Here is a 228,257-nt window from a genome sequence, read left to right as displayed (position 1 = left end):
GCCGACCCGGTCGTGATGGGCAGGCGGACCCTGCGCGAGTGGGTGAGCGTGCCGCGCGAGTCTCTCGACACCGCGGCGCTGGAGCGCTGGCGGCCGCTCGTCGTCGCCGCACTCGGCTACGCGCGGGCCGCCCTCGCGGAGTCGGTGTCGGGACCGGAGGAGGCAGGGCCGTCGGACGTGGGGCCGGAGAGCACGTAGCGCCGCAGATCCTCGGCCGTCTGGGCGATGTGGTCGGCCATCGCCACGCGGGAGGCATCGGCGTCAGCAGCGCGGATCGCCTCGAGCACCGCGCGGTGCTTGACCAGGGCGTTCCGCTGGATCTGCACCAGCGCGGAGGTCTGCTCGCGCTTCGCCCGCATGACCTTCGCGAGCGGCGCGAAGACGGCGGCGACGAAGACGTTGCCCGTCGCGGCGAGGATCACGTCGTGGAAGGCGATGTCGGCGGCGACGAAGGCGGCCAGGTCGCCGGCCTCGTGAGCGGCGGTCATCCGCGCCAGCTCCTCCTCCAGCCGCGCGAGGTCGGCGTCGGAGCGGCGGACCGCGGCCAGCGCCGAGGCGCCCGTCTCGATCATCTCGCGCACCTCGATCAGGTGCAGCGACGCCTCGGCGGAGTCCACGCCCGAGGCGGTCGCCCGCAGGATCGGCTCCAGGTCGCTCCAGCGCGCGACCGGGTTCACCGTGCCGCGCTTGCCCCGGCGCGCGTCGATGACGTTGAGGCCCTGGAGGCGGCCGAGCGCCTCGCGCATGGTCGCCCGGCTGACGTCGTGCGCGAGGGCCAGCTCGCCCTCGCTCGGCAGCTCGGAGCCGATCGGGATGCGGCCGGCGACGATCTCGTCGAGCAGCGCGTCGGCGACGGTCGCGACGAGGGACGGACGCGGCACGGGCCCCTCCTCGTCTCGGGCACCGGCCGGGCGGCGGGCACCGGTTCAGGCTACCCGCGGTCGGGGCGGCGGCGCCGGAGGGCCAGAATGGATCTGCTCCGGCCGCCGATGCCCGCCGCACCCCTCCCCCTTCGAGCATCGGAGTCCCGTGACCGCACCCACCGTCCCCGTCTTCCTCGACTGCGACACCGGCATCGACGACTCACTCGCCCTGGCCTACCTGCTGCGCTCGCCGCTCGCCGAGCTCGTCGGCATCAGCACCGTCAGCGGCAACACCGACGCCCACCAGGCCGCCGTGAACAGCCTCGGCCTGCTCGCCCTCGCCGGCCGGACCGACGTCCCGGTCGCGATCGGCGCGCACGACTTCCTCGAGGAGCCCTACTCCGGCGGGTCCCCGCACGTGCACGGCGAGAACGGCATCGGCGGCGTGCTGCTGCCCGTCGGCGCGGAGCCGGTCGACGAGGACCCCGCGGACCTGCTGCTCCGCCTCGCCCGCGAGCACGGCGGCGAGCTGCGGCTGGTCGCGATCGGGCCGCTGACGAACCTGGCGCTCGCACTGCGCAAGCACCCGGAGCTGCCGTCGCTGCTGCACTCGGTCACCGTGATGGGCGGCGCCGGCCTCGCGCCGGGCAATGTGACCGCGGTGGCGGAGGCGAACATCTGGCACGACCCGGCCGCGGCCGCCGAGGTCGTCGCCGCGGACTGGGACCTCACGCTCGTCCCGCTGGACGTGACGATGAAGCACCTGCTCGACGAGGAGCAGCGCGACGTCCTGATCCGCTCCGCCGACCCGCTGGCGTCCGCGATCGGGCACGCGCTCGACTACTACTTCGACTTCTACGTCGGCCACTTCGGCGACCGGACCGCCGCGCTGCACGACCCGATGGCCGCGGCCATCGCCGTCGGCGCCCTGGAGCTCACCTCGGCCCCGCGCGTCCCCGTCGAGGTCGACACCTCCTTCGGTCCCGGCCGCGGCCAGACCCTCCCGGACCTCCGCGGCCTCTACCGCGACGTGCACCCCGAGGGCGCCCGCACCCGCTTCGTCCTCTCCCTCGCGGAGCCGTTCGCCCCCCACCTGATCGACGTGATCACGGGCGCCTGACCGCCTCCGCACCCCATGCTGATCGAGTAGCGCGCACCGCGCGCGTCTCGAGATCCACCACTGCCAGGACGCGAGTCTGCAGACCCAGCCTCCTGGCAACAGCGGGTCTCGATATGCCCCTGCGGGGCTACTCGACCAGCATGAATGCGCCGACCGTTCTGCGAACGGCGCTGCCGTCCCCAGGAGGAGCTCGTCGCGGAGCGACGGCCCTGCCGCGGAGGCTCGTCGCGCAGCGACGGCCGTGCTCACGAGGCTCGTCGCGCAGCGACGGCTGTACTCCCGAGTGCTCGTCGCGCAGCGACGGCCGTACTCCCGAGTGCTCGTCGCGCAGCGACGGCCCTGCCGCGGAGGCTCGTCGCGCAGCGACGGCCGTGCTCATGAGGCTCGTCGCGCAGCGACGGCCCCGCCCCCGTCAGCACCGATCTGCGGGTGCTGGTGGGTGTGATCGCAAGGCGGAGGAGTGGTGCGTGGCGGCGCCACGGACCGCGACGACAACGCCGCGAGCGCGCCCACCAGCGCCCGCAGATCACATGCCGGTGTCGAGGCCGGAGTAGGCGTGAAGCCCCTTGAAGAAGACGTTGACGACGCCGAAGTTGAACATGACGGCGGAGAAGCCGATGATCGCGAGCCAGGCGGAGGGGGTGCCGCGCCAGCCGCGGGTGGCGCGGGCGTGGATGTAGCCGGCGTAGATGGTCCAGATGATGAAGGTCCAGACCTCCTTGGTGTCCCAGCCCCAGTAGCGACCCCACGCCTTCTCGGCCCAGACGGCGCCGGCGATGAGGGTGAAGGTCCAGAGGATGAAGCCGATGATCGTGACGCGGTAGGCGAGGTTCTCGAGCGTCAGCGAGCTGGGCAGGGTGCGCAGGAAGCGGAGGACGGAGGGGGCGCTCTCGCCGCTGGTCTCCCTCCGCGACTGGAGCAGCTGGGTGACGGAGAGCGCGAAGCCGAGCGCGAAGAAGGCGGTGCCGAGGATCGCGACGAGCACGTGGATGACGAGCCAGTAGGACTGCAGTGCCGGCGGCAGCGGGACGACGTCGACGTAGTAGTTGACGGTCGCGACGCCGAGGAGGACCAGCACGAGGCCGGTGATGAACGCGCCGAGGAAGCGGAGGTCCCAGCGCAGCTGGACGGCGAGGAAGACGCCGATGATGAGGACGGTTCCGGTGATCGAGAACTCGTACATGTTGGCCCACGGCACCCGGCCGGCGGCGATGCCGCGGAGCACGGTGGCGCCGAGTTGCAGGACGAAGGCGAGGAGCGTGAGCGAGAAGCCGATCCGCATGGCCTTCGAGCGGGACGGCGCGTTGTACACCTCGTCCTCGACGCGGCTGCCGAGGCGGGAGAGCGTCGCGGTGCGCCCGTTGCCGCCGGCGGAGGCCGCTCCGGAGGCGACGGTGGCCTTGCCGCTCGCCGCGCGGTCGGCGGCGGCGCTGGAGGCGACCCGCTCGGCCTCGCGGACGACCTCGATCGAGTCGCCGTCGGCGACCGACGAGCGCCGGGCCAGGTCGATGGCGAAGAAGATGAAGGCCAGGGCGTAGATGCCCATGGCGGAGTAGAGGCACAGCACGGAGTACTGCGAGAGGGTCTCGATCACCCCTCCAGGGTAAGCGACGGCGCCGTGAGGCGCCCCTGCACACATGCACAGGTTGGATCACTTGACCGCGGCCCCCGCGGAGTCCGGTCCCGACCGCGTCAGGGCCGGCCGGAGTCAGGGCCGGCCGGCGTCGGAGCAGATCGACGTCGGCCCGGCCGTCGTCAGGGCTGGTCGAGCGGCGCGTGCCGGTCCGCGATCGTCCGGACCGCTCGCGTCAGCTGCGGGTCCTCGCCGCGGGCGAGCCCGGCGTACTCGAGCGTCAGCCCGCCGTCGGCCCCGCTCGTCGCCTTCACCCACACCCGGCGCCGCGGCACGAACAGCGAGGTGAGCAGCCCCGCGAGCACGAGGATCGCGAAGAGCAGCACCCAGCCCTGGGTCGCGTCGTGGTGGATGTCGAACGAGGCGAAGCGCTTGACGCTGTCCGTCCCGACGACGGAGGTGTCGGCTCCGACGTTATCGAAGGTGACCGTGCCGAGGCCGTTGGGCAGCTCGGCGGAGTCGCCCGGCTTGAGCGTGATCGACGGCACCCCGGTCTGCCCGCCGGTGAGGCGGGTGAGCGAGTCGGTGTTCAGCACGTAGACCGAGGTCGGGACGCCGCCGTCGAGGCCGAGGTCGCCCTCGAACACGTTGAGCGAGAGCACCGGGTACTGCAGGTCCGGGAAGATCGAGGTCGATGCTCCCGAGGGCAGCTCGTCCTGCGTCGGGTAGAAGAAGCCGGTGAGCCCCACCTGCTCGGCGAGGCCGTCGGTCACCTTGACGACGCCCACCGAAGTGAGGTTCGCGTCCTGCGGCAGGAACGGCACGGAGTCGGTGAAGATCGCCGTCCCCGAGGGGTCGCGCACCGTGATCGTCGGCGCGTAGCCGTTGCCGAGCAGGTAGACGTTGGTGCCGCCGATCGCGAGCGGGTCGTTGACCTTGATCGTCTCGTCGGAGGAGTCGCCGCCGCGCTGGGTGGTCGTCACGTGCGCGGTGAAGTCGACCGGCTGCCCGAGGGCCTTCTGGTTCCGCTCCTCGTACTGCACGTCGAGCGAGTCGAGGGTCAGCTGGTACGGATCGAGCTGGCCGCTGTCGAAGAAGCGCCCCGGGTTGAACGAGTCGTAGCCGGCCAGGTTGTTCGCGAAGCCCTGCGAGCCCTCGACCAGCACGCGCTGGCCGCTGTAGCCGAAGCCGCCGCCGATGCCCACGGCGACGAGGATGCCGACCAGGGCGGAGTGGAAGACGAGGTTGCCGGTCTCGCGGAGGTAGCCGCGCTCGGCGGAGACACTCGACCAGCGGCCGCGCGGGTCGTCGTGGCGCTCGGTGCGGTAGCCCGCCCGGCGCAGGACGGCCTGCGCGGAGGCGATCGCCTCCTCCTCGCTCGCTCCCTCGACCTCGCGGACGGTGTAGCCGGCCAGACGCTGCAGGCGGGCCGGCGTCTTCGGCGGGCGGGAGCGCATCGCCTCGAAGTGGTGCTTCGTCCGCGGGATGATGCAGCCGATCAGCGAGACGAACAGCAGCAGGTAGATGCTCGAGAACCACGCCGAGGTGTAGGTGTCGAAGGCCTGGACCTTGTCGAGCAGCGGCGCGAGGTCCGGGTTGTCGACGAAGTACTGGGTGACACCGTTGGGGTCGGAGGAGCGCTGCGGCACGAGCGAGCCCGGCACCGCCGCGATCGCGAGCAGCAGCAGCAGGAACAGCGCGGTGCGCATGCTGGTGAGCTGGCGCCACATCCAGCGGACCCAGCCGGTGAAGCCGAGGGTCGGCTGCGTGATCGAGCCGTCGGAGTCGAAGTGGTCGGCGGGGCGGAAGGACGCGTCCGCCTTCTGCTGGGTCGCGTCGGCGCCTACCGAGGCGTCGGTGCTCGAGTCGGACTCGGTGCTCGAGTCGGACTCAGAGCGCGGGCTGGAAGCCATTGATCACCTCGAAGAGTGCTCCGTAGACGAGGGTGCTCCACAGGCCCGTGACCATCAGGACTCCGATCAGGACGAGGGCGACGCCGCCGGCGATGTTGATGACGCGGATGTGACGCTTCACGAACGCGAGGGTGGTGGTCACCCAGCTGAAGCCGAACGCCACCAGGAGGAAGGGGATGCCGAGGCCGAGGCAGTAGACGACCGTCAGCAGCGCACCGCGCCAGGGCGAGCCGGCGCCGTAGCTCAGGGCGAGGATCGAGGTCAGCGTCGGGCCGAGGCAGGGGGTCCAGCCGACGCCGAAGACGATGCCGAGCAGCGGGGCCCCGATCAGCCCGGTCGCCGGGCGGAAGCCGGGCCGGACGGTGCGCTGCAGGAAGGAGAGCTGGCCGATGAAGACCAGCCCCATCGCAATGACGAAGACGCCGAGCACGCGGGTGATGACGTCGGCATAGGCGCGCAGCCAGAAGCCGATCGAGCCGGCGGCGACGCCGAAGAGCACGAAGACCAGTGAGAAGCCGAGCACGAACAGCAGCACGCCGAGCACGACCCGGCGGCGGCCCCGGGCGGCGCGCTCGCCGGCGTCGGTGAAGCCGCCGACGTAGGCGAGGTACCCCGGCACGAGCGGGAGCACGCAGGGCGACGCGAACGAGACCAGCCCGGCCAGCAGCGCGATCGGCACCGCGAGGAGGAGCTGGCCGCTGATGACGACCTCGCTCACCGCGCTACTCCGACTCCGCGAGCGTGTCGCCCACGAGCGTCGAGAGGATCGACGCCTCCTGCAGCTGGCCGAGGATGCGCGAGGCGACCCGGCCCTCCTTGTCGAGGACGATCGTGGTGGGCACCGCGTTCGGCGGCACCTCGCCGGTGAAGGCGAGCTGCACCGAGGAGTCGGTGTCGACGATCGAGGGGTAGGTGAGTCCGTAGTTCGCGGAGAACGCGGCAGCCGTCGGCGCCTGGTCGCGCACGTTCACGCCGACGAACGAGACGTCCTGGTCGGCGAACTCGGTGTTGACCGTCTCGAGATCGGCCGCCTCGGCACGGCAGGGAGCGCAGCTGGCGTACCAGAAGTTGACCACCACGACGCGGCCGGCGAGATCCGCGGAGTCGATGGTCGCGCCGTCCTCGTCGGTCCCGGTGAACACGATCGCCTCGCCCCGCTGGTCGACGGGGACCTCCTTGATCGTGCCGTCGCCCGAGATGAAGCCGTTGTTCGTGCCTTGCCGGTAGTCCTCGGCGAGCTTGTCGCGGGTGCAGCCGCTCAGCGCGAGGGCGCCGACGAGCACGAGCACGCCGAGCGCGCGGGTCCGGCGCATCAGACGGCTCCGACGTCGGTCGCGAGACCCTGGAGGCCGGCCGCCGGGTCGGAGTAGCCGACCTCGACGAAGCGATCGCCCCGGCGCTCGAAGGTGGTGATGCTCGACAGCGCGCAGCGGCGCTTGCGCGGATCGTGGAAGAGCTTCTCCCCCGCGATCGCGCGGTGGGTGGTCCAGATCGGCAGCTGGTGGCTGACGAGCGCGGCGTCGCCGGAGGCCGTGCCCTGCCAGGCGGACTCGAGCGCCGCGTACATCCGCGCCGAGATGGAGAGGTAGGGCTCGCCCCAGCTGGGCTCGAAGGGGTTGCGGAGCAGCGGCCAGCTGCGCGGGTCCTTGAGCGCCGAGTTGCGGGCGGCGACGCGCTTGCCCTCGAAGCGGTTGGTCGGCTCGATCAGGCGCTCGTCGGTGACGATCTCGAGCTCGAAGGTCTGCGAGATCGGCTGAGCCGACTCCTGCGTGCGCTGCAGCGGCGAGGCGAACAGCGCCGTGACGGGGCGGCGGCGCTCGAGCAGGTCGTCGGCGGCGGAGCGCGCCATCCGGTTGCCCAGGTCCGAGAGCCGGAAGTGCGGGAGTCGCCCGTAGAGGACCCGGTCGGGGTTGAAGACCTCGCCGTGCCGCACGAGATGGATCTGATCGGCAACCACGAGCGTCAAGTGTACGGAACGCCGCGTGGAGGAACGCCGGGAATAGGGACGGCCGATCCGCACCTGTGCCGTGCCCGGCTGCGGCGGGCGGTCAACGCCGCGCGCTCACCGCCGCGGAGAGCCGGCGGACCAGGGAGCCGGGCAGGTGGCGCACCACGCTGATCGGCACGCCGAACCTCCAGGAGGGGATCGAGACGACCGAGCCGCGCGCCACGTCGCGCAGGAACTCCTCGACCACCGCGTCCGCGTCGAGCCAGAGGAAGGAGGGGATCGAGGCGGTGTCCATCGCCGCGCGCTCGTGGAACTCGGTGCGCACCCAGCCCGGGCAGAGCGCCGCGGCCCGCACGCCCGTACCGCGCAGCTCGACCGCCAGCGACTGGGTGAAGGCCGTCGCCCAGGCCTTGATCGCCGAGTACGGCCCGAGGTTCACGAAGCCGGCGACGCTCGACACGGTGAGGATCGCCCCGCGCCTGCGGCCGACCATCGCCTGCGCCGCGGCGCCGGAGAGCACTGACACGGAGCGGACCATCACCTCGAACGCCTCGTCCTGCGCCGCGACGTCGGGCTCGGCGAAGCTGCCGTCGATCCCGAAGCCGGCGTTGTTGACCAGCACCCGGACGGGCCGCTCGGGGTCGACGAGCCGGACGCGCACCCGCTCGACGTCGTCGCGGTCGGAGAGGTCGGCGGGCAGCACCTCGACGCGCGGGGCGCCGAGCGCGCGGAAGGCGGCGGCCGCCTCCTCGAGCCGGCCCCGGTCGCGCGCGACGAGGACGAGGTCGAAGCCCCGGCGGGCGAAGGCGCGCGCGAACGCGGCGCCGATGCCCGTGGACGCTCCGGTGATCAGTGCGGTGCTCATGCGGGCGACGCTACCGCGCCGCGGACCGCCGACCGGCCGGCACCGCGGCGCCCACTCTCCCAGGGCGGCCGCCCGGCATCGAGCGGGGAGTGCGTCATCGGACCGCAAGGCCGTTACCTGTACTCCGACCCTGCATTTCCACTTCTGGAGCTTCATCACCACACCGCTCACCTCTCGGCTTCTCCGACGATAGGGAAAAGCACCGACCACGAGTGACGTCGCGTTCGAAGAACCGATCCGAACGATGAGGAGAACCGCACGGATATCACCGCGAAAGGCATTCTGCGCCCGCATCATCGATGGCGCAGAACATCGCCTCTTTCCGCCCTCTCCCCCTTATCAGCCTTCATCGGGATCACCACTTCGCTCGTCAGTGCTCGCGCAGAGCTGCCCACGGCCAGATCTGTCCGACGAGACGGTGGACGAGACAGTAGGCGCCGGCGATGACGAGCACCGTTCCGGTGAGGAGGCCCACCTCGGCGACCAGGTATCCCGGAGAGCTGACCGTCGAATCGATCAGCAGCGCCAGGCTCCCACTCCCCGACAACGCCGCGAAGGGCGCCCATCGTCGCCTGCCTGACCGGTGGTCGAGGAGGCCGGACGCGCCGCCGGCGAGTGTTCTGAGACGCCGCCGGACGAGGCGGTGCGCCACACCCCAGGACGCGAGAGATCCGACGGACGTCGCAGCAGCGATCGCAGGGATCACGAGCGCGGGCTCGAGCAACGATCCACCGAGGCCGGCCGCGAGGGCGACGCAACCCGATGAGACGCACTGGGTGACGAGCGAGTCCCGAGCTCGTCCGAGAGCGAACATCGCTCGATTCAGGACGTAGGTGAGGCTGAAGCCGATCAGTCCGACGGCGAGGATCTGCAGTACCTCACCGATGAGCGGCGTTCCCCAGAGCACGTCCGTCAGGAGCGGCGCGGCACCGAGATACAGAACCGTCGAGAGAGACGTGAGCAGAAGAACGACGTCCTCCGTCCGCCGAAGATTCCCGACAGCGGAAGAAAGGTCGCCGTCGCGGACAGCCGTGCTGAGCGGAGTGAACATCGCGGTAGCCACCGACGCGACCACGATGCCGTGCGGCAGCAGGAAGAGCAGCAGAGCGCTCGAGTAGGAGTTGAGGCTGGCGCCGTCGACTCCCCGCTCGTTCAGGGACTCCCCGGCCGCAGTCGCGACGTTCGAGACGACGATGTAGGCGGCTTCAGCCGCCAGGACTCCTCCGAAGACCCACGACGCGTCTCGGGAGACGGACGCGAGCCCACCGAACCCCAGACGCAGCCGGAACGTGTATCCCGTCGAGCGGAGGAACAGGACAGTGATCAGCCCCTGCACCGCGATCGACGCGGTAGCCGTGCCGCAGAGGAGGGCGACCATGCCGGACGTCCATTCGGCGACCGGCTTCTCCGCAGCCTCCGGGTAAGCCACCATGAAAGCCGCGATACCGAGAATGGAGACGAGATTCGCAGCTCCCGGCGCCCAGGCGGCGGGACCGTACTTCTCGGAAGCATTGAGCAACTGGGCCCCCACCGCGAAGACGACGTAGAAGAACACCTGCGGCAGACACCAGTACGCCATCTGAGTGGCGAGTCCGGACCAGCTCTCCGACCAGCGACTCGCATAGAGCGAGACGACGAGGGGCGCCGCGAAGGTGAGGGCGACGGTCACCACCGCGGCGCCCAGCAGGCAGACCGTGAGCATGCGCTCGAGAAGAGCGACTCCCTCCGATCCACTCATTCGCGCATGCACGATCCTCGGAATCAACACGGCACCGAGGACTCCGCCGGCGATGAGTCCGTACAGATAAGTGGGCGCCGAGTTCGCGACTTCGAAGACCTGACCGCCGACGGCACTGCTGGTCCCCCCGACGGCGGAGATGAGAAGGGAGAGTCGCACGAAACCGAGTATTCGCGAGCAGAGAGAGGCGAGCGCTATCCTCCCACTCGGGGATCGCGACAGGCCCAGTGTGATCATCGGCCGATTTTACGGGACCTTTCGGACATCCTTTCTCGCCCGCCTTCTCACTCACGTCATTCGTGAATTCGTGAAAGGCGAAGAATCTCAGCGGAAAGCGGCAGATGCTGCTCGCCTTCGCGCCGGACAGGACGGTCGATCTCCGGCGGCTGCGGATAAGGAGCTGGACCCCTTGCGCGTCGTCTCGACGAGTGGCCGTGCTACCGCGCCGCGGACCGCCGCCCTTCCGGCACCGCGGCGCACGGCTCGCCCGCCGACAACCGCCCGTCCCGCATCGTCGCGACGCGGTCGAGTCGCGGGAGGTGTGCCTCCTCGTGCGTCACCAGGAGCGTCGCCGTGCCGCGCTCGCGGGTGAGGCGGACGATCAGGTCGACGATCGCCGCGCCGCGCTCGGTGTCCAGGGCGCTCGTCGGCTCGTCGACCAGCAGGACCGACGGCGCGTTCATCAGCGCGCGGGCGATGTTCACCCGCTGCCGCTGACCGCCGGAGAGCTGCGCCGGGCGGGCGTGGGCGCGGTCCGCGAGACCGACCTCCGCGAGCAGCTCGTCCGCCCGCGCCGACGCCGAGCTCCGCCGCCGGTCGCCGAGCCGGTCCATCGCCAGCAGCTGCTCGCGGGCGGTCAGCGCGGGCAGCAGGTTCGCCTGCTGGAAGACGATGCCGATCCGAGAGCGGCGCAGCCGGGCCGCCCCCGCGCGGGACAGGCGCGACACGTCGTCGCCGTCGATCAGCACGCGGCCGGAGTCCGGGCGGATCAGCGTCGCCGCCAGGGCGAGCAGGCTGGACTTGCCGGAGCCGCTCGGGCCGGTCAGCCCGGTCACGGTCCCCGGCCGGCACTCGAGGTCGGCCCGGTCGACGGCGGTGAGGCGCGAGCCGCCGTCGTCGAAGGTGAGGGTGGCGTCGTGCAGTTCGATCATCGTGCGCTCCCGAGTGCGGTGAGGGGGTCGGTGGAGACGACGGCGCGCAGGGCCGCGGCGGCGCCGAGCAGCCCCAGCGCGATCATCAGCGCGGCCGGGGCCAGCGTGGTCACGGGACTGAGCAGGAAGGGCAGGGCGGAGCCGGCCAGGCTCCCGAGCCCGACCACGGCGAGCAGCCCCGCCCCCGTCCCGGCGATCAGCACGACGAGGGCCTGGCCGAGGGAGTCCCGGAGCAGCGAGCGCGTCGATGCGCCGAGGGCCTTCAGCACGGCGATGTCGCCGGAGCGCTGCATCGTCCAGACCGTGAAGAACGCGCCGACGACCAGCGCGGCGATCCCGAAGAGCATCGCGACCATCAGCAGCAGCGAGCCGATCTCGGACCGGAACGACCCGATCGCGGTGAGCGCGGCGAGCGGAGCGCGCGAGACCATGCTGGTCGCCGCCTCCCCCGCCGCCCAGTCCGGCGAGCCGCGCACCGCGAGGACGGTCGCGTCGGCCGGTGTGCCGAGCGAGGCCGCGAGCGCCTGCCAGGCGGCGAGCGGGAGGCGGACGACGGGGGTGTGGCTGTACCAGTCGTCGCCGCCGATCGAGGAGACCACGGCGGTGGTGCCCGCGATGCTCACGGTGTCGCCGACTCCGACGCCGAGCGCTTCCGCCGCCGGGGCCGAGAGCGCGATGCCGCCCGGGTCGGCCGGCGCCCCGAGCGCCGCGTCGACCCCGAGGACGGCGACCGCGACGCGCGCTCCGCCCGCCTCCGCCCGAGCCTGCAGCACGCCGAGCGGCTCGACGGACGCGACGCCCGGCAGCGCCGCCCACTCCGCCTCCTGCTGCGCGGTGACCGAGGAGTCGGCGAACGAGGGTGCGTCGTCGCCGGCCGAGAAGACGAGGCGGTCGGCGGGGACGCCGAGCACCGCCGAGACGTTCTGCAGGGCCAGGCCGCCGGTCAGGCCGGAGAGGAACCCCACCAGGAGGGTGAGCAGCGCGACCACCGCGCCGATGAGCAGGAATCGGCCGCGTGCGGAACGCAGCTCGCGCCAGGCGACGAACACGGGGACCTCCAGGGAGTCGATGCCGCGGGGATCGGCGGCCCCTCCAGCCTGGAAGCGGCGCGGTTCCGGCGCATCGTGCGGTCGACCGGGGCCGCCGCCCGCTCTTCGAGGGACGGCCGCCTCCTCCTTTCGCACGATGACAGGCAGCCCCGCGGTGCGTAGCGTTCCCCCGTGCCGCACACTCCGCTCGCCCCCGTCCTGACGGGACTGCGCGCCGGACTGCACCTCCTGGTCGGCGGCCTGCTCGTCCTGGTCGCCGTGCGCACGCTCGTCGAGCCCGGCCCGCGCACCCCCGCGGTGCTCCTGCTCTGCCTCCTCCTGCTCGGCGCGTACCTCGCCGGCCCGCGCTGGACGGCCCGCTCGCGCCGCCGCGGGATGCTGTGGCTCGCGGGAGTGACCCTCGCCTGGGCCGCTCTCGTCCTGCTCGAGTCCGACGCCGCCTACCTCGCGTTCCCGCTGTTCTTCCTGGCGATGCACGTGCTGCCCCCGCGAGCGGCGATCGCCGCGGTGCTCGGGCTCACCGGCATCGCCGTCGCCGCCCTCGGCTGGGACGGCCGCTGGAGCATCGGCGGGGTCGTCGGCCCGGTGATCGCCGCCGGGATCGCGATCCTGATCGGCCTCGCCGCGCGCGCCCTCGCCCGGGAGGCGCGCGAGCGGGAGGAGCTGCTCGCCGAGCTGCTCGCCACCCGCGACCGGCTCGGCGCGAGCGAGCGCGCGGCCGCCGTCGCCGAGGAGCGCTCGCGGCTGGCCCGCGAGATCCACGACACCGTCGCACAGGGTCTGTCGAGCATCCAGATGCTGCTGCACGCGGCCGAGCGCGCGGATCCGGGGCGGCCGGGGATCGAGCACGTCCGGCTCGCCCGGGAGACGGCCGCCGCCGATCTGGACGAGACCCGGCGCTTCATCCGCGAGCTCGCCCCGCCCGCCCTCGACGACGAGAGCATCGACGGAGCGCTGCGGCGACTGGCCGCCACGCACTGGGAGCGCTCGGGAGTCGTCGTGACGGTCGACGCCGAGGACGGCCGCGCGCTGCCGATGCAGACGCAGACGGCGCTGCTCCGGCTCGCCCAGGGCGCGGTCGCGAACGCGCTGCAGCACTCGGGAGCGAGCACGGTCGCGCTGACGCTCCGCAGCGACGGTCGCACCGCCCGCCTCGAGATCGCGGACGACGGGGCCGGCTTCGATCCCGAGGCGGACACCCCCTCGGCCCGGCCCGACTCCTTCGGCCTGCGGGCGATGCGCGAGCGGGCCGAGCAGCTCGGCGGGCGGCTGGACGTCGACTCCTCGCCGGCCGGGACGACGGTCCGCGCCGAGCTCCCCGCGGGGGGCGCCGCGTGATCCGCGTCCTCCTCGTCGACGACCACCCCATCGTCCGCGCGGGGCTGCGCGCGCTGATCGGCGCGGAGGACGGGCTGACCGTGGTCGGCGAGGCCGGCTCCCCCGCGGAGGCGATCAGCGCCGCCGCCCGCCTGCACCCGGACGTGGTGCTGATGGACCTGCGCTTCGGCGCCGACCGGGAGACCGGCGTCGACGCGACGCGGGCGCTGCGCTCCTCCGCCGAGCCGCCCTCCGTCCTCGTCCTCACGACCTACGACACCGACGCGGACATCCTGGGCGCGGTGGAGGCCGGCGCGAGCGGCTACCTGCTCAAGGACGCGCCGCCGGAGGAGCTGCTCGCGGCGATCCGCGCGGCCGCCGCCGGCGAGAGCGCGCTCGCGCCCGCCGTCGCCGCGCGGCTGTTCGAGCGGCTCCGCTCCCCCGCGCCGCGGCTCAGCGCCCGCGAGACCGAGGTGCTCGCCCTCGTCGCCCAGGGCCTCAGCAACACCGAGGTCGCCGCCCGGCTGTTCGTGACCGAGACCACCGTCAAGTCGCACCTCGCGCACGTGTTCGCGAAGCTCGGCGTCACCTCCCGCACCGCCGCCGTCTCGGCGGCCCGCCGCCTGGGCGTGCTGCGCTGACCCCTCAGCGGACCCCGCGGGTAGACTCCCCTACCGTGACCGACGAGACCCGCCTCCCCCGAACCACCGTCAGCAAGCTCGCCGCGCTCGAGGACGGGCCGGTGCGCGTCGCCGGCTGGGTCGAGACCGTGCGCGATCAGAAGAAGGTGCAGTTCGTCGTCCTCCGCGACGAGTCCGGCGCCGTGCAGCTGGTGAACCCGGCCGTCCGCGAGGCCGTCGAGGGCGACGACGCCTCCGCCGCGAAGCTCGCGATCACCGAGGCGATCTCCGGGCTCGCGCAGGGCTCGTTCGTCAGCGTGACCGGTCAACTCAAGCACGACGAGCGCGTCAAGCTCGGCGGCCTCGAGGTCAAGCTCGAGACGCTCGAGATCGTCAGCGCATCGATCCCCGAGGCGCCGATCGCGGCCGACTCCGGCATCGACAAGCGGATGGACTGGCGCTTCCTCGACCTGCGCCGCCCCGAGCAGAACCTGATCGCCCGGGTGCAGACCACGTTCGAGCACGCGCTGCGCACGTACTGGATCGAGCACGACTTCATCGAGATCCACACCCCGAAGCTGATGGCGAGCGCCTCCGAGTCGCGCGCCGAGCTCTTCGAGGTCGAGTACTTCGAGACCAAGGCGTACCTCGCCCAGAGCCCGCAGTTCTTCAAGCAGATGGCGCAGCCGGCCGGCTTCGGCAAGGTCTTCGAGGTCGGGCCCGCGTTCCGCGCCGACCCGAGCTTCACCTCGCGGCACGCGACCGAGTTCACCAGCGTCGACGCCGAGGTCTCCTGGATCGACTCGCACGAGGACGTGATGGAGCTGCACGAGCAGCTCATCGTCGCCGGCCTGACCGCGGTCGTCGAGAAGCACGGCGAGGCGATCAAGGCGCTCTTCGACATCGACCTGCGCGTGCCGACCACGCCGTTCCCGCGCATCCCGCTCGCCGAGGCCAAGCGGATCGTCGCCGAGCGCGGCTACGAGGTGCCCCGCGCCGACGACGACATGGACCCCGAGGGCGAGCGCCGCATCGCGGCCTACGTGCAGGAGGAGTTCGGCCACGACTTCGTCTTCCTGACCGACTACGCCTCGAGCATCCGGCCGTTCTACCACATGCGCCGCGAGGGCGACGGGACGATCACCAACAGCTACGACCTCATCTACAACGGCGTCGAGATCTCCACCGGAGCGCAGCGCGAGCACCGCGTCGACGTCCTCGTCGAGCAGGCGCGCGAGAAGGGCCTGGAGCCGGAGGAGCTCGAGTTCTACCTCGACTTCTTCCGCTACGGCGTCCCGCCGCACGGCGGCTTCGGCATGGGCCTCTCCCGCGTCATCATGCTGATGCTCGGCCAGGCGAACCTCCGCGAGGTCACTTACCTCTTCCGCGGGCCGACGCGCCTGCTGCCGTAGGCGCCGGCGCCTCGCCCCATGCTGATCGAGTAGCCCTCGCAGAGGGCGTATCGAGATCCACCCGCTTGCACGACGGCGGGTCTCGATACGCCGCTGCGCGGCTACTCGACCAGCAAAAAGGTGCGCATGCGTCCGTTTCATGCTGATCGAGTAGCCCGCGGAGCGGGCGTATCGAGATCCGCGCGTCAGCGGGGCAGGCGCTCGTACGGGACGCGGCGGCTGAGCCAGGCGAGCAGCCCGGCGACGAGCGCCGCGACCGCCGCGGGGACGAGCAGCAGCCAGAGCGCCGACGTGACCGCGACGAGCGCGAGCGCCACCGCGGCGACGCCGGCGCCGATCGCGAAGTTCCAGCGCACGTCGGTCGCCACCCCGGCCTCCGGTCGCGCCCAGAGCACGACGAGCGCCGTCGCGATCGGGCCGAGCAGCAGCCCGAGCACGAACCAGCGCCAGCGCGAGCGGCCCTTCTGCTCGGCGAGGCCGGCCGTGACGATGGCGAGAGCGAACCAGAGCCAGCCGGAGCCTTGCGTGAGTGTCATGCCCGGAGCCTACGGCGCGGGCAGGATCATCAGGTCGAGGTAGTCGGTCAGGCAGGCCACCATGTCGACCGCGTCGTTCTCCAGCAGCCACTGCAGCTGGATGCCGTCCCAGAGCGCGATGATCGAGGCGGCCACCCGGTCCGGATCCGCGCCCTCGCGCAGCCGGCCCGCGGCGCGCAGCTCCCGGAGCTGGCCGGCGTAGTCCGCGCGCAGCCGCTGGAAGCGCGACGCGAAGAAGTCCCGCCCCGGGTGCTCGTCGGTCGTCGACTCGCCGCAGAGCACCGCGTAGAGCTCGATCACCCCGGGCGCCGTCTCGTTGTAGCGGGTCTGGCGGACGATGCCCTCGACGAGCCCCTCCTCGGGATCGGCGGGCGTCGAGCCGTCGCCCGTGATCCGGTCGCGATGCTGCAGCACGGCCAGGAGCAGATCGGTCTTCGACGGGAAGTAGTGCAGCAGGCTCGTCTGGCTGAGCCCGACCCGGTCGGCGACGTCCTGCAGCGAGCCGCGAGCGTAGCCGCGGGCGGCGAAGACCGCGTGCGCCGCCTCGATGATCGCGCGCCGCCGCTCGGCCGACTTCGCGTAGGGGCCGCGGCGCGCGCTCCGGGTGGTGCCCGCCTCCGCCATCAGCCGCTCCTCGCCCTCGAAGTGCCGGCTGCGCAGCCGGTCGATCGCCCAGCGTAGCGCGCGCTCGGAGCGACCGAGCGGTGCCGTCCACCAATTTCGAGTAGGCACTCGAAATTGTGATAGCGTCCGGATCAGCCGGGCGGACTGGTCCCGGACTCCACCACGATGAAGTGAGGGACACATGCATCCGTTCACCCGGCGACAGCTGCTCGCCGCGGGCCTCGGCACCGCGGCACTCGGCGGCCTCACCGCCTGCTCCACGCCCGGCACCGTCTCGGTCAACGCCGGCGCGGCGATCCCGGCGGCCGACGGGCCGATCCGGCTCCAGTACTGGGCCTGGCTCAAGGACCTGCAGAAGGTCTGCGACGTCTGGAACGCCTCGCACCCCGAGGTCCAGGTCGACGCGGTCTGGATCCCCGGCGGCAACGCCGGCGGCTATCAGAAGCTCTACTCGGCCCTCGCGGCCGGCGGCGGGCCCGACCTCGGCCAGGTCGAGATGCGCTCGCTCCCCGAGTTCCTGCTCGTGAACGGCCTCGTCGACCTCAACCGCTACGGCGCCGAGGACTACGCCGACCGCTACGACCCCACGCTCTGGGGCCAGGTCAGCTACACCGGCGGCGTCTACGGGATCCCGCAGGACAGCGGTCCGATGGCGCTGTTCTACCAGCCGGAGATCTTCGACAGCGTCGGCGCCGAGACGCCCACCACCTGGGACGACTGGGCCGCGGTCGCGACCGAGCTGCGCGGCGTCGACTCCTACATCGACTGCTTCCCGCTCGCCGACGCCTCCGTCTTCGCCGCGTTCGCGACGCAGGCCGGCGCGCAGTGGCTGACGGCGGAGGAGGACGGCTGGGTCATCGACATGACCGACGAGGCCACCACGAAGGTCGCCGCCTTCTTCGACTCCGCGATCGACCAGGACCTGGTCGAGGTCGGCTACGGCGCCTACTCCCCCGCCTGGTTCGCGGCCGCCGCGAACGGCGGGATCGCCTCCTGCACGACCGCGAGCTGGGGCGACGCCCTGATCGAGGGCGTCAGCGGCGGCGCCGGCAAGTGGCGCGCGGCGCCGATGCCGGTCTGGGAGGGCACGGGCTACGGCTCGAGCTTCCTCGGCGGCTCGACGGCCGCGGTCTTCGCGAACAGCAAGCACCCGAAGGAGGCGCTCGAGTTCGCCGTCTGGATGACCACCTCGCAGGAGGGCATCGACGCGATGATCGCCAACAGCGGCATCGGCTGGTCCCCGGCGGTCGGCGAGATCGGCTCGGTCCGGAAGGGCCCGAGCGACTTCTTCAGCGGCCAGAACTACAACGAGGACGTCTTCGTCCCCGCGGCCACGGAGCAGAACCCGGACTGGTCCTGGTGGCCGGTGACGCAGCAGTCGTTCAACATCCTCAGCGACGGCTTCCGCAAGAAGGCGTCCGGGCTCTCGCTCGTCGACGCCGTCGCGCAGGCGGAGCAGCAGATCATCACGGTCTTCCAGAACAAGGGCCTCAGCATCAGGAAGGCCTCCGCATGACCACCACGACCTCCCCCGCCGCCGCCGCGGTCGCCGCCACCTCGAAGGCGCCCGGCACCTCGAAGCGGAGCCGCTCCGTCACCCGCGCCCCGTGGATCCTGCTGGCGCCGTTCCTGGCGCTCTTCGTCCTCACCTTCATCATCCCGATCGTCGTCGCCATCGGCTCGAGCTTCACGAAGGTGACCCGCTCGGGCCTCTTCGGCGAGGCGGGCGTGACCAGCGGCTTCGCCGGCTTCGACAACTACGCGCAGGCCCTCGCCGACGGCAACTTCATCGCCTCGATCGGCCGGATGTTCCTCTTCGGCATCGTGCAGGTGCCGATCATGATCGCGCTGTGCACGGTGCTCGCGCTGATGCTCGAGTCCGCCTCCGCGCGCTTCCCCGGCTTCTTCCGCGCCGCCTACTTCCTGCCCTACGGCGTCCCGGGCGTCATCGCGACGATCCTGTGGTCCTTCCTCTACGTGCCCGGGCTCAGCCCGATCATCGACGCCGCGAACGTGGTCGGCCTCGACCCCGACTTCCTCGGCGCGAACTCGGTGCTCTGGTCGATCGCGAACATCTCGCTCTGGAGCTACACCGGCTACAACATGCTGATCATCGTCGCTCAGCTGAAGTCGATCCCGGTCGAGCTCTACGAGGCCGCGAAGGTCGACGGAGCCTCCACCTGGCGGGTCGCGCGGAGCATCCAGCTCCCGCTGATCCGCCCGGCCCTCGTGCTCACGACGATCTTCTCGATCATCGGCACGCTCCAGCTGTTCGCCGAGGCGCAGGTGCTGAAGACGGTCGCACCCGCGATCGACAGCCAGTACACGCCGAACCTCAGCGCGTACACCACCGCCTTCGCCTACAACGACTACAACGTCGCCGCCGCGCAGGCCGTGCTGATCGCGCTCGTCGCGTTCGCCCTCTCCTTCACGTTCCTCTCGATCTCGAACAGGAAGTCCTCATGAGCACGACGGAGCGCGCCACCGCCGATGCGCCCACGACCACCGGCATCGTCACCGCAGAACGGCCCGCGAAGGCCGGCCGCGGCCCCGACCGCTCGGCCGGACGCAACCGCGCCTCGACGATCATCGTCACCGCGATCCTCGTCGTCGTCGCGATCTACTTCCTGATCCCGGTCTACTGGGTCGTCGTCGCCGCGACGAAGACCACCGGCGACCTCTTCGCCACCTACGGCTTCTGGTTCGCGCCGACCTTCGCGCTCTGGGACAACCTGGGCCAGGTGCTGACCTACGACGGCGGCATCTTCGTCCGCTGGTTCCTCAACTCCGTCCTCTACGCCGGCGTCGGTGCGCTGCTCGCGACCTACCTCGCGGCCGCGGGCGGCTACGCGCTGGCGAAGTACGAGTTCAAGGGCAGCAAGCTCGTCTTCGGCACGATCCTCGCGGGCGTCCTCGTCCCCGGGACCGCCACCGCGCTCCCGCTGTTCCTGCTCTTCAGCCAGATGGGCATCGCGAACACCTACTGGAGCGTGCTGATCCCCTCGCTGGTCTCGCCGTTCGGCCTGTTCCTCTGCCGGATCTACGCGCAGGCGACGGTCGACACGGCCATCATCGAGGCCGCCAGGATCGACGGCGCGAGCGAGCTGCGGATCTTCCACACCCTCGGGCTGCGGATCCTCACCCCGGCGCTGGTCACCGTGTTCCTCTTCCAGCTGGTCGGGATCTGGAACAACTACTTCCTGCCGCTCGTGATGCTCTCGGACACCGAGCTCTTCCCGATCACCCTCGGCCTGAACAACTGGCTCAGCCAGGTGGACCGGCTGCCCGAGTTCTACGAGCTCACGACCGGCGGCGTCCTGCTGTCGATCATCCCGCTCGCCATCGCCATGATCGTGCTGCAGCGCTTCTGGCGCGGCGGCCTGACCGAAGGATCCGTCAAGTGACCCTCGCCCCGACGTCCCCCCACTACCTCGCCGACACCGGCCCCGGCTCCGGCCGCCGCCGCGCCGCCCGCTCGTGGCTGCACACCGACGCACCGACGCTCTCGCTCGACGGGGACTGGCGCTTCCGCCTGCTCCCCGCCGCACCGGGCACGCCCGGCGGCGCCGACGCGCTGCCCGAGGGCGAGGGGGTGGACGACGTCGGGGCGGAGTCCTTCGACGACTCCGGCTGGGACGTGCTGCCCGTCCCGTCGCACTGGGTCCTCCAGGGCGACGGGCGCTACGGACTCCCCGCCTACACGAACGTGCAGTTCCCCTTCCCGACCGAGCCGCCGTTCGTCCCGGACGAGAACCCGACCGGCGACCACCGCCGCAGCTTCGAGCTGCCGGAGTCCTTCGCCGGCGCCGAGGCGGTCGTGCTCCGCTTCGACGGCGTCGAGTCGCGCTACCGCGTCTGGGTCAACGGCGTCGAGATCGGCATCGGCTCCGGCAGCCGGCTCGCGCAGGAGTTCGACGTCACCGAGGCGGTGCGGCCCGGCGAGAACCTCGTCGTCGTCCGCGTGCACCAGTGGTCCGCCGCGAGCTACGTCGAGGACCAGGACCAGTGGTGGCTGCCGGGGATCTTCCGCTCGGTGCACCTGATCGCCCGCCCGGTCGGCGGCGTCGAGGACGTCTTCGTGCGCGCCTCCTTCGCCGCCGGCGCGGGCCGGATCGAGACCGAGCTGACGGCGGACGACGCGGCCTTCCCGGTCACCCTCCGCGTCCCCGAGCTCGGGATCGAGACGGTCTGGGCGAGCGCCGCGGACGTCGCTCCGATCGAGGTGCCGGCCGTCGAGCCGTGGTCGGCGGAGGCGCCCCGCCTCTACGACGCCGAGGTCGCCTCCTCGGGCGAGACGGTCTCGCTCCGCCTGGGCTTCCGCACCGTCGAGATCCGCGGCGACCGCTTCCTGGTCAACGGCGAGCGCGTCGTCTTCCACGGCGTCAACCGCCACGAGACGCACCCCGACCGCGGCCGCGCCTTCGACGAGGACTTCGCCCGAGCGGACCTCGCGATGATGAAGCGGTTCAACGTCAACGCGATCCGCACCAGCCACTACCCGCCGCACCCGCGCCTGCTCGACCTCGCCGACGAGCTCGGCTTCTGGGTGATCCTCGAGTGCGACCTCGAGACCCACGGCTTCGAGCGCTACGGCTGGAAGGGCAACCCCAGCGACGACCCGGCCTGGCGCGAGGCGTACCTCGACCGGATCGAGCGCACCGTCGAGCGCGACAAGAACCACCCGAGCATCGTGATCTGGTCGCTCGGCAACGAGGCCGGCACCGGCGCGAACCTCGCCGCCATGTCGTCCTGGGTGCACGGCCGCGACCCCGAGCGCCCCGTGCACTACGAGGGCGACTACACCGGCGCCTACACCGACGTCTACTCGCGGATGTACTCGTCGATCCCCGAGACCGAGCAGATCGGCCGCGACGACTCGCGGACGCCGCTGCTCGGCTGCTCCGCGGGCGAGTCGGCGCGCCAGCGCTCGAAGCCGTTCCTGCTCTGCGAGTACGTGCACGCGATGGGCAACGGCCCCGGAGCGATCGACCAGTACGAGGACCTCGTCGACCGCTACCCGCGGCTGCACGGCGGCTTCGTCTGGGAGTGGCGCGACCACGGTCTGCGCGCCCGCACTCCCGAGGGCGTCGAGTACTACGCCTACGGCGGCGACTTCGGCGAGGTCGTGCATGACGGCAACTTCGTGATGGACGGCATGGTCCTCTCCGACGGCACGCCGAGTCCGGGGCTGTTCGAGTGGAAGCAGATCGTCGCGCCGGTGCGCGTCACGGTCGAACCCGACGGCGTGCGGATCGAGAACCGCCGGCACGACGCGTCGACCGCCGACCTGCGCTTCGCCTGGCGGGTCGAGCTCGACGGCCGGGTCGCTGCGGAGGGCGTGCTCGACGCTCCGGCGATCGCGGCGGGCGACTCCGCTCGGCTCGCGCTGCCCTCCTTCGACGTGCCGACCGGCGGCGAGGCGTGGCTGACCGTCGACGCGGCGCTCGCGTCGAGCACGGTCTGGGCCGAGGAGGGGCACGTGATCTCGACCGGTCAGCGCCGTCTCTCCGCGCTCGCACCGATGCCCGCCTGGGCCCGCTCGCCCCGCGGCGGCGCGTCCGTCGAGGGCGCTCTGGGGCTCGCGAGCTTCCGGAACGGCCGGCTCACCGCGCTGGCCGGGCTGGCGGTCGACGGACCGCGCGCCGAGCTCTGGCGCGCCCCGACCGACAACGACGAGGGCGACGGCTTCCCCGCCTACACCGAGGGCGACCCGCGCACCGGCAACGGCAACGGCGTGCCCGCGCCGTCCTCCGCGTCGCGCTGGCGCAAGGCGGGACTGGACCGGCTGGTCGGCCGGGTCGAGTCGGTCGACACCTCGGCGGGAGTCCGCCGGCGCACCCGCTGGTCCGCCGCCGACCTCGACGCGGCGCTCCTCGTCGAGGAGCAGTGGAGCCTCGACGGCGACGCGGTCGTCCTCCGCGTCGACCTGGTGCCGACCCGCGGCTGGGGCTCGGTCTGGCCGCGGCTGGGCATCCGGCTCGACCTCCCGGCGTCGGTCGACGGCGCGGAGTGGTTCGGCACCGGTCCGCGGGAGTCGTACCCCGACAGCATGCGCGCGACCAGGGTCGGCCGCTTCTCGGCCGGCATCGACGAGCTGAAGACGGAGTACGCGCGCCCGCAGGAGAACGGTCACCGCAGCGCCGTGCGAGAGCTAGTCCTCAGCGAGGGCGGGTCCGCTCGCCTGCGCGTCGAGGCGGCAGCCGACCTGCACGGCCGGCTCCCCGGCTTCACGCTCGCGCGCCACACCGCGCACGAGCTGACGGCGGCGGGCCACCCGCACGAGCTGCCCGCCTCTACCCGCTCGGTGCTCACGATCGACGCCGCCCAGCACGGCCTCGGCTCGCGCGCCTGCGGCCCGGACGTCTGGCCCGACTTCCAGCTGCGCCCGGAGGCCCGCACGATCCTGCTCCGCTTCACCGCCGCCGCCTGACGGACAGCGGGTCTCGATACGCCCTCCGGGCTACTCGACCACCATGAAGGACGGCTGCGCCGCGCTCCTTCGAGGCCTGTGCCTCGCCCCCGCCGCTGCCGGCGCACTCACCATGCTGATCGAGTAGCCCGCGCAGCGGGCGTATCGAGATCCACCACCGTCAGCACCCGGGTCTGCAGACCAGCCGTGCTGAGGACGGCGGGTCTCGATACGCCCCTGCGGGGCTACTCGACCAACATGGGGGGCGCATGCGCCGCTGCGATGCTCGACCGACATGAGGGCGCAGGCCCTGCGGGGCTGCTCGACCAGGACGGGGGCGCGCATCCCCCGGCGCCCTCTTCCGGACATGTCCGCTAGCGGCGCTTGCGGCGCGCGGGCCCGACTCCGGACACTGGATCCTGCCTGGTCGGCGCAGACGACCACTCGGGGCGACCCGAACCCTCCCCGAGTGGTCGGGACCCTTCCCGGCGCCTGGGCCGTGGAGCGCGGATCGGACCTGCGCCGCTGGACCTCGGCCGGTCCGTCCGGGGCCGCTCGGCCCCCCTCCGCCGACCAGGCCGCTCCCAGCGCGAAGAGCGTGGGCGCGGCGCAGCGATCAGGCTGTCGTCGCGGACCGGGATCCCGCGGTCGTCACCCGGCTCCCCGGTGCAGCGGAGGCGCGCCTCACTGCTCCGTCGGGTGCGGGAGCGGTCCGCCGATGAGCAGGTCGTCGTTCTCGCGGCGACGGCGCAGGACGACGGCCGTCACGAGTCCGGCGATCAGCAGCGCGACGAGCACACCGGCGCCGATGGTGAGGCCGACCCCGGCCGAGAGGCCGCCGGTGCTGGCGGCCGCGGGCGGCACGGCGCCGGCCTTGGCGGAGGTGATCGCGATGCCGCACACCTGCGCGGCATCGGGAGCGGTCGCGGTCGAGCCCTCCGCCGGATAGGCGACCGTGACCGCGGCGGTGCGCTTGCTGACCGAGCCGACCGCGACGATGCAGTAGACCTCGGCCGTGGGCTCCGCGACGACGGCCTCACCGAGGTCGAGGTCGGACCAGCCGAGCGCGTCGACGCGGACCGCGAGGTCGCCCGCCGCGAGGTCCGCCTGGACGCCGGCGGTCGTGTACGCGCCGACGGTGACGCTCTCGACCGGGCCGAAGCCCCAGACCGCGCCGCGCGGCATGGCCGCCTCGGAGCTGGAGGCCTCGCGCGGCTCGACGAGGATCCCGGGAGCGGAGGAGGCGACCAGAGCGAACGTCGTGGTCGCCGACGAGCCGCGGTCGCCGGTGACGGTGACCGTGTAGGTGCCGATCGAGAGGAGCGCGGCGGTCGGCACGGTGGCCGATCCGGTGCTGGTCGTCTCGCCGTCCTGGCGGTTCTCGACGGTCAGCGGAGTCTCGGTGCCGGCCGGCGCCTTGAGCGTCGCGGTGGCGTTCTCCTCGCGCTGGAATCCGGCGTAGGCGACGCCGACTCCGTAGAAGCGGGCCAGGTCGACGGTGAGCGCACCGGGGTCGACGCCGGCGTCGCGGGTGAGGAACACCGAGACGGCGGGACCGCCGGCGGTCTCGGTGCCGGGGACAGGCGCCGCGGCGGGGTCGCCCGCGGAGGTCGAGAGCAGGGTCCGGCCGGGCGCGGAGGCGCGGGGTGGCGTCGCGCCGGCCTCGGTGGTCGCGGTGCCGCCGGTGCTGCCGCCGCCGGTCGAGCCGGAGTTCGAGCCGCCGGTGCTGCCGCCGCCCGTGCCGCCACCGGTCGAGCCGGAGTTCGAGCCGGAGCCGGGCGCAGGGTTGCCGCCCGTGCCCGAACCGTTCCCAGGATTGGTGCCGGTCCCCGGGTTCGTGCCCGTCCCGGGATTCGTGCCGGTCCCCGGGTTCGCGCCCGTTCCAGGGCTGGTGCCCGTTCCGGGGTTCGTGCCCGTGCTGGGACCGGTACCCGTCCCGGGAGTCGTGCCCGTACCAGGGTTCTCGTTGCCGGTACCCGGAACGGTCGGGGGGGAGGGCTCCGACGGGGGAATGCCCTCGACGGGTGTTGTCGGCTCCTCCGGCTCGGGTGCCGGCTCCACAGGCGTCGTCGACGGCTCACCGACGGGATCCTCGGGCGCGGGCGGAGGCGCGGGCTCCTCGGACGGCGTCGTCTCGACGGGCTGGCTCGGTACCACCACCACGGGCTCCTCCGGAGCCGTGCCGACGCTCGTCGACGGGTCGGGGAGGTTCTCCGCCTGCGCCGCCGCCGGCAGCGCGAGCCCCGCGACGAGCAGGGCGAGCGCGAGCGCGGAGGCCGTGGAGCGGCGACGCTGCTTCAGCAGACGCTGTCGAGTCATGGAAGTTCCTCCCCCGCGAGACGCCGAACGCACCCCGAACGCGGGGAGCGAGCCTCCCCGTGAAGAGACTATGCGCGAACCGCGAGCACTCGCAGGCACTCCGGTCCCCCATCCGAGGGGCCTTCTACAACATTCGCATCACGGCCGAACCGCGCGGAGGCGCCGCGGTCAGGTGCGCTCGAGCAGTGCGCGGCGCAGGCGATCCGGCTCGACGCGCCAGTAGGTGTGCACGCGCCCGTCGAGGAGGACGACCGGGATCTCCTCGACGAAACGCTCGTGCAGCTCCGCGTCGTCGAGGATCGAGGCCTCGGCGAGCGAGACGCTCGGAGCGCCGGGCACGTCCGCGAGCTCGGCGAGGACCTGCTGGACGACGGCACGGGCGTCGTCGCAGAGGTGGCAGCCGGGCTTGCCCACGAGAGTCAGTGCCACATCCACGGGACCACTGTAGCCGCGGCCGCGGCGCGGGACCCGGGGCGGATCGACCCCGGAGACGCAGACGAGCGCCCGACCCCAGAGGGGCGGACGCTCGAAGGGTGAAGAGGCGCGAGCCTACTTCTTGTTGCGACGCTGGTGACGAGTCTTGCGAAGCAGCTTGCGGTGCTTCTTCTTCGCCATACGCTTGCGACGCTTCTTGATGACAGAACCCACGAAGACCTCACAACGTTCAGGGGGTCGACCGCCCGACGGACGGCCGCTTACGAAAAACTGGCTCCCGCGAGCTTACACGACGCGGACACCGATGAGGATCCGCGCCGTCGCGCCACCCCTGGCGGCGACCGACGCGGCCTCACTTCCGGATGCGCAGCGCCCCCGCGACCTTCGTCGCTCCCTCGCTCACGCCGCGCTGGATGTCCTGCACGACTGCGGTGACCTGGTGGGTGCGCTCCGCGAGCGCCCGCCCGAGCGACTCGGCCCGGGCGGCGGCGGCGGCGTCGAGCACGGCGGCGCCCTCGTCGGCCTCGTCCGCCGCGCCGAACGGCAGCAGCCAGTCCTCGACGGCGACGAGCGGTCCGTACTGCAGTGCGTAGATGCGGTGCTGCCCGCTCTCACGGACGGTGACGAGCCCCGCCTCGCGCAGCACCTTGAGGTGCTTGGACACCGTCGGCTGGCTGAGCTCGAGCTTCGCCACGATGCGCGAGACGCTCATGCCGCCGGCGCCCCCGGAACCCTCGACCCGCTGCTCCAGGAGGAGCGAGAGGATGTCGCGGCGGGTGCCGTCCGCGATCACCGCGAAGATGTCAGCCATCCCCCCAGGGTAGTCAGCGCCCTCCGCCGCGGGCAGGGTGTCGCCCGTGCGTATGCCCCGCGGCGCATGGCGTCCCGGCGCCCCGGGCGCCGACCGGCGAGCGGGTAGCATGGCCGCGATCGAGTGGAGGGCCCGCCGTGGTGGTTCGGCAGCAGTTCCGCAGCCCCGTGGGCGTCTCGCCGGCCTCGCCGTGGTCGAGCTTCGCCCGGGCCCGCGACCTCGTCGACGACTTCGCCGGCCGCTCGCCGTCGCGCTTCGCGATCATGATCTTCTCGGGCCTGATCCTCGTCTTCACCCTGCTCTTCTCGCTGCCGGTGTCGAGCACGACCGGCACCGTCACTCCGCTGCACGACGCCTTCTTCACCGCGATGTCGGTGATCTGCGTCACCGGCCTCGCCACGGTCGACATGGCGACGCACTGGTCCGCGTTCGGCCACTCGATCGTCTTCATCGGCGTGAACATCGGCGCCCTCGGCGTGCTGACGCTCGCCTCGATCATGGGCCTGGCGATCTCGCGCCGCCTGGGGCTCCGCGCGAAGCTGATGGCCGCGAGCGACTCGAACCCGCTCCGCATCCACTCCGGACCGGTCGCCGAGGGGCAGGCCGTGCGGCTCGGCGAGATCGGCGGCCTGCTCGCGACGGTCGCCATCAGCGCCGCCGTGATCGAGATCGTGGTCGCCCTGCTCCTCTTCCCGCGGATGCTGATCGACGGCATCCCGATCGGCGAGGCGATCTGGCACTCCTTCTACTACTCCGCGATGGCCTTCACGAACACCGGCTTCGCGCCCAACGCCGCCGGCCTGACGCCGTTCGAGGACGACTACTGGTTCCTCGGCATCCTGATGATCGGCGTCTTCCTCGGCTCGATCGGCTTCCCGGTGATCTACGCCTTCTCGCGCGGCTGGCGGCGCCCGCGCAAGTGGTCGGTGCACGTGAAGCTCACGCTGGTCACCTCGCTGATCCTGCTCGTCGCGGGAGCGGTGCTCTACATCGTGCTCGAGTTCGACAATCCGACGACCTTCGGCACCCTCGACGCCGGCGACACCGTCTTCCAGTCCTTCTTCCTGTCGACGATGACGCGCTCGGGCGGGTTCTCGACCATCTCGATCCCCGATCTCAACGGCTCCAGCCTGCTCGTCACGGACATGCTGATGTTCATCGGCGGCGGCTCGGCCTCGACGGCGGGCGGCATCAAGGTGACGACGCTCGCGATCCTCTTCCTCGCGGCGTTCGCCGAGGCGCGCGGCAACAACGACATGGAGGCGTTCGGCCGCCGGATCCCCAACGACGTGCTGCGCCTCGGGGTCTCCGTCGTGCTCTGGGGAGCCACCACCGTCGCCGTCTCGTCGGTCCTGATCCTGCACATCACCAAGGCGCCGCTCGACCACGTCCTCTTCGACGTGATCTCGGCGTTCGCCACCTCCGGTCTGTCGACGGGGCTCACCGCCGAGCTGCCGACCTCCGGCGTCTACGTGCTGGCGCTGACGATGTTCATGGGCCGCGTTGGTACCGTGACTCTCGCTGCCGCGCTCGCCGCGAGCCAGCGCAGGCAGTTGTTCAGACGACCGGAAGAGAGGCCCATCGTTGGTTGACCGCATCAGGTACGACGCCCCGGTGCTGGTGATCGGCCTCGGTCGCTTCGGCGCCGCGACGGCCGGCCAGCTCGACCGGCTCGACCGCGAGGTGCTCGCGATCGACGCCGACGCCGGGCTCGTGCAGAAGTGGTCGGAGCGGGTCACCCACGCGGTCCAGGCCGATGCCCGCTCGCTCGACGCCCTCGCCCAGATCGGCGCGCAGGACTTCCAGGTCGCCGTCGTCGCCGTCGGCTCCTCGATCGAGGCGTCGGTGCTGATCACCGCGAACCTCGTCGACCTCAAGATCCCGCAGATCTGGGCCAAGGCGATCTCGCGCTCGCACGGCAAGATCCTCGAGCGGATCGGCGCGAACCACGTGATCTACCCGGAGGCCGAGGCGGGCGAGCGCGTCGCGCACCTGGTCTCGGGCCGGATGCTCGACTTCATCGAGTTCGACGACGACTTCGTGCTGGCCAAGATGTACCCGCCGAAGCCGATCCGCGGCCTGACCCTCACCGAGTCGGGCGTGCGCCGCAAGCACCGCGTCACCGTCGTCGGCGTGAAGAGCCCGGGCAAGCCCTTCACCTACGCGACCGAGCAGACCGTCGTCTCCAACCACGACCTCATCGTCGTCAGCGGCACCCCCACCGACATCGAGCGCTTCGCGGCCCTCGGCTCCTGACCCCCTCCGCGAGATGCCACTTATGAGCTCCCGTCACGGCGTGTCGGGCTCATAAGTGGCATCTCGCGGAGGAGCGGCAGGGGTCAGGAGGCGGCGAGCTCGCGGGCGCGGGCCAGGGCCGCGTCGGTGGCGCGGGTGAAGAGGGCGGCGAGGTCGGCCTCCTGCAGCACGGCGATCGCGCGCTCGGTCGTGCCGTTCGGGCTGGTGACCCGGCGGCGCAGCTCGGCCGGCTCCTCGCCGGAGTGCACCAGCAGCTCGGCGGCGCCCCGGAAGGTGCCGGTGACCATCGTCGCGGCCTGCTCGGGCGTGAAGCCCTTGGCGAGCGCCGCGGCGGTCAGCTCCTCGACCAGGAGGAAGACGTAGGCCGGCCCCGATCCCGAGATCGTCGACAGCGCGTCGAGCTGCGACTCCGGCACCTCCACCACCTCGCCGACGGTCTCGAACAGCCGGCGCACCAGCGCCAGGTCGTCCTCGCTCGAGCGGGTGCCGGCGCTCAGGCCGGTGACCGCACGGCCCACGACGGCCGGGGTGTTCGGCATAGAGCGGAGCACGGACACCGAGGCGGGCAGGTGCGCCTCGAACGTCGCGACCGTCACGCCCGCCGCGACGCTGACCACGATCGTCCCGGGGGCGAGGGCGTCGGCGACCTCGTCGAGCAGCGCGGGCACCATGTGCGGCTTCACGGCCACCAGCACCACGGCGGCGCCGTCGACCGCGCGCCGGTTCGCCTCCGGGTCGTCGGCGGTCGCGAACGCGGTCACCACCGGGTGGCCGCTCCAGCGCGCCGCCTTCTCCGCGTCGCGGTTGGTCACGCTTACACCGCCCTTCACCTCCACGCCGGGAGCCAGCAGTCCGCTGAGGATCGCGCCCCCCATCGAGCCGAGCCCGAGGACGGCGATGGACGGGAGCTGCACGGGTGCGTCGGTCATCCGCCCATCGTACGAAGGCGATCTCCGCGCAGGGGCACGACTCGGTCGACGGCGGGAGCCTGCTGCCCGGCGCACGCCTCCTAGGATGGGCCGACCACCCCCGAGCACCAGCACCCCGACGAGTCACCCCGAGGAGACCCCGTGAGCGCATCCGGAGGCGGTTCCGCCATCATCGCGGCGCTGGCCGCGAACCTCGGCATCGCGCTGACCAAGCTCGTCGCCTGGTTCTTCTCGGGCTCGGCCTCGATGCTGGCCGAGGGCGTGCACTCGCTCGCCGACTCCGGCAACCAGCTGCTGCTCCTGCTCGGCGGCCGCAAGGCGCGGAAGGCCGCCGACGAGGAGCACCCGTTCGGCTACGGCCGCGAGCGCTACGTCTACGCCTTCGTCGTCGCGATCATCCTCTTCTCCGTCGGCGGCGTGTTCTCGATCTACGAGGGTGTCGAGAAGATCGCCGAGCCGCACGAGCTCGAGAACGCCTGGCTGCCGATCCTGGTCCTCGTCGTCTCGATCTGCCTCGAGGGCTACTCGCTGCGCACCGGGGTCAAGGAGTCGAACAAGGTCCGCGGGCAGCAGTCCTGGCTGCAGTTCATCCGCCGGGCGAAGGCGCCGGAGCTGCCCGTCGTACTGCTGGAGGACGTCGCCGCGCTCACCGGTCTCGTCTTCGCGCTGCTCGGCGTCGGCCTCTCGGTGATCACCGGGAACACGGTCTTCGACGCGATCGGCACCATCATGATCGGCACGCTGCTGGTCGTCGTCGCGATCGTCCTCGGCGTCGAGACCAAGAGCCTGCTGGTCGGCGAGGGCGCGACCCCGGCCGACGCCGCGGCGATCCGCACGGCCATCGAGGCCGGTCCGGACGTCGAGCGCGTCATCCACATGAAGACCCTCTACCTCGGTCCGGACGAGATCCTCGTCGCCGCCAAGCTCGCCTTCCCCGCCGCTGAGACGATGGCCGAGCTGGCCGCGGGGATCGACGCGACGGAGAAGCGCATCCGCGACGCGGTCCCGGCCGCCCGCGTCATCTACCTCGAACCCGACGTCGACCGCGGGGCGACGCCGCCCGCGGAGCCGGCCGCCACCAGCGGGAGCGCCGGCTGATGCGCCGGGTCCTCGCGATCGTCAACGAGCGCGGCGCCGGACTCGGCGCCCTCGAGCCGATGCTGCGCGACCGGGGCTTCGCGGTCGACGCGGTCGCCGGCACCGACCTCGACTCGGTCGACATCCTCGCGCCCGATCTCGTCGTCACCCTCGGCTCGAGCGCCGGCGTCTACGAGACCGCCCGGCACCCCTTCATCTCGCCCGAGATCGCCCTGCTGCAGGACCGGCTGCACCACCGCCGACCGACCCTCGGCGTCTGCTTCGGCGCGCAGCTGATCGCCGCCGCGCTCGGCGAGGAGGTCCGCCCCGGCCCGACCCGCGAGGTCGGCTTCCGCGGCATCGTCGCGACCGAGGCGGGGCTCCGCTCGCCGCTGCGCCACCTCGCCGAGGTCCCGGTGATGCAGTGGCACAGCGACACCTTCGACCTGCCAGCGGGGACGACCCTGCTCGCCTCCTCGCCCTCCTACGCCGTCGAGGCGTTCGCGATCGACGACTGGCTGCTCGGCGTGCAGTTCCACCCGGAGCTCACCGGCGAGCTGGCCGCGCGCTGGCTCGAGGGCGACGCCGAGTACGCCGCGGGAGCGGGCTACGGGCACGAGCAACTCGAGGACGACGTGCGCGAGGGCCGCTTCGAGCGGATGCGGACGGCGACGGAGGCGGCGCTGACCGAGTGGGTCCGCGCGCAGGGCTGACCGCACTCCGGCCCGCTCAGCGCTTCGCCGCGAAGAAGTCGAGCAGCAGCCGCGCACCCTCGTCGGCGCGCAGCCCCGGATACACCTCGACCACGTGGTGCAGCCGGCGGTCCCGGAGCAGGTCGTGCACCGATCCCGCCGCACCCGCCTTCTCGTCCCACGCCCCGAAGACGACGCGCTCGAGCCGGGAGGCGAGGATCGCCCCGGCGCACATCGCGCACGGCTCGAGGGTGACCACGAGGGTGCAGCCCGCGAGCTGCCAGTCTCCGCGGGCGGCAGCGGCCTCCCGCAGTGCGACCACCTCGGCGTGCGCCGTCGGATCCGTGCGCAGCTCGCGCTCGTTGCGGCCGCGCCCGATCACCGCACCGTCGGGATCGACGACCACCGCGCCGACCGGCACGTCGCCCCACTCGGCGGCCCGGCGGGCCTCGTCGAGCGCGAGCCGCATCCAGGCGTCCGCCTCGGGAGGGAGGGGGAGGTCGCTCTCGCGCATCGCGCCCCCTCGTCCGGCTCCGGCCGGCTCCGACCGGCAAGTAGATTGAGCTTATGCGCGTCCATGTAGCCGACCACCCGCTGATCACGCACAAGCTCACCGTGCTGCGCGACAAGCGCACCCCCTCCCCCACCTTCCGGCAGCTCGCCGAGGAGCTGATGACCCTGCTCGCCTACGAGGCGACCCGCGGTGTCCGCACCCGCACCGTCACCATCGAGACGCCGGTCACCACGACCACCGGTCTCGCGCTGAGCGACCCGCAGCCGCTGGTCGTGCCGATCCTGCGCGCGGGCCTCGGGATGCTCGAGGGCATGGTCAAGCTCATCCCCACCGCCGAGGTGGGCTTCCTGGGCATGGCACGCAACGAGGAGAGCCTCGAGCCGACCACCTACGCCGAGCGCCTGCCCGACGACCTGTCCAACCGTCAGTGCTTCGTGCTCGACCCGATGCTCGCCACCGGCGGCTCGCTGATCGCGGCCATCCAGTTCCTCTTCGACCGCGGCGCCGAGGACGTCACCGCCGTCTGCCTGCTCGCCGCCCCCGAGGGCCTCGCGGCCGTGGAGAAGGCGTTCGTCGGCAAGGACGTGACCATCGTCCTCGGCTCGCTCGACGAGAAGCTCAACGAGCTGGGCTACATCGTCCCCGGCCTCGGCGACGCGGGCGACCGCCTCTACGGGCTCGCCGGCTGAGCCGCTCCGGGCGCCCGCCGCGGCGCCCGGAGCGCGCCAGTGTGCGCGGATCTGTTGACGGGGTCCGCCACCATCCGCTTTACTTTCGACCATGACTGACAACGCGCACGCCCTGACCTCCCTTGAGGCCATCGGGGATGCCGGCATGATGATGGCCGGCGGCCTCGTCCTGCGCTGTCGAATGTGCGCCTGAGGAATCACCCTCGCCGGTTCCCCGCACAGCCTCCGCCCCCGATCGCACTGATCGTCACGATCCTCCGATCGGCCGGGCGTCGCAGGCGCGGTGAACCCCTGGATGCCCCGCATCCGCCCCTGCCGGCCCGCACCTCGTGCACCGGCTCTCGCGCGCACACCCGGATCCGCTCCCCGGACACTCGTCCCGGATCCGACCACCCCAAGGATTCGTCATGTCCCTCCTCCACGCCCGTCCCGTCTCCGCTCCCGCCGAGGCCCCCCGCCTCCAGGCCGCCCCCGAGCCCGCGCCCGCCGCTCCCCGGCTCCGCGCCGTGCCGCAGGGCACCGAGGCCCGCGGCTTCGCCCTCTACGTCGGCATCGACGAGGCCAAGGCCCGCGCCGCCGGCATCGACCTCGGCCGCCTGGTCGAGGAGCTCAAGCGCGTCACCGCCGAGTTCGCTCCCGACGCCGAGACCTACGCCTCCGTCGCCCTCGCCCCCCAGGGCGCCGGCGGCCGCGACGTCGACGTCGTCCGCCTCGCCCTCCAGGACCCGGCCGCCGTCGCCCGCCGCCGCTCCGAGACCGAGCCCGACCTCGACCGGGCCCCCGGCGGCGTCGTCATCGACATCTCGCGCAAGCGCGTCATCCTCGACGACGAGACCACCGCCCTCACCTACAAGGAGTTCGAGCTGCTGCAGTACCTCGTCCTCCGCGAGGGCCGCACCATCGAGCGCGCCGAGCTGATCTCCTCACTCTGGGGAGCCGCCGACGACGACGCCCCCAACGAGCGCACCATCGACGTCCACGTCCGCCGCCTCCGCGCCAAGCTCGGCCGCTACGAGGACATCGTCCGCACCGTCCGCGGCGTCGGCTACCGCTTCGACCGCCACGCGGACGTCGCCATCCGCTACGCGTCCACCCCTAGCCCCGATCTGTTCTGAGGAGTGGGCGCTCGCGCCCACTCCTCAGTGCTCGATTGCTGCGCGAGCGCGAGCGCTCGCTCCGCCGCGGTCGGCTCCTCAGGTGGTCGCGTTCCATAGAGCGTCCTGCGTACGGCTCGTGGAAAACGCTGACACGCGTTTTCCACCTGACGCCTCGCCGGCGGCCGCTGGTCGTTCGGCCCGAGTCGGACGAGGGGTCGGCGGCACCACATGCTGGTCGAGTAGCCGCGGCACGCGGCGTATCGAGACCCACGCCTCTGCGGTGGGGGATCTCGATACGCCCGCGGAGCGGGCTACTCGATCAGCATGAAAGGGACAGCGGCGCTTCGCGCGTCCGCAAGCGGCAGCGCTCCGCGTGCCTGCGGGTCCCGCGCTCGGTCGACGGAGGCCGCGCCATCATGCTGGTCGAGTAGGCGCGGGACGCGGCGTATCGAGACCCCGCCTCCGGGGCGACGCGGGGGCACAGGGAAACCTCAGGAAATCGGACCTTGCGGCGTTATCGATCCGTTATATAGTTCAAGTGCGTCGACCGTTTGCTGTGGCGGGAAGCGCAAGAAGTGATTGCAGGACACTCTTGGTGCAAGGGAATGAAGGCCGGCCGCTCGCCTCAGCGGCCGGCCTTCTGTCGTTCCCGGACTGAGCACCGCCTCCGCGCGACACCCTCCGGACGACCCCGCGCCCCGGGCGCCGCAGGGCTGTCGAGACGCCGTATCCTGAACGGAACACAAGGAGGATGCGTGAGCTCGAGACGTGCGGTCGCCGCGTGGGAGTCGCTGTTCCGAGCGCAGGTGCACGTGATGCGGGCGCTGAGCACCGACTTCCCGTCGAAGGAGATCTCGCTCAACGAGTACGACGTCCTCTTCAACCTCACGCTGCAGCCCGAGCGCCGGGCCCGGCTCCGGGACCTGAACAAGCACGTCCTCCTGACGCAGCCGAGCGTCAGCCGCCTGATCGACCGCCTGGTCGCACGCGGCTGCGTGACCAAGAGCGAGGATCCGACCGACGCCCGCGGCACGGTCATCCAGATCACGGACGAGGGCTACGCGCTCTTCCGGCGGGTGGCGATGACACACATGCAGACGATCTCGGACCACGTCGGAGCGGCCCTCGACGACGACGAGCTCGACCAGCTGACCGCCCTCTGCGACAAGCTGCGCGAGCGCGTCGCCTCGGCCTGAGCGCCCCCGCCCTCCGCTAGCACGCCCCGCCGCCGCGCGGCCAGCACTTCGCAGGGGCGCCGCGCTCGCGGATCATGGAGGGACCATGAGCAGCTCCTCCCCCACCCTCGTCTGGCTCCGCGACGACCTGCGTCTCGCCGACAATCCGGCACTCCGGGCCGCGATCGACCGCGGCGGCCCCGTCGCCGTCTGCTACGTGCTCGACGAGGAGTCCGACGGCATCCGACCGCTCGGCGGCGCGGCCCGCTGGTGGCTGCACGGGAGCCTGCTCGCGCTCGCGGGCGACCTCGACGAGGCCGGAGCGTCCCTGATCCTGCGCCGCGGACCGGCCGAGGCCGTCGTCCTGCAGCTCGCCGAGGAGCTGGGCGCGGGCGCGGTGCACTGGAACCGCCGCTACGGCAAGGCGGAGCGGACCGTCGACGCCGCGATCAAGGAGGCGCTGCGCGACCGGGACGTCGAGGCGGAGAGCCACCAGGGCTCGCTGCTCTTCGAGCCGTGGACCGTGCAGACCGGCGGCGGCACCCCCTACTCCGTCTACACGCCGTTCGCGCGCGCCTGCCGCAACCGGGACACCCCGCGCGCTCCCGTGCCGCGGCCGCGCGAGATCGACGGGATCGCGACGAAGGCGGCCTCCGACGACCTCGACGACTGGCAGCTGCTGCCGACCAGCCCCGACTGGGCGGGCGGGCTCCGCGAGCGCTGGGTGCCGGGCGAGAAGGCGGCGGCGAAGCGGCTGCGTGCGTTCCTCGCGGAGCAGCTCGACGACTACGCCGACGACAGGAACCTGCCGGCGCGCGATGCCACCTCGAATCTGTCCCCGCACCTGCGCTGGGGCGAGATCAGTCCGTTCCAGGTCTGGCACGCGCTCGAGGAGGCTCACGCGAAGGGGCAGCACCGCGGTGAGGGCAGCGACCGCTTCCTCGCCGAGGTGCTCTGGCGCGAGTTCTGCTACCACCTGCTCTTCCACTGGCCCGACCTCGCGACCGCCAACTTCGACTCCCGCTTCGACTCCTTCCCCTGGGGCCACCCGGGCGAGGACAAGATCGATGCCTGGCACCAGGGCCGCACCGGCTTCCCGCTCGTCGACGCGGGGATGCGCGAGCTGTGGAAGACCGGCTACATGCACAACCGGGTCCGGATGGTCACCGCGTCGTTCCTGATCAAGAACCTGCTGGTCGACTGGCGGGTGGGCGAGGACTGGTTCTGGGACACGCTCGTGGACGCGGACCCGGCGAGCAACGCCGCCAACTGGCAGTGGGTCGCGGGGTCCGGCGCCGACGCGTCGCCGTTCTTCCGCGTCTTCAACCCGGTGACGCAGTCGAAGAAGTTCGACCCGGAGGGCGGCTACCTGCGCGAGTACGTCCCGGAGCTGGCCGAGCTCGACCGCACCGTGATCCACGAGCCGTGGACGCTCGGCGACACGCTGACGCCGGAAGCGGACGGCTACCCCGCGCCGATCCTCGACCTCAAGGAGACGCGGGTGCACGCCCTGGACGCGTTCGCGGTGATCAAGAGCGCGAAGCGCGACATCTCGCGCCGCGACGACGACGACTGAGACCCCGCCTCGGCCGTGGACGGACCGGCCTTCGACGGCTCGGCCCTAGATGTACATCGCGGGGTCGATCCAGAAGGCCGGGTCCGCGAGCGCGTCGTCGGCGCGGCCCAGCGCGCGCAGATCGCGGGCGGGGATCCCGACCAGCACGGCCCCGTCCGGGGCGTCCTTCACCACGACCGCGTTCGCGCCGACGCTCACGTCCGAGCCGAGCACGATCGGCCCGAGGATCACGGCCCCCGCACCGACGACCACGCGGTCGCCGAGCGTCGGGTGGCGCCGCTCGCGCTTCGCCGACTTCCCGCCCAGTGTGACGGAGTGGTAGAGCATGCAGTCGTCGCCGATCCGCGCCGTCTCGCCGATCACGACGCCCATGCCGTGGTCGATGAAGAGCCGGCGGCCGATCGTCGCGCCGGGGTGGATCTCCACTCCGGTCGCCGCGCGGGCCGCCTGCGCGAGCAGCCGGGCCGGCAGGCGCGCGCCGCGCCGCCACCACCGGTGGGCGAGGCGGTGCACCCAGACCGCGTGCAGCCCCGGGTAGGCGAGCACCACCTCCACCGCGCTGCGGGCCGCAGGATCGCGCAGGCGCGCGGCCGCCACGTCCTCGCGGAGGCGTGCGAGGGCGGTGGGTCGTCCGGCCGCGCCGCGACGGGGTCCGGCGGCGCTCAGCTGCGGAGGTCCTCGTAGAGGACCGTCGAGATGTACCGCTCGCCGAAGTCGCAGACGATCGCGACGATCGTCCTGCCCGCGTTCTCGGGGCGCTTCGCGACCTCGAGGGCCGCCCACATGATCGAGCCGGAGGAGATGCCGCCGAGGATGCCCTCCTGCGCGGCCATCTCGCGTGCCACGCGCACCGAGTCGTCGAGGGTGACGTCGATGATCTCGTCGTAGACGTCGCGGTCGAGGTTGGCGGGCACGAAGTTGGCGCCGATCCCCTGGATCTTGTGCGGGCCGGCCGTGCCCTGCGTGAGGAGCGGCGAGTCGATCGGCTCGACGCCGATGATCTGCACGCCGGGCTTGCGCTCCTTCAGGACCTGGCCGACGCCGGTGATGGTGCCGCCCGTGCCGATGCCGGCGACGAAGACGTCGACCTCGCCGTCGGTGTCCTCCCAGATCTCCTCGGCCGTCGTGCGGCGGTGCACCTCGGGGTTGGCGGCGTTCTCGAACTGACGGGCGAGCACGGCGCCGGGCGTCTCGGCGACGATGGCCTGCGCTCTCTCGACCGCGCCGCGCATGCCCTCGGAGCCGGGGGTCAGCACGATCTCGGCGCCGTAGGCGCGCAGCAGGACCCGGCGCTCGGTCGACATCGTCTCGGGCATCGTCAGGATCACCTTGTAGCCGCGGGCCGCGCCGACCATGGCCAGCGCGATGCCGGTGTTGCCGCTCGTGCCCTCGACGATCGTGCCACCGGGCGGCAGCTCCCCCGACGCCTCGGCGGCGTCGACGATCGCGACGCCGATGCGGTCCTTCACGCTGTTCGCGGGGTTGTAGAACTCGAGCTTGGCCAGGACGACGGCGCTGTCCGCTCCGTCGAGGCGGTTGATGCGGACGAGCGGGGTCCTGCCGACGAGCTGCGTCACGTCGTCGTGGATGCGTGCCATGGTGTGTGCTTTCTGCCGGGGCCGACCGCCCCGGGGCCCCGGGGCGACTGGTGGTGCGGTGATGCCGACGCTCCCCTCGCGGGGACGCACCCTCCACGATACGGAAGCGGCGTGCCCGGGGGCGCCTTCCGTCGGTCATGCGCGCCGGATTCCCACCTCCGGGTCGCCGTCCGATTCCGAGGTCGCGGACGCCTCGTCACAGGTGCATCTCGTCCTCTCGGAGGACCCCCTCCTCCCGGGCGCGTCGCGTACCATGACCGAGGGGATTCGCACGACCGGCGCGACGACCCGCCACCCTGCATTCGCGCGGCACCACCGCGCCGGAAGGACCTCCCGCTCCATGGCTCTCCCCACCGCATCCCGCAGCTCCGCTCGACCGCTCGGGATGTCGTTGCGGGCAGTGCTGGGCTTCATCGGGATGAGTGCCGTGGCGGGCGTGCTGATCACCGTCGGCGTCACTCCGGCGCTCGCGCTGACGGGCCTCGCGACCAGCAACACGATCGGCATGTTCCAGAACCTGCCCGGCTACCTCGACGCCGGCCAGCTGATGCAGCGCACGAACATCTACGCGGGCGACGGCACCACCCTCCTCGCCTCCGTCTACAACCAGAACCGCGTCGAGGTCGGCTGGGACGAGGTCGCGCAGACCGCCAAGGACGCCGCGGTCGCCGGTGAGGACCCGCGCTTCTACGAGCACGGCGGCATCGACCTGCAGGGCACGCTCCGCGCGCTCGCGGTCACGCTGACCGGCGACGACCTGCAGGGCGGCTCGTCGATCACGCAGCAGTACGTCAAGAACGTCCTCGTGCAGAAGGCCGAGTCGATCACCGACGAGGCGGAGCGCGACGCCGCCTACAAGCTCGCCACCGACCCGACCCCCGAGCGCAAGCTCAAGGAGATGCGCCTCGCGATCGGCCTCGAGAAGGAGACGTCGAAGGACGACATCCTGCTCGGCTACCTCAACATCGCGCTCTTCGGCGGCACGGTCTACGGCATCGAGGCCGCGGCCAACTACTACTACGGCATCCCCGCCAGTCAGCTCTCGACCTCGCAGGCGGCGTCGCTGCTGGCGATCGTCAACAACCCGTCGAAGTTCCGCTTCGACGACCCGACGGACGAGGCGAACGGCGCCGCGAACGGCTACGCCGCGACCAAGGAGCGTCGCGACTACATCCTGGCCGAGGAGCTGAAGTACTCGAAGATCAGCCAGGAGGTCTACGACGCGGCGATCGCCGAGCCGATCACGCCGAACATCACCGAGCCCTCCACCGGCTGCGCCACCGCGGGCAACGCGGCGTACTTCTGCGAGTACGTGCTGAACGTGCTGCGCAACGACGAGGCGTTCGGCGCCGACGACGACGAGCGCTACCAGCGGATCCGCCAGGGCGGCTTCGACATCGTCACGACGCTCGACCTCGACATCCAGCAGGTCTCGCAGGCGGCGATCAACGCCTACATCCCGTCGTACGACCCCCGCTTCCAGGTCGGCGCGACCGCCGCGTCGGTCGAGGCGGGCACCGGCCGCGTGCTGTCCATGGTGCAGAACACGAAGTACAGCCAGGACGAGGAGTTCCTCGCCGCGAACCCCGGCTTCAGCGCGATCAACCTCAACGTCGACGTCGACATGGGCGGCACGGCCGGCGTCCAGACCGGCTCGACCTACAAGGTCTTCACCCTCGCGCAGTGGCTGAAGGCGGGGCACACGCTGAACGAGTCGTTCCCCTCGCCGACGTCGGGCTTCCGCTCCTACCCGATGAAGTGCAATGTGGCGAACGACGGCTACTACTCGGGTGAGCGGTTCGCTCCGCGGAACGACGTCGCATCCGAGGACGCCTCGTCGATGACCGCGGTCCAGGCCACGGCGAACTCGATCAACACCGGCTTCATGGGCATGGCCAACCAGCTCGACGTCTGCGACATCCGCACCACGGCGGAGTCGTTCGGCATCCACCGCGCCGACGTGAAGGAGCTGGACAGCAGGCCTGCGTCCGTCCTCGGGACGAATCCGATCGCTCCGCTCACCGTGGCCAGCGCCTACGGCGGCATCGCGAACGACGGGACGACCTGCGAACCGATGGTCATCGATCGGATCACGGACAGCACCGGCGCGGCGGTCGCGCCGCCCGCCTCGTCCTGCAGGCCGTCCGTCACCCCCGAGGTGGCACGAGGCATGCAGTACGCCATGCAGCGGGTCATCACCTCCGGCACCGCGACCGCCTCGGATCCGCGTGACGGCATCGAGCACATCGCCAAGACCGGCACGACGGACGATGCAGCCGATGTCTGGACCGCCGGTGCCAGCCGCGCCACGTCGCTCGCCGTCTGGGTCGGCAGCATCAAGGGCTTCGAGGACAAGACCAAGCAGAACCTGCGCCGGACGACGCTGACCGGCGAAGAGGGCTCGATCCGGGCCGCGGACGCGCGCCACGCGATCTGGAAGCCGATCATGACCGCGCTCGATCAGAAGTACGGCGGCGACGACTTCATCGATCCGCCCGCCTCCATGCTCGCGTCCTCACCGCGGAGTGCGACGCTGACCGAGGTGCCGGACGTCACCGGGCTGACAGTCGCCGCGGCCACGGCCACGCTCACCGCCGCGGGCTTCTCCGTCGGCATCACCGAACCCGTCGACTCCACATCGATCCCCGAGGGCTCCGTCGTCTCGACCACGCCGAGCGCGGACGAGACCGTTCTCCGTGGAGAGATCATCCCCCTGCAGGTGAGTACCGGCACGGCTCCGAAGAATGTCGGAGACATCGCCGATCGCAATGGAGACCTTCTCGAATAAAGCCGCCGCCGAGCAGATGCGCCTGACGGCGCGCGCCATCCGAGCGGGCGTCTCATGCCATCGATGAGCCGAGCGGTTCGGCCTGACTAGCGTCCCCACTGGGGACGACGACCGTCGCCGTACCCGGTGACGAAGGAGTCAGCCATGCAGTGGACCGAGAGACGCGGAACGAGCAGTCGGAGTGATGCACTCCCCGCGACGGCGAGAGGCCGACGGCCCTGGCGGAGATCGCTGGCCGCGGTCGCCGCGGCCTCATCGATGCTGACGGCCACGGTCTTCGCGCCGGCAGCACAGGCTGCCGATCAGTTCGGCAACGAGATCTCCTACTTGTACAACCACCTCTCGTGCGTCGGGCCCGACAACCAGTTCTTCTGGACCTACTCAGGCTGCTCCTACCCGCCCGGGTACTCGAAGCTCGACTCCCGCTCACTGAACGGCCGGTACCGCTCGACCTTCCAGGCGGACGGGAACTGGGTCGTCTACGACGGCGACAAAGCGATCTGGTCGAGTGGCACAGCCGGGCGCGGAGCGACGAACATCAAGTTCCAGGGCGACAACAACATCGTCATCTATCGCAACTCGACTCCGCTCTGGTCCTCCAACCCAGGCCGCAAGTGCGGAAACGAACAACGCAAGATTCTGACCATGCAGGACGACGGCAACCTGGTCTTCACGAGCGACACACCGGGAGACTTCACGAGTCCTCATCACTACACGATCATGTGGTCATCTCTTGGGGGGACGGCGTGCAGATGAGCACTGCGTCGGAGGCCACCAGGTGGATCCCGCGACGGGCAATGGGGCCGCGGGCGCGCCTGGGCGGGGATGTCGGGAGCGTCGCCTAGGGTGCTGGTGCACCGAGAGGATCCATCCTGAAGCGTCCGAACGTTCCCGTCTTCCAGCCCCGTCGCACCGTCCACGGGGCTCTCGGCGCGCTGTTCGGATTCGTGATCGTCAGCGTGCTGGCCGGGCTGCTCGCGACGATCGTCGTGGCGCCGGCGGTCGCGCTCACCGGGGCGGCCACCTCGGGCACGATCTCGGCGTTCCAGTCGCTGCCGAGCTACCTCGAGGTCGGCGAGCTGATGCAGAAAACGGACGTCTACGCGGGCGACCCCGAGGACCCGACGCTCCTCGCCTCCTTCTACGACCAGAACCGGATCGAGGTCGCCGCCGACCAGATCGCGGCGCCGGTCTTCGACGCCGTCGTCTCGAGCGAGGACCCGCGCTACTACGAGCACGGCGGCATCGACCTGCAGGGCACCCTGCGCGCCGTCGCGAGCACCTACCTCCTCGACGCGGTGCCGCAGGGCGGCTCGTCGATCACGCAGCAGTACGTCAAGAACGTGCTCGTGCAGAAGGCCGAGTCGATCAGCGACGAGACCGAGCGCGCCGCGGCCTACGCGGAGGCGACCGCGACCACTCCCGAGCGCAAGCTCAAGGAGATGCGTCTCGCGATCGGGGTGGAGAAGGAGTACTCGAAGGACGAGATCCTCCTCGGCTACCTCAACATCGCCCTCTTCGGCGGCACCGTCTACGGCATCGAGGCCGCGGCCGAGTACTACTACGGCATCGACGCGGCCGACCTCTCGGTCGGGCAGTCGGCCGCGCTTCTGGCGATCGTCAACAACCCGGAGAAGTTCCGCTTCGACCGCCCCGACGACCCCGACAACGGCGAGGCGAACGGCTACGCGCTGACCACGAGCCGGCGCGACTACATCCTCGACCGGATGCTCGAGTACGGGAAGATCGACGCCGCGACCCGCGACGCCGCGAAGGCCGCGCCGATCGAGCCGGTCATCACTCCCCCGTCGACCGGCTGCCAGACCGCGGGCAGCGCCGCCTACTTCTGCGACTACGTCTCGCACGTGCTGCGCAACGACCCGGCCCTCGGCGCCACCGCCGACGAGCGCTATGCGGCGCTCAAGCGCGGCGGGCTCAAGGTCTACACGACGATCGACCTCGCCATGCAGGACACCTCGGCGCAGGTCATGACCGACCAGGTGCCCGCGACCGACCCGCGCTTCGACGTCGGGGCCGCGGCCGTCGGCGTGGAGACCGGGACCGGGCGGATCCTGAGCATGGTGCAGAACAAGAAGTACAGCCAGGACCCGGAGCAGATCGCCTCGGCCGACGGCGCCGAGTACTCGGCGATCAACCTCTCGGTCGACGCGGCCTACGGGGGCGGCAACGGCTTCCAGCCGGGCTCCACCTACAAGGTCTTCACGCTGATGGAGTGGCTGCAGGACGGCCACACCCTTCTCGAGCAGTTCGACGCGAAGAACAAGAACTGGACCGGCTTCCAGGACAGCTGCGAGGGCCCGCAGGACTACGGGGTGTTCAATCCGAACAACAACGGCGGGCAGATCTTCCCCGCCTCGCTGAACGCACTGGAGTCCACGATCGACTCCATCAACACCGGCTTCATCGGCATGGCACACCTGCTCGACCTCTGCGACATCCGCAAGACCGCGGAGGCGTTCGGCGTGCATCGCGCGGACGCGACCCCGCTGCTCGAATCCCCGGCGACGGTGCTCGGCACGAACGAGATCGCCCCGCTGACCATGGCGGTCGCCTACGCGGGCGTCGCGAACGACGGCCGGACCTGCAGCGCGGTGGCCATCGACTCGATCGTCGGGCCCGAGGGGCAGGACATCGAGGCGCCCGCCTCGACCTGCACGCAGTCGACGACGACGGCCGTCGCCCGCGCCACGCAGTACGCGCTGCTCGAGGTCACCTCGCAGGGCACCGGTCAGGCGGCGAGCCCCGGCGACGGCATCGAGCACATCACCAAGACCGGCACCACCGACGGCGCGGCCGACGGCTGGACGCTCGGCGCCTCCTCCGAGGTCGCGCTCGCGGTCTGGGTCGGCAGCATCTCGGCGCTGAACGACGCCGGCAAGCGGATGGCGCTCGACTCGATCGACTTCGACAGCGGCTCGGCGATCCTCGCGCGGCACCGGATCTGGAACCCGGTGATGACCGCCTTCGACCGCGAGTACGGCGGCTCCGCCTTCGCGAAGCCCGACCAGTCGCTGGTGAAGGCGCCGATGGTGACTATCCCGGACGTGACCGGGAAGAGCGTCGACGCGGCCGTCAGCGCGCTCAAGGCCGCGGGGTTCGTGGTCGGCGGGATGAGCCAGGTCGACTCGTCGGTGCCCGAGGGCCAGGTCGCCGGGACGGATCCCTCGGCGGGGACCTCGGTGATCCGCGGCACGGAGATCGGCGTGCGGATCAGCACCGGCTCGACCGCGACGAGCCCGCCGCAGCCGTCGGTCTGAGCCCCAGCGCGTTCCGCCGTCAGTGGTGGAAGCGGTGCACGACCGCGTGGCCCCTGCCGCGGCCGATCAGCCAGCGGTTGACCGGGGTGGTGACCACGAAGGCCAGGACGAGCGAGCCGGCGAGGGAGCCCCAGAAGAGGCCCGTCGCGAGACCCGCGTCCATCGCGCCGGGGATCGCCAGCATCGTCGTGTTGTCGATGACCTCCATCACCGCGATCGAGACGGTGTCCGCCGCGAGGGCGATGCCGACGGCGGCGCGCCAGGAGACCCCCGCGCGGAGCACGCCGCGCATCGTCAGGGCGTAGCCGAAGGCGAAGGCGAGCAGGATCGAGAGCACGACGGTGCCGAGGGTGTGCAGCCCGAGTGCGGTGCCGAGCACCATGCCGAGGACCTCACCGATGGCGCAGCCGGTGAGGCAGTGCAGGGTGGCCGTCGCGGCGGTCCGCCAGGACGTCGTGGCGGAGGACGTGTGCGTGCTGTGGTCGTGCGCGGCGTCGGTCATCGGTGCTCCCTCGTGGTCGGTCACCGTGGTGCAACATACCCCCGGGGGGTATATTCCCGAGGCGAGCGATTCCGTGCGACCGAGCGGGTCAGAGCTGGACGGCGGCCGCCGGCAGGAGGCCGAACTCGACCAGCTCGGCGTCGGTGAGGAGGCGGCTGCGGATCATGAAGCGCTTGCCCTCGGGCGCCTCGACGCTGAAGCCGCTCCCCCGGCCGTCGACCAGGTCGACGGTGAGGTGGGTGTGCTTCCAGTACTCGAACTGCGTCCGCGACATGTAGAACTCGATCGGCTCGAGGCCGTCCACGTGCAGCGTCTCGACGAGCACGTCGGACGCCCCCGTGCGGAACATCCCGACCGGGAAGCACATCGGCGAGCTGCCGTCGCAGCACCCGCCGGACTGGTGGAACATCAGCGGGCCGTGCAGCTCGCTCATCCTCCGCAGCATGCCGGCTGCCGCCTCGGTCACGTCGACTCGCGTGCTGTCCATGGGCGGTGTCCTCTCGGTGGTGCGGTGTCTGGCGGGGTGGGTCTCGATACGCCCGCTGCGCGGGCTACTCGACCAGCATGGAAGGGCCCGCAACCGCGGGAAGCGCGACGCGGATCCTGGGTGCGAAGCGGAGCGAGGAGGCCGAGCTCCCGCACCTGCTGGTCACGTGGGTCTCGATACGCCCGCTGCGCGGGCTACTCGACCAGCATGAGGTGGGCCCCCTGCCGCCGCCGCACGGTGAGGGGCGGCAGCAGGGAAGAGCGCGGAGCGGGAATCCGCGTGGCAGCGGATTTCCGTAGCGCGACGGTCCTCGCTCCACTCAGCGCGACCACCTCGGCGAGCCGACTGCGGCGGTGATGACGAGCGGAGCGAGGAATCGCCGCACGACAACTCAAAAAAAGCCCATGGGCCCTTCCGCGTAGCTGACGAGGAGGTTCTTCGTCTGCTGGTAGTGGTCGAGCATCATCTTGTGGTTCTCGCGGCCGATGCCGGACTGCTTGTAGCCGCCGAAGGCCGCGTGCGCGGGGTACTGGTGGTAGGTGTTGGACCAGACGCGGCCGGCCTCGATGGCGCGGCCGGCGCGGTAGAGCTGGGCGCCGTTGCGGCTCCAGACTCCGGCGCCGAGGCCGTAGAGGGTGTCGTTGGCGATGGCGATGCCGTCGTCGAAGTCCTCGAACGAGGTGAGGGCGAGGACGGGGCCGAAGATCTCCTCCTGGAAGATGCGCATGGAGTTGCGCCCCTCGAAGACCGTCGGGTTGACGTAGTAGCCGCCGCTGAGCTCGCCGCCCAGGTCGGCGCGGTCACCGCCGATGAGCAGCTTCGCGCCCTCCTGCTTGCCGATGTCCATGTAGGAGAGGATCTTCTCCAGCTGGTCGTTGGAGGCCTGGGCGCCGATCATCGTCGAGACGTCGAGCGGGTTGCCCTGCTTGATCCGGCCGACGCGGTCGAGTCCGTCGCCGACGAAGTCGTCGTAGATGGACTTCTGCACGAGGGCGCGGGAGGGGCAGGTGCAGACCTCGCCCTGGTTGAGGGCGAAGAACGAGAAGCCCTCGAGCGCCTTGTCGTAGAAGGAGTCGCGCTCGGCGGCCACGTCGGCGAAGAACACGTTGGGGCTCTTGCCGCCGAGCTCGAGCGTGACCGGGATGAGGTTCTCGCTCGCGTACTGCATGATCAGGCGGCCTGTGGTCGTCTCGCCGGTGAAGGCGATCTTGCGGATCCGCGGGTGCGAGGCGAGCGGGGCGCCGGCCTCGATGCCGAAGCCGTTGACGATGTTGAGGACGCCGGCGGGCAGCAGGTCGTGGATCAGGTCCATCAGGACGTGGATCGAGGCGGGGGTCTGCTCGGCCGGCTTGAGGACGATGCAGTTGCCGGCGGCGAGCGCCGGAGCGAGCTTCCACACGGCCATCAGGATCGGGAAGTTCCAGGGGATGATCTGGCCGACCACGCCGAGCGGCTCGTGGAAGTGGTACGCGATGGTGTCGTGGTCGATCTCGGAGACGCCGCCCTCCTGGGCGCGCAGGGCGCCGGCGAAGTAGCGGAAGTGGTCGATCGCGAGGGGGATGTCGGCGGCGAGGGTCTCGCGCACCGGCTTGCCGTTCTCCCAGGTCTCGGCGACCGCGAGCAGCTCGAGGTTCGCCTCCATCCGGTCGGCGATGCGCAGCAGGACGTTCGCGCGCTCGGCGGGGCTGGTCTTGCCCCAGCTCGGGAACGCCTTCCAGCCGGCCTCGACCGCGCGGTCGATGTCCTCGGCGGTGCCGCGGGCGATCTCGCAGAAGGGCTTCCCGGTGATCGGGGTGATGTTCTCGAAGTACTGGCCCTTCGCGGGGGCGACGTACTCGCCTCCGATGAAGTGGTCGTACCGGGAGCGGAACGAGGCGACGGATCCCTCCGTGCCCGGGTTGGCGTAGACCGTGGACTCCGGTTCCTTCGGTGCCTGGTCGGCTACCGGGTCGGCGTACAGCGTCATGTGGACCTCCATCGACGTCGTTGTCGGGTGAGTGCGGGGTGTCGCGCTCGATCCGACCGTACGTCGCGGGAGGTTGCACACCGTTGCACGGCCGCGCGGCGACGGAGGCGACGGCCGGACACGGGTCAGCGCTGCTCGGCCTCGAGCTCCTCCAGGTGCGCGACGATGCCGGCGCGGCGGGGCGAGCGGCGCGGCAGGATCCGCAGCAGCTCGGCCCAGACCTCCGCGTCGTCGTGGCCGTCGGGCCCGTGCGCGTAGGCGAGCAGCGTCTCGGCGGCAGCGCTGGTGAGCACGGTGGCGCGGACGCGGGCGCGCAGCTCGTCGGCGATCGCGCGGATGCCGGGGGCCTCGGAGCCGGGCAGCGGGGCGCCGGCGTAGGCGTCGAGGGCGAGCCGGTGCGCGCCGCGATCGAGCAGGCCGACCACCTGGCGCGCGTCGAGGTCGACCGGACTGGCGAGGCGGTACGGGCGCGAGAGCGGCACCAGCCTCGGGAGGCGCGGCTCGAGGATCCGGCGCAGGCGCACCATCTCGGCGCGCACGGTGACCACCGCGTCCTCCCGCCCGTAGAGCAGCTGGGCGAGCGCCTCGGCGGACAGCCCCGCGCGGTGCCAGGCGAGGAGGGTGAGGATCTCGGCGTGCCGGGTGGAGAGCTCGAGCTCGACGCCGTCGGCGCTGACGACGCCGGTCTCGCGGCCGAGGACGCGCAGGCTCGGCGCGCGGGCCGCCGCGGGCCGGGGTGGCGAGCGGCGGGGTTGCGCGCGGCGCGGGCGCTGCAGTCGCTGCACCATCAGCTGGCTCTCGACGGCCGCCGCGGTCGCCTCCATCAGCGGAAGGGTCTGCGGGGCGACGACCTCGGCGCCGCCGGTGATGTCGATCACACCGAGGATCTCGTGGGTCTCGGGGTCGTGGATCGGCACCGCGGTGCAGCTCCAGGGGTGGACGAGGGAGGCGAAGTGCTCGGCGCCGTGGATCTGCACGCCGTGATCGAGGACGAGGGCGGTGCCGGGAGCGGAGGTGCCGACGTCGGGCTCGGCCCAGGCCGCGCCCTCGACGAAGAGCATCCGCTCGGCGGAGCTCTTCAGCGCCTGGTCGCCGTCGATCCAGAGCAGCCGACCCAGGGCGTCGCCGACCGCGACGAGCACGCCGCTGTCCTCGTCGGCGTCGCGGACGAGGAGGCGCCGGATGACGGGCAGCACCGAGGCGAGCGGGTGGCCCATCCGGTAGTCGCGCAGCTCGTCGCTCGAGAAGGACAGCGGCGCGGTGAGGCGCTCGGGGTCGAGGCGGTGGCGGCGCGCCCGCTCCCAGGACGCCTCGACCAGCGGGCGGCGGCGACCGCTGCCGGGCAGGGCGAGCCAGGGGTTGGTCATCGGATCCGCCCCCTCGTCGTCGATCGGTGAGGCGCTCAGGCGCCGCGGCAGGGCAGAGGCTACTCCGCGAGGCTCGACGGCGCCTCAGGCGCGACGACCTCGGACCTCCTGCGGCGCGCACTCCCCCGGCGCGCACTCCCTTGGCGCGCGGGCAGAGCCAGGAGCAGCACGGCGAGCACCAGGACGGCGATGCCGGCGACCGCGTCGGGTGTCAGCCGCTCGCCGAGCAGGGCGACGCCGAGGAGGGTCGCCGTCGCGGGCTCGACGAGGGTGAGCGTCGAGACCGTGGCGGCGGGCAGGAGGCGCAAGCCCCGCGCGAAGAAGGTGTAGGCGACCGCGACGGTCACCACGCCGAGCCAGAGCACGGCGGGGAGGGAGCCGGCGAGGCGTCCGGGGTCGCCCGCGAGCAGGACCGGCAGTGCGAGCAGCGCGGCGGTGCCGAACTGGGCGCCCATCGCGGCGGCCGGAGTGAAGCCGCGCTCGAGCAGCAGCTTGCCGCAGACGGCGTAGAGCGCGTAGGCGGCGCCGGCTCCGGCCGAGCCCGCGAGACCGAGCACGGAGACTCCGCCCGCGGCGCCACCGGTCAGCAGGCCGGCGAGCAGCACGACGCCGACCGCGGCGAGCGCCGTCGAGACGAACCAGCGCGGGCTCGGGGCGGAGCGCAGCAGGAGCCACTCGAGCAGTCCGGTGAAGGCGGGGGCGGAGCCGAGCGCGACGATCGTGCCGACCGCGACGCCGTTCTCGGCGGTGCCGGTGAAGAAGGCGGGCTGGTACGCGGCGACGCCGGCCGCACCGAGGAGGACGAGCAGCACCGTCGAGACGCGCGGCCTCCGGGCGGCGCGGCGGGGAGCGCGCGCCGTCTCGACGCCGAGCAGGGCGGCCAGCAGCGCCCCGCCGAGCACGATCCGGGCGGCGCCGAGCAGCAGCGGATCGACGCCCTCGGCGCCGAGCGACTGCGCAGTGCCGGTGGTGCCGAAGCAGACCGCGGCGAGGAGGATCGCGGCGACCGCGGACCCGCGAGACCCCATCTCCGCCCCGTCCCGCGGCCGGGCGGCGCGCGGGCTCCAGTCTGGCAGCGGCGGACCTTCCGCCGTTCAGGTTCCGGGCCCAGGATGGCGGTACGGTCGAAGCGAAGGCGGGTGGAGCATGGGCATCGCGGAACCGTTCGACGTGGAGAGCTACCGTCGCAGCGCGCACGGCAGCCTCCGCGACCACTTCTCGATCCGCGAGTTCGAGGAGGCGCCGCTGGATCGCGAGGCGATCGTCGCGTCCGCCTACCTCCGCGCTCTCGAGCACGCGGCCGTCGTGCGGGTGCTGCCGCTCGCGCGGGCGCACCCCGATCCGCGGGTGCGGTCGTTCGCGACGACCTGGGCCGCCGAGCGGCACCGGATCGCCGATGCGCTCGGCGAGGTGCTGGCGGCCTCGCCGCGGATCCGCGGCGTCGAGACCGGCCCGGCCGAGCCCGTGGTCCGGAGCCGGATGCTGCGCGACCGCTCGTCCCGGCTGCTCGCAGGGCCCATCGCCCTCGCGCTGGCGGTCGACGCGCAGATCGCCCTGCACGCCTACCGCCGCCTCGCGCGGCTGTCGCTGCACCCCGAGATGGAGCGCCTCGCCGAGACCGTCGCCGCGATCCTCGAGCGGCACGCCGACTTCTTCGGCGAGCTCGCCGGAGACGCGATCGGCCGGCCGCTGCGCCGCCGGATCGTCGCCGCCGCCGTGCTCGCCTCCGTGCGGCTGCCGATCGGCGAGGCGGCGCTGCCCGACGAGCTGGCCCGCGAGGGACGCGAGCTGGTCTTCGGTCGCGACGACGGCGGGCTCGACGGGATCGACGCGGGCGTCGTCGCGCTCTACGCGCTGCCCTGCACGGCGGCCCGGCGGCTGCTGCGGCCGCACCGCACGCTGCCGCTGCGCGCGGCGGTGCAGGCGGGGCGCGTCGGCGCCGACGTGGTCGCGGGGGTGCGGGAGCTGCGGTCGCTGGTCGCGGACTGAGCCGGCGGCGACCCCGAGAGCCGCCCTGTTCGAGGACGCCTTCCGCGCTACGCGGATTCCCGCTGGACGAGGCTCACGGGCAGGATCCGCTGCCGGTCGACCTCGCGTCCCTGCAGGACGGCGACGACGGTCTCGGCGGCGATGCGGCCCATCTCCGCGAGGGGCTGGCGGATCGTCGTGATCGGCGGGTCCGTCGTGGTCGCGATGACGACGTCGTCGAAGCCCACGACCGAGACGTCCGTCGGCACGCGTCGTCCGGCGGCGCGGAGGACGTGGATCGCGCCGTGCGCCATCAGGTCGGAGGAGGCGAAGATCCCGTCGAGATCGGGGTAGCGCTGCAGGAGGCGCACCATCGCGGTCACGCCGCTCTCGACCGTGAACGCACCGTGCGCGAGGGGCGTGTAGTCGATGCCCAGGTGCTCCAGTTCGTCGCGCCAGCCGCGCAGCCGCTCACGGGCGGGCTTCATGTCATGGGGGCCCGCGATGATGCCGAGTCGCCGACGGCCGGACTCGGCCAGCACTCGTGCGGCGAGCCTCCCTCCCCCGTAGTTGTCCGCATCGATCACGAGGGCGTCGTCCGCGAGGGCGACCCGCGGTCGTCCCACCCAGGCGATCGGCGCGGGAGAGTCCGCCAGCTCCTGGGTCACCTGGGTCATCTCGTTCTGCAGGATCACGACGGCCCCGTCGACCGCGCGCGTGCGGAGGAGCCGGGCGACCCGGCCCCTGTCGTCGTAGTCCGCGGGCAGCAGGACCGGCTGGATTCCCTGCGCGTGCAGGCTCGCCGCGGCACCCTTCAGGACCGCCGTGAGGATCGTCCCGGGCAGGCGGTCGAGATCCTCGAAGGCGACGATGAGCGCGATCGAGCCCGCGCGTCCCCCGCGCAGCATGCGGGCGGCGCCGTTCGCCTCGTAGCCCAGCTGCTTCGCGGCGCGCTCCACGGCGGCGGTCATGCCGGCGTCGACGTTGGTCCGGCCCGCGAGCACGCGCGCGGCGGTCGCGCGGGACACCCCCGCGATGCGCGCGACGTCCACCAGTGTCGGTTCAGCCATCGCCTGTCCTTCTGTCGAGGAGGAGCGACCGCCACGGCGTCGCGGGAGCGCCACGAGTCACCGTCCCGTGCTCCGAAGACACAGGATGTCAGAGTTCGGTCCGCGCACTGCCGGCTGAGATCGGGGGCTTGCGGGCGCAGCAGGACGGTCCGCCTGATGCCGGAGTCCCGAGCCGCCGAAACACCCGTGTCACCTGCCTGGGGTACGGTGACCGCCGGGGTTCGCGAGGAGACGCATGCACAGGGCAGGACGGCTGGCACGGCGCCTCGGCGTCGGCGCCCTCGCCGCGCTCGTGCTGGTGGTCGGCGCCGGGATCCCGGTCTACGTGCTGCCCGCGATCGATCCGGTGCCGGAGCACGCCGACGCGGTCCTCGTCCTCGGGCCGCCCACCCGCGCGCGCACCGAGCTCGGCCGCGACCTCGTCGAGGCGGGAGTGGCCGACACCCTGGTGATCTCGGTCTGGGCCTCGGATCTGGCCGCGGCTCCGGGCGAGAACGACGTGGTGGCCTGCGACGAGCCGGACATGGACGTGATCTGCTTCACCGCCGAGCCCGGGACCACCCAGGGCGAGGCGCGCGCCCTGGCCGCCGATGCGCGGGCGGACCACTGGGACAGCGTCGTCGTCATCACGCAGACCCCGCACATCGCCCGGGCGCGCCTGCTGCTCGGCCGCTGCTTCGACGGCGAGCTGTCGATGGTGTCCTCCGGCGAGCCGTACACGCTCGGCGACTGGGCCTACGAGTACGTCTACCAGACCGGGGCGTTCGTGAAGGCGCTCGCGGACCCGGCCTGCTGACCGGACCCGCGCCGACCCGGGCCGCTCAGCCGAGCAGCTCGCGCACGTCCTCCGCGGTGATGCCGCCGGTCGCCGCCGCGCCGTCGTCGGACATCACGGCCGCGAACAGGGCGGCCTTCGCCTCCTTGAGCGCCATCACCTTCTCCTCGATGGTGTCCTTCGCGACGAGCCGGTAGACCATCACCGAGCGGGTCTGGCCGATGCGGTGGGCGCGGTCGACGGCCTGCGACTCCGTCGCCGGGTTCCACCACGGGTCGAGCAGGATGCAGTAGTCGGCCTCGGTGAGGTTGAGGCCGAAGCCGCCCGCCTTCAGCGAGATGAGGAAGACGCCCGCCTCGCCGGAGCGGAAGCGGTCGATCACCTCGTCGCGCTTCTTGGTGGCGCCGTCGAGGTAGGCGTACTCGACGCCGGCCGCGTCGAGCCGGCCGCGCACCCGGCCGAGGAAGCGGGTGAACTGGCTGAAGACCAGCACCCGGTGCCCCTCGGCGAGCGCGTCGGCGAGGAGCTCGTCGAGCAGGTCGAGCTTGGTCGACGGCACCGTGGCGTGCGCCTCGTCGACCAGGGCCGCGTCGAGCGCGACCTGGCGGAGCACGGTGAGGGCGCGGAAGATCGCGAAGCGGTTCTTCTCGAAGTCGCCGATCAGGCCGAGCACCCGCTGCCGCTCGCGGGCGAGGTAGGTGTCGTAGACCTTGCGCTGGCGGGTGCCGAGCTCGACCTCGATGGTCTGCTCCTGCTTGGGCGGCAGCTCCGTCGCGACGAGCTCCTTGGTGCGGCGGAGCATCAGCGGGCGGATGCGGCGGCGCAGCTGGCTGAGGCGCTCGGTGTCGGCGTCGCGCTCGATCGGCTTCTGGTAGTACTCGGCGAAGCCGGCCGGCGAGGGGAAGAGGCCCGGAGCGACGATCGAGAGCAGCGACCAGAGCTCCATCACGTTGTTCTCCATCGGCGTGCCCGTGATGGCGAGCTTGAACGGCACGTCGAGGCGCCGGGCGAGCTGGTGGGTGGCCGACTGGCGGTTCTTGACGAACTGCGCCTCGTCGAGCAGGAAGCCGGACCACTGGATCCCGGCGTAGGACTCGTAGTCGAGGCGGAAGAGGGCGTAGGAGGTGACGACCAGCTCGGCCTCGCCGATCATCGTCGACAGTGCCTTGCGCTTCTTCTTCGAGGTCTCGTCGATGCCGACCACGCGCAGGTCGGGGGCGAAGCGCTTGGCCTCGCCGACCCAGTTGGGCACGACGCTCGTCGGGGCGACGACGAGGAACGGGCGGGGCGAGGTGCCGGCGCTCGCGGCGGCCGCGCGCTGCTCCTGCATCACCCGGGTGACCAGCGCGAGCGACTGCACGGTCTTGCCGAGGCCCATGTCGTCGGCGAGGACGCCGCCGAGCTGGTTGTCGTAGAGGAAGGAGAGCCAGTCGTAGCCGAGCTGCTGGTACGGCCGCAGCTCGACGGCGAAGCCCTCGGGCAGGGCGCGGGACTCGAGGGCGCCGGTCGCGGTGAAGCCGGAGAGGCCCTCGACCGAGCGGCGCCAGGCGGCGGCCTGCGCCTCGACGACGCCGAGCTCGACCAGCTCGTCCCAGAGCGAGGACTGGAAGCGGCTGATCCGGAGCGTCTCGCTCGGGTCGTCGGAGAGCTCGCGCGCCTCGGCGATCAGCTCGCGGAGGCGGCCGAAGCGCTCGTCGTCGAGCGCGAAGTAGACGCCGCTCGGCAGCACCATGTACTCGTCGCCACGGGCCAGGGCGAGGAAGATCTCGGCGAGCGGGACCGCCTCGTCGTTGACCGTGACCGAGATCTCGAGGTTGAACCAGTCGCGGCTGTCCGGCTGGGCGACCGTCTGCACGGCGACGACCGGCGCGGTCTCCGCCTCGCGGTACTCGACGCGCTGGCCGATCTCCTCGATCTCGACGGTGCCGAGCTCGCGCAGGCGCTCGACCTCGCCGGTGAGGAAGCCGACGGTCTGCATGCCGCGCAGGTCGAAGGTGGGGCGGAGGCGGCGGCTCGACGGCGAGACCAGGGCGGGCGTCGACTCCGGGTCGATGCCGGCGCCGCCGAGCGAGTCGAGGATCCGCTGCTCGGCCTCGGCGTCGCGGTAGCCGGACTCGTCGTCCAGGCGCAGCGGGAGGCGCTCGGCCTCGGTGCCGCGGCCGCCCTCGATGCCGTAGCGCCACCACCAGGAGCCACGGAGTCCCGCGCCCTCGGTGTGCTCGAGGGTGAGGCCGAGCCGCGGCTCGGGGACGGGCGGCGCCTCGAAGGAGCCGTCGCGCGAGACGATGTCGAAGAGGCGGTGCAGGCGCTGGTAGTGCTCGGTGAGGAACGCCGACTCCTCCTGCTCCGGGATGCGGATCGGCTCGTTGCTCCAGAGGAAGGTCCGGGCGGAGGAGACCAGCGGCGCCGCGAACGGCACGAGCGTGACGGCCTTGCCGCGCAGCTCGTCGCCCTCGTCCCAGGTGTAGAGCCCGACGGCGGGGTCGCCGATGAAGCCGAAGTGCTCGGGCGCCGGGTGGTCGCCGATCGCGACGAGCGAGCGCAGCTCGAGGCCGGCCGGGGTGCGGGTGACGTCGATGGACGCCGTGGCGGTGGTGTCCAGGATCTTCAGCGGGGTCTGGTCGCGGTCGCCCATGACCAGGCCGATGCCGGCGCGGACGGCGCCGTGCAGGGCCGCCCAGATCGCCTCGCTCCGGCACTGGTCGAGGTAGAGCCAGGTGTCGGGCGAGTAGTAGCTGGAGGCGCTGTGCCCGGAGAGCAGGCCCTGCATCTCGCGGACGACGTCGATCTGGCGCTCGTCGTAGTCGTGGCTGTAGTGCAGGTAGCCGAGGTCGCGCCAGCTGGTGCCGGTGCGGACCCAGCGGTCGCGGTCGCCCATCCGCACCGGGCGGACGCCGAGGCGCGGGCGCGGCTCGGGCGGCGGACGGTAGCTGTTGTAGCGGCCGGGCGGGCGGCGCACGGGCTCGCCGGGGAGGAGCTCGAACTGGAGGCCGAGCGGGATGCCGGAGTGCGAGCGCTCGGCGCCGGCGAGCAGCGGCGCGAGGGCGCTGCGCCACTCCGGGACCGCGTCGACGGCGGCCTCGCCGGGGAACGGGCCGCTCAGGGCGCCCTCGCGCTCGCGGCGCAGCGCCTCGATCAGGACGGCGGCGACGTGCTTGCACTCGTGCTTGACCGGGCAGCTGCAGGCGCCGCCGAGGAGGATCGAGTGGTCGCCCTCGTCGCGCAGCTGCACGCTCACGGCGTAGGGCGAGCGGCCGGAGCCGCGGACCTGGCCGAAGAGCCGGGTGCGCCCGCCGAACCACTGCAGCTCTGCGACGCGGCCCTCGTCGGCGTAGGCGACGCCCTTGTCGAGGGCGGCGGTGCCGACGAGTCCCCGGATGTCCTGCTCGCTGAAGGGTTCGCGGCCCTCGGCCCCGGGCGCGGCCGACGGGGGCAGCACCTCTTCGGGGGGACTCTGGCGGGCCATGGACCTCACGCTCTCCGCGCACCGACCGGAGCGCATCCGTCCATTCAACCCGATTCCGGAGGCGCCGGGAGCCGCGGGGCGGGATCCGCGCCCTCCGCGCCCGCTCCTACGATGGACGCATGCCCCGCCTGTCGATCGTCTCGGCGCACACCTCGCCCCTCGAGCAGCCCTCGACCGGCGACGCCGGCGGGATGAACGTGTACCTCGCCGGGGTGCTGCCCGAGCTCGCGGCGCTCGGCTGGGAGGTCACCGTGCTCACCCGCGGCGAGGGCGTGCGGCGGCTCGCGCCGGGGGTCTCGGTGGTCGGCGTGCCGGTCGAGGCGGCGGACAAGTACGCGCTGGCCGCCTCCGCGCCGGCGTTCGCCGAGGCCGCCGTGGGTGCGGACGTCGTGCACTCGCACTACTGGGTGTCGGGGCTGGCGGGGGCGCTGACCGGCGCTCCGCACGTGCACTCGATGCACTCGAACTCGCTGGCGAAGAACGTGCGGCTGGTGCCGGGCGACGTGCGGGAGCCGGAGGAGCGGATCCGCGCCGAGCGCTCGGTGCTGGGCTCGGCGGACGCGGTGGTGGTCGCGGGGGCGTCGGAGCGGTCGGACGTCGTGGACGGCTACAGGGTGGATCCGGCGCGCGTGCTGGTCGTGCCGCCGGGGGTCGATGCCCAGTTCTCGCCGGGGGCCGGCGAGCGCGCGCGGGAGATCGTGCTGCTCGGCCGGGTGCAGCCGCTGAAGGGGCAGCTGCTGGCGGTGCAGGCGCTGGCGCGCATCCCGGTCGGCGAGCGGCCGCTGCTGCGGCTGGCGGGCGGGCCGGCGCCGGGACGCGAGGGGTACCTGGAGGAGGTGCGCGCGGCGGCGCAGGAGCTCGGCGTGGACGAGTGGGTGCGCTTCGAGGGCGTGGCAGACCGGGAGACGGCGGCGGCGCTGCTGCGCGGGGCGCGGCTCGCGCTGGTGCCGTCGGCGGCGGAGACGTTCGGGCTGATCGCGCTCGAGGCGGCGGCGAGTGCGACGCCGGTGCTCGCGCGGCGGACGACCGGGCTGGTCGACGCGGTGCGCGACGGCGAGAGCGGCGTGCTCATCGACTCCGGCGACCCGGCGGTGTGGGCGGCGGAGATCCGCCGGCTGCTCGCCGACGACGCCGAGCGCGCGCGTCTCGGCCGCGGCGGCGTGCAGTGGGCGGTGGCCCACACCTGGGCGGCCGCGGCGGCGCGCCTGGACGCGCTCTACCGCGGGCTGCTGCGAACACGCTGACGCCGACACGCGGATCGAGCAGCCCTCGCAGAGGGCGTATCGAGATCCACCGTCGTCCGGTGCGCGGGTCTCGATACGCCGCGATGCGGCTACTCGACCACCATAGGGGCGCCGCTGCGCGGCTCCTCCGCAGGCGGTCAGTCGGCGATGGCCGGGGTGCCCGGGTCGAAGTGGGCGCCGCGGGTGGAGCGGTACCAGGGGGCGAGGCGGTCGGGCGAGACGGCGACCATGGCGGCGCCGGTGAAGCCGGCATCGTTGCCGAAGCGGGCGGAGACGATCTCGGTGCCGAGGTCGAGGAAGCGGGCGAACTCGTCGAAGACGTGCGCGGCCGCTCCGCCGATCACGAACAGCTGCGGTGAGAGCAGCATCTCGAGGTGCCGGTAGTAGACGTTGAGGCGGCCCGCCCACTCCTCGAGGGTGATGCCCTCGCGGCGGACGGCGGAGAAGCCGACGCGCGGCTCGAAGTCGGGGCCGTCGATGTGCACGTGGCCGAGCTCGGAGTTGGGGATGACCTCGCCCTCGTAGACGAGGGCGGTGCCGATCCCGGTGCCGAGGGTGGTGAGCAGGCAGAGGCCCTCGCGGTCGCGCATCGCGCCGAACTCGCGCTCGGCGACCCCTGCGGCGTCCGCGTCGTTGACGACGACGACGTCGACACCGGTCGCCTCGGACAGCAGGGCCTGCGCGTCGATCCCGACCCAGCGCTGCGAGACGTGGGTGGTCTGCCGCACGATGCCGCCGCGGACGATGCCGGGGAAGCCGACGCCGACGGGCGTGCCGGCGATCGGCGAGACGTCGCGGACGATGCCGGCGATGGCCGCGGCGAAGTCCTCGGGCTCCTTGCCGACGGGGTTCGCGACGGCGAAGCGGCGGGCGGCGCGCTCGCCGGTGGTCACGTCGACGAGGGAGGCCTTGATCGAGGTGCCGCCGATGTCGACGCCGACGGCGAAGCGCGGGAGGAGGCCGTCCTGGGGCTGGGTCACGGATGCTCCGTCTGGGAAGTGGTGGCGAGGGCTGACCTCGGGCTCGCGGGAACGCGCACGGCTCGCCGGATCACAGGATCCCGACGAGCATTGGACGAGTCTACGAGCCGGAGGTCCGAGCGGGCTCGGAGGTGGCGTCGAGGCCGTCCAGGAGGTAGGCGATCACCGGCTCGTAGAGGTGCACAGCGAGGCCGTCGTCGATCGGGACGACCACCTCGATCGAGCCCTGCGCCTCGGCGACGAAGACGGCGGGGTCGTTGCAGTCGGCGATCGCGATCGTCGGGAGGCCGCGCCGCCCGGAGGCGCCCGCCCAGCCGTGGTCGGCGACGACGAGGTCGGGGCGGATGCCGAGCGCCTCGAGCTCGTCGAGGAGGGCGTTCATCGGCTCGGCCGAGTGGGTGTGCTGGAGGCTGCCGCCGCGGTAGGCGCAGGTGACGCCGCCCGTGCACCAGAGCCGCTGGTGCTCGTCGGCCAAGCTGACCCGGATGCCGTCGGGGCGGGCGAACGGGAGGGCGTTCACGTCGATCACGCGGGCGCCCGCCGCCGTCGCGGCCGCGGCGAGCCGGCGGTAGACGTCCAGCAGGGTCGCGGGGTGCGCGGTGGCGAAGAGGATCAGCGCGCCCTCGCGGACGGCGCGGGCGAAGCGGTCGCGATAGGCGTCGAGCGCGGCGACGGTGAGCGCGGCGTCGATCCGGTCCTGGCCGTGCTCGAACGCGGGGTCGGTGCTGATGCCGACACGCTCCCCCATCAGGGCGAGCAGGCTCTCGACGTCCCAGTGCTCGGCGACGTCGACGCCGTAGAGGTGGGCCGGCTCGCGGGCGGCCAGGCGGCGGAGGTTGCCGAGGTTGCTCGCACGGCCGGTGAGGACGGCGCCGGTGAGGAGCGACTCGTCGAGGATCGCGGCGAGCGCGGCGGCGGACAGCGGCATGCGGAGGGGCCTTCCGGTGGGGGTCCCTCGAGCGTAGTTCGAAACTCGTGCTTGACGAGTGACAGTCGCCGATATATCGTTGCTACATCGCCGACAAATCGTGAGCACTCGCTCCGACGGGCGAGACGGATTTCGAGAGGAATCCCCTGACACGAGAAGAGACACCATGAACACCAGGAACTCCTTCCACGACCACAGCGACCGCTTCGACCGCTCGCACGGCGACCACGACCACGGCCACGGCGGCCACGACCAGCCCGGCCGCCGCGAGCGCCGCGGACCCGGCGGACACGGCCGCGGCTTCGGTCCCGGCTTCGGCTTCGGCCCGGGCTTCGGCGGCTTCGGCCCCGGCTTCGGCGGCGGCGGAGGACGGGCCCGACGCGGCGACGTCCGCGCCGCCCTGCTCTCCCTCCTCGCCGAGAAGTCCTCGAACGGCTACGGCCTGATCAAGGCGATCGCCGAGAAGACCAACGGCTCGTGGCGCCCCAGCCCCGGCTCGGTCTACCCCACGCTCCAGCAGCTCGTCGATGAGGGCCTCATCACGGCCGTCGGCGAGGGCCGCGGCACCGAGTACCAGCTCACCGACGCGGGCGGCACCTACGTGCGCGAGCACGCCGACGAGCTCACCGCCGCCTGGGAGGCCACTCCCGGCGCGAGCGACGCGGACCGCGAGTTCGTCGACAACATCGGCAAGCTGATGGGCGTCGTCCAGCAGTTCCGCGGAGCCTCGGAGGCGCAGCGCGCCGCCGCCTCCGCGAAGCTCGACGAGACCCGCCGCGCGCTGTACCTGATCCTCGCGGACTGACGAGGCTCGGCCGCCGGATGCCGGTCGAGCGGCCCTGCCTCATGCTGGTCGAGCAGCCCCGCCTCATGGTGGTCGAGTAGCCCCGCAGGGGCGTATCGAGACCCGGCGCTGTCAGGAGGGTGGGTCTGCAGACCGACCTCCGAACGGTGGTGGATCTCGATACGCCCGCGGAGCGGGCTACTCGATCAGCATGAACGGGGCGCGGTCCTGCGGTGGCGGCGATCATGCCGGCCGAGCAGGCCCGCCTCATGGTGGTCGAGTAGCCCCGCAGGGGCGTATCGAGACCCGGCGTTGGCAGCAGGGCGGGTCTGCAGACTCGACTTCTAGCGGTGGTGGATCTCGATACGCCCGCTGCGCGGGCTACTCGATCGACATGGAGGCGATCAGCAGGCGTGACGACGGACGCCCCTCGCGCACTCGCGCGGGGGCGTTCGGCGTGTCAGCGGTAGGAGGCCGCCAGGCGGGCGAGGCCCTCGTCGAGGGTGACCGCGGGCGTCCACTGGAGGTCGGCGCGGGTCGCGCGCTGGTCGAACCAGTGCGCGGTCGAGAGCTGCTCGGCGAGGAAGCGGGTCATCGGCGGCTCGTCCTCGCCCGGGCGCACCGCCCAGACGCGCTCGACGAGCGAGCCGGCGGCGCGCGCGACGCCCGCGGGCACCGACCAGCTCGGCGGCCGCACGCCGGCGGCGCGGCAGATCCCGGCGAGCAGCTCGGCCACCGGCCGCGGCTCGCCGTTGGTGACCACGTACGCGCGGCCGTGCACCGCCTCCGCCCGGCCGAGGGCGGCGACGATCGCCGAGGCGGCGTTGTCGATGTAGGTGGAGTCGATGAGCGCCTGGCCGTCGCCGAGCAGCGGCAGCCGTCCGGTGCGGGCGCGCTCGACGATCCGCGCCACGAGCTGCGTGTCCCCCGGCCCCCAGACCAGGTGCGGACGCACCGCGACCACGGCGAAGCCCGGCGCATCCGCGGCCAGCGCGAGCAGCTCGGCCCGCGCCTTCGTGCGGGCGTAGTCGCCGCGGGCGCGCTCGGGATCGGCGGGCTCGGCGCCCTCGCCGATGATCGAGGCGCCGGAGTGCGCGACCGACGGCGACGACACCTGGACGAAGCTCCGGACGCCTGCGCGAGCGGCGGCCGCCAGCAGATCCCTGGTTCCGTCGACGTTCACCCGGACGAAGTCGGCCGGATCGCCCGCGAGCGAGACCTTCGCCGCGAGGTGCACCACGCCCTCGCAGCCCTCGACCGCGGCCTCGACGGCGCCCGCGTCGGCCAGCGAGCCGCGGACGTCCTCGGCCCCGCTCACTCCCGACGGACGGCGCTGGAACGTGCGGACCTCGTGTCCCGCCGCGACGAGCCCCGCCGCGACGGCGCCGCCGAGCAGCCCGCTCGCCCCGGTGACGAGGACCCTCACGGCGCGACCATCCGGCCGCCGGCGAGGATCGACTCCGCCCAGCGCGCGAGCGCGGCCCGGTCGATCTTGGAGTTGTGCCGGATGTCGGTGGGCAGTGCCGGCACGACGAGCACGGCCGCGACCGGTGCGCCGACGGCCGCACGGACCCTGGCGGCGAGCTCCTCGGACGCGAGCTGCGTGCGGCGGGCACCCTCGTGCCGCTCGACGACCGCGACCAGCTGCGCGACTCCGCGGGGCCCGACGCCGACGATCGCGGCGCGGGAGACCGCGGCGACGCGCGCCTCGATCCGCTGCTCCGGCCCGACAGGCGTGACGACGCCCTCGGCGGTGACGATCACGTGCGGCAGCCGGCCCTCGACCCACAGCCGGCCGTCGGCGTCGATCCGGCCGACGTCGCCGGTGCGGTGCCAGCGCTCGCCCGGGACGGCGCCGCGGCGCGCGGCGCGGTCGGTGAGCCAGAGCCGCTCGTAGTGGTCCTCGACGTGGCCGGCGGAGACGACGATCTCGCCGGTGACGCTGACGAGCTCCGTCGGTTCGGGAGCCGCCTGTCCGTCGTCGTCGAGCGGCGCGATGCGGAGGCGGACGCCCGCGGCGGGAACGCCGACGCAGACTCCCCCGCGCGGATCGTCGTCCGCGGCGGCCGCGCGGATGCCCTCGAGCGACGCGTCGGTCAGCAGCAGGCCCTCCGTCATCCCGTAGGGCGTGCGGGCCGAGGCGTTCGGCATCAGCGCCTGCGCCTGCGCCAGCAGGCCCTCGGCGACGGGCGCGCCGGCCGAGAGGAAGGTGCGGACGCCGGCGAGCGCGCGGTGGTCGTCGGCGTCGAGGTCGCCCGCGGTGGCGACCACGTTGGCGAGCGCGGCGGGCGAGAGGAAGAGGACGGTGGCGTCGACGCGGGCCGCCGCCGCCGCCACGGCCCGCGCGGTGAGCGTGCGCGGGGAGGTGACGTCCATGTCCGGCGTCGCGGAGCGGGTGCCGAGTGCCGGGCCGAGCAGGGCGAACGGCGCGAAGCCGGCGACGAGTCCGGTCCCCGGTCCGATGCCGTACTGCCGGGCGAGGGCGTCGCGGACCCCGGCGAGCTGGCGGTGCGTGTAGACGACGCCCTTCGCGGGTCCGGTCGATCCGGAGGTGAAGAGGATCGCGGCGGTCGCGTCGGCCGCGGGCGCCTCGCCGAGCGCGTCGGCGGAGGCTTCGAGCTCCGCCCGCCCGAGCTCGATCAGCTGCCCGAGCGAGGTGTCGACGCCGAGCGCGCGGGCGGACGCGCGCGGCAGGGTCTGCGTCGAGACGCGGCCGCCCGGCCAGCCGAGCGCGCGGGCGACGGCGAGCCCCGGCAGCGCCCCGACGACGAGATCCGGCCAGGCACCGCGGACCGCGCGGGTCAGCCCGCGGAGGCCCAGGCCCGCGTCGGCGACGACCACGACGGCGCCGATCCGCAGGCAGGCGTAGAGCAGGGCGGTGAGGTCGGCGCCGGGCGGCACGAGCAGCGAGACGCGGTCGCCCGGGGCGACACCCGAGGCGCGGAGCCCCGCGGCCAGCTCGCGGACCCGCTGCGAGAGCAGCCGCCAGGACACGGAGCGCGGGCCGCCTCCCCCGGGCGGCGCCATCTCGACCAGCGCGAGCGAGTCGTCCTCGACGCGCTCGTCCAGGTGCCGCCAGAGCGGCTCGATCGGCACGGTCGGGCGCTGCACGTCGGGGGCCTGGACGCCGGCGGTGACGTCGCCGAGCCAGGTGAGCACCGCGGCGGAGTAGTCGACGTCCTCCGCGAGCAGGTGGCCGGTGCCCTCGAAGCGGTGCACCTGCGCGTGCGGGAGGCGGTCGACGAGGTCGTCGAGGTAGCGGTCCGAGAAGATCGGGTCCAGCGGGCCCCAGAGCAGCAGCGCCGGGGTCTCCAGCGCGCGGACGCCCGCGACGATCCGCTCCAGCTCGGCGTGGCTCGGGTGCGCGGGGCCGACCGGGATGTCGGCGACGAACCCGCCGACCCCGCCCCGTCGCTCCGCCGAGCGGTAGGGCGCGCGGTAGCCGTCCTTGACCGCGGCCGGGATCGCCGGGTGCCCGAGGGCGAGCGTCGTCTCGAGGAACGCGGGCGTGCCGACGGTCGAGGCGCCGAGGACTCCGGAGGCGAGCGCGAGCCGCAGCGGCGCGGGGATCGGCGCGTCGGCCGGCTGGTGGATCGCGGTGTTGAGCAGCATCGTGCCGCGCAGCAGCTCGGGGTGGTCGACCGCCCAGCCGAGCGAGACGACTCCGCCCCAGTCGTGGCCGAGGGTGACGACGTCGGTCAGGCCGAGCACGTCGGTGAGGTTCGACAGCTCGCGCACGCGGTCGGCGAGGGCGTGCAGCTCGCCGGTGCGCTCGGAGAAGCCCATCTCGAGCTGGTCGACGGCGACGACGCGCCAGGCCGGCTCGCCGCGGCGGGCGGCCGCGACGGTGGCGGCGGCGAGGGCGCGCCAGAGGTAGGACCAGGTCGGGTTGCCGTGCACGCAGAGGATCGTTCCGAGCGGCTCGACACCGCCCAGCGCCTCCTGCGTGTCGAGCAGGTGCCAGCGGCGCGGGACGCCGTGCGCGTCGGGCGCGTCGACGAGGCGCGACCAGGACGGATCGAGGCCGTCCAGTCCCGCCGGCGGCAGCTCCGCCGCCGAGGTCGAGCCGAGTGCGCGGCGGATCCTGGCGGCCGGGTGCCGGCCGGCGGCGGCGCTCACCAGGCGATCTCGAGCATCGCGGTGTTGATGCCGGAGCCGACGCCCAGCAGCAGGACGCGGTGGCCCGGCTCGAGGGTCTTCGACTCCTGCGCGAGGGTGATCGGAATCGATGCGGGGCCGACGTTGCCGAGGGTCGGGTAGGTGGTGGGCACCAGCTCGGGGTCGATGCCGACGGCCTTCACGAAGGCGTTGGTGTGCACGTCCGACACCTGATGCATGATGTAGCGGTCCATCCCGCCCCAGCTCCAGTCGCGCTTCGCCTCCTTCCAGGCGGAGACGACGAGCTCCATGCCGCCCTTGAGCAGCGCCTTCGCGTCGGTGAACATCCCGTCGACGCTGCCGACGCAGAGCTCGTTGAACTGGGTGGCCGCGCGGGTGATGCCGCCGAGGATCCGGTGGCCCTTGGGGTGCTCGTCGGCCGGGCCGAGGATCGCGGCCGCGGCGCCGGACCCGAGGGTCAGGCTCGCGAACTCGCTCATGAAGTCCTTGCGCTTGATGCCCTCGCGGCTGAGGCGCTCGATGGTGTTGACCTGGATCTCGTCGGCGTCCTCGCCGTCGATGATCATCGCGTACTTGATCTGGCCGGAGTCGATCAGCTGGGCCGCGAGCGTCATGCCGTTGACGAAGCCGAGGCAGGCGTTCGCGATGTCGAAGTTGATCGCGGAGGAGGGCAGGCCGAGCCCGTGGTGCAGGCGCACGGCGACCGAGGGCTCGAGGTGCTTGCGGGTGACCGAGGTGTTGATGATCAGCCCGATCTGGTCGGGCCGGATGCCGGCCTCGGCCAGCGCGCGCTTGCCCGCCTCGATCGCGGCGCCGTCGAAGCCCTGCTCGGGGCCCCAGTTGCGCCGCTCCTGCACGCCGGCGACGCGCTGGAGGAGTCCGGTGGGGAGTCGCAGCCGCTTCAGCGCCGGCGCCAGTCGCGCGTCGATCTCTTCCGACGTGGTCACCCGGGGGGCCATCGTGGTAGCGACGGACAGCAATGCGACGTTGCGGTGCGTGGTCGTTGCGTTTCCGTCCAACGGAACTCCCTATCGAGTTGTCGATCTCGGCATGTGCCCCCGTGATTTTACGCTGTCGTTCACCCGACGCTTGCTGGACGCGGGCTGGACGGCGGCGACATGCACACTCCGGGGGCCTTCTGCGCGCTCTGGCGCGGAATCGCGCGCGTTCTCGACGGTGTCCTCCGGGGTGGTCACAGGCGACCCTCCGGTGTCAACCACCCGGCGTTCGGCAGACCTCCGGCTCGCGGAACCGACTTCGGCTCGCGGAAACAGGCGGATTCGACGAGCCGGACCTGAGATCGCGAGCCGGACGTGACGGCCGCCGAGCTCCGGCTCGCGCAAACTGCTCCGGCCCGCCGAAACAGGCGGATCCGACGGGCCGCAGCCGAAACCGCGAGCCGGAGGTGCGGGCCGCCGACGTTCGGCTCGCGATATCAGCCTCGGCTCGCTGAAACAGCCTGGTTTCGCGAGCCGAGACCGGAATCGCGAGCCGGAGGTCCGGGTCACCGACGTTCGGCTCGCGAAAACAGCTTCGGCTCGCCGGAACTGGCGGATCCCGCGAGCCGAGGCAGGAATCACGAGCCGGAGGTGTCGGCGGAGGAACAGGCGGCCGAGGTTCGGCTCGCGGGAACCGCCTCGGCTCGTCGGAATTCACCGGTCTCGCGAGCCGGGGCCGGTCTCGCGAGCCGGGGCCGGTTTCACGAGCCGGGGCCGGTTTCACGAGCCGGAGGTGCAGCGGAGGTGCGGGCGGAGGTGCGGGCGGAGGCGAGCAGGGACGGAGGTGCGGACGACAGCAGCGGGCGGCGCGGGCCGCCTCAGGTGCCCATCGCCCAGGGCTCGCGGTCGCCGCGGAGGCGGGCGGCGAGCGCCATCGCCTGCTCGTCGGTGAGGGTGGCGACGTAGTCGACGACGCCGCGGGCGCGGCCGAGGCGCTGCAGCGACTCCGCATCGACGCGCGGGCGCCCGCGCTCGCCGGCCGGCAGCCACTCGGGGCGGTCGGCGCGGAGGCGGAAGTAGCCGTCGGTCGCCAGCTCGATCAGGTCGAGCAGCTTCTGCGGGGCGCGCGGGCCGTCGCGCGGATCGTCGAGCCAGGCGTCGAGGTGGGTGACCAGCGTCCCGAGCACCTGCGACTGGCCGCGCTGGTAGGTCGCGAAGTCTGGCCGGTCGATGACGAAGCGCGTGTGCACGAACTTCAGCACCGCGACGTCGTGCCAGGCGTCGGGCAGGAGGGTCAGGTGTCCCGAGCGCACGTTCGGCTCGGCGAGCACGAGCACCGAGCGCTGCAGCCGGCCGATCCAGGAGGAGACGAACGACTCGATCGCCCGCTCGGTGCGGGTGGAGCCGTCGAACGGCACCGCGAGCAGGCCCTCGACCAGCTCGGCCGAGACCCGCTCGACGGAGGAGCGGAAGTGCTCGTCGCTGGCGATCCAGGGGTCGCGGGCCACCAGCCGGCGCCGCAGCATCTCCAGCGAGTGGCCGGGGGCGCGCGCCCACAGCTCGTCGGCGTCGAGAGCGGCCAGCGCGTTCTGCTCGCGGAGGAACGCGCGGAACTCCACGGCGACGGCCGCCTGCTGCAGCACGCCCGCGCGGTAGAAGTCGTCGAGGTCGTGCAGCGAGTACGCGATGTCGTCGGCGACGTCCATCACCGAGCACTCGAGAGTCTGCTGCCAGGGCGCGATCGCGGTGAAGCCGGTGCGGGAGTCGAGCAGGTCGTCGAGGTCGAGGGTGTAGGCCGAGAACTTGGGCGGCGCGGTCTCCCAGCGGCTGGCGGTCGAGCCGCGCGGCAGCTCGGTCGGGTCGGCGGTCTCGAGGTCCGGCCGGCAGACCGTCCGACCCCACGGGTACTTGAGGACCGCGGCGCGCGAGGCGGCGGTGAGGTTCAGCCCCGCCTCGACCGTCTCGCAGACGTCGAGCTCGGAGAGGATCCGGAACGACTGCGCGTTGCCCTCGAAGCCCTCCTCGAGGCCGAGCTTCTCGCGGGCCAGGCGGTCGAGCGCCTGCTCGCCGAGGTGCCCGAACGGCGGGTGCCCGAGGTCGTGCGCGCTGGCCGCGGCCTGCACCACGACCGGGTCGCAGCCGCCGAGGCGCTCGACCAGCTCGCGCTGAGCGGTGTCGGTGGTGGTCAGCTGCATCGCGATCGCGCGGGCGACCGCGGTCACCTTGATGGAGTGGGTCAGCCGGTTGTGCACGACCTGACCGACGCCGGAGGGCGAGATCACCTGCGTGACCGCGGAGAGCCGGGCGAAGTAGGGCGAGAAGCGGATCCGCTCCAGGTCGACCCGGTACTCCGGGAACTCCTCGCCGGTGGCGAAGCGGTCGACGGGCTCCGGCGTGCGGCGGTCGCGGCGGGTGTCGTGCGCCCGGTCGTCCGCGTGCGCCCGGTCGTTCGCGGGGGGCAGTGCCGGTGTCGCCTCGTGCATGGGCCCACCCTACGGGCGGAGCTCCCCCGGCTCCCCGCGGCCCGGCCCCTCGCGGCCGGGATCCTCGCGCTCCGGCTCCTCGCGCTCGAACCTCGCGCGCGGCGCCACCGCGATCAGCACGGCGGCGGCGACCACCGCGCCGAGCACGTACGCGGCGATGTCCAGCCAGGAGAAGGTGCTGCCGACGACGAGCCGCAGCGGCGGCCACAGCTCGACCAGTCGGGCGGCGGCCCCGATCGCCTGGAGCTGCTCCATCGCGATCGACCAGGCGAGGGCGATCCCCGCGGCGGTCACCGCCGGGATCCGCGTCAGCAGCACGCAGACCAGCAGCGCGACGAGCACGACGTAGAGGACGCTGCCGGCGAGGTCGGCGAGCAGGCCGACCAGGAGGAAGCGCAGGGCGAGCCCGAGCGCGAGCGCGGCGATCGCGGCGAGCGCGAACGGCAGCCGCGCCCTCATCGGGCGCCGTGCGCGCGGCGCACCCGGTCGAGGGCGAGGAGGAAGGTGCGGTCATCGGCGACGGTCCAGCCGAGCGGCCCCGGCGTGGCGACCACGAGCGGCACCAGCACGCGGCGGCGCGCCCGCGCGGCGAGGGCGGCGGCGGAGGCGCGGGCCGCCTCGGAGACGAGGCCGCGGAAGCCCTGGCCCGCGGCGGCGCCCCGCTCCGGCCGTGCCGCCGTCACGGCGAGCACGACGGCGCGGACGCGGAACGCGCCGTGCGCGACCGTGCCGACCTCGACCGAGAGGACGTCGCTCCAGTCCGCGATGGCCAGGGCGTCGGCACGCTCCCCGGCGAGCGCCGGTCCGTCCGGACCCAGGGTGACGACGCCCGTGGCGTCCGGTGCGACGGCGGCGGCCGGGGCGGCGATCCGCCGCAGCGCCCGGTCGAACTCGCGGCCGCGCAGCAGTGCGACTCCGTCGGCGACCGCCGCGAACTCGGCCAGCCGCCGCCGGTTCGCCGGGGACGTCTGGCGCAGCTGCGCGGCGAGCGCGCCCCGCGCCCGGCGGACCTCGGCCGGCGAGGTGATCAGTGCGGTCGGCTCGAAGCGGCGCCGCGGGGGCAGTGGATCGGAGGGCAGCGGATGCGCGGAGGCGTGCGGCGGCGGGGCGCCCCAGTCGGGCGTCGGTGCGGCGGCCATGTCCCCTCCCCCGGAGCACTCGGGACCGCGGCGCTCCTCCGTCGATTCTCCCGCCTTCCGCCTCCGCCTTGCCCGCGAGCGCCGACGGGCTTACGATGGGAGTACCCCCGGGGGGTATCCCTCCACCGGGTCCCCCGCCCCACGCAAGGAGAACAGCATGACCGCGCACCTCGATCTCGGACTCACCGCCAAGGGAGCCGTCGGCGGGTCCGGGGGCGGCTGCGGGTCGGGCGGCGCCTGCGCCTGCGGCGGTCACGACTCCGCGCACGTGTCCGGGCACGGCTCCGCCGCGGGCGGCGCCTCGGTGCAGAGCTTCGGCGTCGCCGGCATGACCTGCGAGCATTGCGTCCGCAGCGTCACCGAGGAGCTCGCCGCCTACCCCGAGGTCGACAGCGTCGACATCTCCCTCCTCCCCGACGGCCTCTCCACCGTCACCGTCGGCTCCTCCCGTCCGCTCGGCCGCGAGGAGATCGCGGCCGCCGTCGCCGACGCCGGGTACCGCCTCGCGCCCCTGGCCTGACGTGGCCGACACAGCCGCGACCGGCCGCACGGAGACACCCGCCCAGCTCGAGCTCGCCATCGGCGGCATGACCTGCGCGTCCTGCGTCGCCAAGGTCGAGCGCCGCCTGGACGCGCTCCCCGGCGTCCGCGCGAGCGTCAACCTCGCCCTGGAGCGCGCCACGCTCGCGCTGCCCGAGGGCACCACGGCCGCCGACGCGATCGCCGCGGTCGAGGCCGCCGGCTACACGGCCACGGTCTCCGGAGCGGCGCCCGCGGCGGACGACGGCACGGACGACGACGCGCCCTCCCGCGAGGAGGAGGCCGCCGAGGTCGAGCGCCGCGTCCTGCGCACCCGCCTCACGGTCTCGGCCCTGCTGGCCGCCCCGGTCGTGCTGCTGTCGATGATCCCCGCGCTGCAGTTCGCGAACTGGCAGTGGCTCTGCCTCACCCTCGCCGCGCCCGTCGCCGTCTGGGGCGCCTGGCCGTTCCACCGCACCGCCTGGCGGGCGCTGCGGCACGGGACGACCACGATGGACACCCTGATCAGCCTCGGCACCACCGCCGCCTTCGCCTGGTCGCTCTACGCCCTCTTCCTCGGTGACGCCGGCCGGCCCGGGATGAGCATGCCGTTCGAGCTGCTCGGCACCCGCTCCGGCCACGACGAGATCTACCTCGAGGTCGCCGCCGCGGTCCCCGTGCTGGTGCTGGCCGGCCGCTGGCTCGAGGCCCGCTCCAAGCGCGACGCCGGCGCCGCGCTGCGCGCACTGCTGAGGCTCGGCGCGAAGGAGGCGACCCGCGTCGCCGCCGACGGCTCCGAGGAGCGCGTCCCCGCCGCGACCCTCGCGGTCGGCGACCGCTTGCGCGTGCGGCCCGGTGAGGTCGTCGCCGCCGACGGCACCGTCCTCGACGGCTCCAGCGCTGTCGACGCGAGCCTGCTGACCGGCGAGAGCGTGCCGGTCGAGGTCGGGCCCGGCTCCGTCGTCACCGGCGGCGTGCTCAACGCGCACGGCGTGCTCACCGTCCGGGTCGACCGCGTCGGCTCCGACACGACCCTGGCCCGGATGGGCCGGCTCGTCTCGCAGGCGCAGGCCGGCAAGGCGCGGGTGCAGCGCCTCGCCGACCGGGTCTCCGCCGTCTTCGTGCCGGTCGTCGTCGTGCTCGCACTGGCGACCCTCGTCGGCTGGCTGCTCGCCGGCGCCGACCTCGCCGCCGCCGTCTCGCCCGCCGTCGCCGTGCTGATCGTCGCCTGCCCCTGCGCACTCGGGCTCGCCACGCCCACCGCCGTCCTCGTCGGCACGGGCCGCGGCTCGCAGCTCGGCATCCTGATCCGCGGACCGGAGGTGCTCGAGACGAGCCGCCGCGTCGACACCGTCGTCCTCGACAAGACCGGCACGCTGACCACCGGCGCCTTCACCGTGGCGGCGGCGAGCGACGACGAGTCGCTCCGTCTGCTCGCGGCCGTCGAGCGCGGCTCCGAGCACCCCCTCGCCGCGGCGATCGTGCGCGGCGCGGAGGAGCGCGGGCTGACCGTCCCCGAGGCGACCGGGTTCCGCGCGAGCGCCGGCTTCGGAGTCCGCGCGAGGATCGACGGCCGTCTCGTCGTCGCCGGGCGCCTGCGCTGGCTCGACGAGCAGTGGGGCTACGCACCCGGCGACCTCGCCGCCCGCGCCGAGCAGGCCGCGGCCGACGGCGGCACCGTCGTCGGGATCGGCTGGGAGGGCGAGCTGCGCGGCTTCGCCGTCCTCCGCGACGAGCCGCGGCCCGAGGCGGCGCGCACCGTCGCGTCGCTCCGCTCCCGGGGGCTCCGTGTGCTGATGCTGACCGGCGACAACCCGCGCGCGGCGTCGGCCGTCGCCGCCGCGGTCGGCCTCGACGAGGTGATCGCCGAGGTGCTGCCGGAGGAGAAGCTCGCCGTGATCGAGCGGCTGCGCTCCGAGGGCCGCACGGTCGCCTTCGTCGGCGACGGCGTGAACGACGCGGCCGCCCTCGCCGCCGCCGACCTCGGCATCGCGATGGGCGCCGGCTCCGACGCGGCGATCGAGGCGAGCGACGTCACCCTGGTCGGCGACGACCTCGCCCGCGTGCCCGACGCGCTCCGGCTCGGCCGGCGGACCCTGGGCGTCATCCGGGGCAACCTGTTCTGGGCCTTCGCCTACAACGTGGCGGCGATCCCGCTCGCGATGGCGGGCCTCCTCGGCCCGCTGGTCGCGGGGGCGGCGATGGCGTTCTCCAGCGTCTTCGTGGTGCTGAACAGCCTGCGGCTGCGCTCGTTCCGCGCGGAGTGACGTGCGCGGAGCGACGTGGTTGGCTGGGTCCATGCGCACCGAGACCCGCCAGGGCGTCCCCCTCCTCCTCGTCGACGACGACGGGCCCGCCCTCTCCACCTCGGAGGACGCGCTCGCGGTCATCGGCGAGATCTACGGCAGCGACGCCGAGACGATCGTCGTCCCGGTCGGCCGCCTCGATCCGGAGTTCTTCCGGCTCCGCTCCGGCATCGCCGGTGAGTTCGTGCAGCGCTTCGTGATGTACGGCAAGCGGCTCGTGGTCGTCGGCGACATCACCGAGCAGGTCTCGGCCTCGAGCACCCTGCACGACTTCGTCGTCGAGTCGAACCGCGGCGACCACCTCTGGTTCGTCCCCGCGCTCGACGCGCTCGACGCCCGCCTCCGCGACTCCGCGACGGCCGAGGAGCCCGGCGCCGACGGCGGGGTGGAGCCGACCCCCGGCCCCGCGCTCTGATGCCGGACGGGCGACCCGCCGCGCCGACGCTGCGGCTCGAGGGCCCGGTGCGGCTGCTGCTGCTCGCCGACACCCACCTCCCGAAGCGCGCGAAGGCGCTGCCCGACGAGGTCTGGCGGGCGGTGGACGAGTCCGACCTGGTCGTGCACGCCGGCGACTGGGTGGACGAGGCGGCGCTCGACGCCCTCGAGTCGCGGGCCGCGCGTCTGCTCGGCGTCTGGGGCAACAACGATCCCGCCGGGCTCCGGGCGCGCCTCCCCGAGGTCGCCCGCGCGGAGATCGCCGGGCTCGACGTCCGCGTCGTGCACGAGACCGGCCCCGCGGCCGGCCGGGAGGCGCGCGCCGACGCCGCCCACGCCGGCGCCGACCTGCTCGTCTTCGGCCACAGCCACATCCCCTGGGACTCGCGGACCGCGGCCGGGATACGGCTGCTGAACCCCGGCTCGCCGACCGACCGCCGCCGCCAGCCGGCCTGCACCTACCTCACCGCGGTCGCCGAGGACGGCGAGCTGCGCGACGTGCGCCTCGTCGCGCTCCCGGTGCGCGTCCCCGCCCGCTGACGGCGCGCCTTCCCGCCGCGCGAGCGCAGGGCTACGCTCGCCGCATGATCGAGGACGCCGTACCGCTCCAGAGCCGCCGGATCGGCGACGGCCCCGCCCTCGTCCTGCTGCACCCGGGCGGCACCGACTCGCGGTCCCTCGAGCCGCTGGTGGCGGAGCTGCGGAGCGACTACACGCTGCACCTGCCCGACCAGCGCGGCCACGGCCGCACGGCCGACACCGACGCTCCCCTGAGCTTCGCCGCGATGGCGCGCGACACGATCGCCCTGATCGAGTCGCTGCCCGGCGCCCCCGTGCACCTCCTCGGCCACAGCGACGGCGCGATCGTCGCCCTGCACGTCGCCCTCCGCCGCCCCGACCTCGTGGCGAGCCTGGTCTTCTCCTCCGGCGTCTTCCACCGCGACGGCTGGCTGCCCGGCGTGCTCGACGGCGAGGCTCCCGACTTCCTGAGGGAGAGCTACGCCGAGGTGTCGCCCGACGGCGCCGCGCACTGGGACGTCGTCGTCGCGAAGCTCGACGCGCTGCACGCCAGCGAGCCGGAGCTCACCACCGCGGACCTGCGCGGCCTCGCGGTGCCGACGCTCCTCCTCTTCGGCGACGACGACGAGATCCGCTTCGAGCACGTCCTGGCGATGTACGACGCGATCCCGGACGCCGAGCTGGCCGTCGTCCCGCGCGCCAGCCACGGCGTGATCGTGGAGAAGCCGGGCTTGGTCGCCCGGCTGGTCCGCGACTTCCACGACCCTGGCAGGACCGACGGCTTCGCGCCGATCCGCCGCGCCTGAACGCCCGCCTTCGAGACCGCTCAGCCGCGGCACGACCGGTTCCGGCCGGCGGCGCAAGGGGGTCACAGCGGAATACGGTCGGCCTAAGCTCTCGGAGATGACCAGCTCACACGACCACCCCGATTCCGCGCACCTGCGTCCGGACGGTCTCGACGACGCCACCGTCGCTGCGCTGGGCAAGCTCTCCGAGGCGCTCGAGACCGTCGAGCACGCGCGCGGGCTCCTCTACGGCTTCCACCGGCTGACCGGCGCCGCGGACCTCGCGCTCGGCGAGGCGGTCGACGCCTTCCGCGAGGCGGGGCGCGACGCGCTGGCCGACACTCTGGAGAAGGAGCTGGTCGGCCGGAACGTCATCGAGGGCCGCTGGACGTTCCAGATCGTCGAGGACTACGACGACGGCTACTACGCCGCCTTCCGCGAGCAGGAGCGCGCCGCGCGCGACGAGCTCGCCGCCGGTCGCCGCCACCTCTTCGAGTCCGAGATGAAGGAGGACCGTCGCTCGCACGGTCTCCGCCACCACGAGTCCCGGCCGGATCCCGAATGAACTCCGTGATCCGGATGCACGCCTCCCCGATGCGCGTGCGCGCCGTCACCCCCGGCTCCGATCGGCGCGGGCCGACGCCTGCTCCCACGACCCGGCGCACCAGCCTCAGCATCGACGGTCGCCGCTTCCTGCTCGCCCTCTCCTTCGACACGGAGGAGCTGGAGAAGAAGCTCGTCGAGGCCGTCCGCGAGCGCGGCGGCATGGTGAGCTTCACCGTCGCCGGCGACCGCGAGGTCTGCGTGCTCGTCTCCCCCGGCGTCGCCGTCATCCTCGAGCACGAGGACGTGCCGGTCGACGAGTTCGAGCCGGACGACGCGGTGCAGTACGACGACGTCGAGTACCTGACCTAGGTCGCGGGCCGGCTCCTCCGCGGCTCCGCTCCTGCGCCGCTCCGCGCCCTCCGGTCTTCTCGTGTTCCACGTTATTGACACGAGTAAACCCGCGTGCTGAACTGGGTCCGCCGCGCCACCGATCGTCGTCGGCACTAGGAGAAAACCATGACCTTCACCCTCGGAATCGTCGGCGCCGGCCAGTTCAGCCGCCACTTCGCCGATCTCTTCCACCGCCACCCCGGCGTCGGCGCGATCACCGTGACCGACGTCCTCGACGGCCGCGCGGAGACGCTCGTCGAGTCGGAGGGACTCGCCGGGACGCACGAGAGCTTCGAGGCGATGCTCGCCGATCCGGCGGTCGACGCGGTCGCCCTGTTCACGCAGCGCTGGACCCACGGACCCCTGGTCGCCCGGGCGCTGCGCGCGGGGAAGCACGTCTACTCCGCCGTCCCGATGGCGAGCGACGCCGACGAGATCGCGGAGATCATCGAGCTGGTCTCGGCGACCGGCCTGACCTACATGATGGGCGAGACCAGCCAGTACAACCCGGCCACGGTCTTCGCGCGGCGCAAGCACGAGGAGGGCGCCTTCGGCCGGGTCTTCTACCTCGAGGGCGACTACCTCCACGACATGGACCACGGCTTCTACGACGCCTACCGCTACAGCGGCGGCGACGACTGGAAGTCGACCGCCAGCTACCCGCCGATGTGGTACCCGACCCACTCGATCGGCGGCGTGCTGGGGGCTGTGCCGATGCACGCGACCAGCGTGAGCTGCACGGGCATGCGCGACCACCTCGACGACGGGGTCTTCGACACCGACGTGAGCATGTTCGACAACGACTTCTCGAACATGACGGCGCTGTTCGAGCTCGACGGCGGCGGCTCGATGCGCATCAACGAGTTCCGCCGGGTCGGCTACCCGTCCTTCCTCCGCGAGAGCCGCTTCCGCTTCTTCGGCACCACCGGCGTCTTCGAGCAGCTCGTGCAGACGAGCGTCTGGCAGACCGGCGAGGGCGTCGAGGACGTGACCGAGCAGCTCGCGACGACCGCGACGATGGCGGACGACGACCCGCGCCTCGAGAACGTCTCCCCCGCCCTGCGCGCCGCCTTCGTCAGCGGCCACGCACCGGTGCACGAGGAGGAGGCCGCACGCCTCCCCGGCGAGCTGGAGGGCGCGCCGAACGGGCACGAGGGCTCGCACCACTTCCTGGTGGACGACTTCGTCCGCGCCGTCTCGACCGGCACGCTGCCGACCGTGAACGCCTGGGTCGCCGCCCGCTACACCCTGCCGGGGCTCGTCGCGATGGAGTCCGCCCGGCAGAACGGGGCACGACTGCCCATCCCCGACCACGGCGACGCCCCGGTCGCGGTCGGCGAGCCGCTCCCGGCGTCGGCGCGGGTCTGACGCACGGAGCGGGGGCGGGCGCCGTGCCCGCCCCCGCTCAGAGTGCGGGGTCCGGACTCCCGGCCAGGAACGGCTCGAAGGCGTCGGCACCGCCGGGGCCGACCCAGTCGTACTCGAGGACGTCGTCGCCCGCCGACCACCGCGACGGCGTCGGCGAGTGCAGCCAGTCCAGCGGAGCGACTCCCCCGGGTGTGCCGCCGTCCAGCGCCAGCCGCAGCGCCTGCGCGAGGTCGGCGTCGACGGCGTCGGTCCGCGTCGCGGGATCGACGGAGACGAAGAGCGCGGTCCCGCTGCGGGCGATGAGGTCGAGGAACCGGCGGTTCAGCGCCCAGTCGGTGGCGGTCGTGCTGGGCACGCAGTCCGCGTCGAGGGTGAAGAACGCGTCGTGCTGGGCGAGGCGGAACGCCAGCGCGTTGACGCCGACGCGGCGGGTGCGGTCCCAGTGCAGGCCCGAGGTGTCGTCGCCGACCCGCTGCGCGTGCACGAGCCCGGCGGCGAGGTGCCCGACGACGTTGCAGCCCAGCACCAGCGCCTCGCCGGCGGCCGCGCGCACCGTCGCGTAGAAGCGCACGAGCGCCTCGGCCGTGGTGACGGAGGGGTCGTGCAGCGCGGGCCCGGAGCCGGGCGCCGCACCGAAGTCCGGACCCCACGAGCCGAGGAGGTCGTAGGTCGAGAAGTCGTGCTTGATCAGCTCGAAGCCCCAGCCGCCGAGGCGCGCCGTGTCCTCCGCGACGAGCTCGAGGACGGCGGGCGAGCTGGGGTCGAGGGCGAGCGCCCCGTCCCGCCCGGCCCGCACTCCCTCGACCGGCTCCTCGCGCGTCAGCAGCGGCCGGAACCAGACGCCCGGCCGCACGCCCTCGGCGCGGACGGCCTCCGCCGCCTCGGCCATGTCGGGGAAGCGGTCCGGGCGACCCGCCCGCCAGGGACCCGGTGAGGCCGCGAGGCCGTCGGCGGTCCCGGCGGAGCTCCAGCCGTCGTCGACGACTCCGAACGGGCGCACCGCGTGGTCGCCGACGAGGTCCGCGATCGTGCGCGCGTCGCGGACGACGGCGGCGAGGCCGAAGTCGCGTCCGTAGGCGTAATACCAGTTGTTCGCGCCGACCAGGGGTCCGCCCGTCGTGAGCGGCTGCGGGCAGAGCCGGCGGAGGAGCGACCGCTGGACGGCGAGCGCCCCCTGACCGCCGGAGACGACGTGCACGACCGCCGCAGTGAGCACGCGGTCGCCGGGGACGACCGCCGCACCGCCGCTGCGCAGGTCGAGCGTCAGGGTGACTCCGCGCCGGTCCACCTGCCAGAAGGCGAGCGAGGCGCCGCCCACCTCGACGCCCCAGCCGTCGGTCGTGCCCGTGCGCGGGTGATGCACGAGGGCCGTCCAGGGCAGGATCCGCTCGGCGCGGACGCCGCGCCACTCGAGCTCGCCGTAGGAGCGCTCCCACGCGTCCCCGAGCACCAGGCAGTCCTCGGGGATCGCCGCGGCCCAGCGCAGCCGCACCCGCGAGACGGCGGCGACGGCTCCGACCTCGACCCGCAGACCGCCGGAGCCGGTCTCGACGAGGTGGACGCGGACGCCCGAGCCTCGGACGTCGGCGAAGGCGCCGTCGGGGTCGATCTGCACGGCGATGCGTGCGGGATCCACGGGCGGAATCGTCATGATGCTCTCTCTCCGACCCGGCAGCACTGCTCGGAGCCGAGCCCGACTGTAGTTATGTAAGAACAATCATTCAACAGTTGAATTCCTCCCGGTTACTCGTGTAGCTTCCTTCGCAGCACGCTCCCCCGCACCGCGGAACGGGCGCCTCCTCACCTGCTCGGACAATGACGAAGGAGTCATCTCTTGCTGCTTTCACGACGGTCGAACGCGCGACGAACCGGGTGCGCACGATGACGGCTCTCCGCGAGGGGCGCACCCGCCAGGGCGCCGACGCGGTCCGGATCCGCCCGACGATGTCGCTCGGCCGGCGCCGGGCGCGCCGCTCCGAGCTGCTCGTCGCGCTCGCGTTCATCCTCCCCGCGGCCGTCGGCTTCGGAGCCTTCTACGTCGTCCCGACGATCCGCGGCATCTACCTCAGCTTCACGGACTACAACCTGATGAGCGCGCCGTCGTACATCGGCTTCGACAACTACCTCCGCCTGGCGAAGGACCCGCTGTTCTGGAACTCGGTCGGCGTCACCCTCGAGTACGTCCTGATCAACATCGTCGTCCAGACGGTCGTCGCGGTCGGCCTCGCCGTCCTGATGCACCGCCTCACCCAGTCCGTGGTGATCCGCGGGGCGATCCTGCTGCCCTTCCTGATCTCGAACGTCATCGCGGCGATGATCTGGTTCCTCCTGCTCGACTACCAGCTCGGCCTCGTCAACAGCGTCATCGAGAACCTCGGGCTCACCCGCATCCCGTTCTTCGCCGACTCGAACTGGGCGATCCCGACGATCGCGCTGGTCAACGTCTGGCGGCACATGGGCTACACCGCGCTGCTGGTCTTCGCCGGCCTGCAGCTCATCCCGAGCTACGTCTACGAGGCGGCCGCGATCGACGGCTCGAGCGAGTGGCGGTCGTTCTGGAAGATCACCCTGCCGCTGCTGCGGCCGGTGCTCGCGCTGGTCCTCGTGGTCACCGTGACCGGCTCGTTCCAGGTCTTCGACACGGTCGCCGTCACCACCCGGGGCGGCCCGGTCAACGCCACGAGGGTCATGCAGTACTACATCTACCAGGTCGGCTTCGGCGAGAACGACTTCGGCTACGCCAGTGCGATCTCGGTCGTCCTCCTCGTCATCCTCGCCGGCGTCGCGCTGATCCAGCTCCGGCTGCTGCGCGCCGACCAGTCCGACCTCGCGTAAGGAACGCCGATGTCCACTGCAGCTCCCGTCGCCCTCGATCCCGCCGCCGCCGCGTCCCCCGCGCCCGTCCCCGCGCGCACCCGACCGGCCCGCCGCCCCTCCGTCGGCCGCGTCGTCGCCTGGATCGCACTGATCCTCGCCCTCGTCGTCACCCTCTTCCCGTTCTTCTGGATGGTGCGCACCGCGTTCTCGACCGGGAACGCCCTCGCCAGCGACACGACCTCGCTGCTGCCCGTCGACTTCACCTGGGGCGCCTTCGCCCGCGTCCTGGGCTTCTCCACCCAGGAGCAGGCCCTCGCCGAGGGCGGGTCGGGCGCCTCCGTGAACTTCTGGCTCTACCTGCGCAACTCGGTCGCCTACGCGACCCTGGTCACCCTCGGCCAGCTGCTCTTCTGCTCCCTGGCCGCCTACGCCTTCGCGCGACTGCGCTGGCCCGGCCGCGACGCCGTCTTCTTCCTCTTCCTCACCGCGCTGATGGTCCCGCCGATCTTCACCGCCCTGCCCAACTTCGTCCTGATGCGCGATCTGGGGCTCCTCAACTCCTTCATCGGACTCTCGCTGCCGACGCTGCTGATGACCCCCTTCGCGGTGTTCTTCCTCCGCCAGTTCTTCCTCGGCATCAGCCGCGAGATCGAGGAGGCGGCCGAGCTGGACGGCGCGGGCAAGCTGCGGATCTTCTTCCGCCTCATCGTGCCGATGAGCACGGCGCCGCTCGCGACCCTGGGCATCCTCACCTACATCAACACCTGGAACGACTACTTCTGGCCGCTGCTCGCCGGCAACACCGAGGACAGCCGCGTGCTCACCGTGGCCCTGGGCGTCTTCCGCTCGCAGACCCCGGGCGGCAGCCCGGACTGGGCCGGACTGATGGCCGCGACCGTCGTCGCCGCCATCCCCGTCCTCCTCCTCTTCCTCGCCTTCGGCCGTCGCATCGTCGACTCCATCGGCTTCTCGGGAGTGAAGTGACCGCCCCTCCCTCTTCTCCGCCCCCTTCCTCTTCTCCGCCCCCTCCCCCTTCTCCGCCCCCTCCCTCGTCTCCGCCCCCTTCCCCTTCCCCTCTTTCCTCCCCTTCCCCTTCCTCCCTCTCCCCCTCCCTTCCCTCCCGTGCAATGAAGCAGCAGACAGGAACCAGCACCATGACCCGCATCCTCCGACGATCCGCCGCCGTCCTGGCCGGCACCACCGTCCTCACTCTCGGATTGACCGGCTGCGTCGGCGGCTCCGGCGGCGCCGCGAGCGGTGGCGGCGACAGCGCCAACATCGACACCAGCTCCGCCTCCGGCACCATCGACTACTGGCTCTGGGACAACAACCAGAAGGCCGCCTACCAGCAGTGCGCCGACGACTTCCACACCGCGAACCCGGACGTGAGCGTCACGATCTCGCAGTACTCCTGGGACGACTACTGGACGAAGCTCACCAACGGCTTCGTCGCCGGCACGGCCCCCGACGTGTTCACCGACCACCTCTCGAAGTTCGCGGACTTCGTGAACAACGGCCAGGTCGTCTCGCTCGACGGCGTCGTCGAGAAGGACGGCGTCGACGTCTCGCAGTACCAGAAGGGCCTCGCGGACCTCTGGGTCGGCGAGGACGGCGAGCGCTACGGGCTCCCGAAGGACTGGGACACCACCGCGATCTTCTACAACCAGGCCCTCGTCGAGGACGGCGGCTACACCGCCGACCAGATCGCCGGCCTGGACTGGAACCCGGACGACGGCGGCAGCTACGAGAAGGCCATCGCGCACCTCACCGTCGACGTGAACGGCGTCCGCGGCGACGAGGCCGGCTTCGACAAGACCCGCGTCGCCGTGTACGGCCTGGGCCTGGACGGCCAGTCCGGCGGCGGCAACGGCCAGACCCAGTGGTCGATGTACGCCGGCACCACCGGCTGGAGCTACACCGACAAGAACCCCTGGGGCACGAAGTACAACTACGACGACGAGCGCTTCCAGGTGACCATCGGCTGGATGGCGAAGGTCATCGACGAGGGCTACATGCCCTCCCTCGCGGCCGTCACCGGCAGCGACTCGACGCAGACCTTCGGCGCCGGCAAGTACGCGATGATCACCAACGGCTCGTGGAACATCAACTCCTTCTACGGCCTCAAGGACATCCAGGTCGGCACCGCCCCGACCCCGACCGGCCCGGACGGCAAGCGCGCCACGATGTTCAACGGACTGGCCGACTCCATCTGGTCCGGCTCGGACAACAAGGCCGCCTCGGCCAAGTGGGTCGAGTACATGGCCTCCGCCGACTGCCAGAACGTCATCGGCGCCGCCGGCGTCGTCTTCCCGGCCATCCCCTCCGGCTCGGACGCGGCCCAGGCCGCCTTCGCGGAGCGCGGGATCGACGTCACGGCCTTCACCGGGCAGGTCGACGAGGGGACCACGTTCCTCTTCCCGATCTCCGACAACGCGGCCAAGATCAACGGCATCATGCAGCCGGCGGTCGACGCGGTGTTCGAGGGCCAGGCCGAGCCGTCGTCGCTGTCGTCGGCGAACGATCAGGTGAACGCGCTGTTCCAGTAGCGCTTCGGCCAGACTGGCGGAGAGGGGGCGATCCTGTCCCCCTCTCCGCCGATCGTCGCTTACTCGAGGAGACCCCGTGCCGGACACCACCACCCCCCGCAAGCGCCCGACCCGCAACGACGTCGCGGAGCGGGCGCAGGTGAGCTCGGCCGTCGTCAGCTACGTGATGACGGGGGCGAAGCACGTCACTCCCGAGACGGCGAAGCGCGTGCGGACGGCGATGGAGGAGCTCGGCTACCGGCCGAACTCCACCGCCCGCGCCCTGCGCACCGGCCGGACGCACACCCTCGCCCTCATCGTCGCCGATGTGAGCAACCCGTTCTTCTCCGAGTACGCGCTGCAGCTCGAGATCGCGGCCACGGAGCGCGGCTACGCGCTGCTCATCGCCAACTCGCACGAGAGCCTGGAGACGGAGGTGCGGCTGCTCGACGAGATCGCGCAGCGCGGGGTCGACGGCGTGATGCTCTCGAGCGTCCGGCACGCCAGCGACCGCTCCTCCCTCGACTCGATCCCCGTCCCCGTGATGTGGATCGACGCCTTCCATCCCGCGGACGGCGCCGCCAGCGTCGGGGTCGACATCCGCCACAGCGCGCGCACCGTCGTCCAGCACCTCGCCGACGTGCACGGCTGCCGCTCCGTCGGCCTCGTCATCGGCGCGAGCTCGCAGGACACCACCGACCCGCGGGTGCTGGGCTGGGCCGAGGCGATCGAGGAGATCGGCCTGGAGCCCGGACCGGTGGTCACCACCACCTGGACGCGCGAGGGCGGGATCGAGGCGGCGCGGATGCTCCTGGACACCCCGAACCGGCCCGACGCCGTCTTCGCCGGCTCGGACCTCCTCGGCATCGGCGTCCTCCGCGGCGCGGCGGACCTCGGGCTCCGGGTCCCGGAGGACCTCCGGATCGTCTCCTACGACGGCACCGCGGAGTCCGCGTTCAGCGTTCCGCGGCTCACCTCCTTCAAGCAGCCGGTCCGCGAGATGGCCCGCGCTGCGATCGACACCATCATCGACTTCACACCCGACAAGGCGCACCACACGCTGTTCCGCGGGGAGCTGCTCCTCCGGGAGTCCTGCGGCTGCGCGTCGTCCGCGCCCTGACCGGGCAGAACAGCCCCGATCCGGGCAGAACAGCCCCGATCCGGGCAGAACAGGAACACTCACCGTGACACTCGCCACCTCCTCGACCGGAGTCGTCCTCCGCAGCGCCGGAGTCGCCCTCGTGCTGGACCTCAGCGACTCCCGGCTCCCGTCGGTCGCGCACTGGGGGGCGGACTGCGGGCCGCTCGATCGGGCGGCGTTCGACGCGCTGGTGCTCTCGGGCGTCGCCCCGGTCGGCCCGAACGACATCGACGAGCCGATCCGCCTCGCGGTGCTCCTCGAGCACTCCACCGGCTGGACCGGCCGGCCCGGCCTCAGCGGATCCCGCGCGGGGGCGGCCTGGTCGCCGGCCTTCCGCACCACGAGCCTCGAGCTCGACGGCGCCGACCTCGCGGCCGGCGAGATCGCGGACGCCGGCGCGGGGACGCTCGTGGTCCGCGCCCGGGACGACGTCGCCGCGCTCGGACTCGAGATCGTGATCGTCCTCGACCCCTCCGGCGTGCTGCGGATGCGGGCGGCGCTCACCAACCTCGGCGCCGACGGCTACCAGGTCGACGAGCTCCTGCTCAGCCTGCCCACCCCGGCCTCGGCGAGCGAGATCCTCGACTTCGCCGGCCGCTGGGGCAAGGAGCGGGTGCCGCAGCGCTCGGCCGTCACCATCGGCGCGCACCGCCGCGAGGGCCGGCACGGGCGGACGGGGGCGGACGCCGCCACCCTGCTCAGCGTCGGCGAGCCCGGCTTCGGCTTCGCCCGCGGCGAGGTCTGGGGCGTGCACACCGCGTGGTCCGGCAACCACGTCCACCAGGTCGAGCGCGTGCACACCGGCGTGCAGACCCTCGGCGGCGGCGAGCTGCTGCTGCCCGGCGAGGTCCGGCTCGCCCACGGCGAGACCTACACCGGACCGTGGATCCACGCCGTCTACGGCGACGGACTGGACGAGGTCGCGCGATGCTTCCACCGCCAGCTGCGGGCGCGGTCCGGTCACCCGAAGTCTGCGCGCCCGGTCACGATCAACGTGTGGGAGGCCGTCTACTTCGACCACGACCTCGACGCCCTCGTCGAGCTGGCCGACCGCGCGGCCGACCTCGGGATCGAGCGCTTCGTGCTCGACGACGGCTGGTTCGGCAGCCGACGCGACGACCACTCCGGCCTGGGCGACTGGACCGTCTCGAGCGACGTCTGGCCGGACGGACTGCACCCCCTGGTCGACCACGTGCGCTCCCTCGGCCTGCAGTTCGGGCTCTGGTTCGAGCCCGAGATGGTCAACCCGGACTCGGACCTCGCCCGGGCGCACCCCGAGTGGATCCTCGCGACCGGCGACCGGCTGCCGCCCGAGTCGCGCTGGCAGCAGGTGCTGGACCTGGGCGATCCGGACTGCTTCGCGCACATCCGCGACGCGATCCTCGCGGTCCTCGACGAGTACGACATCGGCTACATCAAGTGGGATCACAACCGCGACCTCACCGACGCGGGCCGGCGCCCCGACGGCGCGCCGGGCGTGCACCGGCAGACGCTCGCGGTCTACCGGCTGATGGACGAGATCCGGGCCCTGCACCCCGAGCTCGAGATCGAGTCCTGCTCCTCGGGCGGGGCGCGGGTCGACCTGGAGATCCTGGAGCGGACCGACCGCGTCTGGGTCTCCGACAACAACGACCCGCTCGACCGCCAGCAGATGAACCGCTGGACCGGCCAGCTGCTGCCGCCGGAGCTGATGGGCACCCACATCGCGTCGGGCGCCTCGCACACGACGGGCCGCGTGCACGACCTGTCCTTCCGCGCTCTGACGGCGCTGTTCGGCCACCTCGGCGTCGAGTGGGACCTGCGCTCCGCCGGCGACGAGGAGCTCGAGGAGCTGCGCCAGTGGATCGCCCTGCACAAGCGGCTCCGGCCGCTGCTGCACGGCGGCGACCTCGTCCGCCTGGACCACCCGGACGAGACGATCGCGGTGCACGGCGTCGTCGCTCCCGACCGCTCGGCCGCCGTCTACGCGTACGTCTCGCTCGCGCGCGCCGGCGTCGTCTCCCCCGGGCGGGTCCGCCTGCCCGGCCTCGATCCGGAGTCGGTGTACCGGGTGGCCCCGATCGTCGTCGGCACGCGGGGCCTCGCCGACCGCGAGGCGATCTGGTGGCCGCAGGACGGCGGGGCCTTCGAGCTGTCCGGCGCCCTGATCGGCCGAGCGGGACTCGTCCCGCCGCTCCTGCACCCGGAGCGCGGAGTGCTCTACGAGGTGACCCGCGTCGGGAGCGTGCAGCCGCCCGCGAGCTGAGGCGGGTGACTGCGCTCGGGCGGGCGGTGGCGGCGGCACGGGCGCTGGGGGCACGGGCGCGGTAGGTTCGCTGCGATGAACACCTCGCGACGGGTCACTCGGCGCGACGTCGCCCGCCTGGCCGGCGTCAGCGACGCCGTCGTGACGTATACGCTCACCGGGACCGCGCCCGTCGCCGAGGCGACCGCGGCGCGGGTGCGGGCGGCGATCGCCGAGCTCGGCTACCGGCCGAACGCCACGGCGGCCGCCCTCCGGACCGGGACCTCCCGGACCATCGCCCTGCTCGCCCCGGTCGGCAGCCGGCGGGTGTTCAGCAATCCGCTCTTCACCGAGCTGGCCAGCGCCGTCGAGGACGCGGCGCGCGCCCGAGGACTCGATCTGCTCGTGGTCACCTCGATCCCGGACGTCGACGCCCTGCACGCCCGCCTCCGCGATCTGACCGCGCGGCAGATCGCCGGGGTGCTCCTCCTGGCGGGCGGCCCCGTCGACCGGGGGTCGATCGACTCCTTCGGCGTCCCCTGGCTGCAGCTCAACAGCAGCGACGAGTCCGGGGCGAACGGCGTCGGCGTCGACCTGGAGGCCGGCGCGGCGGCGGTGACCCGCCACCTCCTGGAGACGGGGCGGCGCCGGATCGCCTTCGTCGGCGACCTCGAGCGGGACGACCGCGGCCGCGTCGAGGCCCGTCGGCGCGGCTGGGAGTCGGCGTGCCTCGACGCCGGGCGGGAGCCGGGTCCCGCGCTCCGCAGCGACTACTCCCGCGAGGGCGGCCGGGCCGCCGGCCGGGTCCTGGCCGGCCTGTCGCCCCGGCCCGACGCCGTCTTCGCCGCCTCCGACCTGATCGGCATCGGCGTGCTCCGCGCGCTGCGCGACGCGGAGCTCCGGGTGCCGGACGACATCGCGGTCGCGAGCTTCGACGGCACCTGGGAGGGCGAGTACAGCGCACCGCCGCTCACCTCGCTGCGGCAGCCGCTCGAAGCGCTGGCCGAGGCCGCCCTCGACCGCCTGGTCGGCGGCGTGACCGGCTCGACGCTCCTCGAGGGGACCCTCGTCGTGCGCGCCTCGTCGGGCTAGGCGGGACGCGCTCGGGACGGTCCGACGGGCTCAGACGGCGCCCGTCGAGGCCCAGAGGTGGAAGGCCGCGTGGGCGCGGTGCGGACGCCAGGCCTGCGAGGCCGCGTCGGCCGCCGCCGTGCTGATGCCGCCGAGCGCGCGGCGCAGGACGAGGTCGCCCGCGGGGAACGCGTCCGGGTCGCCGAGCAGCCGGAGGCCGAGGTAGTCGGCGGTCCACGGGCCGATGCCGGGGATCGCGAGCAGGAGCCGGCGCTGCTCGGGCAGGTCGCCCGCGCGGTCGAGCACCAGCCCGTCGGCGAAGGCCGCCGCGACCGCGCGGACGGTCGCCGCGCGGGCCCGGGTCACGCCGATCGCGGCGCGCAGCTCCTCGATCGGTCCGGCGAGGAGGGCCTCGGGCGTCGGGAACGAGTGGAGGCCCCACTCGCCCTCACTGCCGAACGCTGTCACGACGCGCCCGCCGAAGGTCCTCGCCGCCGCGACCGACACCTGCTGGCCGAGGACCGCCATCACGGCGGCTTCGAACGGCGCGGGGTACTGCGTCGCCCGCAGTCCCGGCCGCGCGGCGACCATCGAGGCCAGCAGCGGATCGCGGGCGAGGGCGGCGCCGATCGCCTCGACGTCGGCGTCGAGATCGAACCAGGCGCGGACCAGCGGGAGGACGGCGGGGTCGGTCGTCGTGACCCGCACGCCGGTCGCGGTCAGCTCGAGCGCGAGCGGCACCGCCCGCGACCCGACGGTGACGAGCCGCTCGAGCCGCCGTCCGTCGTCGGAGACCCGATCGACACCGGGCAGCGCGTGGTGCAGGAGGAGGTTCGCGGCGCCGACGACGTCGAAGGGGCCGTTCGCGACGAGGTCGACGGGGCGCGGGTCCACGGGTCGGGAGTCTGCGGCGCTGGGGTCGACGGCGTTCAGGGGAGGAGCACCACCTTGCCGCCGGCGCGGCCCGACTCGACCAGCGCGAGCGCCTCCACGGCCGAGGCGAGCGGGAAGGAGGGGCCGAGCACCACCTCGAGCTCACCCCGGCCGGCCCGCTCGAGCAGCGGTGCCCGGGCGGCGTCGCGCAGAGCGGTGCCCGGGTCGGCGCCGGCCCCGCCGCCCAGCACCAGGACGCCGAGCGCCGCGCCGCGCTCGAAGCCGGCGACGGTGGCGATCCTGGAGCGGTCGGCGACGAGCTCGACGGAGGCGTCGAGCGCCTCGTCGGTGCCGGCCGTGTCGAGTGCGACGTCGACGCCGTCGGGGGCGAGGGCGCGCACCCGCTCCACCAGGCCGGCGCCGTAGCGGACGGACTCTCCGCCGAAGCGCTCGACGACGGCGGCGCCCCGCTCGCTGGACGTGCCGATGGCACGGGCGCCGCGCTCGCGCACGAGCTGGACGAGGAGGCTGCCGACGGCGCCGCTCGCCCCGTGGATCAGGACGGTGTCGCCGGCGGAGACGTGCGTCGCCTCGAGCAGATGCACCGCGGTCGTGCCGGTGAGCAGGAGCCCGGCCGCCTGCTCCCAGGCGAGGCCCGGCGGCTTCGGCAGCACCGAGGCGGCCGGGACGACCAGCTCCTCGGCGTAGCCGCCGGAGACGCGGAAGGCGACCACCTCGTCGCCGACGCGGACGTCGCCGAGCGGCCCCGTCGCTGCCTCTCCCACGGCGGTGACCACGCCCGCGACCTCGCTGCCGGGCCGGACGGGGGTGCGCCCACGACCGAAGAGACCGCGGAGGAGCTTCGCGTCCGCGGGGTTGACGCCCGCGGCGCGCACGCGGATCCGCACCCGGCCGGCGGCGGGCTCGCCGGGCTCGGTCGTCACCGCGTGGAGGGCCTCGGGCCCGCCGAAGTCGTCCGCCTGCATCGCCAGAACCACGGGGACCGCCTCTCGCGCGGGCCCGATCGCCGGTGACGATCAGGAGGGGTCCGAGCGGGGCCGACGCTAGCAGCAGCCACCGACACCGGGGCGGGCCTCGGGGCGCTGAGTGCCGAACGAGTGTCGGACAACTGAGAACGCGCGTTCCCTCAGCGCCTACGATGGAGGGATGACGCCGCCGACGCTCGAAGCAACGCCTCCCCGCGAGGCGATCCTCGCGGCGGCCGACCGCCTCTACTACGAGCGCGGGATCCAGTCGGTCGGGATGGACGCGCTGCGCACCGCCGCCGGCGTCTCGCTGAAGCGGCTCTACTCGGAGTTCCCGAGCAAGGAGGCGCTGGTCCTGGCCGTGCTCCAGGCCCGCCACGAGCAGTGGACGCTCGGCGTGCGCAGCCGGGTCGCCGCCGCGGCGGGCGCCCGCCCGAAGCTCCTGGCGATCTACGACTTCCTCTTCGACTGGTTCTCCGAGGACTCCTTCCGCGGCTGCAGCTTCATCAACGCCTTCGGCGAGTTCGGCTCGTCCAACCCGGCGGTCGCGCAGCTGGCCCGCGAGCACAAGGACACCTTCCAGCGCTTCCTCGCCGTGCTGACGGAGGAGGTGGGCGGCGGCCCCGAGCTGGCCCAGCAGCTCGCCATCCTGGCCGAGGGCGCGCAGACCACCGCCGCCATCTCGGGCACCCCCGAGTCCGCCCTGCACGCCCGCCGCGCCGCCGAGATCCTGATCGACGCCGCGACCCGCGCGTCCTGACGCCGCGCCGCATCCCCTGCTGATCGAGTCGCCCGCAGGGAGACCCCTGCTCATCGAGATGCCCGCAGGGCGTATCGAGACCCGCCGTCATCAGCAAGGCCGGTCCGCAGGCTCGTCCCTGTGACGCGAGTGGGTCTCGATACGCGCGCTGCGCGCACTACTCGACCAGCAAGAGAGGGGCCCCATGCCGGTCCGGCATCTCGCAGGGCAGCCGTTCATGCTGGTCGAGTAGCCGCCTCCGGCGGCCCGTGCATGCTGGTCGAGCAGCCGCCTCGGGCGGCCCTTGCATGCTGGTCGAGTAGCCGCCTCCGGCGGCCCGTGCATGCTGGTCGAGTAGCCGCCTTCGGCGGCGTATCGAGACCCACCATCGCCGAGACATCCGGGAGCGGGTCTCCTCCACACTCGCGTTCCGACGACTTTGTCCCCGGTCAGCCCCTGGTTCCGACCGGGCAGTCGGTGGCTCCTGCTTCAATACGCGTATGTCTGAAGATGAGAACGCGGCAGCACTCGCGGAGGTGCGCGACTGCTTCACCGACGCCGCCGCCGCCGAGCGCGCCGCATCCCCGACGCGCCTGAAAGCGGCAGAACGGATGCACCGCGGCCACCGCGTCGCCCTTACCGTCCCGGAAGCGTTCGCCCGCGGGGCGTCCCGGAGCGAGACCCGGGACCTCGTCGAGCGCTCGATCCGTGCCGAACTCGCGGTGACGCTCGGCGTGTCCGAGCGGGAGGTCTGCCGACGGCTCGAGACCGCGCAGATGCTGATGGAGCACCTTCCCCTCACCCGCGCCCTGCTGAGAGACGCGCGGATCCTCTGGGAGGCCGGTGAGGCGATCTGCCGGACCGCGAGCAGCCTCCCCGAGACCTCCCGCGCGGCGCTCGACGAGCGCGCTGCCGACGCCGTTCTCACGATGACGACCACCCAGCTGCGTCGCACACTGAGCCGCTGGCGCGAGGAGCTGCACGAGGAGCCCCTCGCCGAGCGTCACGCCCGCGCGAAGGAGGACCGCGCCGTCTGGGTCACCCCGGACGTCGACGGCATGGCGACCCTCTGCGTCCACGCCCCCGCAACGGCGGTGACGGGCGCCTACGACCGCCTGCGCCGCATCGCCCGCACCCTTCGCGACGACGGCGACCCGCGCACCCTCCAGCAGCTCAGCGCCGACGCCGCTGTCGACCTGCTCTGCGAGGGCGACATCGCCGGCACCACGCCGAACGCCGAGCACCGACCCGACCCGACCTTCGTCCCCGGCGTCCGCGCCGAGGTCCGGCTGACACTCGCCGCGTCGACGGCCGTGGGTCTGGACGACGCGCCCGCGGATCTCGACGGCTACGGACCGGTCCCCGCCCCGATCGCCCGCGAGCTGATCCGCACGGCTCCTTCGTTCACCCGGGTCCTGACCGATCCGGAGACCGGCGCGGTCGTCTCCGTCGGCCGCACCCACCGCGTCCCACCGCCGCAGATGCGCCTGCACCTGCAGCTGCGGGACCAGACCTGCCGCTTCGCCGGCTGCACCCGCCCCGCCGCGACCAGCGAGGCCGACCACACCCTCGAATGGCGCAACGGCGGAGAGACGTCCTTGGAGAACCTCGTCTCGCTCTGCACGTCCCACCACCACATCCGGCACGGGGACCAGTGGACCTACGTCACAAGCGGCGACGGGACGATCGTCTGGACGAGCCCGACGGGCCGGCGGATCAGCAGCCAGCCACCGGCACTCCCCGGGCGTCCGCCCGACCCGCCTCCACGGCCGCACTTCGTCGATGTTCCCGCGCCGTTCTGAAGGTGGGGGGATCTACTTGGAAGAGACGCCCGCAGACATGCTGGTCGAGTAGCCCCGCAGGGGCGTATCGAGACCCACCACCGCAAGGACGTCGGTCTCTTCCCCGCCCTGCGCTGGCGCCGAAGGCGCCCCCTCCGCTCGATACACCCGCTGCGCGGTCTACTCGATCAGCGGGAATCGCGCGCAGGACGTCGGGGCGAGCCCGCACGTGCTGCAGGAACCGCGCAGGGTGCGCCGGCGTGCGTGCGCACATGCTGGTCGAGCAGCGCGCAGCGCGTATCGAGACCCACGATGCTCGGGCGAGCATCCGCCGGCATGCTGACGCGGGTGGATCTCGATGCGACCGCTCCGCGGGCGATCCGATCAGGCGCGTCAGGCCTCGCCACCGCCGGGCGGGCCGACGACGAGCAGCGCGGCGAAGAGCGCGGCGACGGCGGCCAGGACCAGGGCGGCCGCGAGAACCGGGCGGCCGAGCGCCCAGCGCAGCAGCCGGCTCGGGAGCCTCCGGTCACGCGGGTCGGCGCCCGCCTCGCGGCGCCAGTCGCCCTCGAGGAGCCCGCGCCGCTCGAAGCCGCGCTCCAGCGGGATCGTCGTGTACGGCACCACGGCGCTGGCCAGCGCGAGCAGGGTCGCTCCGGCGGTCCAGCGCTGGTTCACCGCGAGGACGAGCGCGGCCGCCCCGTAGGCGAGGAACGCGAAGCCGTGGATCGGGCCGGCCACGCTCACCGGCCAGTCGCCGACTCCGACGGCGTACTTGAGCAGCATGCCGACGAGCAGGAGCGTCCAGGTCACCGCCTCGAGGATCGACAGGATGCGGAAGAGGCGGCGCGGGCTCATGGGATCGGCTCCGTTCGGGTCCGCGGCCAGAGCAGCGGACGGTCGGCGTCGGTCGACGGTCAGCGGGTCGACGGTCACCGGGAGACTACGACAGCACTCCTGCCCGCCACCTGGGCGGCGCGGGACCGGGGTCGACGCGTCAGCCGAGGCGACCGAGCAGAGCGAGCGTCGAGGCGACGCCGACCGCCACCGCCGAGAGCGCCGCGATCGCCCCGTGCACGCCGCTGCGCAACGGCGTGGCCTGCGGCTGGTCGCGCAGTCCCGACCACAGTCGGCGTGCGACCTCGTCGGCGCTCGGGCGGGCGGCGGGGTCGAGCCTGGTCATCTCGGTCAGCAGCCCGCGCCAGCGCTCGGGCACCGAGTCGGGGACGACCGGAGCGTGGTGCATCCGCTGCAGCGAGATCTCCAGGGTGGTGCCGGTGTAGGCACGACGTCCGGAGACCGCCTCGAGCAGCACCAGGCCGAGGGAGTAGACGTCGGACGCCGGGCCGACCGTCCCGGAGCCGAGGCTCTCGGGGCTGAGGTACGCCGCGGTCCCCACCAGGACGTCCGAGCGGGTGAGCCGCGCGTCGTCGACGGCCCGCGCGATGCCGAAGTCGCTGAGCTTCGCCTCGTGCAGGGCACCGGCGGCGGCGACGGACCGCGTGCGGACCAGCACGTTCTCGGGCTTCACGTCCCGGTGGAGGACGTCCCGCGCGTGCAGGTGCGCCAGAGCGTCGGCGAGCTGAGCGCCGACCTCGGCGAGCAGCCGCTCGTCGCCCGAGGCGAACCAGCCGGCGGCGGGGTCGGCCGGATCGAAGTACTCGAGGACGAGGAAGGCGAGCGCGCCCTCCTCCGTCGCGATCTCGCCCTGGTCGAGGATCTCGACGATCGAGGAGTGGCGGGAGTCGATCAGGAGGCGCACCTCGCGCTCGCGCCGCGACCGCTCGTTCGGGGTGTCGGCGATCTCGCGGTAGACCTTCACGGCGACGGATCGCGCCAGACGGAGATCGCGCGCGCGGAAGACGGTCGCGCTGCCGCCCTCGCCGATGCGCTCGAGCAGGAGGTAGCGATCGGCCAGAGACGTGCCGAGCAGGGGATCCGAGAGCGGGAGGACCGGTGCGGTGTCGAGCATGCCGTCCTCCTCGTCCTGATTTCGCTAGCTCGTCTAACTAGCTTGTCCATTCGTACCGTCTGCGGTCGCCGAGGACAAGCACCAGGACGGGGTTGTACATGACTAGATCTTCTTGCTACATGACTGTCTAAGCTGTGGTGCATGGACGAGGTCGCGCTGACTCGACCGGCTGCCCTCCGGCACCCGGCCGTTCCGAGCGCGCCCGGGGCCGCCGAGGTCCTCGGCGCGATGCGGGCCTTCCGCACGGCCGAGAGCGCGATGCGCCGGCGGACCCGCGGATCGATGGGCATGGGCGAGAACGATCTGCTCGCTGTCCAGTTCCTCATGCGCCGGCAGCAGGGCGGCCAGCACGTCAGCCCGAAGGACCTCGCCGCCTACCTCGGCATCTCCTCCGCCTCCACCACCGTGCTGATCGATCGCCTGGTCAAGAGCGGCCACGTCCTCCGCCAGCCGCACCCGAGCGATCGGCGCGCGATCCGGATCGTCGCCACCCCCACCTCCCACCGCGAGGTGCGCGAGACGCTCGACGACATGAACCAGCGGATGCTCGCCGCGGCCGAGCAGCTCTCCCCCGAGGAGGCGAGCGCGGTGGTCCGCTTCCTGCAGACCGTCCGCGAGATCGTCGAGATCCCCGGCGAGCAGGGCGACGTCCTCGAGGACGACGCCGACCACGAGCTCACCGTCGAGCGACGCCGCGCCTGAGCCGCTCGGCTCGGCCGCACCCTCCGCATTCTCTGCGGAACACGCGTCCTCGGCGTGGGTGCTCGGGCTCTCCGGGCGTCACCGTCCGTTCATCCGGCCCGGCTTGACATCGTTAGTCAAACTAGTAGACAGTCTTTCTAGCGACAGGGACAGGCTCCTGTCTTCGTGCGAACGGGAGAAGACCATGGGCAGCATCATGTACGGCACTCCTCCGGCGGCCATCGAGGTCGACGACCGGACTCTGGCCCACCTGCAGATCGTCATCATCAACAAGTTCCGCCGGGACGAGCGCTTCCTGCTCACCCTCGACGCCAGCCCGAACGCCGGGACCGGCCGCCGCGGCGTGTGGATGCACCCCACCATCCCGCTGCAGTTCGACTTCAAGGGCAGCCGCCAGCCCACGATCAACCCCGAGTGGATCGAGGCCCTGATGGAGCGCGCCAACAGCGGCGCCGGTCTGCGCATCGTACCCGAGCCCGTCGGTGCGACCGCGGTGCCGCTGCGCCGCGCGGAGCCCGCAGCCTGACGCCAGCCGACTGACGTCAGCCGACTGACGCTCGCCGCCTGGCGCCGGCCGTCTCTGAACGACCGGCCGGCATCGACTTCGCCGATATCTGTCGGACTCTCCGAACTGCCTCGCAAGCGCTTGACATTCCGCGCCACGCCCAGGCCACAGGCCTACACTTCGAGTGCGGTCCGGGTTCGTTCCGGCGGGCTCGACCCCGTGACCGCGCGCATGACCGGATGCCGGGTAGCGAGCTCCCCCTCTCGTGGGCCCGGCATCCGGGTGCGCGGCGCACCCGAAGCGCTCCCGCGAGGCCTGCCGACAGGAGTCGGCGCCATGCTCGACACGACCACCGCCCCGCGCTCCAGCGCCGAGGCCCCCGGCACGGATCCCGGTGACGTCCGGCCCGGCGACGAGTTCACCGCCGTCGTCGCCGACGAGCTCGAGTGGTGGCGCGTCGTCGCCGTGCTCGGCATCCGCGTGCTGGCGGAGCGCCTCGGCACCGGCGACCGGCACAGCTTCACCCTCCGCTTCGTCCGCTACCGCCTGGCCGTCGCGGCCGAGGGCGGCGCCTAGGCGGCCTGTCCCGCCTGCACCGGGCGCCCGAGCCGGGCGAACATCCGGTCGAACACCTGGCGGCGGTCGAACTGCAGGGCGTACTCGCGTGCCGCGACGGCCCGCTGCGCCCGGTCCTCGGCGGTCAGCTCGAGCACGACGTGGTCGAGCAGCGCGGCGATCGTGTCCGGGGCGTCGACCGGGGTGATGAACGCGTGCTCGCCGACCGCTTCTCCGATGCCGCCGGTCAGGGTCGTGATGACGGGTCCGCCGCCCGCGAGCATCTTCTCGGCGAGCGCGATGCCGAAGGTCTCGACGAACTCCGGGCGCGGCTTGCTCGGCAGCACGAACGCCGAACAGCCGGCCATCAGGTAGGGCTTCTCCGCGTCGCCGACGTCGTCGAGGAAGCGGATGCGGTGTGCCAGCGGCGACGCGGCCGCCAGGCGCCGCAGCTCCGCCTCCTGCGGACCGCGACCGGCGATGACGAGCTCCCGGTCCGCGTGCACGGCGCTGCGCTCGTAGCCGGCGATCAGATCCTCGACGCCCTTCGCCTCCGTCAGCCGGGAGAGGAAGAGCACGTAGCCGTCGGTGCGCAGCCCGCGCGCGCGCACCACCTCGTCGACCACGGCCGGGTCGAGCCCGGTGTAGGCGTCGGAGTCGATCGCCGGGTAGGAGATCTCGATGCGCGCGCGGCACTGCTCGGCGAAGCGGGTGCCGTGCACCGCGTCGATCCGCTCGGCCTCCTCGACGATCAGGTCGCGGGTGTACTCGGAGACGGCGACGCAGTGGTCCTGCGAGAGGTACGAGGCGAAGATGTGCGCGGCGGCGCCGAGGCGGCCCTCCTCGACCGCCCGGCGGACGACGTTGGTGACGTCGGAGCCGACCGCCTCGGCGATCGTGGTGACGTCGACCGGGAGTCCGGTGCTCCAGGCGGCGCGCAGGGCGTCCGCCACCGCGAGGGTGTGCGGGCTGAGGTAGAGGGAGAGGCAGACGGTGGGCACGCCGTCGGTGAACAGCTCGACCAGGCGGCCGACCATGCCGGCGAGGAAGCGGCCGTCCGGCACCTTGTAGTCGCCGACGGGCTCCGGGCGCTCGACGATGATGCCGTCGCTGTAGGGGAGGACGGCGTCGAGCGGCTTGAGCGGGAGGCCGGCGGCCTGGAGCCGCTCGATCGGCCAGGTGACGATCCGCACCTCGTCGAAGCCGCGCTCGAGGGCGGTCTCGGCGAGGTTGCGGGCCTCGACCGAGTGCCCGCAGATCACCGGATCCGCGCGGACCACGATGACGAGTCGGTTCTGCACGGTGTGGGCGTGCGTGCTCTGGTCCATGGTGCTCCTTCAGGGGTGATCGGTGCGGGCGGGGTGGAGGGGTGGAGTGGGTGGAGACGGTAGGGGCGCTCAGTGCCGCGGGAACGACGGCGGGCGGTGCTCGGGGGCGCTCCCCCAGCCGGCCGGCTCGGGGCCGAGGTGCAGCGTCAGCTCGCCGCCGCGGTGCAGCTCGGCGGCGGTGATCCAGCTCGCGTCGAGCGGTGCGCCGTTCAGCTCCGCGGACTGCACGTACTGGACGGGCCCGCCCGGCACCGGCTCGACGAAGCCGGTCGTGCGCAACTCGACGTCCGCCCCGCCCACCGCGATCGACGCCCGCGCGAAGGCCGGCGCGTTGACCAGCAGCAGCCCCTGGCCGGCGACCGGGAAGAGCCCGAGGCTCGCCCAGACGTACCAGGAGCTCAGGCCACCGGAGTCGTCGTTGCCGGGCAGACCGCCGCGACCCGCGCCGAAGCGCTGGTGCAGCACCCCGTGCACGATCTCGGCCGTGCGGTCGGGGCGGCCGGCGTAGTGGTACGCCCAGGGCGCGTCCATGTCGGGCTCGTTGTTCAGCCCCTCGAAGCGGCCGAGCGCCGCGCCCGCGAGCATCTCCGCGCGGTCCGGGCGCAGTCCCGGCTGCACGACGGGCTGGGCGCCGTAGCCGAAGAACTCGTCCAGCTGCGCGACGAAGGCGTCGTCGCCGCCGCTGATCGCGATGCGGCCGGCCATGTCGTGCAGCAGGCGGAAGGAGTAGTTGTGCCGGGTGCCCTCGTAGTAGGTGGAGTCCTTGAGCAGGCCGGAGCGCAGGTCGTACGCGTTCACCCACTGCGCCGCCCGCTCCTCGAGCTGGTCGGCGAGGAGGTGGTCCCCGACGTGCCGCGCCACGACCGCGGTGCACCAGTAGCCGTGCGCGAGGTCGAGGGTGTGGCTGATCGGGTGCGCCTCCCCCGCCGCCAGGAACTCCTCACCGTAGGTGCGCTTGAGGTCCTCGCCCATGTGCACGAGGGCCGCCTCCCAGTCGATGCCGGGCAGGCCGAGGCGGCAGAGGTCGGCGAGGAAGGTGTGCGCGAGCGCGCTGCCCTGGCGGGAGAAGCGGTCGCTGCCCTTGGCCATCCGGTAGCCGATCGGGAAGTTGCCCTCCTCCTCGCAGATGGTGAGCAGCGCGGCGCCGATCTCGACCGCGCGCTCGGGTAGGAGGGCGGTGAGCAGCGGGAGCTGGGTGCGGTAGATGTCCCACATGGTGCTGAGGTCGAAGACGAACGGGCCGTCGGTCGGCCAGAACGGGCTCTCGTCCGGCGCCAGGCAGGGCTTGATCAGCGAGTGGTAGAGCGCCGTGGCGAACACGGTCTCGCGCTCGGGCGAGGGGGTGTCCACGGCGATCGTGCGCAGGCGCTTCCGCCAGGTCTTGCGGGTGCGGTCGCGGCGCTGGTCGAAGCCACCGGTCGTCGGCGGCACGTCGCGGTGCAGGTTCTCGCGGGCGCGCTCGGTGCCGCGGAGGGAGAAGCCCATCCGCAGCTCGACGGTCTGGCCGGCCGTGCTCGGCCCGGCCCACATCAGCCCGAACGGGCGGAGGGTCGTCGGGCGGATGTGGTCGAAGTCGAGCCGGGTGCCGCCGGGCATCAGACGGCGGTCGTACCAGAGCATCTGCCGCCACTGCAGGGCGTCGCACTCGAGGTTGACGGCGAGCGGCGCGCCCTCCATGACGACCTCGCCGGCCGCGACGCCCGGCGAGATCGAGTGCAGCTGCGCGCGGAGCGGGATCGTCGCTCCGGACGGGATCGCCAGGCCGCCGAGCGAGAGGTCGACGACCACGCGGGCGCTGCGGTGCTCGGGGAAGGTGTAGCGGTGCACGACCGAGGCGGGGCCGACGGTGAGCTCGGCGCGGATCCCGGAGGAGAGGGTCGCGGCGTAGTAGCCGGGCTCGGCGACCTCGTCCTCGATCGCCCAGCTGCGGCCGAGCTCGTCGAGCGGCTCGAGCATCGGCGTGACGCGGAGGTAGTTGTAGTACTTGCGGATCGCGCCGGTGCCGGACTGCTGGAAGTGCGTGAAGCCCGAGGCGACGAGGCCGTCCTGGATCGTCGGCGGGACGCCCTCGAGCGCCAGGTCGTAGCGGCCGTAGCCGGTCGGGTAGGCGCCGGAATAGGAGCAGGCGGACACCATCCCGAGCGGGAAGGTCGCGCCCGGGTGCGTGTTGCCGATCTGCGGCTTGGGCGACCACCAGGTCGCCGCGAGCCCGGTCGCGTCGGGGAGCAGGGTCGCCTCGGTGCCGAGGAACGGGTCCACCCGCTCGATCACCGGGTGCCCACCCGTCCGTACCCCGCCGCCGCCATGCCGTGACGCTAGGCAGCGCGGGGGGACGCAGGGTGTCGCCCGGGTGTCGTGCGGGCGACGGGTCGGCGACCGGACGGGGCCGCCGACCCGGCGCCGCGGACCTCCGGGATCCAGCGCCTGCCGGATCGGGCGCCTGCCGGATCGGGCGCCTAGGGGATCAGGCGCTCCGCGCGGTAGCGGTCGAACAGGGCGGTGAAGGAGTCGACCGTGCGGTGGTGCACGCCGAAGCCGGCCAGGCGCGACTTGCTGATGTCGGTGACGACCTCGATCTGCCGGCCGAGGTCGGCGTCGGTGTGCCACCAGGAGGCGACGCGCTCGAGGTCGGGCTCGATCAGGTCGTGCTCGCGGACGAGGCGCTGCCAGACCTCGTCGGCACCGGCCATCTGCTGCTCGAGGGGCTGCGGCTCCTCGCCGGGGCCGACGGGCTCGACGCCGAAGTGCTCGGCGATCCGCGACCACATCCAGCGCCAGCGGAAGACGTCGCCGTTGACGACGTTGAACGCCTCGTCGCGGCCCGCCTCCGACGTCGACGCCCAGAGCATCTGCTCGGCGAGGACGGTGGAGTCGGTCATGTCGGTGAGGCCGTTCCACTGCGTGAGCGAGCCGGGGAAGACGAACGGCGTGCCCTGCGCGCGGTGGATCGACGCGGCGACGGCCAGGGTGAGGCCCATGTTCATCGCGTTGCCGACCGCGTGGCCGATCACGGTGTGCGAGCGGTGCACCGACCAGGTGAACCCGTCGCGCTCGGCGGCGGCGAAGAGCTCGTCCTCCTGCGCGTAGTAGAAGTTGGGCGCGTCGAGGCGCTCCTCCTCCTCGTGGAACGGGGTGTCGGGCATCGCGCCCTGGCCGTAGGCCTCGAACGGGCCGAGGTAGTGCTTGAGCCCGGTGACCAGCGCGACGTGCTCGAGCGGCGCGTGCGAGAGCGCGGCGAGGAGGTCGCGGACCATGCCGCCGTTGACGGCGATGTTCTCCTCCTCCGTGGCCTGGCGCGACCAGGCGGTGAAGAAGACGTGGGTCGGCTTCTCGTCGACGAGCACGCGGGCGAGGTCCTCGGCCGAGCGGAGGTCGGCGGAGAGCGGGGTGACGCCGGATCGCTCGGCGATCGGCCGGCGGGAGAGGGCGGTCACGGGCCAGCCGCGCTCGGTGAGCAGGTCGACGAGGGCGGAGCCGCCGATGCCGGTGGCGCCGACCACGAGGGCGCGCTGCTCGGGAGTGGGAACGGTGGACGGGTCTGCTGCGGAAGTCATCCCTGAGGACAACGCGCGTCCCGGCCCGGCATTCCTGGGCGGGTCAGCCGACGGCGGGCAGCGGCTCGCCGTGGCCGTCGAAGGAGAGGTCGACGCCGGCCTCGGAGCACTCGCGGGCGATCAGGTCGAGGGCGTTCCAGAAGGACGGACTGCGAGCAGGCTTCCGGGCGAGGGTGCTCTGCAGTGCGGACTTCGCCGAGCGCGCCGCGTCGACCGCGGTCGAGGTGGAGGACTCGTACTGCAGCGCGTCGAGGGCGGCTTCGAACGCCTCGCGGTTCGCCGTCGCGGGGTCCGCCGCGAAGGCGTTCCACGATTCCTCGACCGGAGGGCAGAGGGCCGGGTCCTGCGTCTGCCCGGGGAGCGCGCAGCCGGTGAGGAGGAGGACGGGCGCGACGAGGAGCACTGCCGCCGCCCTGCTTCTCCGCCTCATCCGAGTGAGGGTACCGTCCGTCCGGGATCGCAGTGTCGGAGGCACGGGGTAGCGTCGGTGGGTGCGTGCTCCGTGGAAGAACCGTGAACCCGGGGCGCGGCTCCCCCGCGATGTGAAGGTCCTCGGGATCGTCGCGTTCTTCGTGATGCTGGGGTTCGGGGTCGTCGTGCCGGTGCTGCCGGTGTACGTGCGGAGCTTCGGGGTCGGCTACGTCGAGGTCGGGGCGGTGGTGTCGGCGTTCGCGCTGATGCGGCTGGTCGCGAATCCGTTCGTCGGGCCGCTCGTCGACCGGGTCGGCGAGCGCATCGTGCTGGCCGTCGGCATCGGGATCGTGGCGGTGTCCAGCGCGCTCGTCGGGCTGGCCGGCGACTACGCGCACCTGCTGCTGCTGCGCGGGGCGGGCGGGATCGGCTCCGCGATGTTCTCGGTCGCGGCGATGACGCTGCTGCTGCGGACGGCGGATCCGGAGCGGCGCGGCCGGTCGATCGGCTTCTACCAGGGCGGGTTCCTGCTCGGCGGCATGGCGGGACCGGCCGTCGGCGGCGTGCTGACGGCGATCTCGCTGACCGCTCCCTTCTTCTTCTACGCGGGCACGCTCGCGATCGCCGGGATCGTCGGGCTGGTGCTGCTGCAGCGGCCGGACCGCGACGCGGAGGCGGCGGCGGCGACGGCCGTGGCGAAGCCGATGCGCGAGGTCGCGCGCGACCGGCGCTATCAGAGCGCGGTGCTCGCGAACTTCGCGCTCGGTTGGTCGGCGATGGGCGTCCGGGCGACGCTCGTGCCGGTGCTCGTCGTCGAGGGGCTGGGCGACGAGCCGGCCTGGACGGGCATCGCCTTCGCCATCGCAGCGGTGGTGCAGACGATCGCGCTGGCGCCGGCCGGGCGCTTCGTCGACACGGTCGGGCGGCGGCCCGCGCTGATCGGCGGGTTCGCGGTCGCGGCCGTCGCGATGCTGGCGATGCCGCTGGTGCACGAGCTGTGGCTGCTGATCGCGCTGCTCTGCGTGTACGGAGCGGCGGCGGCGTTCATGGGGACGGCGCCGGGCGCACTCGTGGGCGACGCGGCGGGCGAGCGCGGCGGCAAGCCGGTGTCCTTCTTCCAGGCGGCGTCGGACCTCGGCGGGGTCGTCGGGCCGCTGCTGGCGGGGGCGCTCGCGGACGCGGCGTCGCCGACGGCGGCGTTCGCGTCGGCCTTCGTGCTGCTCGGGCTGACCGCGGTGGTCGGGCTGCGGGTGCCGCGGCGCTGACCTGGCGGATCTCGATACGCCCGCTGCGCGGGCTACTCGATCAGCATGCAGGGCGGCCCGCCACGCGGGCTACTCGATCAGCATGGACGAGGGCACGCCGGTGAGGCGTCCCGCACTGGTCGAGGCGTCCAGCAGCACCTGGACGCCTCGACCGTTCGAGGACGTCTCGGCGCGAGCGGGGTCAGGTGTTGCGGCCGCGGGCGTCGACGGGCCAGGTGGCGGTGCTGCCGTCGGCGAGGAGGACGCGGTAGTCGTCGGCGAGGTTGACGGCGACGCAGACGTGGTTGGGGGCGATGCGGATCCGGGTGCCGAGCGGGAGGTCGACTCCGGTGATGGTGGCGTGGTGCTCCGAGAGGACGGTGATGCGGGCCTCGGGGTGCTCGAGGAGGCGGCCGAAGCCGGTCGAGGCGGCGCCGCGGTCGGAGGAGAGCACCTTGCTGCCGGCGTCGGCGATCAGGTGGTCGTCGCGGCGGGCGACGATCGTCGCGAGCACGGTGACGGCGATCGACTCCGGGCCGATGGTGCCGATCTCCCACTGCTGCGCGTCGCCGAGGGCGGAGACGCCCGGGCGCAGCTCGGTGAGGACGCCGGTGTCGGCGAACTCGAGCGACGGGGTCGAGCCTCCGCTGATCACGCGGGCCGGGACTCCGGCGTCGGCGAGCGAGGCCGCGGCGGCCGTCAGCGCGGCGGCCTCGTCGCGGGCCGCGGCGCGGCGGCCGTCGAGGGCGTAGCTGTGACCGGGGAAAGTGAAGACGCCGACCACGTCGAGCCCGGCCTCGGCCGCGGCGGCGGCCACCGCGCCGGCCTCCTGCGGAGGCACTCCGCTGCGGTGGTGGCCGGAGTCGACCTCGACCACGACCTCGAGGCCGGCGGGGATCGCCGCGGCGAGGCGGCGCGCCGACTCCGCGGAGTCGACGCCGACCCGGACCCGCGCCCGCTCGAGCACGCCGCGCAGCCGGGCCGCGCGCTCGGCGTCGAGCCAGAGCGGGTAGGCGATGAAGAGGTCCTCGACACCGCCGGCCGCGAACACCTCGGCCTCCGACACGGTCGCGACGGTGAGGCCGACCGCGCCGGCCGCCAGCTGCCGCCGGGCGATCTCGATCGACTTGTGGGTCTTGGCGTGCGGGCGCAGCGCGACGCCCCGATCGCGAGCCGAGCGGGCGGTGGCCGCGATGTTGCGGTCGAGGACCGCCTCGTCGAGGACGAGCGCGGGCGTGGGGACGCTGTCCGGAATGCGAGGCATGGCGCGATCATAGGGCGGCTCTCCTCTACGGTGAAGGAGACGACGAGCGGCGGGGGCGGCGCCTCGACCGAGCCGGAGACGCGAAGGAGCGCCGCATGCGCGAGCAGGAAGCCCGATCCCACCACGAGGACTCCGAGGCGCGCGCGGCCTCCTTCGGCCGGGGCATGCTGACCGCGACGTACGCGCTCCGGCACGAGAAGGGGCTCGACGTCGTGTTCCAGCTCCGCGGCACCGGCCCCGACTTCCTGATCGGCATGGGCGCCGCCTCGGACGACTTCCGCTCCGTCCTCTCCATCGGCCTCGACAGCCGCGACGGCGTGCTCCGCCCCACCGCGAGCCACACCATCGACGGCCGTCGGCGCGGCGTCCCGGCGCGGGTGGTCTACCGGAGCGATGGAGCGCTGGTCGTCGAGGCGAGTCCGCTGCCGCTGCGCGACCGGCCCGCGTCGCTCAAGTGCTGGTCGTTCGTCCGCTCGGGCGAGGAGGAGCACTACTCCGACGTGGTCGGCTTCGTCGCGCCGTCGCTCGCCGCCCTGCCGCCCGTGCCGCTGAAGACGCGACCGCGGGCGAACAGGCCCTAGGGTGTGGTCAGGCCGGTCCGCCGCCGGTCGCCCGCGCCCGACGGAAGGCCGAGCTCCATGGATCCCGACGACTCCCCGACCCTCGAGCAGGCGCCGCCGCAGCGGCGGATCGTCACCACCCGCACCGGCGCCGTGGTCGCGGTCGGCGTGCTCGGCGCGGTGATGCGCACCGAAGGTGCCATCTACGGCACGGTGCTCTCGATCACGCTGATCGCCGTCGGCTGGGACAAGGACACCGATCTCGACGTCCTGCTGTTCCTGCTCGGCTCGGTGACGGTGTTCTGGGTCGCGCACCTCTACTCCGGGACGATCGCGCGCCTGCCCGAGTCGGATCCGACTCCGCGCACGGTGCTCGCGGCCGTGCGGGACACCGCCCGGCACTCGATCGGGATGATCGCCGCGATGGTCGTGCCGGCGCTGCTGCTCGCGCTCGGGCCGCTCGGGGTGCTGGACGAGTGGACGGCGTACTACCTGGCACTCGGAGCGGGTGTCGTGATCCTCGCGGCGCTCGGCTACCTGATGTCGGCGCGGCGCGGCAGCTCGTGGAAGCGGCGGGTGCTGAGCACGCTGGTGACGACGCTGCTCGGGTTCGTCGTGGTGTGGCTGAGCACGCTGGTGCACTGAGCCCTCTGGTGGACTGAGCCCTCTGGTGCACTGAGCCCTCGACGGGCGACGGGCGCGGCTGCCAGGCTGACGGAATGACCTCTCAGCCCTCCGCGCTCCGCCCCTTCGGCCCCTCCGGCGCCCTGGTGACCCGGCTCACCCTCGGCACGTCCTGGAACCCCGACCGCGTCGGCTCGCTCGACACGGTGCCCGCGCTCGAGCGCGTGCTCGACTCCGGCGCCGGCCGCCCCGTCTCGGTGATCGACACCTCCAACGAGTACGCGCTCGGGCACAGCGAGCGGCTGATCGGCGAGGCGCTGCGGGCGCGCGGCGGAGTCCCGGAGGGGATCACCGTCGTCACGAAGCTCGACCGCGACCCGGAGACCGGCAGCTACTCGGCCGAGCGGATGCGCCGCAGCCTCGACGAGAGCCGCGAGCGCCTGGGCATGGACGTGCTGCCGCTGCTCTACCTGCACGACCCGGAGCGCATCTCCTACGACGAGGCCTTCGCCGAGGACGGCCCGGTGCGCTCGCTCGTCGCGATGAAGGAGGCGGGCGTCGCGCTCTCCATCGGCATCTCGGGCGGGCCGGCGCCGATGCTGCGGCACTACGTCAACACCGGGCTCTTCGACGCGGTGATCACGCACAACCGGTTCACGCTGGTCGACCGCTCCTCCGAGGAGCTGATCGACGCCTCCGTCGCGCGCGGCGTCGTCGTGGTCAACGCGGCCGTCTACGGCGGCGGGGCGCTCGCGCGCTGGCCCGAGCCGGTCCGCAGCTACGCGTACGCGCCGGCGCCGCAGGAGATCGTCGACGCGGTCGCCGCGATGGGCGAGGCCTGCGAGCGGGCGGGCGTGCCGCTCGCCGCCGCCGCGCTGCAGTTCTCGACCCGGGACCCGCGGGTGACGACGACGGTGGTCGGCGCGACGAGCGCCGAGCACTACGACGCGTTCGTCGCGGACGACGCGCTCGACATCCCGGACGCGCTGTTCGAGGAGCTGGAGTCGCTCGCGCCGCCGAGCTCGGTCTGGCAGGAGGCGCCCGGGGCGACCTGGCCGCGCTGAGCGACGGCGCGGCGCCAGCGGACGGCCGCCGCGCGACAGCGGGCATACCCGGGCCGCTCCGTCGGTTGGCCCTGAGATGACCGACGCACCTCGCACCACCACCGACTCCCCCGCCCTCTTCCAGCCGCTGACCCTCCGCTCCCGCACGGCGCGCAACCGCGTCTGGGCCGCGCCGATGTGCCAGTACTCGGTGGAGGCGCAGGACGGCGTGCCGACGCCGTGGCACCTCGTGCACCTCGGCTCGCTCGCGCGCGGCGGGGCGGGGGTCGTGATCGTCGAGGCGACCGGCGTCGTCCCCGAGGGGCGGATCAGCCCCTGGGACACCGGGCTCTGGAACGCCGAGCAGCAGGCGGGCTGGGCGCCGATCGTCGACTTCGTGCACGGCCAGGGCGCGCTCGCCGGCATCCAGCTCGCGCACGCGGGCCGCAAGGCGTCGACCTACCGCGAGTGGAGCGGGCACGGCTCCGTCCCCGTCGACGAGGGCGGCTGGGAGACCGTCGCCCCCTCCGCCATCGCGTTCGAGGGCTACGCGGTGCCGCGGGCGCTCGACGTCGAGGAGCTGCCGGGCCTCGTCGAGGCGTTCCGCGCCTCCGCCCGGCGTGCCGTGGACGCGGGCTTCGACGTGATCGAGCTGCACGCAGCGCACGGCTACCTGCTGCACCAGTTCCTCTCGCCGCTCTCGAACCACCGCGAGGACGCCTACGGCGGATCGCTGGAGAACCGCGCGCGGCTCCTGCTCGAGGTCGTCCGCGCGGTGCGGGCCGAGATCGGCGAGCTGCCGCTGCTGGTGCGCTTCTCCGCCACCGACTGGGCCGAGGGCGGCTGGACGCTCGAGGAGACGATCCGGGTCTCGGAGTGGGCGCGCGACGAGGGCGTCGACCTCTTCGACGTCTCGACCGGCGGGCTCGTGAAGGGGACCGACATCCCGGTGGCGCCGCTCTACCAGGTGCCGTTCGCTCGCGAGGTGGGCCGGGCGACCGGCGCTCCCGTCGGGGCGGTCGGGCTGATCACGACGGCGGAGCAGGCCGAGGGCGTGGTGGCCGGCGGCGACGCGGACGTGGTGCTGCTGGCGCGCGAGCTGCTGCGCGACCCGCACGCGCCGTCGCGGATGGCGCGCGAGCTGGGGGCTCCGCTCGGGCTGGTGCCGCCGCAGTACGCACGGGCCTGGCGCTGAGACGACGAAGGGCCGGGGGCGTCACCGCCTCCGGCCCTTCACATCGTTCTGCTACTTCTCGTCCGCCTCGCCCTCGGAGTCGCTCGGGGCGTCCTCCTCGGGGTTGAAGTGCGAGTCGCCCGAGACGCCCAGGGCGATCCCGTCCTCGGAGTCGGGGATGGTGCCCTCGGTGCCGAGGCCGCCGTCCTCAGGAGTGCCGGTGTCCGGGGTGCTGTCGTCCGACATCGGGCTCAGGCCTCGACGTCGCCGCGCCAGGCGCCGTCCGGGGAGCCCTTGGACTCGATGTACTCCTTGAAGTTCTTGAGGTCCTTCTTGACCGCGTGGCTGCCGGCGCCGACGAGCGAGCCGACGGTCTCGAGGAAGCCCGCGGGCTCCCAGTCGAGCTGCACGGTGACGCGGGTCTCGGTGTCCGAGAGCTTGTGGAAGGTGACGACGCCGGCGTGGTCGGTCTCGCCGCCGGTGCTGTTCCAGGCGACGCGCTCGTCGGGGTGCTGCTCGGTGATGTTGGCCTCGAACTCGCGCTCGACGGGGCCGACCTTCACCTTCCAGACGGTGAGGACGTCGGTGACCTGCTGGATGGACTCGACCTCGTCGAGGAACTTGGGGAACTCCTCGAACTGCGTCCACTGGTTGTACGCGACGGACACGGGGACGTTGACGTCGACGGTCTCGATGATCTGCGACACGGTAGTGCTCCTTGATGTCTCACTCGGTGTGCGGCAGGCCGCTGCTGCGGTCGCCTCCCTCGACGGTAGAGGCGAGCCGCCTGGGAGTTCACGTGGTTGCGGCTGGACGCAGACGTGGTACAACCCGGGAGCGGGTGGATCTCGATACGCCCTCTGCGAGGGCTACTCGATCAGCATGAGGCGCGGACCGCTCCGCTTCATGCTGGTCGAGCAGCCGCGGAGCGGCGTATCGAGACCCGACGTCTGCAGAACGGTGGATCTCGATACGCCCGCTTCGCGGGCTACTCGATCAGCATGGGGCGCTGGCCGCTCGATCAACAGGGCGGCCCGCAGCGCGGGCCGCTCCGCTTCAGGCTGGTCGAGCAGCCTGAAGCGGAGCGGCGTATCGAGACCCGCGGCTCAGTCGTCGGTGCCGGCGTAGCGGTAGGCGGTGAACGTCGGCGTGCCGGTCGTCGCGTAGAGGCCGAGGACGCGGCCGGTGAAGGACGTTGCGGTCTCGGCGGTGAAGGAGCGCCCGTCGATGCGGGCGAGGGTGCGGGAGACGCCGCCCGCCTCCGCGCGGAGGACGAGGAAGTCGCTCGTCATCTGGCCGGGGCCGAAGCCGACGCCGGCGTCGCGCTCGGACTCCAGCATCAGCGTCACCGGGCCCTCGGGAAGCTCGGCGGTCCACTCCTGCTCGAAGGAGGGGATGACGGCGCGGGCGGTGACCCGCGTGCCGGAGCCGGTCGACTCCGCCTCGACCGACGCGAAGGTCGTCTCGTCGTAGCGGACGGCGAGCCCGCCGACGCCGGCCGACACGTCGGCGACGACCGAGGCCTGCATGGTCTGGGTGAGCTGGCGGCGGCCGACGAACGTGGGCTGCGGGTGGCGCAGGGTGCGCCCCTCCCCCGGCAGCGACAGCCGGCCGCCCTCGACGCTCGCGAGCGCGGTCGGGAGGCGGCGCACGCCGATCCAGCCCGCGTCGAGCGGTCCGGAGAAGTCGACGTCGTCGCGCAGCGGACCGCGCGGCGCGAGCGCGACGGGCTCGGCGACCGGCCAGCCGTCCACCCACGTCACCCGGGTCGCGAAGGTCTCGCGGCCGAGCGCCGAGAAGGCGCGCGTCGCTCCGCGCGGGCGGACGCCGAGCAGCACGATCAGGGTCGAGCCGTCGGGGCCCTCCACCAGGTCGCCGTGGCCGGTGTTCTGCACCGGTCGGGTGGTGCCGCGGGCGGTGAGGAACGGGTTGCCGGGCGCGGTCTCGAACGGGCCGGTCGGCGCGTCGCTCCGGGCGATCGAGACGCCGTGGCCGCGCTCCGTGCCGCCCTCGGCGATGAGGAGGTACCAGACGTCCCGGCCGTCGACCGAGCGCCGGTAGAGGTGCGGCGCCTCCGGGAAGCCGCCGCCGGTGCCCGACCACAGCGAGCGCGGCTCCTCCAGGATGCGACCGGCCGCGAGGTCGACCCGCACCTGCTGGATGCCGAGGTGCGCGCCGGCCTCCTCGCCGCTCAGGATCAGGCCGGAGTAGGTGACGTACGCGGTGCCGTCCTCGTCCCAGGCGAGGTCCGGGTCGATGCCCTGGAGCGGGCCGCCGTCGGCGTCGGTCAGGACGGTGCCGTCGCTCCACTCGCCGGCCGGGTCCGCCGCGGTGAAGACGACGGTGCCGACTCCCGCGGGGACCGAGACGATCACGTGGAAGAGGCCGTCGTGGTGGCGGATCGTCGGCGCCCAGACGCCGAGGCCGGTGGGCACCTCCTCCACACCGATCTGCTCGGCGCGGGTCGCGACGTTGCCGACGCGCTCCCAGGTCTCGAAGTCGGTGCTGCGGTACACGGGGATGCCGGGCAGGTACTCGAACGTCGAGGTGACCAGGTAGTAGACGCCGTCGACGCGGACGACGCTGGGGTCGGGGTTGAAGCCGGGGATCAGCGGGTTCGGGAAGGGCGCGCCGACCCCGCCCTGCGCGACTCCGCCCGGCACGACGGCCGCGCTCATGCGCGCAGCTCCAGCTCGGTCACCAGCGGGACGTCCTCGAGCGAGGTGCCGAGGCGGATGGTGAACGCCCCTGCCTCGTACTCCCAGCCGTCGTTCCAGGTGGCGAGCAGGCGGGTCGGCACGGTCACGGCGATCTGCGCGCTCGCGCCCGCCTCCAGCGTCGCGCTCTCGAAGCCGACCAGCCAGCGCACCGGGCGCTCGACGGCGGAGTCGCGGCGCTCGGCGTAGGCCTGCAGCACCACCTTGCCGGCGCGCTCGCCGGTGTTGATGACGTCGACGAGGAGCGCGACGTCCTCGCCGCCGCGGACGGGCTCGGGCGTCGAGACCGAGACGAGCTCGAACGAGGTGTAGCCGAGGCCGTGGCCGAAGACGTAGGCCGGCTCGACCTCGCTGCGCAGCCAGGCGCGGTAGCCGATGTGGATGCCCTCGTCGTAGTGCAGCTCGCCGTCGGTCGGCAGCGTGGAGAGGACGGGGACGTCCTCGATCGCGACCGGCCAGGTGGTGGGCAGGCGCCCGCCGGGCTCGACCCGGCCGAGCAGGACGTCGGCGACCGCGTCGCCCATCTCCTGGCCGCCGAAGTAGCCGACCAGCACGGCCGCGACCTCGTCGCGCCACGGCAGCAGCACGGGAGCGCCGGCGTTGACGACCACGACGGTGCGCGGGTTGACCGCGGCCACGGCACGCACGAGCGCGTCCTGCTGACCCGGCAGGTCGAGGGAGCTGCGGTCGTAGCCCTCGGACTCGACCGCGGAGTTGGTGCCGACGACCACGAGGGCGACGTCGGCGTCGCGGGCGAGCGCCACCGCCTCCGCGATCAGCTCGTCGGCGGGGGTGGCGTCGGGCTCGAGGCCGTAGGTGAAGCCGAGCGCACCCTCGAGGTCGCCCTCGGCGTGCACGATGTCGTACTCGATCCGGATGTCGACGGGAGTGCCGGCGGTGACGGTCAGCGGCGCGGAGACCGACGGCGGGGCGAGCAGCGCGGCGCCGAGGTCGGAGCCGACGGCGGCGAGGGTCTCCTCGAGGAAGAGCGCGCCGTCGACGTAGACGCGGGCGGTGCCGGCGACGGCGAAGCCCAGGCGGACGGTCGCGTCGGCGGCGGGGGTGAGGATCGTCGAGAACTCGACGCGGGCCGACGCGGCGATCGGGGCGGTGCCGCCGAACCAGACCAGCGAGGTGGCGCGGCGGTCCTCGACGAACAGCTCCGCGCCGTCCTCGGCGAGGAAGCGGACGCGCTGGCCGGGCTCGCCGGTGACCGGGTTGGTGATCGTATCGAGGACGAGCGGGGCGACGCCGTCCTGCACGACCGCGCCGAGGGCGTAGTCGACGCGGGCCTGCGGCAGGGCGGCGCGGACGCCGTCGAGCGGAGTGACGACCTTCTCGGGCAGGACCGTCGCGGATCCGCCGCCCTGGGTGCGCGCCTCGCGGGCGTTGTGGCCGATCACGGCGACGGAGGTGAGCGCCGAGGCGTCCCAGGGCAGCTCGCCCTCGTTGCGCAGCAGGACGCTGCCGGCCGCGGCGGCCTCGCGGGCGAAGGCGCGGCCGTCCTCGACGAGGACCGGCTCGGCGACGGCGGGCTCGAAGCCCTCCAGCGCGCCGACGCGGGCGGCGAGGCGGAGGATGCGGCGGACCTTGCGGTCCACGACGGACTCCTCGATCGAGCCGTCGCGGACGGCGGCGACCAGCGCGGCGCCCCACGGGCCGTCGGGGCCGGGCATGACCAGGTCCTGCGCCGCGCGGGCGCTGTCGACGGTGCGGACCGCGGTCCAGTCACTGATGACGACGCCGTCGAAGCCCCACTCGCTGTTCAGCGGGGTCTCCAGCAGGTCGCTCTCGGTGGCGGTGGTGCCGTTGATCGAGTTGTAGGAGCTCATCACGAGCCAGGCGCGGGTCTCGACGATCGCGCGCTCGAAGGCGAGCAGGTAGAGCTCGCGGAGCGCGCGGTCGCCGACCCGGACGTCGACGGTGAAGCGGTCGGTCTCGGAGTCGTTGGCGATGTAGTGCTTGGGAGTGGCGCCGACGCCGTTCTCCTGCACGCCGGCCACGTAGGCGGCGGCGAGATCGGCCGTGAGCACCGGGTCCTCGCTGAAGCCCTCGAAGTGGCGGCCGCCGAGCGGGGAGCGGTGCAGGTTGATGGTCGGGCCGAGGACGACGTCGACGTCCTTGCGGCGCGCCTCGACCGCGGCGGCGGCGCCGTAGCGGCGGGCGATCGAGCGGTCCCAGGAGGAGGAGAGGGCGGTTGCGGAGGGCAGGTTGAGCGAGGGCGAGCGCTCGTCCCAGACCTCGCCGCGGACACCCGACGGGCCGTCGGAGACGAGCATGCGGCGCAGGCCGATCCTCTCGATCGGCCAGGTGGTCCAGAAGTCGCGGCCGGTGAGCAGCTGCACCTTCTCCTCGAGGTCGAGGCGCCCGATCAGCTCGGTGAGCAGGGCGTCGGCGTCAGGTCCCTCGGCCGGGATGCGGGGAGCAGTGGAGGTGTCGGTCACGGTGACTCTTTCTCTCTCGGGAGGCGACGTCGTCGTCCCTCAAAACCTAGCAGTAGTGGGTTTCTGACGGCGCACCCCGCCCGGCCCCTTCCGCGAGATGCCACTTATGACGCGATAACGCGGCGTGTCGCGCTCATAAGTGGCATCTCGCGGAGAGGGGAGGGACGCGCGCGCGTCCGGGGGTGGGGGTGTCAGCAGGGGCGTCAGGGGTGGGCGGCCACGAAGGCGCGGCGCTCCTCGCGGCGGGTGGCCTGGCGGACCGGGTCGGCGACGGGGGCCGCCAGGAAGAGGCGCTGGGTGTAGGCGTGCTCCGGGCGGGAGGTGACCTGGTCGCCGTCGCCCCACTCCACGATCTCGCCGTGGTACATCACGGCGACGCGGTGCGAGAGGTGCCGCACGACGGCGAGGTCGTGCGAGACGAAGAGGTACGCGACTCCGGTGCGCTCCTGGATCTCGGTGAAGAGGTCGAGGACGCGCGCCTGAGTGGAGAGGTCCAGCGCCGAGACGGGCTCGTCGCAGACGATCAGCCGCGGCTCGAGGGCGAGCGCCCGGGCGATCGCGATCCGCTGGCGCTGCCCGCCGGAGAACTCGCGCGGCAGGCGATCGGCCGCGGACTGCGGCAGCCCGACCTGGTCGAGCAGCTCGCGCACCCGCTTGGAGGCGACCTTGGCGTCGACCTTCCGCACGGTGAGCGGCTCCACCAGGATCTGCTCGATCGTCAGCGACGGGTTGAGCGAGGTGTACGGGTCCTGGAAGACGACCTGGATCTCGGAGGACAGCCCGCGGCGCTGGCGCCGGTCGAGGTGCGCGATGTCGCGCCCGTTGTAGAGGATCTCGCCGCCGGTGACCGGGGCGAGCCCCAGCACCGCGCGGCCGAGCGTGGTCTTGCCCGAGCCGGACTCGCCGACCAGGCCGACCGTCTCGCCGGGGCGGATGTCGAGCGAGACGCCCTTCAGCGCCTGGAACGGCTTGGCGCGGAAGCCCTTGCCCGGGTACTCGACGACGACGTCCTTGACGTCCAGCAGCAGCTCGGAGGGTGCGGCGGGTGCGGCGCTCATCGGCTCGACTCCTTCACGGCGGTGGTGGCGACGAGCGGTCCGCGGGCGGGCCCCTCCTCGAGGATCGCGTCGAACAGGGCGCGGGTGTAGGGGTGACGGGGGTCGGCGAAGATCGAGCGCACGGGCCCGGTCTCGACGATCCGGCCGTCGCGCATGACCGAGACGCGGTCGCAGAGGTCGGCGACGACGCCGAAGTTGTGCGTGACGAGGATCATGCCCATGTTCAGCTCCGACTGCAGCTCGCGGAGCAGGTCCAGCACCTCGGCCTGCACCGTGACGTCGAGCGCGGTGGTCGGCTCGTCGGCGATCAGCAGGTCGGGGTCGCAGGAGACGGCGCCGGCGATCAGCACGCGCTGGGCCATGCCGCCGGAGACCTCGTGCGGGTAGGCGTCGAAGGTGCGCTGCGGGTTGGGGATGCCGACCCGAGCGAGCAGGCCGAGCGCCCGCTCCTTCGCCGCCGACTTGGAGAGGCCGAGGCAGATCCGCATCGGCTGCACGAGCTGCGTGCCGATGGTGAAGGAGGGGTCGAGGTTCGACATCGGCTCCTGCGGGATGTACGCGATGCGCTTGCCGCGGAGCTTGGTCATCTCCTTCTCCGACAGGTGCGCGAGGTCCTTGCCGTCGAAGACGATCGAGCCGCCGGTGATCCGGCCGCCCTCGGGCAGCAGGCGCAGCACCGACCAGGCGGTCTGCGTCTTGCCGGAGCCGGACTCGCCGATCAGGCCGTGGATCTCGCCGCGGCGGACCGCGAGCGAGACGTCGTGGACGACCGTCTTCACCGAGCCGTCGTTCTGGCCGTAGCCGACCGAGAGGTTCGTGACGCGGAGGATCTCCTCGGCACTGCGGGCGCCGGCCTCCTCCTCGTGCACGACGGTCTTGGGCGCCGCGGCGTCCTCGTCGAGCATCGTCTGGATGCCGATGGTGGACAGGCTGGTCGGCACCGTCGCGGGCGCCGAGGCCGACTTGCGCTTCTTCGAGCGCTTGGCTCCGGAGGCGCTGCGCTCGAGTTCGTCGCGCATCGCGTTGCCCAGCAGGGTCAGCGCGATGGAGGTGAGCGCGATCGCGAGGCTCGGCCAGAGCATCAGGATCGGGGCGTTGAAGACGTTGGAGAAGCCGTCGTTGAGCATCGAGCCCCAGGTGGGGATCGACAGGTCGCCGAGGCCGAGGAACTCGAGTCCCGCCTGGATCGCGATCGCGATGCCGGCGACCAGCGAGGCCTGGATGATGACGGGAGCGCGGACGACGGTGAGGATGTGCCGGGCGATGATCCGGCCGTTGCTGAGTCCGGAGACCCGGGCCGCGTCGACGAAGAGCTCGCCGCGCACCGCGGTGACGGAGGCGTAGACCAGCCGGTGGAAGGCCGGCGAGAGCAGGACGCCGAAGATGGCCATCGAGAGCCACATCGACGGGCCGATGACGGCGCGGGCCGCCAGCAGGACGACGAAGCCGGGCAGCGCCATCACGAGGCCGGAGGTCCAGGCCGAGACGGAGTCGAACCAGCCGCCGAAGTAGCCGGCCAGCAGTCCGCTGGTGACGCCGATCACGACGGCGACCGCGAGCGCCACCAGGGCGCCGGCGAGGCTGAACTGGGTGCCGAAGAGCAGTCGCGAGAGGACGTCGCGGCCGGCGCTGTCGGCGCCGAGCAGGTGCGCGGCGCCGGGCTCGGCGAGCACGTCCTGCAGCGAGGCGCGGTTCGGGTCGGCCGGGGCGAGCAGCGGCGCGAAGATCCCGGAGAGGACGACGATCGCGAGGAAGACCAGCGAGACGAGCCCGACCGGGTTGTGCAGCAGGCGGCGGAAGAGGTGCGTGCGGGCGGCGCGCTCCTCCACTCCGACCGACGGGGTGCTGGCGGGCAGCGGAGTCGTGGCGGTCATGAGAGTCGCACCTTCGGGTTGAGCCAGCCCTGGAGCAGGTCGATGAGCAGGTTGACGATGACGACGATGATCGCGGTGATCAGCACGAGGCCCATCACCAGCGGGATGTCGCCCTGGGTGGTCGCGGTGACCGCGACCTGGCCGAGACCGGGGATCGCGAAGATCTGCTCGACGATGACGGCGCCGCCGAGGAGGCCGATGAACTGCACGGCGAGGACGGCGAGCGCGGGGCCGCCGGCGTTCCGCAGCACGTGCTGGAAGACGATCCGGTTGGCGGGCAGGCCGCGCGAGCGCAGGGTCCGCACGTAGTCCTGGCGGAGCGCGTCGATGACGGAGCCGCGGACCTGCTGGGCGACACCGGCGATGCCGCCGATCGCGAGGGCGATGATCGGCAGGGTGACCGTGGCGATCCAGCCCGAGAACGAGTCGGTGAGGTTGACGTAGCCGGTGGGCTTGAACCAGCGGAGGTTGATCGCGAAGACGGTGACGAGTCCCAGCGCGATCAGGAAGCCGGGGATCGCGAAGCCGAGGATCGACACCAGCTGCACGAGCTTGTCGGCCCAGCCGCGGCGGACCGCGGCCCAGACGCCGAGCACGACCGCGACGATCGCGGAGATGATCGTGGCGCCGATGACCAGGGAGAGCGTGACGGTGACGCGGGTGGAGATGGCGGTGGTGACCGCCTGCCCGGTGAACCAGGAGCTGCCGAGGTCGCCGGTCACGGCGTGGCCGAGCCAGCCGAGGTACTGCGACCAGATCGGCTGGTCGAGGCCGAGCTGCGCGGCGCGCTGGGCGACGGCCTCCGGCGTCGCGTTCTGCCCGAGGATGCGGCGGGCGATGTCGCCGCCGCCGAGATAGAGGAGTGCGTAGGCGACGACGGAGATCAGCACCACGAGGATGATCCCCGAGACGACGCGTCGCAGGATGAACCTGGTCATCAGTGGTCCTTCGAACGGAGGAGGGCGCGGGCCTGATCAGCGGATCGGTGACGCGCGGAGAAGAGGGAGCGGGGGCCGGCCGTGAAGCCGGCCCCCGCCGATCCGGATCAGGCCGGGGTGATGTTCCAGAGGTACGGGTAGGCGTTGCCCGTCTGGGTCTCGACCTTGGTGTTCGCGTCGGTCACGAAGCTCGACTGCTGGCGGTACCAGGGAGCGAACCAGGCGTTCTCGACCGTGTAGGCGTTGACGGCCTGGACGGCGGCGGCGTAGCCGGACTCGTCCGCGGTGCGGACGGCCTCGATCAGCGTCTCGAGCTCGGGGTCGGCGTTCTTGAAGGGGTTGAAGATCGCGTTGGGGCTGAGCTCGAAGTTGATCAGGGCCCAGTCGGGGTCCTGCTGCAGCGTGAGCCAGGTCGCGGCGTACTTCGGGGCGAGGACGTCGGCGATGAAGTTGTTGCCGGCGTCGGTGTAGGTGACGGTGATGCCGACCTCGGAGAGCTGCTGCTGGATCAGCGTGAAGGTCGAGGAGCCGATGAGCGAGCTCGAGGGCATGTTCAGCTCGAAGCCGTCCGGGTAGCCGGCCTCGGCGAGCAGCTCCTTGGCCTTCTCGGGGTCGTAGGGGTAGTCGTCGTCGAGCGACTCGTCGTAGCCCTCGGAGGAGGTCGGGAAGATCTGCGTGGTCGGGGTGCCGTAGCCCTGGCCGATGGCCTTCAGCAGCGACTCCTTGTCGAACGCGTAGTTGATGGCCTGGCGGACGCGGACGTCCTTCAGGGCCGGCGCGATGGTGCCGTCGCGGTCGAGCAGCAGCAGACCGGTCCAGTTGAGCTCGAAGGGGTTGACGGTGAAGCCCGACGCCTCGATCTCCTTGAGGTCGTTGTTGTCGACCGTGTTGGCCGCGTTGACCTGACCGCCCTTGATCGCGTTCACCAGAGCGGTGGAGTCGCTGTAGACGTTGATGTTCAGGTTGTCGTAGTGGACCGAGTCCTCGTCCCAGTAGCCGTCGCGCTTGGTGAAGGCGTAGGAGGTGCCGATGACGGTCTTGGCCGCGTCGAGCTCGTAGGGGCCGGAGCCGACCGGGACGGTCTGGATGTCGGCGGACTCGAAGGCGGAGGGCGCCTCGACGAGGCCGGCGTTCTGGGTCAGGTAGAAGAGGAACGTCGGGTTGGCCTGCTTGAGGGTCACCGTGACGGTCGAGGCGTCGGTCGCGACGGCGTCGGCGAGGTCGGCCATCTTGTTCGTGTCCGGCGAGTTGCCGTCGCGGAAGCGGATCAGGTTCTGCGCGACGGCGTCGGCGTCGAGCGTCGATCCGTCGGAGAAGGTCACACCGTCGCGGATCTTCAGGGTGAGGACCGTGTTGTCCTCGTTGTAGGTCCACTCCGAGGCGAGGCCCTCGGTGATGGTGCCGTCGGGCTCGGCCCGCAGCACGCTGTCGTAGACGGCCTGCATGTACGGCGACTCGTTGGCCCAGTACGAGTCCGCCGCGGCGAACGTCGACAGGGTCTGGATCGCACCCAGCGTGAGCGTCTCGCTCGAGCCGCCGGAGGCGCCTCCGCCGGAGTCGGCCGCGCAGCTGGTCAGGCCGACCATCGTGGTGACGGCGATCGCAGCGGCCGCCAGCCTCTTCCATCGGAACATCTTCGGTCTCCAGGTTCTCCCGGTTCTCCCATGAACCGGTGCCGAGGAAGCTAACACGAAAAACAGACGACCCCTAGGTTTTGGGAAGAAAAACTTCAGCCCGTTAGGTTTTCGTGATTCTCGTGACCGTTCACGTCCCGCGAGGCGCTTGGAACTGGGCGCTGACGGGGAGCTTTCCGAAAGCCGACTCGGCACCAGGTTTTTGACTCGGAAACCTCTAGCGGCTAGGTTTCTCGCACCGGAGGCTCCGTGCCCCCTCGCAACGATGCGCCTGGAGGCACTTCATGGCACTCCCCACCTCTCCCCCGCGGCGACCGCGCGGGCAGTACGCCAAGACCGCCGCCCGGCGTGCCGAGATCGTGGCCGCGGGCCTGGAGGTCTTCTCCGCGAGCGGCTACCACGCCGCGTCGCTGCGCGAGATCGCCGAGAAGGTCGGGCTCAGCCAGGCCGGCGTGCTGCACCACTTCGCCAACAAGTGGGAGCTGCTCTCGGCGGTGCTCACCCTCCGCGACGACCACTCGATCGTCCGGGTGCCCAGCGGCGACGCCGTGCCCGGCATCGACACGGTCCGCGCGCTGATCGACCTGGTCGCCTACAACACCGAGATCCCCGGCCTCGTCGAGCTGCAGTGCGTGCTCTCCGCGGAGGCGACCCACGCCGACCACCCGGCGCACGAGTACTTCGCGAACCGCTACCGCTTCATCGTCGACCTGTTCACCGGCGCATTCGGCGACATGCTCACCCGCGGGCAGCTGGTGCCGGGCGTGGATCCGCGCAGCGCCGCGATCCGCGTCATCGCGACCATGGACGGGCTGCAGGTGCAGTGGCTCCTCCAGCGCGACTCCCTCGACATGCAGGCCGAATTCCGGCGCACCGTGCAGACCCTGACCACCGTGGAGGTGTGACCGTGGGCTTCTCCCGCGAATCGACCCTGGCCGCCGTCCTCGACCACGGGGAGGCGGGCGACGTCGTGCGCCGCTTCGTCCCGGGCGTCGTCAACTCGCCGCTGCTGGTGCAGCTGCGCTCCGCCCCCGTCGGACTCGTCGTGGGGATGGATCCGCTGCTGAAGGCGGACCCCGAGCGCGAGGCCTCCTTCTGGGCGGCGCTCGACGCGGTCGACGACTCCGGAGTCGCGGCGCCGCGGCCGGAGCGGGTGGCCGTGCTGCCGCGCTCCGATTACGAGGGCGAGGACGTCGCTGTCGCGTCCGCCGCGGTGCGACCGGTCGCTTCCGGCACCGTGTGGGCGCCGGCCGAGGTCGTCGTCGACGGGCCGGCGCACGGCAATCCGTTCGTGGACGTCGAGTTCTCGGCGGAGTTCTCGCTCGGCGACGAGACGGTGCGGGCCGGCGGCTTCTACGACGGCGACGGGGTGTACCGGGTGCGGTTCCTGCCTCCTGCCGCCGGCGTCTGGACCGTGTCCACCGCGTCCACCGCGCGCTCGCTCGACGGGCTCACCGCCTCCGTGACCGTGGAGGCCGCCCTGCCCGGCGCGCACGGGCCGGTGCGGGTCGCCGACACCTTCCACTTCGCGCACGAGGACGGCACCCGGCACCTGCCGCTCGGCACGACCGCGTACGCCTGGACGCACCAGAGCGAGGCGCTGCAGGAGGCGACCCTCGCGACGCTCGCGGACGCGCCGTTCACCAAGGTGCGGCACTGCGTGTTCCCGAAGGCGTACCTGTACAACACGAACGAGCCGGAGCTGTATCCGTTCGAGCGCGACGGCGACGGCTGGGACTTCGACCGGCCGGTGCCCGCGTTCTTCCGCCGGCTGGAGGAGCGGGTCGCGGACCTCGACGGGCTCGGCATCCAGGCCGACGTGATCCTCTTCCACGCCTACGACCGCTGGGGCTTCTCGGACATGGGCCGGGCCGCCGACGACCTCGTCACCCGGTACGTCGTCCGGCGCCTGGCCGCCTCGCCGAACGTCTGGTGGTCGCTCGCCAACGAGTACGACCTGCTCTGGTCGAAGAGCGTCGACGACTGGGAGCGCCTCGCCGCGCTCGTCGTCGCCGAGGACCCGGTGGGCCACCTGCTCTCCATCCACAACTGCTTCGGCTTCTACGACTACTCCCGGCCGTGGATCACGCACGCGAGTGTGCAGCGGATCGACGTCTACCGCACCGCAGAGAACACCGACGCCTGGCGCGAGCAGTGGGGCAAGCCGGTCGTGATCGACGAGTGCGCCTACGAGGGCGACATCGACCAGGGCTGGGGCAACATCACCGGCGAGGAGATGGTCCGGCGCTTCTGGGAGGGGGCGGTGCGCGGCGGCTACGTCGGCCACGGCGAGACGTACCTCAACGACCGCGAGGAGCTCTGGTGGTCGAAGGGCGGCGAGCTCGTCGGCGACAGCCCGGCGCGGATCGCCTTCCTGCGGCGGATCACCGCCGAGATGCCGGAGGGGCGGATCGACCCGCTGCCCTCGGACTGGGACGCGCCCTGGGGCGGGGGCGGCGGCGTGCAGCTGGTCTACTTCGGCTTCAACCGGCCGCGGTTCCGGCAGATCGTGCGCGACCCCTCCGACTCCTGGATCGTGGATGTGATCGACACCTGGGGGATGACGGTCTCGCGGGTGCCGGGGGTGTTCTCCGGGTCGTTCCGGGTGGAGCTGCCGGCGCGGCAGTTCATGGCTGTGCGGCTGACGAAGGTCGTGTCGTGAGCGGCGTGCCGCCGCGGGTGCGGGTGATCTCGGACAACGACTACTCCGGCGATCCGGACGGGCTGGTGCAGCTCGCGCAGCACGCGCTGTCGGAGTCGGTCGAGCTGGCGCTCGTCGTCGGCTCGCGGCTGCGGCCGGGCGACCCGTTCGATCCCTCCGACCGGACGGCGGACAACGCGGCGGCGGCGGCGCGCGAGGTGCTCGCGCTCTGCGGGCGCTCGGACGTGCCGGTGGTGGCGGGGTCGAACACTCCGGATGCTGGGGTGTCGGACGCCGCGCGCGCGATCGTGGCGGAGGCGCTGCGGGACGACCCGCGGCCGCTGTACCTCTGCGCCGGCGCCGGGCTGACCGAGGTGGCGGCGGCGCTGCGCCTCGAGCCGTCGATCGCCGCCAGGATGACGCTGGTCTGGATCGGCGGTCCCGAGCATCCGGGCCTTGCCGTCCCTCCGCCCGGCGCGATGCCGATCGAGTACAACCTGCTGATCGACGTGCCCGCCGCCGCCGAGGTGTTCGCGTCCGCGCTGCCGATCGAGCAGTTCCCGCGCGACGCGTACCGGCAGCCGCTCGCGTCCGTCGCCGAGCTGCGCGTGCGGATGCGCACCGCCGGCGAGCTCGGCCGGCACCTCTTCGACGCCCTCGACGGCGTCTTCCGCATGGGCGCCGCGCACGGCCTCAGCTTCGGCGAGACCTACGCCCTCGGCGACAGCCCGCTCGTCCTCGCGACCGCCCTGCTCTCCGCCTTCGAGCCCGACGCCTCCTCGAGCCGCACGGCGCGCGTCCCCCGCCCCTCGATCACCCCCGGCGGCCAGTACGGCCCCCGCGCCGGCGACGGCCCCGACGTCCGCGTCTACACCCACCTCGACACCCGCCTCCTCCTCGAGGACCTCTACGCGAAGCTCGCCCTCCACGCCGCGGAGGCCTGACCGCGGCCGCGCCGCCGACCCCGCAGCGGCACCCCCCTGCTGGTCGAAGTGCCGCGCAGTGGCACCCTCATGCTGATCGAGTAGCCGCGCAGCGGCACCCCATGCTGGTCGAGTAGCCGCGCAGCGGCACCCCCATGCTGGTCGAGTAGCCGCGCAGCGGCGTATCGAGACCCACGCCCGCCAGCGCGCTGGCCCCGTGCCCCCGCCCGTGCCACGGCGGATCTCGATACGCCCTCTCCGAGGGCTACTCGATCAACATGAAGCGCCCACGCGCAGACGGCAGAGCTACCAGAGCATGCTGGTCGAAGTGCCGCGCAGCGGCGCCCCCGTGCTCATGGAAGAGCCGCGCAGCACCGCCCCCATGCTGGTCGAGTAGCCGCGCAGCGGCGTATCGAGACCGACGCGTCCGAGCACCGGCCACGCGTCTCGGGCTGGATCCGGCGCGCGGTTCGCCACTTTCTGCGGTTCTGAGCCGGCGGGACCAGCAGAAAGTGTCGAATCGGGACGAGCGGCGCCCGTGATCCGGCACGAACGGTCGTCCGCCGGCGCGGAGGACGACCGTTCGTGACGGATCGGCGGGGGCAGCGCGGGTCAGTGCTGCGGGTCGCCGCCGAGCTGGCCGATGGGGGGCAGGGGGCCGCCGTCGTCGGCGCCGGTGCGGCGCCAGCGGGCGACGGCGTTGCCGAGGTGGTAGATCACGAGGGCCGCGGCTGCGCCGAGGACGATGCCGCCGAGCTCGAAGCCGCCGGAGCTGAAGGAGAAGCCGGCGATCGCGATCACGAGGGAGACGGCGGCCGTGTACTGGTTGACCGGGCGGGAGAAGTCGACGCGGTTGTCGATCCAGATCTTGATGCCGATCACGCCGATGAGGCCGTAGAGCGCGGTGGTCGCGCCGCCGAGGACGCCGGCCGGGATCGAGTTGAACACCGCGCCGACCTTGGGCGAGAGGCTGAGCAGCACGGCGGTGACGCCGGCGACCCAGTAGGCGGCGGTGGAGTAGACGCGGGTCGCGGCCATCACGCCGATGTTCTCGCCGTAGGTGGTGGTGCCCGAGCCGCCGAACGCGCCGGAGACGGTGGTCGCGATGCCGTCCGCGATCAGGGCACGGCCGGTGTGCTGGTTGACCGAGGAGTCGGTCATCGTGGCGACGCCGCGCACGTGGCCGACGTTCTCGGCGATGAGCACGAGCACGACGGGCAGGAACATCGCGATGCCGGACCACGTGGATCCGGACGCGAAGTCGGGGAAGCTGAACGGCGGCAGGCCGACCCAGGCGGCGTCGGCGACGGCGGAGTAGTCGATCTCCTGGCGGATCAGCGCGACGACGTAGCCGATGACGACGCCGACGAAGATCGAGACGCGGCCGAGGAAGCCGCGGAAGAAGACGCTGCCGAGGATGATCGCGGCGAGCGTGACCGTCGCGGTGACCGGCGCCTGCTGGAAGCTCGACCAGGCGGTCGGGGCGAGGTTGAAGCCGATCAGCGCCACGATGGCGCCGGAGACGACCGGGGGCATCAGGCGGTCGATCCAGCCGAGTCCGGCGAACTGCACGACGAAGCCGACGAGCGCGAGCAGCACGCCCACGGCGACGACTCCGGCGAGCGCCGATCCCGTGCCGCCGACCGCCGTCGCCGCGGTGACCGGGGCGATGAAGGCGAAGCTCGAGCCGAGGTAGCTGGGCAGCTTGTTGCGGGTGATCAGGAGGAACAGCAGCGTGCCGACGCCCGAGAAGAGCAGGGTCGTGGCGACGGGGAAGCCGGTGAGCACGGGCACGAGGAAGGTCGCGCCGAACATGGCGACGACGTGCTGGATGCCGATCGCGACGGTCGCGGGCCAGTTGAGCCGCTCGGCGGGGCCGACGACGGCTCCGGGCGCGACGGTGCGGCCGTCGCCGTGCAGGGACCAGATGGGCATGGGGCTCCTCGGCGGAAGGGGGATGGGGGCGCTTCAGAGTAGCGAGGCGGCGGGGCGGGCGACGGCGGCGGTCCGGCGGACCTCCGGCACGCGGAATCGGCTCCGGCACGCGGGAAGCCGCCGGAACCACGAGCGGGAGCTCGAATCACGAGCCAGAGGTACGCGCGGCGACCGGTGGCGCAGCTCCGGCACGCGGAATCGGCTTCGGCACGCGGGAAGCCCGCAGAACCGCGAGCCGGAACCGAAACCGCGAGCCGAAGGTGGGCGGGGCGGGCGGAGGCGCACCTCCGGCACGCGGAAACCGCTCCGGCACGCGGGAAGCCCGCAAAACCGCGAGCCGAAGCCGGAACCGCGAGCCGAAGGTGGGCGGGGCGGGCGGAGGCGCACCTCCGGCACGCGGAATCGGCTCCGGCACGCCGGGATCCGGCAGAACGACGTGCCGGAGCCGGAATCGCGTGCCGGAGGTGCGCCGAGCAGACGGGCGCCCGCGCTCGCCGTGACGCAGCCGGGAGCAGGGTCGGCGCGCCGGTGAAAGAACGGCGGGCGTGCCGGACAGGAGGGAGCATGAGGCACATGCCAGCTCCCCTCGCGGGTCCCGACCGCTTCGCCGCGCTCGCCGGCGTGGTCGCCGACCCCGTCCGCCGCTACCTCTGGCGCCGCACCGACGAGGCCACGGCCGACGACGTGCTCGCCGCCACCCTCGCCGTGCTCTGGCGCCGCGTCGCGGACGTGCCGGAGGACGACCCGATCGCGTGGTCGATCGGCGTCGCCCGGCTGCAGCTGCAGAACGCGCGCCGGATGCAGCGGCGCCAGGTCCTGCTCACGCACCGCATCGCCGTCGTCGACCCGCCGCAGGAGGTGCGCGACCCGGACGGGCCGTCCGCCACCGACGACACCGTGCGCTTCGTGCTCTCGCGGTTGCGCGAGTCCGACGCCGAGCTGCTGCGGCTGTGGTCGTGGGAGGAGCTCGACGCCCGCGGGATCGGCGAGGTCCTCGGGATCACGCCGAACGCCGCGTCGATCCGGCTGCACCGCGCCCGCCAGCGCTTCGCGGAGCTCTACGAGAGCCGCGCCGCCCAGGACCCGACGACCTCAGAAGGAGGAGCACGATGACCGCGATCGAGGACTCGGAGCTGCGCCGGCTGGTGCGCTCGACCGACCCGGCGGAGGGGCTCGCCCCGCTCACCCGCGCGCAGCTCGCCGAGCACCGGGAGCGGGCGATGGGCGGGCAGGCGACGGGCGGGCCTGGCACCGAGCCCGACCCCGCCGACTCCGACCCCGCCGCCGTCCGCCGCCGCCGCTCCCCCTGGCTCATCGTCGGGGTCGGCGCGCTCGCGGTCGGCGCCGCCGCGTCGCTCCTGCTCCCCTTCGCCCTCGGCGTCACCACCGGCGGCTCCGCCTCCGCGCTGCGGCTGCCCGCGACCGGCGGGCCGATGGACCAGTGCGCCCCGGTCACCGCCGAGGCGCTCGCGCCGTCGCAGCTCGCCTTCCGCGCCGAGGTCGCCTCGATCGACGACGGCACCGTCACCCTGCGCGTGATCGACCGGTTCGCCGGCGACGTCGGTGACGCGGTGACGGTGACCCAGGCGGCGGAGTTGGCCGTCGACGGGGCCCCGATCGTCTTCGAGCGCGGCATCGACTACCTGATCGCCGCCGACGGCGACACGATCCTCACCTGCGGGCTGAGCGCGGCCGACTCCCCCGAGCTGACGAGCGTGTACCGGGAGGCGTTCGCGCAGCGGTAGTCGCCGGCCTCAGGCGAACAGCCCGAGCACCCACCCGAGCACCAGCGGGCCGAACGCCACGGCGAGCACCCCGAGCCCCAGCACGAAGCCGACGAGGCTCACGCGCGCGCCGCGGAGCGTCTCGTCCGCGCGCAGCCGGTTCCGGGCGCCGAGCGCCAGCACGATCGCGACGACGGCGAGCGCCGACGCGAGCAGCGGGACGCCGACCAGCAGCGCGCCGAGCACCGCGACGCCCGCGCTCGCGAGCGCGCGGGAGTCGACCGGTCGCGGAGTCGTGCGGGTCTGCTCGGTCATGCTCCGAGCCTGGCACAGGGCGGCGGACCGGGGTGAGCCACCCGCCCGGTCGCACGCGCACCCCCTCGGTGGCAAGGGGCTCTGCAAACGCCAGGAGCGCGGCGGAGGGTGGGAACACCGACGATCCTTCTGGAGACAATGGTGTACTTCCACGTTCAACGACTCATCACCGACATCGAGCAGGACGAGCCGGATCCGGCCGCCGCGAACGCGCTGCAGGAGGGCCTCGGCGGGCAGTTCGGCGAGATGCGCACGATGATGCAGTACCTCTTCCAGGCGATGAACTTCCGCACCGAACTCTCGGCGAACGAGCAGGCCCCCGAGGGCGTGCCGTCGACGATCGCGCCGGAGCGCTTCGAGGAGTTCTCGCCCGGGCTGGACCCCGAGCTGCTCAAGCTCATCCAGACCACGGCCGAGATGGAGCTGGACGAGATCACCTCGTTCTACGGCCCCACCGCGAAGTAGCACGACCCCTCCGGTCCCGCGCGGTCGCTTCCGCGCGGGACCGGTCCGTTCCCAGGAGACAGGCCCATGCCGACGTTCCGGCTCCTCGAACCCCGCCGCCCGGCGGGTGTCCCTCTGCACGAGCTCGGCGACGCGTCCGCGCTGATCGGCGACGGCGACGTCCTGATCCGCAGCGTCACCCTCGCGCACCGCGAGATCTCCCCCGGCGCGCTCTTCGCCGCACTGCCCGGCCGGCGCCGGCACGGGGCGGACTTCGCCGACGAGGCCGCCGCGGCCGGAGCGGTCGCCGTCCTCACCGACGAGGCCGGGCTCGCGGCCGCGCGGGCGAGCGGCCTGCCGGTGCTGGTGTCCGCGGATCCCCGGGCCGCCCTCGGCGCGATCGCCGCCCGCGTCTACGGCACCGACCGCGACCGTCCCCAGCTGCTCGGCGTCACCGGCACCAACGGCAAGACCAGCACCGTGCACCTGCTCGACGCGGTGCTGCGCCGGCTCGGCGTGCCCTCCGGCCTCAGCTCGACCGCGGACCGCCGCAGCCGCGACACCGTCGTCGCCAGCCGCCTGACCTCGCCCGAGGCGCCCGAGCTGCACGCGCTCCTCGCCCGGATGCGCGAGGACGGCGTCGAGTCCGCCGCGATCGAGGTCAGCGCGCAGGCGCTCATCCGCTCGCGGGTCGACGGCCTCGTCTTCGACGTCGCCGGCTTCACCAACCTCAGCCACGACCACCTGGACGACTTCGGCGACCTCGGCGCCTACCTCCGAGCGAAGCAGCGGCTCTTCCGCCCCGACCGCAGCCGGCGCGGCGTCGTCGTCGTCGACACTCCGGAGGGGCGGACGGTCGCCGCGGAGGCGGAGGTGCCGGTCGTCACCGTCGGCTCCACCGCCGAGGCGGACTGGCGCGTGGACGTCCTCGCGCTGAGCGCCGACGCGACCCGGTTCCGCCTGACCGCGCCCGACGGCTGGGGCGTGACCACCTCCGTCCCGCTGATCGGCCGGCACATGGCCTCGAACGCGGCGCTGGCCCTGGTGATGCTGATCCAGGCGGGCCACGACCGCGACGCGCTCGCCCGCGCCGTCGCCGACGGCATCGACGTCGCCGTCCCCGGCCGCACCCTGCTCGTCTCCGGCGAGGCCGGGCCGCGGCTCTACGTCGACTTCTCGCACACCCCCGACTCCGTCGCCCGGACCGTCGACGCCCTCCGCGAGGTCACGCCGGGCCGGGTGCTGGTGATCCTCGGCGCGGACGGCGACCGCGACCCGAGCAAGCGCGCGCCGATGGGCCGCGCCGCCGCCGAGCGGGCCGACCTGCTGATCGTCACCGACCACCACCCGCGCTTCGAGGACCCGGCGCGGATCCGCCGGGCGCTGCTCGACGGCGCCCGCGACGGCCGCTGCGAGGTGCAGGAGATCGCCGAGCCCGCGCAGGCCGTGCGCGCCGCCGTCGGCCGGGCCGGGGCGGACGACTCGATCCTCTGGGTCGGCCCGGGCGCCACCGACTACCGCGTGGTGCTGGATCAGGACCTGCCGTACTCGCCGCGCGCCGATGCGGCGCTCGCTCTGGCGGAGGCGGGCTGGGCGGTCTGAGCCGCCGGCTCCCACGGCCCCGTGCTTGACTGGCCGGGTCGTCGCGACCGGAGGGGGTGCAGGTGTTCTCCTCCCTCCCCGTGCGCCGAGTGCAGAAGCACCCCTCCGCGCTCGAGTCCGTCGTCTGGCCCGCGACCCTGCCGCCGGTGCGCCAGGTGCTCGACGAGGGCTGGGACCTCGGCCCCGTCTCGGTGATCACCGGTGAGAACGGCTCCGGCAAGTCGACGCTGCTCGAGGCGATCGCGCTCGCCTACGGGCTGAACGCCGAGGGCGGCTCGACCGGCGCGATGCACTCGACCCGCGTCTCGGAGTCGGACCTCTCCCAGCAGCTGCAGCTCGTGCGCGGGGCGGGCGCCTCGAAGCGCGGCTTCTTCCTCCGCGCGGAGACGATGCACGGCTTCTTCACCTACCTCGAGGACATCGGCCTCGGCGATGCGGATTACCACGAGCGCTCCCACGGCGAGTCGTTCCTCGACATCGTCGTGAACCGCTCCCGGATCCGCGGGCTCTGGCTGCTCGACGAGCCGGAGTCGGCGCTCTCGGTCTCGGGCTGCCTCGCGCTGATCGGGCAGCTGCGGTCGCTGGTGGCGGGCGGCTCGCAGGTGATCCTCTCGACGCACTCGCCGGTGCTGGCGGCGCTGCCGGGCGCGGACCTCTACGAGCTCGGCGAGTGGGGCCTCCGCCGCTCGGAGTACGACGATCTGGACCTCGTGCGCACCTGGCGCGGCTTCCTCGGCGACCCGCAGCGGTACCTCCGGCACCTGGACTGACCGGGGCCGCGCACAACATCAGCTGAGAAGGGTGGGCCTCCTCTGTGGGGGGGAGGGACCCCCTTCTCAGCTGATGTTGTGCAGCGCTCACCGGCAGGCCGGCGCGGTCAGGCCGTTGAAGGCGAAGCTCTCGCCGGGATGGGCGGGCCGGATCGACGCGCGCAGGTGCTCGAAGGCGGCCTGCGTCGTCGCGCCCGCTCCGGGCGTCGCCGCGCACTGCAGCGACGACGAGGCGAAGGAGTCGACGACGGGCCCGGAGCCGTCGGCCGCCTCCGCCGCGATCTCGGCGCCGATCGCGTAGCCGCTCCCCCGGTCGGTCATCGCCGTCATCGTGCCGAGCACGCGCGGCCAGACGACGGAGTCGCGGAGCGAGCGCGGGGTGGACCCCCCCGGCGACCCCGTCAGCGCGACGTTCAGCACCGCGCCGTTCAGGTGCACCGTCGACTGCCGGACCCCCGAGAAGGAGCCGTCGATCTCGCGGGCGAGGCGCACGATCTCGTCGGCCGGGCGCTCCTCCTGCACGCGGATCGAGGCGGCGCCGCGCGACTCGGTCGCGGGCTGCTCGATCGTCCAGTCGAGGTCGCCCTCCGTGAGGGCGGAGCGCTGCTCGAGGAGGAGATCGAGCGCGTCGAGTGCGGTCGCCGCACTGGTCGGGGCGAGGACGATCGCGAGGACGGGGTAGCTCTCGACCGTCCGCACAGAGAGGCTCCCGTCGATGCCGCGGCGCAGGGCGTCCCAGGCGTCGACCGGTGCCGTGCGCTCCCGCGGGTCCGCGATCGACAGGACGTCGTCGCCGACCCGCAGCACCAGCTCGCTCGAGCGCCGCCCCGCCGGAGCCGCGCCGAGCGCCGCGTCGATCGCCTCGGACGCCGTGGCCGCGACGGCGACGAGGCGCTCCGCCGGACAGTTTTCCCGGGCGGTGACCTCGACGTCGAAGACCGCCTGCTCACCGCGCACGAGGAGCGGCGCCGGCCGCCAGTCCGCCCTCGCGCTCTCGACGCAGTCGTCCGCCGACAGCGCCAGCTCGAGTCCCTCCGCAGGCCCCGTGCCGGTCGCGACGACCGCGATCGTCAGAAGTACCGCCGCGCCCGTGAGCGCTCGTCCCCGTCGTCCCACGCCGTTCCCCCGTCTTCGCTTGCTGCCGTGTATCGAAGGCGAGAGTATCGATTTTCGATAGGAATCACATGTCTTTCGATATGCTGGCCTCTCGACACGCACCCCTTCCGACCCAGGAGCCCCGCATGCCCCGACCCGTCCTCCTCGCGCTCCGCACCCTCCTGCTGGTGCTGCTGCTCGGCTGCGTGCTCGTGCAGCTCGCCGTCGGCCCGGTCGCCCGGGAGGCGCTCGACGGCGGGCCGGTCGACGCGGTGCTCGTCGCCGTCGTGGTTGCCGGGCTGCTCTGCGTCGAGGCCGTGCTGATCGCGGTCTGGCGGCTGCTCAGCCTGGTCCGCGACGACACGCTCTTCGCGGGCGACCACCGCTCCGACCTCTGGGTCGACCTCGCGATCGGCGCGTTCGTCGCCGGCGCGGTGCTGGCCGTCGTCGGCGCCGTCGCCTCGCTCGCCGCGGCACCCGCGCCCCTGCCGGCCCTCGCCTTCGGGCTGGTCGCCGTGGCGAGCGCGACGACCGCGCTGATCGTCGTGGTGATGCGGCGCCTCCTGCACCTCGCGGTGGCGCAGCGCAGCGAGCTCGCCGAGGTCGTCTGATGGCGATCGTCCTGCACCTCGACGTCGAGCTCGCCAAGCGCAAGATGTCGGTCACCGATCTGGCCGCCGCGGTCGGCATCACCACCGCGAACATCTCGATCCTCAAGAACGGCCGCGCCAAGGCCGTCCGCTTCTCCACCCTCGACGCGATCTGCGCGGTCCTCGACTGCCAGCCCGGCGACATCCTCAGTCGCGTCCCCGACGAGGAGGGGAGCAGCACCGCGCTCGTCGGTGACGCCTCCCGCTGAGAGCGCTCCCTCGGCACCCCGCGAAGGGGGACACGGCGCGCGCTCGATCGTCTCCGCGCCGAAACAGGCGTGCAACATCCGGCTCCGAGACTGGGGAGGCTCCAAGCCCCCTCCCACTCGATCCGAAGGTTGTCGCTTGTCCACCACCCCCTCGTTCCGGAGGGTCGTCCGACTCTCCGCCGCCACCGCCCTGTGCACCGGACTCGCACTCGGCACCGCCCTCGCCGCCCCCGCGGCGCTCGGCGCGACCACTCCCCCCGTCGACGCGGCCGCCCCCGCGGTCGTCGACCTCAGCATCACCGACGCCCTGGCGCTCCTGCAGTCCGGCGCGACGACGTCCGTCGCCCTGACCCAGCGCTACCTCGACCGCATCGCGGCCTACGACGACCCCTACGGCGACCAGCCCGGACTCGCCGCGGTCATCCTGGCCAACCCGGACGCGCTGGCCACCGCGGCCGAGCTCGACGCCGAGCGCGCGGCCGGCACGATCCGCGGGCCGCTGCACGGCATCCCGATCCTGGTGAAAGACAACTACGCCACGTTCGACATGCCCACCACCGCGGGCAGCGCCTCGCTGCACACGTACCAGACGAAGCTCGACTCGACGGCCGTGCAGCGCCTGCGCGACGCCGGCGCGATCATCCTCGCGAAGACCAACATGGCGGAGTTCGCCTGGCACGGCACCTACACGCTCAGCTCCGAGCGCGGCCGCACCAACAACCCCTACAACCAGGCCAACAGCGCCAGCGGCTCGAGCGGAGGCACCGGCGCGGCCGTCGCCGCCGGCTACGCCCCGGCGGGTCTCGGCACCGACACCTGCGGCTCGATCGTCGGACCGAGCGCGCACCAGAGCCTCGTCGGCTACCGGCCGACCATGGGCCTGACCAGCGTCACGGGCATCGTCCCGCTGTCGCCGCGCCAGGACGTCTCGGGCCCGATGACGACGACCGTCACCGACGCGGCCCTCCTGATGGAGGTGCTGGCCGGCTACGACCCGACCGACCCGCTGACCGTCATCGCGGATCAGCAGGACAGCTCCACCTATGTCGAGGGGCTCAGCGACACCGCGCTCGAGGGCAAGCGCATCGGCTACGTGCGCTGGGACTACGAGGAGGACCCGGCCCGCCCGGGCCTCGCCGAGACCACCGGGCTCGTCGACCAGGCGGTCCTCGACCTCGCCGCGCAGGGCGCCGAGATCGTCCCGGTGCCGACCTTCACCCGCGAGTTCGTGGCGAACACGCTGGTGAGCGGCGGCTACCTCGACCTGCGCCCGGGCATCGACGCGTTCTTCGCGGACACCGAGGCCACCTGGCCCGAGGGCCTCGCGGGTCTCACGGAGCCGGCCGACGCGCTGACCTTCTCGGACGTCATGGCGGACGGGAAGACCTCGCTGCTGCCCGACGACGTCGCGTTCTTCAACAGCAACGCGGACATCCCGAACCCCGCGTACGACGCGGCGATCGCGGCCCAGGACGCGGGCAAGCTGGCGATGGACCAGTTCTTCATCGACAACGACCTCGACGCCCTGGCCATGCCGACCAGCGCGACGGCGGCGACCCCCGACTGGGCGGGCACGACGTTCTGCGACGTCGGCGCGAACACCGGAGTCCCGACGGTCTCGCTGCCGGCCGGCTTCACTTCGACCGGAACCGCCGCCGGCCTCGAGCTGGCCGCCCCGCGCAGCCAGGACGCGGCACTCCTCGCGATGTCGTACGACTACGAGCAGGCGACGCTGAATCGCGTCGCCCCGGCATCGACCCCGGAGCTGGCCGCCGCGCCGACCCCGGAGCCGACGGCCTCGCCGACCGCGCCGCCGGTCGAGCCGACCGCGGAGCCCACCGCGGCGCCGACGGCGGAGCCCACCGTGGCGCCCACCGTCGCGCCGACCGCTGAGCCGACCGCGACGGCTGGGCCCGTCGCTCCGGCGCCGACCGCGACGCCGAAGCCCACGGCGAAGCCCGGTGCCGCTCTCGCGCACACCGGCGCCGAGGGCACGACCGGCCTCGCCGCGCTGGCCTTCGCCCTCATCGCCGGCGGCGCGGGAGCACTCGCGCTGACCGCGACGCGCAGGCGCACCGCCCAGAAGTAACCACCGCACGGCAGGCGGGGTCGGCGGAGTTCCGCCGGCCCCGCTTCCGCGTGCCCGGCCGCACAACATCAGCTGGGAGCACGTCTCATCGCCGATGAGCGATGAGGCCCACTCTCAGCTGATGTTGCGGAGAGCTTCCGCGGCTCGGGCGGCGCCCCATGCTGATCGAGTAGCCCGCCCTGCGGGCGTATCGAGATCCACCACCGCCAGAAGTCGAGTCAGCAGACCCCGCACCCTCAGGCGGCCACCGCGACCGGCTCGCTCCGCGCCCGCGGCGCCCAGCCGACGGCGATCGCCGCGACGGCGAACGAGAGCTGCCCGACCCACGGCAGCACCGCGGACACGACCGACGCGTCACCGCCGCTGGTCGCGAACGAGTCGGCGATGGACATCCCGATGCCGAAGCCCGTGAAGAAGCGGAAGAAGATCGCCGCGCCGACCAGCGAGAGCATCACGATCACGAGCCGCCGCGGCGTCAGGGCGTCGCCCGCGCGGTGCACGGCGAGCGCCGCCACGAACAGCGCGGGCACCGTCCAGAAGGCGGCCCAGATCGCGGTCGCGACGAGCGTCCCCGTGATCGAGAACCCGTCGCGCTCGGCCAGCAGCCGGTAGATCGTGGCGAGATCGGTGCCCGGCACCTTGGTGAGCGGGTTCCAGACCAGCAGGTCGACCCCGCCGACCACGACCACGGCGACGACGAGCGCCGCCCCGCCCAGCGCGATCGGCGCCCGCCGCGCCCGCGACGCGGTCCGGTGCTCCCACGCGATCGGCCGCGTCCCGCCGATCACCGCGACACCGGTCGCCAGCCCCGCGCTCGACACCAGGAAGCCCAGGAGCGGCAGCCACCACGGCGCCCCCGGCACCAGCACGCCGCCCGCCACCATCGCCGGCCCCGCGATCGCCGCGAGCAGCGACACCCGCGCCGTCCGGGTCTCGGCGGCGCGCGCGGCCCCCGCCATATGCGCGGCGCCGACCAGCCCGACGACGAGCGCCAGCCCGATCAGGACCCGACCCGTCGCCTGCATCACCGTGAGCACCCCCGCGGAGACCCCCTCCGGCACGACTCCTCCGCCGGTCAGGTACCCGCCGATCAGGATCACCGCGGCCGCCGTCAGCAGCCCGAGCCCGCGCCGCGCCAGCCGCCGCGGCCGCAGGAACCGCGGCTCCCCCGAGTGCACCGGCAGCCCGCGGTCGAGGGTCGCGCTGAGCACGAGCGCGCCGAGCACGACGTCGCGGCGCCGCAGCCCCGCCTCCTCCGCGCCCGCGACGTCGGCCCGCCACTCCTCGAGGTAGCGCTCGCGAGCGAGCGGCGGGAGCAGAAGGGCCAGGAGTCGCAGCAGCAGGTCGATCACGCGCGGGCCTCCGCCCCGGAGAGCCGGACCGGCCGGACCGCGGCGGCCTCGAACCGTGCGACGGCGTTCGTCGCCGCCTGCGCCCCCTCGCTCGTCAGCTCGTACAGCCGGCGCCGCGGACCGCTGCGCTCCGTGTCCGCCTCCCACGCCGACGACACCCAGCCGGCCCCCTCGAGTCGCTCCAGGATCGGGTACACACTGCCCGCCGGACGCCCGGTGCCCTTGATGACGAGCATCCCCCAGGTCGGCCCGGAGGCGTCGAGGAGCGCGCGGAGCACGTCCGCGGTCGCGGCGGTCATACGGCTGAGCGGAGTCATGCGCCGAGGCTACCTATGTAGAGATAGGACGGTCAACCGCGCGCCTGCGATACTCGCGGCATGACCGCCTACAACCCCGCCGCGTATCCCGAGCCCACTCCCGGCACCGGCCCGCAGCCCCCGAAGACCGGGAACGGCCTCGGACTCGCCTCGCTGATCATCGGCATCGTCGCGCTCGTCGGCGCCGTCATCCCGATCGTCAACTACGTCTCCGGCTTCGTCGCCTTCGTCGGCCTGGTGCTCGGCGTGATCGCGCTGTTCCTCAAGGGCAGGAAGAAGGGGACGGCCATCGCCGGCACGATCCTCAACGCCCTGGCGATCGTGCTCGCGATCATCCTCGCGATCGTCTACACCGCCGGCTTCGCGAGCGGCATCTCGAACGCCATCGCGACGGCGCAGGCCTCGGCGACGTCCGGCACTCCCCAGACCCTCGTCTACGAGGTCACCGGAGCGGGCACGAGCACGTCGATCGTCTACTCCACCCTCGACGGCGCGAACTCCGGCGTCGAGCAGGCCGCCGCCCAGCCCCTCCCCTTCACCAAGGAGCTGCAGGTCGACAGCACCGCCTTCCAGGCGTTCTCCGTCACCGCGACGAACGGCGCCGACGACGAGGGCGAGATCACCTGCCGCATCACCCTCGACGGCGAGGTCCTCGCCGAGGAGACCGGAACCGGCGCCTTCGGCTCGGCCGTCTGCATCGCCACCCCGCAGTAGCCGTGTCGTCCGAACCGTTCGAGCAGCCCGCCGCCACGGCAGGGCTGCGCGGCGACGAGGCGTTCGTCGGGATCGACGCGCAGGTCCTCGACTTCTGGCGCTTCGCGATGAGCGATCTGCGGATGAACAACACCCGCGGCTACCTCGCGGAGTTCCTGGTCGCGAGAGCCCTCGGTCTCCAGGACGTCCGCCGGGTGGAGTGGGAGGCGTACGACCTGCTCTTCGAGGGCATCACCGTCGAGGTGAAGTCGTCCGCCCTCCTGCAGGCCTGGCCGCAGCAGCGGCACAGCCGATTGTCGTTCGGCGGGCTGCGCACCGGACCGCGGGGATCCCGGACTCTGAATGCGGACGTCTACGTCTTCTGCACGCAGACGTCCGTCCGCCACTCGGAGTACGACCCGCTCGACCTGGCGGAGTGGACCTTCCACGTCGTCTCTCGGACGGCGCTCGACACTGCCGCCGGCAACTCGATCGGTCTCGCGGGAGTAGAGAAGGTCTCGCAAGGCGCGACGCCCTGGGCCGGGCTCGCCGATGCCGTCCGCGAGGCTCACCGGGGATCCCCGGAGCGCTGACCCGGACCCCGTGTTCGGGGTGAGCCGACAGCATCGCCCCGGACCGAGGACCGGCTACGCCCTAACCTCCGAGCATGGAAGAACTCTTCGCCGCCGTGCTCGGAGCCGTCGTTGGCGCCGGAGCGACCCTCTACGTCGAGTCCCGCCGGCAGTCCTCCGCCGAGAAGAAGGCGGAGTGGAACGCCCTGGACCTGCTGCTGCTCGACCTCGGACGGCGGCGGGTCTTCCTCGTCCCAGGACGGACACTCGTCCCGGGCACCGACACGTCGCCCGGCTCGGATTTCGACCGGATGAAGCGCTCCGTCCTGTCGATGCGGACGCAGATCGCCGAGGTCATGCGGTCGCTGCGCCCGAAGTCCCCTGCCCGAGGACCCGTGCGCGCGATGTACCGCGCGTGCAACAGCTTCCTCGAGTCGGCGGAGCGCTCGCCCGACCGGCACTGGATCGCCGCGGACGACCTGCGCCTCGCACTGGGTGAACAGGCGGAGATCATCGCCGCCTCGTCGAAGGGGAACGTCGAGCTGGTGCTGCCGGGATCCGAGGCGCTCTGAGCGGGCTCGGTGCCGGTCCTTCCGGGCGCTCCGAGCAGAAGTGCTCCCCCGCAGCCAGGACGGGCGGCGCTGTCTGCCAGCATGAAGACCTGCACTCGACGAGGGGGACATCTGTGGGGATCGTGAAGTGGCTTCTGAGCCTGCTGGAGACAGTGCCGACGCCCGAGAAGCCGGCGGGTACGACCGGCGCAAGGGTCCCCGCCTTCGCCGTCATCGACGTCGAGACGACAGGCCTCTCCCCTCGGCAGGACCGCATTCTCGAACTGGCGATCGTCCGCACCGATGCGGCGGGAGTCGTGGTCGACGAGTGGGTCTCCCGCTTCGATCCTGAAGGACCGGTCGGCGCCACCCACATCCACGGCATCCGGGCGTCGGACGTCGCCGGCGCCCCGCTGTTCCGCGACCTCGCCCCGACCATCGCCGCCGCACTCGGCGGAGTCACGATCGTCGCCCACAACGCGAAGTTCGACACGGCCTTCCTCCACGAGGAGTTCCAGGCGGCGGGATGGGCGGTTCCCAGACTGTCGACCTTCTGCACCATGGACGGAAGTCACCACTACCTCCCGGACCTTCAGCGCCGACGTCTCGCCGACTGCTGCTGGGGTGCCGGCGTCGAGCTGGTCGACGCCCACTCCGCACTCGGTGACGCACGCGCCACGGCAGCACTGCTCCGCAGCTACCTCACCGCCGATCGTCGTCGCCCGCATCCGACGCTGGCCGCACTTCCGCGCACACCGCTCTGGCCGAGCGCGCCGTCTCGAGCCGCTGTCTCGCGGCGCCGCGACGCCGGAGCACGGCGGAGCGCTCCCGTCCGCCTCACGCCGAAGCGCCGAGAGCAGCAGCCCCTCGTGCAGCAGCTGACGAACGTCGGCCTTCTCGAGCTCATCGACGAGGGCGCGCCGGTCGGAACGATCGCCTACCTCGAGCTGCTGCTCGACTGCCTCACCGACGGCGACCTCTCGGTGTCGGAGGCGTCCGCCCTCGATGAGCTGACCCGGACGTTCGGCCTCTCCGCGGCGGATGTCGCCTCCGCCCACACGGCGTTCCTGCAGGCGCTCGCGCACCGGGCCCTCGACGACGGCCGGGTGTCGCAGTCGGAACGGCAGCAGCTCCTGGCCCTCGCCGCCCTGCTGTCCGTCCCGGCGAACTCGGTCAAGACCCTCATCGAGCGCGCGGACGCCGCCCGGATCACCCGGCTGAGTGCCGGGCTCGGGCCGCTGCCCCGGATCTGGGCGCACGGCGCTCCCCTCCATGTCGGCGACCGCGTCGCCTTCACCGGTTGCGACGAGAGTCAGCGCGAGAAGCTGGAACGACGCGCCGAGCAGCTCGGGGTCCGGGTGCTGGGCAACGTCTCCCGCCTGACCGCGGTCCTCGTCGCAGACGGATCCTTCTCGGGCGGCAAGCACGAGCGCGCCCTCGAGTACGGAACTCGAATCGTCCACCCGGACACCTTCGAGATCCTCCTCCAGCACCTCCAGCCGACACGCTCGTCCACCGAGCCGGAGAAGCGCACGACGCCTGCTGCGCCGCGCTCCCGACCTTCCGAAGTGGTCGTCGCTCTGCCGTCCGAGGCACGCTCGACGGCGTCCCCCTCCGAGATCCGCAGCTGGGCGCTGGCGAACGGCCACGACGTCGGCGTTCGCGGGCGGCTTCCGAAAGACGTGATCGCGGCGTTCGAGGCGGCGCGCCCGAGGGCATAGGCCCCACCGGATTCACCAGCGACGCGACGGCGGGATTCGAACCCGCGTCAGCGGTGTTGCAGACCGCTCCCTGGCCTCTCGGGCACGCCGCGATGGCGGCGGGAGCCGGTGTTCACGCACCGGATCCCGCGTCCATCCAGGGTGCTGCCCGAACGCTCGCGAGCGAAGTCCACTACCCCCGATGACGGGGCGTTTCGCCGTGTGACCCGGTGAGCTGCACGTTCGCAGGCCGGCGAGGGCCTAGCCTCCGAACGTGAGCGAACGGTCCGAAGCGGCGACCACGAGCGGGACAGCAAGACGCCCCCGGCGCCGCGCCGTCGTGATCGGCGGCGTCCTCGCGGTGCTGATCGCGATCCCGGCCGGGCTCGTGGCGCTCGCGCTCAGCGACTGGGGCGACCCGACGGCCGGCACGATGCCGCCGGAGGGCGACGGCCGGGTGCTGGTCGCGCGGCTGCTGCCCGTGCTCGACGACGACGCGGCGATCGCCGAGCTCGTGCCCGCCGACACGGCGGAGCAGCGGGCGACGATCACGCGGTTCTGCTCAGACCTGGTCGGGACCGATCCGGTCGTGACGATCTACGACGCGATCGTGCCGACGCCGTTCTCCGTCTCCCTGCACACGGTGCCGGAGCCGGGAGTCGTCCCGCACCAGTGCGCGCTCGGGTTCAGCTGGGTCAGGGACGAGGGCTGGCACGTCGGCGGGGAGGCCAGCCGCCTGGACTGACCTCGCGCCGACGCGGAGTGCTACTTGCGGAACATCCGGGCGGTCGTCTCGAAGAGGCCCGCGACCGGGCGCTGCTGCTCGCCCTGCTGGGCGCCGAGGATGATGATGACCGCGGTCAGCACCGGGATCGCCCACTGGGTGACCTTCTGGACGCGGAGCGCGGTCGTCAGCTCGTCGGAGTTGCTCGAGGACGCCTCGGTGACGCCCTTCGCGCCCTCGTCGGCGTGCTTGGCCTGGGTCGCGCCGGCGATCGCGGCGGTGACGGAGGCGGCGCCCGCGAGACCGGTGACGATCGTCTTCACGACCGTGTTGGTGCGGCTCTCCTGCTGGTTCGCCAGGCGGGTCTTGTTGGCGACGATGAGGCCGATGCCGCCGACGCCGTGGGCGGCGATCGCCGCGAGCTGCACGGGGGTCCAGCGGGCCCAGCCGTTCGCGGCGAGGCGGAGGCGCTCCGACGGGTCGGAGGAGGTGGACGCGGCGCCGTTCAGGCCGACGGCGCCCATCAGGGAACCGCCGAACCAGGCGGCGGCGCCGAGGTCGTGGAGGCTGCGGACGAGCGTGTTGCGTGAGGGCATGGAGGCCTCTTCCTGTGCGGGTCGTCTGAGGGTGGCTGGCTCCTGACGGTACGCGCGTGCCCGCGAAACGAACGGGGCTTGACCTCTCGGCCGTGGCGCGCTCGAGTGGAGCGGTACCGACCCGAGGAGCGAGCACGATGAGCGACGACACGACCGACGACGAGAAGCGCGGGATCCGCGACGACTTCCACGACGCCGTGAACATGACGGCGAAGGAGATCGAGGGGTGGCTCGAGAAGGACGAGTCGAAGGAGGTCGGCCAGAAGCCGGCGAGCGGCGGTGAGTCCGTCGGTCACCACAGCGGGCGCCGGATCATCGACATCCTCGGCACCAAGCAGGCCGACCTCAGCGAGGACGACTACGCGCACATGAAGAAGGTCACCGGCTACGTCGCCCGCCACTCGAAGCAGCGGCCCTCCGGCGACGTCACCGAGACGAAGTGGCGCTACTCGCTGATGAACTGGGGCAACGACCCGCTGAAGGGGTGAGTCGGCGGGGCCCTCGCTGCCGAGGCGTCCCCGAACCGTCGAGACGTCCCTGTACAGCGGGACGCCTCGACGCGAGCGGGACGCCTCGGCGGCCGACGTGCCTGCGGTGGGCGGATCTCGATACGCGCGCTGCGCGCACTACTCGATCAGCATGAACGGGCGGCAGCCGGGGAACGCGCGGCCCTCTGCATGCTGGTCGAGTAGCCGGCACAGCCGGCGTATCGAGACCCACCCCGTCAGCACCGCCACCGCAGGCGCCCGCGGCCCCGCCGTCAGTCGACCGCGCAGCTCGCGTCGATCGGGCCGATCACGCCGTCGGTCACCGGGACGATGCCGCAGTTCGGGAAGCCCGCGCGCGGACGGTGCGCAGGGTCGATGGCGCGCAGGAGGCTGCCGAGCACCGTGCCGTGGGTGACGACCAGCACGTCGCCGTGCTCGGCGGCCGGCAGGATCAGCGCGAGCGCCGCCTCCACGCGCTCCCGCACCGACGCGGCCGTGTCCGCTCGGCCGGAGGGGTCGTGCCGGTGGATCGCGTCGATGACGCTGTCCAGGCCCGCGTCGGTCATCCGCGGCCAGTCAGCCGAGGCCGGCACGTACGAGTAGCCGTGGTCCGCGAAGACCGGCTCCCAGAGCGAGGCGTTCGGCTGCCCCTCGAAGCCGCCGAAGTGCCACTCCCGCAGCGTCGTCGTCGGCCTCGGCTCGATCGACGGATGCCCGGCGAGCGCCGCTGCGGCCGTGGTCCGCGTCCGGGTGAGGTCGCTCATGAACGCCGCGACCAGCGGCACCCCGCGCATCCGCTCCCCGAGGGCCGCGATCTGCCGCTCGCCCCGCGCGGTCAGCGGCGAGTCGCACCACCCTTGCAGCTGGCCGTTGACGTTGAACAGCGTCTGGGCGTGCCGGACGAAGTGGACGGTGCCGCGTGTCATGGTGCTCTCTCCGTAGTGATGGGTGGGACAGGAACGCGCCCTACTCCGGCGCCGCCCGCGCGATGTGCAGCGCCAGGAACGCCACCTCCTCGTTCGGCAGCTCCGCACCGTACTCCGCCCGCACGAACGCGCGGACCCGCTCCGCCGTCGCCACCGCCCGCGGATACCGCGTGCTGAGGCTGGTGAAGAGGAAGTCGTCCGAGCTGACCAGCAGCCCGCCCGAGAAGAACCGCTCGGCGAAGTACTGCAGGTGCGCCACGAAGCGCGCCGAGCGCAGGTCCTCGCGGTCCAGCGCCGCCCCGCTCGTGTGCTGGATGATCGCGGTCACCGAGCGGATCAGCTGCACGATCCGCAGCGAGTCGATGCCGACCTTGCCGAGCTCCGCGTTGGCCAGGTGGAAGGCCACGTTCGCCGCCTCGTCGTCCGGCACGTCCACGCCCAGCCGCGAGCGCATCGCCGCGACCGCCCGCTCCCCCACCGCGTACTGCACCGGGTAGACCGAGCGCATCTCCCAGGCCAGCCGGTTCGCGACCGCGAGCCCGCGCCGCTGCCGCTCCACCGCGAAGTGCAGGTGGTCGGTCAGCGCGAGGTACACGTGCGGGTCGAGCTTCAGCCCCTGCTCCTCCGCGTCGGCGACGACCGCGCGGGTCAGCTCGACGAACTCCGGCGGGATCTGCGCCAGCAGCTCGACGAGGTTCCGCTGGTCGGCGTCGTCGAGCGCGACGAACACCTGATCCACCGCGGACGCCTCGATCACCTCGCCCGCCTTGGCGCCGAAGCCGATCCCCTTGCCGAGCAGCACCCGCTCGGCGCCGCGCTCGTCGACGACGAGCACGACGCTCGAGTTGAGCACCTTCTTGATGGTCTGCATGCGTGTCTCCGTCGACGGCGTCTGCGCGGCCCGGCGGGCAACTGGAGCGAGGAGGGTCATCCCAGGTCGGCGCCGTTGGACGCGATGACCCGCTGGTACCAGGAGAAGGAGTCCTTCCGGTACCGGTTCGTGCTGCCGTGGCCGAGGTCGTCCATGTCGACGTAGACGAACCCGTAGCGCTTCGAGATCTGCGAGCTGGAGGCGCTGATCAGGTCGATCGGCGCCCAGCTCACGTAGCCGAGGAGCTCCACACCCTCGTCCACCGCCTGGATCATCTGCTCGAAGTGCGCGCGGAAGTAGTCGATCCGATAGGGGTCGTGGATGCGGGGATCCTCCCCCTCATTGTCCGCTGCGACGAGCTCGTCCCGCATCCCGAGCCCGTTCTCCACGATGAACAGCGGCTTGCCGTAGCGGTCGTAGAGGTCGATCAGCGAGATCCGCAGGCCGACCGGGTCGATCTGCCAGCCCCACTCGCTCGACTCCAGGAACGGGTTCTTCACGCCGAGGACCGTGTTGCCGGGGGTGCGCTCGGCGTCCGGGCGCACCGACTCCGTCATCGACATGTAGTAGCTGAACGAGATGAAGTCGACCGGGTGCTCGCGCAGCAGCTCGGCGTCCCCCTCCGCGAACGGGATCTCGACCCCGCGTGCCGCGAGCGCGCGCAAGGCGAGGCGCGGGTAGGCGCCGCCCGCCTGGACGTCGGTGCAGAGGTAGAGCATCCGCTCCTTGGCCTGGGTGGCCGCGACGTCGTCGGGGTGGCAGGTGTTCGGGTAGGTCGTCAGCATCGTGAGCATGCAGCCCATCCGCGCCTCGGGCCAGAGCTCGTGCAGTGTCTTCGTGACCGAGGCCGACGCGACGAACTGGTGGTGCAGCGCCGTGTAACAGGCCTGCTCCACACTCCCCTCGACGGTCTCCTCGATGATGCCGCCCGAGGTGAACGGGTGGCGGATGATCCCGTCGATCTCGTTGAACGACAGCCACATGTCGACGAGGTGGCCGAAGCGCTCGAAGCAGGTGCGGGCGAAGCGCTCGAACAGCTCGATCGTCCGGCGCTCGACCCAGGCGTTGTGCTTGAGGGCGAGGGCGAGCGGCGGGTCGTAGTGCGAGAGGGTGACAAGCGGCTCGATGCCCAGGCGCCGCATCTCGGTGAAGAGCGCGAGGTAGTAGGCGATGCCCTCCTCGAGCGGCTCCGCCTCCTCCCCCGTCGGGTAGAGCCGGGTCCAGGCGATCGAGACGCGGAGGGTCGTGAAGCCCATCTCCGCGAAGAGCGCCAGGTCGCCGGGGTAGCGGTGGTAGAAGTCGATGCCGCGGCGCTTGGGGTAGTACTCGGTGTCGTCGTCCGCCATCGCCGCGGTGATGCTCGCCACCGTGTTCTGGTGGTGGATCGCGTACTCCTTGGGGTCGGCCTTCGGCTTGTAGGAGGCGACGTCACTGACGGCCGGCCCGCGCCCGCCCTCGCGCCACGCGCCCTCGACCTGGTTGGCGGCGAGTGCGCCGCCCCAACGGAATCCCTCAGGCAGCGCCATCGGCGAGCTCCTTCTCTTTCTGGGTGACGGTGATGATCGCATCGCCCGCCGACACGCGGTCGGCGGCCTCGATGAGCACGGTGTACTCGGCCGAGTTGGTGATCAGCACCGGGGTGGTGGTGTCGTAGCCGGCGGCGGTGATGGCCGCGAGGTCGGCGGTGAGCAGCAGCTGCCCGGCCTCGACGCGCTCGTCGACGGCGACGTGCACGTCGAAGGGCGCGCCGTCGAGCTGGACGGTGTCGAGGCCGACGTGGATGAGGGCCTCGACCCCGTCGTCGCGGCGCAGGCCGATGGCGTGCTTGGAGCTGAGGACGGCGATGACCGTGCCGGCGAACGGCGAGCGGACGACGCCGTCGGTCGGGCGGATGGCGATGCCCTCGCCGAGGACGCCGGCGGAGAAGACGGGGTCGTTCACCTCGCTGAGCGGGATGACGTCGCCGCTGAGCGGGGCGGTGAGCGCGGTCGCGTCGGCGGCGTCCTTCGCGACCACGTCGCCGAGGGCCTGGACGCTGGCGGAGGCGTCGTCGCGCCAGATGATGAAGGAGACGACGAACGACACGGCGACCGAGATCAGCAGGCCGATGACCGCGTTGAGCAGGTTCCACGGGTTGAGCCCGTCGATGAACATCGAGATGCTCGCGACGCCCGGGCTGACCAGCGCGAACGCGGCGACCTGGGTGGCGCCGATGTAGGCGCCGCCGACGACGCTGCCCGAGATCACGGAGATCAGCGCGCGCTTGTTCTGCAGGGTGACGCCGTAGAGGGCGGGCTCGGTGATGCCGAAGAGGGCGGAGAGTCCGCCGGAGAAGGCGGTCGCGCGCAGCGCCGCACTCTTGGTGCGCAGGGCGATCGCGAGGCTCGAGCCGGCCTCGGCCGCGTTGTGGGCGAGGGAGGAGGCGAGGTAGAAGGTGTCCTTGCCCGCGCTGGCCATCGTCGCGATGGTCGGCGGGATGAAGGCCTTGTGCATGCCGACCGAGATGATCAGCGGCAGGACGCCGGCGAGGAGCGCGACGGCCACCCAGCCGAGCGCGCCGTAGAGGCCGATCAGGGCGCCGGTGAGCATCGAGCCGAGCCAGTAGCCGAGCGGGCCGAGCAGGAAGATCGTGGCCGGCGCGACGATGACCAGGCACATCAGCGGGACATAGAAGGTGCGGATCGGTCCCCAGGAGTGCTTCGTGAAGAAACGCTCGACGACCGAGAGCAGGAGCACCGCGAGGATCGCCGGGAACACCTGCGCGTTGTAGGCGATCACCGGGACCGGGATGCCGAAGAGGGCGACTCCGCCCTCCTGGTTGAGCAGCGTGGTGAAGGCCGGGAAGACGAGCACCCCGACGAGTCCGAGCGCGAGCGGCCGGTTCACGTCGAGCTTCTTGGCGCTCGTGTAGGCGACGAGGAGCGGCAGGAAGCCGAACACCGCGTCCGGGATGGCGGACAGCAGCTTGAAGTTGTCGCTCGCCGGGTCGAGCCAGCCCACCGCGGAGGCGAGGACGAGGAACGACTTGAAGATGCCCGCGCCGGCGATGGCCGGGATGATCGGCGTGAAGACGCTGACGACGAAGTCCATGACCGTCGCGCCGAGGCGCTTGAGCGACCGAGGCTGCTTGGCCTTCGGGGTGGTCGCCTCGGTGCCGCCGCGCAGCTTCTCGACCGCCGCGTACATCTCCGCGACGCCGTTGCCGACGATGACCTGCGTCTGCGGCCCCATGACGACGCCGATCACGCCGGGCACCGCCTTGAGGGCGTCGACATCGGCCTTCTGGTCGTCCGCGAGCGCGAAGCGCAGGCGGGTCGAGCAGTGCTGCAGCTTCGAGACGTTGCCGGCGCCGCCGACGTGCTCGAGGATCGCCTTCGCGCTGTCCTGGGTACTCATCGGTACTCCTTCGGGTGTGTGGGGGACGCGCGCTTCCCTGCGCTGTGCTGCGTGCTGCTCTTGCTTCCCGTCGCTGTCCCCGCGCCGTCATCGGCGCGTCAGGAGGCGTCCGGGCACAAAAAAAGGACCCGACGACGCTTCGTACGCGTTTCGTCGGATCCTGCCTGCACGACCAGTCACATGTCCGAGAGCGAACGTAACACGGGGGTGGCGGGGGCGTCAAAGTGCGGGCGGAGGCGCAGCGTGATCAGCCGATCGGCCTCGAAACTTATGGCTGAGCGCTCGGAAGGCTGCACACTCCCGTGGAGAGGGCCCCTCAGCCTTGGTTGTGAGGGTGCCCCATGATGGAGTCGTGGATGTCCTCGAGGTTGTTGCCGCTGTCATCGAGAGCGACGGCCGCATCCTGGCCTGCCGCCGCCGGCCCGAGAAGGACGCCGGCGGCAAGTGGGAGTTCCCGGGCGGCAAGGTCGAGGCCGGCGAAACGCACGAGCAGGCTCTCGCTCGAGAAATTCGCGAGGAGCTCGGCGTCGACATTGAAGTAGGAGATCTGCTCACCACTGATGTGACCATCACATCGACTCTGACCATACGACTATCTTGCTTCTGGGCGAAATTGCGCGGCGATCACCCGACGGTCAGCATCGATCACGACGCGATGACATGGACCCCGTACGCAGAACTCGCAGATCATGAATGGGCGCCAGCAGACTTACCCGCAGTAGCACTCTTGTGCAATTGGGGACCGACCATATAAACCAACCAAACTCACTCTACCGCAGCCCTTCCCACGCTTCCGCAAGGCAACCTTGAGAGCAGAAGAGGGGGTCACTAAGTATCCATGATCCTGGATGGGAACAGGTTCACCCAAATTTATTCACCTAGCGGCAATTAGCTCGAAACTTGCCCCTTGCTGCACGATGGTGATTATCCCAAGACCGGTTATGAGGACCTGAAGATCTGGTTCCGGATGCCCCGGGAGAAGAATCACCGGAATTGCCTTCCGATTCTGCGCCTGAGCCACGTGAACATAATCTAATACCTGGCCAATAGCCATCCGGACGAATGCCCGACCGATCGATTTCTTTGCTTCTACAACCCAACCGAGCGGTTCGACGTAAAGGTCAGGTGTCAGCAACGCGTTTCCCACCGACAGTTGTAAGGTAGTAGGAGTTAGGCCCTGATCCCGGACCCAACGTCCAAAAGCAGCTTGAAGCTGGAACTCGATCCTCGACATAGGCTGACTTGATTCCGAGGTCCCGACTAGTTCAGTCCGCTCGATTTGTGTTGAATTGGGCTCTTTCCACTCGACCACTCGACTTATTGTTCGCTTTATGCCTCCATATGGCGGCAGCGCACTCGTATCCGCGTCGACCGGCAAAAGGTCAAAAACTATCGCCATTCGATCGTTTCTTTTCTGATCGGGTGCCTTCTCTATGCGGTACGGCGAATCGGCGGTTACGAAACGCCCAATGTATGTTACCGATGTCTTGCCGACCAAAAAGAGACGGAGCGGAATGCCGTTTGCAGTCGAATCTCGAACGGCGACGTTCGACGCATTGAACTCTTGATCCCCAAGCGGGCCCTGTCCCGTGTAAGAGAAAACTCCATTCTCCCGTAGACCCTCATGCTCGTCATATCCGTACTTCGCGCCATTGACTGGGTTTGTAAAGAGTAGGATGTTTTTCTTGTTCTTCGGGGTTGATATGCCCTGCTGCTCCTGACCCTCGAGTACTGCGTGGATTTCTGTCCGCTGAAGATCTTGACCAACTCGAAATGGAAACGATTCGTCCTCAAGTAACATCGCACACCACCACGGCCGCATCATCCCCGAGAGCGAGTGATTCGCCGAGCAAAACTCGACATTTGCGCATTGGATTTCTGAAGAAGATCACATGCCGACTATACGAATAAGCCCTTTAGCAATGCGTGAGTACTACTCGTGTTATGCCTTGCCGAATGCAGGCAACCCAACATCCCATGACCGATTCGTCTCATCCGAGGCGGCGGCGAGGTTCGCAAGATCGTTCTCGAAGGCCAGGCGCCGGTCGTCCGACCACGCCCACGCACCGTAGTGCCATACCCAGCCGAACGCGACGACGTGGCCTACCTGCACCAGTTGAAACATTCCGCTGCCGAAGATGAACGACGCCGCGGTCCCGTCGTGTGGGTCGACCAGCGCCCCGGAGACGACCTTGTAGTCGCGGGTGCCGGGCCTATAGACCGGGTCAAGCAGCTCGCCAGCATGGACGCCTTTGCAGGTGTCGCGACTGCTGCGGTCGGCGTCCTTCGATGATTTCAAGAAGCGACCATCGGGCCCGCGTTAGCTCCGCCTCGCTGGTCTACAAAACCGATATCAGTCGCCCGCCCCAGTTCAAGGCTTGACCGAGATGCAGCCGAAGTGCTCAGTGCACCGCGACGAACACCAGGAACGAAGCGAGCAGGAACGCGAGGACGGCGCCGATCACACCGATCGCGGGGATCCGCCAGATCCGACGCGACGTGCCGCGGCGGACGAGGGCGACGACCGTCAGGAGGAAGGTCAGGGCGACGACTCCGGGGACGAGCACGGTCGTCGTGCTCAGGAGCTCGTAGTCGCACTCGCCCGGGGCTCCGCCGCACCGATCCGCCGCCAGGTGCTCGACCAGGACGAAGAAGGACAGGACGACACCGAGCACCAGGAGGAGGACGAGCAGCAGGATCGCCGTGACGCGGTCCTCACCGGCTGACAGGCGGCGCCTGGGGCGCCGACGCGGTGGCCGGTCGAACGGGTCCGGGTCGTCCCAGTCCGCGTCCGAGTCGAAGGCCATAGTGCCGCTCAGGCTAGCCGAGCACGGCATGCAGGCACCGCGGGCGGCACAGTCCCGGCGCGCGTCAGCACCCGACCAGCACCGCCTCCGCCGCTGCCCGGTCCTCCGCCCCGACCGCCAGCCCGTACGCGCCCAGCACCCCTTCGGACTGCTCCACGTACCCGCAGCGCAGCTCGGCGGCCGTGGCAGCCACTCCTCCGGGCCCGCGTCGCTCTTGGACTGGTTCGTGTCGTCCGAGGCGGCGACGAGGTTCGCCGGGTCGTTCGCGAACAGCAGGCGCTGCTCGTCCGTCCACGCCCACGCGCCGTGGTGCCAGGCCAAGCCGAGGGCGACGACGTGGTCGATCTGCACCAGCCGAGACGTGTCGCTGCCGGAGACGAAGGACACCGCGGTGCCGTCGTACGGGTCGACCAGGGTGCCGGAGAGGACCTTGCAGTCGCGGGTGCCGGGCTTGAAGACCGGGTCGAGCAGGTCGCGGCCCAGGATGTCGTTGCGGGTGTCGCAGCCGTTCCGATCGACGTCCTTCCAGGACTCGCCGAACAGGTCGCGGTCGTAGGGGACGTCGGCGCGGCCGTCGTCCACGGGGAGCGCGGCGAGGGTCGCCAGCGCGAGCGCGGCGGGGTCGGCAGGGTCTGCCGTCGGTGATGCAGGGACGGACGCGGAAGCGGCCGGCGCGGCTGTCGCGGTAGCGGCGGACGGAGCGGCTGTCTCGGGAGGGGTCGAAGCAGGCGCGGTCGACGCAGGTCCAGCAGCGACCCCGGACGACGCAGGCTCGACCCCCGGCGTCCCGACCGTCTCCCCCACTCCCACCACCGCGAACGCGACCGCAGCCACACCGACGGCGGCGACGATCCACACCCACCACGGCGCCCGCCGCGCCCGCCTATACCGGGCCTGAGCCCCCGGTCGCACGCCGAGCCCCGGCACCCCCACCCGCCGCACCCCACCGGGTCGCGGCGGCGGCGGCCTGCCGACCACCGACTACACCCCCGAGTCGCCGTCGGCCGGGACGACGGGCGCCGAGGCCCGCACCGCCCCGTCCCACAGCCGGATCGCCGCACGCGGCACCGGCCCGACGACGTCCACCCGCCACACCAGATCCACCGGCGACCCGGTCGACGCCTCGAACGGCACGACATGGATCGGCGCCGACGGGTCGAAGCGCAGCCGCTCCTGCAGCCGCGACGGCGCGACGAGGAAGCTCGTCACGCGCTCGTGGTAGCGCTCGCCGACCTGCAGCTCGGTCAGCACCGTGGCGCTCACCGGGGTCATCGGGTCGGCGCGGGTCAGCGAGTCGAGCAGGAAGTCGTCCCACGGGACGTCGAGCTCGACGCCCTCGAAGTCCTCGGGGCGGCGCAGCGCGTTCAGCGGGTTGGTGCCCATCGGGCGGACCCGCGGGCGGGCGATCGCCTCCTCGTCGCGCTGCACGGAGGCGACGATGTCGGCCAGGCGCGGGGCGGCGATTCGGGTGAGCAGCGACTCGTCGTCGAGGGCGCGCAGCAGCATCCGCCGCGTGTGGTTCGACGAGTGCGGGAGGTCCTCGTCCAGCGCCGACAGGCCGAAGCCCTGGCCGGCTCCGTAGTCCGCGGCCATCTCCTGCACGAGCGACTCGAAGGCCTCGTGCCGCCAGCCGCGGCGGACGAGCTTGGACGTCATCGCGGCGCGCATCCGAGCCACGGCCGCCGTCTCCTCGCCGCTGACGGTCGCGAGGCGCACGGCGAACGGCATGGCGCCGCGCTCCACATCGAAGGTCTCGTGCTGCAGCCAGACGGGCGGCACGTGCCACGGACGGTGCACGGCCTTGGACAGCAGCACCAGCCACTCGACGGCCTGGCGGTGGACCGAGCGCAGGCGCGCGGCCTCCTCGCGGGCGCGGCGGGCACTGCGGCCGTAGTGCGCGAGGCGGGTGCGCTCGAGCTGGATCCGCCGCTCGAAGCGCGACCAGCCGGCGTGGTACCGGACGAGCGACACCAGCGTGATCAGCACCCCGGCACCGGCGAGGCCGACCAGCACCCACAAGAGCACAGAGGTGATCAGCCCGGGATCGAAGCTGCCGGCGGGCTGCCGCGAGGCGTAGTCGTTGACGAACCAGATGCCGACGCCGACCACGATCGCGAGCGCCAGCACGGTCACCCAGCCGACGAGCAGCGTGCGGTGGAACTCGCGGCGCAGGCCCAGCAGCTCGCCGGGGCGCTGCGGGCGGATCGCGTCGATCTCGCCCTTGAGGTACGCCACCTCGTCCTCGGCGCGGCGCCGCTCGGCGCCGATCCGGTCGAGGAAGCGCCAGACGAACGAGGAGCTCTGCCGGCCGGCCCACAGGTCGTACTCGCCGAGCGCCTGCAGGCGACCGGAGCGGCGCGCCTCGGCGTCGTAGGGCGAGACTGGCGGCTCGACGGGCTCGGGAGCCTCCTCCGCGGGGACCTCGATCTGCACGACGGTCCGCGGCTCGGCCGCCTCGCCCTCGACGAGCGTCTCCTGCGCGGGCGGCGCGAACGCGGCGGGGTCGGAGGACCCGGCCCCGGACTCATGCGCGGCGGGCGCCTCAGCAGCGTCGGGAGCAGCGCCGGCCTCGACCGGCACCTGCGCGGCAGCCGCAGCAGCCGCCGCCTCGGACGCCGACACCCAGTTCTGCAGCCTCTCCCGCGGATCCGCGAGCGCCAGCGCGTACCAGTCCACCTTCTCCGGGAACCCCGGCGGCACGTCGTACCCCGACGCCACCCACGGGTCGTCCGGCAGCGCGAGCACGTCGCCCACCCGGCCGAACACGGGCACGGCCCCCTCGACGGGCGCGAAGCCCGCGTCGCGGAGGTCCGCGCTGCCGTCGAGTGCGCCGAAGACCAGCTCGCGCAGGCCCGCCCAGAGCTGCGGCGTGGTGCGGACGTGCGCCATCGCGGCGGGCGCGTCGGCCTCGGCGCGGGCGCGGCCCTCGTCGTCGCGGAGGTGCTCGAGGTCGGCGACCAGGAGCCGGTCGCGGACGTCCAGGACCTCGTCGTAGTCGGCCCCGACGACGGCCGAGCCCTGCGAGGTGTGCAGGGCGCGGGTCACCGAGCGGTTCGCGCTCGAGGTCACCCAGAGCACGGCCCAGCGCGGGATCTGCACGAGCTTGCCCGCCGAGAAGGCGAAGAAGCGGCCGATCTGCGCCCAGAAGCCGATCCGCTCGGGCTCCGGCACGTCGAGCGAGCCGGCGGAGTCGTAGGTGAGCGCCCCGCCGTCCAGGCGCAGCGCGCCGGCGACCATGCTGTCGACGTAGCCGGCGATCTGGCCGTCGTCGATGTAGGCGGTGCCGGGCGGCGGCGGGCTGACGCTGGGGTCGATCAGCAGCGAGTCGGGGCGGGCGGCGTTCTCGAGCACCCCCGCGGCGACGCGGCGGCCGAGCGACTCGGTCAGCACCGCGTTGAGGAACACCCGCGAGATCCAGACGGAGTCGCCGCCGTCGGACTCGCGGCTCATCAGCTCGACGCTGCCGTCGGTGACGCCGTTCCACAGCCCGGCGACGCTGGCCAGGTGGGTGAGCGTGAAGCCGGTGAAGCGCTCGTCGTCGCGGACGAAGGCGTCGCCGGACCACGGGCTCGAGCGGTCCTCGGGCGAGGCGATGACGACGAAGCCGTGCTCGTGCGCCTCCACCCGCTCGCGCAGCTGGAACGCGGTCGGAGCGCAGATCAGCGTGACCCGGCGCAGCTCCGTGGTCTGGTCAGCGAGCGTCGCCGACGGATTCGGCAGCGGCATCGAGGTGCGGACCCAGCGGCTGACGAGGTCGGCGACCGCGTCCTGCGCCTCGTCGGTCTCACGCTCGGGCAGGGCCGAGCGGAGGGTGACCAGGCGGACGAGGGCGAGCGGCTCCTCCGCCAGCGCCTCGAACAGGTCGACCGCGATCGCGACGGACTCGAGGTCGGCGCCGACGCCGAGCACCACGGCCTCGATCTGCGGCGGCGCGTAGGGCGAGGTCTTGACGTGCTCGGGCAGCACCCAGAGGGCCTGGCCGAGCAGGCCGGTCTTCGTCCACTGCGCCGCCAGCTCGAGCAGGGTCTCGCCCTGCGCGCCGCTGGGCAGCAGGACGATCGCCGCCTTGCCGTCGGGCCAGAAGCCGGCGTGCCCGTAGCCGTCCGGGCGGGTCTCCGGGGGCACGCTCAGACTCCGGAGTCGCGCGGACCGGTCGAGACGACCGACGACACCAGCCCCAGCAGCGCCTCGCGGAACTGCTCGCGCATCTCCCAGGTGACCGGGTAGTCGTAGACCGAGACCATGTCGTCCTGCTGCACGATGTCGCTGTCGAAGCGGGCGAGCTCGGCGGTCAGGTAGGCCTGCACGGCGGAGCGGCGCGACGCGAGGTCGCCGTCCGCACTGCCGGCGCGGGACGACTCCGGCACCGGAGCACCGGTCGGCAGCGCGCCGGTCTGCAGCCACTCGGCCAGCTCGGTCTCCTCGCCGCGGCTGCCGCCGAGCGAGATCAGCACCCGGTAGGCGGCGAGCGGCGCCAGCGTCCCGTCGACGTTGCAGAGCGCCATCGCGATGGCGAGCGACTGCAGCACGACGCCCGGGAAGTCCGCCGGCCTGGCGTTGCGCTCGCTCAGCAGCGGGTGCGGGAAGTCCGCCAGCGCGCGGGTCGCCGGGTCCCAGACGGAGAGCTTGGGGCCCTTCTCGCCCTGCGAGGCGTCGACGGCGAGGCGGCCGAGGGCCTTGGCGACGTACCAGCCGCGGATCATCGACTCGATCGCGCGCGGGTCCGCGGGGATGCTCTCGCCGAGCAGGCGGGCGCGCTTGAACTTCCAGAACGCCTCGCGGCTGTCCTGGGTGTTCGACTGCGCGAGCCAGCCGCGGGCGATCGGCTCCATCACGGAGTCCATCACGATGGGCTCGTAGGGGAAGCCGGACATCGCGAAGACCTCGATGCCGTCGACCTTCTGGTCCTGGAACCACGACTCGCTGGTCGCGTCGTCCCAGACGCCCATCTGGCCGAGCACGCCCTTGGTCACCTCGTACATCTCGGTGCCGGCGCGGAACGGGATCGAGCTGAAGACCAGCGAGGTGTCCTCGTTGATCGCCTTGCCGTGCACGGCGCGCAGCAGCGCCGGGTTGAGCTTGACCAGCGGCTCGCTGGCGCCGAGGGCGGCCTGGAGCTGCTCGCGGTAGCGGTCGCGGCGGGCGGCGAAGACGTCGGGCGGCAGCACCTCGGAGTCGAAGAAGCCGAGCAGGTCCTCGCCGATGTAGGCGGCGAACGGGGTGCCGTCGCGCTTCATCCAGGCGCGAGCGCGGCCGACGTAGACCTCCGGGTCGGTCGCGAGCTCGAAGGAGGCGCGCTGGGCCGGGTTGGCGACGGCCGGGTCCGCGGTGACGGTCGGCTTCCAGGTGCGCGGGTTGCCGACGAGCGACCAGGCGCCCGCGTCCGACTCGCTGTCCGGGCTGACGCCGACGAGCTGGTCGGCGAGGACGCGCAGGACGGCGTCCTGGTACTTGGCGTCGCCGTCGACGGAGGCGCGCACCAGCTTCTGGAACTCGGCCGGGTACTTCTCCGGCTCGACGAGCATCCGCTCGTTGGGCGCGGGCGAGTACTTGCGCGGGACGGTCTCGTCGACGCGGCGGGGCCAGAACTCGTAGGCGTTCTCGCGGTCGTCGCTGGTCTTCCGCGAGTGCACGCGCTGCAGCAGCGCGGTGCGGGAGCCGTCGAGGTAGTCGGCGAGCGGGCCGAGGAAGGTCTCGCGCAGCTCGGCGAGCAGCGCCCAGGCGGAGTCGCGGAGGGCCGCCTCGGAGGACCACTCGAGCGCCTGGCCCAGGCGCTGGATGGCGAACTGCACCGCCTCCTGGTCCGGGCGGATCGACTGCTGGTTGGCCGAGGTGCGCAGCTCGTCCGAGACGAGCGAGCTGAGGGTGCCCACCCACTCCTCGTGCTGGCGGGCCTCGACGCGCAGCGCGTCGACGGTGCCCTTGAGGCCGCGCTCGAGGCGGCGGAGCATCGCGGTGACGACGGGCAGGCCGTCCTGGGCGACGTAGCGCGAGACGGTCTCGAGGATGTGGCCGGGCATCGTGCGCGTCCACTCGTCGAGGCGGCGCTGGCGGGCCTCGCGGTCGCGTTGGAGCAGGCGCGGGCTGTGCCGGGTGAACTCGTTGACGAGCCGGTCGGTCCAGGTGGTGATGTCGGTGCCGCCCTGGCGGTCGAGCGACTCGGGGCGGGAGAGCTCGTCGTCGGCGCCGCGCTGCAGCTCGGCCTTGATCAGGTCGAGGGTGCTCTGGTCGCGCAGCGCGTCGGTGACGTCGTTGTGCTCGGCGGTCTCCTCGTTCAGGCGCAGCTCGCGGAGGAAGCGCTGGTACTCGCTGTCGGCCGACTTCTCGATGTACTCCCGCTCGGTCATCCGCTCGAACTGCGGGTCCTCCTCGGCGTGCGCGAAGAGCATCCGGTCGATCGCGGAGCGGGCGAAGCGCTCGGCGGAGTACTCGAGGAAGCGCTCGCGGCCGAGGGTGACCCGGCCGAAGCCGATCGAGGAGAACGGCGGCGAGTGGTGCGCCGGGCTCATCAGCCCGGAGTTGTCGGGCAGCACGTTGGCGGCCGAGCGGGCCTGCCAGTTGCCGGACGAGTAGGCGATCATGTCGTCCTGCACGCGCTCGTCGATCATCCACGCGGTGAGGCTGGTGGCGACGGCGTCGTAGACGGCGTTCTGGTCCTCGAAGGTGACCTTGCTGTTGCTGCGGCCGACGATGAAGGGGTACGCGGCGCCGACGCGGTCCATCGCGGCGCCGTAGGAGGGCGCGACGCCCTTGGTGCGCAGCAGCTCGAGGGTCGCTGCGGAGGGGGTGTCGGTCCAGAAGCCGTTCATCGTCTCGGAGATCGCGGCGAGCGCGTTGCCGGGCATGCCGGCGGTGACCGAGAGCTGATCGAAGACGTCGGGCGCGTAGAGCATGCTGAAGAACTGGTTCGACCACGGGTACTGCTTCGCGGTCGACTTGATGATCTCGATGATGTCGAGGAACTGGCCGGCTCCCGAGCCTCCGGCGACCGACGAGATCACGATGACGATCGGGCTGCCGTCTCCGCCGTCGTCGCGCGCGCGCAGGCGCTGGCCGAGGGTCTGCAGCTCGGCGAGCGACTCGGCGTCGTTCATCTTCCCGATCGCGAGGCGCGCGGCCTGGGCGATCTCCTTGGTGGCGGCGAGCGCGACGGCGCGGCCGACGGCGCGGTACTGGCCGGCGCCCTTGGTCACGTCGACCTTGACCAGGCGCGGGTCGGGCAGCTGGCGCTCGATGTCGTGGCGCATCGCGTTGTTGGTCGCGTGGGCGCTCGTGATCGAGCCGTGCACGATGTCGAAGGTCGCCGCGGTGCTGACCAGGCCGCGGTAGTCCTGCCGGGGCAGGAACGGCGCCTGGTACTCCATGCCGTCCTGGACGGTGGGGGTGTCGAAGTGCAGGAAGCGCCAGGCGGCGGGGATGCCGCCCTCCCAGCCGAGCTGCTGGAGCTTGAGCTCGAGCTGGTACTTGATGCCGCGGAGGGTCTTGCCGCCGGAGCCGCCGACTCCGATCAGGAGGAAGGGTCTGAGCATGAGGTCCTGCTTTCGTCTGGTCGCGCGGTGTTCCTGCGGTAGCGCGGTGTGTCGTGTGTCGTCGTGCGGGCGGTGCCGGGAGGCGGAGCGCCGTCAGCGACTGCGGGGCGGAGGGTTGCGGGGGCCGGCCCGGCCGGGCGGCGGCGGGGGCGGGGTGGAGCCGCCGGGCCGCGGGGGCGGCGGTCCGCCGGGGCGGCCGGGCGCGCCCTGCGTCCGGGGCGGCGGGCCGCCGGGGCGCGGGGGCGAGGAGGGGCGGGGCGGAGTCGCGGTGGGGGTGCCGCTCTGGGCGCTCCGCGGCGGGACGGAGGAGCGGGCCTCGGCGGCCGCGGGCGGGGCGGCGGAGACGGGCTGCTGCGGCTCCCGGCGCTCGGGGCGCTTCGCCGCCCGCTCGCGGCGGAGCACGTCGACCGTCTTCCAGGCGGGCCCGCCGGAGTCGCGGAGCAGGTCCTCGAGGCGTCGCTCGTACTGACCCTCGTCGTCGCGGTCGACGCGGTGGTAGAGCACGGCCGTGGCGCGGACGGGCTCGTCGCCGCGGGGACGCTCGAGCTCCTGCTCCGAGACCACGATCGCCCAGAAGACGTCGAGCGGGAGGGCGGAGAACTCGACGCCGCCGTTGCCGAGCGGTCGCCCGGCGGAGGTGCCGCGGGTGCCGGTGCGGGAGGCGACGATCTCGCCGCCGGCGGGCGGGCCGACGCGGTAGCTCGGCGCCTTGAGCGGCCACCACGGCACGTGCGCGCGGAGCCGGCCGAGCTCGGGGTCGGGCAGCTCGCGCACGCCGGTCTCGCTGCGGAGGTAGCGGAAGCGCTCGTCGAGGCGGCCGTGGGTCAGCGCCGAGCGGACGCCCTCCGGCGTGATCTCGACGGGGATCGTTCCGCGCTGGAACGAGCCGTTCATCGCGATCTTCGCCTTCGCCCGGTTGAAGAGGTACAGGCCGAGCAGCGGCAGGAGCACGCCGAGCAGCAGGAGGACGAGCGCGACCAGTCCGATCGCCGCGGCGTTGACCGGGAAGGTCGACGGGAAGGACAGCGCGACGGTCTGCGGGGCGCTGCTGCCGCCCGCGGTGCGGACGTCGAGCGGGAGGGTCGCGGCGACCGAGGAGTCGGCGGCGACCGGGTTCTCGGCAGAGACCGTCACGGTGCGCGAGGCGCCCTGCGCGACGTCGAGGCAGGCGCCCGGCGCGAGGGCGGCGCCCGACTCGTCGGTGAAGCTCCACTGCCAGGCGTCGGCGCGGTCGGCGTTGTCGCTGGTGACGGTCGGCGCGGCGGAGAGGCAGACCTGGCCGTCGCCGCCGGCGGTCGGCCCCTGGATCGCGAGAGTGCCCTCCGCGCGGCCGTCGGCGCCGGTCAGCTCGCTGAGCACGAGCGGCGAGGCGACGCTCGGGAAGGCGGCGGGCAGCACGGTCGTGATCCGCTGCTGCGTGGTGACCGGGGCGAGCTCGATCGCGTGCTCCGCGGTGGTCAGCGGGTCGAGCGAGGCGGTGACGAGCAGCTCGGAGGCGGTGACGTCGGAGGGCAGCGGGATCGTGATGACGCCGGAGGCCGCGTCGATCGCGGCGCCCGGCAGGTCGGCGGTCGCGCCGTCGGCGGTGCTGGTCGCGGTGAAGTCCGCGTGCCCGAAGACGGAGAGGTCGACCGGCTGGCCGTCCGGGTCCTGGACGCGGGCGGTGAGGGTCGCGGAGAGCGTGCCGTCCTCGCCGCGCTGCACCTGGTTGGCGTCGTCGAAGACGATCCGCAGGTCGCTGAACGCGAAGACCTCGGTGGTGCCGGGCGAGGTCAGCGTCCACTGCCCCTGCAGCTCGGGCCGGTCGACGGTGATCTCGAGCCGCGAGACGCCGGACGACTGCGTGACGGTGACCTCGGGGGCGGTCGCGGAGGCGGAGAGGGTGCCGAGGCCGGAGGCGGCGGGCGCCTGCAGCGTCCAGCCGTCCTTCACCACGGCCTGGATGCGCGCGACGCCCGGGTCGATCCAGAAGGAGCCGTTCGCGTCGAGCGCCTCGGACGCGCCGCCGGCGATGCGCGCGCCGAGCTGGAGGAAGACGGAGGCGAGCGCATCGGGGTCCGACGCGTCGACGACGGCGCCGCGGACGGAGCCCTCGGGAGCGACGGCCGGCCCGCAGGTGGCGGTGCCGCCGCCGTAGGCGCCGCTGCCCTCGACCAGCGGCCACATCACGCGGGCCTCCTCGCGCTGCTCGCCGTCGGCCAGGAGCGTGCCGAGGACGACGACGCCGGCCTGGCGGAGCGCCGCGAGCAGGCCGTTGCCCTCGGGCTCGTCGCCGTCGGGGTCGATCCGGACGCCGCAGAGCGCGTTGGTCGCGTCGGCGGTGGCCTGCGCGGAGCCGAGATCGATCTCGCCGTCGGTCAGCCAGATCACGAGCTGGCAGGCGGAGCCGGCGCTCGGCTGGCTCTGCAGCGCGGTCTGCACGCCCTGCAGTCCGGCGAGCCAGTTGGTGCCGCCGCCGGGGGTCTTGTCGCGGATGACGCCGGCGAGGGCCTCGGGGCTGTCCTGCGCCCAGGGCCGCCAGTCGACGGCCGGCTCGAAGGCGCGGCTGAAGAAGGCGGCGCCCCAGTTGACCGTGAGCGAGTCGCGGAGGCCGCCGAGCTCCTGCAGGCTGCCCGCGAGGATGCCGGCCCGCTCGACGTCGGGGTCGGAGCCGCGGCCGTCGTCGCCGCCGGTGTTGAGGGAGCCGGAGCTGTCGACGAGGTAGTAGACGTTGAGGACGTCGGAGGAGGAGAGGCAGGTGCGCAGGTCCTCGATCGCGCCGCGGCCGATGTCGGTGAGCGAGGCGGTGCTGGCGGCGGTGCCCGTGGTCGCCGCGCTCGCCGGCTGCGCCGCCGCCCCGAGTCCGAGGACGAGCAGGAGCGCGGTGACCGCGATCGCGAGGGCGCGGCGGATCACGTGCCCAGCCACTCGGAGATCGGGACGCTGATGTTGAGGACGTGCCAGGCGCCGAGCACGAGCGCCGCGGCAGACAGCCAGTAGAGGGCGCGGGTGAAGCGCGCGTCGGGCACGAAGCGGCGGGCGTCGCGGAGGGAGTGCGCGCGCTGGGAGGAGAGGTCCCAGCCGGTCGCGAGGAAGACGAGCAGCGGCGTCAGGACGTAGCCGGCGACGCTCAGCCAGACGGCGCTGCCGCGCACCAGCGGGAGCGGCAGACCGAGCACGCGGACGGGCGCCGAGGCGACGGAGGCGGCCACGACGGCCAGCACGAGGCTCACCACGAGTCCCGCGGCACCCACTGCGAGAGGCAGGATGCTGGCGGTTCGTCGGGCCGCGGGGGCTCGGTCACGCACGGTCGACACCGCTCCACCCTCCGCTGTCGCAGCTGAACGCTCCCTGTTGGGGGCGGTCCTCCAGTATGCGGACCCCGCCACGAGCCGCCAAACCCCGCGATGGGGCTCCGGGTCTCGATACGCCGCTCCGCGGCTACTCGACCACCATGGCTTCCCCCACCACTCGACCAGCGCGCACAGCTCATGCTGATCGAGTAGCCCGCATCGCGGGCGTATCGAGATCCACCCCGCCCGAACCCCGGCCGCCCGCCCCCGCCCGGATGGTTGACTGGCCCCATGGAGATCGTTCTCGGAGTCGTCGGCCTGCTCGGCGGCCTCATCGTCGCAGCCGCCGCCGTGGTCGCCGTCGTCATCGGCCGGCGCCGCGCGAAGCCGGCCTCGCTGGTCGACATCGACGTGCGCCTGTCGCACGCGGGCGACGACTGGTGGCGGGTCACCGCGACGGTCCGCAACCTCGGCCGCACCGACCTCCCCCCGACGACCTTCGTCGCGGACCGCCCGATCTCCTTCACCCTCGCCGGCTCCTCCTCCGCCGAGTGGTACGGCGCCCCGCCGCAGACCCCCGAGTGGGCGATCGACCCGTCCGGCTCCCTGCTGCTCGCGCCGGTCCTCCTCTCCCGCGGCGTCCCCGTGAGCGCGACGGCCGTCGTCCGCGGTCGCCCGGAGGTCCGCATCGACGCGCCGCTGCGCTACATCCCGGTCCGCGAGAACGTGGTCGAGACGACGGGAGCGGCGCCCGCCTGGGGCGAGCCCGCCGCCGCCTCCGCCACCCCTTCTCCCGCGTCCTCCGCCCCGCCCGCTCCGCAGCGCGTCGTCGACGCCCCCCTCGAGCCGCGCCCGGAGCGCGAGAGCGTGCTCCGCGGCGGCTTCGGCATGTGGTCGGCGATGGCGGCGGGAGGGCTCGGCGCCGTCTTCATCGGCGTCGGGATCGCACTCTCGCTGGCCGGCCTGAACTCGACGCCCCTCGGCTCCGCCGGCGTCGTGCTGATCGGCGCCGGCCTGACCGGCCTCGTCGGCACCCTCGTCATCCGCCTGCTCCGCCGCTGGCTCGAGCCGCCGGCCCTCTGGCGCACCCCGCGGCAGCGCCTGCGCCGCCCCGGCACGATCATCGTGCTCGTCCTCGCCTACGCCGGCCTCGCGCTGTTCTGCCTCGAGTTCCTGGTCGAGGACGTCAGCGGCGACACCACCTGGGTCGCGGGAGTCGCCGTGCTGCTGCTCCTCGCCGCGCTGCTGGGCACGGGCCTCGTCGGCTTCCTCCGCCTGGTCGTGCTGCTCGGCGTGCGACGCGCCTCGCGGGGCGCGACCGCCTGACCGCCGCCGCGAGCCCGCTCACCGCCGCAGCGCCTCGATCGGCTCGATCCGCGCGGCGCGGATCGCCGGTGAGAGCCCCGCGAGCACCCCGACGAGCGTGCCGAGCAGCGGCGCACTCGCCGTGACCAGCGGATCGAGGATCGCGGTCCACTGCTGCAGGGCGGCGTTCGCGACGACGACCGCGATGCCGGCGGCCGTGCCGAGCAGACCGCCGAGGGTCCCGGTGATCCCGGTCTCGAGCAGGATCTGCAGGAAGACGTGGCGCGGCCGGGCGCCGATCGCGCGCCTCAGTCCGATCTCGGGGGTGCGCTCGAGCACCGCGACGAGCGTCGTGTTCGCGATGCCGACCGCCCCGATCAGGAGGATCACCGCGGCGAGGGCCAGGAAGAGGTCGGCGAGCGAGGCGGTCACGCTCTCCGCCAGCGCGAACCGGTCCGGCGGCGCGGAGGTCTTCATCGTCGCGGGAGCATCCGGCCGCAGCGCGAGCGGGAGCTGCTGCGCGACGACACCTGCGGCACCGACCTCCGTCTCGACGAGCAGCACGGCCGGCGCGCTCGTGTTCGGCGGCCCGTAGACCTGCCGGGCGACCGAGGCGGGCAGGTAGATCGTCGAGGCCGCGAGCGGGTCGCGCCCGGCCTCGCCGAGGATCCCGACCACCGTGTAGCCGACCCCGCCGAGGAAGACGCTCGCCTCGCCGGCCACCGGCGGCAGGCCCAGCTGCCGCGCCGCTCCCGCGCCGACCACGGCGACCGGGACTCCCCGCTCCTCCTCCCACGCCTGGATCGCGCGGCCCGAGCGGAACGACGCATCGGCGGGCGTGAACCAGCCCGGCGTAGCCGCGGCGACGGTCATCGGAACGGCGGAGCCGAGCCCGTCCGGACGGGAGGAGACGGGCGTGGACCCGCTCGGCAGCGTCCAGCTCACCCCGGAGGCGACGACTCCGGTCAGCCCGTCCGCCCGACTCTCGGCGTCGGGCGGAAAGCCGTCCACGGTGTCGGAGGCGTCGCTCCCGCCCGCGTCGGTGACGGTCACCTGCGTCGCCTGCAGCAGCGAGAACTCCTCGGAGATCTGACCAGACGCCGTCGCCGTGAGCCCGAGGACGACGACGAACGCGCCGACGCCGAGCAGCGGCCCGCGCAGGGTGAGCACCGTCCGGGTCGGGCGCTGGACCAGACCGGCCAGCGCCTCCCGCAGGAGGTCGGCCGCCCGCAGACCGCTGGTCGGGAGCGACGGCGCCATCAGCGCAGGCGTCCGTCGCGCATCCGCACCGTTCGGCCGGCGCGGGCGGCGGTCGCGGAGTCGTGGGTGACGACGACGACCGAGACCCCGTCGGCGTGCAGCTCGTCGAAGAGGTCGAGCACGCGCTCGGCGGAGCCGGAGTCGAGGTTGCCGGTCGGCTCGTCGCAGAGCAGCAGGCTCGGCCGGATCACGAGCGCGCGGGCGATCGCCACCCGCTGCCGCTCGCCACCGGACAGCGTCCGGGGCAGCGCATCGAGGCGGTGGCCCAGGCCGACGCGCTCCAGCGCCTCCCGAGCTCGCGCCGTGCGCTCCGCCGCGTGGACCCGGGCGTAGAGGAGACCGAGCGCCACGTTCTCGGTCGCGGTGCGATGGCTGAGCAGGTGGAAGTCCTGGAAGACGAAGCCGATGCGCAGCCCCCGCAGGGAGGTGCGCTGCACCTCGGTCAGCCGGGTCACCTCGATGCCGTCGAAGCGGTACTCGCCTCCGCTCGGGGTGTCGAGGAGCCCGAGGAGGTGCAGGAGGGTCGTCTTGCCCGAGCCGGACGGCCCGACGAGCGCCAGGTAGTCGCCGCGCGCGACGGTGAGGTCGATTCCGAGGAGCACGGTCGTCTCGGGCGGGCCGGGGAAGCTGCGGTGGACGCCGACGAGAGAGATGACGGGGGTTTCGGCCTCGGCCTCGGTTCCGGTCTCAGCCGACGACGACACGGGCGCCCTCCTCGAGCACGGCGCCCTCGGCCGGCGTGACCTCGACCTCGCCCTCGGCGATGAGCCCCGTCGAGACCGCGACGGTCACCCGCTGGCCCCCCTCCGACTGCAGCACGGTGACGAAGGTCGTTCCGTCGTCCGCCGACTGCACGGCGACGACCGGCACGACGAGGACGGGCGCCGGAGTCTCGCCGACGGTGACCGTCACGCGGACGTTCCGTCCGCGCCAGTCGGCGGGAAGAGCCGGCGACGGCGTGACCGTGAGGGGGAAGCCGGGCGCGGACTCCGTGCCCTCCGCCGCACCCTCGGCGGCGCCTCCCCCGCTGTAGGCGCCGAGCGCGGTGACGGTCCCCTCGGCCTCTCGGCGGTCGACGTCGTCCACGACGGCCACCTTCTGGCCGGCGGCGAGCTGCTGCTCGCGCCCGGCCGGAACGATCGCGGAGACGATCGGATCGCCGACGTCGAGGGTGATCAGCGCTCCGGTCGCGCCCGCCAGCGGCGCTCCGACCGGGAGGTCGAGGCTGCCCACGGTGACGGGGAAGGAGGGGACGAAGACGGTCTCCGCGAGCGGCATCTCGACCCCCGTGCGCGCTCGGAGCGCCGCGAGGGCGTCCTCGGCGTCGGCCTCGGCGCGGGTCGCGAACTCGACAGCGAGCCGCGCCTGGGCCTGCGCGACGTCGTCGACGGCCTGAGCGAACTCGAGCGCGGCGGTGGCGCGCTGCTGCTGGGCGGCGACGACGGCCTGCTGCGCGCCGCTCAGCTCGGCCGCCTCGCCCTCGTTCACGTCGGCGGTCGTCAGCGCGTCGAAGCCGCGATCGGAGTAGAGGGCGGCGACCGCGTCCTTCGTCGCGGCGCCGAAGTGCCCGTCGACGTCGTCGGCCGCGAGGTGCCCCAGCGCGACCAGCGCGTTCTGCAGCTGCTCGACGTCTGCTCCCTCCGCCCCGGGCTTCAGGTCGCGGTAGGCGGGGGTCGCCCCCGGCAGCGCGAGGACCGGGCGACCCGAGACCTGCGCGAGGACGTCCCCCGCCTGGACGGCGGCGCCGACCGCCTTGGGCAGCGCCGTGACGATCGCCGCTCCGCCCGCGGTGGCGACCGCCGGCAGCACCCTGATCGTGCTCGCCGCCGCGACGGTCCCGCGGACCGTGACCGTCCCGGTGAGGACGCGGCGCGCCACCGCCTCCGTGAGCGTCGTCGGCGGAGGTGCGGCCTGGTCGGCCGCCTGCTGCGCGGGCGAGCGGATCGTGAGTGAGAGCAGCAGCCCGGCGGTCGAGAGGACCGCCGCCGCGATCGCCGCCCAGAGCAACAGCCGCTGCCGCCGCTCCACCGGGGACCGTCGGGGAGCGCGCGAATCCGTCACGGTGCACTCCCCCTCTCGCTCATCGATCGTGCTGATTCCTCTCGACCACGACTCTCTCCTCGCCTTCTCCAGAGGCACACTGATTGATCGAAAGAAGGCGCAGAGATTCTCCGGGATAAGGCCACCTGGAGAATCGTCCGATAGAGCGCAGATACCGTCCGTCTCGACGATTCTGCGGACCCCTGCGAGATTACCGACGCCGATCACCGGACGGAACGGTCGGCGCGGATCGTCGCCTGCCGCCCGCCCCTCATGCCGCGTGTTCTCGGGGAACCGAGTGCCCGATTGAAGCAGCGGACCCGCGATAACGCGCCGCCTCTGGCCGTGGCCACCACGGCCGCCCTACCGTTTCCCGCATCACCCGCTCATGGAGAAAGAATTCCGACCTTCGGTCGGCTTCTCGCGCGTCGATCCGCATTTCATCGCCGCCTTCCACTGCGCATCTCCACTCGAACCCGAAGACGATGAGAACGGATCATTCATTATGAAGAAGCAGTCAATGACCAAGGCCATCGCCGCTGTCGGCATCGGAGCCGCCCTCGCGATCACCGCGTCCGTCCCCGCCCACGCGATCACCCGCCCCGACTGCGGCACCCGCACCGACTTCCTCAAGTTCCACACCGGGAACCACTGCTACGCGAACAGCGGCACCGCCGCGGATCGGCTGACCTCGCAGCAGACAGTGGGTGCGGGCAACAACGGCGGATTCTTCACCCTGTCCGGCGGTGGTGACGTCCCCTTCGAGCCGGGATGGGGCACCAGCTACGCGACGCCGCAGACGGTGATCGTCGAGCACATCGACTGACCGCCGGAGGAACGCGGTGAAGACTCGAACGCTGAGGGCGACGGTGGTCCTCCTGCTGTCTGCTCTCGCTGTCGCCGGTGTTCTCAGCGGGTGCGCGCCGGGAGTGCCGTCAGGGGACGAGAGCGGGGAGCCCGCCCGTCCCGAGCCACCGCTCGGTCCCATCAGCACCCCGACGGATCCGTCGCAGATCGTCCGGCCGATCGATCAGTACATCCCCGATACGCAGCTGGTCCTCCGGCTCGTGCGCGCCGAGCGCGCGAAGCAGATCGCCTGCCTGCGCGACGGCGACGACGAGCGGATGATCGAGTGGCCCCTCGACGAGGAGGCGGTCCTCGCCTTCCTCGGCGACGGCCAGGTCGAGGACATCCGGTCGAAGCTCTGGGGGTTCTTCGATCCGAAGAACGCGAGTCGCTTCGGCTATGCACGCGCGGGCGGGGACCTCGGCGCCCTGCCGAGTGGCATGCCGCCGGGGGTCGCACCCGACGAGTTCGCCGCGTGCTCGATGTCCGTGCACGGGTCCTTCCCCCTCGGCGACGGGGGCGGGGCGTTCTCGGCCCGGTACCCGTCCGCCCTCCCCGACGGCGGACCGCCGGTCCCCTCCGGAGACAGTCGGATCGAGGCGGTGGTCGGCGCCTGGAGCACCTGCATGAAGAAGCGAGGCTTCGACTACCCGGATCCCGTGAGCGCGGAGTTCGATCCGCGGTGGGGCGTCGGCGCCTCGGATGGCAGCGCCGAGCAGATCGCGACCGCCACAGCGGACATGGACTGCAAGGCCGAGACGAATCTCGTCGGGGTCGAGCTGGCCGTGCAGTCCGCGTACGACCAGGAGTACATCGAGTCCCATCGGGAGGCGCTCGAGAACATGGCGGAGGTCATCGCCGACTACATCGGCGACGTTCCGGACGACTCGAAGCGCTGAACGGGTGCGCCGGTCAGGCGCGCGGCGGTCAGGCGCGCGGCGGGGCCGTCGACTCGCGGACGACGAGGCTGGTGGCCAGCTCGATGCGGTGCGAGAGGGGCGGGATGCCGTCGTGCATCCGGACGAGGGTCTCGAGGCCGAGGCGGCCGAGGTCGTGCATGGGCGTGTGCACGGTCGAGAGGAGCACGGCGGTCGGCAGCGCGGCGAAGGTGTCGTCGTAGCCCATCACGCTCAGGTCCTCGGGGACGCGCAGGCCGGCCGCGATCGCGGCGCGGATCGTCTGCAGGCCGTCGATGTCGTTGGTGGCGACGACGGCGGTCGGCGGATCGTTCAGAGCCAAGAGCGCAGGGACGACGTGCTCGGCGGATCCCATCCCCCGCTCGGAGACGAGAGCCGGGTCCTCCGGGAGGCCCGCCGCGGCGAGCGCCTCTCGGTAGCCGCCGTAGCGGGCACGGAGGCCGGGGTTGCCGGCGTCACCGCCGACGAAGGCGATCCTCCGGTGCCCGAGCGAGACGAGGTGCTCGGTGGACTGCTGCCCACCCACCCAGTGGTTCGAGCCGACGCTGACCACGGACGGGTCGAGCGGGTTCGGCGCGTCGACAGCGACGAGCGGGAGCGAGGCCTCCGCGGCAGCGGCCACGATCTCGGCGTCGATGGCGGTGGTCACAGCGAGGATCCCGAGGTGCCCCTTCGCCGCGACCGAGCGGACGAACGCTGCGTCGAAGCGCAACGTCTCGTCGGCGGAGCCGCTCGGCGCGAGGACGCCGGTCGTGACGTCGACGCGCTCGCTCTGCGCACCGCCGACGACGCCCTCGAGGACGCGCAGCGAGTAGACGCTGAGCAGGGTGTCGAAGACGACGGTGACGCCGCCGCCGACCCGGGGCGCCCGGGTGCTCGGGCTGTAGCCGAGCTCGCGGAGGGACTGCTCGACCCGCGCGCGCGTCGCAGCGGACGCGCCGGGCCGCCCGTTGAGCACCTTCGACGCAGTCGCCTTCGAGACGCCGGCGTGCGCCGCGACGACGTCCAGCGTGACGCGCGTGTCCGGCGTGCGGGCCACAGGCCCTCCTCTCAACGGTGCCCCGACCCTACCGAAACCGTTTCCTCCCCGCCCCCCTGACCTGGCGCGCGCCCCGTCGCGCGTCGCGAGATGCCACTTGTGCACGCGACACGCCGTAGGAAGCGTGCACAAGTGGCATCTCGCGGAGGGGAGGGAGGACTCGGGGCGTCATATCGATTCGACCGGTGGAGGCCCCGCTGGTTGGATACCGAGTATGAGTAGGCATGTCGTCGTCGTCGGGGCCGGTCTCTTCGGGGCCGCCACCGCGCTGCACCTCGCACGCGGGGGCGCCCGGGTCACGCTGGTCGAGTCGGGGGACGCAGCGCGCGGCACCACGGCGGCCGGCGCGGGCTTCGTCGGCCTGTGGGCCGCGGGCTACGCCTGGTACTGGAACGAGTCGGAGCGCGACCTCGAGCAGTACGGCCTCGACTTCTACCGCGCCCTCGCCGTCGATCCCGACCGCGGCGGCGTCGACATCCTCCTCCGCGAGACCGGCAGCGCCTGGCTCGCCTTCACCGAGGAGGGCGTCCGCGACCACCTCGGCCCGCTCATCCAGCACCCGCTGCGACCGCAGGGCGCGCGCGAGCTCTCGCCGCAGCAGGCCGCCGAGCTCGTCCCCGGCCTCGACGCGAACGCGGTCACCGGCGGCTTCCTCCAGCCCGACGGCATCCAGATCAGCGCCCCCGACGCCGGGCTCGCCCTGGTCGCCGCGGCCCGCGCGGCCGGAGTGGAGATCGTCGAGCACGCGCCCGTCACCGAGGTCCTCGCGACCGACGGCCGCGCGAGCGGCGTCCGCACCGCCGACGGCCGCACCTTCTCCGGCGACAGCGTCGTGCTCGCCGCGGGCTCCTGGACGAACGAGCTGCTCGCCCCGCTCGGCCGCCGCCTCCCGCTGGCCCGCGTCGTCGCGAGCCGCCTCACCACCGCGCCCTTCGGCCTCCCGCACCTGCCGACGCTGATGCTGCCCGAGCTCGGCGGCCTCTGGGTCCGCGAGCACCTCGGCGGCCTCACCTACGGCAACAACGTCGGCTACCAGCCGCTCGGCGAGTCCGCCGCCGACCGCCGCCCGCAGCGCACCGACCTGATCGAGGCGATGGACGCGCACCTCGCTCCGCTGATCGCCCGCCTGATCCCCGCCTCCGCCGACGCGCTGCGCGAGACCGAGTGGACGCAGGGCGTCGTCTCCTACACCGCCGACCGCCGCTTCCTGGCCGGCCCCGTCCCCGAGCTGCCCGGGCTGTTCGTCGCCGCGGGCGACAACGAGTCCGGAGTGACCCACGGGCCCGGTCTCGGCCGTCTCGTCGCCGAACTGGTCCTCCACGGCACCACGACACTCGGCGACGCCGAGCGCTACGCCCCGGCTCGCTTCGCCGCTCAGCAGTTCCCCGACGAGGCCGCCGTGCGCGCGGCGATGCCGGCCCGGCGCCTGGTCGACGCGGTGACCGCCCGATGACCGACCGGGACGTCGTCGTCGTCGGCGCGGGCCTCGTCGGCGCCGCCGCCGCGCGCTCCCTCGCCGAGCGCGGCGACCGCGTCCTGCTGTTCGAGCGCTTCGAGCGCGGCCACGACCGCGGCTCCTCGCACGGCGAGACCCGCATCTTCCGCCGCGGCTACGCGGAGGACGACTACCGGGCGTTGACCGGACGGGCGGCCGCCGAGTGGGCGCGGCTCGAGCGGGAGTCGGGCCGGAGCCTCTTCACCGCGACCGGAGCGATCGACCACGGCGACGCCTCCGCGCTGCTCGCGATCGAGGAGGCCTTCGCCCGCGACGGCATCCCCTGCGAGCGCCTCGACGCGGCCGAGGCCTCCGCACGCTGGCCCGGCCTGCGCTTCGAGACCGACGTGCTGCTGCATCCGGAGGGCGGCCGGCTCGACGCGGCTGCCGCGATCGAGGCGCTGCTCGGCTCCGCGGAGTCGCACGGGGCCGTCGTCCGGGCGAGCACCGGCGTCCGGGCGATCGAGGAGCGCGAGGGCGGCGTCCGCGTCGTCACCGACGAGGGTCCGCTGCTCGCGGACGCGGTCGTCGTCGCCGGCGGCTCCTGGACGCCGGGACTCGTCGGCGGGCTGGTCGCCGCGGCCGGCCGCTCCCTCCCTCCGCTGCGGATCACGCAGGAGCAGCCCGCGCACTTCGCGACGGACCTGCCGCTCGACGCCTGGCCGAGCTTCGTGCACCACCGCGGCGACGAGCCGACGATCTACGGCCTGGCGACCCCGGGCATCGGCGTGAAGGTCGGCGAGCACGGCACCGGGCGCGTCGTCGATCCGGACCACCGCGACTTCCGCGCGGAACCGGAGCGGCTCGCCCGGCTCGTCGAGTACGTCGCCGACTGGCTGCCGGGCGTCGACGCGGCGAGCGCCGATCCGATCTCCTGCCTCTACGACATCACGCCGACCGAGGACTTCGTGCTCGACCGCGTTGGCCGCGTCACCCTCGCGACCGGCTTCTCCGGCCACGGCTTCAAGTTCGGGCCCGTGCTCGGCGAGCTGCTGGCCGACCTGGTCGACGGCGCCGGCGCACTCGACCGCTTCCGGCTCGCGACCCTCTAGATCTCCACCACTCCCCCGCACCACGGACGAAAGCAGCAGCATGCAGACACTCCGCGCCCTCGGCGCCCTCGCCGCCCTCGGCACCGCCGTCGCCCTCGCCGGCTGCACGGCCCCCGGCAGCTCGAGCGACTCCGCCTCGGGCGAGCGCCTCGTCATCGGCACGACCGACTCGATCGTCTCGCTCGACCCGGCCGGCGCCTGGGACCGCGGCAGCTTCACGCCGCAGAACCAGATCTACCAGCACCTCCTGAGCTACGCGGACGGCTCGACCACGCCCGTCCCCGAGGCCGCCGAGGAGTGCGGCTTCGACGATGCGACGACCTACCGCTGCTCGATCGCGCCCGGCCTGACCTTCTCGAACGGCGACGAGCTGACCGCGTCGGACGTCGTCTTCTCGTTCCAGCGCGTCGTCGACATCGCCGCGGACAACGGCCCGTCGCCGCTGCTCGCGAACATGGAGTCGGTCGCGCAGGACGGCGACGACGTCGTCTTCACCCTCGCGGTGCCGAACGACCAGACCTGGCCGTACGTGCTCTCGAGCATGGCCGGACCGATCGTGGACGAGGAGGTCTTCCCTGCCGACGCGCTGCTCGACGACGCCGACGTGATCGGCTCCGGGCCGTACTCCGTGCAGAACTACGAGGCCGGCGGACTGCTGCAGCTCGCCGCGAACGAGTCGACCTCGAGCCCCGCGCCGAAGACCGCCGACGTCGTGCTGCGGCCGTACACCTCGTCGACGAACCTGCGTCTCGACGTGGAGAACGGCGCCGTGGACGTGGCCTACCGCTCGCTCACCGCGACCGACGTGGAGGACCTGCGCGGCAACGCGGACCTCCAGGTCGTCGACGGCCCCGGCGGCTCGGTGCGCTTCCTCACCTTCAACGTCAACACCCAGCCCGGCGGCACGCCCGAGCAGAAGCTCGCGATCCGCCAGGCCGTCGCCTCGCTGGTCGACCGCGACGAGCTGTCGGAGCAGGTCTACCGCGGCACCTACACGCCCGCCTACTCCGTGGTGCTCGACGGGCAGACCGGCGCGACGCAGGCCTTCGCCGACGCGTACGGCACGACCCCCGACGCGGACGCCGCCGCCGCGATCCTCAGCGCCGCCGGCGTCTCGACCCCGGTGACCCTGCCGCTGCAGTACACCTCCGACCACTACGGCCCCGACTCCGACCAGGAGTACGCGCTGATCAAGTCGCAGCTGGAGTCGTCGGGCCTGTTCACCGTCGACCTGCAGTCGACCGAGTGGACCAGCTACGTGAAGCAGCTCTCGCCGGACGCCGGCTACCCGGCCTACCAGCTCGGCTTCTTCCCGGACTACCCGGACCCGGACAACTTCCTCCGCTCGGCCTACTCGACCACCGGCGCCTCGGTCGCGAACGGCTACTCGAACCCGGCCGTCGACGCGCTGATCGACACCGAGGCGACCGCGACCGACCCCGCCGCGCGCGCCACCGCGATCGAGCAGATCCAGGCCCAGACCGCCGCGGACGCGCCGATCGTCCCGCTGCTCCAGGGCCGCGAGACCGTCGTCGCCGCCTCGGGCGTCACCGGCATCGAGGACACCCTCGACGCGACCTACCTCTTCCGCTTCGGAGCCCTCGCGAAGTAGCGGGGAAGCCGCTTCGCGTCTCAGTGGTGAGCGAAAGGACGCGGCTGCGCCGCGACATGCTGGTCGAGTAGCCCTGCAGGGGCGTATCGAGACCCGCCGTCATCAGCAGGGAGGGTCTGCAGACTCGTCCTGCTGACGCTCGTGGATCTCGATACGCCCGCTCCGCGGGCTACTCGATCAGCATGAATGCCACTGCGGACGACGGCTCCGGCCTCCCCCTGCTGGCGCAGCAGCCGCGCAGCGGCCCTTCCATGCTGGTCGAGTAGCCGCGCAGCGGCGCATCGAGACCCCGCGCCGTCAGCGGTCGACGAGCTCGGCCTCGGACCAGCCGTCGGGGGCGTCCTGGCCGTCGGGCGGTGCGGGCCGCCTCCGGCGATGCTGCGCCGCCGCGACCGCGAGCACCACGAGCAGCCCGAGCGCCGCGGTCATCACCGGCCCTGCCGCCTGGGACAGCGCCGCCCGCCAGACGATCTCGATCGGGGCGGTCAGCGAGTCGCCCTGCCACTGGTTCGGCAGCACGAGGATGATCGCCGGGATCGCGAGCAGCGCGGCCCAGAGGACCAGGTCGAGGACGACCGCCCCGATCCACCAGGCGCGACCCGGCGTCATGCGCGCGACCGCCGGACGGCCTGCACGACGACGGCGGCGGCGAGGGAGGTGAAGCCCACGGTCAGCAGCGGTGTGGCGCTGAACTGCAGCAGCAGCCGGACGTACTGCTCGTACTCCAGCCGCTCGTAGACGGTGCTCGTCGTGTAGATGGCGAGCGTCGACCACCACAGCGCGGCCAACCCGAGCGGGATGAGCACGACGCCGGCGATCGCGAGCGTCAGCGGGACCCGGCGGCCCAGAGGACGCACGGCCTTCGGCGCCTCGGGCTGCGGCGTCTCCGCGACGTCCTGATCCTCGGCGGCCTCGACAGCGGCGGGCTCCGGTGCGGAGGAGAGGGCGGCGAGCGGCGACTCCGGCTCGGCCGCCTCCACTCGCGGGCTCGGATCCACGTGCGGCACTCGCACGCCCGCACGCCGCGGACGCCGGTACGCGTCCTCCTCGCGGCGGCGCACCTCCGGCGCCGGCCCCTGGTACCCGCGCTGATAGGCGGCGTGGAACCGCGGATCCGTTCTGCTGCTGTCGACCATGACCGCCCCCGCCTCGTGCACTCGGAGTCCCATCCTGTCGCACGGCCGCCTGTGGAGGGGACCGCATCGTCAGGAGGGTCCGCGACCGCCTCCCGCGGGCAGCAGCTCGACGAGCACACCCTCGCCGAGCTCGACGTCCTCCTCCGCGTCACCGTCGACATCCTCGGCGGTGGCACCCCGACCGGCGCGCAGGAGCCCGATCGCGAGGGCCGTCGCTGTCATGGCGAAGGCCGCTGTGCCGAGTGCCGGCGCACCGGGCCAGAGCAGAGTGGACACGATCGCGGCCAGCGGAACCTGGTCGCCCTCGGTGTAGCTCCAGTTGTCGGGCTGCACGGCCGAGACCCAGCAGGCCCCGAGCGCCAGCACCCAGAGCAGGGCGGTGTAGCCCAGGAGCAGGGGCCACCAGCCACCGCGGCCGCTCATGAGCGTGCCGCCCGCAGCGCGATCGCCGCGCCGATCGAGAGCAGCCCGATGGTGATGGCAGGGCCGGCCAGGTAGTTGGTGATCGCGCCGACGAACTGATCGAACTCGTTCGGCTGGACTCCGATGCTCCCGTAGATCGACGACGTGGCGGACCAGATCAGACCCACTCCGGAGACCAGGAAGAGCACGCCCAGCACGGCGAGCGCGAGCGGGATCCGGCGATCCAGCGCGGACGGCCTTCGCGGCGATGCCGGACCGGACTCCGTCGCGACGTCGTCGATCGGCACCTGCTCGCCGTCCCCCACGACCGCAGCGGAGGCACTCGGCAGCGGCGGGGCGGCCGACGGAAGGACGGGCTCTGGACGCAGCGCGGAACTCGGTCGCCGCACTCGAAGCGGTCGAGCGTCCTCCACGGTCGTCGAGCGGCGCCGGCCCTCGGTCGCGTCGCCTCCGCGCGGCCGGCGGAACCGCTCCTCCGCCGGCGCCACGGAGGCGCTCGGCGCCCCCCGCCCCTGATACCCCCGCTGATAGGCGGGATGGAACCGCGGATCCGTCCGGGTGCTGTCGCTCATGAAGTCCCCGACTCCGTGCGCGAGTCCCCATCCTGTCGCAGAAGCGCGGCGACCGGCCAGGCCGTCAGCGCGCGGAGGCGACGCTCGCGCGGCTCGGCAGGCTCACGCAGCCGGCGCCGACGAGCAGCAGGGCGATCATCACCGCGGTCAGCGCGCCCCAGCCGCCCGCCTCGACGACGAAGCCGAGCAGCCACCCGCCGACGCCCGAGCCCACGTAGAAGGCGATCGTGTAGACGGCGCCGGCGTGGCCGCGGAGGGCGGGGGCCGCCCGCGCGCCGGTCCAGGCCGCGCCGGTCGCGTGCACGGCGAAGAAGCCGGCCGAGAAGAGGACGAGCCCGATGACGACGACCACGATCAGCTCGGAGAGCATCACGAGCAGCCCGACGATCATCGCGGCGACGCCGATCCGCATCACGACTCGCGGGCCCAGGCGCGGCGCCCAGACACCGGCGAGCCGGGAGGTCGCGGTCCCGGCGAGATAGGTGAGGAACAGCAGCGAGACGAGCGCCGGCGGCAGCGCGAACGGCGCGGCCTCGAGCCGGAACGCCAGGTAGTTGTACACCGCGACGAACACGCCCACGACGAAGAACGTCTGCGCGGCGACCGCGAGCAGGACCGGGTCGCGGAGCACCTGCGCGATCTTCCCGCGCCAGCCGCCCTCGCCCCGCGGCGCCTGTGCGACACCGCCCCGGGGAGCGAGCAGGACGAACGCGACGGCCGCGAGGGCACAGACGATCGTGACGGCGAGCAGCGCGCCCCGCCAGCCGACCGCGCTCGCGAGCGGACCGGCGAGGAGCCGTCCGGCGGCCCCGCCCAGCGTCGTCCCGGAGACGTAGGCCGCGGCGGCGGCGGTCGCGCCCGCCCCGCCGACCCGGTCGTGGATCGCCGCCACGGCGAGCGCCGGCACCGCGCCGAGCGCCGCGCCGCTGAGGAACCGCAGCACGAGCAGCACCTCGAAGGACGGTGCGACGCAGGCGAGCAGGGCGAGCACGACGGAGGAGAGCACCGCGATCCGCATGGACTCCAGCCGTCCGATCCGCTCGGCGATCGACGCCCAGGGCAGCACCATCAGCGCGAGCCCGACGGTCGCCGCCGAGACGGTCAGCGCGGCGTCCGACGCGGAGATCCCCCATTCGCGGGAGAACTGCGGGAGCACGCCCTGCACGGCGTAGAGCTCGGCGAAGGTCGCGAGCCCGGCGGCGAGGAGGGCGATCGTCAGCCGGCGCTGGGAGACGGGAGGAGCGTCGACGGCGGGGCGGACGCTGGTGCTCATCCTCCGAGGCTAGAACCGCGGCGAACGCATGACCAATGCCTGTCGCGCGCTGACCTATACGCTGAAGGCATGGATGAGCCCGCGATCCTCCGGCTGCTGCCGACGCTCGTCGCCGTCGCGCAGACCGGGAGCGTCACCGCCGCGGCGGCCGAGCTCGGCGTGCCGCAGCCCACCGCGAGCCGCTCGCTCGCGCGCCTGTCGGAGCTGGTCGGCGCTCCGCTGATCCGCCGCGAGGGCCGCGGTGTCGTGCTGACGGAGGCCGGGCGGAGGCTCGCGGACGTCGCGCAGGACGGCCTGGCGCTGATCCGCGCAGGCCTGACCGAGGTGCAGCAGGCCCGCGACCTCGAGGACGGCCACATCGCGATCGCCTTCCAGACCCTGCTCGGCGAGACCTTCGTGCCCGACGTGATCCGGCGCTTCCGCCGCCGCTGGCCCCGCGTCGGCTTCGGCCTCCGCCACGGCTCGCGCGCGCTGTGCCTGCGGGCGGTCGCCGACGGCGAGTCGGAGCTGGCGATCGTCGCCGACCCGCCGGAGCTGCCGGGCACCACCACGACCACGCTCTACACGGAGCCGCTGCTCGCCGTCGTCGACGACCGGCACCCGCTCGCCTCCCGCCGCTCCGTGACGGTCGAGGAGCTGCGCGGCCTCGACCTGATCATGCTCTCGCCCGGCTACGGCCTGCACGAGTCGGCCCGGCGACTGCTGTCCTTCGAGGGCCGCGACCCCGAGCCGGCCTTCGAGGTCGGCGACTACCGGGCTGCGCGCGGGCTGGCCGCCGCGGGGCTCGGTCTGACGATCCTGCCGCCGAGCCCCTCCTCGATCGAGGACGGCGTGCGCGAGATCCCGATCGACGATCCGCGAGCGGTGCGCGAGATCGGCGTGCTCGTCCGCGACACCGGGAATCCGGTGGTGCCGGAGTTCGTCGAGGCCCTGCGCGCGGCGGCCGGCGCGCGCGCCCGGGTGCGCTGACGCGGAAGGACTCTTCTGTCAAGCACAGGCACACGGGGCTCCTGTGCAGGATGCTCGGAGAGGATCCACTTCCCCCCTCACCGCGCACCATCAGCAGCCAGGACGGTCCCGGTCATGATCCTTCTCCGCACCCACTCCAACCGCTGGATCGCCCGCGCCCGCCGCACCGGCGTCGTCCACGGCCTGATCACCTTCGCCGACGACCTGCCGCAGCCCGTCTTCCGCACCCTCCGCCTGGATGCCGCGACCGGCGAGCGCGTCCTGCTGCGCGACACCGACACCCTCGAGGTCGCCTTCGCCGTGCTGATCGCGGCGGTCGAGCGCGTACGCCTGGCGGAGGTCGCGGCACCGGCGGAGGACGACGCGGACTCTGAGAGTCGGGCCCCTCTCGCGCCGGTCGCGGTCCTCGCCGAGCCGGACTCCTTCGAGCCGGACGAGCCCACCGACCCGCTGGAGGACGCCGTCGCGGCGTGACGCGCGACGCGTTGAGGACCACCCAGCAAACAGTCAGATATAACCTTCCGAACAGAATCGTTCAAACGGTTATATCCTGCCTTCATGACCCGAGTCGACGCTGCGATACCGCTCCAGGAGCTGCTCTCGGACGCAGGAGCAGCAGCGCGCATCCTCAGCCCGCGCGACGTGCAGATCACCCCTCCCTCCGGAGCGCGGATCGATGTGCGCCTCGTCTTCCTGTCCCGTCCTCCCACCGCGCGCGAAATGCGCCAGCAGGTGGGGGCGGCGGCTGCAGGAACGACGATCGGATTCGTGACCCCCCGGATCAACAGCATCAGCCGACGTGTCGCGCTCGCCGATCCTCGAGTGGCGCTCTTCGGCACCACCGATGGAGTCGTCATCCTTCGCGGAGAAGAACTCACCCCGGCAGCGGACGATCGGCAGCCGAACAGCGGGCACCGGCGCGTGTCCTCCGCGCTCTTCGCGCTCCAGCGAGTCCTGACGAGGACGCCCGAACCTCGGTTCCAGGCAGACCTGGCGCGCGAGTGCGGCGTCTCGCAGGTGACCGTCTCGAATCTGCTCGCAGCCGACTCGGGCCTGGCGGAGAAGACCACCCGTGGATGGATCGCGCGCGACCCCCGCTCACTCCTCGACCGGTTCCTCACGGACTATCCGGGCGCAGGCGGCCTCTCGCAGCTCTGGTACTCGAGCCGGCCGGTGATCGAACAGGCTGAACGCGCTTGGAAGTCGGGCCCGAGGGCACTGCTCTCGGGCGACAGCGCCGCCGACGCGATCGCCCCCTGGAGGATCCCGACGTCCGCCGTCCTCTACGCGGAGAGCAGCCTCCCGCTGGAGTCGTCGGGCTTCGCGGAGACGGATTCCCCTGAGGCCACGCTGCGGGTCGTCGTTCCGGCGGACCGGACTCTCTGGGCGACGGCGACCGCGTGGTATCCGACCGGGAGGACGGTCGACCCGCTCATCGCCGCCTGGGATCTGAGGCGGACCGGCGGTTCCGACGTGGACGAGGCCGTTGATCGCCTCCTCGACAAGGAGCTGGCGTGGTTCAGATGAGGTCCGTCGTCCTTCCCTCGACGTCCGGAGCCGATGACGCCGCGCTCCACGCCCTGAGGGACGCGTCTCTCGCGATCGCCGACATGGAAGACGCCTGCATCGTCGGCGGGCAGATGGTGGCACTTCTCTCCGGTGCGTACCCGAGTCCGGGATCGATCGTGCGCCGGACCGCCGACGCGGATGCCGCGGTGTCCCCGCTCATCGCCGCCCAGGGGACGCTGCACGACGTGCTGATCAGGCTCGGATACACGCCGGCGGCAGGCAACCACTACACCTCGGGTGCACGGGTGATCGATGTCCTGGTGCCGTCCCTGACGGGAAGGTTCGAGAGCACCGAGCACGGCGGCCGGGGATTCGACAGTGCGCCCGGTCTGGATCTGGCACTGCACGGAACGCTCGAACTCAGCGTGACGGCGGTCCTGCTCGACGAGACGCACCTCGCGTTCTCGACTCGGGTCCCCGGCGTCGAGCGAGCGCTGATCATCAAAGCACTCGCCTACGAGTCGCGCCGGGCCCAGAAGGATCTCGTCGACCTCTACAACCTGATGGAGATCAGAGATGCGCACCGTGCGGAGGACATCGGCGGGTGGCGGATCGGCGAGGATGCGCAGTCCGGGGCTCGGCGCGATGCGGCACTGGCACTCCGGCGCATCGCCGGATCACCCGGGCTCAAATTGATGCTCCGCGGTTCGCCCATTCCGAGAGGGCGCTTCGGCACCCTTGTCCGCGACCACATCGCGGAGGTCTGAGGGAGGAGGGCCCGACGCTCGGAAGCGTCGGGCCCTCCGCACTCAGAGCGTCAGCGTGTGCGCGCCCGAGGCGAGCTCGCGGTCCTCGGTGCCGGCCGTGCGGACGACGGCGGTCGCGCCCTCCGGGACGGTGACGGCCAGCTCGATCGCGTCGCCGCGGCGGTCCCAGCGGACCGAGGCCAGGCCGTGCGGGGTCTCCAGCGTGGACTCCGCCCAGTCGAGGTCGGCGCCGGGCTGCGGTGCGACCAGCAGGCGGGAGTAGCCGGGCTCCAGCGGCGCGAGGCCGCCGACGACGCGGTGCAGCCAGTCGGCGACGGCGCCGAGCGCGTAGTGGTTGAAGCTCGTCATCTCGCCGGGGTTGATGGTGCCGTCGGGCAGCATCGAGTCCCAGCGCTCCCAGACCGTGGTCGCGCCCATCGTCACCGGGTACAGCCAGGACGGGCACTCGCGCTGCAGCAGCAGGCGGTACGCGGCGTCGATGTGCCCGGTCGAGGAGAGCGCGTCGGTGATGAAGGGCGTGCCCGCGAAGCCGGTCGAGATCGTGTAGCCGCTCTCGGCGACCAGCTCGGCGAGGCGGTCGCCGGCCCAGCCGAGCTCGTCGTCGTCGAGCAGGCCGAAGACGATCGCGAGGGAGTAGACGGTGGTGCAGTCGCTGAAGACGCGCTGGTCCGCGACGTACTTCGCGCGGAAGGCCTCGCGCAGCTGCGCCGCCATCTCGGTGAACTCCTGCGCGTCCTCGGTGCGGCCGAGCACGGCGGCGCTCTCGGCGACGATGCGGGCCGTGCGGTAGGCGCAGGCCGTGGCGACGACGCCGGTGTCGGCCTTCGCGTCGGCGGGCTTGTCGGGCGCCGCGTCGGGGTCGAGCCAGTCGCCGAACTGGAAGCCGGTGTCCCAGACCCCCGAGTCGGAGAGCTTCGAGCGCACCCGGCGGGCGTGCGAGGCCATCGACGCGAACGACTCCTCGAGCACGACCGGGTCGCCGTAGGCCTCCCAGACCGCCCACGGCACCCAGGCCGCGGCGTCGCTCCAGAGCGCGGTGGAGTCCATGGGAGGGAAGCTGGTCTCGGCCGCGCGGCGCTTCAGCACGTCCGGCACGACGAACGGGACGGCGCCGTCGTGGTGCGCCTGCTCGAGGGCGAGGTCGCGCAGCCAGTCGCGGAGGAAGTCCTCGGCGTCGGCGAGGTAGACGGCGGTCGAGGCGAAGGCGGCGATGTCGCCGGTCCAGCCGAGGCGCTCGTCGCGCTGCGGGCAGTCGGTCGGCACGTCGAGGAAGTTGCCGACCATGCCGCGGTAGACGTTGTCGTGCAGCTGGTTGACGAGGTCGTCGGAGCTGCGGAAGGTGCCGATCCGGCGCAGGTCGCTGGAGACGACGACCGCGGTGAGGGCGCCGTCGGCGATCGACTCCTCGGGCCAGCCCTCGACCTCGGCGTAGCGGAAGCCGTGGAAGGTGAGGGTCGGCTCGAAGACGTCCGCGCCGCCCGAGAGGGTGAAGTGGTCGGTGGCCTTCGCCTCGCGCAGCGGGCGGACGCCCAGCTCGTCGTCCTCGAGGACCTCGGCGTGGCGCAGCGTGACGACGCTCCCCTCCGGGCCGGTGACCTCGACGCGCAGCCAGCCGACGAGGTTCTCGCCGAAGTCGACGAGGGTGCGGCCGGACGGGCTCGTCCAGATCTTCTGCGGCGCGACCTCGCGCAGGCGGCGCACCGGCGGCGCGATGTAGGGCTCGAGCGTCGAGAGGTCGACGTCGAGCTCGCGGGTCGCGGTCCAGGCGGAGTCGTCGAAGCCGGCGCTCCTCCAGCCCTGCGGCTCGAGGCGGGCGTCGATGTCCTGGCCGTCGTAGATGCTGTCGGCGGTCGTCGATCCGGTCGCGGCGCGCCAGGAGTCGTCGGTCGCGACGACCTGCTCGGCGCCGTCCGCGAAGGTGATCCGCAGCTCGGCGAAGCCGGCGATCTCGGTGCCGTAGGGCTCGGCACCCTCGCCCCAGGTCAGCCGGCCGCGGTACCAGCCATCGCCCAGCGCGAGGGCGAGCACCACGGAGTCGCCGGAGATCAGGCTCGTGACGTCGTGCTCGGAGTAGCGCAGGCGCCACTCGTAGCTCGTCCAGCCGGGAGTGAAGAGCTCGTCCGAGACGGGCTCGCCGTCGATCCAGGCCTCGACGACGCCCAGCGCCGAGAGGCGGAGGGTCGCGGAGACGACGTCGCCGTGCCCGGTCTCGAGGGCGGTCTCGCGGCGGAGCAGCGGGGCGGCGTCCAGGGCGGCGGCGGGCGCCGTGAAGCGGGCGGTCCAGTCGGTCATCATCGTCCTTCTGTCAGGAGTGGTCGGGGTGGTCGGAGTGGTCGGGGTGTCAGGGGTGGTCGTGGGAGGTCGGCCGGTGGCGCGGGGCGCCCGGCGCGGAGGAGGAGCGGATGCGCAGCACGGGGGTGAGCTGGAAGTGCACCGGCTCGGTCCGGCCCTCGAGGCGCTCGAGCAGGAGGCGCACGGCGCGGTCGCCGAGCTCCTCGCCCGACTGGTCGACGGTCGTCAGCGAGATCCCGGGGTGGCCGGCGACCTCGATGTCGTCGTAGCCGACGATCGCGACGTCGGCCGCGGTGAGCCCGAGCTCGTCGCGCGCCCAGAGCGCGTCGAGCGCGAGCGCGTCATTGCCCGCGAAGACGGCGGTCGGCCGGTCGGGCGAGCGGAGGAGCTCGAGCGAGCGCTCGTAGGCGTCGAGGCGCTCCGTGCCGAGGTGGACGACCTGCAGCTCGTCCGCGAGACTCGCCGACACCATCCGCTCGCGGTACCGGACGAGGCGCACCGAGTGCGGCGCTGCGGCCACCCGGCTGGTGATGTCGTCGCTGATGGTGAGGTGCGCGATGCGGCGGTGCCCGAGCTCCAGCAGATGATCGAGGACGAGGTCGGTCCCCGCGACGTCGTCGTTGGTGACGGTGTCGTAGCCGGTGGAGTCGTCGTGCCGGCCGAGCATCACGATCGGCGTGCGGGCGGCCAGCCGCTCGAGCCAGGCGGGCTCGACCATCGGCGAGACGGCGATCATCCCGTCGACCTGGCGGTCGAAGAGCGCCTCGATCGCGCGGAAGCCCTCGCCGGAGTCGCTCTGCGCGGGAGCGACGATCAGCTGATAGCGGCTGCCCTCGAGCGCGGCGGAGGCGCCGGTGACGATGCGGTTGAAGAAGGAGTTGCCGAGCGAGGGGACCTCGACGCCGATGGTGAAGCTGGCCCCGCGCATGGCCCGCGCCGCGACACTCGGCCGGTAGTCGAGCTCCTCGATCGCAGCGGTGACCCGCTCCCGCATCGAGGCGCTGACGCCGTAGGCGTTGCGGATGACCTTCGAGACCGCGGCCCGGGAGACGCCGGCGTGCAGGGCGACGTCCTGGATGGTCGCGGGGCCGGTGTGGCCGGTCTCGGTCGAGCTCATCATCGCCTCCTCGCGCTGTCGGTGCTGCCGTGCTGCTGTGCTGCCGTGCTCTGACGGCGCCCCGATCGGGGCCTCCGCGAACGCCACTGTAACGGTTCATTCTCGATCGTGTAGATCGATCCACGAATTTGCCCGATTTCGTTGACACGTTTCACGACGCGGACGTAGGTTCTCCCTGCGTCGCCCCGCGGCCCGGCCTTCCGAACGGTCCGGCGAGCAGGACGACAGCCCCCGGGCACCCCCGCAACGAAGAAGTTGTCCCTACATGGAGGTAGTGATGTCGACCCGACAGAACCGGCGAGCAGTGCTCGCCCTCGGCGCAGGAGGAGCGGCTCTCGCTCTCGCGCTCACCGGCTGCAGCACCGGAGGAGGAGGCGGCGATTCCGCCGACGGCTCCACGCTGAGCGTGCTCATCGACAACCAGACGGCGACCGTCGAGCTCTGGGACGCGCTGAAGACGAAGTTCGAGGAGGAGAACGACGGCATCACCCTCGACATCGAGACCCGGCCGCAGGGCAGCGAGGGCGACAACTTGATCAAGACGCGCCTCGCCACCGGCGAGATGAACGACGTCTTCGCCTACAACTCGGGCTCGCTCTTCCAGGCGCTGAACCCCGACCAGAACCTCGCGCCGCTCTCGGACGAGGCGTGGGTCGACTCGCTCGACGAGGGCTTCCGCACCGTGGTCTCGACCGACTCGGACCTCTACGGCATCCCGCTCGGCCAGGCGATGGGCGGCGCGGTCCTCTACAACAAGGACGTCTACAGCAGCCTCGGACTGACCGTGCCGAAGACCTGGGACGAGTTCATCGCGAACAGCGAGAAGATCAAGGCCGCCGGCGACGTCGCGCCGATCATCCAGACCTACGGCGACACCTGGACCTCGCAGCTCTTCGTGCTCGGCGACTTCGCCAACGTGCTGGAGCAGGACCCGGAGTGGGCGACCCAGTACACGGCCAACGAGGCCAAGTACGTCGACGAGCCCGCGCTGGCCGGCTTCGAGCACCTGCAGCAGGTCGCCGAGTCGGGGCTGGTGAACGAGGACTACGCCTCGGCCACCTACGACGACGGCGTCCGCATGGTCGCGACCGGCGAGGGCGCGCAGTACCCGATGCTGACCTTCGCGGCCGGCCCGCTGATCCAGAACTACCCGGACTCGCTCGACAAGGTCGGCCTCTTCCCGCTGCCCGGCGAGTCGGCCGACTCCAACCCGCTGACCGTCTGGCAGCCCAACGCGGTCTACGTGCCGAAGTCGACCGAGGGCGCGAAGCTCGAGAGCGCCAAGAAGCTGATGGCCTTCCTGGTCACCCCCGAGAGCTGCGACATCCAGAGCGAGATCGCCGCGCCGCAGGGTCCGTTCGTGATCGACGGCTGCACGCTGCCCGACGACGTGCCCGCCCTCGTGTCGGACATGCAGCCCTACTTCGACAGCGGTGACACCGGCCTCGCGCTCGAGTTCCTCTCGCCGATCAAGGGACCGGCGCTCGAGCAGATCACCGTCGCCGTCGGCTCGGGCATCACGCCCGCCGCGGAGGGTGCTCAGCAGTACGACGACGACGTCACGAAGCAGGCCAAGCAGCTCGGCCTCGACGGCTGGTGAGCCGCGGGGGCCGGGAGCGGAGGCAGCCCCTCCACTCCCGGCCCCTTCCCCCGGGCGCACCGCCCTCCCACCCCTCCCCCCGGCCGATCGACGGAGATCTGATGACCGCAACGATGGAGAAGCGCCCGGCCCGGCGCTCCGAACCCTCCCGCTCCCCCGAGCCACCGAAACGGCGCAAGGCCATGAAGAGCCCGTACCCGACGTGGTTCTACCTCCCGGCCGGCGTCTTCTACGTGGTCCTGTTCCTCGTCCCGACGGTCGCCTCCCTCTACTTCTCCCTCACCCGCTGGACGCTCTTCGACTCGACCTTCATCGGCTTCGAGAACTTCGTCGAGTTCTTCCAGGACCCGGCGCTGACGACCGGCTTCGTCAACACCTTCATCTACGCGGCGATCACCTCGGGCCTGAAGATCGTGCTCGGCATGGCCCTCGGTGTGCTGCTGAGCTCGCAGATCATCGGCCGCGGCTTCCTCCGCAGCGTGGTGTTCTTCCCGGTGCTGGTGTCGACGATCGGCATCGGCATCACCTTCAAGGTGCTGCTCGACCCGTTCGACGGGCTGGTCAACCAGGGCCTCGCGACGATCGGCCTCGCCGGTCCGGGCTGGCTCACCGACCCGCAGTGGGCTCTCTTCTCGGTCGCGCTCGTCGACGTCTGGAAGGGCGTCGGACTCGCGACGCTCATCTACATCGCCGGCATCGTCGCGATCCCGCAGGACTACTTCGAGGCCGCCCGCGTCGACGGCGCCGGCGCCTGGCACAACTTCCGGCACATCACGCTGCCGCTGCTGCGCCCCGCCACCGTGACGGTGATCCTCCTCTCGCTGATCGGCGGGCTGCGCTCCTTCGATCTGATCTGGGCGATGACCAAGGGCGGGCCGGGCTTCACCAGCGACGTGGTCGCCTCGGTCATCTACAAGCAGTACCAGGCCGGCTTCTACGGACTCTCGACCGCAGGCAACGTCATCCTCTTCCTCGTCGTCGCAGCGCTGATCTTCCCGCTGTCGGCCTGGCTCAACCGGAAGGACAAGGAGCTGTGACCACCACGCCGCTCACGCCCGCCCCGCTCTCGCCGACCCCGCTCCAGGACGACCCGCTGCGCGCCAAGGTGCGCCAGCGCGGCGTCGGCCGCGGCTCCCGGACCTGGCGCTACGGCGGCGGGATCCTCGCGATCGTCCTCGCCGTCCTCGTCTTCATCGTCCCCTTCCTCTTCATCGTGCTCACCGCCGCGAAGACGCAGCAGGAGTCGTCGCTGCTCGGCTTCACCCTGCCGACCCAGTGGGTGTTCCTCGAGAACCTGCAAGAGGTGGTCTCGGCGCGGAACTTCGTGCTGCTGCGGGCCTTCGCGAACAGCGCGATCCTGACGATCGTCTCCGTCACGGTGATGGTGGTCCTGGCCGCGATGGTCGGCTACGTCCTCCAGCGCCGCCGCTCGAAGTGGAACCCGCTCGTCAACGGCTTCGTCCTGGCCGGCCTGATCATCCCGCCCGCCGTCGTCCCGACGATCTGGGTCCTGCAGGGCCTCGAGCTCTTCAAGACGCTGCCCGGCCTGATCGCGGTGCACGTCGCGTTCGGCCTCTCCTTCTGCATCCTCCTGTTCCGCGCCTTCGTCTCGACGATCCCCCGCGAGCTGGACGAGGCGGCGACCATCGACGGCGCCGGTCCCTTCCGCCTCTTCTTCACGGTGGTGCTGCCGCTGCTGAAGCCGGTGATCGTGACGGTGATCGTCGTGCAGGCCGTGACGGTCTTCAACGACTTCACCTACGCGCTGTACTTCCTGCCCGGCGACGACAACGCGACCGTGCAGCTGACGCTGTACAACTTCTCGTCGCAGTCGGTGTCCTCCTGGAACCTGCTCTTCATGGACGTGCTGCTCATCACCATCCCGCCGCTGGTGATGTACATCTTCTTCAACCGCCAGATCGTCGCCGGCATGACGTCCGGAGCGGTCAAGGGCTGAGCGGAGCCGCCTCTCCTTCGGCCGGGTGCTCCCCCGGCGGGCGCCGCTCGGTCCAGCGGGCGACGTCCGACGGGGGCTCGGTCGTGGGGAGGTCACGGGGGCCGACGAGTCGGCGCAGCCGGGCAGGTCGACGCGAGCGGGTCAGCGCCGTGCGCCAGCGGACGTCGACCACCGCGCGCTGCAGCGGGTCGATCGGCTGGAGGACGCCGTCGATCCGCTCCTCGATGCGCACGAGCGGCGGGCGGACGAGGTGCAGGCGTCGGCCGGGCTCGCGCTCCGGATCGGCGCGGCCGGCCCGGGTACGGAGCTGCTGCTCGAGCTGCTCCGGATCGCGGGCCGACCAGGCGCTGACGCCGACGCGGCCGTCGGGCAGGGCGAAGCGCTCGGTGATCCGCAGCGGGAGCTCGTCGTGGGGGTGGGTCATCGTTCGTGCCTTCCGGTGGAGAAAAGAGGAGGAGGATCAGCGCTCGACGGGAGTCGCGGTGCGCCGTCGGCGCAGACGCCTCGCGGCGAGGAGGCCGCCGCCCGAGAGCAGGAGCAGTCCGCCTGCCAGCGCGACCGGGCTCACCGCCGTCCCGCTGACGGCGAGCGCCGTCGGCACGGGGCCGACCGGGGGCACGGACACCGCCGCGCAGCTGGCTGTCGGCTCGTCGTCGCAGGGGTGCTGGACCGAGGTCGGCGGGAAGCCCGGCGGCAGCCGCTCGATCCGCGCGCGATTCGCGATCGTCCAGGCGTCGACGCCGTCGGCGACCCGCCCCGTCACGGTGAAGACCGTCGAGGCGCCGGGCGCCAGGGCCAGGCCCTCGACCTCGAGATCGGCGGAGGCGGGCCCGCCGTCCCGCGAGATCGTCACGTCGGACAGGTGCTCGAGGGTCGGGACGTCGGTGAGGGTGAACCCCTCCGCGGGACGGGCGCCGATGTTCGCGACGACGATGCGGAAGCCGGCGCGGCCGCCGTGCGCGACCGTCGGCTCCAGTGCGGTCTTCGCGATCGCGAGACGGCCGTCGGCCCCTGGCGCAGGGACCTCGGGTACCGGCACCTCGGGCACGGGCACCTCGGGCACCGGGACCTCGGGCACGGGCACCTCGGGCACGGGGATCTCGGCGCAGGAGAACGCGGCGTCGTCCGGGCACGGGTGCCGGACCGCGGGAGGCTCGAAGCCGCCCGGCTGCTGCGAGATCATCGCCCGGTTCGGCACGGTGAGGGCGTCCCCCCCCTCGGCCACCCGGCCGCTGACGTGCAGGGCGATCTGCCCGCCCGCAGGGATCGCGAGCCCGGTCACAGGCTCCGTCGCGGGCTGGACGCCTCCGGCGCCGTTCTCGATCACGGCGTCGAGGAGGTGGTCGAGCACCGGGACGTCGGTGACGGTCACGTCGGCGGCGTCGAGCGAGCCCGAGTTGCCCACGACCACGTCGAAGCCGGCCTGCCCGCCGTGCTCGGCCGACGGCTGAGCGGCCGTCTTGTCGATCCACAGCGCCCCTCGGCCGATCGCGTGCGGGACGGTCGCGCACGGGTTCTGATCGTTCGCGACTCCCGAGGCCGAGGGCGCGAAGGCGGCGCCCACGAGGCAGGCCGTGTTCGTGAGGATGCGGTCCCCGGACCGGTCCGTGCGCACGACGACCTCGAAGGAGAGCTCGGCGACGGTGCCGACCGGCAGGGTCCCGGCCGCCCAGGCAAGGCGGCCCGTCGCCGGATCGACCGTGGCCGTGCCGTGCGAGGTCCGAATCGAGGCGGTGTCGAGGTCGGCGTCGTCGAGGACTCCCCGGTCGAGGTGGTCGACGACGGCCGCGCCGCGGGCGTCCCCCGAGCCGTCGGAGGTGAGCGTCAGCCGGTACGGCACCCGCGCGCCCGGGCGCAGCGGGACGTCGGACGGCACCGACGAGCTCTTCGTCAGGGTGACGTGAGGGGTGAGAGCGCCGAGCCCGGCGACCGCCGTCGCGCCGTCGGAGCCGGCGGCCCAGTCGTCGATCGCGCGCAGGTCGCCGTAGGAGCCGTGGACGGAGTCGTTCGCGTTCGGCACGCGACCCCGGCCCGAGTCGTCCGCCTCCCAGCGGTGGACCCCGGCGCTCGAGTCCGCGCCGGCGGCCGGCGAGGTGACGGCGGAGGTGACCGAGTAGCGATCGCCGTTCGAGTCGGCGAGCAGGTGGTCGTCCCAGTGCAGGGCGGACGGCGCCGCATCGCCTCCGGTGGAGCGCACGACGGACAGGCCGCCGCCCGACGTCTCCGCATCGACACGGGTGACGTGGAACTCGTTCGTCCGCCCGATCGAGGCGCGGAAGCGGACGTCGGAGTCGGTGGTGTCGACCGCGTCGCCGCGCGCGTCGAGGCCGTCCCAGGCGATGTCGAACGGGCCGGGCTCCGCGACGATGCGGGAGAGGTGGACGTCGCGCGGGCCGTCGTAGGCCCCGTCCCCGTCGGCGTCGATGTCGGCCGCGACCGTGCCCGGCTGGGTGCCGAGCGTGCCGACGAGAGTCCCCGCGTTCGAGCCGGAGCCGGAGCGTCGATAGGCGAGCCCCTCGATCGTCGGGGCGGCGTAGGCGGGCGCGATCGCGGCCGGGAGATCGGCCGCGGGCGGGTCCAGGAAGAGCTTGTAGGTCTGCAGGCCGTCGATGCCGGAGCGCCCGGACGCCTGGACGTACTGCGCGCCGACCCCCTGCGCCTCGGTCGACTCCGGCATCGGCACGGACAGGTACGACGGATCGGAGGACCCGACCCGGACGTTGCCCTTGTTCGTCGCCTGGAGCGTCGAGGCGACGCCGTCGTAGTCGCGGAGCGTCAGGTCGTAGCGCGCCCCGGTCTCGGTGATCGCGTGCAGCGTGAACGTCGCGCGGCGCTCGGCGGGTGTCGCGTAGCTCGTCCTCGCACCCGACTGGATCCCGAAGGAGGTGGACCAGACCCGGCCTGCGAGCGGCGCGTTCGCCGCCGTGGCGACCCCGATGCTCCAGACCAGGTTGACGGGCGCCGTGACGTCGGCGTCGGTCACGATCACGCGGAAGACGCCGGTCTCCGAGGCGACGAAGTCGCCCCCGGCCGCGACCGACGGCGGAGCGCCCCGCGGGAAGACCTGCGCGTCGAGCACGGCGCCGTCCGGCGCGAGGATCGAGGCGGTGCCGCCTCCGGTCTCGCCCTCCCCCGTGCCCGACCCGCCCTTCAGCGGGTGCAGCTCGGCGCTCAGCCGCTCGCCCTTCTGCAGCCAGGCCGAGACCGTGGTCGCCCCCGCGTTGGTGGATCCGCCGTGCAGCAGGGTGTTCTCGATCGTCCTGCGCGGTGCCGGTGGCGCGGCACCCGCGGGCGGGCTGCTCGCCGCCACTCCGAGCAGCCCGCCGACGAGGGCGGTGCACAACCCCGCTCCCGCGAGCTGCCGGACGGCTCTCCCCCTGCGCCGGCCTCGGCGCCCCGTCCGTTCCGTTCGACTCATCCGCTCGTCCCTCTCCTCGGCCGCCCGCGCTCGCTGCGCCGGCGGCGGTCGTTCAGCCCCGTGGGAAGGAGAGTAATGCTCACCTCGATGTGGCTGAGCGCCTCTGCGATGATCGGTGGACAACTCCGCGGCTCGGACGATGGGGAGGAGTAGCGTCTCCGGCGCCGGACGGAGACGGCGCGCGGGATCCGTGGCACGCTCGTGGAGACCGAAAGGCCGTGATGACCACCGCACCTCCCTCCGCTCCGACTCCCTCTCCCGCTCCGCTCGCCGGCGTCCGCGTGCTCGAGCTGGGCAACTTCATCGCCGCCCCCACCGCGGGCCGCCTGCTCGCCGACTTCGGCGCCGACGTGATCAAGGTCGAGCGCCCCGGCACGGGCGACGAGCTGCGCAAGTGGCGGCTGCACCCCGGATCGACGACGTCGATGCTCTTCCACACCCTCAACCGCAGCAAGCGCTCGGTCGCGCTCGACCTGCGCACGGAGGAGGGCCGCGACGCCGTCCGCGGGCTCGCCGCCGAGTGCGACGTCGTCCTCGAGAACTTCCGCCCGGGCACCCTCGAGCGCTGGGGCATCGGACCGGACGTGCTGAACGAGGCGAACCCCGAGCTGGTCATCGGCCGCATCTCGGCGTTCGGCCAGACCGGGCCGCTCTCCAGCCGGCCGGGCTTCGCGGCGGTCGCCGAGGCGATGGGCGGCTTCCGCGAGCTGGTCGGCGATCCGGACCGCCCGCCCGTCCGCGTCGGCGTCTCGATCGGCGACTCGATCGCCGGCCTCTACGCCGGCTACGGGGTGATGATGGCGCTCTTCCAGCGCGAGACCCGCCGCGCCGCCGGGCTCGGTCCGGCACCGCTGGTCGAGCGGGTGATCGACGTCGCGCTGAACGAGGCGATGTTCTCGATGATGGAGTCGCTCATCCCCGACTACCAGGCGCACGGCATCGTCCGGGAGCGCGTCGGCGGCCGGATGGAGGGCATCGCGCCGACGAACGCCTACGTCTGCGGCGACGGCTCCAGCATCGTCGTCGCTGCCAACGGCGACGCGATCTTCCAGCGCCTGATGGCGATCATCGACCGCGCCGACCTGGCCGAGGACCCGGACCTGCTCACCAACGACGGCCGCTGGCGCCGCCGCGACGAGCTCGACGCCGCGATCGGCGCCTGGACCGCCACGACGACCTCGGACGCGGCGCTCGCGATCCTCGACGAGCGCGGCGTGCCCTCGGGCCCGATCCTCACCGCAGCGGACATCAGCACGAACGAGCAGTACGCGGCCCGCGGCATGATCCAGAAGTTCGACGTCGACACGGGCGCCGGGATCATCGAGGGCGTCGGCTTCCCCGGCATCGTCCCGGTGCTCGGCGATCACTCGCTCCCCATCCGCACGCTCGCGCCCGCGCTGGGCCACGACACCGAGGAGGTCCTGGCGATGCTCGGACGGAAGCCGATCGACGACGCAGCGGCGGAGGAGACCCGATGACCGCCGCCGACCGCACCGTCCGACTGCGCGACGTCACCCTCCGCGACGGACTGCAGCTGACCGGCAAGCTCCTCTCGACCGAGCGCAAGGTCGAGCTGGTCCGGGCGCTCCTCGCGGCGGGCGTCCCCGAGCTGGAGATCGGCTCGCTCGCGCGGGGCGATCTCGTGCCGCCGATGGCCAACACCCTCGAGGTCGTCGCGGCGCTGACCGCCGAGGAGCTCGAGCACTGCTGGGTCTGGGTGGCGACCCCGCGCCACATCGAGCGAGCAGCGGCGGCCGGCGCGCGCAACTTCCAGTACTGCCTCTCGGCCTCCGACTCCCACAACCGGGCGAACATCGGTCGCAGCACCGAGGCCAGCCTCGAGGCGATGCCCGACGCCGTCGCCCTCGCGCACGCGGCAGGCGGGCGCATCCAGCTCTGCATCGCCACGTCCTTCACCTGCCCCTTCGAGGGCCCGGTGCCCGAGGAGCGGGTGCTCGCGATCGCGAACGACCCGCGCGCAGCCGGCGCCGAGGACGTCGTCATCTGCGACACCCTCGGCCAGGCCCATCCCGAGCAGGTGTTCTCGCTCGTCTCCCGGGTCGCCGCCGAGACGCCGCCCCGGGAGATCGTCTTCCACGGCCACGACACCTGGGGCGCCGGCGTGGTCAACGCGCTGACCGCCGTCCGCGCCGGGGCGACCGTCGTCGACGGGGCGCTCGGCGGGCTGGGCGGCTGCCCGTTCGCACCCGGCGCGAGCGGCAACACCGCCACCGAGGACCTCGTCTTCGCGATGCGCCCCGACTGGCTCGACACCGAGCGCTTCGCCGAGCTGGTGCGCCAGTCCGAGCGGCTGCTCGCCGACGTCGAGGAGCCGAACCGCTCGAAGGCCCGCCAGGGCGCCCGCTCGAAGGCCGATGCCTTCCCGTGGGTGGTCGCGGACGCGACGGCCTGAGGCACGTTCCCGCGGGCGGATCCGCTTGGAAGAGCTGGCCGCAGCCTTTGCTGGTCGAGTAGCCCCGCAGGGGCGTATCGAGACCCGGCGTCACCAGCAGGGCGGGTCTGCAGCTTCAGGTGCTGACGGTGGTGGATCTCGATACGCCCGCTCCGCGGGCTACTCGATCAGCATGGGCAGGGCCGCTCGGCGGACTGGTCGATCAGCATGGGCGGGCCCGCTGCGCGGGCTCCTCGGTCCGCATGCGCGGGCCCGGTCCGCTGGCTGCTCGATCGGCAGGGTTCGCTGCGCGATCGGCGGCCGATGGCGCGTCGGTCAGGCCGGGACGGGCTCGCGCGGGACGCGGGGCTTCGCGGCCGAGGTGAGCAGCGAGGCGAGGGCGACCAGCACGAGGACGACGGCCATCGCGCCGCGCAGGCCGAAGTGCTCGCCGAGGAAGCCGAGCAGGGGCGGGCCGACGAGGAAGGCGATGTAGCCGGCGGTCGCGACGGCGGCGACCGCGGCGGTCGGGTCCTCGCTCTCGCCCGCGGCAGAGAGGGTGACGGGGAAGCCGAGGGCCGCGCCGAGACCCCAGAGGACCACGGCCGCACCGGCGACGACGGCGTTGTCGGCGAAGACGACGATGCCGATCCCGACCGCCGAGACGAGGGTGCTCGCCAGCAGCACGGTCGCCTTGCCGAAGCGGGCCAGCAGGGGGGTGCCGAGGAAGCGGCCGACGGTCATCGCCGCGGCGAAGGCGGTGAACACCACGGTGCCGACGGTGGCGGAGACGCCGTGGCCGTCGACCATGAGCAGCGGCAGCCAGTCGGTCGCCGAGCCCTCGGCCAGCGCCAGGGCGAGCACGATCAGGCCGAGCATCAGCACGCGCGGCTGCTGCCAGACCGGCGTCGAGCGGACCTTCTCGCGGGGAGCGCCGGCGACGGCGCGCTCGACCCGACCGGTCTCGACCGGGATGGAGCGGATGACGGTGAGCAGCAGCGCCAGCGCGACGACCGCGACTCCGACGAGCTGCCAGACCACGGGGAAGTCGATCGCCGTCAGGCCGATGCCCGCGACCGCGCCGGTGACGGTGCCGAGACTGTAGAAGCCGTGCAGCGCGGGCAGCACCGAGCGGCCGGTGAGCGTCTCGAGCGCCGCTCCCTCCACGTTGAGCGCGATCTCGGAGATGCCGATCCCGAAGCCGACGAGGGCGAGGCCCGCTGCGACGCCGAACGGGGTGGAGAGCTCGGCGAAGAGGCCGGTCAGCGCGATGCCGGTGACGAAGGAGGCGCCGCCGATCACGACGGTGAAGCGCACCCCCTGCCGGCGGACGACGGCGGCGGAGGACAGGACTCCGCTCATCGAGCCGACCGAGAGGCCGAGCAGGACGAGCCCCATCTCGGCGGTCGACGCGGCGAGCAGGTCGCGGACCGCCGGGGTCCGCACGACCCAGGAGGCCATCCCGATGCCGAAGACGAGCATGAAGGCCGAGATGGCCAGGCGGCGCTTCGCGGCGGAGACGGGGCGGGACGGCATGACTACGACGGTATCGCCCGGGGGTGGACGGCAGGCGCCGCAGGACGGACGGGGCGCCCGTCAACCTCCTCCGCCGGCACGCGGGCCGCGGCTAGCGTCGAGGAGGGCCGGCGCCGCGGAACGACGGCGCCCCGCCCGCTCGACGACCCGGAGGACCCCATGCCCGACCAGTACACCTTCACGAATCCCGCCACGCAGTACCCGAACGTCACGCCGCCGGTGCAGCAGCAGCCCGAGCCCGGCCTCCAGTCGCGGATGACCCCGGTCCCGGACCTCGGCGAGGACAGCTACCGCGGCACCGGCCGCCTCACCGGGCGGCGCGCGCTGATCACGGGCGCCGACTCCGGCATCGGCGCCGCGGTCGCGATCGCCTTCGCCCGCGAGGGCGCGGACATCGCGCTCGCCTACCTCCCCGACGAGGAGGAGGACGCGCAGCACGTCGTCGAGCTGATCCGCGCGGCCGGCCGCACCGCCGTGACGATCCCGGGCGACCTGACCGACGCGCAGTACTGCCGGGACCTGGTCGCGAAGGCCGTCGAGGGGCTCGGCGGCCTCGACACGGTCGTCAACGTCGCCGGCAAGCAGGTCTGGCAGGACGACGTGCTCGAGCTCAGCGACGAGCAGTTCGAGACGACGTTCGCGATCAACGTCTTCGCGCCGTTCCGCATCATCAAGGCGGCGCTCCCGCACCTCCCCGCGGGCTCCACCATCATCAACACGGCCTCGGCCGAGGCGCACACGCCCGCGCCCGACCGCCTCGACTACGCGATGACCAAGGGCGCGATCAACAACCTGTCCAAGGGGCTCGCCCAGCAGCTCGCGTCGAAGGGCATCCGGGTGAACGTCGTCGCACCGGGACCGACCTGGTCGGTGCTGCAGGTGACCGCGGGTGTCGACCCCGAGAGCCTGCCCGAGTTCGGTTCGAGCGAGGCGCCGATGGGCCGCGCCGCGCAGCCGGCCGAGCAGGCGCCGGCCTACGTCTTCCTCGCCTCGGCGGAGTCGAGCTACGTGGTCGGCGAGACGCTGAACGTCAACGGCGGGATGGTCTCGCCGTAGCCGATGCCGCAGGGTCGGCGCCCGCCCTCTACGGTAGGGAGCATGAGGACGAGGCGCCGGCTCCTGCCCGTGGTCGCGGGCGCGCTGCTCGTCGTGATCGGGATCGTCGTGGCGGCGACCACTCCGCGCGAGGTGTCGTTCGGCTGGTTCGCGTACGCCCCGCTCTCGGAGACGATGTTCTCGCCCGGGACGATGGTCGTCACTCCGGGCCTGGCGACCGCCGCCGCGCTGATCGTGCTCGGGCTGCTCGTGCTGGCGTTCTGCGCGGGCTGGCTTCTCGCCCGACGGCGACTGCGTACCGCGAGTGGAGCATCGAGACAGGGCTCCTGACGCCTCGGTCCGCGCGCCTGCGCTGTGACGCGGTGACGACGCGGCGCGAGTCGGCGACGGACCTGCGGCGCGCGGAACGCAGTCCGGCTCGCAGAATCGGGAGGATTCCACGAGCCGAAGATGATTCCGCGAGCCGGAGCTGGGCATCGGCGGTGGCGCTCGTGACGTTCGGCACGTGGATCCGGGTCCGGCTCGTGGGATCGGCCGGTTCTCACGAGCCGAGGCTGTTCCTGCGAGCCGAGGCCGATGCGGGTGGACCTCCGGCACGTGGAACGAGGCTCGGCTCGCCGGATCGAGTCGATTTCACGAGCCGGAGCTGACTCCACGAGCCGGAGCAGATCCCACGAGCCGCCGCTGAGCAGGAACATCTCACGCGAACGGACCCGAACCGGGCCCTGTGCCCGGAGCGGAGCCCGATTACCGTCCACTCGCTCGCGGCTCCGACTGCGAGTGGACGGGAAACGGGCCCCGCGTGGGTGTCAGGGCCCGTTCCGCGTCCGGTCGCGGAGCCGCCCCCGGGAACCGGCCCGCCGCTAGGGTGAGCGCACCCGCCGCCGCTGCGATCCCCGCGCGACCGGGACACCGAGAGGCGGCCGCCGTGGTCCCCGACATCAATCCGTGGGCGGTCGGACTCGCCACCCTGTCGACGATGCTCGTCGGCTCGATCTGGTACACCCCGAAGGTCTTCGGCACGCTCTGGATCCGCCTGGCCGGCATCAGCCGGGAGCAGATGAGCAGCCGCAGCGCGGTCGTCCCGATCTTCGTCACCGTCGTGGTCAGCCTCGTCACCGCGCTCGTCCTGGCCGGCTGCGTCGACATCGCGCACGCCTTCTACGGCGGCAGCTGGTTCGCGAACTCGCTGATCACCGGGCTGTTCCTCTTCGCCGGCTTCACCGCCGCGCGGATGATCACCCACGACGCCTTCGAGGGCCGCCCGGCCAAGCTGACGATCCTGAACATCACGCACGAGCTCGTCACGATCCTCGTGATGGCCGTGATCATCGGCCTGCTGCCGGCCTGACGCCGGCCCCGCCCCGGCGCCCCGGTCAGCCCTCCGGCAGCTCCGCGAACGTGCGCTTGGCGCCGTTGTACCAGCCCATCGACTGCACGGGGTGGCGCCAGCGGTTCTTCATCTCGTTGCGCGCCTCGTCGTGCGTCGCATCGCCGGCCTTCACCGCGTCGCGCAGGTGCCGGTCCTGCAGGGTGATGACGACGTCGGCCGTGTCGCCGCGGTGCTCGAGATCGCAGGGTCCGCCGAGCTGGCGGCAGGTCATGGTCTTCATCGGGTGCTCCTTCTGTCGGGCGCCGGGTGGGCCTCTCTCCTGGTCGACGGCCGGGCGGCCGCCGATGTGACACGACACGCCGGGGCGAGGTCAGCCCGCGTCGACCACGGCGCCCTCGCGCCGGCGGATCGACGCCAGCACGGCCGGATCCGCCCGGAAGACGACGGCGGTGACCCGCCCGTCCTCGACCGTGAAGTCGAACGCGACCTGCGGGGCACCCCGGTGGAACCAGGCGGCGCCCGGCCGTCCGTCGACGACCGCGGCGAGCGCCGCGTGAGCGCTGCCGTCGAAGAAGGCGGCCACGGCCTCACGGCCGTCGATCCGCTCGGGGGTCCCCGCGGCGAGCGCGTCCGCATCCGCGCGGATGCTCGCCCCTGGCGCCAGCAGCAGCAGCAGGCGCGCGAGGTCGCCGCCGCGCGCCGCCGCCATGAAGGCGTCGACCACCTGCCAGTCGGCGACCGGCCCGTCCGCGGGTCCGGCCGTGGTCTTGGCGCGCGCCCGCGAGGCGAGCTTGCGGGCCGAGACCGCGCTGCGCCCGAGGATCTCGCCGATGGTCGCGAAGTCGACGCCGAAGCTGTCCGCCAGCACGAACGCGACGCGCTCGTTGGGCGTCAGGGTCTCGACGACGACGTGCAGGGCCTGGCCGACGGCCTCGGCGCGCTCGAGGCCGGCACTCCCCGTGCCCACGCCTTCCACGCCCGTGCCGGTCTCGACGAGCTCGGCGGGCTCCGGGATGCGCGCGCGCAGCCGGTCGAGGCAGAGCCGGGTCGTGACCGTCGTCAGCCAGGCCGGCAGGTTGTCGATCGCGGCCGTCGTGCCGTGCAGTCGCAGCCACGCCGACTGCACCGCGTCCTCGGCCTCGTGGTGGTCGTCGAGCAGCCGCGAGGCGAGCCGGGTGAGCCGGCCGCGCTCCCCCTCGAAGGCGACGGCCTGCTCATCGTCGGAGCGGGACACGTGTCCTCCTGACCGGACCTGCGGCGGGGACAGCGCGACAGGGACGCCCCCAGTGTCGCGGCCGACCGCCGATCCGACAAGAGCGGCGCCTGCATCACTCGAGGAGCGGTGAGGCGTTGCATCCCGACGTGAGAACCCCGGCCGTCACACGTCGTTGCGCTGCGCCGGGGGCTGAGGCACACACGGTACCCCTGCCTCCGGTGCGGCCCGCGGCCCGCGTCAGCGGTCGGCGCGCGCGTCCTCCGGAGCCTCCGACCGCACCTCGGCGGCCGGTGCCGCGAGGCTCTCGCGGTGCAGGCGCTCCGCCTCCTCGCCGCCGACGGCCTCGCCGCGGGCGACCATGCCGGACTGGTCCGACAGCGGGATCTGCTTGAGCAGCAGCGCGAGCACGAAGGCGATCGCGATGAAGGGCAGCAGGTACCAGAACACCGGCGCCAGCGACTCCGCATAGGCGCGGACGACGCCGTCGCGGACCTCGTCCGGCAGGGCGTTCAGCGCCTGCGGGTCGAGGGTCGCGGTGGCCGCTCCGACGTCGGCGACGCCCGCGTCGGTGAAGACGCCGGTCAGCTTCTCGGCGAGGGAGTTGGTGAAGATCGTGCCGAACACGGCCACTCCGAGCGAGGCGCCCACCTCGCGGAAGTAGTTGTTCGTGCTGGTCGCCGTGCCGATCATCTCGGGGGCGACGGCGTTCTGCACGACGAGGACGATGACCTGCATGATCAGGCCGAGCCCCGCGCCGAAGAAGAAGAGGTAGACGCAGATCAGCGGGATCGGCGTCTCGGCGGTCAGCGTCGTCATCGCCGCCATCGCGAGGCCGGTGAGCAGGGCGCCGACGATCGGGAACGCCTTGTAGCGGCCGGTGCGCGAGATCGCGATGCCCGAGTAGATCGACGTGCCCATCAGGCCCGCCATCATCGGCAGCATCAGCAGGCCCGACGCGGCGGCGGAGGTGCCGGACGCCATCTGCAGGAAGGTCGGCACGAAGGCGATGGCGGAGAACATGCCGAGGCCGAGGGTGAGGCCGATCGCCGTCGCGTTCACGAAGATCGGATTGCGGAAGAGGCTGAGCGGGATGATCGGGTCCTCGGCGCGCGACTCCACCCAGATGAAGCCGGCGACCGCGGCGATCAGCCCGGCGCCGAAGGCCCAGGTCTCGAGGGCGCCCCAGCCGTGCGCGGCGTCGCCGCCGAAGTCGGTGAAGAAGATCAGGCAGGTGGTGGCGATCGAGAGCAGCAGCACGCCCGGGACGTCGATCCGCTTGGTCGCGCGCTTGCTCGGCAGCGTCAGCGCGAACCAGGCGATGGCGAAGGCCGCGATGCCGACCGGGATGTTGATGTAGAACGCCCACTGCCAGGTGAGGTGGTCGACGAAGAGGCCGCCGAGCAGCGGGCCGGCGACCGCGGAGAGGCCGAAGACGGCGCCGAGCGGGCCCATGTACTTGCCGCGCTCGTTGGCGGGGACGATGTCGGCGATGATCGCCTGCGAGAGGATCATCAGCCCGCCGCCGCCGAGGCCCTGCAGCGCGCGGAAGACGACGAACGACCAGAAGTCGCCGGCCAGCGCGCAGCCGACCGAGGCGAGGGTGAACAGCGCGATGGCGATCAGGAAGAGCGTGCGGCGGCCGAGGACGTCGCCGAACTTGCCGTAGATCGGCATCACGATCGTGGTCGCGAGCAGGTAGGCGGTGGTGATCCAGGCCTGGTGCTCGACGCCGCCGAGCTGGCCGACGATGGTCGGCATCGCGGTCGAGACGATGGTCTGGTCGAGGCTGGAGAGGAGCATGCCGGCGATCAGCGCGGAGAAGATGATCCAGATCCGGCGCTGCGTGAGCAGGAGCGGAGAGGCGGTGGCGGGGGCGGTCATGGTGTCCTCGGGGTCGGGTGGGGCGAGAGGGAGCGGGGGGCCGGTCGGCGCGGCGGGGGCCGGGTCAGCCCAGGAGCAGGCGCGTCACGGCCGCGATGCGGTCCTGCGCGAGGCGCTCGAGCGGCACGGAGCCGTCGGAGTCGAGGTAGGCGCCGACGGCGCTGCGGATCACGGTGCCGGCCGTCTGCACGGCCAGCAGCACGGACGGGTCGGCGGGGTCGAGCCCCTCGCGCCGCGCGACGAGGCCGGCGACGAGCAGGTCGCGCTGCGTGCCGACGTCGAGCAGGGCCTGCAGGAGCTTCGGCTCGCGGTCGGCGACGGCGACGAACTCGCGGACGCTGTCGGCGTTCAGGCCGATCGCGGCGAAGTGCACCGCGCCGAGGGCGACGAGGGCCTCGAGCAGCGAGACGCCCGGGCGGCGGGTCAGGAAGTCCGCGACGCTGTCGTCGTCGAGGCCCTCCTCGGGCCGGCCGACGATCGCGTACTCCTTGCTCGGGAAGTAGTTGAAGAACGTGCGGCGCGAGATGCCGACCTCCTCGCAGAGCGCCTCGACGGTGAAGCCCGAGAAGCCGTGGCGGATGGTCAGCTCGCGGGCGGTACGGGCCAGCTCGCCGCGCCGCTCGGCCGCGCGCTGGTCGCGCCGAGTCGCGGTCGCATCTGCTTGCATACTGTGCATCATTGCACCATCGGGGTCAGGGTGCAATGCTATGGATGTCGCGCAGCCGTGACCCCCGTCCGGGTGACTAACGGCCCTCAGCGGCGACCGGGGGCGCACCGTTCGATACCGTCGTCGCGGGGGCGAGACACCGTCTCCGCACGCAGACTCGGGGGGACGATGTCGCAGCAGACCAGCCAGGACCCGGCGATCGGCGCCGACGCACCGCTCGGGGCGGCCGACGACCGGGACCGCCGCGCCGCCGTGATCGAGGCGCTGGGCCTGATGGGCTCCGGCCCCGAGGAGCGCTTCGACCGGATCACCCGGATGGCGCAGGAGCTCTTCCAGGTGCCGGTGGCGGAGATCCACATCCTCGACGAGACGACGCTCTTCACGAAGTCGCCGCAGCCCGAGGGGCCGGTGTCCTACCCGCGCGCGGGGACGTTCTGCGACGCGACGCTCGCCCAGCGGAGCACGCTCGTCGTCCCCGACCTCGGCGCCGACGGAGCCTGGGCGCAGCACGTGCACGTCTCCGGACCGCCGCACGTGCAGTTCTACGCCGGCCGCCCGCTCACGGTGGACGACGGCCTGCAGCTCGGGACGCTCTGCCTGCTCGACTTCGTCCCCCGCGCGCTCAGCCCGGAGGAGGAGCTGCTCTTCGAGGAGTTCGGCCAGTGGGTCGAGCGCGAGCTGCGCGACACCGCGGAGTGGGACCGCGCCGCCGACGTGCAGGCCCGCCTCTCCCCGACCGCGTTCCGCCACCCCGCCGGCTACGACCTGGCCGGCGCCTCGCTGCCCAAGTGGCAGATCTGCGGCGACTTCTACACCTGGACCGCGACCGAGGCGGTCGTCGACCTGACCCTCGTCGACGTGATGGGCAAGGGCACCGGCGCCGCGATCCTCGCCGCCGGCATCCGCGCGGCGTTCCGCGCCCGGGCCGGCGGCGCTCCGGACGCGGTGGTCGCCGCGGTCAGCGAGCAGCTGCAGCCGGACTTCTCCGCCACCGAGACCTTCGCGACGCTCTTCCACGGCCGGCTCGACACCGCGACCGGCCGGGTCGACTTCGTGGACGCGGGCCACGGGCTCACCGTCCTGCTCCGCGCCGACGGGACCTTCCACCGCCTCGCCGCGCTCGGCCTCCCCCTCGGCATCGCGGAGGACGGCGGCTGGGTCACCCAGACCGTCGATCTCGCCGTCGGCGACTCCCTGGTCTCCTTCACCGACGGGGTGCTCGACCTCTTCGACGGGACCCTGCAGTCGCTCGTCCTCGCGGCCGACCTCGTCCGCACCTCCGAGGGCGCCATCGGCTTCCTCACCGCCCTGACCGCGCTCGCCGGCTCCGGCCGCGCGCTCGACGACATCACCGCGCTCCTCGTGACGCGGACCCACGACACCCCGCGCCCCGCCGCGGACACCGACCAGGAGCAAGCATGACCTTCAGCACCGAGACGATCGCTCCCGGCGTCGCCGTGATCACGGCGGCGGGCCGGCTCAATCTCGCCGCGGCGCGGGATCTGCGGACGGAGGTGCGCGGCGCTCTCGACGAGGGCAGCAGCCGCATCGTCGTCGAGCTGAGCGAGGTCACCTTCATGGACTCGTCCGGGCTCGGCGCGCTCGTCGCCTGCCTGAAGAGCGCCCGCCAGGCGGGGGGCGACCTCCGGATCGCCGCCCCGAGCGAGCAGGTCACCATGGTGCTCGAGCTCTCCAACCTCGACCGCGTACTCGTCGGCTACGCCTCGGCCGGCGACGCGTATCGTGACTGAGCGCACCCTCGCCTTCCGGACGCCGCCCGACGACATCGAGCTCGTGCACGACCTGCTCGACTCGCTCTTCGGCGAGCGCGCCGACGTCGGCGCCCGCGACCGGATGGAGTTCGAGACGGCGCTCGTCGAACTCGTCTCGAACGTGATCCAGCACGCCGTCTCGACCACCGCGGTCCTCTGCCGCCTCGTCGTCTCCGTCGACGACGAGGCGCTCCGGGCCGAGCTGGTCGACACCGCCGACCCGCCCGGCGTCGACACCGGACCGCGGGAGATGCCGGACGCGTTCGCCGAGTCGGGTCGCGGGATCGCCCTCATCCAGGCGCTGGTGACCGCCTTCGACTACGAGCGCACGGCGAGCCGCAACCTCTGGTCGATCCGCAAGGACCGCGCCCTGCAGGCCTGACGCGCGGGGTCGCTCGCGCTCAGCCGATCGTGTGCGCCGTGATGACCGCCGCGGCGCGCGCGAGGTCCTCGACGACCTCCTCCTCGCCCAGGCGCGGGGACGCCCGCAGCACCTCGACGCTGACCGCGCCGTAGCGCTCGTCGACCGCTGCGAGCAGCGCGGTGCCGGAGTCGGTCAGCCGGAGCAGGACGCTGCGCCGGTCCTGCGGGTTCGAGACGCGGTCGAGGTGGCCGGCTTTGGCCAGGCGGTCGAGCAGCGCGGTCACCGCTCCGGTCGTCAGCGACAGCTCGAGTCCCAGCCACTTGGGCGTCAGCCCGGGCGACTCGGCGAGCGCCTCCAGCGCGCTCAGCTCCGAGATCCCGATCCCGGCGTCGAGGGCGACCGCGGCGCGCAGGTGGCGCTGCGCCGTCTCGAGCTGCCGCAGCGCCTGCCGGAGGGCCGCGCCGGCGGGCTGCTCGCCGCTGTCGGCGGGGGGTGTGTTCTCGGGATCCATGCGGCCTTCTCGGGTGTCGGAGCGGGGGTGGGAGCGGGTATCGGAGCGGCGATGTCGCCGTCGAGCTGGCTGTCCCCACAACAGGGGGTAATGGAACGATTGCAAAGTATCTTTGCCATCAAGTAACTTACTCGACAAGCCAGAAAACACCCCACAGCGAACTGCACGGCAGTTCACCTTCTACCCGATCAGGAGTCCTGTCATGTCGAACCACACCGCAAAGCGCAAGCGCGTCCGCTTCGCCCCCCTCGTCCTCGCCACCAGCGTCGCCGCCGCCGCGCTGCTGTCGGTCTCGATGTCCGGAACCCTCTCCGGCTTCGTCGCCAGCATCACCAACACCAACAACACCGCCGCCTCCGGCTCGCTCGTCATGGAGGAGAAGTCGACCGGCACCACGCCCGTCACCTGCCTCAGCACCGACGGCGGCTCGGTCAGCACCAACACCGCGACCTGCTCGACCATCAACAAGTTCGGCGGCTCGACCACCATGGTCCCCGGCCAGACCGTCAGCACCGCGATCACCATCAAGAACGCCGGCACCGTCTCGGCCAACACCTTCACGCTGACCCCGGGCGCCACCTGCGCCCAGTCGGTCAACACCGCCGCCGGCTCCTCGGGCACCGCGACCGACTTCTGCTCCAAGCTGAACGTCGTCATCACCTCCGGCAGCACCACCGTCTACAGCGGCACCGCCGCCGCGCTCGCCGGCACCGCCGCCAAGTCGCTCTCCGCCGCCCCCGTCACCGCCGGCACCAGCACCCCCTTCACCATCGCCGTCACGCTCGACTCCTCGGCCGGCAACACCTACCAGGGCCTGTCCGCCTCGCTCCCCCTCACCTGGACCTTCGCCAGCTGATCGAGCCTCCCCGGCTCACGCCGATCGAGGAACCCTCGATCGTCACCTGATCAGCTCATGCTGATCGAGTAGCCCGCAGAGCGGGCGTATCGAGATCCACCACCGAAGACCGCTTCCCCCGAAGCACCCGCCCCACCCCGAGAAACGCCCCCGCAACACCCGACACCCGCACCCCGGGGGCCGCCGCCCAGGCGGCCCCCACCCCGCCGAGGAGGTGGACCCGTGACCACGCTGCAGACCCGCCCCGCCCCCGCGCTCCCCGGATCCACCGCCGTCCCCACCGGCACCGCCTCCCCCCTCACCCCCGCCACCACCGTCTCCTCCCCCGAGCCCCGCTCCCCCCGCTCCCGCCTGCGCACCGTCGCGACCTGGACCGTCACCGCCCTCGTCGCCGCCCTGGTCGTCGCCGCCTTCCTCTTCCACGCCTCCGGCGGACGCTGGTTCATCGTCCAGACGCCGTCGATGGGCACCGCCGCTCCCGTCGGCACCCTGGTCCTCACCGCCCCGACGCCCCTCGAGGACATCCGGGTCGGCGACGTCGTCAGCTTCCACCCCACCACCACCCCCGACGAGACCTACACGCACCGCGTGGTCGACCTCGCCGAGGACGGCACCCTGGTCACCCGCGGCGACATCAACGGCGCGACCGACCCGTGGGCGACCGGCGCCGAGCAGCTGATCGGCAAGGTCGTCGTCGCGCTCCCCGGCGCCGGCTGGCTCGCGAAGGGCCTGCCGATGCTCCTCGCCGGCTCCGTCCTCGTCCTGCTGCTCACCCGCCTGCTCTCCTCCCCCACCCACCGCGCCGCGATGCGGGTGCTGGGGATCTCGCTCGTCGCCTCCTTCACCGTGTTCGTCCTCCGCCCGTTCGTCGGCATCGTCGTCCTCGAGGCGACCGTGGAGAACGGGCAGACGGACGCCTCGCTCGTCTCGGTCGGCATGCTGCCGATCCGCGTGACGGCCGTCGGCGGCACCCACGCCGACCTCGTCTCCGGCCAGGTCGGCAGCATCCAGGTGCCGGCCAACGGCGAGGACTTCTACAACGTGTCCTCGGCGCTGCACCTGCCGCTCTGGGGCTGGATCCTCTTCGGCGCGGTCTGCGCCACCCCCGTGCTCTGGACGATGCTGGTCGGACTCCCCGCCGAGGCCGAGCCCCGCGGCGAGCACGGCCGCCGGGCCCGCGCCGCCGAGACCGAGACCGCCGAGACCGCCGAGACCGCCGAGACCGAGTCGGCCGCCCGATGAGCCGCCACCGCCGCACCCGCTCCGGCCTCCTGGCCCGCCTCCGCTCCGCGGCGCCGCGGACCCCGCGCACCACCCTCGCCGCGCTGCTCGTCGCCGCGCTCTCGGCCGTCCTCTTCCTCGCCCCCGCCACCTCCGGCGCCTACGTCGCCTCCATCCGCAACTCGAACAACACCGTCGGCAGCGCGGCCGCCTTCTTCACCTGCGACTCGGCGGTCGCCGCCGACAGGGGCGACGCGCTGTTCTCCTACACGCTCGCGCAGGCCACCGGAGCGACGACCGCCGTCGACACCGACTCCGGCGCCTACCCCGGCACCTACCGTCCGGCGATGACCAGCTCCGCGACCACCCCGAAGGCCTGCCCGCGCGACGCCGGCGGCTCCTGGCTGCTGAACGGGACGAACGGCTACCTCAGCACGCCGCTGCAGCTGGCCAACCCGACCACCTTCAGCACGGAGATCTGGTTCAAGACCACCGTCGCAGGCGGCAAGCTCTTCAGCTTCAACAGCAGCCGCGACACCGCCGGCAGCCAGTACGACCGGCACACCTACATCGGCGCGGACGGCCGCCTCGTCTTCGGCATCTACAACAACGGCGTCCAGTCGATCACCAGCCCGAACCCGGTCAACGACGGAGCCTGGCACCACGTCGTCTCCACCCTCTCGCCGACCGCCGGGACGAGCCTCTGGCTCGACGGCGTGAAGGTCGCCGGCAACACCGCCTTCCGCAGCGCGGAGAACACCACCGGCTACTGGAAGATCGGCTACGACACCCTCGGCGGCTCCTGGACGAACGTCGGCCCCGCCTCCTTCTCCGGCAGCCTGCGCTACGCCGCCGTCTACTCGACCGCGCTCACCGCGACCCAGATCCAGAACCACTACAACGCCGGCCGCTGAGTCCCTGCTCTGCACCCGCACCGCTCCGCCCTGCTCCGCCTCGCCCGCTCCCCTCCGCACCCGAACGGATCCCGCCATGACCAGCACCCCCGCGCCCGGACTCTCCCGCCGCTCGCTCACCACCACCGCCCTCTGGACCGTCCCCGTGGTCGCCATCGCCACGGGCGCGCCCCTCGCCGCCGCGTCGACCACCCCCTGCACGAGCGTCACGCAGTTCGCCGCGACGAACGCGAGCGGCAACCCCGCCGTCCTCGGCGCGACCTCCACCTCCGGCCGCACCTCGACGATCCGCATCACCTCGACCCTCGCTGCGGGCACCACCGACCTCTCCGGCGGCACGCGCTACAACATGAGCCAGAACGGCTCGGGCTGGGCCGGGAACGCTCCCGGCGGCGTCCCCTCCGAGTACTCCTTCGTCGGCTTCGGCCCGGCGGGCGCGCTCGTGCTCAATCAGCGTCGCGAGGGCGACCTCGCCGTCCTGCCCACCCCCGGATCCGACGCGCAGACCCTGACCTTCGAGTTCCGCGACGCCGACGGCGCGCTCTTCGACCCGGTCGACTTCCAGCTGACGATCTTCGACATCACCTCGAACACCGACGCGAACTCATGGGTGCCGACCTACTGGGACGCCGTCGGCTTCAGCACCGAGCCGACCTCGATCGCCACGTCCGGCTCGCTCCCCGGCGCCGGCGCCGGCACCCTCGCCGACCCCTTCCGCCGCGCGACCGGGAACGAGTACACGACGGACGGCGTCACCCGCTCCGACACCTTCCGCTTCGGCGTCTTCCCCTCGGGCAGCACCCTCACCTACACCCAGCACGACGGCCGCCAGGGCTGGCACTTCGTGTCGCTCACCGACCTCCGCTTCGGCGCCGACGACTGCTGACGCGCTGCCAGGATGAGGGCATGCGCGCTCTCGTCCTCGACTCCGTCCGCGGCGAGCCGGAGGTCCGCGACGTCCCGACGCCGGTCGCCCCGGCCGACGGCGTCGTCGTGCGGGTGCTGGCCACCGGGCTGTGCCGGAGCGACTGGCACGCCTGGGCCGGGCACGACGACATCGCCTTCCCGCACGTCCCGGGGCACGAGCTCGCCGGTGTGATCGCCGAGGTCGGGCCCGAGGTCCGGAACTGGGCGGTCGGCGACCGGGTGACCGTGCCGTTCGTCTGCGGCTGCGGCCGCTGCGAGTGGTGCCTGCAGGGCGACGCCCAGGTCTGCCCGGACCAGGAGCAGCCCGGCTTCACCCATTGGGGCTCGTTCGCCGAGCTCGTCGCGCTGCACGCGGCCGACACCAATCTCGTCGCGATCCCGGAGGGCGTCGACTTCGCGACCGCCGCGAGCCTCGGCTGCCGCACCGCCACCGCCTACCGCGCGCTGGTCGGGCGGGCCCGGGTGCAGGCCGGCGAGTGGGTGACCGTGGTCGGAGCGGGCGGCGTCGGCCTCAGCGCCGTCATGGTCGCGCACGCGCTCGGCGCCCGCGTCATCGCGGTCGACCGGAACACCGCCGCCCTCGAGGTCGCGGCGAGCGTCGGCGCCGAGCACGTCCTCCTCGCCGATGGCCGCGATCTGCCGGCCGCCGTGCACGCGCTCACCGGCGGCGGGAGTCACGTCGCCGTCGACGCCGTCGGCAGCGAGCAGACCTGCGCCGACGCCCTGCTCAGCCTGCGCCGCCGCGGCCGGCACGTGCAGATCGGCCTGCTGCCGCCGGTCGAGGGCCACCCGCGCGTGCCGATGGCGCGCGTGATCGCCTGGGAGCTCGACGTCCTCGGCAGCCACGGGATGGCGGCGCGCGACTACCCGGGGATGCTCCGGCTGATCGAGCAGGGCGTCCTCGCCCCGCAGCGCCTGATCGAGCGCACCATCGGACTCGAGGAGGCGGCCGAGCTGCTCCCCGTCTTCGACCGCTCGAACCCGGCGGGCATGACGATCATCGACCCCACTGGTCCTCGGTAACCGCTTTCCGATACGCTGGCCGGATCATGCAGCCCAGACGAGACGACCGCAGCCGCCCGCTCTCCGGAGTCCGACCGTGATCCCGCGGATCGGGCTCGTCGGCATCGGCGGCTACGGCGCCTCGCACCTCGGCGCCGTCCTCACGGCGCACCGCGACGGCCGCGTCCGGCTCGTCGGCGTCGCCGACCCCCGACCGCCGGTCGAGGGGCTGCTCCCCGACGGCGTCGCGCACCACCCCGACGCGACCGGCCTCTTCGCCGCCGGCGGCACCGACGTCGTCATCATCAGCACCCCGATCCACACCCACGCGGCGATCGCCCTCGCGGCGATGGACCACGGCAACGACGTCCTGCTGGAGAAGCCGCCCGCCGCCTCGCTCGCCGAGTTCACCGCCATCACGGAGCGCGCCGCGGCGACCGGCTCGCTCGTGCAGGTCGGCTTCCAGAGCCTCGGCTCCTCCGCGATCCCGGCGATCCGCGCGGCCGTGGCCGACGGCGAGATCGGCGAGGTCGTGCGCTACGGCGCCTCCGGAGTCTGGGTCCGCGACGACCGCTACTGGTCGCGCTCCCCCTGGGCCGGCCGCCGCACGCTCGACGGCGCGGTCGTCGCCGACGGCGTCCTGACCAACCCCTTCTCGCACGCGACCGCCACCGCCCTCGCGATCGCCGGCGCCGACCGGCTCGAGGACGTCGTCGACGTGCGGCTGGACCTGCGCCGCGCGAACGACATCGAGGCGGACGACACCTCGGTCGCCGTGCTGACCCTGGCCGACGGCCTGCGGGTCACGACCGCGGTCACCCTCTGCGCCGAGCGGCCGGAGGAGCCCTCCGTCGAGATCGTCGGCACCCGCGGGACGCTGCGGTTCTACTACACCCTCGACGTGGTGCAGCTCGTGCGCGAGGGCCTGCCGCCGCGCACGCTGCAGTACGACCGGATCACGCCGTTCGAGGGGCTGCTCGCCGCCCGAGAGCTGGGCACGCCGCTGCACGCCGGGATCGAGCGCACCGGCGGCTTCCTCCGCCTGCTCGAGGCGGTGATGGCGGCTCCGTCGCCGCGCGCGCTGCCCGCGGACGCCTGGCGCGAGGTGCAGGACGTCGAGGGGCGCCACCGCGTGGTCGACGGCGTCGAGCACGCACTGCAGGAGGCGCTGCGCCGCGAGACGACGTTCGACGCGCTGGATCTGCCGTGGAGCTGAGCTCGCTAGGCCTCTAGAGAGCTCATTGGTCCTCGAGAAGAAGGAGCCCGGTCCGCCGCTCACCCTCCAGCGACGGCGGACCGGGAGTTCAGGGGTGCGCCTCTCAGAGGTGCGGCGACACCGTCTCGGCGAAGGCCGCGACGACGCGCTCCGCCACCTCGGGGTACGCCGTGTCCCAGACCTCCTGGTGGAAGATCTCGACCTCGACGTCGCCGGCGTAGCCCGCCTCGACGACCGCGCGGGTGAGCGATTCGAAGTCGATGACGCCCTCGCCCGGGTAGCGGCGGGCGAGCAGCACGTCGGCCGGCAGCGGGGTCGCCCAGTCGCAGACCTGGTAGCTCGCGATCCGGCCCTCCGCTCCGGCGCGGGCGATCTGCGCGAGGACCTGCGGGTCCCACCAGATGTGGAAGGTGTCGACGACCACGCCGACCGCGGCCGCGTCGAACGGCGCGGCGAGGTCGAGGGCCTGGCCGAGCGTCGAGACGACGGCGCGGTCGGAGGCGTACATCGGGTGCAGCGGCTCGATCGCGAGCTGCACTTTCGCCGCCGCGGCGTCGTCGGCCAGCTCTGCCAGCGCGTCCTGCACGCGGGCCCGGGCGCCGACCACATCGCGCGAGCCGGCCGGCAGACCGCCGGCGACGAGCACGAGCGCGGGGGCGCCGAGCGCGGCGGTCTCCTCGATCGCGCGGCGGTTCTCGTCGATCGCCGCGCGCCGCTCCGGCCCCTCGGGCGCGGTGAAGAAGCCGCCGCGGCAGAGGGAGGAGACGCGCAGGCCGGAGTCGGCGACGAGGCGCACGGCCTCCGCCAGCCCGACCTCGGCGACCGGCTCGCGCCAGAGGCCGATCGCGGACATCCCTGCCGCGGCCGTGGTGTCGAGCGCCTCGGCGAGCGACGCGTGCTTGATCGTGGCCTGATTCAGCGACAGGCGCGGGTCGGCGCTCACGCGGGCACCGCCTCGACCAGGTGCAGCCCCTCGACGGAGCGGGTCACGTCGACCCCGTTCAGCGCGAGCAGTCCGGTCCAGCGGTCGGCCGCGAGCTCCGGCCGCTCCAGCGCGCCGGAGGCGTTCGCGAGCCGGACGATCTCGGACAGGTGCGGCAGCGAGCGCGCGGAGTGCAGCCCGCCCACCATCGAGAAGGCCGGCTGATGACCGTTCAGCCAGGAGAGGAACGCGACGCCGGTCTTGTAGTACTGCGTCGGCGCGGCGAAGACCTGGCGCGAGAGCGCCTCGGTCGGGCCCAGCACGCGGCGGTACTCGGCGGTGTCGCCCGCGTCCAGCGCCTGGATCGCGGCGGAGGCGCTCGGCGCCAGCGCAGCGAAGGCGCCGAGCAGCGCGTCCGACCAGCGCGGCGTGCCGTCGGCGTCGGGGGCGCCCTCGATCAGGCCGACGTAGTTGAAGTCGTCGCCGGTGAAGAGCGTCGCGCCCTCGGGCAGCCGCGAGCGCAGCGCGATCTCGGCATCCGCGTCCAGGAGCGACATCTTGATGCCGCGCACCGAGTCGAGGTTGTCCTCGATGATCCGCTGCACGACCGGGAAGGCGTCGACCGGGTCGGCCGCGCCGAAGTAGCCCTCGAGCACGCTGTCGAAGGCGGTGCCCAGCCAGTGCAGGACGACCGGCTTCGTGGCGCGGGCGAGCACGGCGGCGTAGACGCGCTCGTAGTCGGCGGCGGTCTCCGCGGCGCGGGCGAGGTGACGGCTGGCCATCAGCACGACCTCCGCCCCCGCGTCCTCGGCGAAGGCGAGCTGCTCGACGTAGGCGTCGATGACGGTGTCCAGCGGCACGACGTCGTCGGCGAGCTGGTCGGTGTTGATCCCGACCACGAGCGCCCCGCCGACCGACGCCGCCTCGGCGGCGCTGCGGCGGATCAGCTCCTGCGTCGCGCTCCAGTCCAGGCCCATGTTGCGCTGCGCGGTGTCCATCGCGTCGGCGACGCCCAGGCCCCAGGACCAGACGTGGTGGCGGAAGCCGAGCGTCGCGTCCCAGTCGATCTGGGCCGGGTGGCCGGGCCGGTTCTCGCCGTGCACGAGCGGCACGACGTGTGCGGCGGCGTAGGCGGTGCGCGAGCGCAGCGGCGCGGTGGGCCTCGTGTGCGCGGGCGCCGGGAGCAGCTCGATCGAGCGGGTCGCTCCGTCGGCGTCGAGGAGGGTCAGCCCGCTCACTGGACGGCGCCCGCCTGCACGAGCACCTCGGCGTCGGCGGCGGCGTCGAGCGCGGCGACGTCGATCCGGCGGCCCTCGCGCGAGGACTCCAGGCCCAGCTCGGCCAGGCGCACGCCGCGCGCACCTGCGAAGAAGTCGTACTCGTGCGGGGCGTCCTCGACCACGTGGCGGATGAACTGCTCCCACTGGGTCTTGAAGCCGTTCTCGAACACGTCGTTGACGGGCAGCTCCTGCCAGTCCTCGGCGTAGTCGTGCGTCTCGGGCAGGTCCGGGTTCCAGGTGGGCTTGGGGGTCGCGACGCGCGGCTGGATCTTGGCGCCGAACAGGCCGACCACGGCCGAGCCGAGCGTGCCGTCGACCTGGAACTCGACGAGCTCCTTGCGGTCGACCCGCACGGCCCAGGAGGAGTTGAGCTGCGCGGTGATGCCGCCGGCGAGGTCGAAGATCGCGTAGGCCGCGTCGTCGGCCGTCGCGGTGTAGGGCGCGCCGTTCTCGTCGACCCGGGTCTCGATGTGGGTGGTCGCCTTGGCGTAGACGCCCTCGATCGGTCCGAAGAGGTTCTCGAGCACGTAGTTCCAGTGCGGGAACATGTCGACGATGATGCCGCCGCCGTCCTCGCTGCGGTAGTTCCAGCTCGGGCGCTGGGCGGCCTGCCAGTCGCCCTCGAAGACCCAGTAGCCGAACTCGCCGCGGACGCTGAGGATGCGGCCGAAGAAGCCGGAGTCGATCAGGCGCTTGAGCTTCTGCAGGCCCGGCAGGTAGAGCTTGTCGTGCACGACGCCGTTCTTGATGCCGGCCTCCTTGGCCAGCTCGGCGATCTCGAGCGCCTCGGCGTACGACTCCGCGGTGGGCTTCTCGGTGTAGATGTGCTTGCCGGCGGCGATCGCCTTCTTGATCGCGGGGACGCGCGCCTTCGTCACGAGGAAGTCGGCGTAGACCTGCCACTTCGGATCGGCGAGCGCGGCGTCGAGGTCGGTGGTCCAGTTCGTCAGGCCGTGCTTGCCGGCGAGCTCGGCGAGCTTCGCCTCGGAGCGCCCGACCAGCAGCGGCTCGACCTGCACGCGGGTGCCGTCGGAGAGCAGCACGCCGCCCTGCTCGCGGATCGCCAGGATCGAGCGGACGAGGTGCTGGCGGTAGCCCATCCGGCCGGAGGCGCCGTTCAGGATGATCCCGAGGGTGGGGGTGGTCGACTCTGACACGGTGCGCCTTTCGGAGGAGTGGGAAGCGTTTTCCTGATGCTAGCCGCGGACCGACCTCGTGGGCAAGCGCTTTCCCGTCCAGCGGAGGAACGGTGGTGGCCGGGTCTCGATACGCGCTGCGCGCTGCTCGACCAGCAAGTGCGGACCCGCGCCGACGCGCTTGCACGTGTTCCATGCTGATCGAGTAGCCCGCGCAGCGCGGCGCATCGAGATCCACCACCGTCAGAACAGGGGTCTGCAGACCTGCCCTTCGGGGGACGGCGGGTCTCGATACGCCCCTGCAGGGCTACTCGACCAGCACGGCGCGCGCTACGCGGGCGGCGCGGCTCGCGGCGGGGTGCTCGCGCGCAGGACGACGCGCGTGGGCAGCTCGACCGAGGCCCCGTCGGCCTCGTCGCCGAGGGCCGCGGCGACGGCGCGCTCGCCGAGCGCGGCCAGCGGCACGGCGACCGTGGTCAGCCCCGGGTGCACGTCCTCCGCGATGGGCGCGTCGTCGAAACCCGCGACGCCCATGCCCGTGCCGGGCTCGACTCCCGCCGCGCGCATCGCGGAGGCGACGCCGATCGCCATCAGGTCGGTCACCGCGAAGACGAGATCGATGTCGGTGGAGCGCCCGGCCAGCAGCGCGGCCGCCGCGTCGAACGCGCCGTCCCGGGTGAGCGGCGCCTCGACGATCAGATCCGGATCGACGCTCACCCCCGCCGCGGACAGCCCCTCGAGGAACCCCGCGACCCGGTCGGACGACGTCAGCACCGCCTCCGGACCGCGCACGATCGCGCAGCGCCGGTAGCCGGCCTCGGCGAGCGCCGCCGCGAGCGCGCGGGCTCCGGCGCGGTTGTCCACCTGCACCGAGGGGAACGGCAGCCCGCCCTGGCTGATCATGGCGACCCGCCCGCCGGACGCCTCGTAGGCCTGCAGCTCGGCGATCAGCGCGTCGCGGTGCCGGTCGGCGGCGAAGCGGCTGCCGGCCAGAACGATCGCCCGCGGCCGGCCGCCGCGCAGCGAGCGGACCAGGCCGAGCTCCTTGTCCGGGTCGCGGTCGGTGACGGCGATCCGCACGTCCAGCCGCGACGCGTCGGCCGCGCCGATCACTCCGGAGGCGATGCCCGAGAAGTAGGGGTCGGTGATGTCGCTGACGAGCAGCGCGATCGTCGAGGTGGTCCCGCGCGCGACGGCCTGCGCCGCCGGGTTCGCGGAGTAGCCCAGCTCGGCCGCGGCCGCCTCGACCCGCTCGCGGTACTCGCCCTGCACCTTGCGCGCGCTGCCGTTGAGCACCCGCGAGGCGGTGGCCAGGGACACCCCCGCCGCCCGGGCGACGTCGTGCAGCGTCGCGGCGGCGGTCGTTCGTCGTGCTGCCACGGTGCTCCTCGGGGTCCGGCGGCGGCTTCCCGCGCGCTCGCCAGTGTACGGAGGAGCCGGGATCGGGCGGGAACGGGTGTCCTCGACGGGCGGTCGCGCTCAGCTCGCGTCGAGCGGAGACACCCCGGTCAGCTCGACGGCGCGGTCCCAGAGCCGGCGCGCGCGGTCACGGTCGCGGGCCGCGCGGTTCGGGTTCACCTGGCGCGGCGCCCCGCGGACCTCGCCGAGGCCGCCCGGTCCGTAGTAGGCGCCGGAGCGCGCGTCGGGCGAGGTCGCCGCGAGCAGCGTCGGCAGCGCGCCGTCGTCACCGCTCTGCCCGACCGTGCGCATCAGGGCGCCCATGATCGCGCCCTGCCCGTCGCCGGTGTGCGTGTGCAGCTCCGTCACCGACATCCCCGGGTGCGCGGCCATCGAGCCGACGCTCGAGCCGGCCCGGCGGAGGCGCCGGTGCAGCTCGAACGCGAAGACGAGGTCGGCCAGCTTGGACTGTCCGTAGGCCGGCCACGGGCTGTAGCGGCGGCGCTCCCAGTTCAGGTCGTCGAAGTCGAGCGTGCCGAAGCGGTGGGCGAGGCTCGAGAGCGACACCACGCGGTCGGCGATCCGCGGCAGCAGCAGCCCGGTCAGCGCGAACGGCCCGAGGAAGTTCGTGCCGAACTGCAGCTCGAAGCCGTCCGCGGTGCGCCCCTCCGGGACCGCCATGATGCCGGCGTTGTTGACCAGCACGTCGATCGGCCCGGTCGCCTCGGCGAACTCGCGCACCGAGGAGAGGTCGGCGAGGTCGAGCCGCCGGACGACGACGTCGCCGCCCATCCGCTCCGCCGCGCGCTCGCCCTTCTCGACGGTCCGGCAGGCGAGGACCACGCGGGCGCCGTGCTCGGCGAGCGCCCGCGCGGTCGCCTCCCCCAGTCCGCTGTTCGCGCCGGTGACGACGAACGTCCTGCCGGTCTGGTCGGGGATGTCTGCGGCGCTCCAGGAGGTCATCCGCCCACCCTAGATTCCGGGCGTGCACGCCACCTGGACGCCGGTCAGTCCTCGGTCCAGCGGTACCAGTGCGCCAGGACGACCGGGCCGAGCTCGAGAAGAGGAGATGCGTCCCGTCGCCGGCGCTCCTCGGCGCTCCCGGTCAAGCCGATCCGCGCGTCGGGCGACATCGGCAGGATCTCCAGGAGGACGTCCCCGGAGCCCGCGTTCAGCGCGTCCAGGTCGAGCACCCACGGTCCGCCGTCCCAGAACTGATCGGCGACGGCCTCGCCGCCGACGAGGATCCGGGCGACGTCGCCGGCCCAGTGGATCTCGAGCTCGCGCCGCTGCGCCGCCGGATCGGTCTCCGGCAACTCGAGCCGGTGCGCGGCCGCGGCGGCGAAGTCGGCGTCCCGGGGTGCGGAGGCGCGCCCCGCGGACTCGCCGTAGGACACCGGCACGGCGTCGCTCGCGCGGAGCAGGGGCGCCTCGACCGCCTCCGTCTCCGGCCGCATCGACGCCGCCGATCCGGCGACCGGGACGAAGCGCTGCCCTTCCGGGTCGAAGGCGCGCGGCAGGCGGCTCCCCGCCCGGACGTCCCCCGCGATCCGCCCCGCTCCGTCGAGCCAGACCGGGTCCTCCGACAGCACGAGGCGGCGCTCCCCCGAGCCGGCATCGACGAGCACCGACGCCTCCTCACCCGCCTCCGCGGACAGGACCAGCACCGAGCACGCTCCGCCGTCGCCCTGCGCCCGCACCAGTACCGGCTCCTCGACATCGAGGCGGAGGAGCGCGCCGTCCCGCCGCTCCCCGTCCACCTCCAGCCGCGTGCCCTCGGCGAAGGCGAGCTCGGCGACGACGCCCGCGGCCGCCACCAGGACCAGCGTCGGCTCCGCCCCGTCGAGGAGCGTCAGCGGCGTCGCGGTCGCCCAGTCCAGCCGGATCCCGCCGACCGTCAGGCGCACCGGCCAGACCATCAGCGTCCCGGCCGGCACGGGCGTGCTCACCGAGGGGAACCGCACGACCTCGTCGTCGAGACCGATCTCGAGCACCACGCCCGGGTGCTCCGGCAGCGGCTCGTGCGGCTGGTGCCAGGTGACGAAGACGAAGCCGCTCGCCCCGTCGCTCCGCAGCGCCCAGCGGAGCGTCTCGGTGTCCTGCTGGCTCGACGGCAGCTCGTCCGGCAGCGTCGACGGCATCTGCGCGAGCCTCTCGCCGAAGGCCTCGAGGAAGGCGTGCTGGCGCCGCAGCAGCGCGAGGGTCGGCGACGGCCGGCCGCTCGCCCCGATCGGCGCGCGGAAGTCGTAGTCGAACCGCGGCAGGTCGTTCGGGTAGCCGGTCGCCTGCGACTCCTGCAGCCCGTCGGCGACGGCGCCGCGCGGGTTCGTCCCGCCGGCGTACATGTAGTAGCCCTGCCAGGCCGAGCCGTTGCCGATCTTGGTGTGCGCGACCGCCGCGATGTCGCGCGGCTGCACGGCCGGGCGCCGGTGGTAGGCGGTGGCCATGCCGCCGCCGAGCTCGCAGGTCGCCGGCGGGTAGTCGAGCGAGGGGGCGCGGGGCGTCACCGCGTCCGTCGTCGCGCCGCGGACGTCGGCGCCGATGCCCGGGTCGTCCCACTGGTGACTGAAGAAGAAGTGGTCGCGGAACGTCGAGTCCCACGGCGAGTCCGACTCGACCCAGAAGCCGTCCGCGTAGCCGCCGAACAGCGGCAGCACCTCGTCCAGCGGGAGATCGGCTCCGCCCCAGCCCGTCGACGTCCAGATCGGCGCCGTCAGCCCCGCCTCCCGGACCAGGCCCTTCAGGGTCCGGATGTGCTCGGGCTGGTCGTAGATCTCGTTCTCGATCTGGATCGCCACCACGTTGCTGCCCGGTCCGCACCGCGACGCCAGCTCGCCACCCAGCGCGCCGAACCACTCCCGGACGAGCGCGAGGTAGCCCGGGTCGTCGGTCCGGTGCTCCACCTCGGCGGCCTGCACCCAGTCCGGGAAGCCGCCGTTGCGGACCTCGCCGTGGCACCACGGCCCCACCCGCAGCACGACGTCCAGGCCGATCTCCGCGCACAGGTCCACGAACGCGCCGACGTCGAGGTCGCCGTCGAAGCGGCGCTCCCCGCGCACCTCCTCGTGGTGGATCCAGATCGTGTAGAACGCCACGACGCTCACGCCGCTCGCCCGCATCAGCCGCAGGCGCTCCTCCCAGCGCTCGCGCGGCACCCGGCTGTAGTGCAGCTCACCGGAGACCGGGATGAAGGGCCGGCCGTCGCGCAGCACCGAGCGGCTGGTCAGCCGCCAGCGGTCGTGGCGGTCGACCGCGGTGCTCATCGCGGGCTCCCGCGCGGGCGCGGCCCACGGGAGGTGCCGCACGGTGGCGGCGCTGACGGTGTCCTGGCGTGCTGCGGTCATCGAGATGCTCCTTCGGATCCGGTCGACGATCCCGTCCACGCTAGCGGGAGGCCGATCCACACCCACCGCCTCAGCGCCGCGCCCGCGTCGACGCCCGCGCGACCAGCTCCGGCAGGAACACCGTCTGCCGCGGGATCAGCTCCGGGTCCGCCGCCTCCTCGAGCAGCACGCGCAGCGCCGTCCGCCCGATCACCGAGCTCGGCTGCCGCATCGAGGACAGCGGCACGGCGGCCGCCGCGGCGAAGGAGATGTCGTCGAAGCCGATCAGCGCGATCTCCTCCGGCACCAGCATCCGCCCGTCCACGGCGAGCGCCTGCAGCAGCCCGAGCGCGACCAGGTCGTTGGCCGCGAAGAGCGCGTCGGGGCGGTCGCGCCGCGGCCGGGCCAGGATCCGCATCCCGGCGGCGACCCCCTGCGCGACGGTCAGCGCCGTGGTCGCCACCACCTCGAGATCGACCGACGCATCGCTGTTCTCCACCGCGACCCGAGCGCCCGCCAGCCGGTCGGTGACCTGGCGGATCTCGAACGGCCCGCCCACGAAGGCGAGCCGGCGCCGCCCGGTCGCGATCAGGTGCTCGGCCGCCATCCGCCCGCCGGCCACGCTGTCGACCGAGACCGAGCTGTAGCGGCCGTCCCCGCTGAAGCGGTCGACCAGCACGACCGGCACCCCGCGCCCGCGCAGCTTCTCGAGCCGCTGCGAGATGTCGCCGTACGGCGCGATCAGCACGCCGCGCACCTGCTGCTCCTCGAACAGGTCGAGGTACTGCCGCTCGCGCGACGGGTCCTCGTCGGTGTTGCCGTAGAGCACGGCGATCTGGTGGCGCGACGCCTCGTCCTCCGCGCCGCGGACCACGTCGTTGAAGAACGGGTTCTGCCCGTCGAGCACCACGAAGCCGACGGTCGAGCTCACGCCGTTGCGGAGCTTCCGCGCCGCGTCGTTCCGCACGTAGCCGAGCGACTCGACGGCGGCGTTCACCCGGGCGAGCGAGTCGTCGGAGACCTCGTCCGGCCGGTTGAGCACGTTGGAGACCGTGCCGACCGAGACGCCGGCGCGCAGGGCGACGTCGCGGATGCTCACTCGCGCCACATCGCCTCCCCTGGGACGCCGAGCCGCATCTCGCGTTGACCGCTCCGGCTCAGCGTCCCTATAGTAGCGATGAAGCTGGATGAATCGATTCAGGTCCTCTTCATCCGAAGCCGGGACCTGACCGCGATTCCCCTCGATGAGGAGGTACCACCCGTGGCATCAGATCCGCCACCCGCACTCGAGCTCGCCCACGTGGTCAAGGCGTTCGGCGCCGTCGTCGCGCTGCGCTCGGGCACCATCGCCGTGCACCGCGGGTCGATCCACGCGCTGGTCGGCGAGAACGGCGCCGGCAAGTCGACGCTCGTCAAGATCATCGCCGGAGTGCACCAGCGCGACGCGGGCGAGTTCCTCCTCGACGGCGAGCCGGTCGACTTCTCCTCGACCGCGCAGTCGAAGGCCGCGGGCATCGCCGTGATCTACCAGGAGCCGACGCTCTTCCCCGATCTCAGCGTCACCGAGAACATCTTCATGGGCCGGCAGCCCCGCGGTCGCCTCGGCCGCATCGACCGGAAGGCGATGCGCACCGAGGTCGTCGGCCTCTTCGAGCGCCTCGGCGTCCGGATCGACCCCGACCGCCCCGCCGAGGGCCTCTCGATCGCCGACCAGCAGATCATCGAGATCGCCAAGGCCATCTCGCTCGACGCGAAGGTCCTCGTGATGGACGAGCCGACCGCCGCGCTCTCCGGCGTCGAGGTCGAGCGCCTCTTCACCGTCGCCCGGTCGCTCCGCGACGAGGGCCGCGCGCTGATCTTCATCTCGCACCGCTTCGACGAGGTCTTCTCGCTCTGCGACACCATCACCGTGATGCGCGACGGCGCCTACATCTCCACCACCGCCACCGAGGACGCCACCGTCGACGGCATCGTCCGCGAGATGGTCGGCCGCGACATCACCGAGCTCTTCCCCAAGCAGGCGACCGAGATCACCGACGTCCTGCTCGAGGTGAGCGGCCTCACCTCGGCCGGCGTCTTCCACGACATCTCCTTCACCGTCCGCGCCGGCGAGATCGTCGGCCTGGCCGGCCTCGTCGGTGCCGGCCGCAGCGAGGTGGCCCGCGCCGTCTTCGGCGTCGACCCCTACGACTCCGGCTCGGTCACCCTCGTCGGCGGCCGGATCCCGGCGGGCAGCCCCTCGGCCGCGATGCGCGCCGGGCTCGCACTCGTCCCCGAGGACCGCCGCAAGCAGGGCCTCGTGCTCGACTCCTCCGTCTCGCGCAACATCACGATGGCGATCCAGAAGTCGCTCTCCAGGGGCGGCCTGATCACCGGCCGGCGCGAGAACACCGCCGCCCGCGACTGGGCCGCGCGCCTCGAGGTGAAGACCGACGCGCTCGACACCGTCGCCGGCACGCTCTCGGGCGGCAACCAGCAGAAGGTCGTGCTGGGCAAGTGGCTCGCCACGAATCCGAGGGTCCTGATCATCGACGAGCCGACCCGCGGCATCGACGTCGGCACCAAGTCCGAAGTGCACCGGCTGCTCTCGCAGCTCGCCGGGGAGGGGATGGGGATCCTGATGATCTCGTCCGAGCTGCCCGAGGTGCTCGGCATGGCCGACCGCGTCCTGGTGATGCGCGAGGGACGGATCACCGCCGAGCTCGACCGGGCCGACGCCACCAGCGAGACCGTGATGCTCGCCGCCACCCGAGGAACAGCCGCATGAGCACCGCCCAGGCACCGACGCAGAAGCGCGTGCCCGCCGCCAAGCCCAACGCCTTCGCCTCCGGCTTCGGCTCCTTCGTCCGGGCCCGCGAGACGGGCATCCTGCTCGCGCTGGTCCTCGTCGTCATCGCGACGACCGCGAAGAACCCGACCTTCCTCTTCTCCCCCGACGGCTGGCGCGACCTGCTGCTGACGCCGTCGATCCTGATCCTGATCGCGGTCGGCCAGGCCATCGTGATCATCACCCGCTCGGTCGACCTCTCGGTCGGCTCGATCCTGGGGCTGACCGCCTACCTCACCGGCCGGCTGTTCCTCGACGTGCCGGGGATCCCGATCCTCGCGGTCTTCGCCGCCGGCGTCGTCTTCGGCGGACTGCTCGGGCTGATCAACGGCGCGCTCGTCGCGTTCGCGAAGGTCCCGGCACTGGTGATCACCCTCGGCACGCTCTACGCCTACCGCGGCATCAATGTCGCCTGGACCGGCAGCGACCGGATCAACGCGTCCGACATGCCCAAGGACTTCCTCGCGCTGGGCACCGGGCAGTTCCTCACCATCCCGTACCTCACGATCATCGCGCTCGTCGTGCTGGTCGCCGCGGGCTGGTACCTGCGCAACCAGCGCGCCGGCCGCGAGTTCTACGCGATCGGCTCCGACCCGGACGCGGCGCGGCTCTACGGCCTGCCCGTCACCCGGCGCATCCTGGTCGCCTTCGTCGTCTCCGGCGCGCTGACCGGCCTGGCCGGCGTGCTCTACGCCGCGCGCTACGGCACCGTCAACTCGCAGGCCGGCTCCGGCTACGAGCTCGACGCGGTCGGCGCCGCGGTGATCGGCGGCGTCGCGATCTTCGGCGGCTCCGGCACGGTCTGGGGCGCGGCGATCGGCGCGGTGCTGCTGCTCACCATCAACCGGGCCCTGCCGATCCTGGGCGTGCCCGACTTCTGGCAGCGCGCGGTCGTCGGCGTGCTGATCATCGGCGCGATCGTGCTCGACCGCGTGCTCTCCCTCCGACAGTCCCGCAAGCTCCTCGAAGAGAGGGACGACTCCTGATGAGCCTCGTCACCGACACCACCGCCGTGCGCACCGCGCGCGAGTACCGCGACTACGCCCGGCCGGCCTGGCAGCGCGTCCTGTTCAGCCGCGAGACCGCGATCGTCGTGCTGCTGATCCTCGTGATCGCCGTCGCCTCCGCCTCGGTGAAGAGCTTCGACAAGCCGATCACCATCACCTACCTCTTCCTCGACATCGCGCCGACGCTGCTGATCGCGCTGCCGATGACGCTGATCATCATCACCGGCGAGATCGACCTGTCGGTCGCCTCCACCGTCGGGCTGGCGAGCGTGCTCACCGGCACGCTGCACCAGGCCGGAGTGCCGTTCGAGGTCGCCGCGCTGGTCGCGATCGTGGCCGGCGCCGTCGGTGGAGCGCTGAACGGCTTCCTGGTCACCGTCGTCGGACTGCCCTCGCTCGCCGTCACGATCGGCACGCTCGCGCTCTACCGCGGGCTCGCGGTCGGACTGCTCGGCACCACCGCGGTCACCGACTTCCCCGAGTTCTGGACCGACCTCGCGAAGGCGAAGCTCGTCGGCCCGGTGCCGCTCGTGGTGCTGCCGTTCGCGATCCTGGCGATCGTCTTCGCAGTGGTCCTGCACTCCACCCGTTTCGGCCGTGGCGTCTTCGCCATCGGCCTGAACGACGAGGCGGCGATCTTCTCCGGCGTGAACGTGAACCGCACCAAGTTCATCCTCTTCGTGGTCTCCGGCGCCGTCTCCGCGCTGGCCGGCATCTACTACACGCTCCGCTACGGCTCCGCCCGCGGCGACAACGCGACCGGGCTCGAGCTGCAGGTGATCGCGGCCGTCCTGCTGGGCGGCGTCTCGATCTTCGGCGGCCGCGGCGCCCTGCACGGCGTGATCGCCGGCGTGATCCTGATCGGCGTGATCGCCTCGGCCCTGCGCCTCGCGAACGTCACCTCCGACGTCATCAACATCATCACCGGAGTGCTGCTCGTGCACTCGGTGGTGTCCACCAGCTTCCTGGCCTGGCTGTCGCGACTGCGGCGCTCGGGCAGGAGACGCCCCTGATCCCGCATCACCGGCACAGCACCCTCACCACCCCGCACCACCCCCACAGCACCTCGACGAAAGGCAGACGATGATGTTCTCCTCCCGTGGGCGCCGCCTCGGCACCCTCACCGCACTGGCCGTCTCGGTCGCGCTCGTCGCGACCGGCTGCTCCGCCTCCGACGGCGACGCCGGCGGCGACTCCGGTGGCGACGCCGGCTCCGGCTCCGGCTCCGGCGACTACTCGATCACCTTCCTGCCGAAGAACCTCGGCAACGCGTACTTCGACACCTCCGACGCCGGCGGCGAGAAGGCCATCGAGGAGTTCGGCGGCACCTACGCCGAGGTCGGGCCCGCCGAGGCCTCCCCCGACGCGCAGGTCTCCTACATCAACACGCTCACCCAGCAGGGCGCCGGAGCGATCGTCGTCTCGGCGAACGACCCGAAAGCGATCTGCGACGCGCTGAACGAGGCGCGCGACAACGGCACCAAGGTCGTCACCTTCGACTCCGACACCAACGCCGACTGCCGCGACCTCTACATCAACCAGGCCACCGCCGAGGGCATCGCCAAGGCGCAGGTCGACCTGATCACCGAGCAGATCGGCGACAGCGGCGAGGTCGCGATCCTCTCCGCCTCCGCGAACGCCACGAACCAGAACGCCTGGATCGAGCTGATGGAGGAGGAGCTCACCGCGAACCACCCGGACGTGACGCTCGTCGACACCGTCTACGGCGACGACGACGACCAGACCTCGTTCGACAAGACCGCGGCCCTGCTGCAGACCCACCCCGACCTCAAGGGCATCATCTCGCCCACGACGGTCGGCATCGCCGCCGCCGCCCGCTACCTCTCCACCTCGGACTTCAAGGGCAAGGTCGCGCTGACCGGTCTCGGCACGCCGAACCAGATGCGCGAGTTCGTCGAGGACGGCACCGTCACCGCGTTCGCGCTGTGGAACCCGGGAGACCTCGGCTACCTCGCCGCCTACGCCTCGAAGGCCCTGATCGACGGCGACATCACCGGCGCCGAGGGCGACACCTTCGAGGCCGGCGACCTCGGCTCCTTCACGGTCGACGCCGACGGCACCGTCCTGCTCGGCGACCCCTTCACCTTCACCGCCGACAACATCGCCGACTTCGACTTCTGACCCGTTCCGCAGCCCTGCTGATCGAGTAGCGCCCACAGTGCGACGCCGTCCATGCTGATCGAGTAGCGCCCACAGGGCGACCCCGTTCATGCTGATCGAGTAGCGCCCACAGGGCGCGTATCGAGATCCACCGTCCATGAAACGGTGGGTCTCGATACGCCGCTCCGCGGCTACTCGACCAGCATGAAGTCACGCCGATCGAACGGCGCCTGCGCGGCATGCTTGTGAATCAGCCGCCTGCAGGGCGACCCTGTTCATGCTGATCGAGTAGCGCCCGCAGGGCGCGTATCGAGATCCCCCACCGAAAGGCCCCACCCCATGCAGCGCGTCTGCTTCCAGCTCCAGGTGCGACCCGAGCGCATCCCCGAGTACACCCGCCGGCACGCCGCGATCTGGCCCGACATGGCCGCCGCCCTGAAGGCCACCGGCTGGAACAACTACTCCCTCTTCCTCCGCCCCGACGGTCTGCTGATCGGCTACTTCGAGACCCCGTCGCTCGAGGCCGCCCGCGCCGGGATGGCCGCCACCGAGGTCAACGCCCGCTGGCAGGCCGAGATGGCCGAGTTCTTCGTCGAGCTCGACGGCGCTCCCGACACCGGCTTCCTGCAGCTGACCGAGGTCTTCCACCTCGAGGACCAGCTGCCCTGACTCCTCCCCTCCTCCCCGACACCCATCGGACAGAGCCGCGGCTCCGAATGATGCACGGGGCCGATCGAGGAGGTAGTGCGGGATGTCGTTCAACAGCCGCCGCTGGCAGGTCCGCACCATCGTGGCGCGGGTCCAGGCCACCGCAGCACTCAGCACGTCGACGCTGGACACGGCCGCTCGCGCCGACCGCAAGCTCGAGATCCTCCGGATCGCGGACGGCGTCGACGCCGGGCGGGTCAGCAACGACGAGGCCGTCGCCGCGTTCGAGCGCCTGGCCCAGGACGTCGGCCACACTCCCGAGGCGCGGCTCGGTTGACGCCTCCGCACCCGGGCGCACCGTGACGGACGGCGCCACGTCCGCGCAGGACGACCTCGTCCCGACGCTCGCCGACGGCGACCACGCCGCGTTCCGCCGGCTCTACGAGCGCACCGTCCGCCGCGTCCGCTCGATCACCGTCGGCATCCTGCAGGACCACGCGCAGGCCGAGGAGGTCGCGCAGGAGACCTACTTCGAGCTCTGGCGCTCCGCCGGCCGGCACGCGGTCCTCGAGGAGCAGCAGCACCTCGTCGCCGTCATCGCCCGCCGCCGCGCCATCGACCGGGTCCGCGCCGCGCAGTCCTCCCGTGAGCGCGACCACCGCTACGCGATCCACAGCTACCTCCGCGAGATCGACGAGGCGGAGTCGCACGGCGAGATCGCCGGCGAGTTCCGCCGCGCCGCGGCCGAGATCCGCCGCCTCGCCCCGAAGCACCGCGACCTGCTCTTCCTCGCCTACGTCCGCGGCCTGACCCACGCCGAGATCGCCACCGAGCTCGGCCTGCCGATCGGCACCGTCAAGACCCGCCTCCGCGACACCCTCGCCCGCCTCCGCCGCGAGCTGACGCCCCCGTCCCCCTGACCCGCACTGCACGCCGGTCGAGCACCCGCGCAGCGCCCCTGCATGCCGGTCGAGCACCCGCGCAGCACCCTTGCATGCTGGTCGAGCAGCCGCGCAGCGGCGTATCGAGACCACCCACGCCGAACCCCCGCCCTCCGAAAGTGGAGAGCGGGGGCCACTGCGAGACCGTCAGCGCGTCAGAGCGTCTGCGCGAACGGGTCGAAGTCCACCGGCACCGCGGGCACCGGCGCGGACAGCGTGCTGTCGATCGCGACGAACTCGCCGCTCTCGGCCGACTCCTGCGCCGACAGCATGACGTCGAGCACGTGGAAGCCGAGCTCGCCGGTCGCGACGTGCGGGCGGTCCTCGGCGATCGCGCGGACCATGTCGAGCAGGCCGAGGCCGCGGCCGACGACCGTGCCCTTCTGCTCGATCTCGGTCCACTCCTGCTCGCCCCACTGGCCGTCGGCAATCGAGGTGCGGGCCTTCACGTAGGCGGTGCGCCCCTCGAACTGGTTCGGGTCGGGGATCACGATCGACCCCTCCGTGCCGTGGATCTCGAAGACGCCGTGGCGCTCGAGCGCGGAGTCGAAGCTGAGCAGGCTCGACGCCTGCGGCCCGGCCGCGAACGAGGTCAGCACCTGCAGCGAGGTGGGCACCTCGACCGGGAACGTCGTCCCCGCGTCGGGGCCGGAGCGGATGACCCGCTCCTCGAGCTTCTTGCGGCCGAGGGCCGCGACCCGCTGAACCGGTCCGAACAGGCTGACGAGTCCGGTGAAGTAGTAAGGACCCATGTCCAGCAGCGGGCCCGCGCCCTCCGCGAAGAGGAACGCCGGGCTCGGGTGCCAGAGGTCCGGTCCGACCGTCTGGAAGACGGTGGACGCGAACATCGGCTCGCCGATCACACCGTCCGCGATCGCGCGCTTCGCGGTCTGGAAGCCCGGGCCGAGCAGCGTGTCCGGCGCCGAGCCGACGCGCAGCCCCTTGGCGGCGGCGTCCTGCAGCAGCTGCGCGGTGCCGGCGCGGTCCAGGCCCAGCGGCTTCTCGCTCCAGACGTGCTTGCCCGCGGCGATCGCCGCGGCCGAGACCTCGACGTGCGCGGCGGGGATGGTCAGGTTGACGACGACCTGCACGCCGGCGTGCGCGAGGACGTCCTCCGCCGAGCCCCAGGCGGGGACGCCGTGCTTCTCGGCCTGGCTCTTCGCCCGGTCGAGCAGCAGGTCGCCGACGATCAGGACCTCGACGTCCGGGAAGGACGCGAGGTTCTCGAGGTAGGTGTCGCTGATGACGCCGACGCCGATGACGCCGATCCCGATGGGCCCGCTCATGCCGCGTACCCGCCCTTCACGAGGAAGTCGTAGCTGGCCTGGATGTCCGCGAAGACGTCGCCGGGGGCGTTGTCGTACTCGATGACGGCGTACTTGATCGCGCCCTCGCCGGCCTTCAGCGCCTCGACGAGCGGCACGTCGCCCTCGCCCGGGCGGCGCTGGTCGAGGGTGTCCGAGCCCAAGGCCGCGGCGCCGGGGGCGAACGGGTTCTCGGCCGGCGCGATGCCGTCCTTGACGTGCACCGCGACCAGGCGCGAGCCCAGCTTCGACACCAGCGCGGGGCCGTCCTGGCCGCCGGTCAGCGCCCAGAACAGGTCGAGCTCGATCTCGACGCGCTCGTCGGTGGTCGCGACGAAGCGCTCGTAGGCGGTCCGGCCGTCGAAGGAGGCGATGAACTCCTGCGCGTGATTGTGGTAGCCGACCTTCAGGCCGAAGGTCGCGGCGACCTCGGCGGCCTTGTTCAGGCGGTCGGCGATGTCCGCCACGCCGTCCTCGGTCAGCCAGCGCTTGGCCGAGACGAAGGGGTCGATGACGGTCTGGATGCCGATCTGCGCGGCCGCCTCGAAGACGACCTCGGGGGCGGGGGTCGGGATGGATCCGTCCGGCGTCCACAGCTCGTCGGAGAGCAGCGGAGCGTGGCCGGTCGGCGAGGCGAGACCGCTCGCGTCGAGCGCGGCGCGGATCTCGGCGGGACGGCGGACGAAGTCGAACGCCTCGACGTTCTTCAGTCCGATCGCCGCGAGCTTCTCGAGCGAGCCGTTCGGGTCCTCGGAGAACTCCTTGGCCAGCGTGTAGAGCTGGATGGAGGCCAGGGGCAGAGTCATGATCGATGTCGCTTTCACTGGTGATGGTGGTGCGGGCAGGACTGTCGTCTCCGACCAGCCTGTCCTATGGACGTCCGAGAAAGGCCTATCGGACTCTCTTGATGGGGAGGATGACGAGTGCGCCGACCACTGCGGCCAGTGCGCAGACCGTGAACCACAGCCCGTAGTTGTTGCCGGTCGGGTCGCTGACGTAGACGAGGATGCCGCCGACCAGCGGCGCGAGCGTCTGCGGCAGCGCGTTGGCGATGTTGAAGACGCCGAGGTCCTTGCCGGAGTCGTCGGGGTTCGGCAGCACGTCGACGACGAGCGCCAGGTCCACGCCGACGTAGATGCCGTAGGCGAGTCCGAGGACCGCCTCGAGGACGTAGAAGGCGCCGATGTCCTGCACGAAGATCAGCGCGAAGGTGCCGACCGCGAAGAGCGCGGTCGAGCTCCAGACGAACACCTTGCGGCGCCCGATCCGGTCGGAGAGCCAGCCGGCGAAGTAGCTCGCGCCGACGAGGGTCACCGTGTAGATCAGCACGCTGGTGGTGATCACGGCCGGGATGCTCCCCTCCTCCACGCCGATGTGGTTGAGGAGGTAGAAGAAGCGGAAGGTGGTGAAGCCGAAGCTCGCGAAGATGATCAGGAAGCGCGACCACCACGCGAGCGCGTAGTCGGGGTTCTTCACCGGGCTGACCCAGAAGGTCTCGGCCCAGTCGCGCAGCGTCGCGCGCGGCGGCGCCTGCGGCAGGCGCTTGTCGGGCAGCACGACCGCGAAGACGACCATGGCGACGATCGCGAGGATCGACGGGGCGACGAACATCACGACCAGCTGACCGGCGAACGCCTGGGCCACGTAGGTGCCGCCGAGGATGCCGACGTTCTGCGCGATGCCGAGCGCCGCGGTGATCTTGCCGCGCTGGAACTTCGGTACCTGGTCGGCGAGCGTCGCGGTGAAGGGGGCGAGCGTCATGTTCGCGCCGAGCTGGGCGAGCGACCAGCCGACGGTCGCGACGAGCAGGGTGGGGGCGAGCGCCATGATCGCGAAGGCGACCGTCATCAGCACCGTGCCGGTCACGATCCAGATCCGGCGCCGGCCGAAGCGGCTCGTCGTGCGGTCGGAGAGGCGGCCGACGACGACGTTCGCGATCGTGGCGAAGAGGGCGCCGAAGCCGCCGAGCACCGCCGCGGCGCCGGTCGCGCCGTCCTGCGCGATCTCGCCCGACTCGACGAGCGACTGGATCTTGAGGCCGATGCCGACGACCGCCGGCCCGAGCAGGGCGATGAAGAAGATCAGCTGCGCCGCGAGCAGCCAGAAGACGTAGCCCTTCGTCGCCGGCTCGGTCGGCTCGGAGAACGAGTGGTGCCCCCGCACCGTCGCCGTCGCGGTGGTCATGCCCGAGGGCATCCCCGCCGCGGATCCGCTGGACGTCGTCATGATCGTTCCCTCTCGTCATCGAGTGTGCAGAATCGAGCGGTCGTGCCCAAAACCTTGCGTCGTGTGGTTTTGAGTATGCAGGGCGGCTCACCTCGCCGCAACCGTCGGCCGCCCGAGCCCGGCCCCCGAGTTGCGCAAGATCCTGCGACGACGACGCTAGCCCTCCCCCTCGCGCCACCGCCGCCCCTCACCCGAGCTGGCGCGCGACGTCCGCGCCTGCAAGAACCTGCAGCACACGCGCCCGAATCACCGACGTGAGAGATGATCGAAGGTCTGTACGTTTCGAATAGCGAATTGTACAATCGGTTCATGTCGACCATGACCGTCTCGGATGCGCGAGCCAACTTCTCAGAACTGATCACACGCTCGCAGACCGAAGCGGTCTTCGTGGAGCGTCACGGTCATCCGGAGGCCGTCGTCGTCAGCCCGGAGCAGTACGAGCGGATGATGGACGCCCTCGAGGACGTCGAAGACGCGCATGCCTTCGACGCGGCCATGGCGGAGGAAGGCGACAACATCCCATGGGCGCAGGCCAAAGCGGACCTCGGCTGGGAATGAGCCGCTACAAAATCGAGCTGCGGCCTGCCGCCCTGAAGGCGCTACGGAAGATCGATCCGAACGATCGGAAGCGGATACAGGGGGTCATCGCCCTGCTCGGCGAGGACCCTCGACCACCGGGCGCGAAGGCGCTGCAGGGGCGGGCAGGTCTCCGCGTCCGCGTCGGCAACTACCGGATCGTGTATACGATCGACGACGGAGTACTCTCGATCGTCGTGGTGACACTGGGCCACAGGCGTGACGTCTACGACCGCTGAAGAACCCGAGCTCCGAATCGAACCGGAGTGCAGCAAGCCGATCGAGAACCGCCATCAACCAAGAACGGCCCGCCGAAGCGGGCCGTCCTGTTCTGTCTCAACCAGAGTGCGCCCGGAGGGATTCGAACCCCCAACCTTCTGATCCGTAGAAAAAGTCGTGACGTCCACCGGGGTCCAGGGGTCGTGTGTAGCTGCACGTCAGGCGTCCACATGATGCGCTCCGACAGCGATGCGGTCGAGTTGCTGTCACGGTTGCCGCCTATGCCTGGTCGGTGACCCTGTGATGGATCAGGACTGAACCAGCTTTTCCTGCCGACCCTCATGTTCGATACTCCAGCCGGTCACCCGCGTATGCGGCCCGATGCCCTTCCTCCAAGCGTCTTCGGCTCGAACATCCGGGGCATTGCTCGTGAATCCGAGTGGGACAGGATTCTTCTCGCGGTTTCTGCACGCGCCGGGAAGCTCTGCGAGATCTGCGGCGACCAGTCTCACGGTCCCTTCGGCAAGATTCAGCACCCCGACTGCCACGAGATCTGTTGATTCGAGATGCGCGACGGCGCAGTGACCCATGTGCTCGCTGGCCTCGTCGCCCACTACAAGAGGTGCCACAACATCCAGCACATCGGCCGCGCGCCAGACCTTGAGGACGTCAATGAGCGACTGCAACTTGTGAACGGCTGGACCCACGCGTCGACTCAGACAGACATTCGTCGCGCGTTCCGACGCCTCAAGCTTCTGAAGGGTCTCGACGTAGATCTCAACTTGTTGAGCCTGCTTGGTCAGCTCGCCGTCCCAGGCTCGCCGGACCTGCATGACAGCGATCAAGGCCTGTTCCCCAGGCCACGCAACTCGACCTCGGGCTCGGCTAAATCAAGAGACCGACGTAAGCTACAACAGCGGACTCGCCCCACACACGTGGAACGGCGGGTCTTGCTGTTTAACTGTGCAACCGGTCAGCGCCTCGAACTCATCGAGGAGCGCCCGGGCCGGAGCGAAGCGAGGACCGGACGCACCGCAGGTGGGTCCGCCAGGCAGAGCCCGGCCCGGACACACCGCAGGTGGGTCCGCCAGGCAGAGCCCGGCCCGGACACACCGCAGGTGGGTCCGCCAGGCAGAGCCCGGCCCGGACACACCGCAGGTGGGTCCGCCAGGCGGAGCCCGGCCTTGAACGAGTAAAGAACGTTCTCACCAGGATCCCCGAGCCGCTCGTGACGCTCGGATAGAGTATGACGCGACCGCCAAGGTTCAAGGAGACGATGATGGCCCGTTCTGATCTCCTGCTCGATTTGATCGAAGCAGAACAAAGAGGGGACAAAACGCGTTTCCGTGGTCTGGTCGAGACAATCATCGCCGAGGAGCGCGCGAACCAGCATCATCTGCTAGCCGACAGGCTCGCGCAATTGATTACCACACATGGACAGGCCGGCTCGACGCAGCGTGACAGCTATAGCTCTGCCGTGTCTGATCTGGTCCACGAGGTGGTGCCTCGTAGACGGGTCGACGACTTGCGACTTGAGCCGCTCGTGCAACAAAGTGTCCGGGAGCTGATCGAAGAGCATCACCGCGGCGACCTCCTACGCAGCTACGGTATCGAGCCCCGCAATCGCGTGCTTTTCGAAGGGCCTCCTGGTAACGGAAAAACGTCTTTGGCTGAAGCCATAGCCACAGAACTGATGCTACCGTTCTACACCGTGCGATACGAAGGCATCGTCTCGAGCTTCCTCGGCGAGACTACGGCGCGACTTGACCAGGTCTTCGATTTCGCCAGAACCCGACGTTGCGTCCTATTCTTCGATGAACTCGACACTTTGGCGAAGGAACGCGCAGACGCACACGAAACTGGAGAGATCAAGCGAGTCGTGTCGACGTTGCTGATGCAAATCGACCGGCTCCCGGCGCACGTCATATTGATAGGTGCAACTAATCACGGCGAACTCCTGGATCGCGCCGCGTGGCGCCGATTCCAAGTACGCGTGACGCTCCAAAGCCCTACCCGATCAAAGATGACCGAGTTCCTCGAAGTTCTCACGAACCAGTTAGGTGGGAACTTGGGGTTCTCTCCCCGCACTCTTGCCGACAAGCTTGCTGGAGCTAGCTACGCCGAAATCGAGGAGTTCGCGAAAGATGTGCGACGACGCATGATTCTTGAAGGCCCCGGCGCCGACACCTCATCCATAGTTCAAGCGAGGATCGCCATGTGGCGCAGCCAGGCATCATCTTGAGCGACCCGAAACCCTACCTTGCGTTCCCGGTCTCCACACCGTTGGTCCGTCCCGCAGGATCTCCAGCTACGCCGCCTCGAGTAGTTGGACCTGCTCCCGCAGATCAAGTAGCAAGAATCGGCCCCAAGCTCGCTCGCCTCCAGAGCGCGCTCGAGAACCGTCGTGTTGCCGCAAAGGGCAGTTCCGACGAGAGCAATCCGTCACTAATAGTCGTGTTCGACCTAGCTGGTAGTGTCGATGATTTCCATAAGGCCGTTTCGCATGTGCCGGGGCTTGAGTACCTCCTAGAGATGGATGAGGAAAAGAGCGCACCCGACGAACTCTTCCACACCGAAACGAATGAAGGCCCCACCAACAAGCCTGTCCAGCGGACAGTCCATGTCGTCATGTCTGACGCCGCGGCGGCTCAACAGCTGGTGAGTCTTTTCGATACTTGGCAGACCAATCCGAGCGTGACGCTGGAGCGAGGGCTTGCACCCCTAAAACGAGTCTTCGCCCAGCTTCGAGACGTTCGACCATGGAGCGCTCAGGATCGAGTGAGAGAGACCGGGTTGCTCGAGCAGTGGCGAGATGACCTTGCTGCCGCGGGACCATACGTCAGCTTCAAGCGTGTCGAGATCGAGCTTTGGTTCAGGCAGTCAGTGAGCCTTAGAACCGCAGCAGAGAGCATTGTCCGCACGCTCGTCGTCGAAAGCGGCGGCACCGTGGTCACGTCAACAGTCATCTCCGGCGCGGGCTACCACGCGATACTCGCCGACATTCCGATCCAGAAAGTTGAGCAGGTCGTTGCGGACGGGGCGAACCAGCTTGCTGTTCTCACAACAGACGCGGTCATGTTCGTGAGTCCGTTTCGACCCATGTCATTCGAACCTGCCAGTGATGTCGAGCAGATCGTAAGCTCTACGCCCATTTCACCCGACAATTCGCCGCCACGTGTGGCCTTACTCGACGGCCTCCCCATCGCGAATCACCCGCACCTAGTGGGACGCGTACTCGTCGATGACCCCGATGACCTCACTCCGTCGTATCCCATTCCGAGCAGGACGCATGGGACCGCAATGGCGTCGCTCATCATCCGGGGAGACTTGCACGATCAGACTCAAAACCCAGCGCGACGGATTTACGCACGTCCAATTCTCGTGCCACACGAGTTTAATGAACGTCACGAAGTTTCCATGAGCGACGTCCTTTTTCCAGATCTCCTCCATCGCGCGATTCGCCGCATGGTGGCAGGAGAGAACGACACGCCGGCTGCCGCGCCCAGTGTGCGCATCGTCAACCTTTCGATTGGCGATGACAGCAAGGCGTTCATCGATCGGATGAGTCCGGCAGCGCGTGTGATCGACTGGCTTTCATACACGTACAACCTGTTGATCGTTGTTAGTGCTGGCAACCACAGCTACCCGCCGCTCGAAGTCAGCAGGGAAAGCCTGTCCGACATCACCCAGATGCGCTCCGCGGCCCGGCGAGCGGCGTTCGCGTCGGCTCGCCATCGCGGTCTACTGTCGCCCGCGGAAGCCATCAACGCTCTGACGGTCGGGGCGGTGCACACTGACAGCTCAGAGGCCGATCTGCCAGACACAGTCATTGATCCAACCCAGGACGGTAGTCCGGCGCTCTACAGCGCGCTCGGGCTCGGATATCGGCGCTCCGTGAAGCCAGAAGTCTTCATGTCCGGCGGGCGTTCCACTTACTTACGACCAGTGGGTGACTCGCCGTCGGCACGCCTCGATCTCGCGCAACCTGGTGCTACGGGTCCCGGTCATCTGGTTGCCGCTCCGACCCGGGCCGGCGTAGAGGTAGGAATCAGTTACACGCATGGGTCGAGCAATGCCGCAGCTCTGGCAACACGCGCCGCAAACGAGATTTTCGAGATCCTGGAGGATCCCAGTCGCGTAGATGCCCCATTCCCTTGGCCGGACGCACAGTACCACCCAGTTGTCACGAAGGCCCTGCTGGTTCATTCGGCCAGATGGGGTGCAATGAAGGACCACATGATTTCGGAGCTTGGGGACACGCACGATACCTCGAGAAGCAGCAGAAACCTGACTAAATTGCTCGGCTACGGCCGTGTCTCCTTTGACCAGGTGCTTTCGGCGCTCTCGAACAGGGCAATGGTTGTCGGGGCTGGGTCCTTGCGCCCAGACCAGCGCCAGACATTCAATTTTCCGCTCCCAGAAGATCTACGTGCCTCTGCCGCGTGGCGACGACTCACAATCACACTGGCATGGTTCACTCCCGTCGATGCGAAGTCTCGAAAGTACAGGGGAACGAAGCTCAAATTCGAGGCGCCGAAGCTCGCTGACATCGGAGCCACGCCATCTGAGGCCGAACACTGGACAACGCGCATGGGCACCGTGCAGCATCAAGTCTTAGAGGGCACGGGTGCGGTTGCTTTCTCAGACGACGGCACCATATCTATAAACGTCGACTCTCAAGTGGACGCGACCAAATTCCGTGAGCCTGTTCGCTTTGGCCTTGTGGCGTCGCTCGAGGTTGCTCCAGAGACCTCGGTTGCGATCTTCGATCAGATCCGTGCCGGGCTGCAAGTTCAGGCGCGTGCTCGCGCCACAGCACAGGTGCGTGCTCGCTAGGCCTTGCTTCTTGGAGGGATACTCGCTCCCCGAGTAGGTATGACATCCACTGCGGCAGCCTTGCCTGATTGATTTGACTGCAGGAGAATCTGTATCGGGTCATATCCAAAAGAAGCCTGCCGCGCGGCAGATAGATCGCCGGCATAGCTTCGGTCCCACATGGCAATTACTGGCAAGCGAGCGCTTCGACGCAGCCAGCGGCACGAGTCGTTCGCGGAGACGACGCTCCTCGCGGCGCATCCGCGTACTGAGCCTCGCCGTCGACTCCGCTGAAGCGACCCCATCAACGGGTGCCAGCCCTGAAGATGACGATCGAATCCCCCTGCTCAAGGCGGAGTTACTGTCCGGAGCGCTGACACTCAATTCTCTCCGACCTGAACTACAGTTCGCTCGATGAACGAATCCAACAGGATTCAATCAAGGGGTTATGAGTAACATCATCCTGAAACACAGGTTGTGCGCATCTGCGCATCCGACCCAGGAGGAACACTGGCCGGTGACAAAATCAGGACTGCCGGAGAACCGCGAGAGCTACTTCGGCGGGCCGGCTTACGCTGTCGGCGACGCGGAGCCGCTCATCGAATTCGTCGATGGGAAGCCTGCCGGCCTGCAGCACGACAGGGAC

General features: G+C 72.4%; 204 protein-coding genes, 1 tRNA gene and 1 pseudogene (2 of these 206 running past the window's edge). 105 read left to right on the top strand and 101 right to left on the bottom strand.

All coding sequences use genetic code 11. The annotated features are described in order from the left end of the window. Positions 1-198: the 3' portion of a hypothetical protein gene (locus tag MT351_RS03810; protein ID WP_243581308.1), read on the top strand. It extends 204 nt beyond the left edge of the window; 198 of the gene's 402 nt are visible here — the last part of the coding sequence; the start codon falls outside the window, past its left edge; its stop codon occupies positions 196-198. Here the strand turns inward: MT351_RS03810 and MT351_RS20220 are convergent. Beyond that, a complete protein-coding gene (locus tag MT351_RS20220; RefSeq protein ID WP_243581307.1) occupies positions 117-881 on the bottom strand; it encodes a FadR/GntR family transcriptional regulator in 765 nt (254 codons plus the stop codon). The genes MT351_RS03810 and MT351_RS20220 overlap by 82 nt on opposite strands. 148 nt (positions 882-1,029) lie before the next feature. Between MT351_RS20220 and MT351_RS03800 the strand changes: the two genes are divergently transcribed. Next, positions 1,030-1,983, top strand: a complete 954-nt coding sequence (locus MT351_RS03800) for a nucleoside hydrolase (RefSeq protein WP_243581306.1) — start codon at positions 1,030-1,032, stop codon at positions 1,981-1,983. Between the two features lie 526 nt (positions 1,984-2,509). On the opposite strand, the gene ccsB is transcribed toward MT351_RS03800, so the two are convergent. The 9 genes from ccsB to MT351_RS03755 all read right to left on the bottom strand — a co-directional run bounded on the left by ccsB (position 2,510) and on the right by MT351_RS03755 (position 12,220). Continuing rightward, positions 2,510-3,577, bottom strand: a complete 1,068-nt coding sequence (ccsB, locus tag MT351_RS03795) for a c-type cytochrome biogenesis protein CcsB (protein ID WP_374204737.1) — start codon at positions 3,575-3,577, stop codon at positions 2,510-2,512. 161 nt (positions 3,578-3,738) lie between these two features. Then, positions 3,739-5,469 carry a cytochrome c biogenesis protein ResB gene (locus MT351_RS03790; protein ID WP_243581305.1) on the bottom strand — a complete coding sequence of 577 codons (1,731 nt, stop codon included), beginning with the start codon at positions 5,467-5,469 and terminating at the stop codon, positions 3,739-3,741. Next, complete coding sequence (locus MT351_RS03785) at positions 5,447-6,187, bottom strand: cytochrome c biogenesis protein CcdA (RefSeq protein ID WP_243581304.1); 741 nt, start codon at positions 6,185-6,187, stop codon at positions 5,447-5,449. The genes MT351_RS03790 and MT351_RS03785 overlap by 23 nt, the downstream gene beginning before the upstream one ends. 4 nt (positions 6,188-6,191) lie before the next feature. After that, the gene (locus MT351_RS03780; protein WP_132437524.1) at positions 6,192-6,782 is read right to left on the bottom strand and encodes a TlpA disulfide reductase family protein; all 591 of its coding nucleotides are present in this window, start codon (positions 6,780-6,782) and stop codon (positions 6,192-6,194) included. After that, positions 6,782-7,426, bottom strand: a complete 645-nt coding sequence (locus MT351_RS03775; protein WP_243581303.1) for a histidine phosphatase family protein — start codon at positions 7,424-7,426, stop codon at positions 6,782-6,784. Before MT351_RS03775 ends, MT351_RS03780 begins: the two co-directional genes overlap by 1 nt. A 91-nt stretch (positions 7,427-7,517) precedes the next feature. Further along, entirely contained in the window at positions 7,518-8,282 is a 765-nt protein-coding gene (locus tag MT351_RS03770) for an SDR family oxidoreductase (protein ID WP_132437523.1), read from the bottom strand. Positions 8,283-8,652: 370 nt separating this feature from the next. After that, complete coding sequence (gene murJ / locus MT351_RS03765; RefSeq protein WP_243581302.1) at positions 8,653-10,257, bottom strand: murein biosynthesis integral membrane protein MurJ; 1,605 nt, start codon at positions 10,255-10,257, stop codon at positions 8,653-8,655. 200 nt (positions 10,258-10,457) lie between these two features. Continuing rightward, complete coding sequence (locus MT351_RS03760) at positions 10,458-11,171, bottom strand: ABC transporter ATP-binding protein (RefSeq protein ID WP_243581301.1); 714 nt, start codon at positions 11,169-11,171, stop codon at positions 10,458-10,460. Further along, a complete protein-coding gene (locus MT351_RS03755; RefSeq protein WP_243581300.1) occupies positions 11,168-12,220 on the bottom strand; it encodes an ABC transporter permease in 1,053 nt (350 codons plus the stop codon). Before MT351_RS03755 ends, MT351_RS03760 begins: the two co-directional genes overlap by 4 nt. Positions 12,221-12,391: 171 nt before the next feature. Here MT351_RS03755 and MT351_RS03750 point away from each other — a divergent pair, with 171 nt between their 5' ends. The 3 genes from MT351_RS03750 to aspS are packed head-to-tail and all read left to right on the top strand — an operon-like array spanning position 12,392 to position 15,569. Beyond that, positions 12,392-13,558, top strand: coding sequence for a sensor histidine kinase (locus MT351_RS03750; protein ID WP_243581299.1), 1,167 nt, complete (start codon positions 12,392-12,394; stop codon positions 13,556-13,558). Beyond that, positions 13,555-14,178 carry a response regulator transcription factor gene (locus MT351_RS03745; RefSeq protein ID WP_243581298.1) on the top strand — a complete coding sequence of 208 codons (624 nt, stop codon included), beginning with the start codon at positions 13,555-13,557 and terminating at the stop codon, positions 14,176-14,178. Before MT351_RS03750 ends, MT351_RS03745 begins: the two co-directional genes overlap by 4 nt. Before the next feature lie 35 nt (positions 14,179-14,213). Next, entirely contained in the window at positions 14,214-15,569 is a 1,356-nt protein-coding gene (aspS, locus tag MT351_RS03740; RefSeq protein ID WP_243581297.1) for an aspartate--tRNA(Asn) ligase, read from the top strand. A gap of 185 nt (positions 15,570-15,754) precedes the next feature. Here the strand turns inward: aspS and MT351_RS03735 are convergent, their stop codons facing one another. Beyond that, positions 15,755-16,105: a hypothetical protein gene (locus MT351_RS03735; RefSeq protein ID WP_123446611.1), complete on the bottom strand. Its 351-nt coding sequence runs from the start codon at positions 16,103-16,105 to the stop codon at positions 15,755-15,757. A gap of 9 nt (positions 16,106-16,114) precedes the next feature. Continuing rightward, complete coding sequence (locus tag MT351_RS03730; protein ID WP_243581296.1) at positions 16,115-16,837, bottom strand: TetR/AcrR family transcriptional regulator; 723 nt, start codon at positions 16,835-16,837, stop codon at positions 16,115-16,117. A 73-nt stretch (positions 16,838-16,910) separates the two neighbouring features. Here MT351_RS03730 and MT351_RS03725 point away from each other — a divergent pair, with 73 nt between their 5' ends. From MT351_RS03725 to MT351_RS03710, 4 genes are read left to right on the top strand one after another with little or no spacing between them, the layout of a single operon-like run. Beyond that, entirely contained in the window at positions 16,911-18,245 is a 1,335-nt protein-coding gene (locus MT351_RS03725; protein WP_243581295.1) for an ABC transporter substrate-binding protein, read from the top strand. Next, on the top strand, positions 18,242-19,195 hold the full coding sequence (locus tag MT351_RS03720) for a carbohydrate ABC transporter permease (protein WP_243581294.1): 954 nt from the start codon (positions 18,242-18,244) through the stop codon (positions 19,193-19,195). The genes MT351_RS03725 and MT351_RS03720 overlap by 4 nt, the downstream gene beginning before the upstream one ends. Further along, on the top strand, positions 19,192-20,133 hold the full coding sequence (locus MT351_RS03715) for a carbohydrate ABC transporter permease (protein ID WP_123705362.1): 942 nt from the start codon (positions 19,192-19,194) through the stop codon (positions 20,131-20,133). Before MT351_RS03720 ends, MT351_RS03715 begins: the two co-directional genes overlap by 4 nt. Next, entirely contained in the window at positions 20,130-23,159 is a 3,030-nt protein-coding gene (locus MT351_RS03710; RefSeq protein WP_243581293.1) for a glycoside hydrolase family 2 TIM barrel-domain containing protein, read from the top strand. Before MT351_RS03715 ends, MT351_RS03710 begins: the two co-directional genes overlap by 4 nt. A 663-nt stretch (positions 23,160-23,822) precedes the next feature. Here MT351_RS03710 and MT351_RS03705 read toward each other — a convergent pair. From MT351_RS03705 to MT351_RS03690, 4 genes are all read right to left on the bottom strand, one after another. Next, complete coding sequence (locus MT351_RS03705) at positions 23,823-25,457, bottom strand: hypothetical protein (protein WP_243581360.1); 1,635 nt, start codon at positions 25,455-25,457, stop codon at positions 23,823-23,825. A 168-nt stretch (positions 25,458-25,625) separates the two neighbouring features. Continuing rightward, positions 25,626-25,892, bottom strand: coding sequence for a glutaredoxin family protein (locus MT351_RS03700; protein ID WP_243581292.1), 267 nt, complete (start codon positions 25,890-25,892; stop codon positions 25,626-25,628). 114 nt (positions 25,893-26,006) lie between these two features. Next, positions 26,007-26,105: a 30S ribosomal protein bS22 gene (locus tag MT351_RS03695; protein ID WP_003792170.1), complete on the bottom strand. Its 99-nt coding sequence runs from the start codon at positions 26,103-26,105 to the stop codon at positions 26,007-26,009. 139 nt (positions 26,106-26,244) lie between these two features. Continuing rightward, positions 26,245-26,703: a helix-turn-helix transcriptional regulator gene (locus MT351_RS03690; RefSeq protein WP_123736765.1), complete on the bottom strand. Its 459-nt coding sequence runs from the start codon at positions 26,701-26,703 to the stop codon at positions 26,245-26,247. Positions 26,704-26,870: 167 nt separating this feature from the next. Between MT351_RS03690 and MT351_RS03685 the strand changes: the two genes are divergently transcribed. Next, on the top strand, positions 26,871-28,295 hold the full coding sequence (locus tag MT351_RS03685) for a TrkH family potassium uptake protein (protein ID WP_374204742.1): 1,425 nt from the start codon (positions 26,871-26,873) through the stop codon (positions 28,293-28,295). After that, positions 28,288-28,959 (top strand): TrkA family potassium uptake protein, encoded by a 672-nt coding sequence (locus MT351_RS03680; protein ID WP_123446620.1) that lies wholly within the window; start codon positions 28,288-28,290, stop codon positions 28,957-28,959. The genes MT351_RS03685 and MT351_RS03680 overlap by 8 nt, the downstream gene beginning before the upstream one ends. An 83-nt stretch (positions 28,960-29,042) precedes the next feature. On the opposite strand, the gene proC is transcribed toward MT351_RS03680, so the two are convergent. Next, positions 29,043-29,888 (bottom strand): pyrroline-5-carboxylate reductase, encoded by an 846-nt coding sequence (gene proC, locus MT351_RS03675; RefSeq protein WP_243581291.1) that lies wholly within the window; start codon positions 29,886-29,888, stop codon positions 29,043-29,045. 141 nt (positions 29,889-30,029) lie between these two features. Here proC and MT351_RS03670 point away from each other — a divergent pair, with 141 nt between their 5' ends. Further along, positions 30,030-30,986, top strand: coding sequence for a cation diffusion facilitator family transporter (locus MT351_RS03670; RefSeq protein ID WP_243581290.1), 957 nt, complete (start codon positions 30,030-30,032; stop codon positions 30,984-30,986). Next, a complete protein-coding gene (locus MT351_RS03665; RefSeq protein WP_243581289.1) occupies positions 30,986-31,678 on the top strand; it encodes a gamma-glutamyl-gamma-aminobutyrate hydrolase family protein in 693 nt (230 codons plus the stop codon). Before MT351_RS03670 ends, MT351_RS03665 begins: the two co-directional genes overlap by 1 nt. A 16-nt stretch (positions 31,679-31,694) precedes the next feature. Here the strand turns inward: MT351_RS03665 and tadA are convergent, their stop codons facing one another. Continuing rightward, positions 31,695-32,171 (bottom strand): tRNA adenosine(34) deaminase TadA, encoded by a 477-nt coding sequence (gene tadA, locus MT351_RS03660; protein WP_243581288.1) that lies wholly within the window; start codon positions 32,169-32,171, stop codon positions 31,695-31,697. 53 nt (positions 32,172-32,224) lie between these two features. On the opposite strand from tadA, the gene upp reads away from it, so the two are divergent. The 4 genes from upp (at position 32,225) to MT351_RS03640 (ending at position 36,708) form a co-directional block, all read left to right on the top strand. Next, entirely contained in the window at positions 32,225-32,860 is a 636-nt protein-coding gene (upp, locus tag MT351_RS03655; protein ID WP_243581287.1) for a uracil phosphoribosyltransferase, read from the top strand. A gap of 407 nt (positions 32,861-33,267) precedes the next feature. After that, positions 33,268-33,975, top strand: coding sequence for a winged helix-turn-helix domain-containing protein (locus MT351_RS03650; RefSeq protein WP_123736761.1), 708 nt, complete (start codon positions 33,268-33,270; stop codon positions 33,973-33,975). 797 nt (positions 33,976-34,772) lie between these two features. Then, positions 34,773-35,153, top strand: a complete 381-nt coding sequence (locus MT351_RS03645) for a MarR family winged helix-turn-helix transcriptional regulator (RefSeq protein WP_123736825.1) — start codon at positions 34,773-34,775, stop codon at positions 35,151-35,153. A gap of 85 nt (positions 35,154-35,238) precedes the next feature. Further along, complete coding sequence (locus tag MT351_RS03640; protein ID WP_243581286.1) at positions 35,239-36,708, top strand: deoxyribodipyrimidine photo-lyase; 1,470 nt, start codon at positions 35,239-35,241, stop codon at positions 36,706-36,708. Between the two features lie 45 nt (positions 36,709-36,753). On the opposite strand, the gene epsC is transcribed toward MT351_RS03640, so the two are convergent. Further along, positions 36,754-37,305, bottom strand: coding sequence for a serine O-acetyltransferase EpsC (gene epsC / locus MT351_RS03635; RefSeq protein ID WP_243581285.1), 552 nt, complete (start codon positions 37,303-37,305; stop codon positions 36,754-36,756). A 65-nt stretch (positions 37,306-37,370) separates the two neighbouring features. Next, positions 37,371-38,306, bottom strand: coding sequence for a cysteine synthase A (cysK, locus tag MT351_RS03630; protein ID WP_243581284.1), 936 nt, complete (start codon positions 38,304-38,306; stop codon positions 37,371-37,373). 385 nt (positions 38,307-38,691) lie between these two features. On the opposite strand from cysK, the gene MT351_RS03625 reads away from it, so the two are divergent. The 3 genes from MT351_RS03625 (at position 38,692) to MT351_RS03615 (ending at position 44,372) form a co-directional block, all read left to right on the top strand. Beyond that, positions 38,692-41,094 (top strand): transglycosylase domain-containing protein, encoded by a 2,403-nt coding sequence (locus MT351_RS03625; protein WP_243581283.1) that lies wholly within the window; start codon positions 38,692-38,694, stop codon positions 41,092-41,094. A gap of 144 nt (positions 41,095-41,238) precedes the next feature. Further along, positions 41,239-41,850, top strand: coding sequence for a hypothetical protein (locus MT351_RS03620; RefSeq protein WP_243581282.1), 612 nt, complete (start codon positions 41,239-41,241; stop codon positions 41,848-41,850). Positions 41,851-42,041: 191 nt separating this feature from the next. Continuing rightward, complete coding sequence (locus MT351_RS03615) at positions 42,042-44,372, top strand: penicillin-binding protein (RefSeq protein ID WP_243581281.1); 2,331 nt, start codon at positions 42,042-42,044, stop codon at positions 44,370-44,372. A gap of 19 nt (positions 44,373-44,391) precedes the next feature. Here the strand turns inward: MT351_RS03615 and MT351_RS03610 are convergent, their stop codons facing one another. The 5 genes from MT351_RS03610 to MT351_RS03590 all read right to left on the bottom strand — a co-directional run bounded on the left by MT351_RS03610 (position 44,392) and on the right by MT351_RS03590 (position 49,722). After that, positions 44,392-44,874 carry a DUF4396 domain-containing protein gene (locus tag MT351_RS03610; RefSeq protein WP_123736756.1) on the bottom strand — a complete coding sequence of 161 codons (483 nt, stop codon included), beginning with the start codon at positions 44,872-44,874 and terminating at the stop codon, positions 44,392-44,394. Between the two features lie 88 nt (positions 44,875-44,962). After that, positions 44,963-45,361, bottom strand: coding sequence for a DUF779 domain-containing protein (locus MT351_RS03605; protein WP_132437506.1), 399 nt, complete (start codon positions 45,359-45,361; stop codon positions 44,963-44,965). Between the two features lie 391 nt (positions 45,362-45,752). After that, complete coding sequence (locus MT351_RS03600; RefSeq protein WP_243581280.1) at positions 45,753-47,327, bottom strand: aldehyde dehydrogenase family protein; 1,575 nt, start codon at positions 47,325-47,327, stop codon at positions 45,753-45,755. Positions 47,328-47,452: 125 nt separating this feature from the next. After that, positions 47,453-48,694 (bottom strand): GAF domain-containing protein, encoded by a 1,242-nt coding sequence (locus MT351_RS03595; RefSeq protein WP_132437505.1) that lies wholly within the window; start codon positions 48,692-48,694, stop codon positions 47,453-47,455. A 59-nt stretch (positions 48,695-48,753) separates the two neighbouring features. After that, complete coding sequence (locus MT351_RS03590) at positions 48,754-49,722, bottom strand: DMT family transporter (RefSeq protein WP_243581279.1); 969 nt, start codon at positions 49,720-49,722, stop codon at positions 48,754-48,756. Between the two features lie 118 nt (positions 49,723-49,840). Here MT351_RS03590 and MT351_RS03585 point away from each other — a divergent pair, with 118 nt between their 5' ends. After that, the gene (locus tag MT351_RS03585; protein ID WP_243581278.1) at positions 49,841-50,683 is read left to right on the top strand and encodes a ferritin-like domain-containing protein; all 843 of its coding nucleotides are present in this window, start codon (positions 49,841-49,843) and stop codon (positions 50,681-50,683) included. A gap of 47 nt (positions 50,684-50,730) precedes the next feature. Here MT351_RS03585 and MT351_RS03580 read toward each other — a convergent pair whose 3' ends face one another. Next, a complete protein-coding gene (locus MT351_RS03580) occupies positions 50,731-51,732 on the bottom strand; it encodes a LacI family DNA-binding transcriptional regulator (RefSeq protein WP_243581277.1) in 1,002 nt (333 codons plus the stop codon). A 235-nt stretch (positions 51,733-51,967) separates the two neighbouring features. On the opposite strand from MT351_RS03580, the gene MT351_RS03575 reads away from it, so the two are divergent. After that, entirely contained in the window at positions 51,968-52,528 is a 561-nt protein-coding gene (locus tag MT351_RS03575; RefSeq protein ID WP_243581276.1) for a YdcF family protein, read from the top strand. A 25-nt stretch (positions 52,529-52,553) separates the two neighbouring features. On the opposite strand, the gene MT351_RS03570 is transcribed toward MT351_RS03575, so the two are convergent. Beyond that, positions 52,554-55,973 carry a DEAD/DEAH box helicase gene (locus MT351_RS03570; protein ID WP_166649628.1) on the bottom strand — a complete coding sequence of 1,140 codons (3,420 nt, stop codon included), beginning with the start codon at positions 55,971-55,973 and terminating at the stop codon, positions 52,554-52,556. Positions 55,974-56,092: 119 nt separating this feature from the next. Between MT351_RS03570 and MT351_RS03565 the strand changes: the two genes are divergently transcribed. Continuing rightward, positions 56,093-57,217, top strand: a complete 1,125-nt coding sequence (locus MT351_RS03565) for a glycosyltransferase (protein WP_243581275.1) — start codon at positions 56,093-56,095, stop codon at positions 57,215-57,217. A gap of 137 nt (positions 57,218-57,354) precedes the next feature. Here MT351_RS03565 and MT351_RS03560 read toward each other — a convergent pair whose 3' ends face one another. Together MT351_RS03560 and MT351_RS03555 are read right to left on the bottom strand one after the other, a co-directional pair. Continuing rightward, positions 57,355-58,197, bottom strand: coding sequence for an ROK family protein (locus tag MT351_RS03560; protein ID WP_123446641.1), 843 nt, complete (start codon positions 58,195-58,197; stop codon positions 57,355-57,357). A gap of 100 nt (positions 58,198-58,297) precedes the next feature. Beyond that, positions 58,298-59,125, bottom strand: coding sequence for a phosphatase (locus MT351_RS03555; RefSeq protein WP_132437499.1), 828 nt, complete (start codon positions 59,123-59,125; stop codon positions 58,298-58,300). A gap of 166 nt (positions 59,126-59,291) precedes the next feature. Here MT351_RS03555 and MT351_RS03550 point away from each other — a divergent pair, with 166 nt between their 5' ends. Next, positions 59,292-59,930 carry a PadR family transcriptional regulator gene (locus tag MT351_RS03550; RefSeq protein WP_243581274.1) on the top strand — a complete coding sequence of 213 codons (639 nt, stop codon included), beginning with the start codon at positions 59,292-59,294 and terminating at the stop codon, positions 59,928-59,930. Between the two features lie 439 nt (positions 59,931-60,369). Here the strand turns inward: MT351_RS03550 and MT351_RS03545 are convergent, their stop codons facing one another. From MT351_RS03545 to MT351_RS03520, 6 genes are all read right to left on the bottom strand, one after another. Then, positions 60,370-61,335 (bottom strand): NAD(P)-dependent oxidoreductase, encoded by a 966-nt coding sequence (locus tag MT351_RS03545; RefSeq protein WP_243581273.1) that lies wholly within the window; start codon positions 61,333-61,335, stop codon positions 60,370-60,372. Next, positions 61,332-63,992, bottom strand: coding sequence for an alpha/beta fold hydrolase (locus tag MT351_RS03540; protein ID WP_374204741.1), 2,661 nt, complete (start codon positions 63,990-63,992; stop codon positions 61,332-61,334). Before MT351_RS03540 ends, MT351_RS03545 begins: the two co-directional genes overlap by 4 nt. A 32-nt stretch (positions 63,993-64,024) precedes the next feature. Continuing rightward, positions 64,025-64,987: a 3-oxoacyl-ACP synthase III gene (locus MT351_RS03535; RefSeq protein WP_372487889.1), complete on the bottom strand. Its 963-nt coding sequence runs from the start codon at positions 64,985-64,987 to the stop codon at positions 64,025-64,027. Between the two features lie 857 nt (positions 64,988-65,844). After that, positions 65,845-67,449: a deoxyguanosinetriphosphate triphosphohydrolase family protein gene (locus MT351_RS03530; protein WP_123446646.1), complete on the bottom strand. Its 1,605-nt coding sequence runs from the start codon at positions 67,447-67,449 to the stop codon at positions 65,845-65,847. Positions 67,450-67,458: 9 nt separating this feature from the next. Next, a complete protein-coding gene (locus MT351_RS03525) occupies positions 67,459-67,908 on the bottom strand; it encodes a DUF2809 domain-containing protein (RefSeq protein WP_243581271.1) in 450 nt (149 codons plus the stop codon). Next, on the bottom strand, positions 67,905-68,588 hold the full coding sequence (locus MT351_RS03520; RefSeq protein WP_123732799.1) for a hypothetical protein: 684 nt from the start codon (positions 68,586-68,588) through the stop codon (positions 67,905-67,907). Before MT351_RS03520 ends, MT351_RS03525 begins: the two co-directional genes overlap by 4 nt. A 157-nt stretch (positions 68,589-68,745) precedes the next feature. Between MT351_RS03520 and MT351_RS03515 the strand changes: the two genes are divergently transcribed. The 8 genes from MT351_RS03515 to MT351_RS03480 all read left to right on the top strand — a co-directional run bounded on the left by MT351_RS03515 (position 68,746) and on the right by MT351_RS03480 (position 75,456). After that, a complete protein-coding gene (locus MT351_RS03515) occupies positions 68,746-69,108 on the top strand; it encodes a heavy-metal-associated domain-containing protein (RefSeq protein WP_243581270.1) in 363 nt (120 codons plus the stop codon). Between the two features lies 1 nt (position 69,109). Further along, positions 69,110-71,374 carry a heavy metal translocating P-type ATPase gene (locus MT351_RS03510; RefSeq protein ID WP_308197705.1) on the top strand — a complete coding sequence of 755 codons (2,265 nt, stop codon included), beginning with the start codon at positions 69,110-69,112 and terminating at the stop codon, positions 71,372-71,374. Positions 71,375-71,405: 31 nt separating this feature from the next. Then, positions 71,406-71,828, top strand: coding sequence for a DUF4180 domain-containing protein (locus tag MT351_RS03505; RefSeq protein ID WP_123446650.1), 423 nt, complete (start codon positions 71,406-71,408; stop codon positions 71,826-71,828). Continuing rightward, positions 71,828-72,388: a metallophosphoesterase gene (locus MT351_RS03500; RefSeq protein WP_243581269.1), complete on the top strand. Its 561-nt coding sequence runs from the start codon at positions 71,828-71,830 to the stop codon at positions 72,386-72,388. The genes MT351_RS03505 and MT351_RS03500 overlap by 1 nt, the downstream gene beginning before the upstream one ends. Before the next feature lie 44 nt (positions 72,389-72,432). Continuing rightward, a complete protein-coding gene (locus tag MT351_RS03495; RefSeq protein WP_243581268.1) occupies positions 72,433-73,173 on the top strand; it encodes an alpha/beta fold hydrolase in 741 nt (246 codons plus the stop codon). Between the two features lie 97 nt (positions 73,174-73,270). Then, positions 73,271-73,717, top strand: coding sequence for a hypothetical protein (locus MT351_RS03490; RefSeq protein WP_123705394.1), 447 nt, complete (start codon positions 73,271-73,273; stop codon positions 73,715-73,717). Next, the gene (locus tag MT351_RS03485) at positions 73,714-74,067 is read left to right on the top strand and encodes a hypothetical protein (RefSeq protein ID WP_123736736.1); all 354 of its coding nucleotides are present in this window, start codon (positions 73,714-73,716) and stop codon (positions 74,065-74,067) included. Before MT351_RS03490 ends, MT351_RS03485 begins: the two co-directional genes overlap by 4 nt. Positions 74,068-74,214: 147 nt before the next feature. Beyond that, positions 74,215-75,456 carry a Gfo/Idh/MocA family protein gene (locus tag MT351_RS03480; protein WP_243581267.1) on the top strand — a complete coding sequence of 414 codons (1,242 nt, stop codon included), beginning with the start codon at positions 74,215-74,217 and terminating at the stop codon, positions 75,454-75,456. Between the two features lie 37 nt (positions 75,457-75,493). Here the strand turns inward: MT351_RS03480 and MT351_RS03475 are convergent, their stop codons facing one another. Next, a complete protein-coding gene (locus MT351_RS03475; RefSeq protein ID WP_243581266.1) occupies positions 75,494-77,092 on the bottom strand; it encodes a hypothetical protein in 1,599 nt (532 codons plus the stop codon). Positions 77,093-77,400: 308 nt separating this feature from the next. On the opposite strand from MT351_RS03475, the gene MT351_RS03470 reads away from it, so the two are divergent. The 6 genes from MT351_RS03470 (at position 77,401) to MT351_RS03445 (ending at position 85,255) form a co-directional block, all read left to right on the top strand. After that, positions 77,401-78,291: a carbohydrate ABC transporter permease gene (locus tag MT351_RS03470; RefSeq protein WP_123732896.1), complete on the top strand. Its 891-nt coding sequence runs from the start codon at positions 77,401-77,403 to the stop codon at positions 78,289-78,291. Between the two features lie 9 nt (positions 78,292-78,300). Beyond that, positions 78,301-79,257 carry a carbohydrate ABC transporter permease gene (locus tag MT351_RS03465; protein WP_243581265.1) on the top strand — a complete coding sequence of 319 codons (957 nt, stop codon included), beginning with the start codon at positions 78,301-78,303 and terminating at the stop codon, positions 79,255-79,257. Positions 79,258-79,427: 170 nt separating this feature from the next. Beyond that, entirely contained in the window at positions 79,428-80,819 is a 1,392-nt protein-coding gene (locus MT351_RS03460) for a sugar ABC transporter substrate-binding protein (protein ID WP_243581264.1), read from the top strand. Between the two features lie 76 nt (positions 80,820-80,895). Continuing rightward, positions 80,896-81,918 carry a LacI family DNA-binding transcriptional regulator gene (locus MT351_RS03455; RefSeq protein ID WP_243581263.1) on the top strand — a complete coding sequence of 341 codons (1,023 nt, stop codon included), beginning with the start codon at positions 80,896-80,898 and terminating at the stop codon, positions 81,916-81,918. A gap of 64 nt (positions 81,919-81,982) precedes the next feature. Beyond that, a complete protein-coding gene (locus MT351_RS03450; RefSeq protein WP_243581262.1) occupies positions 81,983-84,184 on the top strand; it encodes an alpha-galactosidase in 2,202 nt (733 codons plus the stop codon). A gap of 75 nt (positions 84,185-84,259) precedes the next feature. After that, entirely contained in the window at positions 84,260-85,255 is a 996-nt protein-coding gene (locus tag MT351_RS03445; RefSeq protein WP_243581261.1) for a LacI family DNA-binding transcriptional regulator, read from the top strand. 30 nt (positions 85,256-85,285) lie between these two features. On the opposite strand, the gene MT351_RS03440 is transcribed toward MT351_RS03445, so the two are convergent. Together MT351_RS03440 and MT351_RS03435 are read right to left on the bottom strand one after the other, a co-directional pair. Further along, the gene (locus tag MT351_RS03440) at positions 85,286-86,128 is read right to left on the bottom strand and encodes an AlkA N-terminal domain-containing protein (RefSeq protein ID WP_243581260.1); all 843 of its coding nucleotides are present in this window, start codon (positions 86,126-86,128) and stop codon (positions 85,286-85,288) included. Between the two features lie 35 nt (positions 86,129-86,163). Further along, positions 86,164-87,105 carry an NADP-dependent oxidoreductase gene (locus MT351_RS03435; RefSeq protein WP_243581259.1) on the bottom strand — a complete coding sequence of 314 codons (942 nt, stop codon included), beginning with the start codon at positions 87,103-87,105 and terminating at the stop codon, positions 86,164-86,166. 169 nt (positions 87,106-87,274) lie between these two features. Here MT351_RS03435 and MT351_RS03430 point away from each other — a divergent pair, with 169 nt between their 5' ends. Together MT351_RS03430 and MT351_RS03425 are read left to right on the top strand one after the other, a co-directional pair. Further along, positions 87,275-87,853, top strand: coding sequence for a TetR/AcrR family transcriptional regulator (locus MT351_RS03430; protein WP_132437484.1), 579 nt, complete (start codon positions 87,275-87,277; stop codon positions 87,851-87,853). A gap of 479 nt (positions 87,854-88,332) precedes the next feature. Beyond that, positions 88,333-89,634 carry an HNH endonuclease signature motif containing protein gene (locus MT351_RS03425; RefSeq protein ID WP_132437483.1) on the top strand — a complete coding sequence of 434 codons (1,302 nt, stop codon included), beginning with the start codon at positions 88,333-88,335 and terminating at the stop codon, positions 89,632-89,634. Between the two features lie 372 nt (positions 89,635-90,006). Here the strand turns inward: MT351_RS03425 and MT351_RS03420 are convergent, their stop codons facing one another. Both MT351_RS03420 and MT351_RS03415 read right to left on the bottom strand, forming a co-directional pair. Continuing rightward, on the bottom strand, positions 90,007-90,471 hold the full coding sequence (locus MT351_RS03420; RefSeq protein ID WP_123736818.1) for a DUF3817 domain-containing protein: 465 nt from the start codon (positions 90,469-90,471) through the stop codon (positions 90,007-90,009). A 139-nt stretch (positions 90,472-90,610) separates the two neighbouring features. Continuing rightward, positions 90,611-91,585, bottom strand: a complete 975-nt coding sequence (locus tag MT351_RS03415) for a serine/threonine-protein kinase (RefSeq protein WP_123736726.1) — start codon at positions 91,583-91,585, stop codon at positions 90,611-90,613. A 141-nt stretch (positions 91,586-91,726) separates the two neighbouring features. Between MT351_RS03415 and MT351_RS03410 the strand changes: the two genes are divergently transcribed. From MT351_RS03410 to MT351_RS03400, 3 genes are all read left to right on the top strand, one after another. Beyond that, the gene (locus tag MT351_RS03410; RefSeq protein ID WP_123705406.1) at positions 91,727-92,287 is read left to right on the top strand and encodes a MarR family winged helix-turn-helix transcriptional regulator; all 561 of its coding nucleotides are present in this window, start codon (positions 91,727-91,729) and stop codon (positions 92,285-92,287) included. 184 nt (positions 92,288-92,471) lie between these two features. Beyond that, positions 92,472-92,813 carry an ATP-dependent DNA ligase gene (locus MT351_RS03405; protein WP_123705407.1) on the top strand — a complete coding sequence of 114 codons (342 nt, stop codon included), beginning with the start codon at positions 92,472-92,474 and terminating at the stop codon, positions 92,811-92,813. Positions 92,814-93,128: 315 nt separating this feature from the next. Further along, the gene (locus tag MT351_RS03400; RefSeq protein ID WP_243581258.1) at positions 93,129-93,368 is read left to right on the top strand and encodes a hypothetical protein; all 240 of its coding nucleotides are present in this window, start codon (positions 93,129-93,131) and stop codon (positions 93,366-93,368) included. Here the strand turns inward: MT351_RS03400 and MT351_RS03395 are convergent. The 4 genes from MT351_RS03395 to MT351_RS03380 all read right to left on the bottom strand — a co-directional run bounded on the left by MT351_RS03395 (position 93,365) and on the right by MT351_RS03380 (position 98,659). After that, positions 93,365-94,675 (bottom strand): glycosyltransferase family 4 protein, encoded by a 1,311-nt coding sequence (locus tag MT351_RS03395; protein WP_243581257.1) that lies wholly within the window; start codon positions 94,673-94,675, stop codon positions 93,365-93,367. The two genes, MT351_RS03400 and MT351_RS03395, sit on opposite strands and share 4 nt — an antisense overlap. A gap of 69 nt (positions 94,676-94,744) precedes the next feature. Then, positions 94,745-96,946 (bottom strand): glycoside hydrolase domain-containing protein, encoded by a 2,202-nt coding sequence (locus MT351_RS03390; RefSeq protein WP_243581256.1) that lies wholly within the window; start codon positions 96,944-96,946, stop codon positions 94,745-94,747. A 185-nt stretch (positions 96,947-97,131) separates the two neighbouring features. Next, positions 97,132-98,229, bottom strand: coding sequence for an SDR family oxidoreductase (locus tag MT351_RS03385; RefSeq protein WP_123736721.1), 1,098 nt, complete (start codon positions 98,227-98,229; stop codon positions 97,132-97,134). 43 nt (positions 98,230-98,272) lie between these two features. Next, complete coding sequence (locus MT351_RS03380; protein ID WP_243581255.1) at positions 98,273-98,659, bottom strand: hypothetical protein; 387 nt, start codon at positions 98,657-98,659, stop codon at positions 98,273-98,275. 61 nt (positions 98,660-98,720) lie between these two features. Between MT351_RS03380 and MT351_RS03375 the strand changes: the two genes are divergently transcribed. Continuing rightward, positions 98,721-99,905, top strand: coding sequence for an MFS transporter (locus MT351_RS03375; protein WP_243581254.1), 1,185 nt, complete (start codon positions 98,721-98,723; stop codon positions 99,903-99,905). A 181-nt stretch (positions 99,906-100,086) separates the two neighbouring features. On the opposite strand, the gene MT351_RS03370 is transcribed toward MT351_RS03375, so the two are convergent. Then, the gene (locus tag MT351_RS03370) at positions 100,087-101,148 is read right to left on the bottom strand and encodes an alanine racemase (protein WP_123736719.1); all 1,062 of its coding nucleotides are present in this window, start codon (positions 101,146-101,148) and stop codon (positions 100,087-100,089) included. Between the two features lie 95 nt (positions 101,149-101,243). On the opposite strand from MT351_RS03370, the gene MT351_RS03365 reads away from it, so the two are divergent. The 4 genes from MT351_RS03365 (at position 101,244) to MT351_RS03350 (ending at position 104,570) form a co-directional block, all read left to right on the top strand. Then, the gene (locus tag MT351_RS03365; protein ID WP_243581253.1) at positions 101,244-101,729 is read left to right on the top strand and encodes a hypothetical protein; all 486 of its coding nucleotides are present in this window, start codon (positions 101,244-101,246) and stop codon (positions 101,727-101,729) included. Positions 101,730-101,786: 57 nt separating this feature from the next. Next, complete coding sequence (locus tag MT351_RS03360; protein WP_123705415.1) at positions 101,787-102,353, top strand: hypothetical protein; 567 nt, start codon at positions 101,787-101,789, stop codon at positions 102,351-102,353. A 74-nt stretch (positions 102,354-102,427) separates the two neighbouring features. Further along, entirely contained in the window at positions 102,428-103,396 is a 969-nt protein-coding gene (locus tag MT351_RS03355) for an aldo/keto reductase (RefSeq protein ID WP_243581252.1), read from the top strand. 76 nt (positions 103,397-103,472) lie between these two features. Further along, the gene (locus tag MT351_RS03350) at positions 103,473-104,570 is read left to right on the top strand and encodes an NADH:flavin oxidoreductase/NADH oxidase (protein WP_243581251.1); all 1,098 of its coding nucleotides are present in this window, start codon (positions 103,473-103,475) and stop codon (positions 104,568-104,570) included. Between the two features lie 51 nt (positions 104,571-104,621). On the opposite strand, the gene MT351_RS03345 is transcribed toward MT351_RS03350, so the two are convergent. The 8 genes from MT351_RS03345 to MT351_RS03310 all read right to left on the bottom strand — a co-directional run bounded on the left by MT351_RS03345 (position 104,622) and on the right by MT351_RS03310 (position 115,214). Further along, positions 104,622-104,795 carry a hypothetical protein gene (locus tag MT351_RS03345; RefSeq protein ID WP_164874539.1) on the bottom strand — a complete coding sequence of 58 codons (174 nt, stop codon included), beginning with the start codon at positions 104,793-104,795 and terminating at the stop codon, positions 104,622-104,624. 5 nt (positions 104,796-104,800) lie between these two features. Next, positions 104,801-105,256 (bottom strand): SRPBCC family protein, encoded by a 456-nt coding sequence (locus MT351_RS03340; protein ID WP_123736715.1) that lies wholly within the window; start codon positions 105,254-105,256, stop codon positions 104,801-104,803. A 399-nt stretch (positions 105,257-105,655) separates the two neighbouring features. Beyond that, complete coding sequence (locus MT351_RS03335; RefSeq protein ID WP_243581250.1) at positions 105,656-107,227, bottom strand: glycoside hydrolase family 43 protein; 1,572 nt, start codon at positions 107,225-107,227, stop codon at positions 105,656-105,658. Beyond that, positions 107,224-109,710, bottom strand: a complete 2,487-nt coding sequence (locus tag MT351_RS03330; protein ID WP_374204736.1) for a glycoside hydrolase family 3 protein — start codon at positions 109,708-109,710, stop codon at positions 107,224-107,226. Before MT351_RS03330 ends, MT351_RS03335 begins: the two co-directional genes overlap by 4 nt. Before the next feature lie 203 nt (positions 109,711-109,913). Next, on the bottom strand, positions 109,914-110,768 hold the full coding sequence (locus tag MT351_RS03325) for an ABC transporter ATP-binding protein (RefSeq protein ID WP_123705418.1): 855 nt from the start codon (positions 110,766-110,768) through the stop codon (positions 109,914-109,916). Beyond that, the gene (locus MT351_RS03320; protein WP_243581249.1) at positions 110,765-112,642 is read right to left on the bottom strand and encodes a dipeptide/oligopeptide/nickel ABC transporter permease/ATP-binding protein; all 1,878 of its coding nucleotides are present in this window, start codon (positions 112,640-112,642) and stop codon (positions 110,765-110,767) included. Before MT351_RS03320 ends, MT351_RS03325 begins: the two co-directional genes overlap by 4 nt. Next, positions 112,639-113,580 (bottom strand): ABC transporter permease, encoded by a 942-nt coding sequence (locus MT351_RS03315; protein ID WP_123736712.1) that lies wholly within the window; start codon positions 113,578-113,580, stop codon positions 112,639-112,641. The genes MT351_RS03320 and MT351_RS03315 overlap by 4 nt, the downstream gene beginning before the upstream one ends. A gap of 107 nt (positions 113,581-113,687) precedes the next feature. Further along, complete coding sequence (locus MT351_RS03310; RefSeq protein ID WP_132437469.1) at positions 113,688-115,214, bottom strand: ABC transporter substrate-binding protein; 1,527 nt, start codon at positions 115,212-115,214, stop codon at positions 113,688-113,690. 284 nt (positions 115,215-115,498) lie between these two features. Between MT351_RS03310 and MT351_RS03305 the strand changes: the two genes are divergently transcribed. From MT351_RS03305 to MT351_RS03295, 3 genes are read left to right on the top strand one after another with little or no spacing between them, the layout of a single operon-like run. After that, the gene (locus MT351_RS03305) at positions 115,499-116,119 is read left to right on the top strand and encodes a TetR/AcrR family transcriptional regulator (protein WP_132437468.1); all 621 of its coding nucleotides are present in this window, start codon (positions 115,499-115,501) and stop codon (positions 116,117-116,119) included. Then, entirely contained in the window at positions 116,116-117,876 is a 1,761-nt protein-coding gene (locus tag MT351_RS03300; protein WP_243581248.1) for a DUF5605 domain-containing protein, read from the top strand. Before MT351_RS03305 ends, MT351_RS03300 begins: the two co-directional genes overlap by 4 nt. Further along, positions 117,873-118,799 carry a nucleoside hydrolase gene (locus MT351_RS03295; RefSeq protein ID WP_243581247.1) on the top strand — a complete coding sequence of 309 codons (927 nt, stop codon included), beginning with the start codon at positions 117,873-117,875 and terminating at the stop codon, positions 118,797-118,799. The genes MT351_RS03300 and MT351_RS03295 overlap by 4 nt, the downstream gene beginning before the upstream one ends. A 591-nt stretch (positions 118,800-119,390) precedes the next feature. Here MT351_RS03295 and MT351_RS03290 read toward each other — a convergent pair. After that, on the bottom strand, positions 119,391-120,713 hold the full coding sequence (locus tag MT351_RS03290; protein ID WP_123446681.1) for a uracil-xanthine permease family protein: 1,323 nt from the start codon (positions 120,711-120,713) through the stop codon (positions 119,391-119,393). A gap of 573 nt (positions 120,714-121,286) precedes the next feature. Between MT351_RS03290 and MT351_RS03285 the strand changes: the two genes are divergently transcribed. Together MT351_RS03285 and MT351_RS03280 are read left to right on the top strand one after the other, a co-directional pair. Next, positions 121,287-121,826 (top strand): RNA polymerase sigma factor, encoded by a 540-nt coding sequence (locus MT351_RS03285; RefSeq protein ID WP_243581246.1) that lies wholly within the window; start codon positions 121,287-121,289, stop codon positions 121,824-121,826. Beyond that, a complete protein-coding gene (locus MT351_RS03280) occupies positions 121,823-122,458 on the top strand; it encodes a hypothetical protein (protein WP_243581245.1) in 636 nt (211 codons plus the stop codon). Before MT351_RS03285 ends, MT351_RS03280 begins: the two co-directional genes overlap by 4 nt. 9 nt (positions 122,459-122,467) lie before the next feature. Here MT351_RS03280 and MT351_RS03275 read toward each other — a convergent pair whose 3' ends face one another. After that, positions 122,468-122,752 (bottom strand): hypothetical protein, encoded by a 285-nt coding sequence (locus MT351_RS03275; protein WP_132437903.1) that lies wholly within the window; start codon positions 122,750-122,752, stop codon positions 122,468-122,470. A 141-nt stretch (positions 122,753-122,893) separates the two neighbouring features. Here MT351_RS03275 and MT351_RS03270 point away from each other — a divergent pair. The 3 genes and pseudogenes from MT351_RS03270 to MT351_RS03260 all read left to right on the top strand — a co-directional run. Then, positions 122,894-123,043, top strand: a pseudogene (locus MT351_RS03270) (manganese catalase family protein); the annotation flags it as partial. A 240-nt stretch (positions 123,044-123,283) separates the two neighbouring features. Next, positions 123,284-124,798, top strand: coding sequence for a Mur ligase family protein (locus MT351_RS03265; protein ID WP_243581244.1), 1,515 nt, complete (start codon positions 123,284-123,286; stop codon positions 124,796-124,798). Between the two features lie 56 nt (positions 124,799-124,854). Further along, the gene (locus MT351_RS03260) at positions 124,855-125,568 is read left to right on the top strand and encodes an AAA family ATPase (RefSeq protein WP_243581243.1); all 714 of its coding nucleotides are present in this window, start codon (positions 124,855-124,857) and stop codon (positions 125,566-125,568) included. Positions 125,569-125,655: 87 nt separating this feature from the next. On the opposite strand, the gene MT351_RS03255 is transcribed toward MT351_RS03260, so the two are convergent. Then, a complete protein-coding gene (locus tag MT351_RS03255) occupies positions 125,656-126,684 on the bottom strand; it encodes a hypothetical protein (RefSeq protein ID WP_132437906.1) in 1,029 nt (342 codons plus the stop codon). A gap of 125 nt (positions 126,685-126,809) precedes the next feature. On the opposite strand from MT351_RS03255, the gene MT351_RS03250 reads away from it, so the two are divergent. The 3 genes from MT351_RS03250 to MT351_RS03240 all read left to right on the top strand — a co-directional run bounded on the left by MT351_RS03250 (position 126,810) and on the right by MT351_RS03240 (position 129,611). Continuing rightward, on the top strand, positions 126,810-127,274 hold the full coding sequence (locus MT351_RS03250) for a DUF2975 domain-containing protein (protein ID WP_243581242.1): 465 nt from the start codon (positions 126,810-126,812) through the stop codon (positions 127,272-127,274). After that, complete coding sequence (locus MT351_RS03245) at positions 127,274-127,522, top strand: helix-turn-helix transcriptional regulator (RefSeq protein ID WP_173251434.1); 249 nt, start codon at positions 127,274-127,276, stop codon at positions 127,520-127,522. Before MT351_RS03250 ends, MT351_RS03245 begins: the two co-directional genes overlap by 1 nt. 136 nt (positions 127,523-127,658) lie before the next feature. Then, positions 127,659-129,611: an amidase gene (locus tag MT351_RS03240; protein WP_243581241.1), complete on the top strand. Its 1,953-nt coding sequence runs from the start codon at positions 127,659-127,661 to the stop codon at positions 129,609-129,611. Positions 129,612-129,847: 236 nt separating this feature from the next. Here MT351_RS03240 and MT351_RS03235 read toward each other — a convergent pair whose 3' ends face one another. Both MT351_RS03235 and MT351_RS03230 read right to left on the bottom strand, forming a co-directional pair. Then, on the bottom strand, positions 129,848-130,963 hold the full coding sequence (locus MT351_RS03235) for a hypothetical protein (RefSeq protein WP_243581240.1): 1,116 nt from the start codon (positions 130,961-130,963) through the stop codon (positions 129,848-129,850). Further along, positions 130,960-131,280 (bottom strand): PadR family transcriptional regulator, encoded by a 321-nt coding sequence (locus tag MT351_RS03230; RefSeq protein WP_243581239.1) that lies wholly within the window; start codon positions 131,278-131,280, stop codon positions 130,960-130,962. Before MT351_RS03230 ends, MT351_RS03235 begins: the two co-directional genes overlap by 4 nt. Before the next feature lie 60 nt (positions 131,281-131,340). Here MT351_RS03230 and MT351_RS03225 point away from each other — a divergent pair, with 60 nt between their 5' ends. From MT351_RS03225 to MT351_RS03210, 4 genes are all read left to right on the top strand, one after another. After that, positions 131,341-131,994: an MmpS family transport accessory protein gene (locus tag MT351_RS03225; protein WP_243581238.1), complete on the top strand. Its 654-nt coding sequence runs from the start codon at positions 131,341-131,343 to the stop codon at positions 131,992-131,994. 2 nt (positions 131,995-131,996) lie between these two features. After that, a complete protein-coding gene (locus tag MT351_RS03220) occupies positions 131,997-132,566 on the top strand; it encodes a hypothetical protein (protein WP_243581237.1) in 570 nt (189 codons plus the stop codon). 74 nt (positions 132,567-132,640) lie between these two features. Further along, complete coding sequence (locus MT351_RS03215; RefSeq protein ID WP_243581236.1) at positions 132,641-133,117, top strand: hypothetical protein; 477 nt, start codon at positions 132,641-132,643, stop codon at positions 133,115-133,117. Positions 133,118-133,230: 113 nt separating this feature from the next. Then, the gene (locus MT351_RS03210) at positions 133,231-134,817 is read left to right on the top strand and encodes a histone-like nucleoid-structuring protein Lsr2 (RefSeq protein WP_243581235.1); all 1,587 of its coding nucleotides are present in this window, start codon (positions 133,231-133,233) and stop codon (positions 134,815-134,817) included. 21 nt (positions 134,818-134,838) lie between these two features. Here the strand turns inward: MT351_RS03210 and MT351_RS03205 are convergent. Beyond that, positions 134,839-134,909: transfer RNA gene (locus MT351_RS03205), tRNA-Cys, on the bottom strand. Between the two features lie 161 nt (positions 134,910-135,070). Between MT351_RS03205 and MT351_RS03200 the strand changes: the two genes are divergently transcribed. Further along, complete coding sequence (locus MT351_RS03200) at positions 135,071-135,541, top strand: hypothetical protein (protein ID WP_243581234.1); 471 nt, start codon at positions 135,071-135,073, stop codon at positions 135,539-135,541. Between the two features lie 20 nt (positions 135,542-135,561). Here MT351_RS03200 and MT351_RS03195 read toward each other — a convergent pair whose 3' ends face one another. Further along, positions 135,562-136,116, bottom strand: a complete 555-nt coding sequence (locus MT351_RS03195; RefSeq protein ID WP_243581233.1) for a hypothetical protein — start codon at positions 136,114-136,116, stop codon at positions 135,562-135,564. Between the two features lie 137 nt (positions 136,117-136,253). Between MT351_RS03195 and MT351_RS03190 the strand changes: the two genes are divergently transcribed. Then, a complete protein-coding gene (locus MT351_RS03190; protein WP_123736695.1) occupies positions 136,254-136,604 on the top strand; it encodes a DUF3140 domain-containing protein in 351 nt (116 codons plus the stop codon). A 272-nt stretch (positions 136,605-136,876) separates the two neighbouring features. Here the strand turns inward: MT351_RS03190 and MT351_RS03185 are convergent, their stop codons facing one another. Genes MT351_RS03185 through MT351_RS03170 form a run of 4 tightly spaced genes read right to left on the bottom strand, consistent with a single transcriptional unit; the run spans position 136,877 to position 141,797 of the window. After that, positions 136,877-137,530, bottom strand: coding sequence for a histidine phosphatase family protein (locus tag MT351_RS03185; protein WP_123736694.1), 654 nt, complete (start codon positions 137,528-137,530; stop codon positions 136,877-136,879). Between the two features lie 40 nt (positions 137,531-137,570). After that, on the bottom strand, positions 137,571-138,401 hold the full coding sequence (locus MT351_RS03180) for a PRD domain-containing protein (protein WP_132437919.1): 831 nt from the start codon (positions 138,399-138,401) through the stop codon (positions 137,571-137,573). Between the two features lie 56 nt (positions 138,402-138,457). Next, entirely contained in the window at positions 138,458-139,927 is a 1,470-nt protein-coding gene (locus tag MT351_RS03175; RefSeq protein WP_243581232.1) for a glycoside hydrolase family 1 protein, read from the bottom strand. Then, entirely contained in the window at positions 139,914-141,797 is a 1,884-nt protein-coding gene (locus tag MT351_RS03170; protein ID WP_243581231.1) for a beta-glucoside-specific PTS transporter subunit IIABC, read from the bottom strand. The genes MT351_RS03175 and MT351_RS03170 overlap by 14 nt, the downstream gene beginning before the upstream one ends. 352 nt (positions 141,798-142,149) lie before the next feature. Between MT351_RS03170 and MT351_RS03165 the strand changes: the two genes are divergently transcribed. Further along, complete coding sequence (locus MT351_RS03165) at positions 142,150-142,551, top strand: (deoxy)nucleoside triphosphate pyrophosphohydrolase (protein ID WP_243581230.1); 402 nt, start codon at positions 142,150-142,152, stop codon at positions 142,549-142,551. A gap of 120 nt (positions 142,552-142,671) precedes the next feature. Here the strand turns inward: MT351_RS03165 and MT351_RS03160 are convergent, their stop codons facing one another. The 7 genes from MT351_RS03160 to MT351_RS03130 form a co-directional block, all read right to left on the bottom strand. Next, complete coding sequence (locus MT351_RS03160; protein WP_243581229.1) at positions 142,672-143,598, bottom strand: hypothetical protein; 927 nt, start codon at positions 143,596-143,598, stop codon at positions 142,672-142,674. A gap of 141 nt (positions 143,599-143,739) precedes the next feature. After that, entirely contained in the window at positions 143,740-144,096 is a 357-nt protein-coding gene (locus tag MT351_RS03155; RefSeq protein WP_243581228.1) for an HNH endonuclease family protein, read from the bottom strand. A gap of 103 nt (positions 144,097-144,199) precedes the next feature. Next, positions 144,200-145,186 (bottom strand): HNH endonuclease family protein, encoded by a 987-nt coding sequence (locus tag MT351_RS03150; RefSeq protein ID WP_243581227.1) that lies wholly within the window; start codon positions 145,184-145,186, stop codon positions 144,200-144,202. A 399-nt stretch (positions 145,187-145,585) separates the two neighbouring features. After that, positions 145,586-148,729, bottom strand: coding sequence for a hypothetical protein (locus tag MT351_RS03145; RefSeq protein WP_243581226.1), 3,144 nt, complete (start codon positions 148,727-148,729; stop codon positions 145,586-145,588). Positions 148,730-148,731: 2 nt separating this feature from the next. Beyond that, positions 148,732-152,133, bottom strand: a complete 3,402-nt coding sequence (locus tag MT351_RS03140; protein WP_243581225.1) for a tubulin-like doman-containing protein — start codon at positions 152,131-152,133, stop codon at positions 148,732-148,734. Between the two features lie 93 nt (positions 152,134-152,226). Further along, positions 152,227-155,028, bottom strand: coding sequence for a hypothetical protein (locus tag MT351_RS03135; RefSeq protein ID WP_243581224.1), 2,802 nt, complete (start codon positions 155,026-155,028; stop codon positions 152,227-152,229). Then, positions 155,025-155,366, bottom strand: coding sequence for a hypothetical protein (locus MT351_RS03130; protein ID WP_123446718.1), 342 nt, complete (start codon positions 155,364-155,366; stop codon positions 155,025-155,027). The genes MT351_RS03135 and MT351_RS03130 overlap by 4 nt, the downstream gene beginning before the upstream one ends. A 330-nt stretch (positions 155,367-155,696) precedes the next feature. Between MT351_RS03130 and MT351_RS03125 the strand changes: the two genes are divergently transcribed. Then, entirely contained in the window at positions 155,697-156,731 is a 1,035-nt protein-coding gene (locus MT351_RS03125; protein ID WP_243581223.1) for a hypothetical protein, read from the top strand. Positions 156,732-156,749: 18 nt separating this feature from the next. Here MT351_RS03125 and MT351_RS03120 read toward each other — a convergent pair whose 3' ends face one another. From MT351_RS03120 to MT351_RS03110, 3 genes are read right to left on the bottom strand one after another with little or no spacing between them, the layout of a single operon-like run. Next, the gene (locus MT351_RS03120; protein WP_243581222.1) at positions 156,750-157,970 is read right to left on the bottom strand and encodes an ABC transporter permease; all 1,221 of its coding nucleotides are present in this window, start codon (positions 157,968-157,970) and stop codon (positions 156,750-156,752) included. Next, the gene (locus MT351_RS03115) at positions 157,970-158,674 is read right to left on the bottom strand and encodes an ABC transporter ATP-binding protein (RefSeq protein ID WP_243581221.1); all 705 of its coding nucleotides are present in this window, start codon (positions 158,672-158,674) and stop codon (positions 157,970-157,972) included. The genes MT351_RS03120 and MT351_RS03115 overlap by 1 nt, the downstream gene beginning before the upstream one ends. Next, positions 158,658-160,031 carry a peptidoglycan-binding protein gene (locus MT351_RS03110; RefSeq protein WP_243581220.1) on the bottom strand — a complete coding sequence of 458 codons (1,374 nt, stop codon included), beginning with the start codon at positions 160,029-160,031 and terminating at the stop codon, positions 158,658-158,660. Before MT351_RS03110 ends, MT351_RS03115 begins: the two co-directional genes overlap by 17 nt. A 484-nt stretch (positions 160,032-160,515) precedes the next feature. Here MT351_RS03110 and MT351_RS03105 point away from each other — a divergent pair, with 484 nt between their 5' ends. After that, positions 160,516-160,836: a hypothetical protein gene (locus tag MT351_RS03105; RefSeq protein ID WP_243581219.1), complete on the top strand. Its 321-nt coding sequence runs from the start codon at positions 160,516-160,518 to the stop codon at positions 160,834-160,836. 16 nt (positions 160,837-160,852) lie between these two features. Next, complete coding sequence (locus MT351_RS03100) at positions 160,853-161,755, top strand: hypothetical protein (protein ID WP_243581218.1); 903 nt, start codon at positions 160,853-160,855, stop codon at positions 161,753-161,755. A gap of 28 nt (positions 161,756-161,783) precedes the next feature. On the opposite strand, the gene MT351_RS03095 is transcribed toward MT351_RS03100, so the two are convergent. Then, positions 161,784-162,812, bottom strand: a complete 1,029-nt coding sequence (locus tag MT351_RS03095) for a LacI family DNA-binding transcriptional regulator (protein WP_243581217.1) — start codon at positions 162,810-162,812, stop codon at positions 161,784-161,786. A 214-nt stretch (positions 162,813-163,026) separates the two neighbouring features. On the opposite strand from MT351_RS03095, the gene MT351_RS03090 reads away from it, so the two are divergent. Genes MT351_RS03090 through MT351_RS03080 form a run of 3 tightly spaced genes read left to right on the top strand, consistent with a single transcriptional unit; the run spans position 163,027 to position 166,971 of the window. Further along, positions 163,027-164,265: an FAD-binding oxidoreductase gene (locus tag MT351_RS03090; RefSeq protein ID WP_243581216.1), complete on the top strand. Its 1,239-nt coding sequence runs from the start codon at positions 163,027-163,029 to the stop codon at positions 164,263-164,265. Further along, entirely contained in the window at positions 164,262-165,359 is a 1,098-nt protein-coding gene (locus MT351_RS03085) for an FAD-dependent oxidoreductase (RefSeq protein ID WP_243581215.1), read from the top strand. Before MT351_RS03090 ends, MT351_RS03085 begins: the two co-directional genes overlap by 4 nt. Positions 165,360-165,399: 40 nt before the next feature. Continuing rightward, positions 165,400-166,971 (top strand): ABC transporter substrate-binding protein, encoded by a 1,572-nt coding sequence (locus tag MT351_RS03080; RefSeq protein ID WP_243581214.1) that lies wholly within the window; start codon positions 165,400-165,402, stop codon positions 166,969-166,971. A 297-nt stretch (positions 166,972-167,268) separates the two neighbouring features. Here the strand turns inward: MT351_RS03080 and MT351_RS03075 are convergent, their stop codons facing one another. The 5 genes from MT351_RS03075 to MT351_RS03055 all read right to left on the bottom strand — a co-directional run bounded on the left by MT351_RS03075 (position 167,269) and on the right by MT351_RS03055 (position 170,375). Further along, positions 167,269-167,580 (bottom strand): hypothetical protein, encoded by a 312-nt coding sequence (locus MT351_RS03075; protein ID WP_243581213.1) that lies wholly within the window; start codon positions 167,578-167,580, stop codon positions 167,269-167,271. Beyond that, the gene (locus tag MT351_RS03070; protein ID WP_185020191.1) at positions 167,577-168,107 is read right to left on the bottom strand and encodes a hypothetical protein; all 531 of its coding nucleotides are present in this window, start codon (positions 168,105-168,107) and stop codon (positions 167,577-167,579) included. The genes MT351_RS03075 and MT351_RS03070 overlap by 4 nt, the downstream gene beginning before the upstream one ends. Before the next feature lie 69 nt (positions 168,108-168,176). Further along, positions 168,177-168,530, bottom strand: coding sequence for a hypothetical protein (locus MT351_RS03065; RefSeq protein ID WP_243581212.1), 354 nt, complete (start codon positions 168,528-168,530; stop codon positions 168,177-168,179). Further along, positions 168,527-168,835, bottom strand: coding sequence for a hypothetical protein (locus tag MT351_RS03060; RefSeq protein ID WP_243581211.1), 309 nt, complete (start codon positions 168,833-168,835; stop codon positions 168,527-168,529). The genes MT351_RS03065 and MT351_RS03060 overlap by 4 nt, the downstream gene beginning before the upstream one ends. Positions 168,836-169,166: 331 nt before the next feature. Beyond that, entirely contained in the window at positions 169,167-170,375 is a 1,209-nt protein-coding gene (locus tag MT351_RS03055) for an MFS transporter (protein WP_243581210.1), read from the bottom strand. A 69-nt stretch (positions 170,376-170,444) separates the two neighbouring features. Between MT351_RS03055 and MT351_RS03050 the strand changes: the two genes are divergently transcribed. The 4 genes from MT351_RS03050 to MT351_RS03035 all read left to right on the top strand — a co-directional run bounded on the left by MT351_RS03050 (position 170,445) and on the right by MT351_RS03035 (position 173,620). Further along, on the top strand, positions 170,445-171,344 hold the full coding sequence (locus MT351_RS03050; RefSeq protein ID WP_243581209.1) for a LysR family transcriptional regulator: 900 nt from the start codon (positions 170,445-170,447) through the stop codon (positions 171,342-171,344). A 114-nt stretch (positions 171,345-171,458) separates the two neighbouring features. Then, the gene (locus tag MT351_RS03045; protein ID WP_243581208.1) at positions 171,459-171,818 is read left to right on the top strand and encodes a hypothetical protein; all 360 of its coding nucleotides are present in this window, start codon (positions 171,459-171,461) and stop codon (positions 171,816-171,818) included. 84 nt (positions 171,819-171,902) lie between these two features. Beyond that, positions 171,903-172,871 (top strand): hypothetical protein, encoded by a 969-nt coding sequence (locus MT351_RS03040; protein ID WP_243581207.1) that lies wholly within the window; start codon positions 171,903-171,905, stop codon positions 172,869-172,871. After that, positions 172,859-173,620: a hypothetical protein gene (locus MT351_RS03035; RefSeq protein ID WP_243581206.1), complete on the top strand. Its 762-nt coding sequence runs from the start codon at positions 172,859-172,861 to the stop codon at positions 173,618-173,620. Before MT351_RS03040 ends, MT351_RS03035 begins: the two co-directional genes overlap by 13 nt. A gap of 42 nt (positions 173,621-173,662) precedes the next feature. Here the strand turns inward: MT351_RS03035 and MT351_RS03030 are convergent, their stop codons facing one another. Both MT351_RS03030 and MT351_RS03025 read right to left on the bottom strand, forming a co-directional pair. Further along, entirely contained in the window at positions 173,663-175,912 is a 2,250-nt protein-coding gene (locus MT351_RS03030; protein ID WP_243581205.1) for an alpha-L-rhamnosidase, read from the bottom strand. A 49-nt stretch (positions 175,913-175,961) separates the two neighbouring features. After that, positions 175,962-177,029 carry a LacI family DNA-binding transcriptional regulator gene (locus MT351_RS03025; RefSeq protein ID WP_243581204.1) on the bottom strand — a complete coding sequence of 356 codons (1,068 nt, stop codon included), beginning with the start codon at positions 177,027-177,029 and terminating at the stop codon, positions 175,962-175,964. Between the two features lie 277 nt (positions 177,030-177,306). Here MT351_RS03025 and MT351_RS03020 point away from each other — a divergent pair, with 277 nt between their 5' ends. The 3 genes from MT351_RS03020 to MT351_RS03010 all read left to right on the top strand — a co-directional run bounded on the left by MT351_RS03020 (position 177,307) and on the right by MT351_RS03010 (position 180,586). Continuing rightward, positions 177,307-178,629, top strand: a complete 1,323-nt coding sequence (locus MT351_RS03020) for an ABC transporter substrate-binding protein (RefSeq protein WP_243581203.1) — start codon at positions 177,307-177,309, stop codon at positions 178,627-178,629. Between the two features lie 182 nt (positions 178,630-178,811). Then, positions 178,812-179,666: a carbohydrate ABC transporter permease gene (locus MT351_RS03015; RefSeq protein ID WP_243581202.1), complete on the top strand. Its 855-nt coding sequence runs from the start codon at positions 178,812-178,814 to the stop codon at positions 179,664-179,666. A gap of 122 nt (positions 179,667-179,788) precedes the next feature. Beyond that, complete coding sequence (locus MT351_RS03010; protein WP_372487890.1) at positions 179,789-180,586, top strand: carbohydrate ABC transporter permease; 798 nt, start codon at positions 179,789-179,791, stop codon at positions 180,584-180,586. Here MT351_RS03010 and MT351_RS03005 read toward each other — a convergent pair. Both MT351_RS03005 and MT351_RS03000 read right to left on the bottom strand, forming a co-directional pair. Then, positions 180,576-181,010 (bottom strand): hypothetical protein, encoded by a 435-nt coding sequence (locus MT351_RS03005; RefSeq protein ID WP_243581201.1) that lies wholly within the window; start codon positions 181,008-181,010, stop codon positions 180,576-180,578. The genes MT351_RS03010 and MT351_RS03005 overlap by 11 nt on opposite strands. Positions 181,011-181,046: 36 nt before the next feature. Next, positions 181,047-183,929, bottom strand: coding sequence for a DUF11 domain-containing protein (locus MT351_RS03000; RefSeq protein ID WP_243581200.1), 2,883 nt, complete (start codon positions 183,927-183,929; stop codon positions 181,047-181,049). Between the two features lie 296 nt (positions 183,930-184,225). Between MT351_RS03000 and MT351_RS02995 the strand changes: the two genes are divergently transcribed. Beyond that, the gene (locus MT351_RS02995) at positions 184,226-185,482 is read left to right on the top strand and encodes a CaiB/BaiF CoA-transferase family protein (protein ID WP_243581199.1); all 1,257 of its coding nucleotides are present in this window, start codon (positions 184,226-184,228) and stop codon (positions 185,480-185,482) included. Then, the gene (locus MT351_RS02990) at positions 185,479-186,417 is read left to right on the top strand and encodes a hydroxymethylglutaryl-CoA lyase (RefSeq protein ID WP_243581198.1); all 939 of its coding nucleotides are present in this window, start codon (positions 185,479-185,481) and stop codon (positions 186,415-186,417) included. Before MT351_RS02995 ends, MT351_RS02990 begins: the two co-directional genes overlap by 4 nt. Positions 186,418-186,732: 315 nt before the next feature. Here the strand turns inward: MT351_RS02990 and MT351_RS02985 are convergent, their stop codons facing one another. Further along, a complete protein-coding gene (locus tag MT351_RS02985) occupies positions 186,733-187,932 on the bottom strand; it encodes an MFS transporter (protein ID WP_243581197.1) in 1,200 nt (399 codons plus the stop codon). A 159-nt stretch (positions 187,933-188,091) separates the two neighbouring features. Here MT351_RS02985 and MT351_RS02980 point away from each other — a divergent pair, with 159 nt between their 5' ends. The 3 genes from MT351_RS02980 to MT351_RS02970 all read left to right on the top strand — a co-directional run bounded on the left by MT351_RS02980 (position 188,092) and on the right by MT351_RS02970 (position 190,339). Further along, positions 188,092-188,988, top strand: coding sequence for an SDR family oxidoreductase (locus MT351_RS02980; protein ID WP_132437961.1), 897 nt, complete (start codon positions 188,092-188,094; stop codon positions 188,986-188,988). A 42-nt stretch (positions 188,989-189,030) separates the two neighbouring features. Continuing rightward, the gene (locus MT351_RS02975) at positions 189,031-189,318 is read left to right on the top strand and encodes a hypothetical protein (protein WP_148060289.1); all 288 of its coding nucleotides are present in this window, start codon (positions 189,031-189,033) and stop codon (positions 189,316-189,318) included. 598 nt (positions 189,319-189,916) lie between these two features. After that, positions 189,917-190,339, top strand: coding sequence for a DUF1761 domain-containing protein (locus tag MT351_RS02970; RefSeq protein WP_243581196.1), 423 nt, complete (start codon positions 189,917-189,919; stop codon positions 190,337-190,339). A 25-nt stretch (positions 190,340-190,364) separates the two neighbouring features. Here MT351_RS02970 and MT351_RS02965 read toward each other — a convergent pair whose 3' ends face one another. The 4 genes from MT351_RS02965 to MT351_RS02950 form a co-directional block, all read right to left on the bottom strand. Next, positions 190,365-190,601, bottom strand: coding sequence for a hypothetical protein (locus tag MT351_RS02965; protein WP_123736654.1), 237 nt, complete (start codon positions 190,599-190,601; stop codon positions 190,365-190,367). Between the two features lie 90 nt (positions 190,602-190,691). Beyond that, the gene (locus MT351_RS02960; protein WP_243581195.1) at positions 190,692-191,555 is read right to left on the bottom strand and encodes a sigma factor; all 864 of its coding nucleotides are present in this window, start codon (positions 191,553-191,555) and stop codon (positions 190,692-190,694) included. A gap of 219 nt (positions 191,556-191,774) precedes the next feature. Next, positions 191,775-193,418: an MDR family MFS transporter gene (locus MT351_RS02955; RefSeq protein WP_123736652.1), complete on the bottom strand. Its 1,644-nt coding sequence runs from the start codon at positions 193,416-193,418 to the stop codon at positions 191,775-191,777. 64 nt (positions 193,419-193,482) lie between these two features. After that, positions 193,483-194,085 carry a TetR/AcrR family transcriptional regulator gene (locus MT351_RS02950; RefSeq protein ID WP_243581194.1) on the bottom strand — a complete coding sequence of 201 codons (603 nt, stop codon included), beginning with the start codon at positions 194,083-194,085 and terminating at the stop codon, positions 193,483-193,485. Between the two features lie 168 nt (positions 194,086-194,253). Here MT351_RS02950 and MT351_RS02945 point away from each other — a divergent pair, with 168 nt between their 5' ends. Genes MT351_RS02945 through MT351_RS02935 form a run of 3 tightly spaced genes read left to right on the top strand, consistent with a single transcriptional unit; the run spans position 194,254 to position 196,239 of the window. Further along, positions 194,254-195,507: a PP2C family protein-serine/threonine phosphatase gene (locus tag MT351_RS02945; RefSeq protein ID WP_243581193.1), complete on the top strand. Its 1,254-nt coding sequence runs from the start codon at positions 194,254-194,256 to the stop codon at positions 195,505-195,507. Then, complete coding sequence (locus MT351_RS02940; RefSeq protein ID WP_243581192.1) at positions 195,504-195,836, top strand: STAS domain-containing protein; 333 nt, start codon at positions 195,504-195,506, stop codon at positions 195,834-195,836. The genes MT351_RS02945 and MT351_RS02940 overlap by 4 nt, the downstream gene beginning before the upstream one ends. Continuing rightward, positions 195,829-196,239 carry an ATP-binding protein gene (locus tag MT351_RS02935; protein WP_123736649.1) on the top strand — a complete coding sequence of 137 codons (411 nt, stop codon included), beginning with the start codon at positions 195,829-195,831 and terminating at the stop codon, positions 196,237-196,239. The genes MT351_RS02940 and MT351_RS02935 overlap by 8 nt, the downstream gene beginning before the upstream one ends. Positions 196,240-196,258: 19 nt before the next feature. Here the strand turns inward: MT351_RS02935 and MT351_RS02930 are convergent, their stop codons facing one another. Then, positions 196,259-196,732 (bottom strand): MarR family winged helix-turn-helix transcriptional regulator, encoded by a 474-nt coding sequence (locus MT351_RS02930; protein ID WP_123736648.1) that lies wholly within the window; start codon positions 196,730-196,732, stop codon positions 196,259-196,261. A gap of 202 nt (positions 196,733-196,934) precedes the next feature. On the opposite strand from MT351_RS02930, the gene MT351_RS02925 reads away from it, so the two are divergent. The 6 genes from MT351_RS02925 to MT351_RS02900 all read left to right on the top strand — a co-directional run bounded on the left by MT351_RS02925 (position 196,935) and on the right by MT351_RS02900 (position 202,868). Next, positions 196,935-197,588 (top strand): hypothetical protein, encoded by a 654-nt coding sequence (locus MT351_RS02925; RefSeq protein WP_123736647.1) that lies wholly within the window; start codon positions 196,935-196,937, stop codon positions 197,586-197,588. A gap of 222 nt (positions 197,589-197,810) precedes the next feature. Beyond that, complete coding sequence (locus MT351_RS02920; protein WP_308197704.1) at positions 197,811-198,830, top strand: signal peptidase I; 1,020 nt, start codon at positions 197,811-197,813, stop codon at positions 198,828-198,830. Beyond that, a complete protein-coding gene (locus MT351_RS02915; RefSeq protein WP_123705482.1) occupies positions 198,827-199,723 on the top strand; it encodes a LamG domain-containing protein in 897 nt (298 codons plus the stop codon). The genes MT351_RS02920 and MT351_RS02915 overlap by 4 nt, the downstream gene beginning before the upstream one ends. Before the next feature lie 76 nt (positions 199,724-199,799). After that, complete coding sequence (locus MT351_RS02910; protein WP_243581191.1) at positions 199,800-200,609, top strand: hypothetical protein; 810 nt, start codon at positions 199,800-199,802, stop codon at positions 200,607-200,609. 20 nt (positions 200,610-200,629) lie between these two features. Then, on the top strand, positions 200,630-201,673 hold the full coding sequence (locus MT351_RS02905) for a zinc-dependent alcohol dehydrogenase family protein (RefSeq protein ID WP_243581190.1): 1,044 nt from the start codon (positions 200,630-200,632) through the stop codon (positions 201,671-201,673). Positions 201,674-201,749: 76 nt separating this feature from the next. Then, positions 201,750-202,868, top strand: a complete 1,119-nt coding sequence (locus MT351_RS02900; RefSeq protein WP_243581189.1) for a Gfo/Idh/MocA family protein — start codon at positions 201,750-201,752, stop codon at positions 202,866-202,868. Between the two features lie 103 nt (positions 202,869-202,971). Here the strand turns inward: MT351_RS02900 and MT351_RS02895 are convergent, their stop codons facing one another. From MT351_RS02895 to MT351_RS02865, 7 genes are all read right to left on the bottom strand, one after another. Continuing rightward, a complete protein-coding gene (locus MT351_RS02895; RefSeq protein ID WP_123736642.1) occupies positions 202,972-203,811 on the bottom strand; it encodes a sugar phosphate isomerase/epimerase in 840 nt (279 codons plus the stop codon). Next, positions 203,808-205,028, bottom strand: coding sequence for a DUF993 family protein (locus MT351_RS02890; RefSeq protein ID WP_243581188.1), 1,221 nt, complete (start codon positions 205,026-205,028; stop codon positions 203,808-203,810). The genes MT351_RS02895 and MT351_RS02890 overlap by 4 nt, the downstream gene beginning before the upstream one ends. After that, the gene (locus MT351_RS02885; protein ID WP_123447046.1) at positions 205,025-206,170 is read right to left on the bottom strand and encodes a Gfo/Idh/MocA family protein; all 1,146 of its coding nucleotides are present in this window, start codon (positions 206,168-206,170) and stop codon (positions 205,025-205,027) included. The genes MT351_RS02890 and MT351_RS02885 overlap by 4 nt, the downstream gene beginning before the upstream one ends. Before the next feature lie 366 nt (positions 206,171-206,536). Further along, positions 206,537-207,586 (bottom strand): LacI family DNA-binding transcriptional regulator, encoded by a 1,050-nt coding sequence (locus MT351_RS02880; RefSeq protein ID WP_243581187.1) that lies wholly within the window; start codon positions 207,584-207,586, stop codon positions 206,537-206,539. A gap of 99 nt (positions 207,587-207,685) precedes the next feature. Then, entirely contained in the window at positions 207,686-208,567 is an 882-nt protein-coding gene (locus tag MT351_RS02875) for an oxidoreductase (RefSeq protein WP_243581186.1), read from the bottom strand. Between the two features lie 44 nt (positions 208,568-208,611). Continuing rightward, positions 208,612-210,948, bottom strand: coding sequence for a beta-galactosidase (locus MT351_RS02870; protein WP_243581185.1), 2,337 nt, complete (start codon positions 210,946-210,948; stop codon positions 208,612-208,614). A 70-nt stretch (positions 210,949-211,018) separates the two neighbouring features. Beyond that, positions 211,019-212,035: a LacI family DNA-binding transcriptional regulator gene (locus MT351_RS02865; RefSeq protein WP_243581184.1), complete on the bottom strand. Its 1,017-nt coding sequence runs from the start codon at positions 212,033-212,035 to the stop codon at positions 211,019-211,021. A 153-nt stretch (positions 212,036-212,188) separates the two neighbouring features. Here MT351_RS02865 and MT351_RS02860 point away from each other — a divergent pair, with 153 nt between their 5' ends. From MT351_RS02860 to MT351_RS02830, 7 genes are all read left to right on the top strand, one after another. Next, positions 212,189-213,694, top strand: coding sequence for a sugar ABC transporter ATP-binding protein (locus MT351_RS02860; protein WP_243581183.1), 1,506 nt, complete (start codon positions 212,189-212,191; stop codon positions 213,692-213,694). After that, a complete protein-coding gene (locus MT351_RS02855) occupies positions 213,691-214,740 on the top strand; it encodes an ABC transporter permease (RefSeq protein WP_243581182.1) in 1,050 nt (349 codons plus the stop codon). The genes MT351_RS02860 and MT351_RS02855 overlap by 4 nt, the downstream gene beginning before the upstream one ends. After that, complete coding sequence (locus tag MT351_RS02850; RefSeq protein ID WP_243581181.1) at positions 214,740-215,774, top strand: ABC transporter permease; 1,035 nt, start codon at positions 214,740-214,742, stop codon at positions 215,772-215,774. The genes MT351_RS02855 and MT351_RS02850 overlap by 1 nt, the downstream gene beginning before the upstream one ends. A 70-nt stretch (positions 215,775-215,844) precedes the next feature. Then, positions 215,845-216,903, top strand: coding sequence for a rhamnose ABC transporter substrate-binding protein (gene rhaS, locus MT351_RS02845; protein WP_243581180.1), 1,059 nt, complete (start codon positions 215,845-215,847; stop codon positions 216,901-216,903). 318 nt (positions 216,904-217,221) lie between these two features. Beyond that, a complete protein-coding gene (locus MT351_RS02840) occupies positions 217,222-217,551 on the top strand; it encodes an L-rhamnose mutarotase (RefSeq protein WP_123705497.1) in 330 nt (109 codons plus the stop codon). Positions 217,552-217,633: 82 nt separating this feature from the next. Beyond that, positions 217,634-217,867: a hypothetical protein gene (locus MT351_RS02835; RefSeq protein ID WP_165909178.1), complete on the top strand. Its 234-nt coding sequence runs from the start codon at positions 217,634-217,636 to the stop codon at positions 217,865-217,867. A 22-nt stretch (positions 217,868-217,889) separates the two neighbouring features. Further along, positions 217,890-218,450 carry a sigma-70 family RNA polymerase sigma factor gene (locus MT351_RS02830; protein WP_243581179.1) on the top strand — a complete coding sequence of 187 codons (561 nt, stop codon included), beginning with the start codon at positions 217,890-217,892 and terminating at the stop codon, positions 218,448-218,450. A 176-nt stretch (positions 218,451-218,626) separates the two neighbouring features. Here the strand turns inward: MT351_RS02830 and MT351_RS02825 are convergent, their stop codons facing one another. From MT351_RS02825 to MT351_RS02815, 3 genes are all read right to left on the bottom strand, one after another. Next, positions 218,627-219,757: a Gfo/Idh/MocA family protein gene (locus tag MT351_RS02825; protein ID WP_243581178.1), complete on the bottom strand. Its 1,131-nt coding sequence runs from the start codon at positions 219,755-219,757 to the stop codon at positions 218,627-218,629. Beyond that, on the bottom strand, positions 219,754-220,581 hold the full coding sequence (locus MT351_RS02820) for a sugar phosphate isomerase/epimerase (protein WP_243581177.1): 828 nt from the start codon (positions 220,579-220,581) through the stop codon (positions 219,754-219,756). The genes MT351_RS02825 and MT351_RS02820 overlap by 4 nt, the downstream gene beginning before the upstream one ends. 85 nt (positions 220,582-220,666) lie before the next feature. Next, positions 220,667-222,001 (bottom strand): MFS transporter, encoded by a 1,335-nt coding sequence (locus MT351_RS02815; RefSeq protein ID WP_243581176.1) that lies wholly within the window; start codon positions 221,999-222,001, stop codon positions 220,667-220,669. Between the two features lie 309 nt (positions 222,002-222,310). On the opposite strand from MT351_RS02815, the gene MT351_RS02810 reads away from it, so the two are divergent. Together MT351_RS02810 and MT351_RS02805 are read left to right on the top strand one after the other, a co-directional pair. Next, on the top strand, positions 222,311-222,559 hold the full coding sequence (locus MT351_RS02810) for a type II toxin-antitoxin system Phd/YefM family antitoxin (protein ID WP_243581175.1): 249 nt from the start codon (positions 222,311-222,313) through the stop codon (positions 222,557-222,559). Continuing rightward, positions 222,556-222,816, top strand: a complete 261-nt coding sequence (locus MT351_RS02805; protein WP_243581174.1) for a type II toxin-antitoxin system RelE/ParE family toxin — start codon at positions 222,556-222,558, stop codon at positions 222,814-222,816. The genes MT351_RS02810 and MT351_RS02805 overlap by 4 nt, the downstream gene beginning before the upstream one ends. A 288-nt stretch (positions 222,817-223,104) precedes the next feature. On the opposite strand, the gene MT351_RS02800 is transcribed toward MT351_RS02805, so the two are convergent. Continuing rightward, positions 223,105-223,641, bottom strand: a complete 537-nt coding sequence (locus MT351_RS02800; protein ID WP_243581173.1) for a hypothetical protein — start codon at positions 223,639-223,641, stop codon at positions 223,105-223,107. Between the two features lie 434 nt (positions 223,642-224,075). Between MT351_RS02800 and MT351_RS02795 the strand changes: the two genes are divergently transcribed. The 3 genes from MT351_RS02795 to MT351_RS02785 all read left to right on the top strand — a co-directional run. After that, positions 224,076-225,038 (top strand): AAA family ATPase, encoded by a 963-nt coding sequence (locus MT351_RS02795; RefSeq protein ID WP_243581172.1) that lies wholly within the window; start codon positions 224,076-224,078, stop codon positions 225,036-225,038. 212 nt (positions 225,039-225,250) lie between these two features. Then, positions 225,251-227,632 carry a S8 family peptidase gene (locus MT351_RS02790; protein ID WP_243581171.1) on the top strand — a complete coding sequence of 794 codons (2,382 nt, stop codon included), beginning with the start codon at positions 225,251-225,253 and terminating at the stop codon, positions 227,630-227,632. A gap of 427 nt (positions 227,633-228,059) precedes the next feature. Beyond that, positions 228,060-228,257, top strand: partial view of a hypothetical protein gene (locus MT351_RS02785; RefSeq protein WP_243581170.1) — the beginning only. It continues 267 nt past the right edge of the window; 198 of the gene's 465 nt are visible here — the first part of the coding sequence; its start codon is at positions 228,060-228,062; its stop codon lies beyond the right edge, outside the window.

The organism is Rathayibacter sp. VKM Ac-2926, assembly GCF_022815565.1.
Lineage (GTDB): Bacteria > Actinomycetota > Actinomycetes > Actinomycetales > Microbacteriaceae > Rathayibacter > Rathayibacter festucae.
This window is presented reverse-complemented; position numbering and strand designations above follow the sequence as displayed.

Excerpts from the sequence above, each read along its gene's own strand:
- MT351_RS03080 (WP_243581214.1), top strand. The coding sequence starts at position 165,400 with ATGCAGACACTCCGCGCCCTCGGCGCCCTCGCCGCCCTCGGCACCGCC.
- MT351_RS02870 (WP_243581185.1), bottom strand. The coding sequence starts at position 210,948 with ATGACCGCAGCACGCCAGGACACCGTCAGCGCCGCCACCGTGCGGCAC.
- MT351_RS03275 (WP_132437903.1), bottom strand. The coding sequence starts at position 122,752 with ATGACCGAGCAGACCCGCACGACTCCGCGACCGGTCGACTCCCGCGCG.
- MT351_RS03605 (WP_132437506.1), bottom strand. The coding sequence starts at position 45,361 with ATGGACAGCACGCGAGTCGACGTGACCGAGGCGGCAGCCGGCATGCTG.
- MT351_RS03305 (WP_132437468.1), top strand. The coding sequence starts at position 115,499 with ATGGCACTCCCCACCTCTCCCCCGCGGCGACCGCGCGGGCAGTACGCC.
- MT351_RS03370 (WP_123736719.1), bottom strand. The coding sequence starts at position 101,148 with ATGCCTCGCATTCCGGACAGCGTCCCCACGCCCGCGCTCGTCCTCGAC.
- MT351_RS03355 (WP_243581252.1), top strand. The coding sequence starts at position 102,428 with ATGACCTCTCAGCCCTCCGCGCTCCGCCCCTTCGGCCCCTCCGGCGCC.
- MT351_RS03470 (WP_123732896.1), top strand. The coding sequence starts at position 77,401 with ATGTCGCTCGGCCGGCGCCGGGCGCGCCGCTCCGAGCTGCTCGTCGCG.
- MT351_RS03770 (WP_132437523.1), bottom strand. The coding sequence starts at position 8,282 with ATGAGCACCGCACTGATCACCGGAGCGTCCACGGGCATCGGCGCCGCG.
- MT351_RS02925 (WP_123736647.1), top strand. The coding sequence starts at position 196,935 with ATGTCGAACCACACCGCAAAGCGCAAGCGCGTCCGCTTCGCCCCCCTC.
- MT351_RS02955 (WP_123736652.1), bottom strand. The coding sequence starts at position 193,418 with ATGACCGCCCCCGCCACCGCCTCTCCGCTCCTGCTCACGCAGCGCCGG.
- MT351_RS03280 (WP_243581245.1), top strand. The coding sequence starts at position 121,823 with ATGACCGCGATCGAGGACTCGGAGCTGCGCCGGCTGGTGCGCTCGACC.
- MT351_RS03285 (WP_243581246.1), top strand. The coding sequence starts at position 121,287 with ATGCCAGCTCCCCTCGCGGGTCCCGACCGCTTCGCCGCGCTCGCCGGC.
- MT351_RS03015 (WP_243581202.1), top strand. The coding sequence starts at position 178,812 with ATGAAGAGCCCGTACCCGACGTGGTTCTACCTCCCGGCCGGCGTCTTC.
- MT351_RS03345 (WP_164874539.1), bottom strand. The coding sequence starts at position 104,795 with ATGTCGGACGACAGCACCCCGGACACCGGCACTCCTGAGGACGGCGGC.
- MT351_RS03595 (WP_132437505.1), bottom strand. The coding sequence starts at position 48,694 with ATGACCAACCCCTGGCTCGCCCTGCCCGGCAGCGGTCGCCGCCGCCCG.
- MT351_RS03290 (WP_123446681.1), bottom strand. The coding sequence starts at position 120,713 with ATGCCCATCTGGTCCCTGCACGGCGACGGCCGCACCGTCGCGCCCGGA.
- MT351_RS03720 (WP_243581294.1), top strand. The coding sequence starts at position 18,242 with ATGACCACCACGACCTCCCCCGCCGCCGCCGCGGTCGCCGCCACCTCG.
- MT351_RS03600 (WP_243581280.1), bottom strand. The coding sequence starts at position 47,327 with ATGACGCTGTACGCCGACCCGGTAGCCGACCAGGCACCGAAGGAACCG.
- MT351_RS03580 (WP_243581277.1), bottom strand. The coding sequence starts at position 51,732 with ATGGCTGAACCGACACTGGTGGACGTCGCGCGCATCGCGGGGGTGTCC.
- MT351_RS03250 (WP_243581242.1), top strand. The coding sequence starts at position 126,810 with ATGCCCCGACCCGTCCTCCTCGCGCTCCGCACCCTCCTGCTGGTGCTG.
- MT351_RS03365 (WP_243581253.1), top strand. The coding sequence starts at position 101,244 with ATGCGCGAGCAGGAAGCCCGATCCCACCACGAGGACTCCGAGGCGCGC.
- MT351_RS03335 (WP_243581250.1), bottom strand. The coding sequence starts at position 107,227 with ATGAGCGCGGCCGTCGTGCCGGGCGGAGTCGCGCAGGGCGGGGTCGGC.
- MT351_RS03185 (WP_123736694.1), bottom strand. The coding sequence starts at position 137,530 with ATGACACGCGGCACCGTCCACTTCGTCCGGCACGCCCAGACGCTGTTC.
- MT351_RS03195 (WP_243581233.1), bottom strand. The coding sequence starts at position 136,116 with ATGCCCTCACGCAACACGCTCGTCCGCAGCCTCCACGACCTCGGCGCC.
- MT351_RS03120 (WP_243581222.1), bottom strand. The coding sequence starts at position 157,970 with ATGGCGCCGTCGCTCCCGACCAGCGGTCTGCGGGCGGCCGACCTCCTG.
- MT351_RS03490 (WP_123705394.1), top strand. The coding sequence starts at position 73,271 with ATGACCAGCTCACACGACCACCCCGATTCCGCGCACCTGCGTCCGGAC.
- MT351_RS03640 (WP_243581286.1), top strand. The coding sequence starts at position 35,239 with ATGAGCAGCTCCTCCCCCACCCTCGTCTGGCTCCGCGACGACCTGCGT.
- MT351_RS03170 (WP_243581231.1), bottom strand. The coding sequence starts at position 141,797 with ATGAGTACCCAGGACAGCGCGAAGGCGATCCTCGAGCACGTCGGCGGC.
- MT351_RS03050 (WP_243581209.1), top strand. The coding sequence starts at position 170,445 with ATGGATGAGCCCGCGATCCTCCGGCTGCTGCCGACGCTCGTCGCCGTC.
- cysK (WP_243581284.1), bottom strand. The coding sequence starts at position 38,306 with ATGGCACGCATCCACGACGACGTGACGCAGCTCGTCGGCAGGACCCCG.
- MT351_RS03380 (WP_243581255.1), bottom strand. The coding sequence starts at position 98,659 with ATGAGGCGGAGAAGCAGGGCGGCGGCAGTGCTCCTCGTCGCGCCCGTC.
- MT351_RS03535 (WP_372487889.1), bottom strand. The coding sequence starts at position 64,987 with ATGGCCCCCCGGGTGACCACGTCGGAAGAGATCGACGCGCGACTGGCG.
- MT351_RS02990 (WP_243581198.1), top strand. The coding sequence starts at position 185,479 with ATGACCGCCGCCGACCGCACCGTCCGACTGCGCGACGTCACCCTCCGC.
- MT351_RS02855 (WP_243581182.1), top strand. The coding sequence starts at position 213,691 with ATGAGCACCGCCCAGGCACCGACGCAGAAGCGCGTGCCCGCCGCCAAG.
- MT351_RS03215 (WP_243581236.1), top strand. The coding sequence starts at position 132,641 with ATGGAAGAACTCTTCGCCGCCGTGCTCGGAGCCGTCGTTGGCGCCGGA.
- MT351_RS03395 (WP_243581257.1), bottom strand. The coding sequence starts at position 94,675 with ATGGACCAGAGCACGCACGCCCACACCGTGCAGAACCGACTCGTCATC.
- MT351_RS03230 (WP_243581239.1), bottom strand. The coding sequence starts at position 131,280 with ATGACTCCGCTCAGCCGTATGACCGCCGCGACCGCGGACGTGCTCCGC.
- MT351_RS02985 (WP_243581197.1), bottom strand. The coding sequence starts at position 187,932 with ATGCCGTCCCGCCCCGTCTCCGCCGCGAAGCGCCGCCTGGCCATCTCG.
- MT351_RS02975 (WP_148060289.1), top strand. The coding sequence starts at position 189,031 with ATGAGGACGAGGCGCCGGCTCCTGCCCGTGGTCGCGGGCGCGCTGCTC.
- MT351_RS03140 (WP_243581225.1), bottom strand. The coding sequence starts at position 152,133 with ATGCTCAGACCCTTCCTCCTGATCGGAGTCGGCGGCTCCGGCGGCAAG.
- MT351_RS03400 (WP_243581258.1), top strand. The coding sequence starts at position 93,129 with ATGCTCGACACGACCACCGCCCCGCGCTCCAGCGCCGAGGCCCCCGGC.
- proC (WP_243581291.1), bottom strand. The coding sequence starts at position 29,888 with ATGACCGACGCACCCGTGCAGCTCCCGTCCATCGCCGTCCTCGGGCTC.
- MT351_RS03460 (WP_243581264.1), top strand. The coding sequence starts at position 79,428 with ATGACCCGCATCCTCCGACGATCCGCCGCCGTCCTGGCCGGCACCACC.
- MT351_RS03325 (WP_123705418.1), bottom strand. The coding sequence starts at position 110,768 with ATGAGCGCCGCACCCGCCGCACCCTCCGAGCTGCTGCTGGACGTCAAG.
- MT351_RS02810 (WP_243581175.1), top strand. The coding sequence starts at position 222,311 with ATGTCGACCATGACCGTCTCGGATGCGCGAGCCAACTTCTCAGAACTG.
- MT351_RS03505 (WP_123446650.1), top strand. The coding sequence starts at position 71,406 with ATGCGCACCGAGACCCGCCAGGGCGTCCCCCTCCTCCTCGTCGACGAC.
- MT351_RS03645 (WP_123736825.1), top strand. The coding sequence starts at position 34,773 with ATGCGGGCGCTGAGCACCGACTTCCCGTCGAAGGAGATCTCGCTCAAC.
- murJ (WP_243581302.1), bottom strand. The coding sequence starts at position 10,257 with ATGATCACACTGGGCCTGTCGCGATCCCCGAGTGGGAGGATAGCGCTC.
- MT351_RS03410 (WP_123705406.1), top strand. The coding sequence starts at position 91,727 with ATGGACGAGGTCGCGCTGACTCGACCGGCTGCCCTCCGGCACCCGGCC.
- MT351_RS03030 (WP_243581205.1), bottom strand. The coding sequence starts at position 175,912 with ATGACCGACTGGACCGCCCGCTTCACGGCGCCCGCCGCCGCCCTGGAC.
- MT351_RS03625 (WP_243581283.1), top strand. The coding sequence starts at position 38,692 with ATGTCGTTGCGGGCAGTGCTGGGCTTCATCGGGATGAGTGCCGTGGCG.
- MT351_RS03085 (WP_243581215.1), top strand. The coding sequence starts at position 164,262 with ATGACCGACCGGGACGTCGTCGTCGTCGGCGCGGGCCTCGTCGGCGCC.
- MT351_RS03430 (WP_132437484.1), top strand. The coding sequence starts at position 87,275 with ATGACGCCGCCGACGCTCGAAGCAACGCCTCCCCGCGAGGCGATCCTC.
- MT351_RS03310 (WP_132437469.1), bottom strand. The coding sequence starts at position 115,214 with ATGTTCCGATGGAAGAGGCTGGCGGCCGCTGCGATCGCCGTCACCACG.
- MT351_RS03575 (WP_243581276.1), top strand. The coding sequence starts at position 51,968 with ATGCACAGGGCAGGACGGCTGGCACGGCGCCTCGGCGTCGGCGCCCTC.
- MT351_RS03020 (WP_243581203.1), top strand. The coding sequence starts at position 177,307 with ATGTCGACCCGACAGAACCGGCGAGCAGTGCTCGCCCTCGGCGCAGGA.
- MT351_RS03175 (WP_243581232.1), bottom strand. The coding sequence starts at position 139,927 with ATGGCGCTGCCTGAGGGATTCCGTTGGGGCGGCGCACTCGCCGCCAAC.
- MT351_RS03570 (WP_166649628.1), bottom strand. The coding sequence starts at position 55,973 with ATGGCCCGCCAGAGTCCCCCCGAAGAGGTGCTGCCCCCGTCGGCCGCG.
- MT351_RS03500 (WP_243581269.1), top strand. The coding sequence starts at position 71,828 with ATGCCGGACGGGCGACCCGCCGCGCCGACGCTGCGGCTCGAGGGCCCG.
- MT351_RS03245 (WP_173251434.1), top strand. The coding sequence starts at position 127,274 with ATGGCGATCGTCCTGCACCTCGACGTCGAGCTCGCCAAGCGCAAGATG.
- MT351_RS03650 (WP_123736761.1), top strand. The coding sequence starts at position 33,268 with ATGTCCCTCCTCCACGCCCGTCCCGTCTCCGCTCCCGCCGAGGCCCCC.
- upp (WP_243581287.1), top strand. The coding sequence starts at position 32,225 with ATGCGCGTCCATGTAGCCGACCACCCGCTGATCACGCACAAGCTCACC.
- MT351_RS03525 (WP_243581271.1), bottom strand. The coding sequence starts at position 67,908 with ATGAGGGCGCGGCTGCCGTTCGCGCTCGCCGCGATCGCCGCGCTCGCG.
- MT351_RS03180 (WP_132437919.1), bottom strand. The coding sequence starts at position 138,401 with ATGCAGACCATCAAGAAGGTGCTCAACTCGAGCGTCGTGCTCGTCGTC.
- MT351_RS02945 (WP_243581193.1), top strand. The coding sequence starts at position 194,254 with ATGTCGCAGCAGACCAGCCAGGACCCGGCGATCGGCGCCGACGCACCG.
- MT351_RS03350 (WP_243581251.1), top strand. The coding sequence starts at position 103,473 with ATGACCGACGCACCTCGCACCACCACCGACTCCCCCGCCCTCTTCCAG.
- MT351_RS03040 (WP_243581207.1), top strand. The coding sequence starts at position 171,903 with ATGACCCGAGTCGACGCTGCGATACCGCTCCAGGAGCTGCTCTCGGAC.
- MT351_RS03530 (WP_123446646.1), bottom strand. The coding sequence starts at position 67,449 with ATGCACGAGGCGACACCGGCACTGCCCCCCGCGAACGACCGGGCGCAC.
- MT351_RS03445 (WP_243581261.1), top strand. The coding sequence starts at position 84,260 with ATGAACACCTCGCGACGGGTCACTCGGCGCGACGTCGCCCGCCTGGCC.
- MT351_RS02850 (WP_243581181.1), top strand. The coding sequence starts at position 214,740 with ATGAGCCTCGTCACCGACACCACCGCCGTGCGCACCGCGCGCGAGTAC.
- MT351_RS03420 (WP_123736818.1), bottom strand. The coding sequence starts at position 90,471 with ATGAGCCCGCGCCGCCTCTTCCGCATCCTGTCGATCCTCGAGGCGGTG.
- MT351_RS02840 (WP_123705497.1), top strand. The coding sequence starts at position 217,222 with ATGCAGCGCGTCTGCTTCCAGCTCCAGGTGCGACCCGAGCGCATCCCC.
- MT351_RS03610 (WP_123736756.1), bottom strand. The coding sequence starts at position 44,874 with ATGACCGACGCCGCGCACGACCACAGCACGCACACGTCCTCCGCCACG.
- MT351_RS03075 (WP_243581213.1), bottom strand. The coding sequence starts at position 167,580 with ATGACGCCGGGTCGCGCCTGGTGGATCGGGGCGGTCGTCCTCGACCTG.
- MT351_RS02980 (WP_132437961.1), top strand. The coding sequence starts at position 188,092 with ATGCCCGACCAGTACACCTTCACGAATCCCGCCACGCAGTACCCGAAC.
- MT351_RS03495 (WP_243581268.1), top strand. The coding sequence starts at position 72,433 with ATGATCGAGGACGCCGTACCGCTCCAGAGCCGCCGGATCGGCGACGGC.
- MT351_RS02965 (WP_123736654.1), bottom strand. The coding sequence starts at position 190,601 with ATGAAGACCATGACCTGCCGCCAGCTCGGCGGACCCTGCGATCTCGAG.
- MT351_RS03065 (WP_243581212.1), bottom strand. The coding sequence starts at position 168,530 with ATGAGCGGCCGCGGTGGCTGGTGGCCCCTGCTCCTGGGCTACACCGCC.
- MT351_RS03790 (WP_243581305.1), bottom strand. The coding sequence starts at position 5,469 with ATGGCTTCCAGCCCGCGCTCTGAGTCCGACTCGAGCACCGAGTCCGAC.
- MT351_RS02820 (WP_243581177.1), bottom strand. The coding sequence starts at position 220,581 with ATGACTCTGCCCCTGGCCTCCATCCAGCTCTACACGCTGGCCAAGGAG.
- MT351_RS03415 (WP_123736726.1), bottom strand. The coding sequence starts at position 91,585 with ATGCTCGACACCGCACCGGTCCTCCCGCTCTCGGATCCCCTGCTCGGC.
- MT351_RS02950 (WP_243581194.1), bottom strand. The coding sequence starts at position 194,085 with ATGCAAGCAGATGCGACCGCGACTCGGCGCGACCAGCGCGCGGCCGAG.
- MT351_RS03725 (WP_243581295.1), top strand. The coding sequence starts at position 16,911 with ATGCATCCGTTCACCCGGCGACAGCTGCTCGCCGCGGGCCTCGGCACC.
- MT351_RS03480 (WP_243581267.1), top strand. The coding sequence starts at position 74,215 with ATGACCTTCACCCTCGGAATCGTCGGCGCCGGCCAGTTCAGCCGCCAC.
- MT351_RS03620 (WP_243581282.1), top strand. The coding sequence starts at position 41,239 with ATGCAGTGGACCGAGAGACGCGGAACGAGCAGTCGGAGTGATGCACTC.
- MT351_RS03760 (WP_243581301.1), bottom strand. The coding sequence starts at position 11,171 with ATGATCGAACTGCACGACGCCACCCTCACCTTCGACGACGGCGGCTCG.
- MT351_RS03190 (WP_123736695.1), top strand. The coding sequence starts at position 136,254 with ATGAGCGACGACACGACCGACGACGAGAAGCGCGGGATCCGCGACGAC.
- MT351_RS03425 (WP_132437483.1), top strand. The coding sequence starts at position 88,333 with ATGTCTGAAGATGAGAACGCGGCAGCACTCGCGGAGGTGCGCGACTGC.
- MT351_RS02995 (WP_243581199.1), top strand. The coding sequence starts at position 184,226 with ATGACCACCGCACCTCCCTCCGCTCCGACTCCCTCTCCCGCTCCGCTC.
- MT351_RS03590 (WP_243581279.1), bottom strand. The coding sequence starts at position 49,722 with ATGGGGTCTCGCGGGTCCGCGGTCGCCGCGATCCTCCTCGCCGCGGTC.
- MT351_RS03715 (WP_123705362.1), top strand. The coding sequence starts at position 19,192 with ATGAGCACGACGGAGCGCGCCACCGCCGATGCGCCCACGACCACCGGC.
- MT351_RS03070 (WP_185020191.1), bottom strand. The coding sequence starts at position 168,107 with ATGGTCGACAGCAGCAGAACGGATCCGCGGTTCCACGCCGCCTATCAG.
- MT351_RS02805 (WP_243581174.1), top strand. The coding sequence starts at position 222,556 with ATGAGCCGCTACAAAATCGAGCTGCGGCCTGCCGCCCTGAAGGCGCTA.
- MT351_RS03005 (WP_243581201.1), bottom strand. The coding sequence starts at position 181,010 with ATGACCCACCCCCACGACGAGCTCCCGCTGCGGATCACCGAGCGCTTC.
- MT351_RS03105 (WP_243581219.1), top strand. The coding sequence starts at position 160,516 with ATGAAGAAGCAGTCAATGACCAAGGCCATCGCCGCTGTCGGCATCGGA.
- MT351_RS02905 (WP_243581190.1), top strand. The coding sequence starts at position 200,630 with ATGCGCGCTCTCGTCCTCGACTCCGTCCGCGGCGAGCCGGAGGTCCGC.
- MT351_RS03160 (WP_243581229.1), bottom strand. The coding sequence starts at position 143,598 with ATGTTACTTGAGGACGAATCGTTTCCATTTCGAGTTGGTCAAGATCTT.
- MT351_RS03405 (WP_123705407.1), top strand. The coding sequence starts at position 92,472 with ATGGGCAGCATCATGTACGGCACTCCTCCGGCGGCCATCGAGGTCGAC.
- MT351_RS03690 (WP_123736765.1), bottom strand. The coding sequence starts at position 26,703 with ATGGCTGACATCTTCGCGGTGATCGCGGACGGCACCCGCCGCGACATC.
- MT351_RS03360 (WP_123705415.1), top strand. The coding sequence starts at position 101,787 with ATGGATCCCGACGACTCCCCGACCCTCGAGCAGGCGCCGCCGCAGCGG.
- MT351_RS03315 (WP_123736712.1), bottom strand. The coding sequence starts at position 113,580 with ATGACCAGGTTCATCCTGCGACGCGTCGTCTCGGGGATCATCCTCGTG.
- MT351_RS03320 (WP_243581249.1), bottom strand. The coding sequence starts at position 112,642 with ATGACCGCCACGACTCCGCTGCCCGCCAGCACCCCGTCGGTCGGAGTG.
- MT351_RS03465 (WP_243581265.1), top strand. The coding sequence starts at position 78,301 with ATGTCCACTGCAGCTCCCGTCGCCCTCGATCCCGCCGCCGCCGCGTCC.
- MT351_RS03045 (WP_243581208.1), top strand. The coding sequence starts at position 171,459 with ATGATCCTTCTCCGCACCCACTCCAACCGCTGGATCGCCCGCGCCCGC.
- MT351_RS03090 (WP_243581216.1), top strand. The coding sequence starts at position 163,027 with ATGAGTAGGCATGTCGTCGTCGTCGGGGCCGGTCTCTTCGGGGCCGCC.
- MT351_RS03485 (WP_123736736.1), top strand. The coding sequence starts at position 73,714 with ATGAACTCCGTGATCCGGATGCACGCCTCCCCGATGCGCGTGCGCGCC.
- MT351_RS02795 (WP_243581172.1), top strand. The coding sequence starts at position 224,076 with ATGGCCCGTTCTGATCTCCTGCTCGATTTGATCGAAGCAGAACAAAGA.
- MT351_RS02815 (WP_243581176.1), bottom strand. The coding sequence starts at position 222,001 with ATGACGACGTCCAGCGGATCCGCGGCGGGGATGCCCTCGGGCATGACC.
- MT351_RS03550 (WP_243581274.1), top strand. The coding sequence starts at position 59,292 with ATGAACACCAGGAACTCCTTCCACGACCACAGCGACCGCTTCGACCGC.
- MT351_RS02910 (WP_243581191.1), top strand. The coding sequence starts at position 199,800 with ATGACCAGCACCCCCGCGCCCGGACTCTCCCGCCGCTCGCTCACCACC.
- MT351_RS03565 (WP_243581275.1), top strand. The coding sequence starts at position 56,093 with ATGCCCCGCCTGTCGATCGTCTCGGCGCACACCTCGCCCCTCGAGCAG.
- MT351_RS03385 (WP_123736721.1), bottom strand. The coding sequence starts at position 98,229 with ATGACTTCCGCAGCAGACCCGTCCACCGTTCCCACTCCCGAGCAGCGC.
- MT351_RS02825 (WP_243581178.1), bottom strand. The coding sequence starts at position 219,757 with ATGAGCGGGCCCATCGGGATCGGCGTCATCGGCGTCGGCGTCATCAGC.
- MT351_RS03055 (WP_243581210.1), bottom strand. The coding sequence starts at position 170,375 with ATGAGCACCAGCGTCCGCCCCGCCGTCGACGCTCCTCCCGTCTCCCAG.
- MT351_RS03125 (WP_243581223.1), top strand. The coding sequence starts at position 155,697 with ATGGAGATCGTTCTCGGAGTCGTCGGCCTGCTCGGCGGCCTCATCGTC.
- MT351_RS03025 (WP_243581204.1), bottom strand. The coding sequence starts at position 177,029 with ATGAGCTCGACCGAGACCGGCCACACCGGCCCCGCGACCATCCAGGAC.
- MT351_RS02885 (WP_123447046.1), bottom strand. The coding sequence starts at position 206,170 with ATGGGCTACCGCCAGCACCTCGTCCGCTCGATCCTGGCGATCCGCGAG.
- MT351_RS03515 (WP_243581270.1), top strand. The coding sequence starts at position 68,746 with ATGACCGCGCACCTCGATCTCGGACTCACCGCCAAGGGAGCCGTCGGC.
- MT351_RS02915 (WP_123705482.1), top strand. The coding sequence starts at position 198,827 with ATGAGCCGCCACCGCCGCACCCGCTCCGGCCTCCTGGCCCGCCTCCGC.
- MT351_RS03520 (WP_123732799.1), bottom strand. The coding sequence starts at position 68,588 with ATGGCCGCCGCACCGACGCCCGACTGGGGCGCCCCGCCGCCGCACGCC.
- MT351_RS03735 (WP_123446611.1), bottom strand. The coding sequence starts at position 16,105 with ATGACACTCACGCAAGGCTCCGGCTGGCTCTGGTTCGCTCTCGCCATC.
- MT351_RS03555 (WP_132437499.1), bottom strand. The coding sequence starts at position 59,125 with ATGCCGCTGTCCGCCGCCGCGCTCGCCGCGATCCTCGACGAGTCGCTC.
- MT351_RS03665 (WP_243581289.1), top strand. The coding sequence starts at position 30,986 with ATGCGCCGGGTCCTCGCGATCGTCAACGAGCGCGGCGCCGGACTCGGC.
- MT351_RS03265 (WP_243581244.1), top strand. The coding sequence starts at position 123,284 with ATGCCGACGTTCCGGCTCCTCGAACCCCGCCGCCCGGCGGGTGTCCCT.
- MT351_RS03225 (WP_243581238.1), top strand. The coding sequence starts at position 131,341 with ATGACCGCCTACAACCCCGCCGCGTATCCCGAGCCCACTCCCGGCACC.
- MT351_RS02875 (WP_243581186.1), bottom strand. The coding sequence starts at position 208,567 with ATGACCTCCTGGAGCGCCGCAGACATCCCCGACCAGACCGGCAGGACG.
- rhaS (WP_243581180.1), top strand. The coding sequence starts at position 215,845 with ATGATGTTCTCCTCCCGTGGGCGCCGCCTCGGCACCCTCACCGCACTG.
- MT351_RS02835 (WP_165909178.1), top strand. The coding sequence starts at position 217,634 with ATGTCGTTCAACAGCCGCCGCTGGCAGGTCCGCACCATCGTGGCGCGG.
- MT351_RS03780 (WP_132437524.1), bottom strand. The coding sequence starts at position 6,782 with ATGCGCCGGACCCGCGCGCTCGGCGTGCTCGTGCTCGTCGGCGCCCTC.
- MT351_RS02940 (WP_243581192.1), top strand. The coding sequence starts at position 195,504 with ATGACCTTCAGCACCGAGACGATCGCTCCCGGCGTCGCCGTGATCACG.
- MT351_RS02930 (WP_123736648.1), bottom strand. The coding sequence starts at position 196,732 with ATGGATCCCGAGAACACACCCCCCGCCGACAGCGGCGAGCAGCCCGCC.
- MT351_RS03585 (WP_243581278.1), top strand. The coding sequence starts at position 49,841 with ATGGGCATCGCGGAACCGTTCGACGTGGAGAGCTACCGTCGCAGCGCG.
- tadA (WP_243581288.1), bottom strand. The coding sequence starts at position 32,171 with ATGCGCGAGAGCGACCTCCCCCTCCCTCCCGAGGCGGACGCCTGGATG.
- MT351_RS03705 (WP_243581360.1), bottom strand. The coding sequence starts at position 25,457 with ATGACTCGACAGCGTCTGCTGAAGCAGCGTCGCCGCTCCACGGCCTCC.